The sequence below is a fragment of the Streptomyces sp. NPDC002851 genome (genome assembly GCF_053591935.1).
Genome location: NZ_JBSFUT010000001.1, coordinates 57005 through 282394, shown reverse-complemented (window position 1 = coordinate 282394; position 225390 = coordinate 57005). Strand labels below are relative to the sequence as shown.

General features: G+C 69.9%; 212 protein-coding genes, 3 pseudogenes and 2 riboswitches (2 of these 217 only partly in view). Of the genes and pseudogenes, 64 read left to right on the top strand and 151 right to left on the bottom strand.

Annotated features, from left to right (window positions below; all coding sequences use genetic code 11):
• Both ACWD10_RS01350 and ACWD10_RS01345 read right to left on the bottom strand, forming a co-directional pair.
• Positions 1–224: the 5' end (the start) of a hypothetical protein gene (locus ACWD10_RS01350; RefSeq protein WP_451085675.1), read on the bottom strand. The gene continues 397 nt to the left of window position 1, outside the view; the window shows 224 of its 621 coding nt (coding positions 1–224); it begins with the start codon at positions 222–224; the stop codon falls past the left edge of the window.
• Positions 225–713: 489 nt separating this feature from the next.
• Positions 714–1334: a hypothetical protein gene (locus ACWD10_RS01345; RefSeq protein ID WP_451085673.1), complete on the bottom strand. Its 621-nt coding sequence runs from the start codon at positions 1332–1334 to the stop codon at positions 714–716.
• A gap of 132 nt (positions 1335–1466) precedes the next feature.
• Here ACWD10_RS01345 and ACWD10_RS01340 point away from each other — a divergent pair, with 132 nt between their 5' ends.
• The 3 genes from ACWD10_RS01340 to ACWD10_RS01330 all read left to right on the top strand — a co-directional run bounded on the left by ACWD10_RS01340 (position 1467) and on the right by ACWD10_RS01330 (position 3222).
• Positions 1467–2672 carry a helix-turn-helix domain-containing protein gene (locus ACWD10_RS01340; protein WP_451085671.1) on the top strand — a complete coding sequence of 402 codons (1206 nt, stop codon included), beginning with the start codon at positions 1467–1469 and terminating at the stop codon, positions 2670–2672.
• 119 nt (positions 2673–2791) lie between these two features.
• Positions 2792–3016: a hypothetical protein gene (locus tag ACWD10_RS01335; RefSeq protein WP_451085669.1), complete on the top strand. Its 225-nt coding sequence runs from the start codon at positions 2792–2794 to the stop codon at positions 3014–3016.
• Positions 3013–3222 carry a hypothetical protein gene (locus ACWD10_RS01330; protein ID WP_451085667.1) on the top strand — a complete coding sequence of 70 codons (210 nt, stop codon included), beginning with the start codon at positions 3013–3015 and terminating at the stop codon, positions 3220–3222. The genes ACWD10_RS01335 and ACWD10_RS01330 overlap by 4 nt, the downstream gene beginning before the upstream one ends.
• A gap of 672 nt (positions 3223–3894) precedes the next feature.
• On the opposite strand, the gene ACWD10_RS01325 is transcribed toward ACWD10_RS01330, so the two are convergent.
• From ACWD10_RS01325 to ACWD10_RS01310, 4 genes are all read right to left on the bottom strand, one after another.
• Positions 3895–4416 (bottom strand): SMI1/KNR4 family protein, encoded by a 522-nt coding sequence (locus tag ACWD10_RS01325; protein ID WP_451085665.1) that lies wholly within the window; start codon positions 4414–4416, stop codon positions 3895–3897.
• 218 nt (positions 4417–4634) lie between these two features.
• Complete coding sequence (locus tag ACWD10_RS01320) at positions 4635–5504, bottom strand: hypothetical protein (RefSeq protein ID WP_451085663.1); 870 nt, start codon at positions 5502–5504, stop codon at positions 4635–4637.
• A 27-nt stretch (positions 5505–5531) separates the two neighbouring features.
• On the bottom strand, positions 5532–5948 hold the full coding sequence (locus tag ACWD10_RS01315; RefSeq protein WP_451085661.1) for a hypothetical protein: 417 nt from the start codon (positions 5946–5948) through the stop codon (positions 5532–5534).
• A 5-nt stretch (positions 5949–5953) separates the two neighbouring features.
• Positions 5954–6286, bottom strand: a complete 333-nt coding sequence (locus tag ACWD10_RS01310; RefSeq protein ID WP_451085659.1) for a hypothetical protein — start codon at positions 6284–6286, stop codon at positions 5954–5956.
• A 25-nt stretch (positions 6287–6311) separates the two neighbouring features.
• Between ACWD10_RS01310 and ACWD10_RS01305 the strand changes: the two are divergent.
• The 3 genes and pseudogenes from ACWD10_RS01305 to ACWD10_RS01295 all read left to right on the top strand — a co-directional run.
• A pseudogene (locus ACWD10_RS01305) lies at positions 6312–6443 on the top strand (helix-turn-helix domain-containing protein); the annotation flags it as partial.
• Between the two features lie 624 nt (positions 6444–7067).
• Positions 7068–7208: a hypothetical protein gene (locus ACWD10_RS01300; protein ID WP_451085657.1), complete on the top strand. Its 141-nt coding sequence runs from the start codon at positions 7068–7070 to the stop codon at positions 7206–7208.
• 333 nt (positions 7209–7541) lie between these two features.
• Positions 7542–7700 (top strand): hypothetical protein, encoded by a 159-nt coding sequence (locus ACWD10_RS01295; RefSeq protein ID WP_451085655.1) that lies wholly within the window; start codon positions 7542–7544, stop codon positions 7698–7700.
• Between the two features lie 110 nt (positions 7701–7810).
• On the opposite strand, the gene ACWD10_RS01290 is transcribed toward ACWD10_RS01295, so the two are convergent.
• From ACWD10_RS01290 to ACWD10_RS01275, 4 genes are all read right to left on the bottom strand, one after another.
• On the bottom strand, positions 7811–8854 hold the full coding sequence (locus ACWD10_RS01290; protein WP_451085654.1) for a DUF4190 domain-containing protein: 1044 nt from the start codon (positions 8852–8854) through the stop codon (positions 7811–7813).
• A gap of 576 nt (positions 8855–9430) precedes the next feature.
• Positions 9431–9643: a DUF7919 family protein gene (locus ACWD10_RS01285; protein WP_451085652.1), complete on the bottom strand. Its 213-nt coding sequence runs from the start codon at positions 9641–9643 to the stop codon at positions 9431–9433.
• A gap of 119 nt (positions 9644–9762) precedes the next feature.
• Positions 9763–10212, bottom strand: a complete 450-nt coding sequence (locus ACWD10_RS01280) for an SMI1/KNR4 family protein (RefSeq protein WP_451085650.1) — start codon at positions 10210–10212, stop codon at positions 9763–9765.
• 230 nt (positions 10213–10442) lie between these two features.
• Entirely contained in the window at positions 10443–10910 is a 468-nt protein-coding gene (locus tag ACWD10_RS01275; RefSeq protein ID WP_451085648.1) for a DUF1877 family protein, read from the bottom strand.
• Between the two features lie 488 nt (positions 10911–11398).
• On the opposite strand from ACWD10_RS01275, the gene ACWD10_RS01270 reads away from it, so the two are divergent.
• On the top strand, positions 11399–11788 hold the full coding sequence (locus ACWD10_RS01270; RefSeq protein ID WP_451085647.1) for a hypothetical protein: 390 nt from the start codon (positions 11399–11401) through the stop codon (positions 11786–11788).
• A 586-nt stretch (positions 11789–12374) separates the two neighbouring features.
• On the opposite strand, the gene ACWD10_RS01265 is transcribed toward ACWD10_RS01270, so the two are convergent.
• The 4 genes from ACWD10_RS01265 to ACWD10_RS01250 all read right to left on the bottom strand — a co-directional run bounded on the left by ACWD10_RS01265 (position 12375) and on the right by ACWD10_RS01250 (position 21698).
• Complete coding sequence (locus ACWD10_RS01265; RefSeq protein ID WP_451085645.1) at positions 12375–12524, bottom strand: hypothetical protein; 150 nt, start codon at positions 12522–12524, stop codon at positions 12375–12377.
• 358 nt (positions 12525–12882) lie between these two features.
• Complete coding sequence (locus ACWD10_RS01260) at positions 12883–13434, bottom strand: hypothetical protein (RefSeq protein ID WP_451085643.1); 552 nt, start codon at positions 13432–13434, stop codon at positions 12883–12885.
• 255 nt (positions 13435–13689) lie between these two features.
• Positions 13690–13995 carry a hypothetical protein gene (locus tag ACWD10_RS01255; RefSeq protein ID WP_451085641.1) on the bottom strand — a complete coding sequence of 102 codons (306 nt, stop codon included), beginning with the start codon at positions 13993–13995 and terminating at the stop codon, positions 13690–13692.
• A 65-nt stretch (positions 13996–14060) separates the two neighbouring features.
• Positions 14061–21698 carry a golvesin C-terminal-like domain-containing protein gene (locus ACWD10_RS01250; protein ID WP_451085891.1) on the bottom strand — a complete coding sequence of 2546 codons (7638 nt, stop codon included), beginning with the start codon at positions 21696–21698 and terminating at the stop codon, positions 14061–14063.
• Positions 21699–23056: 1358 nt separating this feature from the next.
• On the opposite strand from ACWD10_RS01250, the gene ACWD10_RS01245 reads away from it, so the two are divergent.
• Both ACWD10_RS01245 and ACWD10_RS01240 read left to right on the top strand, forming a co-directional pair.
• Complete coding sequence (locus ACWD10_RS01245; RefSeq protein ID WP_451085639.1) at positions 23057–23632, top strand: MmpS family transport accessory protein; 576 nt, start codon at positions 23057–23059, stop codon at positions 23630–23632.
• Positions 23633–23780: 148 nt separating this feature from the next.
• Positions 23781–24875: a BMP family lipoprotein gene (locus tag ACWD10_RS01240; protein ID WP_451085637.1), complete on the top strand. Its 1095-nt coding sequence runs from the start codon at positions 23781–23783 to the stop codon at positions 24873–24875.
• Between the two features lie 117 nt (positions 24876–24992).
• On the opposite strand, the gene ACWD10_RS01235 is transcribed toward ACWD10_RS01240, so the two are convergent.
• Positions 24993–26345 carry a hypothetical protein gene (locus tag ACWD10_RS01235; RefSeq protein ID WP_451085635.1) on the bottom strand — a complete coding sequence of 451 codons (1353 nt, stop codon included), beginning with the start codon at positions 26343–26345 and terminating at the stop codon, positions 24993–24995.
• Positions 26346–26779: 434 nt separating this feature from the next.
• Here ACWD10_RS01235 and ACWD10_RS01230 point away from each other — a divergent pair, with 434 nt between their 5' ends.
• Positions 26780–27613, top strand: a complete 834-nt coding sequence (locus ACWD10_RS01230) for a DUF3152 domain-containing protein (protein ID WP_451085633.1) — start codon at positions 26780–26782, stop codon at positions 27611–27613.
• Positions 27614–27618: 5 nt separating this feature from the next.
• Here the strand turns inward: ACWD10_RS01230 and ACWD10_RS01225 are convergent, their stop codons facing one another.
• The 12 genes from ACWD10_RS01225 to ACWD10_RS01170 all read right to left on the bottom strand — a co-directional run bounded on the left by ACWD10_RS01225 (position 27619) and on the right by ACWD10_RS01170 (position 36872).
• Positions 27619–28218: a YcxB family protein gene (locus tag ACWD10_RS01225; RefSeq protein ID WP_451085631.1), complete on the bottom strand. Its 600-nt coding sequence runs from the start codon at positions 28216–28218 to the stop codon at positions 27619–27621.
• Positions 28219–28263: 45 nt separating this feature from the next.
• Positions 28264–29529, bottom strand: a complete 1266-nt coding sequence (locus ACWD10_RS01220) for an amidohydrolase (RefSeq protein ID WP_451085889.1) — start codon at positions 29527–29529, stop codon at positions 28264–28266.
• Positions 29530–29671: 142 nt separating this feature from the next.
• The gene (locus ACWD10_RS01215) at positions 29672–30130 is read right to left on the bottom strand and encodes a flavodoxin family protein (RefSeq protein ID WP_451085629.1); all 459 of its coding nucleotides are present in this window, start codon (positions 30128–30130) and stop codon (positions 29672–29674) included.
• A 74-nt stretch (positions 30131–30204) separates the two neighbouring features.
• Positions 30205–31122 carry an RNA polymerase sigma-70 factor gene (locus ACWD10_RS01210; RefSeq protein ID WP_451085627.1) on the bottom strand — a complete coding sequence of 306 codons (918 nt, stop codon included), beginning with the start codon at positions 31120–31122 and terminating at the stop codon, positions 30205–30207.
• On the bottom strand, positions 31101–32276 hold the full coding sequence (locus ACWD10_RS01205) for an NAD(P)/FAD-dependent oxidoreductase (protein WP_451085625.1): 1176 nt from the start codon (positions 32274–32276) through the stop codon (positions 31101–31103). The genes ACWD10_RS01210 and ACWD10_RS01205 overlap by 22 nt, the downstream gene beginning before the upstream one ends.
• Positions 32277–32426: 150 nt before the next feature.
• The gene (locus tag ACWD10_RS01200) at positions 32427–33617 is read right to left on the bottom strand and encodes a methyltransferase domain-containing protein (RefSeq protein ID WP_451085623.1); all 1191 of its coding nucleotides are present in this window, start codon (positions 33615–33617) and stop codon (positions 32427–32429) included.
• A complete protein-coding gene (locus ACWD10_RS01195; RefSeq protein ID WP_451085621.1) occupies positions 33614–33781 on the bottom strand; it encodes a hypothetical protein in 168 nt (55 codons plus the stop codon). Before ACWD10_RS01195 ends, ACWD10_RS01200 begins: the two co-directional genes overlap by 4 nt.
• Before the next feature lie 110 nt (positions 33782–33891).
• Complete coding sequence (tgmC, locus tag ACWD10_RS01190) at positions 33892–35019, bottom strand: ATP-grasp peptide maturase system methyltransferase (RefSeq protein WP_451085619.1); 1128 nt, start codon at positions 35017–35019, stop codon at positions 33892–33894.
• Complete coding sequence (gene tgmB / locus ACWD10_RS01185; protein ID WP_451085617.1) at positions 35012–35971, bottom strand: ATP-grasp ribosomal peptide maturase; 960 nt, start codon at positions 35969–35971, stop codon at positions 35012–35014. Before tgmB ends, tgmC begins: the two co-directional genes overlap by 8 nt.
• Before the next feature lie 11 nt (positions 35972–35982).
• Complete coding sequence (locus tag ACWD10_RS01180) at positions 35983–36255, bottom strand: putative ATP-grasp-modified RiPP (RefSeq protein WP_451085615.1); 273 nt, start codon at positions 36253–36255, stop codon at positions 35983–35985.
• A gap of 21 nt (positions 36256–36276) precedes the next feature.
• On the bottom strand, positions 36277–36582 hold the full coding sequence (locus ACWD10_RS01175; RefSeq protein WP_451085613.1) for a hypothetical protein: 306 nt from the start codon (positions 36580–36582) through the stop codon (positions 36277–36279).
• Positions 36579–36872: a hypothetical protein gene (locus ACWD10_RS01170; RefSeq protein ID WP_451085611.1), complete on the bottom strand. Its 294-nt coding sequence runs from the start codon at positions 36870–36872 to the stop codon at positions 36579–36581. The genes ACWD10_RS01175 and ACWD10_RS01170 overlap by 4 nt, the downstream gene beginning before the upstream one ends.
• A gap of 245 nt (positions 36873–37117) precedes the next feature.
• On the opposite strand from ACWD10_RS01170, the gene ACWD10_RS01165 reads away from it, so the two are divergent.
• From ACWD10_RS01165 to ACWD10_RS01155, 3 genes and pseudogenes are all read left to right on the top strand, one after another.
• On the top strand, positions 37118–37426 hold the full coding sequence (locus ACWD10_RS01165) for a putative quinol monooxygenase (protein ID WP_451085609.1): 309 nt from the start codon (positions 37118–37120) through the stop codon (positions 37424–37426).
• Between the two features lie 5 nt (positions 37427–37431).
• Positions 37432–38670 carry a helix-turn-helix domain-containing protein gene (locus ACWD10_RS01160; RefSeq protein ID WP_451085607.1) on the top strand — a complete coding sequence of 413 codons (1239 nt, stop codon included), beginning with the start codon at positions 37432–37434 and terminating at the stop codon, positions 38668–38670.
• Positions 38671–38782: 112 nt separating this feature from the next.
• Positions 38783–39842 (top strand): annotated as a pseudogene (locus tag ACWD10_RS01155) (hypothetical protein); the annotation flags it as partial.
• A gap of 9 nt (positions 39843–39851) precedes the next feature.
• On the opposite strand, the gene ACWD10_RS01150 reads toward ACWD10_RS01155, so the two are convergent.
• The 4 genes from ACWD10_RS01150 to ACWD10_RS01135 all read right to left on the bottom strand — a co-directional run bounded on the left by ACWD10_RS01150 (position 39852) and on the right by ACWD10_RS01135 (position 44889).
• A complete protein-coding gene (locus tag ACWD10_RS01150; RefSeq protein ID WP_451085605.1) occupies positions 39852–41105 on the bottom strand; it encodes a hypothetical protein in 1254 nt (417 codons plus the stop codon).
• Positions 41106–41125: 20 nt separating this feature from the next.
• Complete coding sequence (locus ACWD10_RS01145; RefSeq protein WP_451085603.1) at positions 41126–42079, bottom strand: N-acetylneuraminate synthase family protein; 954 nt, start codon at positions 42077–42079, stop codon at positions 41126–41128.
• A gap of 13 nt (positions 42080–42092) precedes the next feature.
• On the bottom strand, positions 42093–43448 hold the full coding sequence (locus ACWD10_RS01140) for a cytidylyltransferase domain-containing protein (RefSeq protein ID WP_451085601.1): 1356 nt from the start codon (positions 43446–43448) through the stop codon (positions 42093–42095).
• Between the two features lie 97 nt (positions 43449–43545).
• On the bottom strand, positions 43546–44889 hold the full coding sequence (locus ACWD10_RS01135) for a DUF6716 putative glycosyltransferase (protein WP_451085599.1): 1344 nt from the start codon (positions 44887–44889) through the stop codon (positions 43546–43548).
• Positions 44890–45076: 187 nt separating this feature from the next.
• On the opposite strand from ACWD10_RS01135, the gene ACWD10_RS01130 reads away from it, so the two are divergent.
• The 3 genes from ACWD10_RS01130 to ACWD10_RS01120 all read left to right on the top strand — a co-directional run bounded on the left by ACWD10_RS01130 (position 45077) and on the right by ACWD10_RS01120 (position 48644).
• On the top strand, positions 45077–46066 hold the full coding sequence (locus ACWD10_RS01130) for a glycosyltransferase family 2 protein (RefSeq protein ID WP_451085597.1): 990 nt from the start codon (positions 45077–45079) through the stop codon (positions 46064–46066).
• A 62-nt stretch (positions 46067–46128) separates the two neighbouring features.
• Entirely contained in the window at positions 46129–47490 is a 1362-nt protein-coding gene (locus tag ACWD10_RS01125) for a polysialyltransferase family glycosyltransferase (protein WP_451085595.1), read from the top strand.
• Complete coding sequence (locus ACWD10_RS01120; RefSeq protein WP_451085593.1) at positions 47487–48644, top strand: acyltransferase family protein; 1158 nt, start codon at positions 47487–47489, stop codon at positions 48642–48644. The genes ACWD10_RS01125 and ACWD10_RS01120 overlap by 4 nt, the downstream gene beginning before the upstream one ends.
• Here ACWD10_RS01120 and ACWD10_RS01115 read toward each other — a convergent pair.
• The 3 genes from ACWD10_RS01115 to ACWD10_RS01105 form a co-directional block, all read right to left on the bottom strand.
• Positions 48577–49842 (bottom strand): MFS transporter, encoded by a 1266-nt coding sequence (locus tag ACWD10_RS01115; protein WP_451085591.1) that lies wholly within the window; start codon positions 49840–49842, stop codon positions 48577–48579. The genes ACWD10_RS01120 and ACWD10_RS01115 overlap by 68 nt on opposite strands.
• Positions 49835–50428 (bottom strand): Uma2 family endonuclease, encoded by a 594-nt coding sequence (locus tag ACWD10_RS01110; protein ID WP_451085589.1) that lies wholly within the window; start codon positions 50426–50428, stop codon positions 49835–49837. The genes ACWD10_RS01115 and ACWD10_RS01110 overlap by 8 nt, the downstream gene beginning before the upstream one ends.
• 106 nt (positions 50429–50534) lie before the next feature.
• Positions 50535–52115, bottom strand: a complete 1581-nt coding sequence (locus tag ACWD10_RS01105) for an acyl-CoA mutase large subunit family protein (protein WP_451085587.1) — start codon at positions 52113–52115, stop codon at positions 50535–50537.
• 256 nt (positions 52116–52371) lie between these two features.
• Between ACWD10_RS01105 and ACWD10_RS01100 the strand changes: the two genes are divergently transcribed.
• Positions 52372–53145 carry a L,D-transpeptidase family protein gene (locus ACWD10_RS01100; RefSeq protein WP_451085887.1) on the top strand — a complete coding sequence of 258 codons (774 nt, stop codon included), beginning with the start codon at positions 52372–52374 and terminating at the stop codon, positions 53143–53145.
• A 386-nt stretch (positions 53146–53531) separates the two neighbouring features.
• On the opposite strand, the gene ACWD10_RS01095 is transcribed toward ACWD10_RS01100, so the two are convergent.
• The 8 genes from ACWD10_RS01095 to ACWD10_RS01060 all read right to left on the bottom strand — a co-directional run bounded on the left by ACWD10_RS01095 (position 53532) and on the right by ACWD10_RS01060 (position 61510).
• Positions 53532–54851, bottom strand: coding sequence for a hypothetical protein (locus ACWD10_RS01095; RefSeq protein ID WP_451085585.1), 1320 nt, complete (start codon positions 54849–54851; stop codon positions 53532–53534).
• Positions 54851–55516: an RNA polymerase sigma factor gene (locus ACWD10_RS01090; protein WP_451085885.1), complete on the bottom strand. Its 666-nt coding sequence runs from the start codon at positions 55514–55516 to the stop codon at positions 54851–54853. The genes ACWD10_RS01095 and ACWD10_RS01090 overlap by 1 nt, the downstream gene beginning before the upstream one ends.
• A 315-nt stretch (positions 55517–55831) precedes the next feature.
• Positions 55832–56527 (bottom strand): hypothetical protein, encoded by a 696-nt coding sequence (locus ACWD10_RS01085; RefSeq protein ID WP_451085583.1) that lies wholly within the window; start codon positions 56525–56527, stop codon positions 55832–55834.
• A 131-nt stretch (positions 56528–56658) separates the two neighbouring features.
• Positions 56659–57486 (bottom strand): hypothetical protein, encoded by an 828-nt coding sequence (locus ACWD10_RS01080; RefSeq protein WP_451085581.1) that lies wholly within the window; start codon positions 57484–57486, stop codon positions 56659–56661.
• Between the two features lie 212 nt (positions 57487–57698).
• Positions 57699–58340 (bottom strand): RNA polymerase sigma factor, encoded by a 642-nt coding sequence (locus ACWD10_RS01075; RefSeq protein ID WP_451085579.1) that lies wholly within the window; start codon positions 58338–58340, stop codon positions 57699–57701.
• Between the two features lie 147 nt (positions 58341–58487).
• Positions 58488–58883 carry a hypothetical protein gene (locus ACWD10_RS01070; RefSeq protein ID WP_451085577.1) on the bottom strand — a complete coding sequence of 132 codons (396 nt, stop codon included), beginning with the start codon at positions 58881–58883 and terminating at the stop codon, positions 58488–58490.
• Between the two features lie 115 nt (positions 58884–58998).
• Positions 58999–59583, bottom strand: coding sequence for a hypothetical protein (locus ACWD10_RS01065; RefSeq protein ID WP_451085575.1), 585 nt, complete (start codon positions 59581–59583; stop codon positions 58999–59001).
• Between the two features lie 220 nt (positions 59584–59803).
• Positions 59804–61510, bottom strand: coding sequence for a beta-N-acetylhexosaminidase (locus tag ACWD10_RS01060; protein ID WP_451085573.1), 1707 nt, complete (start codon positions 61508–61510; stop codon positions 59804–59806).
• A gap of 255 nt (positions 61511–61765) precedes the next feature.
• On the opposite strand from ACWD10_RS01060, the gene ACWD10_RS01055 reads away from it, so the two are divergent.
• The 8 genes from ACWD10_RS01055 (at position 61766) to ACWD10_RS01020 (ending at position 67766) form a co-directional block, all read left to right on the top strand.
• Complete coding sequence (locus tag ACWD10_RS01055; RefSeq protein WP_451085571.1) at positions 61766–62347, top strand: 2-oxo-4-hydroxy-4-carboxy-5-ureidoimidazoline decarboxylase; 582 nt, start codon at positions 61766–61768, stop codon at positions 62345–62347.
• A gap of 171 nt (positions 62348–62518) precedes the next feature.
• A complete protein-coding gene (gene sdhC, locus ACWD10_RS01050) occupies positions 62519–62899 on the top strand; it encodes a succinate dehydrogenase, cytochrome b556 subunit (RefSeq protein WP_451085569.1) in 381 nt (126 codons plus the stop codon).
• A gap of 5 nt (positions 62900–62904) precedes the next feature.
• Entirely contained in the window at positions 62905–63387 is a 483-nt protein-coding gene (locus tag ACWD10_RS01045; RefSeq protein WP_451085567.1) for a succinate dehydrogenase hydrophobic membrane anchor subunit, read from the top strand.
• A 23-nt stretch (positions 63388–63410) separates the two neighbouring features.
• Complete coding sequence (gene sdhA / locus ACWD10_RS01040) at positions 63411–65165, top strand: succinate dehydrogenase flavoprotein subunit (protein WP_451085565.1); 1755 nt, start codon at positions 63411–63413, stop codon at positions 65163–65165.
• Positions 65165–65929, top strand: a complete 765-nt coding sequence (locus ACWD10_RS01035) for a succinate dehydrogenase iron-sulfur subunit (protein ID WP_451085563.1) — start codon at positions 65165–65167, stop codon at positions 65927–65929. Before sdhA ends, ACWD10_RS01035 begins: the two co-directional genes overlap by 1 nt.
• A gap of 166 nt (positions 65930–66095) precedes the next feature.
• Entirely contained in the window at positions 66096–66521 is a 426-nt protein-coding gene (locus ACWD10_RS01030) for a hypothetical protein (RefSeq protein WP_451085561.1), read from the top strand.
• Position 66522: 1 nt separating this feature from the next.
• Positions 66523–67023: a thiol-disulfide oxidoreductase DCC family protein gene (locus ACWD10_RS01025; protein WP_451085883.1), complete on the top strand. Its 501-nt coding sequence runs from the start codon at positions 66523–66525 to the stop codon at positions 67021–67023.
• A gap of 104 nt (positions 67024–67127) precedes the next feature.
• Positions 67128–67766, top strand: coding sequence for a TetR family transcriptional regulator (locus ACWD10_RS01020; RefSeq protein WP_451085881.1), 639 nt, complete (start codon positions 67128–67130; stop codon positions 67764–67766).
• Between the two features lie 25 nt (positions 67767–67791).
• Here the strand turns inward: ACWD10_RS01020 and ACWD10_RS01015 are convergent, their stop codons facing one another.
• Together ACWD10_RS01015 and ACWD10_RS01010 are read right to left on the bottom strand one after the other, a co-directional pair.
• Positions 67792–69075, bottom strand: a complete 1284-nt coding sequence (locus ACWD10_RS01015) for a metallophosphoesterase (protein ID WP_451085559.1) — start codon at positions 69073–69075, stop codon at positions 67792–67794.
• Positions 69076–69087: 12 nt separating this feature from the next.
• Positions 69088–69330: an SCO4848 family membrane protein gene (locus tag ACWD10_RS01010; protein ID WP_451085557.1), complete on the bottom strand. Its 243-nt coding sequence runs from the start codon at positions 69328–69330 to the stop codon at positions 69088–69090.
• Between ACWD10_RS01010 and ACWD10_RS01005 the strand changes: the two genes are divergently transcribed.
• Positions 69269–70702 carry a D-alanyl-D-alanine carboxypeptidase gene (locus ACWD10_RS01005; protein WP_451085555.1) on the top strand — a complete coding sequence of 478 codons (1434 nt, stop codon included), beginning with the start codon at positions 69269–69271 and terminating at the stop codon, positions 70700–70702. The genes ACWD10_RS01010 and ACWD10_RS01005 overlap by 62 nt on opposite strands.
• On the opposite strand, the gene ACWD10_RS01000 is transcribed toward ACWD10_RS01005, so the two are convergent.
• The 4 genes from ACWD10_RS01000 to ACWD10_RS00985 all read right to left on the bottom strand — a co-directional run bounded on the left by ACWD10_RS01000 (position 70650) and on the right by ACWD10_RS00985 (position 75023).
• Positions 70650–71618: a YihY/virulence factor BrkB family protein gene (locus ACWD10_RS01000; protein WP_451085553.1), complete on the bottom strand. Its 969-nt coding sequence runs from the start codon at positions 71616–71618 to the stop codon at positions 70650–70652. The two genes, ACWD10_RS01005 and ACWD10_RS01000, sit on opposite strands and share 53 nt — an antisense overlap.
• 73 nt (positions 71619–71691) lie before the next feature.
• Positions 71692–72285, bottom strand: coding sequence for a 2'-5' RNA ligase family protein (locus ACWD10_RS00995; RefSeq protein WP_451085551.1), 594 nt, complete (start codon positions 72283–72285; stop codon positions 71692–71694).
• A gap of 92 nt (positions 72286–72377) precedes the next feature.
• Complete coding sequence (trpS, locus tag ACWD10_RS00990; protein ID WP_451085549.1) at positions 72378–73397, bottom strand: tryptophan--tRNA ligase; 1020 nt, start codon at positions 73395–73397, stop codon at positions 72378–72380.
• A 156-nt stretch (positions 73398–73553) separates the two neighbouring features.
• A complete protein-coding gene (locus tag ACWD10_RS00985) occupies positions 73554–75023 on the bottom strand; it encodes a glycine hydroxymethyltransferase (protein ID WP_451085547.1) in 1470 nt (489 codons plus the stop codon).
• 31 nt (positions 75024–75054) lie between these two features.
• A riboswitch (ZMP/ZTP riboswitch) is annotated at positions 75055–75141 on the bottom strand.
• A 105-nt stretch (positions 75142–75246) separates the two neighbouring features.
• On the opposite strand from ACWD10_RS00985, the gene rocD reads away from it, so the two are divergent.
• Positions 75247–76479, top strand: a complete 1233-nt coding sequence (rocD, locus tag ACWD10_RS00980) for an ornithine--oxo-acid transaminase (protein WP_451085545.1) — start codon at positions 75247–75249, stop codon at positions 76477–76479.
• Positions 76480–76502: 23 nt separating this feature from the next.
• Here the strand turns inward: rocD and ACWD10_RS00975 are convergent, their stop codons facing one another.
• Both ACWD10_RS00975 and ACWD10_RS00970 read right to left on the bottom strand, forming a co-directional pair.
• Complete coding sequence (locus ACWD10_RS00975) at positions 76503–77687, bottom strand: glutathionylspermidine synthase family protein (protein WP_451085543.1); 1185 nt, start codon at positions 77685–77687, stop codon at positions 76503–76505.
• Positions 77688–77697: 10 nt separating this feature from the next.
• Positions 77698–78009, bottom strand: coding sequence for a hypothetical protein (locus ACWD10_RS00970; RefSeq protein ID WP_451085541.1), 312 nt, complete (start codon positions 78007–78009; stop codon positions 77698–77700).
• Positions 78010–78135: 126 nt separating this feature from the next.
• Here ACWD10_RS00970 and ACWD10_RS00965 point away from each other — a divergent pair, with 126 nt between their 5' ends.
• Positions 78136–79002, top strand: coding sequence for a helix-turn-helix domain-containing protein (locus tag ACWD10_RS00965; protein ID WP_451085539.1), 867 nt, complete (start codon positions 78136–78138; stop codon positions 79000–79002).
• Positions 78999–79232, top strand: a complete 234-nt coding sequence (locus ACWD10_RS00960) for a DUF397 domain-containing protein (RefSeq protein WP_451085537.1) — start codon at positions 78999–79001, stop codon at positions 79230–79232. Before ACWD10_RS00965 ends, ACWD10_RS00960 begins: the two co-directional genes overlap by 4 nt.
• Here the strand turns inward: ACWD10_RS00960 and pdxR are convergent.
• Positions 79212–80624, bottom strand: coding sequence for a MocR-like pyridoxine biosynthesis transcription factor PdxR (gene pdxR, locus ACWD10_RS00955; RefSeq protein ID WP_451085535.1), 1413 nt, complete (start codon positions 80622–80624; stop codon positions 79212–79214). The genes ACWD10_RS00960 and pdxR overlap by 21 nt on opposite strands.
• 59 nt (positions 80625–80683) lie before the next feature.
• Between pdxR and ACWD10_RS00950 the strand changes: the two genes are divergently transcribed.
• The 3 genes from ACWD10_RS00950 to ACWD10_RS00940 are packed head-to-tail and all read left to right on the top strand — an operon-like array spanning position 80684 to position 82455.
• Positions 80684–81217, top strand: a complete 534-nt coding sequence (locus ACWD10_RS00950) for a carboxymuconolactone decarboxylase family protein (RefSeq protein ID WP_451085879.1) — start codon at positions 80684–80686, stop codon at positions 81215–81217.
• Between the two features lie 30 nt (positions 81218–81247).
• Complete coding sequence (locus ACWD10_RS00945) at positions 81248–81700, top strand: carboxymuconolactone decarboxylase family protein (RefSeq protein ID WP_451085533.1); 453 nt, start codon at positions 81248–81250, stop codon at positions 81698–81700.
• Complete coding sequence (locus ACWD10_RS00940; RefSeq protein WP_451085531.1) at positions 81694–82455, top strand: isocitrate lyase/PEP mutase family protein; 762 nt, start codon at positions 81694–81696, stop codon at positions 82453–82455. Before ACWD10_RS00945 ends, ACWD10_RS00940 begins: the two co-directional genes overlap by 7 nt.
• 123 nt (positions 82456–82578) lie before the next feature.
• Here ACWD10_RS00940 and ACWD10_RS00935 read toward each other — a convergent pair whose 3' ends face one another.
• From ACWD10_RS00935 to ACWD10_RS00870, 14 genes are all read right to left on the bottom strand, one after another.
• Complete coding sequence (locus ACWD10_RS00935; protein WP_451085529.1) at positions 82579–83568, bottom strand: ABC transporter substrate-binding protein; 990 nt, start codon at positions 83566–83568, stop codon at positions 82579–82581.
• Between the two features lie 60 nt (positions 83569–83628).
• Complete coding sequence (locus ACWD10_RS00930; RefSeq protein WP_451085527.1) at positions 83629–85686, bottom strand: ABC transporter permease; 2058 nt, start codon at positions 85684–85686, stop codon at positions 83629–83631.
• Positions 85683–86882 carry a quaternary amine ABC transporter ATP-binding protein gene (locus ACWD10_RS00925; RefSeq protein WP_451085525.1) on the bottom strand — a complete coding sequence of 400 codons (1200 nt, stop codon included), beginning with the start codon at positions 86880–86882 and terminating at the stop codon, positions 85683–85685. The genes ACWD10_RS00930 and ACWD10_RS00925 overlap by 4 nt, the downstream gene beginning before the upstream one ends.
• The gene (locus ACWD10_RS00920) at positions 86879–88411 is read right to left on the bottom strand and encodes a GMC family oxidoreductase (protein ID WP_451085523.1); all 1533 of its coding nucleotides are present in this window, start codon (positions 88409–88411) and stop codon (positions 86879–86881) included. Before ACWD10_RS00920 ends, ACWD10_RS00925 begins: the two co-directional genes overlap by 4 nt.
• Positions 88412–88571: 160 nt before the next feature.
• A complete protein-coding gene (locus tag ACWD10_RS00915) occupies positions 88572–90074 on the bottom strand; it encodes an aldehyde dehydrogenase family protein (RefSeq protein ID WP_451085521.1) in 1503 nt (500 codons plus the stop codon).
• Between the two features lie 401 nt (positions 90075–90475).
• On the bottom strand, positions 90476–91429 hold the full coding sequence (locus ACWD10_RS00910; RefSeq protein ID WP_451085519.1) for a hypothetical protein: 954 nt from the start codon (positions 91427–91429) through the stop codon (positions 90476–90478).
• 41 nt (positions 91430–91470) lie between these two features.
• Positions 91471–91863 carry a hypothetical protein gene (locus ACWD10_RS00905; protein ID WP_451085517.1) on the bottom strand — a complete coding sequence of 131 codons (393 nt, stop codon included), beginning with the start codon at positions 91861–91863 and terminating at the stop codon, positions 91471–91473.
• Positions 91850–93607, bottom strand: coding sequence for a hypothetical protein (locus ACWD10_RS00900; RefSeq protein ID WP_451085515.1), 1758 nt, complete (start codon positions 93605–93607; stop codon positions 91850–91852). Before ACWD10_RS00900 ends, ACWD10_RS00905 begins: the two co-directional genes overlap by 14 nt.
• A 134-nt stretch (positions 93608–93741) precedes the next feature.
• Positions 93742–94731: a malate dehydrogenase gene (locus tag ACWD10_RS00895; protein ID WP_451085513.1), complete on the bottom strand. Its 990-nt coding sequence runs from the start codon at positions 94729–94731 to the stop codon at positions 93742–93744.
• Between the two features lie 347 nt (positions 94732–95078).
• Positions 95079–96227 (bottom strand): XRE family transcriptional regulator, encoded by a 1149-nt coding sequence (locus tag ACWD10_RS00890; protein ID WP_451085511.1) that lies wholly within the window; start codon positions 96225–96227, stop codon positions 95079–95081.
• A gap of 295 nt (positions 96228–96522) precedes the next feature.
• On the bottom strand, positions 96523–97464 hold the full coding sequence (locus tag ACWD10_RS00885) for a helix-turn-helix domain-containing protein (protein ID WP_451085510.1): 942 nt from the start codon (positions 97462–97464) through the stop codon (positions 96523–96525).
• The gene (locus ACWD10_RS00880) at positions 97461–98255 is read right to left on the bottom strand and encodes a helix-turn-helix domain-containing protein (protein ID WP_451085508.1); all 795 of its coding nucleotides are present in this window, start codon (positions 98253–98255) and stop codon (positions 97461–97463) included. The genes ACWD10_RS00885 and ACWD10_RS00880 overlap by 4 nt, the downstream gene beginning before the upstream one ends.
• A gap of 361 nt (positions 98256–98616) precedes the next feature.
• Positions 98617–99069 (bottom strand): DUF3017 domain-containing protein, encoded by a 453-nt coding sequence (locus tag ACWD10_RS00875; RefSeq protein ID WP_451085877.1) that lies wholly within the window; start codon positions 99067–99069, stop codon positions 98617–98619.
• 22 nt (positions 99070–99091) lie between these two features.
• Entirely contained in the window at positions 99092–99958 is an 867-nt protein-coding gene (locus ACWD10_RS00870; RefSeq protein WP_451085506.1) for a bifunctional methylenetetrahydrofolate dehydrogenase/methenyltetrahydrofolate cyclohydrolase, read from the bottom strand.
• Between the two features lie 250 nt (positions 99959–100208).
• Between ACWD10_RS00870 and ACWD10_RS00865 the strand changes: the two genes are divergently transcribed.
• The 5 genes from ACWD10_RS00865 to ACWD10_RS00845 all read left to right on the top strand — a co-directional run bounded on the left by ACWD10_RS00865 (position 100209) and on the right by ACWD10_RS00845 (position 104642).
• Complete coding sequence (locus tag ACWD10_RS00865; RefSeq protein ID WP_451085504.1) at positions 100209–100802, top strand: hypothetical protein; 594 nt, start codon at positions 100209–100211, stop codon at positions 100800–100802.
• Positions 100803–100909: 107 nt separating this feature from the next.
• The gene (locus ACWD10_RS00860; RefSeq protein WP_451085502.1) at positions 100910–101623 is read left to right on the top strand and encodes an RDD family protein; all 714 of its coding nucleotides are present in this window, start codon (positions 100910–100912) and stop codon (positions 101621–101623) included.
• A gap of 77 nt (positions 101624–101700) precedes the next feature.
• A complete protein-coding gene (locus ACWD10_RS00855; RefSeq protein WP_451085500.1) occupies positions 101701–102396 on the top strand; it encodes an ester cyclase in 696 nt (231 codons plus the stop codon).
• A 93-nt stretch (positions 102397–102489) separates the two neighbouring features.
• The gene (locus tag ACWD10_RS00850) at positions 102490–103896 is read left to right on the top strand and encodes an FAD-binding oxidoreductase (protein ID WP_451085498.1); all 1407 of its coding nucleotides are present in this window, start codon (positions 102490–102492) and stop codon (positions 103894–103896) included.
• Positions 103897–103946: 50 nt separating this feature from the next.
• Entirely contained in the window at positions 103947–104642 is a 696-nt protein-coding gene (locus tag ACWD10_RS00845; RefSeq protein ID WP_451085496.1) for an ester cyclase, read from the top strand.
• Between the two features lie 11 nt (positions 104643–104653).
• Here ACWD10_RS00845 and ACWD10_RS00840 read toward each other — a convergent pair whose 3' ends face one another.
• Entirely contained in the window at positions 104654–104935 is a 282-nt protein-coding gene (locus ACWD10_RS00840; RefSeq protein ID WP_451085494.1) for a DUF397 domain-containing protein, read from the bottom strand.
• A complete protein-coding gene (locus ACWD10_RS00835) occupies positions 104913–105767 on the bottom strand; it encodes a helix-turn-helix domain-containing protein (protein ID WP_451085875.1) in 855 nt (284 codons plus the stop codon). Before ACWD10_RS00835 ends, ACWD10_RS00840 begins: the two co-directional genes overlap by 23 nt.
• A 117-nt stretch (positions 105768–105884) precedes the next feature.
• Here ACWD10_RS00835 and ACWD10_RS00830 point away from each other — a divergent pair, with 117 nt between their 5' ends.
• The 5 genes from ACWD10_RS00830 (at position 105885) to ACWD10_RS00810 (ending at position 110099) form a co-directional block, all read left to right on the top strand.
• On the top strand, positions 105885–106109 hold the full coding sequence (locus ACWD10_RS00830; protein ID WP_451085492.1) for a hypothetical protein: 225 nt from the start codon (positions 105885–105887) through the stop codon (positions 106107–106109).
• A 101-nt stretch (positions 106110–106210) separates the two neighbouring features.
• Positions 106211–106984, top strand: a complete 774-nt coding sequence (locus ACWD10_RS00825; RefSeq protein WP_451085490.1) for an FHA domain-containing protein — start codon at positions 106211–106213, stop codon at positions 106982–106984.
• Entirely contained in the window at positions 106981–108480 is a 1500-nt protein-coding gene (locus ACWD10_RS00820; protein WP_451085488.1) for a protein kinase domain-containing protein, read from the top strand. Before ACWD10_RS00825 ends, ACWD10_RS00820 begins: the two co-directional genes overlap by 4 nt.
• Positions 108481–108577: 97 nt before the next feature.
• Positions 108578–109525 (top strand): hypothetical protein, encoded by a 948-nt coding sequence (locus ACWD10_RS00815; RefSeq protein ID WP_451085486.1) that lies wholly within the window; start codon positions 108578–108580, stop codon positions 109523–109525.
• An 88-nt stretch (positions 109526–109613) separates the two neighbouring features.
• A complete protein-coding gene (locus ACWD10_RS00810; protein WP_451085484.1) occupies positions 109614–110099 on the top strand; it encodes a hypothetical protein in 486 nt (161 codons plus the stop codon).
• 148 nt (positions 110100–110247) lie between these two features.
• On the opposite strand, the gene purH is transcribed toward ACWD10_RS00810, so the two are convergent.
• A complete protein-coding gene (gene purH / locus ACWD10_RS00805) occupies positions 110248–111840 on the bottom strand; it encodes a bifunctional phosphoribosylaminoimidazolecarboxamide formyltransferase/IMP cyclohydrolase (RefSeq protein WP_451085482.1) in 1593 nt (530 codons plus the stop codon).
• Positions 111837–112448: a phosphoribosylglycinamide formyltransferase gene (gene purN, locus ACWD10_RS00800; protein ID WP_451085873.1), complete on the bottom strand. Its 612-nt coding sequence runs from the start codon at positions 112446–112448 to the stop codon at positions 111837–111839. Before purN ends, purH begins: the two co-directional genes overlap by 4 nt.
• A gap of 316 nt (positions 112449–112764) precedes the next feature.
• Between purN and ACWD10_RS00795 the strand changes: the two genes are divergently transcribed.
• Positions 112765–113718, top strand: a complete 954-nt coding sequence (locus ACWD10_RS00795) for a hypothetical protein (protein ID WP_451085480.1) — start codon at positions 112765–112767, stop codon at positions 113716–113718.
• 96 nt (positions 113719–113814) lie between these two features.
• Here ACWD10_RS00795 and ACWD10_RS00790 read toward each other — a convergent pair whose 3' ends face one another.
• Positions 113815–115035 carry an RNA-guided endonuclease InsQ/TnpB family protein gene (locus tag ACWD10_RS00790; RefSeq protein ID WP_451085478.1) on the bottom strand — a complete coding sequence of 407 codons (1221 nt, stop codon included), beginning with the start codon at positions 115033–115035 and terminating at the stop codon, positions 113815–113817.
• A gap of 249 nt (positions 115036–115284) precedes the next feature.
• Positions 115285–117279 carry a cell division protein PerM gene (locus ACWD10_RS00785; RefSeq protein ID WP_451085476.1) on the bottom strand — a complete coding sequence of 665 codons (1995 nt, stop codon included), beginning with the start codon at positions 117277–117279 and terminating at the stop codon, positions 115285–115287.
• Between the two features lie 113 nt (positions 117280–117392).
• On the opposite strand from ACWD10_RS00785, the gene ACWD10_RS00780 reads away from it, so the two are divergent.
• Positions 117393–118688 (top strand): helix-turn-helix domain-containing protein, encoded by a 1296-nt coding sequence (locus tag ACWD10_RS00780; RefSeq protein WP_451085474.1) that lies wholly within the window; start codon positions 117393–117395, stop codon positions 118686–118688.
• A gap of 189 nt (positions 118689–118877) precedes the next feature.
• On the opposite strand, the gene sucD is transcribed toward ACWD10_RS00780, so the two are convergent.
• The 7 genes from sucD to ACWD10_RS00745 form a co-directional block, all read right to left on the bottom strand.
• The gene (sucD, locus tag ACWD10_RS00775; RefSeq protein ID WP_451085472.1) at positions 118878–119762 is read right to left on the bottom strand and encodes a succinate--CoA ligase subunit alpha; all 885 of its coding nucleotides are present in this window, start codon (positions 119760–119762) and stop codon (positions 118878–118880) included.
• A gap of 23 nt (positions 119763–119785) precedes the next feature.
• Positions 119786–120964, bottom strand: coding sequence for an ADP-forming succinate--CoA ligase subunit beta (gene sucC / locus ACWD10_RS00770; RefSeq protein WP_451085470.1), 1179 nt, complete (start codon positions 120962–120964; stop codon positions 119786–119788).
• Between the two features lie 897 nt (positions 120965–121861).
• The gene (locus ACWD10_RS00765; RefSeq protein WP_451085468.1) at positions 121862–123454 is read right to left on the bottom strand and encodes a hypothetical protein; all 1593 of its coding nucleotides are present in this window, start codon (positions 123452–123454) and stop codon (positions 121862–121864) included.
• Positions 123455–123603: 149 nt separating this feature from the next.
• Complete coding sequence (locus ACWD10_RS00760; protein ID WP_451085466.1) at positions 123604–124644, bottom strand: hypothetical protein; 1041 nt, start codon at positions 124642–124644, stop codon at positions 123604–123606.
• Positions 124645–124929: 285 nt separating this feature from the next.
• Positions 124930–126111 carry a vWA domain-containing protein gene (locus ACWD10_RS00755; protein WP_451085464.1) on the bottom strand — a complete coding sequence of 394 codons (1182 nt, stop codon included), beginning with the start codon at positions 126109–126111 and terminating at the stop codon, positions 124930–124932.
• A gap of 41 nt (positions 126112–126152) precedes the next feature.
• Positions 126153–128657 (bottom strand): DUF5682 family protein, encoded by a 2505-nt coding sequence (locus tag ACWD10_RS00750; protein ID WP_451085462.1) that lies wholly within the window; start codon positions 128655–128657, stop codon positions 126153–126155.
• Between the two features lie 107 nt (positions 128658–128764).
• Positions 128765–129919, bottom strand: a complete 1155-nt coding sequence (locus ACWD10_RS00745) for an ATP-binding protein (RefSeq protein WP_451085460.1) — start codon at positions 129917–129919, stop codon at positions 128765–128767.
• A 154-nt stretch (positions 129920–130073) separates the two neighbouring features.
• On the opposite strand from ACWD10_RS00745, the gene ACWD10_RS00740 reads away from it, so the two are divergent.
• Together ACWD10_RS00740 and ACWD10_RS00735 are read left to right on the top strand one after the other, a co-directional pair.
• Complete coding sequence (locus ACWD10_RS00740) at positions 130074–131501, top strand: SWIM zinc finger family protein (RefSeq protein ID WP_451085458.1); 1428 nt, start codon at positions 130074–130076, stop codon at positions 131499–131501.
• A 101-nt stretch (positions 131502–131602) separates the two neighbouring features.
• Positions 131603–133291 carry a DUF5691 domain-containing protein gene (locus ACWD10_RS00735; protein ID WP_451085456.1) on the top strand — a complete coding sequence of 563 codons (1689 nt, stop codon included), beginning with the start codon at positions 131603–131605 and terminating at the stop codon, positions 133289–133291.
• A 6-nt stretch (positions 133292–133297) separates the two neighbouring features.
• Here ACWD10_RS00735 and ACWD10_RS00730 read toward each other — a convergent pair whose 3' ends face one another.
• On the bottom strand, positions 133298–133714 hold the full coding sequence (locus tag ACWD10_RS00730) for a cobalamin B12-binding domain-containing protein (RefSeq protein WP_451085871.1): 417 nt from the start codon (positions 133712–133714) through the stop codon (positions 133298–133300).
• A 411-nt stretch (positions 133715–134125) separates the two neighbouring features.
• Between ACWD10_RS00730 and ACWD10_RS00725 the strand changes: the two genes are divergently transcribed.
• Positions 134126–135118, top strand: a complete 993-nt coding sequence (locus ACWD10_RS00725; RefSeq protein WP_451085454.1) for an esterase/lipase family protein — start codon at positions 134126–134128, stop codon at positions 135116–135118.
• Between the two features lie 193 nt (positions 135119–135311).
• A complete protein-coding gene (locus tag ACWD10_RS00720) occupies positions 135312–136964 on the top strand; it encodes a M23 family metallopeptidase (RefSeq protein ID WP_451085452.1) in 1653 nt (550 codons plus the stop codon).
• A 63-nt stretch (positions 136965–137027) separates the two neighbouring features.
• Here the strand turns inward: ACWD10_RS00720 and pcrA are convergent, their stop codons facing one another.
• On the bottom strand, positions 137028–139502 hold the full coding sequence (pcrA, locus tag ACWD10_RS00715) for a DNA helicase PcrA (protein ID WP_451085450.1): 2475 nt from the start codon (positions 139500–139502) through the stop codon (positions 137028–137030).
• A gap of 263 nt (positions 139503–139765) precedes the next feature.
• Positions 139766–139966, top strand: a riboswitch (cyclic di-AMP (ydaO/yuaA leader).
• Between the two features lie 6 nt (positions 139967–139972).
• Between pcrA and ACWD10_RS00710 the strand changes: the two genes are divergently transcribed.
• Positions 139973–141133 (top strand): NlpC/P60 family protein, encoded by a 1161-nt coding sequence (locus tag ACWD10_RS00710; protein WP_451085448.1) that lies wholly within the window; start codon positions 139973–139975, stop codon positions 141131–141133.
• Between the two features lie 120 nt (positions 141134–141253).
• Here the strand turns inward: ACWD10_RS00710 and ACWD10_RS00705 are convergent, their stop codons facing one another.
• Complete coding sequence (locus ACWD10_RS00705) at positions 141254–141607, bottom strand: hypothetical protein (protein ID WP_451085446.1); 354 nt, start codon at positions 141605–141607, stop codon at positions 141254–141256.
• A gap of 328 nt (positions 141608–141935) precedes the next feature.
• Here ACWD10_RS00705 and ACWD10_RS00700 point away from each other — a divergent pair, with 328 nt between their 5' ends.
• Positions 141936–142988 (top strand): NlpC/P60 family protein, encoded by a 1053-nt coding sequence (locus ACWD10_RS00700; RefSeq protein ID WP_451085444.1) that lies wholly within the window; start codon positions 141936–141938, stop codon positions 142986–142988.
• A gap of 42 nt (positions 142989–143030) precedes the next feature.
• On the opposite strand, the gene ACWD10_RS00695 is transcribed toward ACWD10_RS00700, so the two are convergent.
• Both ACWD10_RS00695 and ACWD10_RS00690 read right to left on the bottom strand, forming a co-directional pair.
• Positions 143031–143876, bottom strand: coding sequence for a LuxR C-terminal-related transcriptional regulator (locus ACWD10_RS00695; protein ID WP_451085442.1), 846 nt, complete (start codon positions 143874–143876; stop codon positions 143031–143033).
• Entirely contained in the window at positions 143873–145177 is a 1305-nt protein-coding gene (locus ACWD10_RS00690) for an ATP-binding protein (RefSeq protein ID WP_451085441.1), read from the bottom strand. Before ACWD10_RS00690 ends, ACWD10_RS00695 begins: the two co-directional genes overlap by 4 nt.
• Positions 145178–145607: 430 nt before the next feature.
• Between ACWD10_RS00690 and ACWD10_RS00685 the strand changes: the two genes are divergently transcribed.
• Positions 145608–147194 carry a PspC domain-containing protein gene (locus tag ACWD10_RS00685; RefSeq protein WP_451085869.1) on the top strand — a complete coding sequence of 529 codons (1587 nt, stop codon included), beginning with the start codon at positions 145608–145610 and terminating at the stop codon, positions 147192–147194.
• A gap of 156 nt (positions 147195–147350) precedes the next feature.
• On the opposite strand, the gene ACWD10_RS00680 is transcribed toward ACWD10_RS00685, so the two are convergent.
• From ACWD10_RS00680 to ACWD10_RS00670, 3 genes are all read right to left on the bottom strand, one after another.
• Positions 147351–147863, bottom strand: coding sequence for a DoxX family protein (locus ACWD10_RS00680; protein WP_451085439.1), 513 nt, complete (start codon positions 147861–147863; stop codon positions 147351–147353).
• 563 nt (positions 147864–148426) lie between these two features.
• Positions 148427–149689 (bottom strand): hypothetical protein, encoded by a 1263-nt coding sequence (locus ACWD10_RS00675; RefSeq protein WP_451085867.1) that lies wholly within the window; start codon positions 149687–149689, stop codon positions 148427–148429.
• A gap of 407 nt (positions 149690–150096) precedes the next feature.
• On the bottom strand, positions 150097–150924 hold the full coding sequence (locus ACWD10_RS00670) for a class II aldolase/adducin family protein (protein WP_451085437.1): 828 nt from the start codon (positions 150922–150924) through the stop codon (positions 150097–150099).
• 131 nt (positions 150925–151055) lie between these two features.
• On the opposite strand from ACWD10_RS00670, the gene ACWD10_RS00665 reads away from it, so the two are divergent.
• Positions 151056–151640 carry a pyridoxamine 5'-phosphate oxidase family protein gene (locus ACWD10_RS00665; RefSeq protein ID WP_451085436.1) on the top strand — a complete coding sequence of 195 codons (585 nt, stop codon included), beginning with the start codon at positions 151056–151058 and terminating at the stop codon, positions 151638–151640.
• A gap of 42 nt (positions 151641–151682) precedes the next feature.
• On the opposite strand, the gene guaA is transcribed toward ACWD10_RS00665, so the two are convergent.
• The gene (gene guaA / locus ACWD10_RS00660; RefSeq protein WP_451085434.1) at positions 151683–153272 is read right to left on the bottom strand and encodes a glutamine-hydrolyzing GMP synthase; all 1590 of its coding nucleotides are present in this window, start codon (positions 153270–153272) and stop codon (positions 151683–151685) included.
• A gap of 355 nt (positions 153273–153627) precedes the next feature.
• Between guaA and ACWD10_RS00655 the strand changes: the two genes are divergently transcribed.
• A complete protein-coding gene (locus ACWD10_RS00655) occupies positions 153628–153981 on the top strand; it encodes a chorismate mutase (protein ID WP_451085432.1) in 354 nt (117 codons plus the stop codon).
• Positions 153982–154624: 643 nt separating this feature from the next.
• On the opposite strand, the gene ACWD10_RS00650 is transcribed toward ACWD10_RS00655, so the two are convergent.
• The 7 genes and pseudogenes from ACWD10_RS00650 to ACWD10_RS00620 form a co-directional block, all read right to left on the bottom strand.
• Positions 154625–156466 carry a GMC oxidoreductase gene (locus ACWD10_RS00650; protein WP_451085430.1) on the bottom strand — a complete coding sequence of 614 codons (1842 nt, stop codon included), beginning with the start codon at positions 156464–156466 and terminating at the stop codon, positions 154625–154627.
• Positions 156467–156526: 60 nt separating this feature from the next.
• Positions 156527–158167 carry a succinic semialdehyde dehydrogenase gene (locus ACWD10_RS00645; RefSeq protein WP_451085428.1) on the bottom strand — a complete coding sequence of 547 codons (1641 nt, stop codon included), beginning with the start codon at positions 158165–158167 and terminating at the stop codon, positions 156527–156529.
• Between the two features lie 298 nt (positions 158168–158465).
• Positions 158466–160250 carry a serine/threonine-protein kinase gene (locus ACWD10_RS00640; protein WP_451085426.1) on the bottom strand — a complete coding sequence of 595 codons (1785 nt, stop codon included), beginning with the start codon at positions 160248–160250 and terminating at the stop codon, positions 158466–158468.
• 489 nt (positions 160251–160739) lie between these two features.
• A pseudogene (locus ACWD10_RS00635) lies at positions 160740–161658 on the bottom strand (serine/threonine-protein kinase); the annotation flags it as partial.
• A gap of 115 nt (positions 161659–161773) precedes the next feature.
• Positions 161774–163225, bottom strand: a complete 1452-nt coding sequence (locus ACWD10_RS00630; RefSeq protein ID WP_451085865.1) for a serine/threonine-protein kinase — start codon at positions 163223–163225, stop codon at positions 161774–161776.
• Between the two features lie 543 nt (positions 163226–163768).
• The gene (locus ACWD10_RS00625; RefSeq protein WP_451085424.1) at positions 163769–166486 is read right to left on the bottom strand and encodes a protein kinase; all 2718 of its coding nucleotides are present in this window, start codon (positions 166484–166486) and stop codon (positions 163769–163771) included.
• 151 nt (positions 166487–166637) lie between these two features.
• The gene (locus ACWD10_RS00620) at positions 166638–168680 is read right to left on the bottom strand and encodes a serine/threonine-protein kinase (RefSeq protein ID WP_451085422.1); all 2043 of its coding nucleotides are present in this window, start codon (positions 168678–168680) and stop codon (positions 166638–166640) included.
• A gap of 114 nt (positions 168681–168794) precedes the next feature.
• Between ACWD10_RS00620 and ACWD10_RS00615 the strand changes: the two genes are divergently transcribed.
• Positions 168795–170429, top strand: coding sequence for a serine hydrolase domain-containing protein (locus ACWD10_RS00615; protein ID WP_451085420.1), 1635 nt, complete (start codon positions 168795–168797; stop codon positions 170427–170429).
• 57 nt (positions 170430–170486) lie between these two features.
• Here ACWD10_RS00615 and ACWD10_RS00610 read toward each other — a convergent pair whose 3' ends face one another.
• A complete protein-coding gene (locus tag ACWD10_RS00610) occupies positions 170487–172193 on the bottom strand; it encodes a glycerol-3-phosphate dehydrogenase/oxidase (RefSeq protein ID WP_451085418.1) in 1707 nt (568 codons plus the stop codon).
• A gap of 222 nt (positions 172194–172415) precedes the next feature.
• On the opposite strand from ACWD10_RS00610, the gene ACWD10_RS00605 reads away from it, so the two are divergent.
• Positions 172416–173675, top strand: a complete 1260-nt coding sequence (locus tag ACWD10_RS00605; protein ID WP_451085416.1) for a nucleotide sugar dehydrogenase — start codon at positions 172416–172418, stop codon at positions 173673–173675.
• 101 nt (positions 173676–173776) lie between these two features.
• Here the strand turns inward: ACWD10_RS00605 and ACWD10_RS00600 are convergent, their stop codons facing one another.
• The 4 genes from ACWD10_RS00600 to ACWD10_RS00585 all read right to left on the bottom strand — a co-directional run bounded on the left by ACWD10_RS00600 (position 173777) and on the right by ACWD10_RS00585 (position 178192).
• Positions 173777–174901: a GuaB3 family IMP dehydrogenase-related protein gene (locus ACWD10_RS00600; protein WP_451085414.1), complete on the bottom strand. Its 1125-nt coding sequence runs from the start codon at positions 174899–174901 to the stop codon at positions 173777–173779.
• 132 nt (positions 174902–175033) lie between these two features.
• On the bottom strand, positions 175034–176536 hold the full coding sequence (gene guaB / locus ACWD10_RS00595; RefSeq protein WP_451085412.1) for an IMP dehydrogenase: 1503 nt from the start codon (positions 176534–176536) through the stop codon (positions 175034–175036).
• A 128-nt stretch (positions 176537–176664) separates the two neighbouring features.
• Positions 176665–177252 carry a sigma-70 family RNA polymerase sigma factor gene (locus ACWD10_RS00590; protein WP_451085410.1) on the bottom strand — a complete coding sequence of 196 codons (588 nt, stop codon included), beginning with the start codon at positions 177250–177252 and terminating at the stop codon, positions 176665–176667.
• A gap of 328 nt (positions 177253–177580) precedes the next feature.
• On the bottom strand, positions 177581–178192 hold the full coding sequence (locus ACWD10_RS00585) for a response regulator transcription factor (protein WP_003948568.1): 612 nt from the start codon (positions 178190–178192) through the stop codon (positions 177581–177583).
• Positions 178193–178569: 377 nt separating this feature from the next.
• On the opposite strand from ACWD10_RS00585, the gene ACWD10_RS00580 reads away from it, so the two are divergent.
• Complete coding sequence (locus tag ACWD10_RS00580) at positions 178570–178908, top strand: WhiB family transcriptional regulator (RefSeq protein ID WP_451085408.1); 339 nt, start codon at positions 178570–178572, stop codon at positions 178906–178908.
• Positions 178909–178998: 90 nt separating this feature from the next.
• Here ACWD10_RS00580 and ACWD10_RS00575 read toward each other — a convergent pair whose 3' ends face one another.
• On the bottom strand, positions 178999–179895 hold the full coding sequence (locus tag ACWD10_RS00575; RefSeq protein WP_451085406.1) for a LysR family transcriptional regulator: 897 nt from the start codon (positions 179893–179895) through the stop codon (positions 178999–179001).
• Positions 179896–179974: 79 nt separating this feature from the next.
• On the opposite strand from ACWD10_RS00575, the gene ACWD10_RS00570 reads away from it, so the two are divergent.
• From ACWD10_RS00570 to ACWD10_RS00560, 3 genes are all read left to right on the top strand, one after another.
• Positions 179975–180643 (top strand): MOSC domain-containing protein, encoded by a 669-nt coding sequence (locus ACWD10_RS00570; protein WP_451085404.1) that lies wholly within the window; start codon positions 179975–179977, stop codon positions 180641–180643.
• Between the two features lie 86 nt (positions 180644–180729).
• Positions 180730–182274, top strand: a complete 1545-nt coding sequence (locus tag ACWD10_RS00565) for a multicopper oxidase family protein (protein ID WP_451085402.1) — start codon at positions 180730–180732, stop codon at positions 182272–182274.
• A 9-nt stretch (positions 182275–182283) separates the two neighbouring features.
• Positions 182284–183057: an SDR family NAD(P)-dependent oxidoreductase gene (locus tag ACWD10_RS00560; protein WP_451085400.1), complete on the top strand. Its 774-nt coding sequence runs from the start codon at positions 182284–182286 to the stop codon at positions 183055–183057.
• On the opposite strand, the gene ACWD10_RS00555 is transcribed toward ACWD10_RS00560, so the two are convergent.
• From ACWD10_RS00555 to groES, 3 genes are all read right to left on the bottom strand, one after another.
• Positions 183025–183360: a DUF1990 family protein gene (locus tag ACWD10_RS00555; RefSeq protein ID WP_451085863.1), complete on the bottom strand. Its 336-nt coding sequence runs from the start codon at positions 183358–183360 to the stop codon at positions 183025–183027. The two genes, ACWD10_RS00560 and ACWD10_RS00555, sit on opposite strands and share 33 nt — an antisense overlap.
• A 346-nt stretch (positions 183361–183706) precedes the next feature.
• Positions 183707–185335, bottom strand: a complete 1629-nt coding sequence (gene groL, locus ACWD10_RS00550) for a chaperonin GroEL (RefSeq protein ID WP_451085398.1) — start codon at positions 185333–185335, stop codon at positions 183707–183709.
• A 109-nt stretch (positions 185336–185444) separates the two neighbouring features.
• Positions 185445–185753: a co-chaperone GroES gene (gene groES / locus ACWD10_RS00545; RefSeq protein WP_451085396.1), complete on the bottom strand. Its 309-nt coding sequence runs from the start codon at positions 185751–185753 to the stop codon at positions 185445–185447.
• A 257-nt stretch (positions 185754–186010) separates the two neighbouring features.
• Between groES and ACWD10_RS00540 the strand changes: the two genes are divergently transcribed.
• Complete coding sequence (locus ACWD10_RS00540) at positions 186011–187465, top strand: FtsW/RodA/SpoVE family cell cycle protein (RefSeq protein ID WP_451085394.1); 1455 nt, start codon at positions 186011–186013, stop codon at positions 187463–187465.
• An 81-nt stretch (positions 187466–187546) separates the two neighbouring features.
• Here ACWD10_RS00540 and ACWD10_RS00535 read toward each other — a convergent pair whose 3' ends face one another.
• A complete protein-coding gene (locus ACWD10_RS00535; RefSeq protein WP_451085392.1) occupies positions 187547–188455 on the bottom strand; it encodes a polysaccharide deacetylase family protein in 909 nt (302 codons plus the stop codon).
• A gap of 70 nt (positions 188456–188525) precedes the next feature.
• Positions 188526–189476 carry a polysaccharide deacetylase family protein gene (locus tag ACWD10_RS00530; RefSeq protein ID WP_451085390.1) on the bottom strand — a complete coding sequence of 317 codons (951 nt, stop codon included), beginning with the start codon at positions 189474–189476 and terminating at the stop codon, positions 188526–188528.
• 118 nt (positions 189477–189594) lie between these two features.
• On the opposite strand from ACWD10_RS00530, the gene ACWD10_RS00525 reads away from it, so the two are divergent.
• Positions 189595–190845 (top strand): class I SAM-dependent methyltransferase, encoded by a 1251-nt coding sequence (locus ACWD10_RS00525; RefSeq protein ID WP_451085388.1) that lies wholly within the window; start codon positions 189595–189597, stop codon positions 190843–190845.
• Between the two features lie 70 nt (positions 190846–190915).
• Here ACWD10_RS00525 and ACWD10_RS00520 read toward each other — a convergent pair whose 3' ends face one another.
• The 4 genes from ACWD10_RS00520 to tsaB are packed head-to-tail and all read right to left on the bottom strand — an operon-like array spanning position 190916 to position 193506.
• On the bottom strand, positions 190916–191176 hold the full coding sequence (locus tag ACWD10_RS00520; RefSeq protein ID WP_451085386.1) for a hypothetical protein: 261 nt from the start codon (positions 191174–191176) through the stop codon (positions 190916–190918).
• 10 nt (positions 191177–191186) lie between these two features.
• On the bottom strand, positions 191187–192317 hold the full coding sequence (tsaD, locus tag ACWD10_RS00515) for a tRNA (adenosine(37)-N6)-threonylcarbamoyltransferase complex transferase subunit TsaD (RefSeq protein ID WP_451085384.1): 1131 nt from the start codon (positions 192315–192317) through the stop codon (positions 191187–191189).
• A 5-nt stretch (positions 192318–192322) separates the two neighbouring features.
• Positions 192323–192808 (bottom strand): ribosomal protein S18-alanine N-acetyltransferase, encoded by a 486-nt coding sequence (gene rimI, locus ACWD10_RS00510; RefSeq protein WP_451085861.1) that lies wholly within the window; start codon positions 192806–192808, stop codon positions 192323–192325.
• 44 nt (positions 192809–192852) lie between these two features.
• The gene (tsaB, locus tag ACWD10_RS00505; RefSeq protein ID WP_451085382.1) at positions 192853–193506 is read right to left on the bottom strand and encodes a tRNA (adenosine(37)-N6)-threonylcarbamoyltransferase complex dimerization subunit type 1 TsaB; all 654 of its coding nucleotides are present in this window, start codon (positions 193504–193506) and stop codon (positions 192853–192855) included.
• Positions 193507–193664: 158 nt separating this feature from the next.
• Between tsaB and ACWD10_RS00500 the strand changes: the two genes are divergently transcribed.
• Positions 193665–194213, top strand: a complete 549-nt coding sequence (locus tag ACWD10_RS00500; protein ID WP_451085380.1) for a hypothetical protein — start codon at positions 193665–193667, stop codon at positions 194211–194213.
• A 33-nt stretch (positions 194214–194246) separates the two neighbouring features.
• Here ACWD10_RS00500 and ACWD10_RS00495 read toward each other — a convergent pair whose 3' ends face one another.
• The 7 genes from ACWD10_RS00495 to glmS all read right to left on the bottom strand — a co-directional run bounded on the left by ACWD10_RS00495 (position 194247) and on the right by glmS (position 202094).
• On the bottom strand, positions 194247–194420 hold the full coding sequence (locus tag ACWD10_RS00495) for a hypothetical protein (protein WP_451085378.1): 174 nt from the start codon (positions 194418–194420) through the stop codon (positions 194247–194249).
• Positions 194421–194630: 210 nt separating this feature from the next.
• Positions 194631–195161, bottom strand: a complete 531-nt coding sequence (tsaE, locus tag ACWD10_RS00490; RefSeq protein ID WP_451085376.1) for a tRNA (adenosine(37)-N6)-threonylcarbamoyltransferase complex ATPase subunit type 1 TsaE — start codon at positions 195159–195161, stop codon at positions 194631–194633.
• 178 nt (positions 195162–195339) lie between these two features.
• Complete coding sequence (locus ACWD10_RS00485) at positions 195340–196701, bottom strand: alpha/beta fold hydrolase (protein WP_451085374.1); 1362 nt, start codon at positions 196699–196701, stop codon at positions 195340–195342.
• Positions 196702–196748: 47 nt separating this feature from the next.
• Positions 196749–198005: an alanine racemase gene (gene alr, locus ACWD10_RS00480; protein WP_451085372.1), complete on the bottom strand. Its 1257-nt coding sequence runs from the start codon at positions 198003–198005 to the stop codon at positions 196749–196751.
• 244 nt (positions 198006–198249) lie between these two features.
• A complete protein-coding gene (locus ACWD10_RS00475) occupies positions 198250–199758 on the bottom strand; it encodes an NAD(P)H-hydrate dehydratase (RefSeq protein ID WP_451085370.1) in 1509 nt (502 codons plus the stop codon).
• Positions 199759–199807: 49 nt separating this feature from the next.
• Complete coding sequence (locus ACWD10_RS00470) at positions 199808–200176, bottom strand: holo-ACP synthase (RefSeq protein ID WP_451085368.1); 369 nt, start codon at positions 200174–200176, stop codon at positions 199808–199810.
• Between the two features lie 70 nt (positions 200177–200246).
• Entirely contained in the window at positions 200247–202094 is a 1848-nt protein-coding gene (gene glmS / locus ACWD10_RS00465) for a glutamine--fructose-6-phosphate transaminase (isomerizing) (RefSeq protein ID WP_451085366.1), read from the bottom strand.
• A gap of 212 nt (positions 202095–202306) precedes the next feature.
• On the opposite strand from glmS, the gene coaA reads away from it, so the two are divergent.
• Entirely contained in the window at positions 202307–203311 is a 1005-nt protein-coding gene (gene coaA, locus ACWD10_RS00460; RefSeq protein ID WP_451085364.1) for a type I pantothenate kinase, read from the top strand.
• A gap of 34 nt (positions 203312–203345) precedes the next feature.
• Here the strand turns inward: coaA and glmM are convergent, their stop codons facing one another.
• The 4 genes from glmM to ACWD10_RS00440 all read right to left on the bottom strand — a co-directional run bounded on the left by glmM (position 203346) and on the right by ACWD10_RS00440 (position 207377).
• Positions 203346–204704, bottom strand: a complete 1359-nt coding sequence (gene glmM, locus ACWD10_RS00455) for a phosphoglucosamine mutase (RefSeq protein ID WP_451085362.1) — start codon at positions 204702–204704, stop codon at positions 203346–203348.
• 219 nt (positions 204705–204923) lie between these two features.
• Positions 204924–205439, bottom strand: a complete 516-nt coding sequence (gene rpsI, locus ACWD10_RS00450) for a 30S ribosomal protein S9 (RefSeq protein WP_451085360.1) — start codon at positions 205437–205439, stop codon at positions 204924–204926.
• Between the two features lie 42 nt (positions 205440–205481).
• Positions 205482–205925, bottom strand: coding sequence for a 50S ribosomal protein L13 (rplM, locus tag ACWD10_RS00445; protein ID WP_451085358.1), 444 nt, complete (start codon positions 205923–205925; stop codon positions 205482–205484).
• Positions 205926–206132: 207 nt separating this feature from the next.
• Complete coding sequence (locus ACWD10_RS00440) at positions 206133–207377, bottom strand: glycosyltransferase 87 family protein (RefSeq protein ID WP_451085356.1); 1245 nt, start codon at positions 207375–207377, stop codon at positions 206133–206135.
• A 108-nt stretch (positions 207378–207485) separates the two neighbouring features.
• On the opposite strand from ACWD10_RS00440, the gene ACWD10_RS00435 reads away from it, so the two are divergent.
• Positions 207486–208331: a hypothetical protein gene (locus ACWD10_RS00435; protein ID WP_451085355.1), complete on the top strand. Its 846-nt coding sequence runs from the start codon at positions 207486–207488 to the stop codon at positions 208329–208331.
• Here the strand turns inward: ACWD10_RS00435 and truA are convergent.
• From truA to rpsJ, 31 genes are all read right to left on the bottom strand, one after another.
• Positions 208308–209207 carry a tRNA pseudouridine(38-40) synthase TruA gene (gene truA, locus ACWD10_RS00430; RefSeq protein ID WP_451085353.1) on the bottom strand — a complete coding sequence of 300 codons (900 nt, stop codon included), beginning with the start codon at positions 209205–209207 and terminating at the stop codon, positions 208308–208310. The two genes, ACWD10_RS00435 and truA, sit on opposite strands and share 24 nt — an antisense overlap.
• A gap of 87 nt (positions 209208–209294) precedes the next feature.
• Positions 209295–209759: a 50S ribosomal protein L17 gene (rplQ, locus tag ACWD10_RS00425; protein ID WP_451085352.1), complete on the bottom strand. Its 465-nt coding sequence runs from the start codon at positions 209757–209759 to the stop codon at positions 209295–209297.
• 79 nt (positions 209760–209838) lie between these two features.
• Entirely contained in the window at positions 209839–210861 is a 1023-nt protein-coding gene (locus ACWD10_RS00420) for a DNA-directed RNA polymerase subunit alpha (protein ID WP_451085350.1), read from the bottom strand.
• Between the two features lie 176 nt (positions 210862–211037).
• The gene (rpsK, locus tag ACWD10_RS00415; protein ID WP_007443997.1) at positions 211038–211442 is read right to left on the bottom strand and encodes a 30S ribosomal protein S11; all 405 of its coding nucleotides are present in this window, start codon (positions 211440–211442) and stop codon (positions 211038–211040) included.
• A gap of 66 nt (positions 211443–211508) precedes the next feature.
• Complete coding sequence (rpsM, locus tag ACWD10_RS00410) at positions 211509–211889, bottom strand: 30S ribosomal protein S13 (RefSeq protein WP_451085347.1); 381 nt, start codon at positions 211887–211889, stop codon at positions 211509–211511.
• A 204-nt stretch (positions 211890–212093) separates the two neighbouring features.
• On the bottom strand, positions 212094–212207 hold the full coding sequence (rpmJ, locus tag ACWD10_RS00405; protein ID WP_026935941.1) for a 50S ribosomal protein L36: 114 nt from the start codon (positions 212205–212207) through the stop codon (positions 212094–212096).
• Between the two features lie 59 nt (positions 212208–212266).
• Positions 212267–212488: a translation initiation factor IF-1 gene (gene infA / locus ACWD10_RS00400; protein WP_003948620.1), complete on the bottom strand. Its 222-nt coding sequence runs from the start codon at positions 212486–212488 to the stop codon at positions 212267–212269.
• Positions 212489–212702: 214 nt separating this feature from the next.
• The gene (gene map, locus ACWD10_RS00395; RefSeq protein WP_451085345.1) at positions 212703–213539 is read right to left on the bottom strand and encodes a type I methionyl aminopeptidase; all 837 of its coding nucleotides are present in this window, start codon (positions 213537–213539) and stop codon (positions 212703–212705) included.
• 172 nt (positions 213540–213711) lie between these two features.
• Positions 213712–214371: an adenylate kinase gene (locus ACWD10_RS00390; protein WP_451085343.1), complete on the bottom strand. Its 660-nt coding sequence runs from the start codon at positions 214369–214371 to the stop codon at positions 213712–213714.
• Positions 214371–215681: a preprotein translocase subunit SecY gene (secY, locus tag ACWD10_RS00385; protein ID WP_451085341.1), complete on the bottom strand. Its 1311-nt coding sequence runs from the start codon at positions 215679–215681 to the stop codon at positions 214371–214373. The genes ACWD10_RS00390 and secY overlap by 1 nt, the downstream gene beginning before the upstream one ends.
• A 325-nt stretch (positions 215682–216006) precedes the next feature.
• Positions 216007–216462 carry a 50S ribosomal protein L15 gene (gene rplO / locus ACWD10_RS00380; RefSeq protein WP_451085339.1) on the bottom strand — a complete coding sequence of 152 codons (456 nt, stop codon included), beginning with the start codon at positions 216460–216462 and terminating at the stop codon, positions 216007–216009.
• A gap of 1 nt (position 216463) precedes the next feature.
• Positions 216464–216646 (bottom strand): 50S ribosomal protein L30, encoded by a 183-nt coding sequence (rpmD, locus tag ACWD10_RS00375; RefSeq protein WP_451085337.1) that lies wholly within the window; start codon positions 216644–216646, stop codon positions 216464–216466.
• Positions 216646–217254, bottom strand: a complete 609-nt coding sequence (gene rpsE / locus ACWD10_RS00370; RefSeq protein ID WP_451085335.1) for a 30S ribosomal protein S5 — start codon at positions 217252–217254, stop codon at positions 216646–216648. The genes rpmD and rpsE overlap by 1 nt, the downstream gene beginning before the upstream one ends.
• Positions 217255–217294: 40 nt before the next feature.
• Complete coding sequence (gene rplR / locus ACWD10_RS00365) at positions 217295–217675, bottom strand: 50S ribosomal protein L18 (RefSeq protein ID WP_451085333.1); 381 nt, start codon at positions 217673–217675, stop codon at positions 217295–217297.
• Positions 217676–217678: 3 nt separating this feature from the next.
• Positions 217679–218218 (bottom strand): 50S ribosomal protein L6, encoded by a 540-nt coding sequence (gene rplF / locus ACWD10_RS00360; RefSeq protein WP_451085331.1) that lies wholly within the window; start codon positions 218216–218218, stop codon positions 217679–217681.
• 24 nt (positions 218219–218242) lie between these two features.
• Positions 218243–218641, bottom strand: a complete 399-nt coding sequence (gene rpsH, locus ACWD10_RS00355; RefSeq protein WP_240118078.1) for a 30S ribosomal protein S8 — start codon at positions 218639–218641, stop codon at positions 218243–218245.
• A gap of 221 nt (positions 218642–218862) precedes the next feature.
• Complete coding sequence (locus tag ACWD10_RS00350; RefSeq protein ID WP_003956452.1) at positions 218863–219048, bottom strand: type Z 30S ribosomal protein S14; 186 nt, start codon at positions 219046–219048, stop codon at positions 218863–218865.
• A gap of 5 nt (positions 219049–219053) precedes the next feature.
• The gene (gene rplE / locus ACWD10_RS00345) at positions 219054–219611 is read right to left on the bottom strand and encodes a 50S ribosomal protein L5 (RefSeq protein WP_451085329.1); all 558 of its coding nucleotides are present in this window, start codon (positions 219609–219611) and stop codon (positions 219054–219056) included.
• Positions 219611–219934 carry a 50S ribosomal protein L24 gene (gene rplX, locus ACWD10_RS00340; RefSeq protein ID WP_105868304.1) on the bottom strand — a complete coding sequence of 108 codons (324 nt, stop codon included), beginning with the start codon at positions 219932–219934 and terminating at the stop codon, positions 219611–219613. The genes rplE and rplX overlap by 1 nt, the downstream gene beginning before the upstream one ends.
• 2 nt (positions 219935–219936) lie before the next feature.
• Positions 219937–220305: a 50S ribosomal protein L14 gene (gene rplN / locus ACWD10_RS00335; RefSeq protein ID WP_119286207.1), complete on the bottom strand. Its 369-nt coding sequence runs from the start codon at positions 220303–220305 to the stop codon at positions 219937–219939.
• A 109-nt stretch (positions 220306–220414) separates the two neighbouring features.
• Positions 220415–220699, bottom strand: a complete 285-nt coding sequence (gene rpsQ, locus ACWD10_RS00330; RefSeq protein WP_451085326.1) for a 30S ribosomal protein S17 — start codon at positions 220697–220699, stop codon at positions 220415–220417.
• Positions 220699–220923 carry a 50S ribosomal protein L29 gene (rpmC, locus tag ACWD10_RS00325; protein WP_017949657.1) on the bottom strand — a complete coding sequence of 75 codons (225 nt, stop codon included), beginning with the start codon at positions 220921–220923 and terminating at the stop codon, positions 220699–220701. Before rpmC ends, rpsQ begins: the two co-directional genes overlap by 1 nt.
• On the bottom strand, positions 220923–221342 hold the full coding sequence (gene rplP, locus ACWD10_RS00320; protein ID WP_451085324.1) for a 50S ribosomal protein L16: 420 nt from the start codon (positions 221340–221342) through the stop codon (positions 220923–220925). The genes rpmC and rplP overlap by 1 nt, the downstream gene beginning before the upstream one ends.
• A 5-nt stretch (positions 221343–221347) precedes the next feature.
• Positions 221348–222184: a 30S ribosomal protein S3 gene (gene rpsC, locus ACWD10_RS00315; protein WP_451085322.1), complete on the bottom strand. Its 837-nt coding sequence runs from the start codon at positions 222182–222184 to the stop codon at positions 221348–221350.
• The gene (rplV, locus tag ACWD10_RS00310) at positions 222184–222531 is read right to left on the bottom strand and encodes a 50S ribosomal protein L22 (RefSeq protein WP_009327087.1); all 348 of its coding nucleotides are present in this window, start codon (positions 222529–222531) and stop codon (positions 222184–222186) included. The genes rpsC and rplV overlap by 1 nt, the downstream gene beginning before the upstream one ends.
• Before the next feature lie 42 nt (positions 222532–222573).
• On the bottom strand, positions 222574–222855 hold the full coding sequence (gene rpsS / locus ACWD10_RS00305) for a 30S ribosomal protein S19 (protein ID WP_003992359.1): 282 nt from the start codon (positions 222853–222855) through the stop codon (positions 222574–222576).
• 12 nt (positions 222856–222867) lie between these two features.
• On the bottom strand, positions 222868–223704 hold the full coding sequence (gene rplB / locus ACWD10_RS00300; protein WP_161692948.1) for a 50S ribosomal protein L2: 837 nt from the start codon (positions 223702–223704) through the stop codon (positions 222868–222870).
• A 38-nt stretch (positions 223705–223742) separates the two neighbouring features.
• Entirely contained in the window at positions 223743–224063 is a 321-nt protein-coding gene (gene rplW, locus ACWD10_RS00295; RefSeq protein WP_451085320.1) for a 50S ribosomal protein L23, read from the bottom strand.
• Positions 224063–224713: a 50S ribosomal protein L4 gene (gene rplD / locus ACWD10_RS00290; RefSeq protein ID WP_451085318.1), complete on the bottom strand. Its 651-nt coding sequence runs from the start codon at positions 224711–224713 to the stop codon at positions 224063–224065. The genes rplW and rplD overlap by 1 nt, the downstream gene beginning before the upstream one ends.
• 8 nt (positions 224714–224721) lie before the next feature.
• Complete coding sequence (gene rplC, locus ACWD10_RS00285) at positions 224722–225366, bottom strand: 50S ribosomal protein L3 (protein WP_451085316.1); 645 nt, start codon at positions 225364–225366, stop codon at positions 224722–224724.
• A gap of 17 nt (positions 225367–225383) precedes the next feature.
• On the bottom strand, positions 225384–225390 hold the final stretch of the coding sequence (gene rpsJ / locus ACWD10_RS00280; RefSeq protein ID WP_004571821.1) for a 30S ribosomal protein S10. 302 nt of this gene lie beyond the right edge of the window; the window shows 7 of its 309 coding nt (coding positions 303–309); its start codon lies beyond the right edge, outside the window; it ends in the stop codon at positions 225384–225386.

Below are 225390 nucleotides of genomic sequence, written 5' to 3'. Positions count from 1 at the left end.
CGCCCGGCATTGGTGAAGTAGAGATACGCAGCCGCCGCAAGGCTCACCACGATCCCTGCGACCGTACCGGGCAACGGATGGCCGAACAGCTCCCCTATCACCCCACTTCCAGTCACCAGTGACACTGCGAGGACTCCGAGCACCTCGACGGTCAGCCGCCTCGATGGCCTTCCCGCGAAGTTCGCAGGTCCCCACAGAAGCGTCCGGTACCCCGAGTCTGTCACGTTCTCCCCCTACCACTCTGGTGACACCAAGGCCAATGGAATCGCTGCGAACCTGCATCTCTGTCGGCTGATGAATGTCAGCCTACTTTTCTCTTAATCCACGCCCCGAAGAGATCGCAGGCCAACCAGTGGCCACTCACGAATGCCATATGGAGGGCGGAAAGTCCCTTTCCCTCCATGCGAAGGGCGCAAGGGGTCAGCCCCCTTCGACAGGAGAAGCGCAGTGGCGTCGACATGCAACGGTTTCCCGGTCTGAGCATGCCCGTCAATCTCACCGTCAACGGCCGCATGAAGCAACGTAAATCCGTCGAATTCTTCATGCACATCCCATCCCGCATCCAGCAGTCGACACAATTCTTCGAGGTCATCCTGCTCAAGCGCAAAGGTGCGCGGCGGACATATCCATTTACGCTCCATCTCCTGACTGGGCGGAGGGGTGGTCGACCGTGCACACATACACACGGCGGGCATAAGTGTCTGGCTACTTCGCTAGCGGTTCGTCATGAGGTAGACCTTCGCCCTCTCGCTCGCGTCTTCCGCGATGACGACCTTCTTGCTGGTTTTGGGTCCGGATTCCGCAATGGGAATCCAGGTACCGAACAGCGAATCCGACGTCGTGATGCGCCAACCCGATTCTCGCAACTCGTGAGAAATGACCGGGCTCCACCCCTGTGTGAGATCCGAGGCGCTGCCGCCAAGTACGGTCAGCCACTCCCGGGGCACTGTGTCCGGAACGCGCATGCGCACGTAAAGAGTTCCGCCGGACCGCGGCAGAACCTCTCGGTAGTGGATGTCCCTGGCATCCGCCGGCAGGGAGACGCCGTACTGCTCCAGGAGCGCAGCCGGCGGACGGCCTGCGCGCTCCGGGGAGACAGAGGTTGAATTCACCGGCTCGGTGGCCCCGCAAGCTGTCAGAACCGGCCAGCACGAAGGCCGCGCCCACTGCCCGCCAGGTACGCCGCATCGCCCGGCTGAGTCGAAGTGTCGTGGCAGGCATCTCATCGTGGCCGAGCCATACACATCAAAGTCCTGTGCAAGTCCGACGGTATGGAGGTGCGCCACCTCCGCCTGCTGCACATCGACATCGACCCACAAGAAGCTCTGCTCCAAGTCGTTGCGATCCTCGCTCGGACACCCAAGTCATAACGCGACGACCCCACCGCGTGGAATGGGGGCCGATCGCCGTTCCCCCCAGCGCCGCCAGGAGTACCTTCGAGGTGTCGCGACTCGAAGGATCCCGTCATGCCGTACGCCGATGACACGGCGGGCGAGCGGATCGGGCAGCGTATCGCCAAGGCACGTAAGGCGCGCGGTCTGACTCAGCTCCAGCTCGCTCAGCGCATTCCCTGCTCGAAGTCCTTGATTGCCCAGGTTGAGCGGGGCCACAAACCGGCCACACCCTCCCTCACCGCTGGCGCCGCCCGTGCGCTCGGTGTCCGCCTTGAGCAACTCACCGGGCAGCCGTACGAGGACCCGCAGCGGGGTCGCGTGCACGACACGATCCCGGATATCCAAGCGGCCATGCTCAGTTGGGACCTGCCAGACGATGACCTGCCCGTGCGGGCGTACGACGACTTGGCCGCCGACGTGGTGCGCGCCTCCGCGCTCGGCCGCAAGGCAAAGTACGCGAAGCTGGGCACGGTGCTGCCCCCGCTGCTCGACGAGCTGTCGACCGCCTGCCACGCGGCCGAAGGGACTGAGCGGGAGCGGCTGTTCGGCCTGCTCGCCGAGACGTACTCAGGGGTCACGGCGATCGCGTACGCGCTGGGCCTGTTCGACCTGCGCTCTCAGGCCATGGACCGCGTGCAGTGGGCCGCTCGCGAGTCCGCCGACCCACTGCGTGTCGGCCGCACGCAGTGGCAGCGTTCCACGCTGTTCCTCCAAGCCGCCGCGTACGACCGCGGAACACGGCTGCTGGACCGGGTCAGGCACGACCTGGGTGAGGACATCGGCCGCATGGACGAACCGACGCTCAGCGTGCACGGCGCCATCCACCTGAGATCCGCCATGTTCGCCGCGCGGGCCGGAAACGCACTGACCGCCCGCACTCACCTGGACGCTGCAGGGGAGGCCGCTCGCTACCTCGGACGCGACGCGAATTACTACGGCCTCGAGTTCGGGCCGACCAATGTCGCCATGCACCGGCTCGGTGTGGCCGTCGAGATGCATGACGGGCCGGAAGTCGTACGCCGGACCGAGCGCACTCGGCTGCCCGCCAGTGTGGCGCCGGTCCGTGCGGGCCGCTGGTACATGGACGCCGCACAGGGATGGCTGGACTACGGCAATCGTGACAAGGCGTTCGCCGCCCTTCAGGCCGCACGCCGGATCTCGCCCGAGCAGACCCGGAATCATCCCCAAGTGCGGGAGATCGTAGAGACGTTGATCCATTTGGAGCGCTACAGCAAGGAATCACTGTCGGGCTTCGCTTCGTGGATCGGTCTCGCCTGACGAAGTTTCACAAGACGTGAAACTCACGGCGCACGCTCCGCAGCAGCATGAACACACGGACCCCGGTGAGGCGGGTGATGCCTCCCGGGGCGCGGCCAACGCTGTGAAGGAGCGTCGACATGCACGAGCTTATCCGCCGCGTCCAGGAATGGGTGAGCGCCTTACGGGCCCCTGGCACGTCCGGTTGGCACCGGACCGTCCCGCCCCCGGGACCGGCCCCTGCGACGGAGAGGGCACAGCAACGGCGTCAGCGGCGCCGCGCGCTGCTCCTGGCGCTGGAGGGCATCGACATCGGCCCCGAGCTGATTCACGGCGTACGCGTCGGGCCGGGGGTGCCCCGGTGAGCGAGACGACCCCCAACACGGTGTCGGCACGGAAGCCGGTCCGCATGTGCGTGCGCTGCAGCGAGATTACGGACGCACCTGTGATCGTCTCTGAGGTGCACCAGAACTCCGGTCCTGGGTTCTGCGTCTACGCCTGCCCGCCGTGCGCGCCGCACTTCCCGCCGCTGCTGCTGCCAACGCCCGAGCGTGCCGGAGGCGAGCGGTGAGCCCCCGTACGAGCATGGATGAGTCGCGGCTGTCGGCGGAATGCGCGGTCGCGCACCGGCCCGGCTACGAGGACCTGCACGGCGCCTGCCGCCGGACGGCGGACGTGCCCCTGCCTCACGGCACTGGTCTGGTCCTCGTGCGCCGCTGTACGTGTGACTGCCACCGGCATGGGGGCGGGCGTGAACGCCGGTACCCCGCCCGTTTCGCTGGCATGGCCGCCGTGCTGCCCCCGCTGACGCGCCCGCAGTACCCGGTAGCGCCCACCTGAGCGGCTCATGGACGGCGCCATCTGGGCGAGGTGCGCGCAGCCGAGATGACTGGCACGGGCCATACGACGGCCCCCAGTTGCCCTGGGGGCCGTCGCCGTACAGGTCGCGGGGTCGCTGCCGACAGCATCGAGGAACACACCGGCGAGGCGCCGTGGCCGAATGCCTCACACAACCGCTTGTAGCTGCCCGGGAGTTCCGCACCCAGCTCCCGCTCCACGGGTCCCCAGTCGATACGCAGCCGCAGGCTTCGGGATCACGAACCGTCACGACCAGCCGTCATCAGGAGTTCAACCTCGGTACTCGCTGGCTGCTGGGTGATGTGGGCCCGTTCCGTCGGCAGCGGGAATCTTCACACGGTGGCTTCCCCTGTCACCAGGACAGGAGATACCACAGTGTTCACTTTCAGGGCAGGAATTCGTAGAACGGGCCGTCAGGCGCGAAGTTGCGCGAACACAACGTCACGTCCCTACCCTTGAGATAAGCCAGCAACCACTCACTGAACGTCATCTCGTAGAGAGTCCAGGCCGGACTGTCGAACTCCTGGACAACGACGCGCCAGGGCGACGAGGGCTCGTCGGGAACGCGAAGGAAGACCGCCTCGCCCGTCGTAGCCGACGCCACCGGTATCAGTTCCCCGGGGTTCGCCCCCACCGGACTCGGCAGGAACTCCGCCATGTCCTCCTCGCGCCAGAGCTCGAGATCCCCCCTGATGTACTCTCCCAGACTGTGCAGAAGATGGCCGGCGGGATGCTTCAGATACAATTGCCCGTTGATCTCGATCGAACCGTAGACGTCCACGATCTCGCGGAAGTCCGCAGGGAATTCGATACCGAGTTCCTGCTCCAGGTCGATCCATGGAGCCGGATCCGACCAGTTGAACCGGGGTTCACCCAACAGGGCTTGGATCTCTGGAAGCGTTGCCACTACTAGGCCCTTTCTAGCACGTCGGTCCAGCGCCGGTCTTGGAATTGATTACGGACGCGAGAAATTCCGCCGGGATTCCTGAGATCCTAGCGTGAATCGTTGCAGGAGCGGCACGGCTGCGGGCGTGCTTCGGTATTATTTCCGTCAAGACCCGCCGGAGGCCACCAGGCGTTGCCTGGTGGCCTCCGGACTTTCGAAAAGCTCTCTCAAACGCAAGGTCACTGAATGTCGAGGACAGGTCGATGCCGGGCATCACTTCGACAGGCGAACACGCGAAGCTCACCTGAGCGCCCGACATCAACACCCGTCGGCTCGTAAGCGACGTCCAGCGCATCTTGGCCCAGTTCCCGGTCTTCCAGCGGCCACCATCGATCACTGGCACCGTCCCACTCACTGCTGTCCGCTTTGACCAGCAATTCGACGGGACCTCCGCAGCCCTGGCAGGACAAGTCCCTCTTGTCCGTCGAATGCCAACTCGCCCATCCCTCAATCTTCCAACCGTGCGCCACGGACAAGGCGTACTGATATCGCAGCCCCTGGGACTGATCTGCCGCTGCGAGACGTCCTCTGATCTCGTCGGGGAGCTCCTCCCCCCAGGGATATTCGACGACCCGCTCCGGCGTGATGCAACACGGACGCACCTCGTAGGATTCCTCGAACGGCTGCACACGGGAAAATGGGTTGCCCGCAATCTCCCCTTGCCCTGTCACTGAATTAAGCCATTGCAGCGAGACGGCAGGCCCTTCATAATGCGAGTCGTCATATTCGATGAAATGATCGTTCGGGCACCAATATACCTGCAGGAGGTTACATCCAGAGGGCCAGGGGATTTCAGGAAAGTCACGCGCGAAAAACTGGGCCACGGATTCCATAGGCCGCGGGACCTGCCGACCCTCGTGATCCATCAGGTGGTCTTCACAAACAGGTCGCGCACTCCCTTCCACGCGGAGCATCGGACCGCCGACATGGCTGTCGCCTTCCAAGGGATCCCCTGGCCGGGGATGCAGGCGAACCGTGGTCCGGCGCCACGCCGAGAGCTCGGGAATGATCGCTGCAACGTCCACCTCCGGGGCGGCAGTCGTGTACACGGAACTTCAATCCTTCCGAAAAGGACCCTACTTGCCAGGGATGGCGACCACGGTAAGTTCGGTCTCGTAACCGCAAGCCTTGAGCAGCGCGTTGCTGATCAGCGTGAGATTTTCCTGGGAGAGATTTTCACAGGCGTACCGGAGAGAGATCGGAAAATCTCCGTACAGGCTCATCGCCACCAAGAGGACCGCAAGGTCCTCCCGCCACTCGCCGAGGTGTCCAGAATGGATTGCCTCACCTACCTGGCGAACATCAAATCCCGCCCACACTTCGCCATTCTCATCGAATCCCCCTTGAGTAAGCCCTCGCAGCTCGGGGCTGCCGAGCCAAGCCTCATGACACTCCAAGAGCCAGACGGCCGCATCAAGGGACCACAGACTGTCGGTGCCGCGGCGCAGAGCATCCAAGAACTGTTCCTGCGTGAACGACGAAATATCGGGCATGGAAACTAAGATATCTTCTTGCGTGGATTTCGCGCATCGAAACAACTGCCTTCCGGGAGGACGACCTTCGGCGTGCGTCGTTCGTCCAACCGCTTCCTGGCAGGCCCGGGGGCGGCAGATCGCAGCGCGTCGGGGGCGACGTCACTGACCTCCACGCGGGTGCGGGAGGCCTGGACCGTGACCGGGGCGCCTTCGCCCACGTGATGCACCACGTTCGCCAGTAACTCGCTAACGAGGAGCTCGACTTCCAGGCATACGGTGCCGAGCCGGTCGCGTACCGCGCGACGCAGCTCCGGCACCGCTTTCACGTGCGCGAGCAGGTCGGAGGTCAGTCGCATGGCGTGCCCCGTTCCCTCCTTCTAGTTGCGCTTCAAGCGCGAGGAGGCGGGGCTCACGCTGGAGCAGACGGTGGAGGAGTCGTTCTACGGGGCGAGCTATCTGAGCGAGATCGAGCGGGGGCAGCGGCCGATGCCGGTGGACCTGGCGCGGCAGGTGGCCGCGTGCTGGGGACGCACGCGTTTACCTTAATACCACCCGCCGGTCGTACCACCTGATCGAGACGGCCCGCGCGTACGGCATAACCGGCGAACGTGTCGCTGCGGTATCGCTTCTGAGGAAGGCGTACGAGGAATCGCCGGAGACGATTCAGTACAACCTGCACACCCGCGCGGTACTCCCGGAGCTGGTGAAGTCCGGGCCCCGCATGGTCCGTGACGACGCGCGCGGCCTTGCCCGTGATCTGGACGTGCCCGTGTGATCCCGTAGGAGGTAGGAAATGTACCCCTCGGCATCGGGGTAGAAGCCGTACCCGTTGCCGAGTTCACACGCTCCTAGCGTCGACAGCTCAGACAAGACCCCGGCGGCCTGGCAGGGCCCCGGGGCGTGGTCGACGCTGTGAAGGAGCGCCCACATGCATGACGTTACCCGCCGGGTTGCCGCTTGCTGCGGCAGGTCTTCGCACCCGGCAGCGGCAGACGGCGGGCAGGTTTCCCCGCTCGTCCGGCCTTTGCCGGATGCCCCGAAGCAGCCCGTCCCCAGCCGTGTACGGCCTCGACGTGGCCTCCGCCGCCCCGTTCCCCTTACGGGCGTGATGTACCCCTCGACGGCACCGAGACGGCGTTGGTCCGTCCGTACCTGGTCGAGCATGAGCGGTGGCAGGAACGGGCGGACCGGCGCCGTCGGCGCCTCGCGCTCGTACTCGCGGCGGACTTCCACCTCGACCTCGACCGGCACGTGGTCGGTGCCGAGGGGGTGGCCTGATGGACGCGAACGCAGAGCGGCCCGAGGCGCAGGTCCCGCATTGCGCGCGCTGTGGGGACCAGCAGGGTCCGCACGCCACCGTGACCGACAACTCGTCCGGGCCGAACGGCACCGGCTGCTGTGCCAGCCGTGCGCCCGCTGCAACGAGCTGACCGACGAGCCGGTGGTCGTCTCCGAGGTGCACCAGAACTCCGGGCCAGGTTTCACCGTGTACGCCTGCCCCACCTGTGCGCCGCACGTCCCTCCCCCGCCGGACGTGTTCCGCCTCCTGCCGAACGCGGGCGCGAGGGAGGCGCGGTGAACGCCGGAACCTCTCCCCAGGGCCGCTCGTGCTTGACACTGAGCACCTACCGGCTCGGCCCGGACGGCAAGCGCGTCGAGCGGTCCCCGCGGCGCAAGGTCACCGGCGCACCTGCCCCCGAACGCCTTGCGGCTCCGCTCTCCTGGCCGCCGTGCCGCTGCCCCCGCTGCCGCACCCGCAACACCCGGTAGCGGCTCCCTGAACGTCCCGTGGACGACGCCATCTGGGCGAGGTGCGCCAGCCCCTCGCCCAGATGGACAGGCATGGGCCAGACGGCGCCCCTCAGAGCAACATTCCGGGTTCAGACGTCCGTCGCAGCGGCCGTGCCCTGAAGCGCCTGGTCCGGCTCGGTTGGAGGCAGGGGAAGGGACAGTTCACCGCGAATCTGGCGACGGTACGTGGCGCCGTTGTGCTCGTCCACGGAGCGCAGATGTCCGAGGAAGGCGTCTGCGTCAGACGCCTCGGACGCCTGCCGCCAGAACGGCAGCCCCTCTTCGAGCTCCGCAACGAGCTGCGTGGCCGGCCGCTGTGCGCCGGGCAACTCGGTTTCCTTGAGCAGCCGGATCGTCTCGGCCTGCGCCTCGGCCATGCGCGCGGCCCACTTCTTGGCACCGGCGAGGTCCTGCTGGGGGCTTTTCGCCGGGCGGAGCGCGACTCCGGTGTTCAGCGGCTTCAAGGCCGAGAGAAAGGCCAACTGCGTGGAATCCAGGTTGGATGCGTCCTGCCGTACCGACGTGTCGAGTTCGGCTCTGCCCGGACGGGCCACCCAGCACAACACAGTACGCTGCCCGGCATCCCAGTCCCGCTGCTGCGGATAGAAGTAGTAGGACTGCAGGCGTCCAAAGGCCACGGGATCGATCGAATAGTCGAGGTAGCTCTTCGCGCACCGCGACCACGCGATGGCCGCGATTCTGTCGCGGCCCGGGAATTCTGTCTCTCCGGAGAGCTCGAAGGTGGCGTACGCCTCGCCTCGATGTGACTCGTCGCACGGGACCAGTTCCACGCTCGCGTCAACCAACGGCGGGGTGTCCCGTTCCGGCATCCAGGCGCCCGGGTTGAAGCAGTCACCGACCTCGATCGAGTAGACCGTGCTCCAGCCCGGCTTCGCGACCTCGCCGGAGTCGGTCCGGGCGGGAAGCGTCCAGATCCTGAAGTCGACCACCGCGAAGGCGATACCGGCCAGCAGAAGAACTGCACCGGAAACAGAGATTCCGGCAATCGCGAGGCCCTTGCCTCGCTGCCCCTTCCTGGAAATCTGCAGCAGCGCGACAATGCCGAATATCAGCCCCAGTGGAGCAAGGCACAGTAGTGACGTCACCAACGCGGTGACCGCGAAGGGGTTCAAGGCCGGCGCCACAGGAGCGGCCACCGGATTCCACTGCCGCCCGGGCCCGGGCGGCGGAAAAGGCGGCTGATGTGGATACGAAGACGGGGGCATTGTCACGAAATCTCAACCTTCGATGAGGAACACTACGAACCGTCGCGGCGGGACAAGCCCGGTACATCAGATAGACGTGACGGAGACAAGCACGAACAGGGCCACGAAGGCAACGGGCAGCAAAGACAGCCGGCTGGTACCGCAGACGAGCGAACCACCCACCTTGCCGCAGAGGGACGTGGGGTCGGTGGGGCTGCTGCCTGTCGGCTGGCGGGGGTCGTTCCGCATGACGAACTCGTGGTCCCAGATGGCCGCGGGTTCCGCGAGGATTGCCAACCGCTTGGTGATCCAGGGAAGTTCGCGGAGTCGCGACGAGGGTGACTTGGTCAGGCAGACAGTGGTCGGACTGACGGCACATCGAAGCTCCGGTAGTGCAGGGCGCCTTGGGAAGTCACCCTGCCAACCGAGGCTTCGGCGCGCAGGACTCAGCGGATGGCCGCCGCGCTCTCCGCAGCCTGGCACCAGGGGTATCCAGCACGACGACTACCGCAGCACCGCCTCGATGAACTCCTGCGGCGGCTGATAGGAGTGCGCATCGATGTAATGGGTTACGAGATTCGGAGCAACATAAACCCTGCCATCGCCAGACCCGACAAGAATCTCCGCCGACTCCAGCTTCATTTCACCTCTGCCGGGATCATAAGCAACTGCCGACTTCTTCAGGCCTTCCTTGAACCATTCGCTACAATGCTTCAAGGATAGGGATTGCTCTAGAACCCCGGGATGCGATCAATAACCTGGCTCAGGCGATCACGGAAAAACCTTCACATAGTGGTACCCCTGTCGCCAGGACAGGGGTACCACTATGTTCATTTTCAGGGCAGGAATTCGTAGAACGGGCGGTCAGGCGCGAAATTACGAGAACACACCGTCACGTCCTCACCTCTGAGATAAGCCAGCAACCAGTCACTGAACGTCATCTCGTGGAGAGTCCAGGCCGGACTGTCGAACTCCTGGACAACGACGCACCAAGGCGACGAGGGTTCGTCGGGAACGCGAAGGAAAACCCATTCCCCCGTCGTGGCCGACGCCACCGGCATCAACTCACCGGGGCTCGCCCCCGCCGGACTGGGCAGGAACTCTGCCATGTCCTTCTCACGCCACATCTCGAGGTCCCCCCTGATGGTTTCTCCCAGACTGTGCAGAAGATGGCCGGCGGGGTGCTCCAGATACAACTGCCTGTTGATCTGGATCGAACCGTAGGCGTCCACGATCTCACGGAAGTCCGCAGGGAATTCGATACCGAGTTCCTGCTCCAGGTCCATCCATGGAGCCGGATCCGACCAGTTGAATCGGGGTTCACCCAACAGGGCTTGGATCTCTGGAAGCGTTGCCACTAGTAGGCCCTTTCTAGCACGTCGATCCAGCGCTGGCCTTCGACCCACCGGCCTTCCGAGGGGGCCGGTTACGAAAGATCTTGGAGGCCCCGCACCGGACGGCCACTCGGCAGTCTCCGTTGCCCTCATCCCGACGGACACCCGAGGTGGGTCGAGGCTCAGCTGTATACGCGCTTGGTCACGGCGCTGCCGCCGGTCGCAGCCTCCAGATAGAATTTCTTCAGCGCTTCAATATCAGTCACCAGTTGACTGACCATCCAATCTGTAGCGCCACCCACGACGCGCAGTTTTCCCTTGTTCTGACTTACCAAAGAATGACTGTCGACCCCTTGAAGGAAATCGGAGGCAATCCGAACCAGCCGAGGTTCCAAGACGAGCAGTACGTCGACCTGCTCTCCCTGGGTTGCAATGGGTTCCCCTCCGAGGACGGGCAAAGACTCGACCCCCTCGGCCGGAAAATCCTCACCGGTGAGGAGAACACTCACCATCTGCCAGCACTCGCCAAGATCGCAGAGGGCTCCGGATTCCAACTCCCGCTCGTATGTTTTATTCTTCAAGCTTTTTGAGAACAGCTTCTCCAGATGAGCCGCGCCCTTCACCGCCTCATCGGGAGCTACGCGACGCATGCGCAATGACGTACCCAAATCGGACTCCTGACTCGCTAGGCTCCCGCCGCCTGCGCACGAGTAGCACGTCCGCAGACCGCCGCCCGCCCCGTACTGTCCTCTCTCAAAACTCGCGCTTGAGCGCAATGCCTTCGTCCCAGTCATGCCGGGCGATCTCGGTCTCCTCGTCCATGGCCCCATCGGGTTCTCCGCTCACGGAGACCTCCGGCACCATGATGCTGAGGTAGCCGTCGATATCACCCGCGCCATAGAGTCCGCCAGCCGTCGGCCGTCCGGGCACAGGTCGGGCCCGGCGCGGCATTCCGGGCGGGCGGCAGCGTGGTCGAGCAGCGCCACGTAAGCGTCACGGTTGCGGCCGTTGCCCCACACGGGACTCACCGCGCGCCTCCTTAAGGACGGGACCTATGCGCCGGGCACACGGGTGCCGAGTATGACGAGCCTCCTGCTTCGCCGCCCTGCTGGACCCCTTCGACCTGACCGGCGTCGTGGTGACGGCCGATGCCCTGCACACCCAGCGCCACCATGCCGTCTTCCTCGTCGAGGCGAAGAAGGCGCACTACGCGTTCACCGTGAAACGGAACCAGCCGACGCTCTACGAGCGTCTGCGCACTGCCCTGGGAGCGGGCCACCGTGAAGTTCTACGACCGCGCCCGAGGCCACGGCCGCACGAGACACGGGTCATTCAGGTACTGACAGTCGATGACCTGGACTTCCTGCACGCCGCTCAGGTCGCGAGGGTCACCCCGCATAGCACCAGCCTGAAGACCGGGAAACGAACCCGCGAGACCATCTGCGTGATCACCGATCTCACCAGCCGCCAAGCGTCACCGGAGAAGATCGCCAGACTCGTGAGAGCGCAGTGGGTAAGAGCGCAGTAGGTAATCGAGAACCGGCTGCATTTTATCCTTGTTGTCACTTTTGACGAGGACAGCTCCCCAGTCCGGACCGGGCACGGCCCGGAGAACATGGCCACCCTGCGCAACCTCGCCATCAACCAACTCCGCAAACACGGCCACACCAGCATCACCGCGGGCCTCCGAGAGATGTCCTACGAACCCTTCACCCGCCCCCCCCCAGCTCTACCTCACGACGAGGCTTCGCAGGCTTCCGCCCGCCAGAGCCATCGCCCCGTCATGGACATATCTGCGATCACCAGATGCCGATGAGCAAGGTGATTGCAGCGATCACCCAAAAGGAGCCGCCTATACGAAATAGGATTACCCAGACAGGGCTGGCCGCCTTCCCCTGACTCTTGAAGTAGGCGTAATTAATGAGCCCCCTGAAGTTAGTCAGGAACAGAAGGCCAACTATCAACATGAAGGGGGCGAAGCCCATCCTGACAATGATGTCGTCACTGAATTTCGCTGCAAGGTTCATTCTCACCCGTTCATGAGGTCGTAAATCGCTGGGCGGCCTGCCGCATCCGCAGGGTGCGGCAGGCCGCCCAGCATCAGGGTTCAGGCGTCAGCTGAAAAGGCTGCCAATGGCATCCTTGATCATGCCGCCAGCGCCGGTGAAATTGTATCCGATAGATGCTTCCAGTTCTGCACCGTATTCAACCACTCCGTGAGCCGCCCAAACTTGCTTCCCCTTGGAATTTTCCGCCTTGCTCACCTTCCGATCGCGTCACGGCATGCCCCCTAGAGGCGTATGACGGCCGCTGCCGTCATACTGAATTCCCAGACTGAATTTCCCGCCGTACGAAATATCCAGGTAATTGAGCGCCCACTCATTGTCGGCGAGAGGCCAGCCAGCCGTTGTTCACAGCCTCCGCCGCCATCTTCGCCGCCGTCGCCGTGCCCGTGACCTCTGGGTACTTCACGTACACGTCGTACATGCCGTCCGCCGGGATGTTCAGGTTCCATGTGAGACCTCGGCCGCCTCCGCAGCCCAGATGCCGGGCAGGGTTGTCAGCAAAGAGGCCATCCGGCCCGACGGGAGCACACGGTCAGCCCCTTGCCGAGGCCCCTGCTCAGGTGCCGAGCAGTCCTTCTCCCTCCGTATCGATGTCGAGAACCTTGTCCGCCGGGGGCACCGACGCGCTCACCGGCTCGTCGAATTGGGAGAACGCGACCCTCACCTGGGTGCCTCCGACCATGCCCTCCATGAACCGGATGTACGGTTCGCCCTCGGCGGCCACGTACATCGTCATGTCCTCGTCCCCTTCGGGGCCGCGCAGCGGGATGACCTGCTCACCATCGCGCTCGACAACGGGCTGCTGCTGGACGCCGACACCGCCCCGGGGGGCCTTCTCCAGTGCCTTGTCCAGGTCGCACCGGTCCTTCACTGCGGGGCTGACCGAGGGCACCTTGAGGTATTTGTCCCGGGCCTGCGCAGTGCGCTCGTTGACCTTTGCCGCGGCTTCGGGACCGCGACGGGCGGCCTCCGCGCGCATCTCCGCGAGTGCGGCATCGGTGTAGCGGACGTAGGAGACCCCTTCGCCGGCGATTCTGATGATGTCCCCGCGTTGGCTCCGCCCCAGGTCAAACGTGCCCGTGCAATTGCCATCCCGGTCAGCGTGCACGGAGATTACGGCATTGCCCCGGGGCGTCCGGACGTGAACGACAACCGCATCGAGTCCGCTTCCCGCAGCAGGGCGAATGCCTTCTCCGCCGTCCGCTCCCCGGGCGGTCGCTCATCCATGCTCATGTCGTTTGGCGGGGGCGTGTCCGGGTGTGCCGTCCCCGCGGCGCAGCCCGTCAGTAGCACCAGCATCAGGCAGAGTCCTGCCGTCCGGCGCCTGTGGTCGAGGGGGTTTTTCTGCATGCTCACATCCCTTCTAGCGACTCATGGCCGCCACCACGAAGAGCAGCGTGCCCAGCAGCAGAAAGGCCGCCCCCAGCACCCGTGAGACCGGCCGTGCAGCACGAGGCCCGGATTTCCGAAATGGCCCCTTGGCGAACAGCCTGCCCACGAGGCGCTCGCCGCGCCCTTGGGGATTGAACAGAAGAATCACCCCAAACGAGACGAAATAGAGGACGCCTATGACTGCGAAGATCAGTCCCGGACCGCCCGACCCCTGACTTGCAACGTGCATGGTTCTCCCGCCGAGAGGTGACGGGGCCGCATGGGCGAAGAACTCCACCCATGCAACCCCGTCAGATTTGCTACAGATTGCCTATGGTCGCCTGAAATCCCTTAAACCGAGGGTTAGTTACCCAGGTCGAAGGCCCAGGTCCAGTTGGTACCGACGCTACCGTCAAGGCCGGTCACAGCTGTGATGCCAACCTGACCGTAGCCGACCATATCCCCCTTGTTGTTTCGGGTGATACCCGTGGGGCTGTAATTGTCGTCCACCGCGACAGAAGCCCCATAGGAGCCGAAGATTCCGATGCCCGGACCTGCCGCTACCTCGCCCTCGACACCAGCGCCCGCCAACTGGCTGACGGGGTCGTCCGAATTACTGAAGAAAGCACCGACGGAAGCGGAACCGCCGAAGCCGAATTCCGGTCCAGTCGAAAGGGTTGCGGAGACGTCGTAGCCGCCTTCCACCTTAGTGGACAGAATGCAGCCGGAACCACCCCAGCCGACGTATGTAGCGATGGAGGCGTTCAGGCAGATCCCCTTGGTGTTGTCGTGGTCGGTCTTATTCACCAACCACGAGCCGCCCATCCCGGCGGCCAGATTCGTGCCCACGTCAAGCACCGAGCCCACGAAGTTCTCCCACATCGGAATCTCTTCGGGCGTCTCGGCTGCCTCGGTTTCCTGAGTGGTAACGCTGCCGCAGTCGTAGTTGCAGCGCCCCAGTCTCGGGCCGTCGTTCCACTCCGAGGAGGAGGGAGAGTCACTCTCGAGTATCACCTCCTCCGGAGAACACGAACCTGCCGCAACGAGCAACTCGAAGGTTTCACCCCCGTACGCACCACAGCCGAAGTGGCCATCGATTTCAATGCGACTGACAGGATTTCCGCCGGTGAAGGCGTAGCGGTTGCTGGTGAAGGCGTCCGCGCCGAGTCGCATGTCGGCGAGGGCGCCGTTGTACATATCCCGGGTGGTGAAGCGGTTCAATTCCGGGTTGTAGTCGCGGAAACCCATGTCGTAGGTGCCGCTGTCGACGTCCCAGCGCTTGGCGTTGTAGCGGTAGGGGCTGTAGCTCTCCTTCGTGGGGTCGGCCGGGTCGGGCTTGTCGATACCCGTGAATTCGGATTCGTCCTCGGGCCCATAGGCCGTGTAGCCGTACGTGGCCCTGGTGTTACCGGTCTCGTCGGTAAGGGTTTCGACGTCGGTGTGGCTGTTGTAGCCGTAGTAGCTGTCCTCCGTCGTGCCGTCGGTGTTGTGCTTGATCTGGGAGAGGCGTTCGCCCCACGGGCTGTACTGGTAGGACTTCGTCAGCTCGCCGGCGACTTCCTCGTTCAGCACCTCGCCGCCAAGGCCGAGGTAGTTGAAGTCGGTTGTCTTGCCGTCCGCGGTCTTGGACGCGGTGCGGTCGAGCGGGTCGAAGGTGTACTTCGTCGACTCCATCGCGCCCGTGTCGTCCAGCTTCTGGGACTCGATGACGTGGTCGAAGCCGTCGTAGACCTTCCGGGAGATTACCTTTCCGCCGCTCGTGACCGACTCCTGGCGGCCGAACGGGTCGTAGTTGTAGTTCGCCGTCGCCCCGCCCGACGTCGCTGACAGCAGGCGGTTGCGGTCGTAGTTGTACGTCGTCGACGTGCCCTTGACCGACTGGCTGATGACATTGGCGTTGTCGTCGTGGACGTACGTGTCCGTGCTCGCGCCGTTGCCCGTCTTCACCGACTTCGCCAGGCGGTCGGCCGGGTCGTAGGTGTAGTCCGTGGTCGAGGAGAGATACGCCGTGTGATCGTCGGCGTTCATCTTCTTCGCCACGTCCTGCGCCTTGTTCCCGTTCGGGTCGTAGGCGTAGGTGTGCGAGGCGACGAGGGTTCCGTTGCCCTTCTTCTCGACCGAGGTCTTCAGCCCGCCGTCTCGGTAGTACGTGTAGTCGACCGTGTTGCCGTTGTCCTTCGTCTCCTTCAGCTTCTGGCCACGGTCCGTGTATGTGTACGACGTGGTCTTCGGGTTCGTGTCCGTCGACGACTTGCCGACCGAGACCGTCTTGACCAACTCACGTAGGTCGTACGTGTACTTCGAGTACTGGTCGGGGTGCGTGACCGTCTCCGGCTGGCCGTTCGCGTCGTACGCGTACGACGTGGCCTTCTGCTCCTGGCCGGACAGGGACTCCGTCACCTTCTGGACCTGGTTGAGGCCCGTGTACGTGACCGCGTACGCGTCGACCTCCGCACTCGACGACGTGTCGTCGATGTTCGTGAGGTTGCCGTTCACGTCGTAGCTGTACGTGAAGGTCTTCTGCTCGTTGTCCGTGTCGGACGCGTTGTCACGGACCAGCTTCACGCCGTCCGCCACGACCTTGCCCCCGCTGTTCTCGAACAGCTCCAGCTTGCCGTCGTTGCCCTGAGCGAAGTTGTACGAGCCCAGGGACACCCAGGTGCCCGCCGCGGCCGTCTGGTCGACCGTCTTGTTGACGGTGGCGTTCCCCAGCAGCCCCTTGTAGGTGATGGCGTGCTTCGCCGACGTGGCCGCGCCCGTCACCTCCGGGTACTTCACGTACACCTCGTACGTGCCATCCGCCGGGATGTTCAGCTTCCACGTGAAGCTGTCCGTGCCCGTGCCCGCCGCGTGTGTGGCGTGGTCGTAGCCCTGCTGGCCCTCGATGTCTCCCTTCGTCCACGTGCCCGTAGAGGACGTGTGCTGGGTGTCGGAGTTGTCTGCCAGGACGACGTTCTTGCCGACCGGCACGCCATCGTCGGACTTCGACTTGAGCTTGCCGTCCGGGTAGTAGCCCCACGTCATCGTGCGGTTCGAGGAACTGCCCGCCGAGGTCAGGGTCCGGGCGGTCTGCTGGCCCAGGTCGTTGTAGTCGTAGGTCGTGGTGATGTCCCACGGGTCCTTCGACGACTTCGCCCAGCCGTTGTCGAAGTACGTGTACTCCGACTTGTTACGGACGGTCTGGCCCTCCGACGGTGGCAGCGACGTCGCCGCCACCCGGCCCACCGCGTCGTAGGCCGTCTCGGTGTAGACGTTCGGGTCGTTGTAGCGGGCGTCCGCCGGGTCGTACGGCTGGTATTGCCTGACCGGGCGGTTGAGCGCGTCGTACTTCGTGCGTGCCGTGAACGCCTCCGTCGAACCGGCCGCCACCGCCCTCGGCGTGAGCACCTTCGTGGTGTTGCCGACCTCGTCGTACTCGAACTTCGTCGTCCGGTACTCGATCGACGTCGTGCCCTTGTGCGGGACCTTGACCTGGGTCTTCTTGCCGCGCTCGTCGTAGGTGACGGTTGTCGTGTTGTTTTCCGCGTCCGTCGTCGAGACGACCAGCGAGTCCTTGTCGTAGGACCGCTTGGTGGTGTTTCCGGCCGCGTCCGTGACCGTCGTGACCCGGTGGTTCAGGTCGTACGCCGTCTTGGACGTGTAGTCGGCCGTGTCCGCCGTCGCGTTCTTCTTCGGGTCGACGACCTTCGTGACGTTGCCGACGTCGTCGTACGTGTAACTGACCTTGTCGCCGTCCGCGTTCACCACCGACGTGAGCTGGTAGATCGTGTTGTAGTTGTTCGTCGTGGTGTAGTCGGTCGCGTCCGACGTTGTCAGCGTGCCCTTGGGCTCCGTCGTCGTCTTGAGGTTGCCGACCTTGTCGTACGTGTAGGCCGTCCTCCGCTCGTCCGACGTCGACGTGTCCTTCGGGGCCGTGGCCGACTTCACCTGGTCCGCCGCGTCGTACACCGCCGTCGACACCGCACCGTTCGGCGCGGTCGCCTTCGTGACGTTGTCGTTCGCGTCGTACACCGGCGCCGGCGTCGTGATGAAGACGCCGTCCTTCTGTTCCTTCGGCACCGTGGAGACCAGCGGACGGCCGAACGTGTCGTACGTCTGCGTGGTCTCGCTGCCCAACGCGTCCGTCACCGAGGTGACCTGGCCGCGCTCGTCGTAGACGAACGACGTCGTTTTCTGCAGCGCGTCGGTGATCTTCGCCGGGTAGCCGGTCGGGCCGAATTCGCTGTTCTTCGTCGCGTTGCCGTTGGCGTCCGTCGCCGTGGTCATCTGCCCGTAGCCGTTGTACTCGTACGCCGTCGTGTAGTCGCCCGCCGTGGCCGTCGCGACGCCCTTCGGGTCCGTGACCGTCTTCAGGTTGCCGAACGTGTCATAGCCGAACTGCCACTTCCGGCCCTCCGGAGAGGTCTTCGTGACCAGGTCGGCCGCGTAGCCGTCGGCCCGGGTCTGGTAGGCGTACTGCGCCGAGTTCGCCGGGTACGTGCCCGGGGCGCAGTCCGTGGACGGCGGAACGCCGGTCTTGTTGTTCTCCGCGTCGCGCTGCCAGAGCGGGTAGCCCGTCTTCTGGTCGTAGCAGTACGCGGTCTTGGCGCCGTTGGCCTCCTCGAGGTACGTGACGTTGTTGTCCGCGTCCCAGGCCATCTTCGTGGTCTCGGACTTGGCGTTGGTGGTCTGCACCGGGCGGCCGAAGTCGTCCGTCACGTAATCCGTGGCGTTCGACTCGGCGTCCGTGACCTTGGTGTCGGTGAACTTCGGGGTCGTGGCGTTGGCCGCGTACGCGAAGCCGGTGGCGCCGTTCAGGCGGTCGGTGATCGTCTTCGTCCACCAGTGGTACTTCGGGTCGTCACCGGCCTGCGGCGCGTAGTACGCCATCGACGTGCCGTTGCCGCGCGGGTCGGTCGCCTTGACCAGCTTGACGTTCTTGTTGCCCTGCGTGGCGTCGTAGGTGAAGTTGAAGACCTTGGGCTGTGTCGAGCCCTCGCCGTCGACGATGCGGCCGAGGAGGCCCTTCTCCGTGTAGTAGAACTCGACCTTCCGGCCCGAGATGTCCGTCATGGACTTCACGTGGTCGTAGATCTTGGAGTTGGTCAGATTGGTGCCGCTGACCTTCGCCCCGGTCTCGTCGATGTACTCGTAGGACGCGTCGCCCTTCTCGTAGTAGTCGACGGTGAGCGACTGACGGCTCGCCGGGTCGGTGATGTACTTGAGGAACTTGGTCGGCTTGTTGTTGGACCGGCGCTCCTCGTACGTGAACGACTGTGTGTTGCCGTTCTTGTCGACCGTCGACGTCATGTAGCCGTCACAGCCGAACAGGAACCGCGTGCCGTCCGGACGCGTCAGCGTCCAGGCGTCCGGCACCGGGTCACTGGACGGCTTGCACTCCGCGCCCGGCTTGGCCGCCAGCTTGAAGTGGACGCCCGCCGGGGCCTTCCACACGCTGTTGGTGCTGTCCCAGCGGAAGACGTGCGTGGTGCCGTCGCCGTCCGGGAGCCGGACCTCGGTCGGGTTCGGCTTCGGGTGGAACTCCAGCGGAGCACCGAGCCGGATGGGGCCCGCGAGCTGGAACGACCAGCCGTGACCGGCGACCGTGTCGCTCGTGTCGAGCGAGTTGTACGCGAAGCGCGCGAAGGTGTTCAGGCCCCGGCCCGGGTTCGTGAACGCGTTGTACGTCCAGACGCTGTTGCCCGCGGCCAGGTTGTTCATCACCGTCGACCCGGCGCCCGTGTTCTTACCCGTGTACGAGTAGAACTTCTCCAGGCCGAGCTGGTTGGAGGTCGGATCCTCGACCGCCGTGTGCTGCTTCAGCGGCGGGATGCCCCCGGTCCCGGCCGACAGCCAGGTGCCGTCGGCGACCGTGCGGACGTCCCACCCCAGTACGTACTCCGTGCGTTTGTTGCCGGAGTCCGAGTTGATCGGCGTCTTCACCTGGGCTTGGATCGTCGCCGAATCGCCCGGCAAGAGCGCCGGGATGGCCGTCGCCAGCTGGTTGCCGCCGGTCGTGACGTCCGTGCCGTCGGGGAGCTTCCAGGTGTACGAGAGCTCCCGCTCGCCGTCCGCCCACGCGGCGTCGGTGGTGTTGGTGACCGTGAAGTCCACCGTGTAGGCCGTGTTCGGGGTCATACGCGACGGCGTCTTCGGCGCGTAGTACGTCGACCGGGTCGTGGAATCGGTGTACGTGACCACGATCTTCGGGCGGAGCCGCTGCTCGTCCCCCTCGGACGACAGGAACAGCGTGCGCTCCTGCGTGGTGGCCTCGTCGGCCATCTTGATGGCCACGCCCTTCTGGGAGGACGGCGTGGTCACCCAGGACTGCGCGAGCGAGGTGACGTTCCAGTCGTGTCGGGCCGGGTCGTTGGTCATCTCCCCGGTGTCGGCCACGACAGCGTCGACGTCACCGCCCGGGCTGGTCCAGCTGGTGGTCTCGTTCGCCTTCTCCCAGGTGGCGGTGGTCTCGTCGAAGTCGCGGGTCAGCGGCCGGAGTTCGTAGCGTGCCCCGGCCGCCGACTTGACGCTCTGCGTGCCCCACAGCCGTACCGTCGCATCCACCACCCGGGCCGAGCCGGGGATGCCGAGCTCCGGGAACTTCAGCAGGGTGCGCATGTCGCCGTACGTCGACGAGTTGTTTCCGGCCACGACCCAGTTCTTCGGGCCGCCGTCGTCAATCGTGTCGAGCGGCGTCGTGGGCTGCCCCGAGGACAGTGTCGTGTCCTGCGAAGCCGTCAGTACCTTCGTGGTCCGGCCGGCCTTCGGCAGCCGCACCAGCTGCGTCGGCGCACTGATGACCTGCCCGTCCTTCGTCTTGACGGCGACCATGTAGTAGTACGCCCGCCCGAAGGGGTCCTCATCGTCCACCGCGGTCGGCGTCGCCGTGGTGTCGCTGAACGCCCTCGTCGTGGGCTCGACGGGCGCGACGAGAGTGGCGGCGGAGGGGGTGAACGTCTGGAAGACGCTGCGGTGGACCTGGTACTCGACGATGTCATCGTCCGTGGCGGCCGGGTCCTGGTCCTGGTAGGCGGACCACGTCAGCTCCGCGCCCGTGTCGTGGATCGTCGTAGGGGGATCCAGGTTCACACCCTGACGGCCGAAGGTCAGCACCAGCTTCGGGTAGTTGACCGTCTCGCCGCTGTAGCCGAACTCACTGCCCTCGTATCGCGGACCGCCCTTGGGGCCGTCGGTGCTCTCGTCGCCGGCCTTGACGACGAACCCGTGGTTGTCGTATGTGCCGTCGATCCAGGACTGGACGGTCTTCGTCACCGGGAACGAGTGCCAGGTATTCAGCTGGCCCGGCTCCTTGGTGACCACGCCGCCCTTGGTGAACCGGACCGCGTCCGCGATCACCGCGGTGGTGGAAGACGCCGGGTCGTCGCCGAGCACGACCTTGCCGAGGGTGCCCGCCTTGAACGGGTGCGTGCCCAGCTTCTTCCACTCGCCGCCGTCGCCCGCGCTCTGATCGACGGCGTACGTCTTGCTGCCGCCGTCGTAGGTGACGGTGTACGGGGCGTTGGTCGCCCGGTCGAACTCGGGGACGTAGTGCGCCTCGACCTGGTAGTCGCCGTCCTCCGGGAGGCTCGGCTGCCAGGTGTAGGTGTCGCCGGAGGCCGAGTCCTTGTTGTAGCGGTAGTCCTGCCCGACCGCGTACTGCGTCAGCGACGAGCCCGAGGTCGGCCAGGTGCCCTGGGCGGCCGTGGTGCCCAAGTCGCCGTCGTCGACGGTGACCGCCGTGCCGGACAGCTCGCCCGTGATCCCGCTCGCGCTCTGCCAGGTGGCGTTGATCTCGTCCCAGGCTTCGGTGGCCCGGTGCGCCTCAAGGCGCACCTCGTTGTCGTTCGTGGTGTGGGTCTGGTCGTAGTACAGCTTGAGGTCGGCCGAGTCCACCTGCGTTCCCGCGGGGATGCTGCTCAGCGGGAACCTCAGAAGCGAACGGGCGGCACCGGTGCTGGTGTTGCCGACCGACAGCCGCCAGTTGGCGTCGTAGTTCGACGTCGGCCCGTCCGAGGAGATCATCACGTCCTGGGCGGTCTCCGGCGTCGGCGCGATCGCGAGCGTCGGATCGACCTTGACCGGGTACTGCCGCTCCTTGGCGGCCAGCCACTTCGCGTCCGGGGTGACGGTGAGCTGCCAGCCCTTGCCCTTACCCGCCTTGGTGAGCTTCTGCTCGACGTCGGTGCTGTAGCCGGTGCCGTACGGCGACTCCGCGTCCTTCTTCGCGTCCGTCATGACCGGCGCCGGGATGACGAGGACCGGGTCCGCGCCCTCGCCGTAGAAGGCGACCGAACCGTTCTTACGGGCCTTTGGCGTGAGCCCGTCCGTTCCCAGCGTGAAGGTGAACGACACCGGTCCGTCGGGGCGTTCGGCCAGGACGATGTTCTCCTTCACCCGGCCCGGACCCACCTGGTACGACAGGTCCGCGCCCGCCACCGCGTCCTTGTAGGTGACGGTGTCGCCCTTGGCCACGGGGGTGAGGCGGGCCGCGCTGCCCTTCTCGTTGGCCAGGCCGATGGTCACCTCGTGGCCGTCGGCGGCCTCGTACCGCAGCAGCCTGCGCGCGTCCGAACCGAACCAGCTGCGGGCCACGTTGGTGGTGTTGGCGAAGTCGAAGCCCTTGGCGTCGGACTTGCCCTTGGCGTCGGACTTGCCCTTGGGGTTGGACTTCCCCTTGCCTTTCGTGTCCTTCGCGGGGCGGACGGTCGCGTCGATCCGCTTCCAGGACTTCGACTCCGGGTCGCGGTAGGAGGTCGGCACCGCCGACAGCTCTGCCTCGACCCGGCCGTCGGAGAGCTGCCAGTAACGAGCATGGGAGGTGCGACGCTTGGTCAGTTCCTTGACGCGCTTGGCCTTCGGCGCCTTCTTACCCTTGGGGAGTTTCTGTCGGTCGGCTATGCCGTGCTCTCCGTAGGAGGGAGGCTCCTTCACCTCCTTCTTCTTCTCGTCGCCGTCGGAGAACCAGTCGGATAGCCCTTCCGTGAAGCTCTTGCCGTATTCACCGGAAGTCGGTGCGGCGTAGGCTATTTGCGGTAGCAGTGTGCTCGCCACTGCCGATACCGCCAAGCAGGAGATGAATCTCCCGTAGCGAACTTTCACATCGTTGCCTTTCGGGCACGCGGAACGAACCGGCGCGGAGGTTTCCGCCCGGCTTGGGGTGTTCCATCGCAGCGCACAAGCCTGGAAAAAGGCCCGCGCGCGACGGCGGGTTTCTAGTGAGCTCGCTGACGCGCCGTCAAGCACAGGGACATGGTGGGCAAAACGCCACCGAAATCAGGGGTTGTACGCCCCCTTTGTCCGGTCGCTCGCATGGCCAGGTATGCGTGGTGTATAACCGCCCGGTTCCACAGCTGCCGCCTATTGAAAGCCGGTTTACCGTCATGCCATCAGAGGGGTCCGAGAAGGCCGAGTCGGACGAGAAGGGCGAGATGAACGCGAAGCCTGAAAAGGTCGTGGAATCCGCGGAGTCCGCCGAGTCCGCCGAGTCCACAGAATCCGAGGAATCCGCAGGGGGCACGAACGGCTCCGACACCGCGAAGCGACGCTCCGACGGCAGCCGGGCCACCCTTGCGATCGCGGCTGCCCTGCTGCTGCTCTGTGGCGGCTTCGTCGCCTACGGGGTGTTCAGCACCGAGGACAAGCCGAAGGCCGAGCCCGTGCCGACCGCCGAAGTGGCATATGAGGTCACCGGCGACGGCCCGGCCGACATCTCATACCTGGCTGGGAACGAGTCGGGCAAGGCGACGGTGGTCAAGGGCGCCGACCTGCCCTGGCGGAAGACCGTCGAGGTGCCGCTCGGCAAGGCGCCGATCGTGTCGATCGTGCTCGGCGAGCAGGGCGGCAAGGCCTCCTGCACGCTCGCGATCCGCGGCAAGCACGTACAACTCGCCACGGCGAGCGGCGAGTTCGGCCGCGCCACGTGCTCGGGCGGCGAGCTGCCCACCGAGGCGAAGTGACCGACGCGGACGCGCCCGCCCTCCCCCGGGCGCACGGCGGCACGAATCGGTAACGGCCCGGCACAAGGCGGTTCCACCGCTCCGCGGGCGGGTTACGGTGCGCCGAATCGGCGCCGACCACGGCGCTTCGGGGAGAAGGGGTCTGCCCATGCAGCCAGCGCGTCGCATGCCTCGTACCGGCCGAATACCGCACCCGGTGAGCCGACTCGGCCGGGTCGCCGCCACCCTGGCCGTGCTCGCCCTCGCCGCCACCGCCTGCGGCGAGACCAGTTCCAGTGAGTCCGGCGGCAAGGACGGCGAGGCCGACAAGGGCATGGCCATCGCCTTCGACATCGGGGGCAAGGGCGACCAGTCCTTCAACGACGCCGCGTACGCGGGCCTGGAGAAGGCCCGGGCGGAGTTCGGCTACAAGGGCGAGGCCGTCGAGCCCAAGGACGGCGAGTCCGACGCCGACAAGGTGCAGCGGCTCAAGCAGCTGGCCAAGCAGGGCTACGACCCGGTCGTCGGCATCGGCTTCATCTACGCCAACGCCGTCAAGGAGGCGTCCGCGGCGTACCCGGAGACGACATTCGGGATCGTCGACGACGCGACGGTCAAGGCGGAGAACGTCGCCGACCTCGTCTTCCACGAGGAGCAGGCGTCCTACCTCGCCGGTGTCGCCGCCGCCAAGGCCACCGAGTCGAAGACCGTCGGCTTCGTCGGCGGCGTGGACATACCGCTGATCCACAAGTTCGAGGCCGGGTTCACGCAGGGCGTCAAGGACACCGACCCGAAGACCAAGGTCCTCTCGCAGTACCTCACCGAGACGGCCGAGGAGGGCGGCTTCTCCAGCCCGGACAAGGGCAAGGCCGCGGCCGAGGCGCAGCTCGAGAAGGGCGCCGACGTCGTCTATCAGGCCGCCGGACTCTCCGGTCAGGGCGTGATCGAGGCCGCCGCCAAGGCCAAGAAGTGGGCCATCGGCGTCGACTCCGACCAGTACAAGCACAAGGCGCTCGCCAAGTACAAGGAGCACATCCTGACCTCCGCGACGAAGGACGTCGGCGGCGCCGTCTACGCCCTGGCCAAGTCGGTCGAGGACGGCAAGCCGCTCAGCGGGGTGCAACGGTTCTCGCTGGAGGAGGGCGGCGTCGCCGTGACCGACTCCAACCCGGCGTACGGGAAGATCGACGGGCTCGTGGAGGCCGTCGAGAAGGCCCGGCAGGCGATCATTGACGGGAAGACCACGGTCGCGACGAAGCCCTGAGGTCTCGGGGCCATTAGCCCCCGGGCCCGTTCGTGTCCGCCGCCCGCCCCGGAAGGCGGGCGGCGGAACGTCCGGCCGTCAAGCCCTCAGGCCCTGAGGCCCTGAGGCCCTGAGGCCCTACTGGACCTGGATGTTGACCACGGCACGGTCCTCGGTGTGCCGCGCGTCGCCCGCGTAACGGACGGCGTATCCCACCCAGTCCGCGGTGTCCGCGCGGTCGGTGAACTCGAAGGTGCCGTCGGCCGCGACGGAGTAGCTGCCCAGCGGCAGGCCCTCCTCCGGGTGCGCGCTGTCGTAACGGGTCACCTCGACCTCGGTACCGTCCCCGAACGGCACGGACGCGCTCAACGTCCCGGAGACGGTGACCTTCTTGCCCTGCGGCACGGACTCGGGAGCCCGCAGCGTGAGCGTGGACTCGACCCGCTGGTCCAGGACGCGCAGCGTCAGCGTCGACAGGTCACCGGTCTCGGTGAGGGCGAAGAGCCGGCTGCCGTCCGGCGCCCAGGCGAGGCCCGCGGACCGCAGCGTGGTGCTGTTGGTGGACGTGGACGGGAAGTCGTAGGTCTTGAGCTGCGTGTCGCTGCCCGGCTCGAAGAAGTAGACGTCCGGGTCGTACGGGGCGTTGAGCCCGGCCGCCAGCGTGCTGCCGTCGGGCGTGATGGCCACGGCGTTCGGATAGGCACCGGTGCTGTACCGGGTGCTCGGCGACAGGTCCGAGGTCAGGTAGGACTGGTGGTAGTAGGGGGCTCCGGTGGCCACCACCAGGTCCTTGCCGTCCGGGGTGAGGGCGAGGTCCCCCAGGTTGCCGCCCGAGGGCGAGGTGTACGCCTTCTGGTACGCGCTGCCCGAACTCACGTCGTACACCGCGAGTTGCGTCGGGCTCGACCCCACCTCGCCCGCCACGAGCATGCCCGGGGCTCCCGAGGAGGAGGCGAGCATCGGCGCGGAGTACCAGAGGCGCCCCACCCGGTTGAGGGCGACCGAGGGGTTGGGGCTCGCGATGTCGAGCGAGCCGATGTTGCCCCGGGTGTCCCCTCCGTAGCCGAACCAGAGCTGCCCACCGGCGAGCGCCGGGTAGCGCGGCTCCGTCCCGGCTCCGGTGGGGTAACGGGTCGTCTCCCGCAGCGTCTCGGTGTCGATCGCGGCGATCGCGTCGGCGGTGCGCAGCGCGACGTAGAGGGTCTCGGAGTCCGCGGAGAGGGCGAGACCGGAGGCGCCGGGCTCGCCCTCGATCTGCTTGACGACCTGTCCGTCGTATCCGGTCACGACGACGCTGCCGCTGACCGGGTCGCTGATGAAGACGTGCTGGTGGACGCCGTCCACGACGACGTCCTCGTGCGAGGCGATGGGGAGTTGGGTGGTGCTGTCGGCCGCGGCGGCGGTGGCTCCGAGGCCGGGCAGCGAGAGTAGGAGGGAGAGACCGAGGGCGGCCGAGACCGCCGCCCTTCCGGCGAACTTGCGTATGCGCAACGCGGGTTCCTTCCAACCATGAAGACTCCGCCGGTGCGTCCGGCGGAGGTTCCGCACCTTAAGGCACGTGTATGACAACGCAGTTGTGTCCGGGGTGGGCATAAATAGGGGGATTGTCCGTCGGGTTGACGGCGATGCGACGGCATGTCTAGGACTGTCCTGGTCAGGGCGGGGTTGCCTGCCCTGCGGGGCAAGTCCTGCCCAGGTGGCACAGTCGAGGGAGAACATCAGCCGTGGGACGGCGCGCAGCTCGCGAGCACCGGTCAGCCCGGTCAGCCCGGTCCGGAGGATCCGGAGGGCCCGGGAGATCTGGACGATCTGGAGGGCACGGCGGCAGGCGGCGCACCCGGGTCCGAAGACGTGCCACGCGGCGTGTTCCGGCGCGCGCGGTCACGGTCGGCATAGTCCTCGGCCTCGCCGGGATCGGCGGGGGCGTGGCCGTTGCCTTCTGGCAGGACACACGCGACCGGTCGGTGGCCGACCACGCCCTGGACGCCGCGGACGAGCTGCAACCGGCCTCGGCCGGTCCCGGCCCCGGCCCCGGTGACGCGTCGCCGAGCAGCAGCGCGTCCCCCTCGCCCAGCGCGTCGACCTCCCCCTCTGCCGCTCCTTCCCCCAGCGCCTCCGCCTCGCCGTCCCCGCCGCAGAGCCGCGACGAGAGCATCGCCATCCCGGCCACCGGCCCCGGTACGTTCCGGACGGCCGAGGCGGGGACGGCGGCCGTGGGCGCGGGGCAGCGCGTGTGGCGCTACCAGGTGCAGGTCGAGGACGGCATCGACATCACGACGAGCCGCGCGGCGGGCCAGGTCGAGGCGGTACTCGCCGACAACCGGGGCTGGACCCGCACCGGCGAGTACGCGTTCCGCCGCGTGAGCGCGGGCTCGGACTCGGGCTCGGGCTCGGGCTCGGGCTCGTACGACTTCGTGGTGAAGATCGCGACCCCGGGCACCGTAGACGCGATTTGCGGCGCGGCGGGCCTGCGGACCAGGGGCGAGGTGAACTGCCGGGTCGGGCAGAACGTCGTCGTGAACCTGAAGCGCTGGGTCCTCGGATCGCCCCAGTTCGACGGGCCGATCGCCGAATACCGGGCGCTGATCATCAACCACGAGGTCGGCCATCGCCTCGGCCACGGCCACGAGGGCTGCCCGGGCCCGGGCGAGCCCGCCCCGGCGATGATGCAGCAGATCAAGGGCCTGAACGGCTGCGTCGCCAACGCCTGGCCCTACGACCGCGACGGCCGCTATCTCAGCGGCCCTTCGGTTCCCTGACTTCGTTACACGCGCCGGGTGTGCTGGTCCAGGAGAGCACGCAGCCGGTCGACGTCGCCGGGCTCCCGCACGCCCCGCTTGGGCATGACGTCGAGCCACAGCATGTCGGGGTCTCGGCTGAGCAGGACGAAGTGGCCTGCCGTCTCCCGGTAGCCCTGGAAGACGGACCACTTCTGGAACAACGTGCCGTGGTCGCTGCTGCACGTGATCCCGGTCGGGGACACAGTGGCGCGGTACTCGCCCTGCCATCCGATGATCCGCTGGATGTGGGCGGCCTGGAGCCGCGGATACCCGCCGAACGTGACGATGAGGATCACGAACAGAACGGTCGAGGTCACCTCGATCCCCCCGTAGTTCACGTTGGTGAACACCCAGTACGCCGCCCACAAGCCGAGGAACCCGAAGCGCAGCAGCAGTCCCACCACCTTGATCCGCTCGCGGACCCGGATGCCGACCAGCGTGTCGGCGGGCTGCGGCCGGTACGTCAGCCGGACCGCAGTCCGCTCGTCCACATCCAGATCCAGATCCACGTGCACGTCCGCGTGCCCGTCTGCGTGCCCGGCCACGACATCGTCATCCGTTTCCGCGCTGCCGTTCTCGGCCATGACCCCTCCCTGGGTACGAGACGCGCGGATCTTATCCCCCGCCGCCTAACGCAGCGCGTCGAGCAGTGCCGCAGCCGTGAAGAGTTCGACGCCCACGGTGATCGCGTGCTCGTCCACGTCGAAGTCACCCTGGTGCAGGTCGCGTACCGTGCGCTCGCCCGGGGACCGCACCCCGAGCCGGGCCATGGCGCCCGGGACGTGCTCCAGGTACCAGGAGAAGTCCTCACCTCCCAGGCTCTGTTCGGTGTCCTCGATGGACTCGGCGCCGTACCGCGCGCTCATGGCGTCCTGCAACAGGTCGGCTACGGCCGGGTCGTTGACGACCGGCGGCACGCCGCGTACGTAATTGACCTCGAACTTGGCCCGGTACAGCTCGGCGACCTCCTGAATGGCGCCGTGCACCAGATCGGGCGCCTGCCGCCAGGCCGCGAGGTCGAGGCAGCGCACGGTGCCGGACAGTTCGGCGTGCTGCGGGATCACGTTGCAGGCATGACCGGCCTCGATCCGCCCCCAGGTGACCGCGAGCCCGGCCCGCGCGTCGGCCCGGCGGGCGACCAGACCAGGCACCTCGGCGGCCACCTTGGCGGCAGCGGTGACCAGGTCGGTGGTGAGATGCGGCCGCGCGGTATGCCCACCGGGCCCGTCGAGAGCGACCTCGAGCCGGTCGCAGGCGGAGGTGATGGCCCCGTGCCGCAGCCCGATCCTCCCCGCATCGACCCGCGGGTCACAGTGAACCCCGACGATCCGCCCGACCCCGTCGAGCACCCCGCACTCAATGGCTTCGGTGGCGCCACCGGGCAGCACTTCCTCGGCGGGCTGAAAGATCAGCCGTACCGCACAAGGAAGTTGACCATCCCGCTCGAGCTCGGCGAGCACGAGACCGGCCCCGAGGACGACGGTGGTGTGCACATCATGCCCACAGGCGTGCGCGCGGTCGGGCACCGTGGACCGGTAGGCGACGCCCGCCTTCGTGTCCGGAATGGGCAGCGCGTCGATGTCGGCGCGCAGCGCGAGCATCGGCCGTACAGGATCGGGGACGCCGATGTCGCAGACGAGCCCGGTACCGGTGTCGAGCACACGCGGCCGCAGCCCGGCCTGCTCCAGGCGCGCCTTGAGGGCAGCGGTGGTACGGAACTCCTGGTGGCCGAGCTCGGGGTGCATGTGCAAGTCGCGCCGGAACGCGACGAGTTCGGCACGCAGGCCCTCCGGCAACGCACCGGGAAGCGCACCGGGCAGCGCCGCTGAGGGCTCACCCCCGTGGGAGTCGGACTCGACTGCACCGGGCACGCCGGCTCCGGGCTCGCGGGACATCACTTGGTTCACCCTGTGAAGGGTAGGGTGATGCAAGGGCCAACTAACCCTCGATCAACAAAAGTTCAGCCAGATTGACGTAAGAAAATCGTGTTTGCCGTGCATGGGACGTGCGCACGACGGGTAGAACTTTAGGTTCCCTCTAGCGCCAGCGGCCATTCAAGCCCTCTGCGAACGACCGCGCCGCCGCGAGATCGCTGCTGTCCGGCCGTCCCTTGCGGATCCCGCCAACCAACTTGAACGGCGCCCATGTGTCGAAGCCACGGCAGGAGAACGTGTCAGCCACGTCGAAGCCCTTACCCTCCAACAGCCGCACCATCGGGCCGAAACGGGGCGCGGGCAGGCCACTGGTCGCGAACACGAAGGCCCGCCCCTGCTGCTGCGGGAGCGAGGAGACGAACTCACGCAGCCGCGGGTGGAACTTCTGCATGAAGATCCCGGAGCCGAAGCCGACAAGGTCGTAGCCGTCCAGACCGTCGAGACCGTCGACCTCTTCCGGGCCCACCACAGACGCCCTCAACACCTCACCCATCACCTCGGCCACGCTGCGCGTGTTTCCATGCGACACCGACGTGCAGATGATCAGGGCCTTACCCATCATGTTTCCCTCCGTTGCTGTCGCGGCTGCCCCATCCGAGCAGACGCGTTCCGGCCGTCAGGCTCCGACCGTGGCCCTCAGACCGTCACGGCCCTCAGCTTGTGCGGATTGCGGACGCAGTACACGGCGGTCACCGTCCCGTCGCCGCCCACCTCGATCGACGTCACCTGGTCGAGTACGCCGTCGAGGAGTACGACCACCGAATGCATGCCGTTGTAGACGCCGGACCGGATGTCGAGTTCCCCGAGCCGGAAGCCCTTGGTGAGCAGCCCGATGACCAGCCGCGCCACCTTGTCGGGGCCGTGCACGGAGCGGCGTGCCGCGTTCACCACGCCACCGCCGTCCGCGATGAACACGACGTCCGGCGCGAGGACGTCCATCAGCCCCTGGACGTCGCCCGTGACCGCCGCGTGCGAGAACTTCTCGGTGACGGCTGCCGCGTCGGCGGGCGAGGCGACGGCCGTGCGGCGCCTGGCGTGCACCTGTTTGCGGGCGCGCTGGTTGAGCTGCCGTACGGCTTCCTCGGACTTGCCGACCGCCGCGGCGATCTCCGGGTAGCCGAAGCCGAACACCTCGCGCAGCACGAACACGGCGCGCTGGGGCGGCGTCAGCGTCTCCAGGACGAGGAGCATCGCGGTGGTCACCGCTTCTCCGGTCAGTACGTGCTCGATGCCGTCGGGACCCCCGTACGCGGCGGCATCGGACACCAGCGGCTCGGGCAGCCACGGCCCCACGTACTCCTCGCGCCGACGAGCCGCCGACCGCAGCAGGCCGAGCGCCTGGCGGGTGACGACGCGGGCGAGGTACGCGCGCGGGTTGGCCACCGAAGCGCGGTCCACCGCGCGCCACCGCAGGTAGCTGTCCTGCAGTACGTCCTCGGCGTCCGCGACCGAGCCGAGGATCTCGTACGCGATGGAGAACAGCAGCGGCCGGTGTGCCGTGAACTCGTCGTCCGGCTCGGCCTGTTCGCGCTTCACTTCGGCCCCGGCAGCCATGCGTAAACGCCGGTACGGGAGGCGGCCTTCGCGGCCCGGCACACGCCTTCCTTGGCCACGGCGGCGGAGCGTCCCGTGAGGTAAAGAGGCCGTACCGTGTCGTCGCGTCGCGTCACCTGCATCACCGCATCCTTGCGTCCCAGGCTGATCGCCTGCCCCACGTAACCCATGGAGTATGGCTGGGGCGCACGGCCCTTGACGATGCGGGCCAGGGTGTCCGCCGCGTGCGCGGCCTGCGGCACGGCCGTGGCGCAGGCCATGCGGGCGCCGGGCACGGCGGCACAGTCACCGACCGCGAAGACGCGCGGGTCGTCCACGCTGCGCAGATACGCGTCGACGAGCACGCGGCCCTCGTCGTTCACCGGAAGCCCGCTGCGTGCGGCCAGGTCGGGGACGCCGGACACGATGCCCCACAGGGTGAGCGCGGAGACGAACTCGGCGCCCGAGCCGAGGCGCACGGTGTCGCCGCGACCGCCCTCCGCGCCGCTGACCACCGTCTCGACCTCCTCGGCCTTCTCGACCCTCTCGGCCTTCTCGACCTTCTCGACCGTGTCCGTCACCAACTCCACGCCAAGGCGCTCCAGTACGCGGTGCACGCGCCGCCGCGCGCCCGGTGAGAAGCCCGGCGCGAGCTCCGGCGCGACGAGCCGCACCCGCGGGCCGCCCGCCCCCGCGAGCTCGGCCGCGGTCTCGATCCCCGTCAGGCCGCCGCCGATCACGGTGACGGTGTCCGCCGCGGACAGCCCGGCCCAGGCGGTACGAGCGTGCTCGGCGCCCTCCCAGGTGCCGACGGGGACCGTGCCGGGCATCGGGTCGGCGGTGCTGCCGACGGCCAGGAACAGGTAGTCGAAGGCAAGGCTCGTGCCGTCCTCAAGAAGAACCTTGCCGTCACCGATCTCGTCGGCGGCACCGATACGCGTGCCGATGCCCTCGCCGAGCATCGCGTCGAGCGGCGTCGCCGCCCGGCCCGTCCCGGCGATCTGCTCGTGCAGCCGCACCCGCTCGACGAAGTCCGGCCGCGGGTTGACCACGGTGATCTCCGCACCCGGAACCCTCTTGGCAAGCCGGTTCGCCGCCATGGTCCCCGCGTAACCGGCCCCCACCACGACGACCTTCAAGCCGTTCGTGTCCACCCTGTCCGCCCTGTCCGCCATGCCTGCCTCCCGCCGTGAATTCGGATCACTCATGGGATGCCGCCCACCGGCCGTTTGTGACGCCCCGCCGATGTGAACTGCGTCACCGGCTGCCCCGGGGAGTCGACCGCCCCGCCAGGACCGATCGGCGCTCCTCCCCCGTGGTTGTCGTCAGTTACAGCTGCAGCGTCCAGCGGTGGACTTGTCCGTTCGGGGCGACGTGGGCAGCTTCCACGATGGCCCACCCGGGGAGTCGAGCCACACGCGTTGCGCGTCGCCATCGAGGGTGAAGCCGTAGCGCTCGGGGCCGGGCTCGTCATGTTCGGTGAACACGCGGTACGCCTCTTCCAGCCTTGACCACAGGGGACGCGGGCGCGTCTCGCTCACGGTGCCGTCGGCGCGGAGGCTGGCGAGCGCCCCGTCCGGGGACCAAACACGCACGGCGATGGGCTTGTTGGCCGTACCGTCGGAGGCAAGGTCGTACTGCCAGTCGAGGTCGGGCTCGACGATGCTCAACAGGAACCGGAAGGCGTTGTTCGCGATGGCCGCGGCAGGCAGTGCCGAGACGCGGCCCTTGTCGGCAGGGGCGGGGAGGTCGGGGCGGCGAGTGGGAATGCCGTCCCCTGCCACCCGGCGCAGTGGCATGAAGTAGGCGCCGCCGGGGAGGAAGCGGCCCTCGGCATGGCGCGAGCCGGTGCGGTGGATGCGTACGAGGGCGTTACCGAGCGGGGCGAGGATCTGCCCGGCCGACTCGCCGGGGCCGTCGTCGAGCTGGCGGACCCACGCCTGTGGCACGGCGTTGATCTTGCAGGTGGCGATGATCCGGGAGTACGGGGCGCGCTCCGGATGCCCGTGCGCGCCGTCGGCCAGGACGACGCACGGGTCGTATCCGGCTACGGCAAGGTGCGTGCGGGCGGCGTGGACGAGCTCGGGCTCGGTGTCGACGGTCGTCACGTGGTCGGCGCCGAGCCGGTGCGAGAGCAGGGCGGCGTTGTAGCCGGTGCCGGTGCCGATCTCCAAGACCTTCGTCCCCACGCCGTCCTCGACGTTCAACGCTTCGAGCATGGTCGCCATGATCGAGGGTTGTGACCTCGACGAGGTCGCGGCGCCATTGGTGTGGTGAGTGACGAGGGCGCGGTCGTCGTGCACGGCGGCGAACCATTCGGCGCGGGTCCCGGGATCGTCGGCAGCCACCTTGCGGCCGGTGTGGTCGTAGAAGTGCGGAACGAAGGCGTCCGCGGGGACGCTTTCGAACGCTGCGCGCCATGCCGGGTCGGCCAAGTCGCCCGCTTCGACGAGCGCCTGGGCAAGCTTGGCGCGCGCGGTGGCGGCATCCTGAGGAAAGTCGGGGTCGGGGGTCATGGGACGCCCTTCTCCAGCAGATCGGCGAGCGCATGCGTGATGGGTTCACGAGTGAGGTCGATCCATGCCCATTGGCCGCCCGGATGCACGTCGCCGAGGTAGTACGTGCCCTTGGTGTCCACGATGAAGTCGAGGGCGGCAAAGACGAGTTGGAGTCGGCTCACCAAAGCGCGTATACCGTCGGCCACGTAGCCGGGAAGTTCGGTGGGCACATAGGTGAGGCGCCCGAGTCACGGCGCCAGTCGAGGCCCCACCCACCACCCCCGCCACCACCTCACACCCGCGCCCAGGTGAGTCGTTGCCCATCGGGGCCGACGTGCAGCCGCATACGGTCGACGGACGGGCGACCGTCCGCCAGCCACTGCGAGACGCGTTCAGTGATCTGATCCCACAGGCGGGCCGTTCCGCCCTGTCGCACCAGCCACCGCTCGTCATCCTGGAAGACGACGGCCCACGACTCGGCGGCCACGTCGATCACTACGTGCTCCGTACGACCGTCCCGTTCCAGGACGAGCCGTTGCGCACGCGGTGCGGCGAACTGCGCGACGAACCGAGCCGTCCAGTCATCGAGCACGTCCGCGCCCAGCTCCGTAGGCACCTCCTCGCCCCCGCTGAGGTTCGGCAGCACCCCGAGCGGGGGCGGAAGGTGCGGGCGGGCCAGCATGAATGCAACCTGTCCGCCGAGTACCGGACCGCTGGCCGTGCCGTCGTCGGCGACCGTGAGCCGTACGAGTTCAGACGCGTGCATCCATCCGCCGACCGTCACCAGGATCTCACCGCCGGGCCGGGTCTGCGCCAGCCAGTCGGTCGGCACGGTGTGCACGCCGCACGTGGCGATCACGCGGTCATACCTGCTGCCCTGCTTGTGGCCCGCGAGGCCGTCACCGACCACACGGGTCGGCCAGTATCCGCCACCCGCGAGTGCCATTCCGGCGCGGGCTGAGACTTCAGCATCGACCTCGACCGTAGTGACGTTGCTCTCGCCAACTACGTGGCAGAGCAATGCGGTTGAGTATCCGGTGCCCGTGCCGATCTCAAGGACGCGGGGCCCCTGGGTCACCCGTAGGTCTTCGAGCATCCGCACGACCAGACTCGGCAGGGTGGACGACGACGAGGGCGCGGCGGCGATGCGTCCCTCGACCTGGTCGGGGAACACGCCTCCGGCCAGCTGCGTCACGAGGGTGTCGTCCTCGTAGATCCGCACGAGTGCTTCGGCGGAGTTCCCCGCAGCAGGCCGGTACCAACCGCCCTCTTCGTACTCGAACCAGCCGCGCGAGAGGAACGCTTCACGGGGCACGGACATGACGGCCGCCTCCCACTCCGGGCTGCGCAGGGCGCCGACCTTGGACAGGTGCCGGGCGAGGTCGGCCCGTAGCCGTTCCGACTCCAGAGGGTCAGTCATGATGGCTCGCTCCGTTCTCCAACAGATCTGCAATGGCGTGTGTGATCGGCAGTGCGGCCGCGTCTTCGAGCCAGGCCCATTGGCCGTTGGGGTTGCATTCCAGGAACCACCATCCGTCGTCCGCGGTCACGGCGAAGTCGAAGGCTCCGAAGTTGAGACCGAAGGCGGTGACGAACTGCGTCAGTGCCTCATGGATATCGTCCGGGCAAGTAACCGGCTCATAGGTGAGGCTCTGGTATGCGGCTCTCCAGTCCACGACCCCAGGCGGTGCGGTGATCCGGGCACTGAACACCTGCTCGCCGACGACGACCGCCCGCACGTCTGCCACCTTGGGGACCTGCGCCTGGAACAGGTGCGCGCTGCGGCTCACCGCGTCGTCGATCTCGTCTGCCCGGACCGGGGCGGCCCAGATTCCGGCAGGCTCGCCCTCGACCTCGTACGCCCCTGCATGCAACGGCTTGTAGATCGTGGGCTGTTCGGCGCAGAACTGCTCGGCCTCCACAGGGTTGTTCGTGATGAGAGTGGCCGGGACCGTGAGCCCTGCGCGAGTCGCCGCGTCCAACTGGACGGGTTTGTATTCCGCTCGCGCGACGGCCTGTGGGTGGCTCAGATACAGGCACTCCGACAGCGCCCCCAGCACGCCGCCAAGCCCGCGCCGGTTCTCCTGAGCGGCGAACCGGGCCGCCTGCTCGCCGCCGTTCGTGGGGTAGGCGCTCGGCCGACGGTGGTACAGCGCGCGTACGGCCGACAAATCGGCCGTACGGTCCCCGACCGTAAGCCACCCGCCCCAGCCCGTCGCCCCGGTACGGGCGGCGAGCACCGCGCAATCGGGGAAGTCCCGACCGGGATCGAACCGGAGGACGGGCACCCGGCGCCGGTTCAGTTCCGCGATGACCAGGTCAGCGGTTGCGTCCTCGTCCCGTGTAGAGACCAGCACCGGGCGTCCGTTCATGGCGCCCCCTCTCAGTCCTGCTCGGCGTCGTGGCCGGAGTCCGGGTCCACCCTGCCGTCCTTGCCCACCTGCGTGGGCGGATAGGTGTTGACGGACGTGCCGTGCTTGCCAAGCTCGGCAGGCGTCACCTCTCCGTCCTCGCCGATCCATCGGCCCGTCTGCGTGGCCGGGTCGATACCCGCGTACCGCCATAGCGAGGGCGAACCGTTGCGCAGCGGAGCCATACGACGCAGACCCCACGCGGCTTGCGTGATCGCCTCAGTACTTGAGATGCGCTTCTGCATGCTCTGCATGTCTCCTCCTGATCAGTGTGAGGGGAGGCGGTCGCCCCGACTGATGGCGATACGACTCACGTCGCGCAGGGCTTCCGCCAGGCGGCCCGCCAGGAACCTCAACTGGGCCGTGGTGACGTGCTGGTCCGCCAGCATGTCGGCCGCGTGGTCGAGCAGTTCGTCGGCGATGTCGAGCTGCACGGATTCGATGTCGTCAGCGACGCGAGACACATAGCTGGAGGAGCCGGTGCGGTCACCGATGAGGTAGCAGGGCTTGCCCTCCGGGCTGGACCAGGGGAGTAGGCGGGCTGTCCGAGCAGAGTCGTCGTGGAGGCTCATGCCGTCACCTCCACCCCGTGGATATGGCGTGGCCCTGCATCGATGCCGTACGCGGAGAGCCAGAGGGCGCGGCGCCGAGCGCGCTGCCTCCGGGCCTCCTCGCGTTCATGGGCGACGAGGTAGGGGCGGACGAGTCGGGTGTCCTCTCCCCTCAGGACCGATGCCGCAAGCGGCACGTGTGCGGTGGGCGGGGCCACATGCGGTGTTGCGGGGCTGGAGTTCTCCGACCGGTGACGGCCCGTGGCGGGCAGTAGCAGCACCTCGAAGAGCCGGGCGATACCGTGGTTCATGTCGACCTGCTTTCCTCAGGTTGGCCATGCCCCCGGGCCGTTGACGCGGCTGCGGGGGTTCTTTCTGCGCTGAACCGACGACGCCTGACCAGCAGGCGTCCAAGAGGGAGCGCCACCGGCACCGTGACGCCGAGTAGCAGCGCAACCACGAAACTAGTAACAGAAAAATTGCGAGTCAAGTAAAACTGTCACTATCGAGAGGGTGGTCAACCTGAGAACCTGACTGCGAGTGAGAGGAGCAGTGAATGCACCCAGGTTTTGGGCTAGTTGTCCGCTTTACCCTGCATGGAGGGGCGGAAGAAGCTTTCGACGCTCTGGTCGCCGAGACCCTCAAGGGGATCAGAGCCAACGAGCCCGGCACGGCGCTCTACCTGACCCACCGCGTACCGGAAGAGCCAGGAATCCGGGTCTTCTACGAGTTGTACGAAGACCGGGCAGCATTCGAGGCCCATGAGCGACAGCCGCACGTGGAGCACTTCCTTCGGGAGCGGGACCGCTACGTAGCGCAGACTGAGGTGACCTTCTTGGCCACAGTTGATGGAAAGGTGCAGTGACAGCAGTGGCAGACGAGGGGCAGCACGCCTTCGGCGCTCGCATTGCCGCATTGCGGGCCGAACGAGGCATGACCCAGAAGCAGTTCGCCGCCGAGATCGGCCGGACTCCGAGCTGGCTGTCCCAGGTCGAGCGTGGCGTCCAGCCGGTCAACCGCCTGGACGTACTAAGGCTGTTGGCAGATGCCCTCGGAGTCTCGGTCCAGGGGCTGCGCCCGGACGCGCCGCAACCGGCTGAAGCACCGGCGTCCGATCCGGAGCCGAATGACTTGGATCAGGCCAGGCTCCTGATCTCTGGTCATCCCGCTCTCGATGTCGTCCTTGCTTCGGAAGACCCGGAAGAGAGCCACGAGTTGGCTGGTCTCAGAGCAGCCGTGGACCATATCTGGCGCCTGGCTCACGACGACCAGTTCGCGGAACTGAGCAGCGTTCTGGCTCGCAACCTGCCGCGCCTCGAGCGCGCGACGCGCACGACGGCCAAGGCGGACCGGCCCGAGGCATACGCGCTACTTGCGCGCGCCTATCACGCTCTCGCGGCCGCGTTCGTCCGTCAGAACGAGGCAGATGCCGCCTGGATGGCAGCGGACCGTTCCATCAGCGCGGCTGAGCGATCGGGCAGACCGCTGGACGTCTTCGCAGGCATTTTCCGGCTGACCCACGCCTTCGTCCGGCTCAAGCGTTACGACCAGGCCGAGCATGCGGCACGTTCGGCGGCCAGCGTCCTCCAGCGACACACAGACGACGCCCAGCGTGCCACTCAAGAAGCACTGTCTCTTCTCGGCTCCCTGCGCCTGGTCCTGGCCCTGGTGTACGCCCGTTGTGAGAACCGCTCCGACGCGCGTAGGGAACTGGAGTATGCCCGCCGTGTCGCGCGCCAACTCGGCGAGGACAGAAACGACTTCGACCTGGAGTTCGGCCCGACCAATGTGGAAATCCAGGCGGTCTCGGTGGCCGTGGACCTCGGCGACGCCGGAGAAGCGCTCGACATCGGCGAGGCATTGGACGCCGCCCATCTCTCAATCGAGCGTCAAGCCCGACTCGCCATGGATCTCGGCCGCGCCCACGCGCAGCTCCGCCACGTCGGCGAGGCGCTTCAATGGTTCCTGCGCTCCGAAGAACTCGCACCCGAGATGATTCAGTCGCATGTAGCGGCCCGGTCAGCTGTCCGTGACCTCATGCTCGTCGCAGGTCGTTCCGCTCCCCCGGAGTTGAAGCGCCTCGCCGACAGGACCGATGCCATGGCCTGATGGAGCGGTCCCGCCTCGATGCCACGTTCGGCGCCGGTGCAGCAGGTAACCGCTCCGACACTCTGCACGGGTACCGTGAGAAGACGGAAAGACCTGAACACCGTGAATTCCGCAGGAGTTGACCGACCTCGGAAGGGGCAACGATGGATCCGTCCCGCCGCAGCGTGCTGGCTGCCACCGTCTTCTCTGCTGCCTTGTCCGTACCCGCGTTCACCCTGCCCGCGCGGGCCGCGGACGCGCCCGTCACCCCGGGCAAGAAGACCGTTCGCGTCGGCGCCTCACAGGTGCAGTCGGTTCGCACCATGACCGAGCGGATCGCGGACATTCTCGATGAACTCGGGGCCGGGCACGCCATGCCCATGGCCTCGGCGTTCCTCGTCAACACGGTCGGCCCTTGGCTCCAAGCGCAGGCAACCCCCTCCGTCCGCAAGAAGATGCTCGCCGCCGCCTCCGATCTCACATATCTGACCGGATGGATGGCGATGTACGAGAAGGCTCACGGTCTTGGGCAGCGCTACTACGTCCAGGCACTCGGCCTCGCCCGCGAAGCAGAAGATCAGGTCACGTTCTGCAGGACCCTGCGCGGCATGTCGCTCCAGGCCTCCAATTTGCGATACGGCTCCAAAGCCCTGGAATTCGCGGACTCCGCCGCGGAAGCCGCACCCGCCGCGGGGCCACGCCTGGTGGCGTTCCTGCGCGGACAGCAGGCCCACTCCGCGTCCATGGTCGGCCTCAAGCACCAAGCGCACGCTCGGCTCAAGGAAGCTGAAATCGCGCTGTCGAGGGCGGACAACCGCAGGGACGCCATCGGAGGTTACGACCGGACCGCGTACCTCTTCCATGTCTCCCATGTCCTGTGCGAGGAGGGTGACTTCGAAGGGTCGATCAAGGCCCTGAAGCAGTCCATTCGCTTCCAGCCCGAACAGGAACGCCAAGGGCGCGTCCACGCCTACGCGGTCCTCGCGCAACGTCAACTGCGCCTGGGGCACCTGGACGCGGCCTGCGAGAGCTGGTCACGGTTCCTGGACGAGTACGAACACGTCTCCTCCAACCGCGGTGACGACCATTTCCGCACCATGCGCACCGCACTGCGCACGCACCCGACCGCCCGCCCCGTGCGTGAACTCGCCGTCCGTGCACGCGAAGTCGCCGCGGCCAAGGCCGCTGCCTGAGTCCTCGGCTCAAGCCGTCCGTACCGACTGAAGCCGGTGCACATCCCGAGCCGTCCCCGTAACCCCCGACAAAAACCCCTCAGCCCGAGGCGAAGCCCCCTCCGTAAGCCAGTCCCGGTCGATGTCGCACACCGCCACCTCCACCCCCGTCCCCGCCAAGGCGAGCGGCAACGTGTGGACGACCGTTGACGGGAAGCTCAGTATCGTCCGGCCAATGGGCCCTCTACGGGCGATGAGTTCCAATGGCAGGTCGGGGCGGACGATTTCCAGGCCCGTTGTCGCGGCCAGGCGGTGGAGCTTGTCCGTGGATTCTCTGCGGTGGGCGAAGTAGCGCGTGGCGTTGTGGGTGCGGGCGAGTGTCGTGACCGCCTCTAGGTAACGGTCCGCGTCCACCACACCCGTCTCCACCAAGGACGTGCCCACCAGGTCTGCCGCGCCCTTCGTGATGCGGGGCGGGCCGAAGCGGGCTCGGGTCCAGGCGAAGGTGTTTTCCGTGCGGTGGATGCCCTCCGGGGCCTGGTCCACGGGCATGGACGAGAAGACTTCGACTTCGCGGTCCCGGGTGGGGGTCAGGCGGCGGACCGCCGCCTTCGCGAAGGGGGCGAAGATCAGGTCGCGTGCGCCTGGGCGGCCGCCTCTGCGGTGCCAGCGCACCAGGCGTTCGCCGTCGCCGAGTTGGGCGATGAACTCCATCGTGGCCGTGCCGTCGTCGACCACCACCAGGTCGCGGGCGCGCGTGATCGTCAGCAGGAGTTGTACGTAGCGGGAGAAGGGGTCGCCGATGACGACCCGGTCTGCCTTGCGGAGGTCCGGTGTCAGCGCCCCTACCGTCTTCAGGGGTGCCGCCGCGCCGCCCCGTGCCTCCTGCCAGCGGACCGTCCAGTGCTCGTCCCGGGCGAGTTCCGCGACGCGGCGGAGCTGGCCGCGGGACATCGGGTCCAGGGGGGACAGGACGACGATGGTGAGCGAGGCATTGCCTCGGTCCTGTTGCTGCCGCAGCCCCGCCGCGTACGCCCATTCCAGGACGTTGAGCAGTTGTACCGGGCTCTCCACGAAGGCCAAGGTGTGTCCCACGGCGCCGTCCCCGGCCGAGGTGGCCTCTTCTTCGCGCCCCGTTTCACGCCCCGGGCCCGCCGGGCGGCCTTCCGCCGCCGCGGCGGGCTCGGGGTGCCGGCGGCCCGGGATGCGGGGCGCGGGAGCCGTCGCCTCCGCATCCCGGGGGGTGCCGGTGGGCCCGGTGCCGGGCCCGTGTGTGGACGTCATCGTGTCGCCCGGCCGCCTGGTCAGACCGCGACCGGCTCGCGGTCGGCGTCGGCAGCCGCAGACTCCGTCTCGGCGACGACACCGGTGACGCGGCGGAGCTTCTTCATCGGGCCGAGCTCGGACTCGTACACCTTCTTGACGCCGTCGCCGAGGGACGACTCGATGGCGCGGATGTCGCGGACGAGGCGCTGCAGGCCCTGCGGCTCGACCGACGCCGCCTGGTCGGAGCCCCACATCGCGCGGTCCAGAGTGATGTGGCGCTCCACGAAGCAGGCGCCCAGGGCGACCGCGGCCAGCGTGGTCTGCAGGCCCGTCTCGTGGCCGGAGTAGCCGATCGGGACGTTCGGGTACTCGCCCTGCAGGGTGTTGATGACGCGGAGGTTCAGCTCCTCCGCCTTCGCCGGGTAGGTCGAAGTCGCGTGGCAGAGCAGGATGTTGTCCGAGCCCAGGACCTCGACCGCGTGGCGGATCTGCTTCGGGGTCGACATGCCCGTGGACAGGATGATCGTGCGGCCCGTGGCGCGGAGGGCGCGGAGCAGCTCGTCGTCCGTGAGCGAGGCCGAGGCGACCTTGTGGGCCGGGATGTCGAACTTCTCCAGGAAGGCGACGGCCTCGGTGTCCCACGGGGAGGCGAACCAGTCGATGCCGCGCTTCTTGCAGTGCTCGTCGATCTGGCGGTACTCGTCCTCACCGAACTCCACGCGGTGCCGGTAGTCGATGTACGTCATCCGGCCCCAGGGGGTGTCGCGCTCGATGTCCCACTGGTCGCGCGGGGTGCAGATCTCCGGGGTGCGCTTCTGGAACTTCACCGCGTCGCAGCCGGCCTCGGCGGCCACGTCGATGAGCGCGAAGGCGTTCTCGAGGTCGCCGTTGTGGTTGATGCCGATCTCGCCGGTGACGTAGACGGGACGGCCGGGGCCCGCGGTCTTGTTGCCGAGGGTGCGGAGGCGGGACGTAGAAGACGAAGTAGACACAGCAGGAATTTCCTTACTTGTTGAGAGAGGGACCGAGGATCCAGGACGCGATCTCTCGGATCGCGCCGTCGCCACCAGGGGTGGTGGTGACCGCGCGTGCGGCGCCGCGGACGACGTCGTGGGCGCTGGCGACCGCCACGGGCCAGCCGACGAGGCTGAAGCACGGCAGGTCGTTGACGTCGTTGCCGACGTAGAGCACGCGCTCGGGCGCGATGCCCTGCTCCTCGCACCACTGCTTGAGGGCGAGGTCCTTGCGGTCGATGCCGTGCAGGACCGGGATGTGCAATTTCCGGGCCCTTGCGGCGACGACCGGGTTCTGTTCCGTGGACAGGATCAGGAGCGGAATCCCGGCCTTGCGCAGCGCCGCGATGCCTAGTCCGTCGCCGCGGTGCACGGCGACCAGTTCCCGTCCTTCGGAGTCGATCAGCACCCTGTCGTCGGTCTGGGTGCCGTCGAAGTCGATGACGATGGCCGCGATGTCCTCCCGGGTCGGGAGGTCCGCGCGGTCCAGGAGGGGGGCCAGGGCCCGGGCGCGGGCGAGGTCGTGCGGGTCGTCGACCTCCAGGGTCCGCGCGGGGTCGGTGCGCACCAGGTCCGTACGGCCGAAGAAGCGGTGCCTGTGCTCGCGGAAGCCCGCGGCGTCCATGGCGTACGCGGCACCGGTCTCCAGGAGGTCCTGGGGCCGGTCCTGGCGGCGCGGCCGGAAGGACTTGTCGTGGTTGACGCCGTAGCCGCCCGCGGTGCCCGCGGTCTTCGCGTCCGCCACCACCGTGGTGCCACCACCGGCGCGCTGGGCGGCGATGACGCCGGAGACCGCGCCCCCCGCGGCACTCGCCGCGTCGGCGTCATCTTCGCTGTCGCGCCACACGAAGCCGTGGAACGGCGCCACGGTCAGGGCCGTCTCGGCGCCCTTCTCGACCACCGCACCGGCAACGCCGTCCACGTCCTCGCGGGTCAGGAACGGGCTGGTGCACTGCACGAGCAGGACGACGTCCACGGTCGCGCCGTGCAGCGCCTCGTGGGCGTCCATGGCGTGCAGGACGGCGGCCTCGGAGGTGGCGGTGTCCCCGGCGATGGCGGCCGGGCGAAGCACCACCTCGGCGCCCGCCTCGCGGGCCACGGCCGCGATGGCCTGGTCATCGGTGGAGACCACGACGTCGGTGACGAGCCGGGCGGCGCGGCACTCGCGTACGGCCCGGGCGACCAGCGGCACGCCGCCCACGGGGGCGAGGTTCTTGGCGGGTACACCCTTGGAGCCGCCGCGGGCGGGGATCACGGCGAGCACGCGGCGTACTCCGTGGCGCGCTCCTTGGTGCGCTCCCTGACGCGCTCCTTGGCGCGCTCCTTGGCGCGCTTCCGAGGTGCTCATGGGCAGGTCTCCTTGAGGATTCGGGGAGGTCGTACGAGGGCTCGCGGGCGTCGTACGGGGGGCTCGCAGCGGGGTGCGAGGCGGCTCGCGGCGGCGCTCACAGCTCCCCCATCCGCCGGATCACCGGGGCCACCCGCTGCACCCCGTGCCGGTAGGCGCCGCGGGCGGCCTGGCGCACGACCTGGCGCACGGGTCCCGGCTCCTTGGCGGCCGCGGGCGCGCCCGGCAGGGGTGCGCCGTCGGGCCCGAGGTGGTGCCGGGCGAGGATGCCGGGCAGATACCCCGGGGCGGTGGTGCGGCTGTAGTACGGGGCGATGGGCGGGAGCTCACCGGCGGTACTCGCCGCGGCGAGCACCGTGACGCGGGCCCGGGCGGCGTCGTAAGCCGTCTCGTACGCCCCGTCCGCGGCGACGCCCTGCCGGGCCAGCCACGCCTCGTCCGGCGCCGGAACGTGCCCCTCGTCCAGCTGGTCCCAGGAGGCCAGGCAGCCGGAGCCGATGAAGTGGTGGTTGCCGAGCGCCTCGCGCACCCCGAGGTCGGTGAGGACCGCGGTGGGGATGCGCCGGTGCAGGGACTCCAGGGCGGCGGTCGAGGACACCGTGACCAGGAGGTCGGTGCGGTCCAGGACCTCGCCCATGTGCCCGTACACCAGGCGGCAGTTGGGCGGCAGCGGCACGGCCTTGGCGAGCTTCTGGTACGGCAGCTCTTCGAGGTGCGTGGTGTGCTCGCCGGGCCGGGAGCGGAGCTTGATGAGGACCTCGCGGTCCGGGTGGCGGCGGGCGTGCTGAGCCATCCGCCGCAGCAGATACGTACGGTCCGCGCGGCTCTCCGGTACGGAGGGCTGCGCAGCGAACACGACCGTGTACGGATCGTGCGGGGTGCCCGGCTCGTACGCGGCGCCGCCGAGGAACGGCAGCGCGCACTCCACGACGCTCGACGCGTCGGCGCCCACTCCCTCGTACACGGCGCGGAAACGCTCCGCGTCCTGACGGGAGTTGGCGAGGACGACGTCCGCGCCGTGCCGAAGCAGCAGACCGTCCGCGAGCTTCTCGTAGACGACGCCGACATAGCCGGTGACGACCACGGGGCGACGCTTCCGTCCCTGCCACGCGCGGGCGAGCCCGTGCAGGACGGCCTGGACGGCACCGCCGACGAGGGCGAGCACGATCACGTCGTACGGCGCTTCCTCGCCCTGCTCCATATCCCGGAGGCCCTGCTCCATGTCCCGCAGGAACTCGACCGCGGTGACCTCACGCAGCGTGTCCGCGCGGACGCCCACCTCTTCGAGCTGGCGGGGCGTGGGCGTCGCCCGGCCGCGGAGCAGATAGCCGTCGAGCCGGGCGTCCGGCACCAGGCGGTGCGCGGTGAGCGCGCCCCATTTCCACCGGGTGTCGGAATCGGCGAGTACGGCGACCCGCTGCTGCTTCTGCTGACTTGGCACGTCACAGACGCTAGGAAGGCATTCGGAGCCGCGGCCCAACCGGAACGCAACAAACGGTTAACAGCAGACCGCAGAATGACTAACTGGCCCGGGAATCAGGCCGGTTAACCAATCCGCCATGCGTCGTTCACCTACCATCCCACTGAGGGTCGAGACGAATGGCGTCCGGACACCTAGTGTCCCCTGCGTGGTTAAGCTCTCCGTCATCGTGCCGTTCTACAACGTGCAGCAATACGCGCCGGACACTCTGAGAAGCCTCAGATCCAATGCGCGCGCAGACTTCGAATTCGTACTCGTCGACGACCGTTCACGAGACGACACCCCGGAGATTCTGCGCCGTGCCGAGCGCGACCTCTCCGACGTCGCGCAGGTCCAGTACATCCGGCACGAGCAGAACGGCGGTCTGGCCACTGCCCGGAACACCGGTCTCGACGCGGCTCGCGGCGAGTACCTCACGTTCCTGGACGGCGACGACTGGCTCGCCCCCGGGTACTACGAGCAACTCCTCGGCGCCATGGAGGAGTTGGGCGTCGACTTCGTGCGCACGGACCACGTCCAGTGCACGGCGCGGGCCCGCTCGGTGCACCGCTTCCCGCACGGCCGCCGGGGCGTCGTGCTCGATCCGCGCGCGGCGATCCTGCCCGCGGACCGCTCAACGGCGGTGGATTACGCGTACGCCTGGGCCGGGATGTATCACCGCCGCCTGGTCGACCGTGGCCTGCTGCATTTCACGGACGGGCTGCGCACCGCGGAGGACCGGCCGTGGATCTGGCGGCTTCACCGGGAGGCCGAATCCTTCGCGGTTCTCGGCCTCCTTGGCGTGCACTACCGGCGCGGGGTCGCGTCGTCCCTGACTCAGATCGGTGATGTCCGGCAGCTCGATTTCATTCGGGCATTCGACCAGGTGGTACGGGAAACCGCGGCCGATCCGGAGGCTTCGACATTGCTTCCGAAGGCGGTCCGTACGTACTGCGCGATCATTTCGCACCACCTGGGATCCATCGAAAGGTTTGAACCACCCGTGGCCCGAAAGCTGCGCTCGATGAGCGCCGCGGCACTGAAGCGGATGCCGCAGGACGTACTCGACGAGGCGCTCGACTCCATGGACGTCAAGCGCGCCACCCGGCTGCGGCGACTGCGCCGACGCCCAGTGACGGCGGAGGTGGCTGCCCAGTGAACGCGGAAGCGGCCTCCAGGCATACGACGCATACGACGCGCCCCACGAGCACCACGCACACCATGAGCACGACCAGGACCGCCGACGGCACCACGCAGATCTTCTTCGCCTCCACGCTGTACGGCGCCGCCACGCTCGCCGCCGCCCTGGACGCGGACTGCTTCCGCCCCGCGCACCGGCGGCTCCTCCTGGTCAGCAATAACGCGGCCACCCCGGAGACCACCCCGGCCCTCGACGACGCGCCCGCCTTCGAGCGGCTTCGCGACCGCTTCGACGGGGTGATCTCCTGGAACGAGGCGATCGCCCCGCTCCACCCGGGCGGCTGGTCCCCGCGCGCCGATGACATCCCGATGTGGGAGCGGTATCTGCGCCTGCTGTGGGGGCTCGGGGACGACGCGGTCGAGCTGGTCGTCGAGTCGATCCAGGTCAACCCGTCCTCGGCGCTCGCGCGGATCTTCACGGGCGCGCCCGTGGACGTCTACGCGGACGGCCTGATGAGCTACGGCCCCACGCGCAACAAGATCGACCCGCTGGTGGGTACCCGCATCGACCGGCTGCTCCACCTCGACCTGGTGCCGGGCCTCGAGCCGCTGCTGCTCACCGAGTTCGGGGTCGAGGCGGAGATCATCCCGAACGACGCCTTCACCAAGGTCCTCGGCGAGCTCGCCGACGCCGAGCAGACGGTCGCGCTGCCCGAGGGCCGCCCGGCGCTGCTGCTCGGCCAGTACCTCTCGGCGCTCGACATCCTCAGCGCCGAAGAGGAGGAGGATCTGCATCTGCGGATGCTCAAGGGCGCGGTCGAACTCGGCCACACCCGCGTGGTGTTCAAGCCGCACCCGTCGGCGCCCGCCCGCTGGTCGCGCCGCCTGGAGCAGGAGGCGGAGCAGCTCGGCGCCGAACTCACCGTGTTCGACGAGCCGTTGCTCGCCGAGGTCCTGTACCAGCGGATGCGGCCCGCCCTGGTCGTCGGCTGCTTCTCCACCGCGCTGCTCACCGCCGCCACGCTGTACGACCTGCCGGTGGCGCGCACCGGCACCGAGCTGCTGCTTGAGCGCCTGGCGCCGTACCAGAACAGCAATCGCGTGCCGGTCACCCTCGTCGACGCGCTCCTGCCCGACCTCGCCGACCCCACCGCGGTGAAGGTGCAGGCGCAGAACGCGTCCGGCCTCGAACTCACCGGCCTGCTGCGGGCGGTGGGCTTCGCGATGCAGCCGCAGATCTATCCGGAGCTGCGGTCCGAGACGGAGGCGTACCTCGCCAACCATCTGAACGCCCACACCAGGCGGTACTTCAAGCGGCGTCGCCTCACCGCGCTCGCGCTGCCGGGTGCGATCCCCTCGCAGCTGGACTTCATCCCGCGTAATGCGACGGTACGGCGGGTGGCGCGGCGGGCCCGTGCGGTCAAGCGGGCAGCGCTCGGATGAGCTTCACCAGCCCCACCGGGACCACACTGCCCCGCCCTTCGGACACCACCGCGCCCGCCCCGAGCCCGAGGATCAAGGTCATACCGCGGGCGGCGTCGGCGGGGCGGCTGCGCGCCCTGGACGGCCTGCGCCTGATCGCCGCCCTGATGGTGGCGGCGTACCACTACGGCGGCCGCGACGGCGAGATCTCCCAGGCCTGGGGCAGCTCGCCGAAGGTCCAATTCCCCACCGCACACGAGTGGTTCGCGTTCGGCTGCCTGGGCGTCCAGATCTTCTTCGTCATCAGCGGCTTCGTGATCTGCATGAGCGGGTGGGGGCGGCCGCTGCGCTCCTTCTTCGCCTCGCGCGCCTCGCGCCTGCTGCCCTCGTACTGGGCGGCGGTGCTCCTGGTGACCGCGGTCTTCGCGCTGCCGCCGGTGATCTACGAGGCGGTCTCTCCCAGCGACATGCTGGTGAACCTGTCGATGCTGCAGCAGCCGCTCGGCGTGGACCGCGTCCTCGGTGTGTGCTGGACGCTCTGGGCGGAGGTCCGGTTCTACGCCCTGTTCGCCCTCTGCATCGTGCTGCCGGGAGCGAACCGGCAGCGCATCATCCTGTTCTGCGCGGTCTGGACGCTGGCGGCGGCGATAGCGGAGGGCGCGAACGAGCCGCTCCTCGACCTGGTCCTGATGCCCGAGTACGCCCCGTACTTCATAGGCGGCATCGGCCTGTATCTGGTCCACCGGGACCGCAAGGACCTGACGGCGTGGGGCATCGTGGCGGTGAGCTGGCTGCTGGGCCAGCACTACGCGGTGGACCGCCTGTGGCACCCGGCCGATCCGGAATTGTTCTCCTTCCGCCCGTCGTGGTCGATCATCGCGGTGGTGACGCTGGGGTACGCGGCGGTGGCGGCGATAGCCCTCGGCTACCTGCACCGCGTCAACTGGTCCTGGCTGACCACGGCCGGCGCCCTGACGTACCCCTTCTACCTGGTGCACGAACACCTGGGCTGGGTCTCGGTCCGCTTCCTGTACCGCTACTTCGGACTGCCGTCGTGGGCGACGTTCGTGCTTACGGTGGGGCTGATGCTGATCCTGGCCTGGCTGCTCAACCGGTACGTGGAGAAGTGGCTGACTCCGCTGCTGCGGCGGCGGCTCGCGTCGAAGCCCGGGTGAGGTTCCGCCCGAACGGCCGCCAGGCGACACAGGTCAGTACGGCCATGGCGGCGGCGGAGAACCAGAAGGGCCCGGCGATCCCGAACCGGGCGGCAATGGGCCCGCCGACGAGGGCACCCAGGGCGTTCCCGCCCACGGCGAAGGTCATGAACACGCTCTGCACCCGCCCGCGCAGCGCCTCGGGCACGGCCCGCTGCCGCCGGGTCAGCTCGACGGCGTTGAACACCGCGCTGTGCACCCCGAAGGCGACGAGCACGGGCCCGGCGAGCCACACGGTCCCGGCGAGCGCGAGGCCGACATGCGTGAGCGTCTCGATCACGAGCCCGGCACGCAGCAGCGTCGCCCCCGAGAACCGTGCCTGGAGCCGCGGCGCACACACCGCCCCGAGCAGCCCGCCCACGGCGGTGGCGGTGAGCAGCAGGCCGTACCCGTAGGCATCGAGCCCGAGCTGATCGCGGGCGTAGAGGACAAGCACCGAAAACCCGGCGAGCAGCGTGATGTTCATCAGGAGCAGCGCGAGCGCGATCATCCGGACCACCGGCTCGTGCCAGAGCCAGCGCACACCCTCGACGATCTCGCCGCGCAGGTCCCGGCGCTCGGGCGGCGGCTCGGCACGCGGCACCTTGCGCAGGGTCGCGATGAGCACGGCGGCAGCCACGAAGGTCGCGGCGTTCACCCCGAACGGCAACGCGGCCGCGGCCACGAACAGGGCGGCGCCGAGCGGCCGCCCGGCGAGCCTGTTGGCGACGACGAACGCGGCCTGCATCCGGGCGTTGGCCCGGGGCAGGTCGGTGTCGCGGACGACGGCGGGGATGAGAGTGGCGGAGGCGTTGTCCCCGAGGGTCTCGCACACGCCGAGCAGGAACCCGGTCGCGTAGATCACGGGAATGGACGCCTGCCCGGACCAGACGGCGAGCGCGAGCCCGCCCACGACGACCCCGCGGATCAGATGCACGGTGACGATCAGCCGCCGCCGGTCGACCCGGTCGACGAGCGCCCCACTGACCAAGGAGAAGAGCAGCCAAGGCAGCTGCTGCGCAAAGACGGCAAGCCCGATGAGCACGGGGTCGTCGGTGGCGGAGGCGAGGAGCAGCGGGGCGGCGGCCGCGACGATGCCGTCCCCGAGGTTGGAGACGGTGGTGGCGGCCCAGAGGGTGTGGAAGGGGCGGCCTAAGCCTGTTCGGGCGAACCTACTCACCGTCGAGGAGCACGTCCACCGACATCTTCAGCGAAATTCCGATGGAGTCCGGGAAGGGCACCACGGATCCGCGCTTGTACGTGGAGCGGGCGCGGTACTCCTCGCCCTCGGGATCGGTCAGAACCACTACACGGTCGTGCTTGCGATCTACGACGACGTACACGGGAATGCCCGCTACGGCATAGCACTCGGCCTTGGCATATAGGTCGACCGCCCAGTTCGACGGGGACGTTACCTCGACGACGAGGCGGAAGACGTTCGGCGCATAGCAGCCACTCGCGGTCCGGGCGTCACGGAAGTCCTCGTCAACCAGTGAGAGGTCGGGGAGCGCATAGTCGCCCGGCCGGGTAGGAAGCGACACCCCAATTCCCTGTACCCGCCGTAGCCCCGCTTCTTGGGCCCCCGCCTTGAGCGCGTCCATCAGGCAGGTCAACGACAGCGCATGAGTCCCGTCGGCCGGCGGTGTCACAGTCAGGCTCCCCTGGAGAATCTCCACTCGGTGCCCGGGCAACGCGTCCCACAGGTATTCGGCAGCATCGACGAGCGTCATCTTTCGCTCCACGACCTCGTGCTCCATCACAGCCATGGCACCCTCCTTTCGGGGATCACTGTGCTTCGAGAGTAGCCCGCACCGCAGACATACGGCACGGGCTCACCCGTTCGAGTGGCGAAGCGGCGCAGCCCCGGAAGCGTCAGAACGCGTCGCTGGGCACGTACGTCCCCCACACCTCCCGCAGCGCGTCGCAGACCTCCCCCACCGTCGCGCGGGCGCGCAGCGCGTCCTTCATCGGGTAGAGGACGTTGTCCTCGCCCTTCGCCGCTTCCTGCAACGCCGCAAGCGCCGCGTCGACCGCGGGCTGGTCGCGTTCGGCGCGCAGCTTCGCGAGGCGTTCGGCCTGCTGCTGCTCGATCGCCGGGTCGACGCGGAGCGGCTCGTAGGGCTCCTCCTCGTCGAGCTGGTAGCGGTTGACGCCGACGACGACGCGCTCGCCGCTGTCGGTCTCCTGGGCGATCCGGTAGGCGCTGCGCTCGATCTCGCTCTTCTGGAAGCCGTGCTCGATGGCGTTCACGGCGCCGCCCAAGTCCTCGACCTTGCCCATGAGTTCGAGGGCCGCGGCCTCCACGTCGTCGGTCATCTTCTCGACGACGTACGAGCCCGCGAACGGGTCCACGGTCGCGGTCACGTCCGTCTCGTACGCCAACACCTGCTGCGTACGCAGCGCGAGGCGGGCGGACTTGTCGGTCGGCAGCGCTATGGCCTCGTCGAAGGAGTTCGTGTGCAGCGACTGGGTGCCGCCGAGCACCGCGCCGAGGCCCTGCACGGCCACGCGGACGAGATTCACCTCGGGCTGCTGGGCCGTCAGCTGCACGCCCGCCGTCTGCGTGTGGAAGCGGAGCATCTGCGACTTGGGGTTCTTCGCGCCGAATTCTTCCTTCATCACGCGGGCCCAGATCCGCCGCGCGGCACGGAACTTGGCGACCTCTTCGAGGATCGTCGTACGGGCCACGAAGAAGAAGGAGAGGCGGGGGGCGAAGTCGTCCACGTCCATCCCGGCCGCGACCGCGGTCCGCACGTACTCGATGCCGTCCGCGAGCGTGAACGCGATCTCCTGCGCGGGGGACGCGCCCGCCTCGGCCATGTGGTAGCCGGAGATCGAGATGGTGTTCCACTTCGGGATCTCGGCCCGGCAGTACTTGAAGATGTCCGCGATCAGGCGGAGCGAGGGCTTGGGCGGGAAGATGTACGTGCCACGGGCGATGTACTCCTTGAGCACATCGTTCTGGATGGTCCCCGTCAGCTTCTCCGCCGGAACTCCCTGCTCTTCACCCACCAGTTGGTAGAGGAGCAGCAGCAGCGCGCCCGGCGCGTTGATCGTCATCGACGTCGACACCTTGTCCAGCGGGATGCCGCCGAACAGGATCCGCATGTCCTCGATCGAGTCGATCGCCACGCCGACCTTGCCGACCTCGCCGGACGCGATCGGGGCGTCCGAGTCGTGGCCCATCTGCGTCGGCAGGTCGAAAGCGACGGACAGGCCCATCGTGCCGTTCGCGATCAGCTGCTTGTAGCGGGCATTGGACTCCACGGCCGTGCCGAAGCCGGCGTACTGGCGCATCGTCCACGGCCGCCCGGTGTACATGGACGGGTACACGCCGCGGGTGAAGGGGTACGCCCCGGGCTCACCGAGCTGCTGAGCCGGGTCCCATCCTTCGAGGGTGTCCGGTCCGTACACCGGCTCGATCGGCAGTCCCGACTCGGACTCGCGCGCCATGTGCTGTGCCTCCCGCTAGAGCTACCTGTTGGTAATGCCGACCCTCGCGACGGACTGTAGTGGGCGGCGTGCGCGCCGTGGAGTGCCGCACGCTAGGAGCTTGCTCACAGAATTCCGCCACGGTTGGCAACCATTGTCGCGCGGAAGACATCTCAGAGGTGAAAAGGGGAAAAAGGGAAAAGGGGACCTGGGGGGCGTGGTGGACCGCACATCCGTCATACGTAGATCAGTCGTGTCCGTGGGCGTCGCCGCCGCCATGGCCGTCGCGAGCGCCTGCAATCCGCAGCCGATGGATGGCAAGCCGCTGTCCAAGCCGCCGTCGACCGGATCGCGGCCTCCGGTCAACGCGGCAGAGGCGCAGCAGCCCGCACAGAGCCCGTCCTCGAGGCCCGAGGCGCAGGACGCGCTGCTCGCGCCCGGTGACGAGGGCATGAAGGTGCGCGAACTTCAGGCGCGGCTGCGCGCGCTCGCGTGGTTCTTCGCGTATCCGGACGGGGAGTACGGCGACGCCACGACGAAGGCCGTCAAGGGCTTCCAGGGCAAGCGCGGCCTGCCGCGCACCGGCGAGACCGACCCGGTCACCTGGCAGAAGCTGCTCGACATGACCGGCAAGCCGGGCTACTTCGAGCTGTACGCGGGCGGGGACCAGCCCGCCGCCGCGCCCGACAAGCGGTGCCTGACGGGCCGGGTGCTGTGCATCAGCAAGAAGAGCCGCACCCTGACCTGGATGGTCGACGGCAAGGCGCGCACGACCGTCGACGTGCGCTTCGGCGCGCAGTACACGCCGACCCGCGAGGGCGTCTTCCAGGTGTACTGGAAATCGCGCCACCACGTCTCGACGCTCTACGACACCCCGATGCCGTACGCGATGTTCTTCAGCGGCGGCCAGGCGGTGCACTACTCGTCCGACTTCAAGGCCACGGGGTACGCGGGCGCCTCGCACGGCTGCGTGAACGTACGGGACGAGAAGAAGATCGCGCGGCTGTACGCGCAGGTGAAGAAGGGCGACAAGGTCGTCGTCTACCGGTGAGCCCGTGGGGGGCCGGGGGTGTGCCGCGAGTGCGGAGAGAGTGAGGGCGGGGGTGGGACCGGGGGAACGTGTCCCACCCCCGCCAATGCGCTGAGCCTCGGGTACGGGGGGAACCCCGGCTCGCGCTGAAGCCGATGACCAGTCGGCTCACTTCTAACTGCGCGCCGGGGCCAAAAAGTGTCACACCCGTTGAATCACGGAATGATCACGACTCTTTGCGGGCCGGATCCACGGATCGATCGATGAGGGGAGGGAGGTGGGAGGAGGGGTGCGGAGAAGACGCGAGGGGGACGCGGAGGAGGCGCGGAGGAGGCGCGGAAGGCGAGCAGAGGTACGCGGAGGGAGACGAGCAGAGGTACGCGGAGGAAGGCGAGCAGAGGGCGCCTCTACGAGGCCGAGGAAGTCTGCTCGGGCTCGGGCTCGGTGGTCGTCGGCGTCGACGTAGGAGTTGAGCTGGGGCTCGAGGTGGGCGTCGAGCTGTCGGTGGGCGTGGGCGTAGGGGTCGCGGACGAGGGGGCCGAGGGGGCGGGCGCGCCGACGCGGCCCGACCTGCCTTCGACCTTGTCGCCTCGGTCACCCTTCTCGCCCTCGTCGGCGGAGCCTTCGTCCTTACCGCCGCCGCTACCGCCCTTGCCGCTACCGCCGCCGCTGCCGCCCTTGCCGCTCTCCGAGTCCCGTTCGCCGGAACCGGAGCCGGACCCGGGCCTACTGCCCTGGCGCTCGGCCTCAAGAACCTTGCCGCAGAAGCGGCGGACGTCCTCGGCGCTCTTGGCCGCCCGCTCCAGGCGGCGCTGCGTCGCGGCGTCGAGCGGCCTGCCGCCCTGGTAGTCGCGGCAGGCCTGGACCACCCGGTCGCGCAGGTCGCCCGGGTCCGCGGAGGGGTGCCCCGGCTCCGGCAGCGTCCCGGTGCCGCCGCCCGATCCCGGAGCGGTGTCGCCGTCGCCATGGCTCGGGTGGCCGCCCGGCGATTGCGGGGAGCCGTGCCCGTCCGGCGTCGCGTCGCCCGTACCCGCGATGTCATGCCCCGGCTCGGAGGTCCCGGGCGACGGCGAGAGGAGCGGGTCCGGCGAGGCCGGGTCGGGCGAGACGGAGGAGCTGGGCCCCGGCGACGAGTCGCCGAACGGCAGCGGAATCACACCGGTGCCCGCCGCCACGGCGACCCCGCCGAGCGTGCAGGCCGCGACCACCGCGGCGAGCCCGAACCGTATGGGCCGACCCCAGCGCCCGCGCCCGCCCGAGCGTCCGATACGGACCGCGCCCCGGTCGGTGAGCGCCGAGGCACCAGCGGCCCCGGTAGCCCTCGTCGCGCGTGCGGCACGCGCCGCGCGGAAGGCGGCGAGCGCGGCGTCCTCACCGGGCAGCGCGCCGGGGGCGGCACCGGAGCCGGCGGCACCGGTGGCCGCGGACGTACGCGAAACAGCACCCGCCGAGGACGACGCGGACGACGAAGCCGTACGCGAAGGAGAAGCAGAGGATGCGGAGGATGCGGAGGCAGCAGCGGAAGAAGAAGCAGCGGCAGCCGAAGCCGGGCCTCCGGCAGGCAACCCGTGCACCGCGCGCGCCGCGCCGAGCGCGGCCGAGAGCCGCTCCATCTGCGCCCTGGTGTGATCGTCGGCGGCGGCAACGGCGATGTCATCGACGGGCTCACCGCGCAGCAGGCGCTCCGCGGAATCTCCGTCCAGCCAGTTGTAGTCCTCGTCCGCCATCACATGTCCTTCTGCGTCCGCGCCCGCGATTGCGTCACACCGGCGGGGGCCGCGGGGGCCGTCGCCGCGCGGCGTCGAGGCCGCTGCGGAGGCACCGCGTCCAGGCCCTCGACGGCCTGCTCGCCGAGGAGCTCGGCGAGCCGCTTCAGGCCGCGGTGGGCGGCGGTGCGCACGGCGCCGGGACGCTTGCCGAGGGTCTGGGCCGCACTCTTCGCGTCGAGCCCGACGACGACGCGAAGGACCACGGCCTCGGCCTGGTCCTGCGGGAGCTGGGAGATCAGGGCGAGCGTGTCACCGGTCGCGAGGGACTCCATGGCCTCGCCCGCGGTGTCCGATTCGCCCGGCCTGCCGGTGAGTTCGGTTTCGTCACCGCCGATGGACGGGCGACGCCCGCGCATACGTATGTGATCGAGGGCGCGGTTGCGGGCGATCCGCGCGGCCCAGCCGCGGAACCGGTCCGCGTCTCCCTCGAACCGGTCCAGGTCGCGGGCGATCTGGAGCCACGCCTCGGACGCGACGTCCTCGGCGTCCACCTCGCCCACCAGCGTTCGTATATAGCCGAGTAGCCGTGGATGCACGGCGCGGTACACAGAACGGAACGCGGTCTCGTTCCCGTCCTGTGCCGCGAGCACCGCGGCGGTCAGCTCCGCGTCGTCCCCCAACAACTCCCTCATCCTGCCCGTATCGCAGCCCAGCGCGAACCAGACGCTACGGCGTGAATAGCCCCCACGTCCATGTCTGCACCCCCCGCGACCGAGGTGTGACGCAGAGCGGTGTGACAGAAAACGCAGGCGCGGCGCTGTAGAGAGTACGGGCCCGCGCGGCCCGTGCCGTGCGACGGCCGGGGCCTCTCCTGTGGGGGGTGGCGGCCCCGGCCGATCGCTGCCGAAGCCGCCACGCACTCCGCGGTGACCTGCACAAAGAGGTCAGCTGAGGCCGTGGATCACAGGCCGTGGATCCCGTGGATCACAGGCTGTGGATCAGCCGAGGACCTTCCACACGATCGGGTCGACGTCCTCGCCGGTGCCGCCGACGCCCCAGCGCACGTACAGCTCCTTGGTGTTCTCAGGCACCCCGTACACCTTGCAGATGTTTTCGACGTAGCCCTTCTTGAACTGGCCGGACTTCACGTTCGGGTCGACGACCGGGCACGGCTCGAAGTCGTCCAGCATGGTGATGCGGCCGATCTCCTGGTCCGGGCCGGCGAGCAGGTTCCGCTTGCCGTCCCAGGTGGTGATCCACGGCTCGGCGCCGCCGAGCGAGGTGTAGGAGACGGTGACGTAGTACGGCACCATGCCCTTCTTGTCGTCCGCCTCGAGGTCGAAGCCCTCGAAGTCGGCCCAGTCGCCCTTGACGATCTTCTTGGGCTTGATCTCCAGCTTGGTGGCGCCGTCGTCGTCCTTGTACGTCGCCGTGGCGGCCTCCTCCGCGCCGAGCGCGTCCGCGAAGCCGTCGGAGGCCGGGGCGTCGCCGCCGGCCCCGGCCGAGCCACCGGTGTCTCCCGCACCGCCCGTGCCCTGCTCACCGTCGGTGCCCTTGTCACCAGCGGGCGCGGAGGACTCGGTGGACGGCGCGGCCGCCGGGTCGTCGGTCTCGTTGCAGCCCGTGAGGACGAATGCGAGGACGGCGGCGGTGGCGGCGGCACCGGCGGCCCGGGCGGTAATTGTCGTACGCATACTGCGCGTTCTCCCCCATCATCGAAACGGCCCGCTGCTTCCGCGGGCCGGACGGTGACTATAACCCCCTGCTCAGAGGGGTTTCGGGCGGAGTACGCGAAGGTTCGGCGGAGGACAGGGCGGGTGGGGCGTCACCCTTCGGGCAGGGCTCCACCTGTCCCCACAAGGGACGGTGTGCTCACGGGAGTTGGCGCGCCGCCCTCCGAGGCCTCGCCCGACGTCCCGTCCGACGCCCCGTCCGACCGCGGCTCGGCCCCCGGGGCCCGTACCCGTGCGCAGGTGTCCTCGACGGTTTCGTCACCGCCCGTGCCACCGCCTGTGCCGCCGCCTGGGCCACCGCCCGTGTCGCCCTCGGTGGCCGCGTGCAGCCGCTCGCGGACCAAGTCCTTCTTGGGGCCGTGCAGTTGGTCGTACTCCCGGCAGAGCTCGGCCACATCTGCGGGCACACCGTGTTCCGGGCCACCGCCGTCGCCCTTCCCCTGTTCCCGCGCCCCGTCGGCCGGGTCCGTCCCCGGCGCCGTGGTGTCCGGCCCGGTCGCCGTGGGCAGCGGGCCCGGGTCGTCCCCGGTGGCCGACGGCGCGGGCGGCGCGGAACGGGTGCCCCGTGGGGGACCGACCGTCGACGCGGCCCCGTCGTCGGCGGGCCGGCCCATGACGGCCACCGCGACGCCGCCCGCGGTCACCCCGGCGAGCAGCGCACCGATCAACGCCCGCACGGCGAGCCGACGGCGCCGCGCGGCCCGGGGCCGCCAGTCGTCCCGGCGGCGGGGGCGGGCGGCGTGCGCCCCGGACTCCCGGGCGTCCCGGTAGGCGGCGAGCGCGACCCCGAGCTCGGGGTCACCACCACGGTCCGTCCCGGCACCGGCACAAGCACCGGCACCAGCACCAGCACCAGCACCAGCACCAGCAGCCGCATCGAGCACCGCACGGACCGCAGGTGACCCGACCCCGAGCTCCACCCCGTCATCACAGGAGCCAGAACCTGAACCAGAGCCAGAACCGGAGCCGGAGCCAGAACCGACACCGACACCGACACGAAAACGGGACCGAACGCCACGTACACCGATGGAACGGGCGGCAACACCCGCACCCGCCCCCGTACGGGCACCGCGCGGCGCGCCGCCACCCTTGGCCGTCACGCCGTCTCTGCCTCTCGTACCGTCGTCCGCCGTCATCGTGGTTCTTCCCGTCTGGCCGTCCCGTCGCCCGGCGCCGCGTCCGCCGCAGCGTCCGCCCCTGTGGCCGGCTCCAACTGGCGGGCCAGGCGCTTCAGTCCGCGGTACGCCGCCGTACGCACCGCTCCCGGACGCTTGCCCAGCACCCGGGCCGCCGCGGGGGCGTCCAGGCCGACCACCACGCGGAGCAGCACCGCCTCGGCCTGGTCGCGGGGCAGCCCGCCGATCAGTTCCAGGGCGCGCTCCGTGGAGAGCGACTCGAACGCCTCCGCCGAGGTGTCCCGGCCGTCCGGCAGGTCGAGCAGCTCCTGCTCGGTGCCGGACGCGCGCGGGCGCGACCTGAGGCGGCGCAGGTGGTCGAGGCCGCGGTGCCGGGCGATGGTCGCGGTCCAGCCGCGGAAGCCCGCGCCGTCCCCGCGGAACCTGCCGAGGTCCCGCGCGATCTCCAGCCACGCCTCCGCGGCCACGTCCTCCGCGTCCTCGCCGACGAGCCCGCGCAAGTAGCCGAGGAGCCCCGGCTGGACGAACCGGTACGCGACCGCGAACGCGGCCTCGTCACCCCGCTGCGCCCGGGCGACCGCAGCGCCGAGCTCCTCGTCGTACGCGCGCACGCGACGCGACTCGCCTGCCTGGCCCACACGTTCCTCTTCGACCGGTGCGGCACAGCTCACCGTGCCCGTGCCCCCTCGGGTACTGCGCCCGGACCTCCGGAAACGTCACAGTGCTTGCCGAGCACCTGCCGCCCCGTCGGCTCGGGCGCCCACATCGCCCTGACGGGCTCGTCCTCAATCGCCGGGCGGGCTTGCATGACTCGCCTCAAGACACAACAGACGCAACGATCCGTCCGCCTCGAAGCAGCGCCGCGCCTCGCCGAGCGGGTCCCAGAGACGGCCGTCCGGGGTGCGCACCCGGTAGCCGTCGGGGGTGTCGGTCCAGGCGGCGTCCGTCGTGCGTACCAGGACCTCGCCCGCGTACGCCCCATAGCCGCGCAGCGTCCGGGCCACCGCCTCGTACGGCGGGTGCTCGCGGCGCAGGTCCTCTATGACGCGGTCGAGGCGCCACAGGCTCGGCGCTGAGTAGTCCAGGCGAAGGCGGGCGCCTTCGCGGAGTATCGAGACGGCGTCGGCCGCCCAGCGCGCGGGTTTGGACGGCGCGGTCGTCCCAGTTCCAGTCCCAGTCACAGTCAAAGACACAGTCACCGTCGCAGAGGCAGTCGCAGGGGCAGTCGCTGTCGCGGGGGCAGTCGCAGTCGGAGTCGCAGTCGCGGTCGCAGTCGTCGGAGCGTCGTTGTGGCCGTCAGGCCTGCCGCGCCCGCCGCGACCGTGAGACCGCCGCCCGCAGGATCCGTCTGCCCTCTGTGGAGAGATCAAACGCCTGTCGGAGGCCGCCCGCGCCACCGCCTCCCGAAAGCAGCTCCAAGATCCGTACCTGGCGCCGGAGTTCGCCCGCCACCAGCGGCCCGGCCGGAGCCTCCCGCTCGCCGCCGCGGCGCAACTGCTCCGAGACCGCCGCGGAGTCGGCCGACGCGGCGGACGCCGCTGCCGCCTCAACGAGTCGGTGCACCTGCAACGCCGCGACCGAGCAGGCGTCGGACCACGCGCGCAGGTCCGTCGCGGACCGCTCCACGGGCACGGCGTCGAACATCCGCCGCACGAGCACGGCCTCTTCGCCGGTGTCGCCGCCGGAGTCCTCGGGGAGTTCGGCGCGCGCCTTGTCCAGGCAGCCGTCCCACGCGGCGCCCCGCTCCAGGCTGGTCCACAGCGGCCGGAGCAGCGCGTCGTCGTCCGCGCCGAGCAACGGCAGGCAGCGGTCCAGACAGGCGAGTCCGCTGGCCGCCAGGCCGCGCTCATCGGCCTGTGCGATCAGTTCCACCAGGCTCATGCCGGTTCCACCCGGCTCCTGGACAGAGACGGAACGCCAGGTTTGCCTGGTACGCCAGATCTACGGACCACCGGGCTCATCGAACACGCCTCCCCTTGCGGACGCTGCAACTCCTCTTACTGCGTGCCACCCTCGGGAAACGTCACTCGGTGGCACCCCGAACCCCCATGAAGGCCTCCATGAAGACCTCCATAAAGACCCCCACGAAGCGGAAGAGTCCTTACCCCAGCCGCTTGGCCAGCGCCTCGAACTCCGCCCAACTGGCCGTCGGCTTCCGCTCGTCCCAGACCCGCTGCGCGAGCGCCCGCAGCGGCATCCGTACGCCCGCCGCCACCTGCTCCGTCGTCTGCGACTGCGACAGGTCGGCCCAGACCGCGAAGCGGGCGCCCAGGATCTGGTCGTCGTACGACTTCGGAACCGGGGTCGTGCCGCGCAGCACCAGCGGGTTCCACTCCTCGTAGATGCGCTTCCCCGTGGGGTACGTGAACTCGTTGGGCTCGCCGAGGACGTAGTAGAGGTACTCGTCGTTGAGGTTCACGACCTTGCGCCCGGCCTTCAGATACTCGACCGGCTCGCGCGCCCCGATCTCCTTGCCGGTCCAGTACTCGACCTGGATGTCCTCGGCCGCCTGCACCTCGCCGCCGCGGAAGAACCCGTCGTTCCAGGCCAGGAGCTTCTTGCCGGTGGGGCGCACCACGTCGGCCCGGTCGTTGAGCCAGGCGGTCGCCAGGTCCTGCACCTTGCCCTGCGGCCCGAACCGCTCGCGCGCCGCGGCCGCCAGCTGCGGGTAGGACGCCTCGGGGTTCTGCTCCATCAGGGCCCGGTACTCGTCGGCGCCCAAGTGCCAGTAGCCGCCGGGGAACAGCTCGGTGTACTCACGGAGCAGCTCGTCCACGATCTTGGCGGCCTCCGGGTCCGAGATGTCGACCGCGCCCTGGGCCGGGGCCCCGCCCGCGTCCCGCAGCTGTAGCGACGGGTGGGCCTGGATGACGGCGCCCAGGTGCCCCGGCGAGTCGATCTCCGGGATCACCGTGATGTGCCGCTCGGCCGCCAGCTTGAGGATCCTGCGCACCTCGGCCTTGGTCAGATGCTGCTCGGACACCACCTCGGGGTGCGAGTCCGACTCGATGCGGAACGCCTGGTCGTCGGAGAAGTGCAGGCCGAGCTGGTTGTACTTGAGGTCGCCGAGCTCCCGGATCCGCTCCTCGATCCACTCCGCCGGGAAATGCTTGCGCGCGATGTCGAGCATGAACCCGCGCTGCGGCTTCGCGGGCGCGTCCCGCACCTCGCCCTCGGGCGCGGCGCCGTCCGCGCGGACGATCTGCTTCAGCGTGCGGGTGCCGTAGAAGACCCCGGCCTCGCCGCTCGCGGTGATCCGCACCTGCTGGTCACGGACCGTCATCCGGTACGCCTCGGGGTTCTGCTCACCGGCGGCCTTCGCGTCGTCCGAGCCACTCGTGCCCGAGGTCAGCGCCAGCTCCACATCGCCGGGACCGGCCTTCTTCGCACCGCCGTACGAGATCTTCAGCTCCCCGGCTATCAACCGTCCCTCGTCGGCCAAATTCTTGTCGCCGATGACGACCTCCGCCGCGCCGTCGGGGCGCCAGCCGGGCCCGCGGGCCGCCTTGTGCTCACGTACGGCAGGGATCGTCTGCGGCGCCTCCGACACCGGATATGTACGGGTCGGCTGGGGCGGCACTGCGGCCGGACTCTTGTCCGTGCCCTCCGGGGGAACCGGCGTGCCGCCCGGGCCGCCGTCCGGCCAGAACGCCACGGTGACCACCGCCGCACCACCGGCGACGAGCCCTGCGGTGACTATCAAGCCGCGGCGTCCGGTCGCCCACCCGGGGAAGTTCCGCCTCACGTGAGTACCTCGTTCCTCGAAACTGCCTCTCAGCAGTGTGTCGCTGAAGCCAGGGCTCCGCATGTGCACGGAACCGTCCACCACACGTTCCGAAACTCTCCCGTCCGAGTGAACGTCAGGTATCGGCCAGCCACCATCTGACGTCGGTCGATACCGTGACGCCACTTCCCGCACACTTCCTGTCGTTCCCCGCCCCAGGTTCTCCCCGAGGAGCACCCGCTGACCGCGTCGACCAGGTCTCTGCCTTCCAGCTCCGCACGGCAGCCCGACCCCGCCTCCATACCGGCGCGGTCCCGCGCGTCCGACGGGCACCCGGGAGTGGACCGCTTCAACCAGCTCCCGGCGTCGCACGCCGAGGCCGCCCTGCTGCGCTGCTGCGCCGGACACGACTGGGCCGGTCGGCTCGCCGCCCACCGCCCGTACCCCGACCTGGACGCCCTGCTCGCCGCGGCCGACGAGGCCAGCTACGACCTGGGGCCCGACGAGCTGACCCAGGCCCTCGCCGCCGAGCGGCCGCACGGCCCCCGCCCGGAGACCACCCCGCCCGCCGCGCTCACCGCGCTGCGCGCCGCCCACTCGGCGTACGAGGCCCGCTTCGGCCATGTCTTCGTCATCGCCCTCGACGGCTACCTGCCCGACGAGCACCTCGACCAGACCCTCGCCGGACTCCGCGCCCGCCTCGGCAACGAGCCCGACGACGAACGCGCTCTCGCCGCCGACGAGCTGCGTCGAATCGCCCGCGCCCGGCTCACCCGATTTATCACTGAACTGGCCGAGGACCCGGCAGCCCCCGCGGAGCCCGCAGAGCCCGCGAACCCCGCACAGCATGCCCGTGACATCCGGGATGTCCCGGATGTTCCGGATCCCAGTCCGGCCGGTAGCCCGTACGTGCCTGTTTGATTGCCTGTTTGATCACACCGGACGACCCCGCGCGGGCATACCGACACCCGGTCGATACGATGACGGACGGCCGGTGGACCGTACCCGGCCGGGCCTGACCGACATCGCTGTATCCAATTTGCTTACGCGTGGCGGCTCGGACCCCAGTCCCCGCTCCCGGAGGGTTCTTCCGTGCCGGCTGGAACGCTGTACCGCGGACGGGAAGGAATGTGGTCGTGGGTGGCTCACCGAGTCACCGGTGTCCTCATCTTCTTCTTCCTGTTCGTGCACGTCCTCGACACCGCTCTCGTCCGCGTCTCGCCCGAGGCGTACGACGACGTCGTGGCGACCTACAAGACTCCGCTCGTCGCACTCCTTGAGTACGGCCTCGTCGCGGCCATCCTCTTCCACGCGCTCAACGGCCTGCGCATCGTCGCCGTCGACTTCTGGCTCAAGGGCGCGCGCTACCAGAAGCAGATGCTCTGGGCCGTGATGGCCATCTGGTTCGTGCTGATGGCGGGTGCCCTCTACCCGGTGCTCGGCCACGCCGTCCGTGAAGTATTCGGGAGCTGAGGCAGATGTCTGCTGACACCACCACCGCGAAGACGGCCGGGAACGTCGAGGACGTCACCCTTTACGACGTGGACAACCCCGCGCCCGTGATCGAGCCGCCGCGCAAGCGCACCAAGAAGACGCCGAAGACGACGCGCACCAACTTCGAGCTGTACGGCTGGCTGTTCATGCGCCTGTCCGGCATCGTGCTCGTCGTCCTGGTCCTGGGCCACCTGCTGATCCAGCTGGTGCTCGACGGCGGCGTCTCCAAGATCGGCTTCGCCTTCGTGGCCGGCCGCTGGGCCTCCCCCTTCTGGCAGGCGTGGGACCTGGTGATGCTCTGGCTGGCGATGCTGCACGGCGCCAACGGCCTGCGCACGATCATCAACGACTACGCCGAGCGGGACAACACCCGCTTCTGGCTCAAGATGCTGCTGTACACCGCGACGGTGTTCACCGTCCTGCTGGGCACGCTGGTGATCTTCACCTTCGACCCGAACATCCGCTAGGCCCGGGGCTGAGGTAACCACTCATGAAGATTCACAAGTACGACACCGTCATCGTCGGCGCCGGCGGCGCCGGCATGCGCGCCGCCATCGAGTCGACGAAGCGCAGCCGCACCGCCGTGCTGACCAAGCTCTACCCGACCCGGTCCCACACGGGCGCCGCGCAGGGCGGCATGGCCGCCGCGCTCGCCAACGTGGAGGAGGACAACTGGGAGTGGCACACCTTCGACACGATCAAGGGCGGTGACTACCTGGTCGACCAGGACGCCGCCGAGATCCTCGCGAAGGAGGCCATCGACGCCGTCCTCGACCTGGAGAAGATGGGTCTGCCGTTCAACCGGACGCCGGACAACACCATCGACCAGCGCCGCTTCGGCGGCCACTCGCGCAACCACGGCGAGGCCCCGGTCCGCCGGGCCTGCTACGCCGCGGACCGCACCGGCCACATGATCCTCCAGACGCTGTACCAGAACTGCGTCAAGGAGGGCGTGGAGTTCTTCAACGAGTTCTACGTCCTCGACCAGCTCCTCGTGGAGGAGGACGGCGTCAAGAAGTCCGCCGGTGTGGTCGCGTTCGAGCTGGCCACCGGCGAGATCCACGTCTTCCAGGCGAAGTCGGTCGTCTACGCGTCCGGCGGCACCGGCAAGTTCTTCAAGGTGACGTCCAACGCGCACACCCTCACCGGTGACGGCCAGGCGGCCTGCTACCGGCGCGGGATCCCGCTGGAGGACATGGAGTTCTTCCAGTTCCACCCGACCGGCATCTGGCGCATGGGCATTCTGCTCACCGAGGGCGCCCGCGGTGAGGGCGGCATCCTGCGCAACAAGGACGGCGAGCGCTTCATGGAGAAGTACGCGCCCGTCATGAAGGACCTGGCGTCGCGTGACGTCGTGTCCCGGTCCATCTACACGGAGATCCGCGAAGGCCGCGGCTGCGGCCCCGAGGGCGACCACGTCTTCCTGGACCTCACGCACCTGCCGCCGGAGCAGCTGGACGCCAAGCTCCCGGACATCACCGAGTTCGCGCGCACGTACCTGGGCATCGAGCCGTACACGGACCCGATCCCGATCCAGCCGACCGCGCACTACGCCATGGGCGGTATCCCGACCAACGTCGAGGGCGAGGTCCTGGCCGACAACACGACGGTCGTGCCCGGCCTGTACGCGGCGGGCGAGGTCGCCTGCGTCTCGGTGCACGGCGCCAACCGTCTGGGCACCAACTCGCTGCTCGACATCAACGTCTTCGGGCGCCGCGCGGGCATCGCCGCCGCCGAGCACGCGGCCAAGACCGACTACGTCGAACTGCCGGAGGACCCGGCCGAGTTCGTGCAGGAGCGGGTCGCGATGCTGCGCGACTCCACCGGCACCGAGCGCGTGGCGGACATCCGCAAGGAGCTCCAGGACACCATGGACAAGAACGTCATGGTGTTCCGTACCGAGCAGACCATCAAGGAAGCCGTCGAGAAGATCGGCGAGCTGCGCGAGCGGTACACGAACATCTCGATCCAGGACAAGGGCAAGCGGTTCAACACCGACCTCCTGGAGGCCATCGAGCTGGGCAACCTGCTCGACCTGGCCGAGGTCATGGCCGTCTCCGCGCTCGCCCGCAAGGAGTCGCGCGGCGGTCACTACCGCGAGGACTACCCGAACCGCGACGACGTCAACTTCATGCGCCACACCATGGCGTACCGCGAGGAGGACTCCACCGGCAAGGAGAGCATCCGCCTCGACTACAAGCCGGTCGTGACGACCCGCTACCAGCCGATGGAGCGTAAGTACTGATGGCTACCCCCGTACTGGACAAGGCCGAGCCCGCCGAGGGCGCCACGGCCGTACAGAACATCACCGTCACCTTCCGGATCCGCCGCTTCAACCCGGAGGTCGCCGAGGACGCGGTCTGGGAGGACTTCCAGATCGACCTTGACCCGAAGGAGCGCGTGCTCGACGGTCTCCACAAGATCAAGTGGGACCTGGACGGCTCGCTCACCTTCCGGCGCTCCTGCGCGCACGGCATCTGCGGCTCCGACGCGATGCGGATCAACGGCAGGAACAGGCTCGCCTGCAAGACGCTGATCAAGGACATCAGCCCGGAGAAGCCCATCACGATCGAGCCCATCAAGGGCATGACGGTCCTCAAGGACCTGGTCGTGGACATGGAGCCGTTCTTCCAGGCGTACCGCGACGTGATGCCGTTCCTCATCACCGAGGGCAACGAGCCGACGCGTGAGCGGCTCCAGACCGCCGAGGACCGCGAGCGCTTCGACGACACGACGAAGTGCATCCTCTGCGCCGCCTGCACGTCCTCCTGCCCGGTCTTCTGGAACGACGGCCAGTACTTCGGCCCGGCCGCCATCGTCAACGCGCACCGCTTCATCTTCGACTCGCGCGACGAGGCCGCCGAGCAGCGCCTGGAGATCCTCAACGACAAGGACGGCGTGTGGCGTTGCCGCACCACGTTCAACTGCACGGACGCCTGCCCGCGCGGTATCGAGGTGACCAAGGCGATCGCCGAGGTGAAGCGCGCGCTGATCACGCGGCGCTTCTGACCGTCCCTACGCCGTAGAAGGCCCCGTCTCCCGCAAGGGAGGCGGGGCCTTCGGCATTCCTCCCCAGCCCCGGCTTGAACGTGTTCAAAAATGGGTCTACAGTCCATGGCAACAGCTTTTGAACACGTTCAAGGAACGGGTTCAAGACCTTCCGAAGGGGTGGACCATGGACCTCACCGTCCTCGCATACGTCGTCTATCTGGCCGTCAGCATCGGCCTGACCGTCTGGGTGGCCCGCACCCTCAGCCGCAACGGGCGGATCTTCCTGGCCGATGTGCTGCGCGGCAACGAGAAGCTCGCGGACGCCGTCAACCACCTGCTCGTCGTCGGCTTCTACCTGGTCAACCTGGGCTTCGTCGCCCTGTATCTGAACGAGGACGGCGCGGTCGCCGACGCCCGCGGGATCTTCGAGGCGCTCTCGGTGAAGCTCGGCGTGGTCCTGCTCGTGCTCGGCGTGATGCACCTCGGCAACGTGTGGGTGCTCAGCCGGATCCGGCGGCGCGGCGCCATGGAGCGCGAGCAGCAGCCGCCCGTGCCGCCGCAGGGGTACGCCGGTGAGCAGGGCCCATGGGCCGCGCCCACCGGGGCCTGACGTGGGCGGCGCCCAGGAGGCCCCGCACCTCACTCCGGTGCGGCGCCTCACCGTCCTGTACGACGCCGACTGCGGGCTCTGCCGACACCTGCGCAACTGGCTCGCCCGACAGCGCCAGTTGGTGCCGCTCGACCTGGTGCCAGCCGGCTCCGCCGAGGCCCTGCGGCGCTTCCCCGGGCTCGACCTCCGGTCGACCTTCGAGGAGATCACCGTCGTCACGGACGGCGGCCAGGTCTACCGAGGGCCCGCCGCCTGGGTCGTCTGTCTCTGGGCGCTCGCCGAACACCGGCCGCTCGCCCACCGCTTCGCCACCCCGGCCGGGGCCCGGCTTGCGCGGGGCGCGGTGCTCGCCGCCGCCAAGTGGCGCGCGGCGCGGCCCTCCGGCCGCCTCCAGCACGTCAACGGCTGGCGCTACGAGCCGCGGTACGGGTGGACGTACCACGGCCCCGACCGGTGCGCGGGCGAGGCGGGCTGCGCGCCGCCCACGCCCGGCACTCGTTAGGCTCTGTCACCGTGTCCGCAGCAAAAGAGACCCCTCCCTCGGCCCCCACCCCGCCCACGACCGCGAAGAGTGAGCAGACCCGTGCTCTGATTCTCGAGACCGCGATGCGGCTGTTTCAGGAGCGTGGGTACGACAAGACCACGATGCGGGGTATCGCCAAGGAAGCCGGGGTCTCCGTCGGGAACGCGTACTACTACTTCAACGGCAAAGAGCACCTCATCCAGGGGTTCTACGACCGGATCGCCGCCGAGCACCAGGCGGCGGTGCGGCCCCTCCTGGAGCGGGAGACCGAGCTCGAGGCGCGGCTCGCCGGGGTGCTGCGGGTGTGGCTGGACATCGCCGCGCCGTACCACGAGTTCGCGGCCCAGTTCTTCAAGAACGCCGCCGACCCGGACAGCCCGCTCAGCCCCTTCTCGGCCGAGTCGGAGCACGCCCGGGAGGCCGCGATCGACGTACACCGCGAGGTGCTGCGCGGCACGAAGACGAAGGTTCCGGCCGAACTGGCCGACGTCCTGCCGGAGTTGATGTGGCTCTCCCAGATGGGCCTGGTCCTGTACTGGGTGTTCGACCGCTCCGAGGGCCGCGAGCGCAGCTACCGTCTTGCCGACAGGGGCGCGCGGCTGACCACGCGGGGCATCGTGCTCGCCCGCTTCCGGGTGCTCCGGCCGCTGGTGCGCGAGGTCCATGAGCTGTTCACGGACTTCCTGCCCGGGATGACCCGGGCCGGGGGTGACAAGGCTTAGGGAGCGTCTACCCCTAGGTCTGCCTTTAGGACTGCCTTGATGCCAGGGTCACCACCGTGATGTCCGACGGCGCGCCCACGCGGACCGGCGGGCCCCAGGCGCCCGCGCCGCGCGTGACGTACAGCTGGGTATCGCCGTAGCGCTCCAGGCCCGCCAGGGTCGGGTTGGCGAGGTCCGCGACGAGGTGCATGGGCCAGAGCTGGCCGCCGTGGGTGTGCCCGGAGAGCTGCAGGTCGACGCCGTACTTGACCGCGTCGTCGATCACCACGGGCTGGTGGGCGAGGAGCACGGAGGCACGGGCGGGGTCGCGGTCGCCGAGGGCCTTGGCGAAGTCGGGGCCGTGGCCCTCGCGTTCACCCGTGACGTCGTTGACGCCCGCGAGGTCGAGGTCGCCGATCTCCACGCGGGCGTTCTCCAGCGGCCGCATGCCCAGCTCCTGTACGTGGTCGAGCCACTGCTCGGCGCCGGAGAAGTACTCGTGATTGCCCGTCACGAAGAAGCTGCCGTGCCGGGACCGGAGGCGGGCCAGCGGTTCGGCGGCCGGGCCGACGTTCTCGACGGTGCCGTCGACCAGGTCGCCGACGACGGCGACGAGGTCGGGCGAGGTGGAGTTGATCGCGGCGACGATGCGTTCGGAGTGGGCGCGGCCGAGTACGGGGCCGAGGTGGATGTCGCTGACCACGGCGATACGGAGGCCATGGGCCCTGCGGGGGAGCTTGGCGAGGGGGACGGTGAGCCGCTTCAGGCGCGGTCCCTTGAGGACGCTGTACGTGCCGTACCCGACCGTGCCCACGGCGGCGGTCGCCGCCGCCCCTCCGACCACCCGGGACACGAACAGCCGTCGGCTCGGCCCGGGCCGGTCCGGACGGCGCTCGGCACCGGGGCCTGTGCCCGCCGGTTCCGCCCCAGCGGAACCACTGCCCACAGCCGCCGCGACAGGGACGGGCTCCTCGGTGGGTTGCGGGGCGGGATCCGCACGGCGGTCGCGCCGCGCCAAGTAGCGGGTCAGGAGCGGGCGTACCGCCTCCCCCACCAGGAGCGCGAGGAGCAGGTACAGGAACAGCGCCAGCCACATGTAGCCCGGCCAAGCCAGGAGTTGCTGGAGCCAGAACGGGGCATCGGCGAGGCCGCTCAGCCGGTTCGCGACCATCAGGACCGGGCCCGTGATGAAGATCACCGTGCTCACTCTGCGGGCCCACCCGCCCCGGGCCATGGTGTCGCGGATCAGGCGGCGCCAGGAGTACGTGAGCAGGGCGATGAGGAGCGTCAGTGCGACGAGGAGGCCGAGAACGATCAGGACAACGGACACCGGCGCCTCCCCTTATGACGTACGGCGCAGTGCGCGCACGCCACGCAACCCGATGATCCCGACGACCGTCCCCAGAACAAAGGACACCACCGCGAGCGCCAGATGCACCCAGAAGTACCCGGTCGGGTCACCCGCGTCGTCGAAGGCGAGGCCGCTGCCGTCCTTCCACAGGTTCTTGACGAAAGTGATCCAGATGACCCAGCTCCACACGCCGAAGGCGAGCAGGAACCAGGAGGCGGATCGACTGAGCTTCATACGCCCAGTATCCCGGCCCTTTCCGACGCGCCACCGTCGGGGTGGTCCGCATGATTGTCGTACGACACAACCGCAGGTGGTATCGGCAGCCCGACGTCGGCGCTGTACGTTCCTGTGCGTGCCTGCCTTGACTGCATCTCTCAAGAAAATGACGGCTGTTGCGGCTGCTTCGATGACTTTTCTGGCCATCGCCGCCACCTCAGCCGCGCCGCCCGCCTTCGCCGACGACAGCAAGCCGAAGCCACCCGCGGCGATGTCCACCGTCGGTGGCGCCCAGTTGGGCAAGGCCGGTACGCAGGTGAATCCGAAGAGCGGCGCCCCGGCGCTGCCGAAGAAGCTGTCCGCGCGGTCGTGGATCGTGTCGGACGCCGAGAGCGGTGAGGTGCTCGCCGCGCACAACGCGCACTGGCGGCTGCCGCCCGCGAGCACCCTGAAGATGCTCTTCGCGGACACGGTCCTGCCGAAGTTCCCCAAGGACAAGCGGCACACGGTCAAGCCCTCCGACCTGGAGGGCATGGGCGAGGGCAGCAGCACGGTCGGAGTGAAGGAGAACCTCGACTACTCGGTGCACGACCTGTGGCTCGGGGTCTTCCTGCGCTCCGGCAACGACGCGGTGCACGTGCTGTGCGCGATGAACGGCGGCAAGCCGAAGACGGTGCGGGAGATGCAGGAGCACGCCGAGGAGCTTCAGGCCCTCGACACCCATGTGGTCAGCCCCGACGGGTACGACGCCAAGGGGCAGGTCTCGTCCGCGTACGACCTCTCGCTGTTCGCCCGCTCCGGGATGCAGAAGAAGGACTTCCGGGAGTACGCGGCGACGGCGACCGCCGAGTTCCCCGGTGAGCGCAAGGGCAAGAAGCGGGATCACTTCCAGATCCAGAGCACCAACCGGCTGCTCACGGGCGCGGACGGGGTGGCGCCGTACGAGGGCATCGCCGGGGTCAAGAACGGGTCCACCACCAACGCCGGTACGACGTTCACGGGCGTCGCCGAGCGGGACGGCCGGGTGCTCCTGGTCACCGTGATGCACCCGGAGTCCGACGAACACATGGCCGTCTACGAGGAGACCGCCCGGCTGCTCGACTGGGGCTTCGCCGCCGACGGCAAGGTGACGCCGGTCGGCACGCTCGTCGGCCCGAAGGGCAGCGGGGACGGCGACGGCGACGCCACCGGGAAGGCCGGGCCCGCGCCGGACAAGAGCGCGGACGGCCAGAAGGCCGAGGGGCGGCTCGCGGCGGAGGACGAGGCCAGTGGCTTCGGCATCGCGCTCGCCATCGCCGGGGGTGCGCTCGCGCTGATCGGTGCCGGGGTGTTCCTGGTCAACCGCCGCTGGCCGCTGCCCGACCTGGTGCGGCGTCTGCCTCGTCGTTGACGTCACCGTCGCCATCGTCGGAGGCGGAGGGTTCGTCGGGGTCGGCGGACTCCTCCGCCGATTCGGACGGTTCGGCCGGGGTCGCCGTCCAGGCCGCGCAGAACAGCAGCAGCTTCGCGGTGAAGTTGATCCAGAGCAGCAGCGCCACCGGCACCCCGAAGGCGCCGTACATCGACTTCGCCGCGACGCCCTTCATATAGCCGCCGAGCGCCACCTTGAGCACCTCGAAGCCGACGGCGCCGATCAGCGCGGCGACAAGCAGACGCCGCCGGGGCGGGTGCACGCCGGGCAGCAGCGTGAGGACGTACAGCAGGATCAGGAAGTCGGCGAGGACCGCGAGCGCGAAGACGGCGACGAACAGGACCCGGCTCACCCAGCCCTGCTCGTCCAGGCCGAGGGCCCGGACGATCTGGACCAGGGCCGTGGTGCCGATCGCCGAGGCGGCGAGCGAGGCGAGCCCGGTGGCGCCGAGGCCGAGCAGCACCCCGGCGTCCTTCGCCTTCCGCAGCACCGGGTTCTCGCCCTCCTCGTCGAGGCCCCAGACGGCGCGCAGGCAGTCCCGGATCGAGCCGACCCAGCTGATGCCGGTGAGCAGGAGCACGGCACCGGCGACCAGGCCGACGGTGCCCGCGTTCTCCACCAGGGCGTTGATGTCGAGCTGCTCGGAGATGCCCGGCACCTGCTCGGTGAGCCGGTCCTGGAGCTCCTGCTGCTGCCGCTCGTCGAGGGTCGCGGCGGCGACGGCGGCGGCGACCGTGAGCAGCGGGAAGAGCGAGACGAAGCTGACAAAGGTCATCGCGGCGGCGAGCCGCGCCCAGTGCGCGCGATCGAGCGTCTCGTACGAGCGCCAGGCGTGCGTCGCCATCAGGCGCCCGACGAGTGGCCCGACAACGGGCAGTTTCTTCAGCCAGTCCATGGTTCCCGCCTTCCCTCCCTACGGAAGGTATCCCCGCATATGGGGAAAACGAGGGAAAACGGTGGGAGGCCCGTCAGGAGAGTGGCAGGGAGGAGCCGCGCGACTCCGGGGACCCGGCCTGCGGCGGGACCTTCGCCGGGCCCGCCGTGCCGAAGGAGAACTCGCGCAGCTTGCGCCAGACGCCGTCGCCCCCCTGCTCGTAGAGCGCGAAGCCGGTGCAGTCCCACGCGGCCGCGTACTCCTTGAGCTCCTCGTACGCCCGGTCCATCGCCTCGTCGGAGATGCCGTGCGCCACCGTGACATGCGGGTGGTACGGGAACTGGAGCTCCCGGGCGACCGGCCCCGAGGCGTCCCTGACCTGCTTCTGCAGCCAGGTGCACGCCTCGGCGCCCTCGGCCACCCGTACGTACACGACCGGCGAGAGCGGCCGGAAGGTGCCGGTGCCCTCGAGCCGCATCGTGAACGGACGTCCCGCGGCCGCCACCTCGGCCAGATGCGCCTCGATCGCGGGCAGCGTGTCGGCCTCGACCTCGGTCGGCGGGAGCAGCGTGACGTGCGTGGGGATGCCGTGGGCCGCGGGGTCACCGAAGCCCGCGCGCCGCTCCTGGAGCAGGCTGCCGTGAGGCTCCGGGACCGCGATCGAAACGCCGAGCGTTACGGTCCCCACGTCGTTCTCCTCCGTCTTCGGGCCGGTCGGGCGGGTGGGCCGGGCTGTCTGTCGGTCGGTGTTGCAGGTGGGTCGTCGGTGTTGCAGGTGGGTCAGTGCTTCGCGGGGACGAAGCCGACCTTGTCGTATGCCGCGGCCAGGGTCTCCGCGGCGACCGCCCGCGCCTTCTCGGCACCCTTGGCGAGGATCGAGTCGAGCGTCTCCGGGTCGTCCAGGTACTCCTGGGTGCGCTCCCGGAACGGCGTCACGAACTCGACCATCACCTCGGCGAGGTCGGTCTTCAGCGCACCGTAGCCCTTGCCGACGTACTTCTGCTCCAGTTCCGGAATTCCCGTTCCGGTCAGGGTGGAGTAGATGCTCAGGAGGTTGCTGATGCCCGGCTTCTCGTCGGCGTCGAAGCGAATCTCGGTGCCCGTGTCGGTGACCGCGCTCTTGACCTTCTTGGCGGTGGCCTTCGGCTCGTCGAGCAGGTTGATCAGGCCCTTGGGCGTGGAGGCCGACTTGCTCATCTTGATCGACGGGTCCTGGAGGTCGTAGATCTTCGCGACCTCCTTGAGGATGTGCGGCTTCGGGACCGTGAAGGTCTGGCCGAACCGGCCGTTGAAACGCTCGGCCAGGTCGCGGGTGAGCTCGACGTGCTGCCGCTGGTCCTCGCCGACCGGGACCTCGTTGGCCTGGTACAGGAGGATGTCGGCGACCTGGAGGATCGGGTACGTGAACAGGCCGACGGAGGCGCGGTCGGCGCCCTGCTTGCTGGACTTGTCCTTGAACTGCGTCATGCGGGACGCCTCGCCGAAGCCGGTGAGGCAGTTCATCAGCCAGGCGAGCTGGGCGTGCTCGGGCACATGGCTCTGCACGAAGAGCGTGCACCGCTCCGGGTCGAGCCCGGCGGCGAGCAGCTGCGCGGCGGCGAGCCGGGTGTTGGCCCGCAGCTCAGCGGGGTCCTGCGGCACGGTGATCGCGTGCAGGTCCACGACCATGTAGAAGGCGTCGTGGGTCTCTTGCAGCGCGACCCATTGGCGAACGGCGCCGAGGTAGTTGCCGAGGTGGAAAGAGCCTGCGGTGGGCTGGATCCCGGAGAGCACACGAGGTCGGTTGGCCATGGGGCCCATTGTCTCAGGTGTCGGGGACAGCTCCGGACGGGCTCAATATTGAGCCCGTCCGGCGATTGAGGAACGGGGGTGCAGGGGGCAGAGCCCCCTGCTTACGGGAAGGGGCGGGGCTGGGGAAGAAAGCCCGCCCCGCCCACCCGCAGGGATCAGCTGAGGTCAGCTGAGGTCAATCCCGGGGTACAGGGGGAACCCCTGCAGCAGGTCGGAGGCCCGGCGGGCGACGTCGTCCGACGTCTTCTCGTCCAGCACGTGCTGGGCCTTGGAGACCGCCCCCTTGCTCGTCGTCCCCTGCTTCGTCGCCGAGAGCACCGTGTCGATCAGCCCCGCGATCTCGTCCATCTCCGCCGTACCGAGCCCCCGAGTCGTCAGCGCGGGCGTACCGATCCGGATACCGGACGTGTACCAGGCACCATTCGGGTCGGCCGGGATCGCGTTCCGGTTCGTGACCACGCCGGAGGCGAGCAGCGCGGCCTCGGCCTGGCGACCCGTGAGGCCGTAGGACGAAGCCACGTCGATCAGGTTCAGGTGGTTGTCGCTGCCGCCGGACACCAGCGTCGCGCCGCGCCGCGTCAGGCCCTCGGCCAGGGCCCGCGAGTTGTCCACGACCCGCTGCGCGTAGTCCCGGAACGCGGGCTGCCGGGCCTCGGCGAGCGCCACCGCCTTCGCGCCCATGACATGGCCGAGCGGCCCGCCGAGCACCATCGGACAGCCGCGGTCGACCTGGTCCTTGAGCGTCTCGTCACACAGCACGAGCCCACCACGCGGGCCGCGCAGCGACTTGTGTGTGGTGGTCGTCACGATCTGCGCGTGCGGCACCGGGTCGAAGTCGCCGGTGAGCACCTTGCCCGCGACGAGGCCCGCGAAGTGCGCCATGTCGACCATCAGGGTCGCGCCCACCTCGTCGGCGATCTCCCGCATGATCCGGAAGTTCACCAGGCGCGGGTACGCCGAGTAGCCCGCCACGATCACCAGCGGCTTGAACTCGCGGGCCTGGACGCGCAGCGCCTCGTAGTCGACGAGCCCGGTGGCCGGGTCGGTGCCGTAGCTGCGCTGGTCGAACATCTTGCCCGAGATGTTCGGCCGGAAGCCGTGCGTGAGGTGACCACCCGCGTCCAGGGACATGCCGAGCATCCGCTGGTTACCGAGGTCGTGGCGGAGCTGCGCCCAGTCGGCCTCGGTCAGGTCGTTGACCTGGCGGGCACCGGCCTTCTCCAGGGCGGGCGCCTCGACCCGCTGGGCGAGTACGGCCCAGAACGCGACCAGGTTGGCGTCGATACCGGAGTGCGGCTGCACATAAGCGTGCCGCGCGCCGAAGAGCTCGCGGGCGTGCTCGGCGGCGACGGACTCGACGGTGTCGATGTTGCGGCAGCCTGCGTAGAAGCGGCGGCCGATGGTGCCCTCGGCGTACTTGTCGCTCATCCAGTTGCCCATGGCGAGCAGCGTGGCCGGGGACGCGTAGTTCTCGGAGGCGATCAGCTTGAGCATCTCGCGCTGGTCCGCGAGCTCCTGGCCGATGGCGTCCGCGACGCGGGGCTCGACGGCGCGGATCACATCGAGGGCGTTACGGAAGGCGGTGTTCGCGGCGGCGGAAGCGGACGTCGGGTTGGCGGGAGTGGGCTCGGACAAGGCAGGGACCTCCGGACGAGTTCGTCATTCTCGGTACGGCCCAGGCGCACGGCACACAGTTCACGGACCGCTCCCCGATGGTTGCCCCCATCTCAGCGCGCCAGTCACGGCCCTGCGGTCACCTTACCCGCGCGCGTCGGGCCGGGTTTCTTCGTCCGGCATACGAGCGACGATAGAAAAGGGCACCACCCAAGCCCCAAGCCGCAGGACGATCGGAGAACCCGTGACTCGTACGGAAAAGACGGAGACGGACAACACGGAGACGGCCCGCGCCATCGCCTCCGCCGAGGCGCACAGCGCGCACAACTACCACCCGCTGCCCGTCGTCGTGGCCACCGCCGAGGGCGCCTGGATGACGGACGTCGAGGGGCGCCGCTACCTCGACATGCTCGCCGGGTACTCGGCGCTCAACTTCGGGCACGGCAACCGCCGTCTCCTCGACGCCGCCCGGGCGCAGCTCGACCGGGTGACGCTGACCTCGCGGGCCTTCCACCACGACCGGTTCGCGGACTTCTGTACGCAGCTCGCCGAGCTGTGCGGCATGGACATGGTCCTGCCGATGAACACCGGCGCGGAGGCCGTGGAGACCGCCGTGAAGACCGCCCGCAAGTGGGGCTACCGGGTCAAGGGCGTGCCCGACGGGCGGGCGAAGATCGTGGTCGCGGAGAACAACTTCCACGGGCGTACGACGACGATCGTCAGCTTCTCCACGGACGAGGAGGCCCGCGCGGACTACGGCCCGTACACGCCGGGCTTCGAGATCGTGCCGTACGGCGACCTGGACGCGATGCGGGCCGCGGTCGACGAGGACACCGTGGCGGTGCTCCTGGAGCCGATCCAGGGCGAGGCCGGGGTGCTCGTGCCGCCGGCCGGGTATCTGTCCGGGGTGCGGGAGCTGACCCGCGAGCGGAACGTGCTGTTCATGGCGGACGAGATCCAGTCCGGGCTCGGCCGTACCGGGAAGACCTTCGCGTGCGAGCACGAGGGCGTCGTCCCGGACGTGTACGTGCTCGGCAAGGCCCTCGGCGGCGGCGTCGTACCGGTCTCGGCCGTGGTGGCGTCGAACGACGTCCTCGGCATCTACCGGCCGGGTGAGCACGGCTCGACGTTCGGCGGCAACCCGCTCGCCTGCGCCGTCGGCCTCGAAGTGATCGCGATGCTGCGGACCGGCGAATTCCAGCAGCGGGCCACGGAGTTGGGCGAGCATCTCCACCGCGAGCTCGGGCTGCTCACCGGCGGTGGCGCGGTCCGTGAGGTGCGCGGCCGCGGCCTGTGGGCGGGCGTCGACATCGACCCGTCGTACGGCACCGGCCGGGAGATCTCCGAGAAGCTGATGGACCGGGGCGTGCTCGTGAAGGACACGCACGGCTCGACGATCCGGATCGCGCCGCCGCTGGTGATCAGCAAGGAGGACCTGGACTGGGGTCTCGATCAGCTGCGCGCCGTACTCAGCTGATCGCCGTACTCAGCTGATCGCGGTTACAGGATCACGTGGGGCAGGAAGCGGGCGTACCCGTCCGTGACCAGGCCCGACGACTCACGGATACCGAGCCCCGCCGCCTCGTCCTCGACGACCCACGCACCGAGCACCACACGGTTGCCGTCGAAGTCGGGCAGCGGGGCCAACTCCTGGTAGCAGCAGGCTTCTTCGGGCACCGCCACCGGGGAGCCCGGCTCGTGCACGGTGACGCCCGCACCCTCGCGGCCGAGCAGCGGCTTGGCGACGTACCCCGTGGTGTGCGCGAGCTCGCGCGGCCCGTCGACGTAGGCGGGCAGCAGGTTCGGGTGGCCCGGGTAGAGATCCCAGAGGATCGCGAGCAGCGCCTTGTTGGAGAGCAGCATCTTCCAGGCGGGCTCGATCCAGAGCGTGGAGCCGGTACCGCCGCCGTTGTCCAGGGTGTCGAGGACGTGCGGCCCGAAGGCATCCGTCGCCAGCCACTCCCACGGATAGAGCTTGAAACAGCTGCGGATGAACCGGAGTTGCTCGTCCACGAAGCGGCCGGTGAGCCGGTCCCAGCCGATGTCCTCGACCGCGATCGCCTCGGTGTCGAGCCCGGCCTGCTCGGCGGTCTCGCGCAGATACGCCACCGTCATCAGGTCCTCGCCGAGCTCGTCGCCCGCCGAGTGCGCGAAGTACAGCGGGGAGCCCGGGGGCAGCAGCGCGGCCTGCTTCTTCCAGGCGTCGATCAGGCGCTCGTGCAGCGAGTTCCACTGGTCGGCGCCGGGGAAGCGCTCCTCCATCCAGAACCACTGGGGTCCGGCGGCCTCGATCAGCGAGGTCGGCGTATCGGCGTTGTACTCCAGGAGCTTGGCCGGTCCGCTCCCGTCGTACCGCAGGTCGAACCGGCCGTAGACGGACGGCAGTTCGGCCCGCCGCCGCCACGACTCGGCGACGAGCGCGGCGAGCCGGGGGTCGGTGATGCCGAGCTCGGCGAAGCGGTCGCGCTCGACGATGTGCGCGGCTGCCGCCAGGCACATGGCGTGCAGCTCCTCGACGACCTCTTCGAGCGCCTCGACCTCGGGCAGCGAGAAGACGTAGTACGCGGACTCGTCCCAGTACGGGCGCAGACTGCCGTCCGGGAAGCGGGTCAGCGGGTAGATGCAGCCCTGCTCCTCGACGGTCTGCTGCCAGCCGGGGCGGGGCTCGATGGTGCGGCGTTCCATGACGAGCCGGTCAGCCTCCGGAGGAGCCGGAGCAGCCGAAACCGCCCCTGCTGACATCCGACTTGTTGAAGCTGCCGCCCTCGACCTTGCCGTTCTTGGAGCTGCCGCCGTAGTAGTACGAGCCGCTGCCACTGCGGCTCTTGCACTCGTACTTGGGCAGCTGCCTCCCGCTGACCGGGTCCGCACAGCGCTTGTCCGGCTCGGAGCCGCAGGCGCTGAGGGCGGCGGCGAGCACGCCCATGCCGCCGAGGATGACGGTGCTGGAGCGGAGCCGCCGGGGCTTCTGCGCGTGTGGCTGGATTTGAGCTTGCTTCTCTGTCATGTGCACTCCCCGTTGATCGGCTGCGGAGAAGGGTACTTTCGCGGTTCGGGGAACTTTCGGAGGGGTCTCGTACGTACGCTAAGTAGTCACGGAACGTGCAAGCAGAGTGACCGGGGGTGGTGGGGCGTGAGCAACGAGATCGACAACGGCCCTGCGGACGAGGCCAGTTGGGATGTCGCGACGGACGACGAGGTCGCGATGGATCTGGCGGAGGCCGTGGGGCGGCAGATCAAGTCGTGGCGCGAGGAACGGCAGCTGCGCATCGCGGACTTCGCGAAGGCGATGGGGTACGGGGAAGACCTCATCCGCAAGGTGGAGCGGGGAGCACGGATTCCGACGCCGGAGTGCCTGGACCTGGCGGACCAAGTGCTGGACGCCCACGGACACATCAAGGCCCTGAAGCCGGACGCCCAGAAGGCCCGGTACCCGAAGAAGGTGCGGGACCTGGCGAAGCTGGAGCGGCGGGCGATCGGGATCGGCTCGTACAACAACTCTGTGATCGACGGGTTGTTGCAGACGCGGGAGTACGCGGAGGCAGTTATCCGCAATCGCCAACCACCCTTCCCCGAGGACGAGATCGAGCGGCGCGTGGCGGGTCGCATGGATCGCCAGGGGATCCTCGACAGTAAGAGGGGGCTGCCGGTTTTCACCTTCGTCCAGTGCGAGTCGACGCTACGACTCACCATCGGGGGCACAATGGTGATGCGTCGGCAGCTCGAACATCTGCTGGAGATGGGGCGGTTGCCGAACGTCTCCATCCAGGTCTTGCCCCTGAACAGCGAGGAGAACGCGAGCCTCGCGGGACCGTACCAGTTGCTCAAGCTCAACGACGGCACCACGGTCGCACACATGGAGGTCCAGCACCTCAGGCGACTGATCAACAATCCGCGGGAACTTCAGATCCTGGAGTACCGCTATGGCATGATCCAGGCACAGGCGCTTGACCCGATGAAATCGCTGGCCTTTATCGAGAAAGTGCGGGGACAGACATGAACCTGGAATGGTTCAAGAGCAGTTACAGCACGGACGAGGGCGCGGCCTGCGTCGAGGTGGCCTGGGCCAAGAGCAGTTACAGCACCGGAGACGGACCGGAGTGCGTTGAGGTAGCCACCACCCCCGACGCCATCCACGTCCGCGACTCCAAGAACCCCGACGGCCCACAGCTCGCCTTCGCGCCCGCCGCCTGGGACGGATTCACGCAGCTAGCCAAGCGCAGCGACTAGCGCCTCAAGCGCCCCAGGCCAAAGATGGGGCGGCGGGGTGCCGTACCCCACCACCAACCCGTCCCGCCGCGGCAACGTGGCCTCCGTATGCCGGAATTGGCCGAGCCCCACCACCGAAAGCCCCTGCCACAACGCCGCCCGGATGGCCGACTGCTCGGTCCCGTCAGGGAGTTCGAGCACCGCGTGCAGTCCGGCCGCGATGCCGGTCACGCGCACCTCCGGCACCCGTTCCGCCAGCGCCGCGACCAGCGCGTCACGCCGCCGCCGGTAGCGCAACCGTGCGGCCCGGACATGACGGTCGTACGCCCCCGAGCTCAGGAACTCCGCGAGGGTCAACTGGTCGAGCACCCCGCACGCCCAGTCCACCGCCCCCTTCGCCTCGGCCACCTCCTCCGCCAGACCGGCGGGGAGCACCAGCCAGCCGAGCCGGAGGCCGGGGGCGAGGGACTTGCTCGCGGTGCCGAGGTAGACGACCCGGTCGGGGTCGAGGCTCTGGAGCGCGCCGACGGCCTGCCGGTCGTAGCGGAACTCGCCGTCGTAGTCGTCCTCCAGGATCAGCCCGCCGGTCGACCGCGCCCACTCCACCGCCTCGGCCCGCCGCTGCGGCGACAGCGGGGTGCCGGTGGGGAACTGGTGGGCGGGCGTGAGCAGCACCGCACCAGGATTCAGGGCACCCAACTCGGCCGTGCGCGTACCGAGTTCGTCGAGGGAGAGCGGCGGGATGCGCAGCCCCGCCTCGGTGAGCCGTTCCCAGTACGGGGCCATGCCGTACGGCTCGACGGCCACGTCCCGGACGCCGCGGCGCCGCAGCACCGTCGCGAGCAGCATCAGGCCGTGCACGAACCCGGAGCAGACCACGATCCGGTCCGGCTCCGCGTACACGCCACGGGAGCGGGCCACGTACCCGGCGAGCGCGGTGCGCAGCTCGATCCGGCCGCGCGGGTCGCCGAAGCCGAACGCGTCGTGCGGCGCGGCGGCGAGGGCACGGCGGGCGGCCTTCAGCCACGCGGTACGGGGGAAGAAGCTGAGGTCGGGGAGGCCGGGCAGCAGGCTGTACGCCGTGGAGCCCTCCGGCCGCGGCGGGCGGGGCGTCCCGGGCCGTGGCACGGTGCGCGCGGCGACGCGGGTGCCGGAGCCCTGCCGGGCGGTGAGCCAGCCCTCGGCGACGAGGTCGGCGTAGGCGTCGGCCACGGTGTTGCGGGCGATGCCCAGGTCGACGGCGAGGGTGCGGGAGGACGGAAGGCGGGTGCCGGGGGCGAGACGGCCGCCACGGACGGCCTCGCGCAGCGCGTCGGTGAGGCGTTTGCGTACGCCCTTGGACGGGCCGTCGAGGTCCAGGTGCAGGTCGACGCCGCCGCCTTCGCCACCCAAAGTGGCCCACGTTTTCGCCATAGAAGTGGACCATACCCCTGGGCGACTTCCGCCCTAGGGTCGTACGCATGACGACAACGATGAATGAAGCACCTGAAACCCCTGAAACGCCCGAAACTCCCGCGAGCGGCCAATATGCCCCCGAAATCCCCCAGCGCCTCGCCTGGGCCAAGCACGCCCCCGAGGTCTACAAGGCCATGATCCAGCTGGAGATCGCCTCCAAGAAGGGCCTCGACCCGACGCTCTTCGAGCTGGTCAAGATCCGCGCCTCGCAGCTCAACCACTGCGCGTTCTGCCTGGACATGCACACCAAGGACGCCCTGGCGGCGGGCGAGTCGGTGGAGCGGATCGTGCAGCTGAGCGCGTGGGAGGAATCGCGGCACTTCTACACGGAGAAGGAACTGGCGGCCATCGAGCTGACGGAGGCGGTCACGGTCCTGACGGACGGCTTCGTACCGGACGAGGTCTACGAGAAAGCGGCCGCGAACTTCACCGAGCCGGAACTGGCCCAACTGATCGCCGCGATCACAACGATCAACGCATGGAACCGGTTCGGCGTGACGTGCCGCCTGACGCCGGGCCACTACAAGCCGGGCCAGTTCAAGACGGCGTAACGGGTGAGCGCTGAGCAAGGAGCAGAAAGAGTGACCACCCGCACCACCACGCTGCCCCCCGAGTTCCGCGACGCGATGCGCGCGCTCAGCGCGGTCGCGAAGCGGGGCCTGGGGGATCCGGCGCTCGCCGAGCTCGTGATGATCCGCGCCTCGCAGATCAACCGTTGCGCGTTCTGCCTCGACATGCACCTCGCGCTCGCCCGCAAGAACGGCGGGCCCGGTATCGAGGGCCGCCTCGACCAGCTCAACTCCTGGGAAGAAACGGACGGTTACTACACGGAACGCGAGCGGGCCGCGCTCGCCCTGACGGAGGCGGTCACGGTCCTGACGGACGGCTTCGTACCGGACGAGGTCTACGAGAAGGCCGCCACGCACTTCACGGAACCGGAACTGGCCCACCTGGTCGCGGTGATCACGACGATCAACGGCTGGAACCGCCTGATGGTCAGCCGCCGCATCAAGCCCGGAGGCCCGGCGTGGTGAACGAAACGCCCGCGGCCGCGGCGGCCGCGGCCTTCCGCGCCCTGCACCACGACCGCACCCCCGGCGACCCGCTGATCCTCCCGGGCCCCTGGGACGCGGCCAGCGCCCGGGAGTTCGCCGAGGCGGGCTTCGAGGCGCTGGCGGTGCCGAGCGCGGGCGTGGCGGCCTCACTCGGGTACGCGGACGGGGCGACCCCGGCGGACGAGATGTTCGCGGCGGTCACCCGGATCGTGCGCGCGGTGGCGGAGTACGGCATCCCGGTCTCGGCGGACCTGGAGGACGGCTACGGCCTCCCGCCGAGGGAACTCGTGGCCCGCACCCTGGAGACGGGCGCGGTCGGCGTGAACCTCGAGGACTCGACGGAGGGAACCCTCAAAGACCCGGATCGGCAAGCCGATTGGCTGGCCGAGGTCCGGGCGGCGGCGGACGGCGCCCTGTTCCTCAACGCCCGCGTGGACACGTACGTACGAGGCATGCGGGACGAGGAAGCCCTGAACGAGACGCTCCACCGAACACGCCTCTACGTGGCGGCGGGCGCCGACGGCATCTACCCCATCCTCGCCCCACCGGACCACCTGCCCACCCTGACCTCCGCAACCCCGGAAACCCCGCTCAACGCCCTCGCCCACCCCCAGGCACCTCCCCCATCCCGCCTGGGCGAACTCGGCGCGTCCCGGGTCACGTTCGGGCCCGGCCTGCAACGGCGCGCGATGGCGGCGGTACGAGAGATGGCGCGGGAGCTGCGCGCGGGGTGAGGGGCGCCGGGGCGGGCGCGGCAACGGGGACCCAACACCCTCTGAATACGCCGGTGCCGGGCCCCCAAGGGGTGCCCGGCACCGGCGTATTCAGGCTGCCGTTACGGCAAGGGCCTTACTTCTTCACTTCTTCGGGATCCAGGCCTTCCAGACGTCCTCGTTGTCCTTGATCCACTTCTTCGCGGCCTGCTCGCCGGACATCTTGTCCTTGGCGATGTACTTCGCGACCTCGTTCTGCTGCTCGGTCGTCCACTTGAAGTTCTTCAGGAACTCGGCCGCCTTGCCGCCGTCCTTGGCGAAGTCGGCGTTGAAGTACTTCTGGAGCGGAGTGTTGGCGTAGCCGCACTCCGTCTTCTCCTTGGGCTCGTTGCAGCCTTCCTTGAACTCGGGGAGCTTGACCTCGACGAGCTCAACGTCGTTGTTCAGCCACTGCGGCTCCCACCAGTAGGTGACGAAGGGCTGCTTGTTCTTGTACTTCTGCTGGATCTCCTTGATCTGAGCGGCCTCGTTGCCGGTCTCCTTGATCTTGAAGTTCAGCTTGTGGTTCTTGATGAGGTACTCGTCGTACGTGGTGTACGACGGGGCCGCACCGAGGAACTCGCCCTTGTCGCCGGACTCCGAGGTCTGGAAGTCCTTGTAGAGCTTGTTCAGGCCCTCGTAGGTCTTCGCCTCGGGGTGCTTGTCGGCGTAGTACTTCGGGATGAACCAGCCGATGTGGCCGGTGACGCCCAGGTCGCCGCCCTTGACGACGCTCTTCTTCTGGTCCAGGTACAGCTTCTGCTTCTCCGGCTGGCCGTCCCAGTCCTCGAGGATCGCGTCGGCCTTGCCGTTGTTCAGGGCGTCCCAGGCGATGGGCTCGTCCATGGTCTTGAGCTCGACCTTCTTGACGCCCACCTCCTCCTCCAGGAGGACCTTGGCGACCTCGGCGTTGGCCTGCGCGCCGACCCAGGACGGGACGGTGATGGTCACCTTGTCGGAGCCGCCCGCGGAGTTGCCGGTGGCGGCGGCGCCGCAGCCGGTGAGGGCCAGGACGCCGAGGGTGCCGGCGGAGGCGGCGACGATGGTGCCTATGCGCTTATTGCTGAACTTGGTGCTGAGTTTGGTGCGCTTCATTGGTTCAAGTCCCTTGCTTGCCAGGTGGGTTGTGCGGGGGTTCCGGGGTGAGGGGTGGGTTCAGACCGTCACAGGCAGCGGTGGCTGCACCGGTCCCTTCTTCTTCAGGGCCGCCTTCGGCTGCGAGATCCGGTCCAACAGCACGCCCAGGCAGACGATCGCGATACCGGCCGTCATACCGAGCGCCAGGTCGCCCTTGGCCAGGCCCTTGACCACGTCGACGCCGAGCGCGCCGCCGCCGATCATGCCCGCGATGACCACCATCGACAGGACCAGGACGACGCCCTGGTTCACCGCGAGGAGCAGCGACGGGCGGGCCAGGGGCAGCTGCACCTGGAGGAGCTGCTGGCTCGTCGAGGCGCCGAGCGAGCGGGATGCCTCCAGGGCCGCCGGGTCGATCCCGCGGACGCCCTGGTTGGTGATCCGGACCACCGCGGGCAGGGCGTAGATCACGGCCGCCGCCACACCCGCCGTACGACCGCCGCTGAACAGCGCGACCATCGGGATCAGGTAGACGAACTGCGGCATGGTCTGCATGGTGTCGAGCACCGGCCGGATGGCCCGCTCGACCCAGTCGACCCGGGCGGCGAGCACGCCGATCGCGAAGCCGAGCACCAGGGTCACGACCAGGGCCGCGATGACCTGCGACAGGGTGTCCATGGAGCGGGTCCACAGGCCCATGCCGCCGATCAGGCCGAGCGCGAGCACCACGGTGACCGCGGCCCGCCAGCGGCCCACCAGGTAGGCGAGCACCCCGGCGACCAGGAGCAGCGCCCACCACGGGGTGGCCTGCAGCGCGTCGCGCAGCGGGTTGATGACGTACTCGGCGAAGCCGGAGGCCCAGGTGAGGGTGCCGCCGATGACCGGGATGCCGGAGCCGAGTTCGGCCTCGATCCAGTCGACCACGGTGTTCACCGGCTCGGCGATGGCGACGATCCAGTTGTCGGGCCACTCCACCATGGCGGTGGCGGCGCCGATCGCGGTGCCGATACCGGTGGCGACCGCGACGCCCGCCCAGGTCAGCCAGGTGCGGGCGCGGCTCGTGACGCCCGCGGCCGGGTCGTCGAGGTGCTCGCCGACCGCCGCGGTGGTGCGGTCGAGCCAGATGGCGATCAGGACGATCGCGATGCCCGCGGCCAGCGCCTGGCCGACGTCCAGGATGGACAGGGAGCGGTAGATCTCCTCGCCGAGGCCGCCCGCGCCGATCATCGAGGCGAGCACGACCATCGACAGGGCCATCATGATCGTCTGGTTGAGGCCGAGCAGCATCTGCTTACGGGCCAGCGGGAGCCGGGCCGTCAGGAGCTGCTGCCGGTACGTGGCACCGAGCGACTGGGAGGCCTCCAGGGCCGCCGCGTCGGCGCCGCGCAGGCCGAGCGAGGTGAGCCGCGCCATCGGCGGGGCCGCGTAGATCACGGTGGTGACGAAGGCGGACGGGGTGCCGACGTCGAAGATCAGCACGAACGGCAGCAGATACGAGAAGGCCGGAAGGACCTGCATCGTGTCGAAGACCGGGCGCAGGATCCGCTCACCGCGGTCGGAGAGCCCGGAGATCATGCCGAGCACCACGCCCACGAGGGCGGCGGCGACGACACACACGATCATGAGACCGAGGGTCTCCATCGCGGGTTCCCACATGCCGAGCAGGCCGATCACCAGGAACGTGGCGAGCGCGGTGCCCGCGGTGCGCAGCGCGCGCCGCCGCAGCCCGGCGCCGCCCGCCGCCCAGGCGACGAGGACGGCGGCGACGGTCACGCCGATGAAGCCGAGGCTCTCCAGGCCGAGGACGACCGAGTCGACCGCGGACTGCGCGGTGTTGCTGATGTGCAGCAGGAAGTAGAGGAACAGCGGGTGCGTGTCCCGGTTGTCGACCAGCCACTGGTTGAGGTCGCCCAGCGGGGAGCGCAGGTCGAAGGTGAGACCGGCGGGCCAGACGCCGCTGCCGCTGGTGACCGCGCCGATGGCAGCGACGAGCAGGGCGGCGGCCAGGACCATGGCCCTGGGGTTGCCGAGCAGGCGGGCCCAGAAGCCCGGGGCCTGCGGCACCTCCGCGGGCTCGGTCTTCGTCACGCGGTCCCGCTTGTCGAGTACGGGGGTCTGCGTCGGGGCGGCACTCATATGGTGGCCGCCTTCTTCTCGACGGCATCGGCCTTGTCGGCGGCACCGGCCTTCGCGGCGGCGCCGGCGGCGTCCTCGTCGATTCCGGCCACCACGGAGAGCAGCTGGGCGTGGTCGACGATGCCGAGGGTGCGGCCGTCGTCGACGACCCGGCAGTGCTCGCCGCTGCGCGCGACGGCCTCGATGGCGTCGACGACGCGGGTGTCCGGGGCGAGCGCGGCGCCGGACTCGGCCTCCCCGGCGTTGGCGGCCGGGCGCATCGCGCGGCGTACCGAGATGACCTGCTCCCGCGGGACGTCCCGGACGAAGTCGCGGACGTAGTCGTCGGCCGGGTTGGCGACGATCTCCTCGGGGGTGCCGAGCTGCACGATCTCGCCGCCGCGCATCAGCATGATGCGGTCGCCGAGGCGCAGCGCCTCGGAGAGGTCGTGGGTGATGAAGACCATGGTGCGGCCCTCTTCGCGGTGCAGGCGGATGACCTCCTCCTGCATGTCCCGGCGGATCAGCGGGTCGAGGGCGCTGAACGGCTCGTCGAAGAGCAGCACCTCGGGGTCGACGGCGAGCGCGCGGGCCAGGCCGACGCGCTGCTGCTGACCACCGGAGAGCTGGGTGGGGCGGCGGTGCTCCATGCCGACGAGGCCGACCTTCTCGACGATCTCCTGGGCCTTGGCGCGGCGCTCGGCCTTGCCGACGCCCTGGATCTCCAGGCCGTACGCGACGTTGTCGAGCACCGAGCGGTGCGGCAGGAGGCCGAAGTTCTGGAAGACCATCGCGGCGCGGTGCCTGCGGAGCTCGCGCAGCTTGTCCTTGTCGAGGGCGCGGACGTCCTCACCGTCGAAGAACAGGGAGCCGCCGGTCGGCTCGATGAGCCGGGTGAGGGTCCGCACGAGCGTGGACTTGCCGGAGCCGGACAGGCCCATGACGACGAAGACCTCGCCGCGCTTGACGTCGAAGGAGACGTCGCGGACGGCCGCGGTGCAGCCGGTGCGCGCGGTCAGCTCGGCCGCGGACAGTCCGGCGAGCTCCTTGTCGTCGGCGACGCGTTCGGCCTTGGGGCCGAAGACCTTCCACAGGTTGCGGACCGAGAAGACCGGGGTCCCGGCGGCGTCAGCGGCCTGGTCGGCCGTGGCGTCGACGGTGGCCACGGCGGCGTCCGTATGGTCGGGGTTCTCAGGGCTCTTCGTGGTGGCGGTCATCGGACATCACTCCCGGTGCTCAGCAGTTCCGCGCACTTCTCCCCCACCATCAGCACCCCGATCATCGGGTTCACGGCGGGCATCGTCGGGAAGACGGACGCATCGGCGATACGGATGCCGTCCAGGCCCCGGATCCTCAGCTCCGGGTCCACGACGGCCAGTTCATCTGTGGTGGCCCCCATGCGGCAGGTGCCCGCCGGGTGGTACACGGTGTGCGCCACCTTGCGCGCGTACTCGCTGATCTCCTCGTCGGAGGTGACCTCCGGGCCGGGGCAGACCTCGCGCCCCAGCCAGTGGGCGAGCGGCTCGGTCTTGGCGACCTCACGGGCGATCTTGATGCCGTCGACGAGCGTCTTGCCGTCGTAGTCGTCCTCGTCCGTGAAGTACCGGAAGTCGAGGGCGGGCTTGACCTCCGGGTCCGCGCTGGTGAGGTAGATCCGGCCGCGGCTCTTCGGCTTGGGGATGTTGGGCGTCATCGACACACCGTGCTCGGGGCGCTCGTAGCCGAGCCGCTCCGGGTTGTCGGTGAACGGGATTTGGTAGAAGTGGAACATCAGGTCGGGGCCCTCGACGTCGGGGTCCCGCTGCACGAACAGACCGGCGTCGCTGTCCATCGCGGAGTTGTCCGGGATCGGCCCGTTGGTCTCCCAGACGATGACGGACTCCGGGTGGTCGAGCAGGTTCTCGCCGACGCCCGGCAGGTCGTGCCACGCGTCGATGCCGAGGGCCTCGAGGTCCTCCTTGCGCCCGATGCCGGAGTGCATGAGCAGCCGCGGGGTGTCCACGGCACCGGCGCAGACGAGCACTTCCTGGCCCGCCTCGACGAGGATCTCCGCGCCGTCCTTGGTGCGCACGTGTACGCCCTTGGCCCGGGTGCCGTCGAACTCCAGCTGGTACGCCCAGGTCTCGAGCATCAGCGTGAGGTTCGGGCGGTCGCCCGCCTCGATGTGCGGGTGCAGGTAGGCGACGGAGGCCGAGGACCGCTTGTTGGTCTCGGGGTGGTAGGCGAGGTCGAAGAAGCCGACGCCGTCCTTGAAGGGCTTCTTGTTGAAGCCCTCGACGCGCGGCACGCCGAGCGCGCTCTGCGCGGCGTCGACGAAGTCGCGGGCGATGGCGTTCCGGTCCTTCTCGTCCACGGCCACGATGTTGTTGCGCAGCTTGCCGAAGTACGGCTCCATGGACGCGGCGTCCCAGCCCTCGGCGCCGTTCGCGGCCCATTCGTCCCAGTCGGACGGCAGCGGCTTGAACGAGATGAGGGTGTTGTGGGAGGAGCAGCCGCCGAGGACCTTGGCGCGGCTGTGCCGGATGTGCGAGTTGCCGCGGGGCTGCTCGACCGTCGGGTAGTCGTAGTCGAGGTCACCGCCGAGCAGGCCGAGCCAGCGGCGCAGGGTGAGGACGTCGTCGCGGTCGATGTCGGTCGGGCCGCCCTCGATCACCGCGACGGTGACGTCGGGGTTCTCGGTGAGACGGGAGGCGATCACCGAACCTGCGGTGCCGCCGCCGATCACGACGTAGTCGTACTGAGGCATCTGTCTTCTTGCTCCACTTCTTGCAAAGTGCTGCGCTTTTGGGGTTGTACGGGTGCTGTCCGGCCCGCCCAGCGTGACCGGGCGAGCACGTTCAGCGTGTTGGACCGGGAGTCTGGGGTCCCACCCCCGGTCGCGGGAAGGGGCCGGACCATAGAAAAAATCAGCCGCCGAACCAGCGCACCGGCTCTGGCGCCAGGTTCTGGTAGATGTGCTTGCTCTCCCGGTATTCGGCGAGACCGGCCGGTCCGAGCTCACGTCCGACGCCCGACTTGCCGAAGCCGCCCCACTCCGCCTGCGGCAGGTAGGGGTGGAAGTCGTTGATCCAGACGGTGCCGTGCCGCAGCCGGGCCGCGACGCGGCGGGCACGGCCCGCGTCCTGCGTCCAGACGGCGCCCGCGAGCCCGTACTCGGTGTCGTTGGCGAGCGCCACGGCCTCGTCCTCGGTCGTGAAGGTCTCCACGGAGAGCACCGGGCCGAAGACCTCTTCGCGGACGACGCGCATCTCGCGGTGGCACTGGTCGAGCACGGTCGGCTCGAAGAAGTAGCCCTCGGCGGGCCGCACGTCGCTGGGCTCGGGGCGCTTGCCGCCGGTCACCAGCTTCGCGCCCTCTTCCAGGGCGGAGGCGACGTACATCTCGGTCTTGTCGAGCTGCTGCTGGGAGACGAGCGGGCCGCACTCGACGCCGTCCTCGGTGCCGCGGCCGAGCTTGATCTTGCTTGCGCGGCGGGCGAGTTCGGCCACGAAGCGGTCGCGCACCGACTCCTCGATGATGAGCCGGCCACCGGCCGAGCAGACCTGACCGCTGTGGATGAAGGCGGCGTTGAGCGCCTGGTCCACGGCGGTGTCGAAGCCCTCGTCCGTGGCGCAGGCGTCCGCGAAGACCACGTTCGGGTTCTTGCCGCCGAGTTCGAGGGCGACCTTCTTGACGCCGACGGCCGCGGCCTGCGCCACCTTGGTGCCGCTGACCAGGCCACCCGTGAAGGAGATCAGGTCGACGTCGGGGTGCTCGCCGAAGCGGGCGCCGACGGTGTGGCCCGGGCCGGTCACGATGTTCGCGACACCCTCCGGAAGCCCTGCCTCCGCGAGGAGTTCGACGAGCTTCACGGTGGTCAGCGGGGTGACCTCGCTGGGCTTGATGACGAAGGTGTTGCCCGCGGCGAGCGCCGGGGCGATCTTCCAACTGGCCTGGAGCAGCGGGTAGTTCCAGGGCGTGATCATCGCGCAGACGCCCACGGGCTCGTGCACGACGACGCTGTGGATGGTGTCGGAACCCGCGTCGACGACGCGCCCGGCGCCCTCGCCGATGACGAGGTCCGCGAAGTAGCGGAAGGCGTCGGCGACACAGTCGACGTCGATCCGCCCCTCTTCCACGGTCTTTCCGGCGTCGCGGCTCTCCAGGAGGCCGATCTCCTCGCGGTCCCGTACGAGCAGGTCCGCTACCTTGCGCAGCAGCGCGGCACGCTCGGCGACCGAGGTCTTCGGCCAGGGGCCGTCCTCGAACGCCCGCTTGGCGGCGGCGATAGCGGCGTCCGCGTCCTCGACGCCGCCCTCGGCCACGACGGCGAACGGCTTGGCATCCGCGGGGTCGAGGATCTCGCGGATGGCGCCGGAAGCGGCTTTGCGCCACTCCCCGCCCACATAGATGGTCTGTTCAGCCGACACGTCGCGTTTTGCCTTCCATTCCCGTCTTGTTCACTGCCGGTATCCGGCAGCCCGGGGCTGCTGCCCTCCAATGAGGAAAGCATGCATAACGGCTGGATAAAGTGGGTCGGGTCACTCCGTTTGATAGCCGCAGTTAGCACGCTCGACCGGAAAAGGGCAGTTTGCCCTAGTCAGCCCTGGCCGAACACGCTAAGGCCGTATCGGCTCGCGGGATCCCGAATTCCCCGGTGACATAGGTCACATATCAACGTTCCGTGAAATTCCGGCCGCGATGAGTGAGGCTTTCGGGTCGCTCTTTGTGCATTCCGTTTTTACGGTACGTAGCCATGGGCGCGAGAAATACACAGCGTCACACCACGGCGCCCCTCGTGACGACGGGGCTCAATTCACGACGTCGGGGCTCAGTTCACGCCACGCAAGGAGTGCGCGGCCGTCTCCTGTACCTCCCGCTGCTCCGGCCACTCCTCGGCGGGACCGCTGGTCAGGACCGCATAGAGCGCGTCGGGCGCCTCCGCACGCAGCGGCAGGACGCGGTCGAGCACCCGTACCTCGCCGCCCCACTCGCCACTGAGATACGAGTAGTCCAGCTCGTACGCCGTACGAGGATCCTCGGGGGTCTCGGGGACCTCGCCCAGGCTGTTGCGGCGGTAGTCGTCGAGCCGCTTCTTCAGGTCCTTCTCGGCGAGGACGAGGGTGGACCGGGGGTCCGCGTCCTCCTCGGTGACGCGGAAGACCTGCACCTTGCGGGGGCCGCCGTCGGGCTCCTCGTAGAAGTAGACGGTCACGCCCTTGAGGCCGGGCTTGGTGCGGCGCTCCCAGTCCTCCGGCACGGCGATCTCGAACTCCGGCTCGTGGACGGTCCGGTAGCCGGGCGGGGCCGGGGACGGTGTCGGCGATGCGGTTCCGGTGGGAGCCGTGGGCTCGGTGGTGGGTCCGGTGCCGGTGGGCTCCGCCGTCGGGTCGCCCGGGGACTCGGACACCACGGTGGGCCCCGGCTTCGGGTCCGGCGGGCCGCCGTCGCCCCGCCCCCACAACAGATAGCCGCCGACCCCGGCCCCGAGTACGGCGGCCGCGGCCACGACGACCACGGCGTTTCGGCGCACCCCGGCCCGGGAGTCGGGGCCGGGCCCTTGGCCGTCAGGGCCCGGCCCAGGGCCGTCGGAAGGCGGCACCACCTCGGGCGGCAGCGGCGGCCCGGGCGGCACCCCCGGCGGCGGGGGCGAGGCCGGAGGCGGGGACGAAGCCGGAGCCGGGGGCGAGGCCGGGGGCGGGGGCGGGGGCGGCGCCGCGTACCGGCGCGTGGCGGACGGCTCCCCGCTCTCCTCCCAGCTCTGCGTCTCCGCGTTCCAGTGCACGCCGTCCCCGCCCCCGGCCCCTCTTCCGTCACCGGCCACGCTCAGGCCCCCGTCGTCAGCGCCGCCACCGCCTGCGCCACCGTGCCCGCCGAGGCGAACAGCGCGGCCACCCCGCCCGCGTCCGCGAGCGCCTGCCGGAGCCGGACGAGCCGCCCTTGCCCCGCGCGCCCGTCCCGCTCGATCTCGCCCTCGGCGTCCGCGAGTTCCGCGTCCAACGCCGTGACCTGAGGGTTCTCCACCATCCGGGCCAGGTCGGTACGGAGCTCGCGCACCGCGCGCAGCAGCTCCTCGTGCGCCGGGTCGCGTGGGGCGCCGCCCGACCGGTTCACCACCACGTTGTTGTTCCCCACGGTCACGGCCGAGCCCTGCACATCCCCGATCCGGACACTCCGCGCCGCACCCGCCGAGCCGTCCGCCGCGTCACCCGTTGCCATCCGTGCCTCCCTGCGCCTTGGTGAAGGGGTCCGGGGCCGCCTGAGCCCCGGACGTGTTGCTGACGACGTTGTGATCCCCGATCGTCACGGCCGAGCCCTCGGCCCGCTCGATGAAGACGCCGCCGCCGCTGACGTTGACGACCTTCTGCGCGAACTCGTCGGTGCGGTACCCGCATTCGGTGAGCGCCTGCCGCACCCCGTGCGCCACCCGGTCCTGCACGGACTTCAAGTAACGGCGTACGTCCATGTCCTGGAACAGCGACGCGTCGTCGCCCTGCCCCAGCTCCCGCACCGACACCGCGGGCCCGTCGGCGAGCGCCGCACCGTACCCGCCGTTGAGGACGCGCCAGGTCAGGGCGGCGCCGCGGAAGAGCGTGACCGCCGCGAACCCGATCGACCGCGGCGTCCTGGCGAGCGCCCAGATCGCCTTGCCGAAGGCGCTGTTGTGCCGGTACTGGTGCGCCAGCCGGTCCGCGTCCTCGAACTCCTCACGCACCGGAAGCAGCACATGCGGGGCGATCTCCAGCATCAGCATGCCGCCCTGCGTGTGCACCCGGACGAACACCGTCGTGACGATGTTCTCCTCCCAGCCGCCGACGCGGATGCGCAGAAAGTGCCGCCGCGCCTCGCCGCCCTCTTCGACGCTGTCCGCCTGGTGCGCCGCGAATTGCCCGTACGGGGCGAGATCACGCCGCGGCAGCCCGGCCACCGGCAGGAACACGCACTCGTCGATCTCCAGCTGCCGCAGCCGGTCCCGCACCCGGCCCACGGCGTGCGAGGCGGGCACCCGCAACTGGGCGAGGAGCGGGCGGATCTTCTCCAGGATCAGCCGGTTGCTGACCGGCTTCTGCGTCTCGGCCGCGTCGTCCGGGCGCAGCTCCACGGCGAGCGTCCAGGCGTCGTACGCGTGGCCGGCGCCGCAGAACGGGCGTCCGGCGTGGTACAGCACGAGCGGGGCGTGCTGTTCGTCCCGGATGCGCTGCCGGAGCCGCTGGAACCGGGCGCTGTCGTACCGCTCGGCCGGGTCGGCATCGAGGTCGGGGAAGTGCTGGGGGTGCAGTTCGCCCGTGAGCGCCCGCGCGAACTGCCCGCGCTGCCCGGTCAGACAGGCGGCGATCAGGATCGTGATGACGAGACAGACCCAGGCGTGGAACGGCTGCGCCCCGGCGCTCGCCCCGGCGGCGAGCAGCTCGGTGATGGCGTCGGGCGCGAGGTCCTGGGCCAGCGCGCCCGGGTCCGTGCCCAGGGCCGGTCCGGAGCCGAAGGCGATCCCCACGACGTCGATCAGCATCAGGGCCAGCCAGATCCGGGCCCACCAGCGCAGCACCAGCGCCGGAAAGGTGCGGTACACGGGCGGCCGCGCGGCCTCGCCCCGCAGCCGGGCGGCACCGGCGAGGATGACGCCGGGCAGCAGAACGAGCAGCAGCAGCCCCTCGCTGAGGATCAGGCCGACCAGCCAGAGGCCCAGGATCAGCGCGGACCAGCCGAGTTCGGCGCGCCGCGCGCGCAGGGCGTGGGCGAGGACGCGGGCCGCGTCGAAGCCGAGCGCCGGGGCGGCGAACCGCTCCTCGTGGACGTACAACTCCTCGATGACCCGGTTCCGGAAGGGCTCGTCGAGGTAGCTGCCCGCGCAGAGCAGCCGCGTGGCCTCGCTGGCCGAGGGCGGCACCGGTGGGACGGCGGACGGTAACCCGTCGGCGCCAGTCCCGGGCTCCTGCTCCGGAACATGGATCTGCTGAGTCACCGCTGCTCCCCCTACAGGCTGTGTGCGCAGGGTCACAGCATAGGGGAGCGCTCAGCACTTCGCCCCGGCGTCCGCGTCAACGGCCGCCGGGGCGAGGGGAGTTACGCCTGAGTGACTCAGGCTCAGAATCAGACTCAGAGCAGGCCGAGACCGCGCACCGCGTCGCGCTCCTCGCCGAGCTCCTGGACGGAGGCGTCGATGCGCGCCCGCGAGAACTCGTTGATCTCCAGGCCCTGGACGATCTCGTACTTGCCGTCCTTGCAGGTGACCGGGAAGGAGGAGATGAGCCCCTCCGGCACGTCGTACGAACCGTCCGACGGGATACCCATGGAGGTCCAGTCGCCCTCGGCGGTGCCGTTGACCCAGGTGTGGACGTGGTCGATGGCGGCGTTGGCGGCGGAGGCGGCCGAGGAGGCGCCCCGGGCCTCGATGATCGCGGCACCGCGCTTGGCGACGGTCGGAATGAACTCGTCGGCCAGCCACTTCTCGTCGTTCACGACCTCGGCGGCGTTCTTGCCGCCGACCGTGGCGTGGAAGATGTCCGGGTACTGGGTGGCCGAGTGGTTGCCCCAGATGGTCAGGCGCTTGATGTCGTTGACCGTGGAGCCGGTCTTCTTCGCGAGCTGGGTGAGCGCGCGGTTGTGGTCGAGGCGGGTCATCGCGGTGAACCGCTCGGCCGGTACGTCCGGCGCGGCGGCCTGCGCGATGAGCGCGTTGGTGTTGGCCGGGTTGCCGACGACCAGGACCTTGATGTCGTCCGCGGCGTGGTCGTTGATGGCCTTGCCCTGCGGCTTGAAGATGCCGCCGTTGGCCTCCAGGAGGTCACCGCGCTCCATGCCCTTGGTGCGCGGGCGGGCGCCGACGAGCAGACCGACGTTGGCGCCGTCGAAGGCGACGTTCGGGTCGTCGGTGATGTCGATGCCCTGGAGCAGCGGGAAGGCGCAGTCGTCGAGCTCCATCGCGGTGCCCTCGGCCGCGCCGAGCGCCGGGGTGATCTCAAGGAGCCGCAGCTTGACCGGCACATCCGGGCCGAGCAGGTGGCCGGAGGCGATACGGAAGAGGAGCGCGTAGCCGATCTGGCCGGCGGCGCCGGTGACGGTGACGTTCACGGGAGTGCGGGTCATGGCGATCTCCGTAGACAGCTGGTGCTGGCAGTAGCAGGGGGGATCGAAGCCTCGACGTCGGGATGATCGATCCCTTGACGTCAAGAGAGATCCACCGGTCAGGCTATACCTCGTCCGCCCGTGCACCTACGTCCGGCCCTCGGCGGCGGCCGCCCGCCCGGGAGAGGTACGCGGGCGACCGCCCGCCGGGGTGTTGCTCCCGTGGGGGTTGTACTGCGCCTGCCCCGGTGCGCCCGTCTCATTCCCCTGCCCCAATAATCAGCCCCTCCGGCGCTTGAGGAGCGGGGGTCCGGGGGCGGAGCCCCCGATGCGGCTGCGAGCTTTCGGGAAGGGGCGGGGTGGGGAACCTACTTCGTGCAGCCGCGCAGACCCGACTTGAGGGTGGCGCAAGCCTTCGCGTCGGTCACGCTCCCGGCGGCCACCATCGGGGTGTACGCGTCGTTGTCGGTGTCGACCTCGGCGCGCTGCTTGGACCCGCCGCCGACCCCGGTGACCTGCACCGTGTCCCCCGGCGTCGCCAGCGTGATGCGGGCCCAGGCGGCGCCGCAGGTCTTGCTGTAGCGGAGCTCGACGAGGGCGCTGCCGAGCGTGACGCTGGTGCTCGTCTTCGCGAACTCGCCGCCGCAGCCCATGTCTTCCGGATCCTGGCCGGCGCAGTCCGCGCCGCTGCACTTCACGCCCGCGGGCAGCTTCGGTTGCTCGGTACTCGGCTCGGCCGACGGCTTGGCGTTCGGCTCGCCGTCCCCCTTGAGCAGTCCGGGTACGAAGAACGCGGCGGCGATCACGGCCAGGACCCCGACGACCCCGACGAGGATCCACGCCACGGTCCGTCCCCGCCCCCGCCGTTCGGCCGGTGCCGCCCCCGCGGGTACGGCGTCGGCCACCGGGACCGGCCCCCGCGGCGGTACGGGCGGCGTGGCGACGGCCCCCCGACCGGCACCGGCACCGACACCTCCGCCCTGTGCGCGTCCGTACGCCGCCCCGGGACCCGCGGCGCCGTAAGGCACGCCGGGCTGCGCGGGCGCCGAGGGCCTCTTGGCGGACCTGCCCGCCTTGGAGCTCGCGTTGGATCCCGGCTTGGATCCCGGCTTGGAGCCCGCCTGATCGCCCCTCTTGGCACCCGAAGCGCCCCCCTTGGCGCCCGATTTGGTGGTATCGAGCCCCCCGAGTGCGGCGCGCGCCTGGGAGATCCGGATGGCCTCCATCGTCATGTCGTGGCGCATTTCGGAGCGGCTCCAGGCGCGCTCCGCCAGCTCCCACATGGTGGTGAGGTGGAGCGGATTGGTGCGTGTGACCTCGGCAAGCGCCACGACCGCGCCCTTGGGCGCGAGCAGCCGCCCGTTCAGATAGCGCTCCCACGACGTCTTGCTGTAGCCGGTGCGGTCCGCGAGCGCCGCGATGCTGAGTCCGCTCCGGTCGACGAGACGGCGCAGCTGGCCCGCGAACTCGCGCACCTGTGGGTCGAGCTCCTCCGGCAGCGCCTTCCAACGAGCCATGGTGTTACCCCCCTTGTTGCCCTTGCCCCCCGTCATACGTGCCCGACGGTCCCCCCGTGCACGGGGACAGTGTCCCACCGCCCGCGCGTTCCGGGACACGGCACCTTGTTCCCGCCCGTACGAGATCGTTGCAGGCGGCGCACAGAGTGCCGAAACGGTCACCTCCGCGTCACAGGGAACAGCCGAGACTTGATCCGAAGTTGTCACGTCCATGACTCTGTAACCACAGCGGCGCCCGTCCTCCCACGGGGGAGAGGACGGGCGCCGTTCTTGTGTAGTCGCCGCCGAGGCTGCGTCAGTCCGGGTCCCAGCCCGAGAAGCAGGACCGTTCCCCGTCCCGCACCACGCAGACCTCGACCTCCGCAAGCGCGGGCCGCTCCGCCGCCGTCATCGGCGTGGACAGGGACGCCTCCGCGTCCCAGCGGTCCCGAACCTCCGTATGCTGCGCGGCGATTCCGGGCGCCGTGACCGAGACGCGGTCGCCCACCTGCCCCCGGTCGATCCGCGCCCACACCGTCCCGCACGCCGCCGAGTGGCGCACCTTGACCACGGTGTCGCCCCCGAAGCGTCGCTCGGCCACGGTGCTCGGCTGGTTCGCCGCGGTCGAACAGCGCGTCTGCTCCGGGCTCTTGCCCGTGCACGCGTCCCCTTGGCAGCTCGGCCCCGGCTCCCCCGTACGGCCGCGCGCCCCCGTATCGCCTTCTACGCTCTGCCCGCTGCCGTCGAAGCCCCAGACGGCGAGCAGCACCGCGGCGGCCACGGCCGCGAGCCCGCCGAGCACCCCGACCGCGAACCCCCCGGAGCGCAGCCGCCGACGCCGCCGCGCGGCCCCGGCCACCGCGACGGCCGCCTCCGGTGCCCGCTCGGGCCGCGGCTCCGGGTCCCCAGCAGAGGCCGGGGCCACAGCAGCGGCCGGAGCCACCGCAGAGGCCGGAGCCACCGCGGGACCACGCCCCGCCCCCGCACCGGCCCGCCCGCTCCACGCCGCCTCCGCCAACTCCCAGAGCGCGAGCGGCCGGTCGGCCCGCTCCCCCGCCAGCGTGCACAACTCCTCCACGGCCTGCCGCGGCGGCAGCGCCTTGCCGTTGAGGTACCGCTCCCAAGAGGACTTGCTGTACGGCGTCTTGGCCGCGAGCGCGGCCAGGCTCAGGCCCGTGCCCGAGCGCAGCTCCCGCAACGTACCGGCGAGCCGCTCGCACTCGGTCCTTCGCTCGGCCCTCTCCTGCTGCTTGTTCACTTCCTCAGCACCCCCCACGTATCGGGGCCGACCTTCCCGTCGACCGCGATTCCCCCTTCGCTCTGGAGCCGCTTGACCGCGCGCTCGGTGGCGTTGCCGAACGCGCCGTCCGCCACGCCCGGCGACTCCCCGTGGTGCTTGAGCAGGCACTGCGCCTCCACCACGGACCAGCGCGTGGCCGACTGCACGATCAACTCTGACTGCGTACGGCTGTAGCCCGCGTAAAGCCTGCCGTCCTTCTCGCGCTTCACCTCGCACGGGAAGTTCTTGCCGGGCTCGTAGACGAACTCCCCGAATTCCGGGTGCGGCTCGCCGGTGTACGGCTTGTCGCCGCCCCCGCCGCCCGCGTCGGCCGTGTCCTCCCACGGCGCGACCAGGGCGAGTACGGCGAGCATCACCAGGGCGGTGGTCACGCTGGAGAGCACTATGGCCAGCCAGGGCACCCGCCGTCCCGCCGAACCCGTCTCCGGGCCCGTCTCCCGTACGCCCTCCGGAACTTCGGGCGGCGGTACGGACGGCGACTCGGCCCCCCACGCCTCCGCGGCCACCTCGCGCTGCGCGAGCGGCCGGGCCGGGTCGACCCCGCAGACCCGGGCGAGCGCCTCGACCGCCTCTACGGGCGGCAGCGCCTTACCGTTGAGATACCGGTCCCAGGACGAACGGCTGTATTCCGTCCGTTGGGCCAGCGCCGCAAGTCCCAGACCGCTGTGGTCCTTGAGTCTTCGCAGCTGTACGACGAACTGCCGGACTCGCGGGTCGAGCGAATCGGGCAGCGTTTTCCACCGAGACATGTTCCACCCCACGTCTTGGAATCCGTAAGAGCGAAGATGCCCAACTTCGGTGCCCCAGTTCCCGTTTCTGGTGGGGACCGGACGTAAGACCGAACCGTTCCGGCCGTCCCAGCGTCCCGCCGAAGTCTCCACGCGCCCGGCGTCCCCGCAGGTCAGAGGGCGGGACGTCCCACATCTGCCGCACTCTTCCGCGGCCCCTGGCGACCCGGGCCGCTCCTGCCGCAATGTGGATCCCGCACAACAGGGGGCGGCGCGGTCCACCCCGCGCCGCCCCTCTTGAGATGAAGCGGCGGCCCGTGCTCCTCGGGGGAGAGCACGGGCCGCCACCGTCATATGCGCACAGTCTGTCCGGAAACGCCCCTCAACTGCTGATCGTGAAGTGCAACGTCTCGTCCAGGAACGGGATTTCGATCCACGGATTCGGCTGCGCCATCATCGCCAGCAGCGCGATCACGGTGCCGAGTACGCCGTACGTCACCATGTCCGTGAACCGCGAACGCACCGCCAGCATCCCCACCGACGGCAGCGCCCAGCGCAGCACCGCCCCGCCGATGAGCGCGAGCCCCACCAGGAGCGTGCCGACCCGGAACAGGTCGAGCGCGGTGAGCAGCAGCCCGAGCCCGGTGGCGCCGAGCACGGTCAGCATCGGCCACTGCCGGGCCGGTGCGGGCGCGTCCCCGGCGGCGGCGCGGCCACCGCCCTCGGGCCGCGCGGTGTCCTTGGTCCAGGCGGGGAACCGCCGCGACTTCCGCTGCGGAGCCGCTGGCTCCGCCGCGTCGTCACGCTCCGTCGAACTCACCGCGCTCACTCCCATCGCCCCCATCGGCCCCATCGGCTCAGCTCGCCGCGGCGGCGGCCGCCCGCTCCGCCGCCTCGACCACGTTCACGAGGAGCAGCGCCCGCGTCATCGGCCCGACACCGCCCGGGTTCGGCGACAGCCAGCCCGCGACCTCGGCCACTCCGGGGTGCACATCGCCGACGATCTTGCCGTGCTCGTCGCGGCTGACGCCGACGTCGAGAACGGCCGCGCCGGGGCGTACGTCCTCCGGCTTGATCAGGTGCGGGGCGCCCGCCGCGGCCACGATGACATCGGCCCGGCGCAGCTCCGCGGAGAGATCGCGGGTACCGGTGTGGCACTGCGTCACGGTCGCGTTCTCCGACTTGCGGGTCAGCATCAGCGGCAGCGACCGCCCGATGGTGACGCCCCGGCCGACGACCACCACATGCGCGCCGTTCAGTTCGACGCCGTACTGGCGAAGGAGCCGGATCACGCCGTTGGGCGTGCACGGCAGCGGCGCGGGCTCGTTCAGGACGAGGCGGCCGAGGTTCATCGGGTGCAGACCGTCGGCGTCCTTGGCCGGGTCGATCAGCTCCAGGATGCGGTTCTCGTCGATGCCCTTGGGCAGCGGCAGCTGCACGATGTACCCGGTGCAGTCCGGGTCCTCGTTCAGCTCGCGCACCACGGCCTCGATCTCCTCCTGCGTGGCGGAGGCGGGCAGTTCGCGCTGGATGGAGGCGATGCCGACCTGGGCGCAGTCGCGGTGCTTGCCCGCGACGTACTTCTGACTTCCGGGGTCCTCGCCGACCAGGATGGTGCCGAGCCCGGGGGCCCTGCCCTGCTCCTTGAGCGCGGTCACGCGCTGTACGAGATCGGCCTTGATCGCGGCTGCGGTGGCCTTGCCATCGAGAATCTGGGCGCTCATGCCCCCCATACTCCCGGATGACGGGGTCCGGTCTCCAATCGGCAACATCATCAAGATCAAAAGGATCGACCTGTGTTGCACTTACGCAACTGATGTCGACCCCGACTGGACAAACGCGTGAGGTATTTAGAACGATGAACGACGCAGTGCCGCGGGCAGTGCCGGGGGGATAACCAAAGCAGACCGCTCATGAAGCTCCTCCGTACAGCCGCGTGTCCCCGCACTCTCAAACGGAGGAAAGAAGACAGCCATGAGCTTCGGCGACCCGAACAACCCCTACGGCCAGCAGCCGCAGCAGCCCCAGGGCCAGCCCGGATACGGCTACCCGCAGCAGGCCCCCCAGCAGCAGGGCTACGGCTACCCGCAGCAGCAGGCGCAGCCGGGCTACCCGGCCTACCCGGGTGGCAACGCGGTCCCGATGACGATGCCCGGCCTGATCACGACCGCGCGCGTGCTGCTTTTCATCGTGGCCGGTCTCCAGATCCTGATCGGCATCATCGCGGCCATCGGCATCGCCGCCGCGCAGGACGTCTCCAACGAGCTGGGCTCCGGTTCGCAGACCTCCGGTCTGGCCGGTCTCGGCTTCGCCATCGTGTTCATCCTGCTCGGCTTCGCCGCCTGCGCCATCGTCCTCGGCGTGAAGTTCGGCAAGGGCGGCAACGCCACCCGGATCTGCGCGATCGTTTACTCCGCGCTGTTCATCCTGGGCAGCCTGTCCAACTTCGCGAACGGCACCGGCTCGGCCGCGGTCGGCGCGATCGTCGGTCTCGCGATCGGCGGCATCATCCTGGCCTCCATGGTCAACTCGCAGGCCACCGCCTGGTTCAACCGCCCGCGCTACTGAGCCTCACCGCTCAGGCAGTACGACAGAGGCCGGCCACCCGTTCCCCGGGTGGCCGGCCTCTGTCGAGCGTTCCACCCCCGCCCCCGTACGTCACAGAAGGAACCGCCATGAGCTTCGGCGCCCCCAACAACCCCTACGGCCAACCGAATCCACAGCATCAGCAGCCCGGCTACGGCTACCCCCAGCAGGGCTACGGCTACCAGCAGCCCCCGGGCCAGCCCGGATACGGCTACCCGCAGCAGCAGCCGGGCTACGCGGGCTACCCGGGCGGCCCCGGCGGCCCCGGCCAGGGCTTCGTGACGCTGCCCGCACTCGGCACCGTGCAGCTCGCGAGCATGGGCATACGGTTCGCCGCCCGCCTGATCGACGGTGTCATCATCGGCGTGATCTACGGGATCCTGATGTTCGCCGGAGTCCTCAGCGCCATCGGCGTGATGGAGGACGTGAACGACTGCGGCGCGTACGGCAGCCCCGGCTACGACTCGTGCGTCAGCGACGCCACGACGAGCGCCATCGTGGTGGCCCTCGGCGTCTTCGCCGTCTTCTTCGTGATCACCCTGCTCTACGAGTGGCTGATGATCTCCTTCGCGGGCGCGACCTTCGGCAAGATGGCCGTCGGCATCAAGGTCGTCAAGGAGGACAGCGGCCTGGCCCCCGGCGCGGGCGGCGGCTTCGTGCGCTGGATCATCCCGCAGCTCGGCAACGTCCTCTGCGGCATCGGCTCGCTGCTCGTCTACCTGTCTCCGTTCTGGGACAACCAGAACCGTTTCCAGGGCTGGCACGACAAGCTCGCGCACACGCTGGTCATCAAGAAGCCCTGACAGGCAGGGACAGAAGGTCAGATATAGCCTGAAATCAGGCTGTCAATTACCACTCATCGCTCACATGGGAGTGAGTCATGACCTTCGTCCAACTCATTGACTGTAAAACGAAAAATCTCGACCAGCTCAACCGGCTGATGGACGACTGGGTCGAAGCGACCCAGGGCAAGCGGACCGCCACCCACTCGATGGTCGGGCGCGACCGCTCGGACTCCACGCACGTCGTCGAGATCGTGGAGTTCCCGTCCTACGAGGAGGCGATGAAGAACTCCAACCTCCCCGAAACCAACCGCATCTTCGAGGAAATGGTCGCCGCCTGCGACGAGACGCCCACGTTCACGGATCTCGACGTCGTACGCGACGAGCAGCTCAACGCGGCCGCGTGCCGCCGCTTCTTCGACGAGGTCATCAACAACAAGAACCTCGACCTCGCCGACGTGCTGTGCTCCGCCGACTACCGTGAGCACGACCCGTCCCTCTCGTCCTACGACGTGGACCTCGCCCAGGCGAAGCGGGAGAACGGCGAGATCTTTGACGCCTTCAGCCCGCGGTGCACGGTGGAGAGCATGGTCGCCGAAGGCGACCAGGTGTGCTGCCGGTTCACCTACGAGGGCCGGCACACCGGCGCGTACAAGGGAATCGAGGCCACGAACCGGGACATCGCCGGAACCGGGCACGTCACGTTCCGCTGCAAGGACGGCAAGATCGCCGAGAGCTGGTGGAACGTGGACGACCTCGGTCTGATGACGCAGATCGGCGCCGTGGAAGCCTGACCCCCACAGGGGTCCCCACCTGACCCCCACAGGGGGTCCGACACTGACCCCCACGGGGGGTCCCACACTGACCCCCACGGGGGTGTTCCGCTCATGACTACCGGCATCACCATCAGTGAATCCGGCCTGGACACGCTGCGCGAGGCCCTGCGCGGCCAGGTCATCGCTCCCCAGGATCCGGGCTACGACGAGGCCCGCAGCATCTACAACGCCATGATCGACCGGCATCCCGCCGCCATCGCGCAGTGCGCCGACGCCGGGGACGTGAAGGCCACGATCGCCTTCGCCCAGGACACCGGCCTTGAACTCGCGGTACGCGGCGGCGGCCACAGCGGCCCCGGCCTGTGCGTCCTTGACGACTCCCTCGTACTCGACCTGTCGCCCCAACGCTGGGTCCGCGTCGACCCGGCGGCACGCATCGCACAGGTCGGCGGCGGCAGCCAGCTGGGCGACCTGGACCACGCGGCCCACGCCTTCGGCCTGGCCGTACCGGCCGGGATCATGTCGACCACGGGCGTGAGCGGCCTGACCCTGGGCGGCGGGCACGGCCACCTGACCCGCAAGTACGGGCTCACCATCGACAGTCTCCTTGCCGCCGATGTCGTCCTCGCCGACGGGAAGTTCGTCACCGCGTCGGCGAAGGAGTACCCGGACCTGTTCTGGGCGCTGCGGGGCGGCGGCGGGAACTTCGGGGTCGTCACGTCGTTCACGTTCCAGCTCCACCCCGTGGGCACGGTCGGGGTCGCCCTGACGGTGTGGCCCATCGACCGGACCCGCGAGGTGATGCAGTGGTACCGGGAGTTCCTGCCCGCCGCGCAGGACGACCTCAACGGCTTCTTCGCCGTGATGGTCGTGCCGCCCGGGCCGCCGTTCCCGGAACCCATCCACGGGCAGAAGATGTGCGCCGTGGTGTGGTGCTACACGGGCGACCTGGAGGCGAACCGCCTCGAAGACGTGCTGAGCGCGGTATCCGAACCGGCCCCGCCCGCCTTCCACTTCGCCACACCCATGCCCTACCCCGGCCTGCAGACCCTGTTCGACGACCTGATTCCCAAGGGACTCCAGTGGTACTGGCGCGGGGACTTCTTCGACAGCCTCTCGGACGAGGCGATCGAGGTGCACCAGCGGTACGGGGAGGCCATCCCCACCGACCTGTCGACGGCGCACCTGTACCCCGTGGACGCGGCGGCCCACCAGGCGGGCTCCGAGGAAACGGCCTGGGCCTACCGCGACGCCGTTTGGTCCACCATTATCGCCGGGGTCGACCCCGACCCCGCCAACGCCGAGCTGATCCGCCGGTGGTGCGTCGACTACTGGACCGACCTCCACCCGACGTCCATGGGCGGGGGCTACATCAACTTCCTGGGCGAGCAGGAGGGCCCGGAGCGCGTCCGCACGACGTACCGCGGCAACTACGACCGACTGGCCACGGTCAAGCACACGTACGACCCCGACAACTTCTTCCGCGCCAACCAGAACATCCCGCCTGCGGCAGCGTAGACGGGCCCGCTCAGCCCCGGACTTCGGCAGGTGGACGGGAGTGACTAGCCATGACCTTCGTGCAGCTCGTTGACTACAAAACCAGCAATCTCGATCAACTCAACCGCTTGATGGACGACTGGGTCGAAGCGACCCAGGGCAAGCGGACCGCCACCCACTCGATCGTCGGCCGGGACCGCTCGGACTCGGCCCATGTCGTCGAGATCGTGGAGTTCCCGTCCTACGAGGAGGCGATGAAGAACTCCAACCTCCCCGAAACCAACCGCATCTTCGAGGAAATGGTCGCCGCCTGCGACGAGACGCCCACGTTCACGGATCTCGACGTCGTACGGGACGAACAGCTCAACAAGATCGTCGTCCGCCGGTTCTACGAGGAGGTCATCAACAGCGGCAACCTCGACTTCGCCGACGAGCTGTGCACCGCCGACTACCGGGAGCACGACCCCGGCCTCTCCTCCTACGACCTGGGCCTCGACCAGGTCAAGCGGGAGCGCAGCGAGCACATAAGTGCCTTCAACCCCCGGTTCACGGTGGAGAGCATCGTCGCCGAGGGCGACATGGTGTGCTGCCGAGTCTCGGTCCAGGGCCGCCACACGGCCGCCTTCCGGGGGATCGAGGCCACGAACAAGGATGTCGCCGGACACGGGCACGCCACGTTCCGCTGCCGGGACGGCAAGATCGCCGAGAGCTGGTGGAACATGGACACCCTCGGTCTGCTGCGGCAACTCGGGGTCGTGGAGGTCTGACCCGGCTCGCTTCAGCCGACGGAGCCCCGGAGCTCGTGCACGAAGGCCGCCCAGGCGGCGGCGGGGAACACGAGCACGGGGCCTTCCGTGTTCTTGGAGTCGCGGACGGGGATGAGGCCGGGGAGGTCGTCGCGGACTTCGAGGCAGTCGGCGCCATCACCGTTGCTGTAGCTGCTCTTGCGCCAGAGGTCGGGGAGGTCGGCGACCTCGACGCAGTCGGCGCCTTGGCCGTTGCTGTAGCTGCTCTTGCGCCAAGCGACGGTGCTCAGGTCAATCCCCTTGCTGGGCTTCATTTCTGTAGGTCCTCGCTGCTTCTTCGATCAAGGCCAGGGACGCATCGGGTGGGAGCGCGATGGCCCTCAGCAGATCGTACGACCTGCGGTACTCCTTCACGAGAGCTGGATAGTCCACCATCTGCCCGTCGTAGTTGCCTTCTGTCCACACCAGCGGTGGAGCGTCGACGAACGTCATGACTTTCGCCATGCCGTGCATGAGCGGATAGGCGACCGTCGTTTTGGGGACGATCTGCAAAACGCTCTCTGTGGACCGGATCACGCCGACGATGTGCTCCAACTGCTCGGCCATATCCGCTGGTCGAAGCAGCGACTTACGGATGAGCGCCTCCCGGAGGATCACCCAGTAGAAGGGCCGGTCCTCCCGGCTCCACAGCTCCGCTCGCTTAAGTCGGCCACGGACACGCTTCTCGACCGTCTCCTGCGGCGCCGTCAGTTTGCCGTACCGCATGAGGACCCTCATGTACGGCTCGGTCTGCAGCAATCCGGGGAGAACGTTCGGCGCCCACTCCTCAAGGGTCTCCGCCTGCTTCTCCAGGTCCGGTACGTCCGCGTAGTACAGCGGATGCCCAACCCGCCGCGCCTTGGCCGCGTCTTCACACCGCCGCTCGAAAAACCCGTTCGTTCCAAGGACCTTGTCCACGTGCCGCGCCAGGTCCTCCGGCATCCGCCGTTCCCCGCGCTCGATCTGGCTCAAGAACGAGATCCCCCGGAAGCTTCCTTCCGCCAACTGCTCCAGCGTCATCCCCGCTGCCTCACGGAGATACCGCAACTCGGCGCCGTAGAAGCACGGCACGCTCACCGACGCGTCGGTGTCCTTGCGAGGAGGCACAACTACCCACCGCCCTTTACCAGTTGCCCTGCGCAACTCGAAACCCTTTTACGGTACGCCGCACAGCGCCACGCTGTAAGCGTTTCATCACACCCCGTACACGGAAAGGCGTACGCCATGGAACCCCTGGAGATTCAAGAACCCCTCGACATCGACGACTGCGTGGAGCAGCTCCGTGCCGCCCTCGCCGCCCACGGCATCACCCTGCCGTCACTCGGCGTGGACACACCCTCCTTCGCCGCCCGGCTCCCACTCCGTCCCCTCGTCGCGCTCGGGAACTGCAACAAGGCCACCGCCCGGGCGCTCACCGAGGTTCTGAACAAGGCGGCGTGCGTCGATTAACCCCCGGAGGGTCGTCGCGCCGGGTCGGTGTTCACGCCAAATCCCCTTACTCTGCTGCCGGTTGAGACCATGCGACATCTGGCCAACAGGGGGATATATCCATGTACAGCGTGATCGTTGTGCCACCAGGACGGACCACGGGGCAGATCCGGCTCGCGTCGGACGAGAAGCTCGGGTTCGGCCGCAGTCCGGAAGGCAATCGGCTGGTCATCGGCCATGAGGGCGTACCCCGGGACGCCGGGCGGATCACCGCGCACCGCGCCTTCTGGATCCTCAGCAACCACAGCCGGACGCAGACGTACGTCGTCGAGAACCCGGAAGGCGCGGGGGAACACATCAAGGTGGCGCCGGGGCGGGTGGACGCGCCGATCCCGTTCGAGTTCTCCCGGGTCGTCCTGCCCGCCTGCGGCGAGCTGCTCGCGTTCGACGTGTGGGCGCCCCGGCACACCTTCCGCGACCACGCCGCCGCGGGGGGCCTGACCGGGGCGACCACCGCCCCGGGCTTCGCGCTCGACCGTACGAAACGGTACTTCGCGGTGCTCACCGCGCTGTGCGAGCCGCGGCTCCGCGGGGTTCCGCACGCGCCGCTGCCCACGCTCGACGAGCTGGTGACGCGGTTGTCCGCCGTCTGGCCCGGCGCGAAGCGCTCCGCGGTGTACTGGAACATCGACTATCTGGCCGTGAAGCTCCGCCTCAAGCCGCCCACGGACGCGGTGCCGGAGGGGCCGACGGCGCGGATCAACGGCAAGAAGGAGTCCCTGGTCTCGCTCGCTCTCCGCTTCGACCTCGTACGCGAGGAGGACCTGGACCTGCTCGCCAAGCCGGGTGACGGAGCGGCCGGAGTGGCCGCCGGAGTGGCGGGAGTGGTCCGTTGAGCGGAGCCTGGCCCGTTCCCGTGCCCCGGGGTTTCCGGGTCGGCCGCTGGGAGGTGCGGGAATGCCTGGGGTCCGGCGCGTTCGCGGCCGTCTACGCGGGCAAGCTCGTGGAGCCGGGCCCGGACGGCGAAGGTGACGGCTACGACGGCGGCGGCTCCCTGCCGAGCCGCGCCGCCCTGAAGTTCCTGCCGACCGGCACGCGCACCCCACGCCAACTGGCCCACCTGCGCGAACTGGCCGACCGTGAGCTGGAGTTGCTGACCACACTCCGCTCGCCCCGCCTCATCCGGATGTACGAGACGCTGACGGTGGACGCCCCGGACCAGCCGGACATCGACGGCGCCACCGTGCTCGTACTGGAAGCGGCCACCGAATCCCTCGACGCGCTCCTTGACCGCACGCCGCACCCTCCCGTTCAGGGCCCGGCGCTGCTGTCCCAGGTGTGCGCGGGCCTGTATCAGCTGCACGCGGCGGGCTGGGTGCACGGCGACCTCAAGCCCGCCAACGTCCTGCTGATGAAGGACGGTTCGGCCCGGCTCGGCGACTTCAGCCTGGCGGCCGAGCTGGAGGGCACGCACGCGTACGCTCCCGGGTTCACGACCCCGGACTACACCGCGCCCGAGCTGCTCTGGGCCGACCTGTCGGAACGCGGCCAGCAGGTGCGGCCCACGGCGGACGTGTGGGCCTTCGGGGTGCTCGCGCATGTGGTGCTCACCGGCTCGTACCCGCTGCCGGGCGGCTCGGCGGAGGCCCGCAGGGACGCGGTGGTGCGCTATGCGCGGGGCACGGAGGAGCTGCGTCTGTCGCCTCAACTGCCCGCCGCCTGGCGGGAGATCGTGGCGGACTGTCTGTCGCGTACGCACGAGGAGCGGGCCGCGCACGACACGGCGTCGCTCCTGCGCCGCACGGAGGCGGCGGCGGGGACGGCGGTCACGCGGCCGCTGCTGCCGCTGCTTCGCCGTACTCGGTCCGGCGATGGGCGGGGACGAGGACGGGGGCGGGGGCGGCGGGGTGCTCGGCGGCTGGTCATGGGGGGTGGGCTCGCGGCGCTGGGTGTGCTTGGGGCCGGGGCCGCGCTGACGTACACGCTCGTGAGCGAACGGGACTCGGGGCCGGAATACGGCTACCACCGCTGCCCGGACGACTCGGTCTGCTTCTTCAGCGAGCCCAACGGGACGGGCGAGATGTGTGCCTGGCGGGACAACGACACGGACTGGCTCACGGGCCGGGACCGCTGCCCGTGGACCCGCGACCATCCGGTGCGGTCCATCTTCAACAACGGCGACGAGACGACGGGCCCGGCCTCGGTCGAGTACTTCCGCGGCCGCGACTTCACACCCGTGGGCGAGGACGTGCACCGCCCCAACTCCCGTAACCGCACGGGCTGCACGGCCCAGCGCAACCAGGGCAACCTGGCGGGGACGTACGCCCCGCTGTCCCACCGGTGGATCGACCACTGCGGTAGCCCTTCCCCTTCTCCTTCCCCCTCCCCCTGAAAAGTTTCAGGTACCGCCGAGCACGCCCGCACGCCAGAGTCATGCCTGTGCCGCCACGGGGGACGGCACAGGCACCGCCAGGGGAGCGTGCACCACCATGAAGCGAGCCTTCGCCACGGCAAGTTGCGCGATCACGCTGATCGCCACCGCCGCCGTCACCGGCTGCACGGACGCCGCCACGGCAACGGAACAGGGTCAGGGGAAGAAGCAGAGCCGGAGCGGGCAGGAGCAGCGGCTTCGGGACCTCACGGACGCCGAGGAGCTCGTCCTGGAGCGGGCCGAGGCCCACCTGGTCCGGTCGTGCATGAAGGCACGGGGCTTCACGTACTGGCCGGGCCCGTTCGCCACGGTCGACGAGCGCCGCTCGTACGCGTACGTCCTCGACGACACCGCCTGGACGAAGAAGCACGGCTACGGCGGCCGCCTCGCCAAGGCCGCCGAGAGGGCCCGCGCCGAGGACCCCAACACCGCGTACTTCAACGACCTCCCGCACCGCGACCGCCTCCGCTACACCGACGCCCTGGAGGGCGAGCCCGACGCGGCCACGCTCACGGCCGAACTGCCCGGGGGCGGCGGCACGGTCGAGACCCCGGCGACGGGCTGCCAGGCCGAGGCCCGCGACCGGCTCTACGGCGGCTACGAGCGCTGGTTCCGCGCCGCGAAGACCGCCGAGAACCTCACCCCGCTCTACCTCGACTCCCTGACCTCCGACCGCCGCTTCCGCCGCGCCCTCACCTCCTGGTCGACCTGCATGCGCAAGGCGGGCCACGCCTACGCGTCACCGGAGCAGCTGCGCGAGCAACTGCCCTCACTTACGGAGGACTTGAGCGAGGCAGCGGCCCACGCCACGGAGGTCGAACTGGCCACGACGGAGGCCACCTGCGCGGGCCCCGGCCGCTCCGGCCTGGCCGACACGGCCCGCTCCCTGGAACGCGAGTACCGCACCAAGCAATTGAAGCGGTACGCCGCACCCGTAGCCACCCACCAGCGGCTCCAACTGGCCGCCCTGGCCCGCGCGAAGAACATCACCGACGCGAAGGCCTGAAGCACGGAGAACAACCGTTCTCCAACACCACCCCCATCACCACCATCACCACCATCACCACCACACCCACTCAAGGGAGAGATCCGTCATGCGACGCAAACTGACCGCCACCCTGACCACGCTCGGCATCGCCGCCCTCGGCGCCGTCGTCCCGGCCACCACCGCCACCGCCTCCACCGCCGCCAACACGGGAGCGCAGGCCGCCGCTTCCTGCGCGGACAACTGGCGCGGGGCGACGAAGGGCTACATGTACGCGTACAACGGCACCTACTGCACCGGCTACCTGGGCAAGGACAAGAACAACGACGGGAACTGGGGCGACCGCTACGGCTCGTTCAGGTTCGGCGACAACAACCGCGCCTCCTCGCTCCTGCACCGTGGCACGTCCGGCTACGCCGTCAAGTTCTACAACGGGTTCCGCTACAAGGGCGGCCACATCTGCCTGACCAAGGGCGAGAAGTACGCCTCGGCGCTCCGCTCGGACGACAAGTTCACCGGCGGCCTCACGGCCAACAACCGCATCAGCTCCCACAAGTGGGTCCCGCAGGGCCAGTGCGCCCGCTTCATGGACTGACGCCTGGCTGCTGATTGGCTGCCGACTGGCTGCCAACTGCCTGACGCAAGAGCGGCGGCCCGCCGGTGCACCTGGCACCGACGGGCCGCCGCCCGTTTCGCTGTCGCGTCAGTGGAACTCAGTGGAAGTCGGTGGAAGTCGGTGGAACTCAGTGGAAGAAGTGCCGCGTACCCGTGAAGTACATCGTCACGCCCGCCTTCTGCGCGGCCTCGACCACCTGCTCGTCCCGGACCGAACCGCCCGGCTGCACCACGGCCTTGACCCCGGCCGCGGTCAGCACCTCGAGCCCGTCGGGGAACGGGAAGAACGCGTCGGAGGCGGCGTAGGACCCGGCCGCGCGCTCGGCCCCGGCCCGCTCGACCGCGAGCTTGGCGGAGTCGACCCGATTGACCTGCCCCATACCGACACCCACGGAGGCGCCGTCCTTGGCGAGCAGGATGGCGTTGGACTTCACGGCCCGGCAGGCCCGCCAGGCGAAGGCGAGCCCGGCGAGCTCGTCGCCGGAGAGGGCCTCACCGGCGGCGAGGGTCCAGTTGGCCGGGTCGTCGCCCTCGGCCTGGAGCACGTCCGTGATCTGCGCGAGCCCGCCACCGTCGATCGGCTTGAACTCGGCCGGGGCCGTGGGGGCTTCCGGGCAGCGCAGGATGCGGATGTTCTTCTTCTTGGAGAGGATCTCGACCGCGCCGTCCTCGTAGTCGGGCGCGACGATGACCTCGGTGAAGATCTCCGCGACCTGCTCGGCCATCGCTACGGAGACGGGCCGGTTCACGGCGATCACGCCGCCGAACGCGGACAGCGGGTCACAGGCGTGCGCCTTGCGGTGCGCCTCGGCGACATCCGAACCGACCGCGATACCGCAGGGGTTGGCGTGCTTGATGATCGCGACGCAGGGCTCGTCGTGGTCGTACGCGGCCCGGCGTGCGGCGTCGGTGTCCGTGTAGTTGTTGTACGACATCTCCTTGCCGTGCAGCTGCTCGGCCTCGGCCAGACCACCGCAGCCACCGGTGTAGAGGGCGGCGGGCTGGTGCGGGTTCTCGCCGTAGCGGAGCACGTTCTTGCGCTCGTACGTGACGCCGATGAAGGACGGGAACTCCTCGCCCTCACCCGCGCCCGCGTAGTCGGCGGCGAACCAGGAGGCCACGGCGACGTCGTACTCGGCGGTGTGCCGGAACGCCTCGGCCGCGAGGCGCTTGCGGGTGGCCAGGTCGAACCCGCCCTCCTCGGCGGCGGCGAGCACGTCCGCGTACCGCTCGGGGCTGGTCACGACAGCCACGGAGGGGTGATTCTTGGCGGCGGCGCGCACCATGGACGGCCCGCCGATGTCGATCTGCTCCACACACTCGTCCGGGGAGGCCCCGGAGGCCACGGTCCGAGTGAAGGGGTAGAGGTTGACGACCACGAGGTCGAACGGCTCGACACCAAGCTCGGCAAGCTGCCGCTGGTGATCTTCGAGCCGCAGGTCGGCAAGGATCCCGGCGTGCACGCGCGGGTGCAGCGTCTTGACCCGGCCGTCCAGGCACTCGGGGAACCCGGTGAGCTCCTCGACCTTGGTGACCGGCACCCCGGCGGCGGCGATCTTCGCGGCGGTCGAGCCGGTGGAGACGAGCTGAACGCCCGCCTCGTGCAGGCCACGGGCGAGCTCTTCGAGCCCGGTCTTGTCGTAGACGCTGATCAGGGCCCTGCGGATGGGGCGGGTACCTTCTGCGGTCGAACCCTGTGCGGTCGTACCTTCGGCGGTCACGGGATGGAAACCTTTCGTCCCTCAATGCGGTAGCCGTGCCGGGCCAGACGCCCCACGACCTCGACGAGCAGCCTGCGCTCGACTTCCTTGATGCGCTCGTGCAGAGCAGCGCCACCGTCCTCATGGTCCTCGTCCCGGACCTCCACCACGCTCTGCGCGATGATCGGCCCGGTGTCGACGCCGTCGTCGACGAAGTGGACGGTGCACCCGGTGACCTTCGCGCCGTACGCGAGCGCGTCACGCACGCCGTGGGCACCGGGAAAACTGGGCAGCAGGGCGGGATGCGTATTGACGACGCACCCACCGAACCGGGCGAGGAATTCCTTCCCCACGATCTTCATGAACCCCGCGGAGACGATGAGATCGGGCGCGTGGGCGGCAGTGGCCTCGGTCAACGCCCGATCCCACTCTTCCCGGGAGTCGAAGTCCTTGACCCGGCACACGAAGGTCGGAATCCCGACCCGCTCGGCCCGCTCCAGACCTTCGATCTTGGTCCGATCGGCCCCGACGGCCACGACCTCGGCGCCGTAGCGCTCCGCGCCCTGCTCGGCAACGGCGTCGAGCAGCGCCTGGAGGTTGGTGCCCGAGCCGGACACGAGCACGACGATCCGCTTGGGGGCACCGGCGGCCGGTGCGGTGGTTGCGGCAGGCGAGGGGGCGGGAGAAGAGGCAGGAGAGGGGGAGGCCACGGGCGGGCAGCCCTTTCATGAGATTCATGAGATTCATGAGAACTGTTTTGTGCGGTCGTACGAATGCATCTCAGTCCCCGATACGGGGAACTCTACGAAGCGGCCGACCGTCAGCAACGATACCGGCACACCACGCTGCCCCCACGGGACGGGGGCAGGGCCGGAAGGTAGCGTCTGGGAAGCAAGCACCACGTATGCCCTGCAGGGGCCTCAACTAGGGGAAGACACACACCTGATGCCGGACCGACTGCCCTCCGCCTCGTCCTCACCCCAGCAGGACGCGTCCCCTTCGGACAGCGCCCCGCACCGGGACGCCCTGCGGCGGGACCCGTCTGAGGCGGACCCGGATACGGGGGTGGCGCGGGGGGATGCGCCGCAGGTGGGCATGGATGGCGCGGGTGGCGCGAGCGGCGCGGCTGACGCGGGCGTTACGGGAGGTACGGGAGGTAGGGACGGCGCAGGCGTTACGGGAGGTACGGACGGCGCGGGTGGTACCGGCGGGGCAGGCGTTACGGACGACAATCCGTTCGCGCCACCGCCCGAGGGCAGCCCCGACCGCCCCTGGCAGCCCCGTCGACCGGAGAACGGCGCGGGCGGCGGCAGCCGCTGGAGCCCCCGCCAGCCGGGCCGCTCCTCGGGCCCCTTCGGACAGCGCCCCGGCGGCTCGGACGGCCAGGGTGGCCCGGGCGGACCGGGCGGTTCCGGTCCCGGCGGCCCCGGCGGCGGCCCGGGCGGCCTGCGCTGGGACCCGACGGACCCGGTCCAGCGCCGCGCCCGGTACGCCCTGCTCGCAGGCATGTGGGGCTTCTTCTTCGCCCTCTTCAACTGGCCGTACGTGGCCCTGCTCCTCGGCGCACTGGCGCTGTACTGGTCGATCAGCTCACTGAGGGCTCGCAACGGAAAGGGCGCGGGAGCTGTCGCGGGCGCGGCCACCGAAACCAAGAGGGAAGAGCCCTTCGGCCAGCCCAGGGAACCGGCAACCCGACCGCAGACAACGGCCGCGGTCAGCGGCCTGGTGACGGGCATCCTGGCCCTGGCCATCGTGGCGGCGACCTTCACAGCGCAGCTCGTGTACCGCGACTACTACACCTGCGTCAACGACGCCCTGACCCAAACCTCCAAGGAACGCTGCGAAGACCTCCTCCCGGAGAAACTCCGCCCCTTCCTGGGCACGACGGAGGAAGATTGAAGGCTCCCCCGCCTGAAGGCGGGGGGATTCCCGCCCGGCCTTGCGGCCGTGCGCCCCTGACGGGGCGTTCTTCTGGCGTGTGTGGGGATTCCAAGCTCAGGCCGCCACCTGAGGCGGCGCCCCAGGTGGTCTTAAACCCTCAGCACCTGCCGGATTCCAACCTGCCCGGACAAGCATCACGCGGGCGCTGTTCTTGTCCCTGGGGGACACGGCGCCACACGCGCTGCAGGTGTAGGTGCGCTCACCCAGCGGCATGCGGTGCTTGGCTCTCGCCCCGCAGTGCGCGCAGTCCATCGTGGTGTGCGCGGGATGTACCAGGCGCACATCGCGCCCGTGTTTGCGGCCCATCTCGATCAGAGCGGCCTTGGTGGCGCCGATGGCGGCGTCCGCGGCCTTGCGCGCCATGCTGGTCTTCGCGAGGAACTTCGGCCGGAAGTCCTCCACCGCGATCCGGCCGTGGTCACGGACCACGGTCTTGGCCCACTTGCGGCCGGTGTCCTGACGTTGCCGGGCCACCTTCTTGTGCAGCTTCGCGGCCTGCCGCTGGGCCTTGCGGTAGCCGCGAGTCTGCGGCTTGCTCTTCGGGCGTTCCCGCCGGGCCATCTGCCGCTGGTAGTGCGCGAGCCGCTGGGCTGCTTTCTCGCCGTGCTCGGCATGCGGAAGGTCGTGGTCGTCGCTGGTGGTGGTCGCGGTCTCCTTGACGCCCCAGTCGATGCCGATGGCCCGGCTGGTGGCGGGTAACTCCCAGGTCACCGAGGGGACCACGAAGCTGACGTACCAGTGCCCGAGGCTGTCTCGATAGATCCGCGCCGAGGAAGGGCCCTTCGGCAGCTCACGCGACCACACCACCGTCAGCACGATCCCGCCAGCAAGGTGGAGACGCCCGTCCTTGAGGCGGAAGCCGGTCTTGACGTAGTTCAGCGTCGGTCGGGCCTTGTCCTTCTTCTTGAAGCGGGGCATCCCGGCCCGGCGCCGCATCGAAAGCCGGTCCTTGATGTCCTTGAGTGCCTTGGCGCGGGACTTGCCGAAGTCCCGGATGATCTGCTGCTGCGGGACAGCAGCACCCTCCGCGAGCCACGGTGCGATCCGCCTAGCCTCGGTGTGCATCTTGGAGAGCTGGGCCGGACCACAGGTCAGCTTCTCGCCGGTCGATTTGGCCTGCTGGTGTACCTGCTTGCACTTAGCGACGCACTCATTCCAGATCCAGCGGCAGCGGTCCCACTCAGCGGCAAGAGCCCGCTCAGCAGAAAGGGAGAGACGAAGACGGTAGGTGTACCGGGCATGCCCGGCCTCCTCCGTCTTCGCTCCCGTCGTCATACACATCAACCTACCTGGGAGGTACGACAGTTGAGCCCTATTGCTCTTTGTGGCACCCCTCGCCAACACGGCTCCCCGCGTACGGACAGCTCGTCCGGCAACCCACGAGCTTCCGCCGCCGGACGAGCGCGTTCAGCGCGATGAAGGCGAGGGTCCGGGGGCCGCAGGCCCGATGCTGCTGCAACCACGCGGCGATAGCCGCATATCGGCACAGCCGGGAAGGGGCGGGGCTGGGGAAGCAAACACCCCCTATGAACCCGCACCCAAGTCCGAGTCCGAGCCCGAGCCCGAGCCCGATTCCCCAGCCACAACGCCCGAAGAATCGGCAGAGCCCGAGGAGCCAAGCTCCTCGGAGGGGTCCGAGCGAGGCGCAGCCTCCACGGAAGAGGCCGAGCGAGGCGCAGCCTCCTCGGAAGAGGTCGAGCGAGACGCGGCCTCCTCGGAGAGCGCCTTGAGCTCGGCCCACCGTTCCTCCCGGGGCCGCCGTTCCTCCCGAGACCTCCGCGCCTCCGCGTCCGCCTCCGGGCCCGCCTCCGCGTCCGCCTCCGGGCCCGCCTCCGCGTCGGCCTCCGCGCCCGCCTCCATCACCTCGCCGAAGTCGTACAGCACGTCCTGCCCGACACCCGAACCCGTACCGAGCCCAACCTCACCCCCACGCTTCCGCCCCCACCACCCACGAACTCGGGCCACCACCCCACCCGAGCCCCGCCACTCCACATCCGGCACCGCAACAACCTCCGGACCGGCCGCCGGAACCTCCCGCCCCCGAAGCCACCACGCCCGAAGCCCCACCGCCCCCGGCACCCCCACAACCCCCGCCCACACGGCCGCCGCAGTCCCGCACTGCCACCAAACCGGCCCGAACTCGGCGAGCCCCCGCACCCCCAGCGGCCCACCGGAAAACGCCGCGAGCAGCGCGAACGCCACCCCGCACAACACCGCCGCAAGCCCGGCAGCCCACGCCGTCTCCCCCCAAGCCCAGGGCCCAACCTCCCGCTCCCGGGAACCCGTGGCGGGGGCCGGGACCGGGGCCGAGCCCCGGCCCCGGTCCGAACCCGCCACCGCCGCCCGAGCCACAAACCGCGCCACCGTCACCCCGGCAGCCAGCCCCACCGCCACCACCGCCCAGACCAGCGGCGACGCGCCCACCCCGTCCCGCGGCACCGCCGCAAGGAGCGGAAACGGCGGGAGCGCCAACTGTTCCGGCGGCGCCTCCAGCGGCCCAACCACCCGCCCCGCCCCCAGCACGAACCCCGGCCCGAGCGCGTACGCCGCTCCCCACACCGCCGCGTTCGGCACCAGCAGCACCGCAAGCAACAGCACCGCGAACAGCCCCGACCCCACATCCGTCAGCCGCAGAAAAGACTCCCGCGCCGCCGCCATGTGCCACGCCAACGAGACCCCGACGAGCAGCCCGCCCCCGCCGAGCAGCACGAGGACCCCGGCCCCGGCCGCCCGTACCGCCGCATCGACCCGGCGACGTACACACATCTGACGCACCACAGGAAGCCGAGCCACCCACCGCACCACCGCGGTCCCACCGACGCTCCGGAGCGATGACGGCAGCGGCCCGCGCGGCCGCCCGTACGCCGTCCACACCCCGGCCGCCGCCGCAAGCACCGCCACGACCGGCAGCTGCACCACCGCGCTCAGCGGCTCGGCCCGGAGCGCACCTCCCCCCGCGTACAGCAGAATCACCCCGCCGACCGCGAGATACCCCCCGACCACCCCCCACAGCGCGGTCCGCCCCGCCCGCGCCATCTCCGTCACCGTCTCCGCCGCGGCATCCACCGCATCCCGCGCCGCCCGGTGCACCAACGCAACCGGCAACGCGACCAGAAGCAGCGGCGTCACGCCCATCGGCGCGGGCACCCCGGACAGCGTGCCGGTCCGGACGAGTTCGGTCCCGTGGGCCAGAAGCCAGAGCGCGGCGGCGACGTTCAGCGCATCGCTCGGCCCGCTGTCCGGATACGGCGAACTCATCCACGCCGCCATCACAAGCACGGTGAGCGCCCCGACCCCGAGCCCCGCGGCGAGCGCCCCGCCGACGAAGCAGGCCCCCACCGCGGACGACGTACGACCGCTGCGCGCGAGCCTGACGAACAGCGAGGACATCACCGACGACACCGCCGACACCGTCGACGCATTGGCGCCGGACGTGGCGGGCTTGGGCTTGGGCTTGGGCTTGGACGCGGTGAGCTGCGAGGAGCTGCGGGCGGAGCTGCGTTCGGTCTTGTGCGGCACGCCGCCATGCTCCCAACGACACGCGCTTTCCCCTCGTAACAGGAGAATGCCGGAAGTGTCGCTCAATATACGTTTATGTACTTTTTCGTGCGGTGCGGTGTGGAGTACTCGAGATGACCCAGAGCCCCACCACTCCGCTGCCGTCCGTGAAAGAGCGTCGCGCACTACGGGAGGCGAAGGACCTGACCCAGGATCAGGTCGCCGCGAAGGTGGGCGTCAGCCGCGCGACGGTGCGCCGCTGGGAAACCGGCCGCAGCAACCCCCGCGGCCACCACCGCGTGGAGTACGCACGGCTGCTCATGGACACCGGGCACACCGGGCACACCAGGGGCACCAGCGAGACCAGGGGCACCCGGGAGACCAGGGAGACTAGGGAGACCCAGGAGACCAGGGACATCGAGAAGCGCGGTCCCGGCCATCCGCCCACGGAACACTCCCGGCAGCCGAAGCCCCGCACACGCAGGACCAAGGCGGCCACGACCACGGCCCATCCCGCCGAGGCCGCAGCCGCCACCACCGCCTCCCCCACAACCACAACCACAACCACAGCTATGGCCACGGCCACAGCCACCGTCTCCGCCGTCGCCACCGCCGACGACGACGCGGCGCACCGCCTGACCCCCGATCAGGCCTTCGACGCCCTCTACGCGTTCACCGCCCCCGCGCTCGTCCGGCAGACCTACCTGCTCACCGGGCGGCGCGCCCTCGCAAGGGAGGCCGTGGAGCGGGCGTTCTACCGGGCGTGGGAACACTGGCCCGAAGTGGCCGTCGACCCGGACCCGGTGGGCTGGGTGCGGGCCTCGGCGTACGAGTACGCGCTCTCCCCCTGGCACCGGCTGCGCCGCGGTCACCGCGTTCCGGAGGCACCGCCCGCCGAACCGGAGGACCGCCAGCTCCTCGACGTACTGCTGAGCCTTCCGCCCTCGTACCGCCGCACCCTGGTGCTCTACGACGGCGTCGGGCTCGATCTGCCCGAGACCGCGGCCGAGACGGAGGCCTCCACTCCGGCCGCCGCGAACCGTCTCCTTCACGCCCGCGAGGCCGTGGCCGAGCAGCTGCCCGAGCTCGCCGATCCCGACGTACTGCATGCCAGGCTGGCCGAGTTGGCGGCGGCGGAGAAGCTGGAGGCGCCGAAGGCGGTGATGGTGCGGCAGGGCAGCGAGCACCGGGCGCAGTTCTGGATGCGGGCGGCGATCGCCTTCACGGTGCTGATCATCGGCGCCTCGATGCTCGCGCTCGCGACCTCACCGACCGGCTACGAGCCGGAACGCGCGCCGGGCGAGGCGGTCAGCGGGGTGCCGCCGCGGATGGGCCCGGGCAAGCTCAGCGAGGCGGAGCAGGACCTGCGCAAGAAGCTCAGGTCGGAGCCCGCGAACGGCCCGGAGCGGATCCATCCGTTCGTCGAGTAGCCCCCTCGTAGCCCCCCCTCATAGCGCCCTCTCGTACCCCCTCTCATAGCCCCCTCAAACCCACGCCCCCTCAATCCCACGGAAACGTACGCGGGCCCGCACCCCCGGCAGGAAGGGTGCGGGCCCGCGTACGTAACAGGCAAACAGATCCGGCGACGGATCCTCAGGTGTTTCAGGTGTTTCAGGCGTTCAGCCGTTGAGGATGGCGCGCGCCAGCTTGGCCGTCTCGGTCGGGGTCTTGCCGACCTTGACGCCCGCGGCCTCGAGGGCCTCCTTCTTGGCCTGCGCGGTGCCGGAGGAGCCGGAGACGATGGCGCCGGCGTGGCCCATGGTCTTGCCCTCGGGCGCCGTGAAGCCCGCGACGTAGCCGACGACCGGCTTCGTGACGTTGGCCTTGATGAAGTCGGCCGCGCGCTCCTCGGCGTCGCCGCCGATCTCACCGATCATCACGATCAGGTCGGTGTCGGGGTCGGCCTCGAACGCCTCGAGGGCGTCGATGTGGGTGGTGCCGATGACCGGGTCACCGCCGATGCCGACCGCGGACGAGAAGCCGATGTCGCGCAGCTCGTACATCATCTGGTACGTCAGCGTGCCGGACTTCGAGACCAGGCCGATGCGGCCCGGCTTGGTGATGTCGCCCGGGATGATGCCGGCGTTCGACTGGCCCGGGGTGATCAGACCGGGGCAGTTCGGGCCGATGATGCGGGTCTTGTTGCCCTTCTCCACCGCGTACGCGTAGAACGCGGCGGAGTCGTGCACGGCGATGCCCTCGGTGATGACGACCGCGAGCGGGATCTCGGCGTCGATGGCCTCGACGACGGCGGCCTTGGAGAAGGCCGGGGGCACGAAGAGGACGGAGACGTTGGCGCCCGTCTTCTCCATGGCCTCCTTGACCGTGCCGAAGACCGGGACGGACGTGCCGTCGATGTCGACCTCGGTGCCCGCCTTACGGGGGTTCACGCCGCCGACGATGTTGGTGCCGTCACCGAGCATCAGCTTGGTGTGCTTCATGCCCGTGGCGCCGGTCATGCCCTGGACGATGACCTTGCTGTCCTTGTTGAGGAAGATAGCCATGGTGGTGTCTGACCTCGGTCCCTTTACTTCGCAGCCGCGAGCTCGGCGGCCTTGTCGGCCGCGCCGTCCATGGTGTCCACGCGCTGCACGAGCGGGTGGTTGGCGTCGCTCAGGATCTTGCGACCCAGCTCCGCGTTGTTGCCGTCGAGGCGCACGACCAGCGGCTTGGTGACCTCTTCGCCCTTGGCCTTGAGGAGCTCGAGGGCCTGCACGATGCCCTTGGCCACCTCGTCGCAGGCGGTGATGCCGCCGAAGACGTTGACGAAGACGGACTTGACGTCCGGGTCGCCCAGGATGATCTCGAGGCCGTTCGCCATCACCTCGGCGGAAGCGCCGCCACCGATGTCGAGGAAGTTGGCGGGCTTGACGTTGTTGTGCGCCTCACCGGCGTACGCGACCACGTCCAGGGTCGACATGACCAGACCGGCACCGTTACCGATGATGCCGACCTCGCCGTCGAGCTTGACGTAGTTGAGGTTCTTCTCCTTGGCCGCAGCCTCGAGCGGGTTGGCTGCCGCCTTGTCCTCAAGCGCCTCGTGCTCGGGCTGACGGAAGTCGGCGTTGGCGTCCAGGGACACCTTGCCGTCGAGCGCGAGGACCCGGCCGTCTTCGGTCTTGGCGAGCGGGTTGACCTCGACGAGGAGCGCGTCCTCGTTGATGAAGGTCTTCCACAGGGTCTGCAGGATCTCGGTGACCTGGTCGGCCACGTCGGCCGGGAACTTCGCGGCCTCGACGATCTCGCGGGCCTTCTCGGGGGTCACACCCTCGTTGGCGTCGATCGGGGTCTTGGCGACGGCCTCGGGGCGGCTGGCCGCCACCTCCTCGATCTCCACGCCGCCCTCGACGGAGGCGATGGAGAGGAAGGTGCGGTTGGTGCGGTCGAGGAGGAAGGAGACGTAGTACTCCTCGGCGATCCCCGGCGCCATCTCGGCCAGCATGACCTTGTGGACCGTGTGGCCCTTGATGTCCATGCCCAGAATCTGACCGGCCTTCTCCACCGCGTCATCCGGGTTGTCGGCCAGCTTGACGCCGCCGGCCTTGCCACGGCCACCGGTCTTGACCTGGGCCTTCACAACCGACTTGCCGCCGAGACGCTCGGTCACCGCGCGCGCCGCCTCAGGCGTATCGATGACTTCACCGGCCAGCACCGGTACACCGTGCTTGGCGAAGAGGTCCCTCGCCTGGTACTCGAACAGGTCCACGCGCGTCCATCCCTTTTCAGTGGTATCGCATGACGCAACCGCGTCCGTTGCTGTCGCGTCCGTTGTCTGCGTGGGCGTGCCGCGAAGGGCAACGTGACAGCGCTGTCACTGAGGGAGGCGTCGTGCACGGTGTCCGTGGACGCGGCATGTCCGTCTCGCAGGTTATCGCCGCGGGACCTAGGTCCCTAAATCGCAGATCACACTGCGGCGGTGATTACAGTCACAGATCGGGGGTGGTGGGGGCTGGTCGAGCGGTGTAAAGGGGGCCTGGTCGGGCCGTGTAGGGGGGTGGTCGGGCTGGCCGGTGGGGGTGGGGTCGGGGGCGTACGGCGGGCGAGGTCGGGCTGTCCGGTGCGGGTGCGGTCGGAGCGTACGGCGTCGGGCGTTCGGAGTGCGGCGTACGGCGTCGGGGCGTTCGGAGTGCGGCGTGCGGGGTCGGGCCGCTCGGCGGGGGGGCGAGTGCGCCCGGTTCGGTCCGCCCACCCGCTGGCACCGGCACCGGCACCGGCACCGGCACCGGCCAGCTTGTCCGGCGTTCACAGTCCGCCCGTCCGCTCTGTGCGGACGAGCCCGTCCGCTTCGCTGCTCCCACCCCTGTCCCCCTCCCCCTGTCCCCCTCCCCCTGCCCCCCTGCCCCCCTGCCCTGCCCCTCCCCTGGGCCCCCGGCCCAGCCCGTCCGGCATCAATTCAGCCCGTCCGGCGTTTGAGGACGAGCGCGTTCAGCGCGATACGGGGGTCTGGGGGGCGGAGCCCCCAGTTACGGGAAGGGGCGGGGCTGGGGAAGAAAACCCCAGCCCCGCCCCTAAGACCCCGGGGTAGCTCGGGTCAAGGATCAGTCCCCGGGGAGCGCTGCGTACGGCCCAGCCGAGGGCGGGCTACCGCACGAAGGGCCGAGGGCTACCGCACGAAGGACTGCGTGTCGGCAGTCAGGTTCCCGGCAAGACCGGTCGTGCTCGAGCCGACGCCACCCGCCAGCGTCTGCACCTCACCGGCGATGTTCTGCCCGGCCGTCTGCCCGTCGTGGGCCACCGCACCGGCGTACGCACCCACGTGCCCGGCCACCTGACCGGCGAAGGGCTGCGCATCCGCAAGGAGCTGCTCACCGTGGGCACGGGCGTCCGCGGCCGCCTGCTCAACGCCGGGACGCGCCGACTCGACAGTGGACGCGGCGCCCTGCGCCTGAACCGTGGCGTCCTGGACGACCCCGCGCGCGTGCCCGTTGACCTGCGTGGCCGCGTCCTGCGCGTGGCCCGTGGCCTGCTCCGTGACCGAGGTCCGCGCCTCGGCAACCCGCTCCGGCGCCTGCTCGGCAAGCTGCGGCGCGAACGCGGCGAGCGGCCCGAAGAGGTAGTCGACCTGCTCCTGCGCACCGGCGACCCGGTGCTGCACACCCGCAACCCGGTCGGAGACCTGGTGCTGCACACCCGCAACCCCATCGGCGACCCGGTGCTGCACACCCGCGGCCCCGGCCTCGGCCTGACCCTGAACACCCGCGACCGCGTCCGCGGCCTGCCCCCGCACACCCGCAACCTGGTCGGCGACCCGGTCCTGGATGCCCGCGACCTGGTCGGCGCCAACCTGGGGGCCGGAGACGCTGACGGAGACACCACCCGCAACATCCACGGCAACATCCACGGCAACGGAGCCCCCACCCGGAGCATCCGGCAGCCCCGAGCCATCGGGCAGGTCCGGAGTGCCCGGCAGGTCCGGAGTGCCCGGCAGGTCCGCCGGAACCTTGCCCTGCGCGGTCTCGTACGCACCGTCCACGGTCGCCCGAACGTCATCCGCGTCCAGACCCTGAAGCTCCGCGAGCACACCCTTGGCCTGACCGGCGACGCTGTCGGCAGCGCCCTGCGCCTGCCCGGCGGCGGTCTCGGCGTGGCCGTTGACCTGAGCCACGGCACCGTTGGCCGCGCCCTGCGCCTGCGCGGCGGTGGCCTGGACGGTGCCCTGGGCCTGCGCGACGGCGCCGTGAGCCGTGTCCTGCGCCTGCCCGGCCGTGCTCTGAGCCGTGTCCCGCGCCTGCGCGCCGGCGGCCTCGGCGGTGCCCTGGGCCTGCGCAGCGGTGGCGTGAACGGTGCCCTGGGCCTGCGCGGCCGTGCCGTGGGCCGTGTCCTGGGCCTGCGCGGCGGTGGCCTCGGCGGTGCCCCGCGCCTGCGCGGCGGCGCCGTGGGCCGTGTCCTGCGCGGCATCGGCGACCCCGGCCACCTGGCCCCGGGCGTCGGCCACTCGCTCCTGCGCGTCGGCCACGCCGCCCCGCACCTCCGCGACCACGCCGTCGACACCCTCGACGCCGCCGCCCTCGGGCAGGTCGACGTCGGGGGTGGTCAGCGTCACGGAAGCGTCCGCGTGCACCTCGGCGGCATTCGCGGACGCGGCGCCGAACGCGATCATGCCGGTGGCACCGGCGGCTATGACTGCGGAACGGCGCAGGTTCGCGCTCGTCCGGCTGATCTGACTGGGCTTGCTGTGCTTACTGTGCTTGCTCATGCTTGCGTCGGTTCCTTCGAATTCGAGGGTGCGCGGCGCGTCCGTAGGAGAGAGGCATCGACACCGGTTGTCGATACGGCGCACCGCACAGGTGGGCAGACCTGTCCCGCCCCCGCGCGGCAGGTCTCAGGCGGGGAGAACGGCCTGCCCTAGCCGGGGAATTCGAGGATGTCGCGGTGCCGGTCGCGAACCGGCCCATAGCCCGCGGAAGCACCTTCTCCGGGCAACAGCCGGAAGGAAGGGGCACCGGAGAACGTCACGGCATGCGCGTCGCCATGCCGCTGCGAGCCGCCGTCACCGGCCGACTGGCAAGTGACGCCGAACGGTTGCTGCGGCACGGGCGGAGCCGGGTGCGGCAGCGCCCCGGAGTGCCACGCCGAACGCTCGCCACCCGCACTGCCGTGTTCTGCGGCCACCGAGCCGGGAAGCCAAGCGCCCAAGCCGTACGCGGAGTCGGGCCGCGGCCCGCCACGCTCGGCGCCGCGCCGCCCGCCGTCCCGACCGCCCTGGCCGTCGAGAGCGTCGGGACCGCCGGGACCGCCGTGACCGTCGGCGCCGTTCTCGACCGGCAGGTGGTCCACCGGCACGGGAGTCGGGGGTACGGTTCCGGGCTCCGGAGCCGGGGGCAGCTGCCCCGGGAACGACGCCCGCGGCAGCCGGGGTTCGCCCATCCCGGGCGCCTCGGGCCTCTGGGGAACCTTGGGCGCCTCGGGCATCGCAGGCGTCTGGGGCATCACCTCGGCGGCCTGGGCCGCGTCTTCGGCACCCGGCTCGAGCAGCCGGACGATGTCACGAGCGACGTGGCCGGAACTCTTCGGGGCGGCAGGGGCTTCGGGCTCCGCCGCGGCTTCCCGACTTTCGGGCTCCGCCGCGGCTACCCAGCTCCCGGCCACCGCCGGGGAACCCAAGTCCTCAGAGCCAGCCGGGACTTCCGGGGCTTCCGGTGTTTCCGGAGCCTTCGACGTGAAGGGGCGTGCGATACCCCGCAGTTCGCCCGACTTGTCCGGACCAGCCTCAACAATCCCGGCAGCCCCGTCCACCGACCCGTCGGCCGCATGCGCCTGCCCTCCGAAGAAGAGGCCAAGTGCGAGCAGTCCGCCGAGGAACAGCGTCACGTGCAGCGCGCGCCGCCCGGCCGCCGAGCGCACAAGGCGCCGGGCGGCAACGGGGAACGTGACTGCGACAGACACGGTCTTGGGGTCCTCCGGCGAGGCGGCTTGGCACGGGGCGCCGGGCTGAAGCGGCGGGCCGGTGCGAGGTCGGCGTTCGCCGATCCTTGCACGTGACGCCTGGCGTCGCGCAAGTCCTCCGGGACTCATGGGACAGCTTGTCCGGAATGACCCCAACCGGTTCCGTCGGATCCTTCGATCCCATCGAATCCGCCGAGTCCGCCGAGTCCATCGATCCCATCGATCCCATCGAGTCCGTCCAGTCCGCCGACCCCATCGATCCCGTCGATCCGTCGAGTTCGCCCCTCAGCCCGCGTCCGGTATCGGCAACGGCCGCTTCTCGATGGCCGCCGCCATGATCTCCGGGAACAGGTCTGGGGTGCAGGCGAACGCCGGTGCCCCCAGCTCGCCGAGCGCCGCCGCGTGCTCACGGTCGTACGCGGGCGCACCCTCGTCCGACAGCGCGAGCAGTGTCACGAACTGCACCCCGGACGCCTTCATCGCCGCGACCCGCTTCAGCATCTCGTTCCGTATCCCGCCCTCGTACAGGTCGGAGATGAGCACGACCACGGTGTCCGCGGGGCGGCTGATGCGCGACTGGCAGTACGCCAGCGCCCTGTTGATGTCCGTACCGCCGCCGAGCTGGGTGCCGAAGAGCACGTCCACGGGGTCGTCGAGCTGGTCGGTGAGGTCGACGACGTTCGTGTCGAAGACGACGAGTCGGGTGTTCAGGGAACGCATGGACCCGAGCACGGCCCCGAACACCGAGGCATAGACGACGGACGCCGCCATCGAGCCCGACTGGTCGATACAGAGGATCACCTCCTTCTTGACGGCCTGCGAGGCGCGGCCGTACCCGATCAGCCGCTCCGGGACGACCGTTCCGTACTCGGGCAGATAGTTCTTGAGGTTGGCCGCGATGGTCCGGTTCCAGTCGATGTCCCGATGGCGCGGACGGTTGATCCGGGCGCTGCGGTCGAGGGCCCCGGTGAGCGTGGCGCGGGTACGGGTGGCCAGCCGTTTCTCCAGGTCCTCGACGACCTTGCGGACGACCGCACGCGCGGTCTCCTTGGTGGTCTCCGGCATCGCCTTGTTGAGCGAGAGCAGGGTGCCGACGAGGTGTACGTCCGCCTCGACGGCCTCCAGCATCTCCGGCTCCAGGAGCAGCGCGGACAGGCCGAGCCGGTCGATGGCATCGCGCTGCATCACCTGCACCACGGACGACGGGAAGTACGTCCTGATGTCGCCGAGCCAGCGCGCGACCGACGGCGCGGACGCCCCGAGCCCCGCCGAACGGTCCCGTCCGCCGCTGGGCCTGTCCCCCTTTCCGTAGAGCGAGGTGAGCGCCTTGTCCATCGCGGCGTCCCGACCGCCGAGCGCACAGCCGGTGCCGTCGGCGGAGTCCCCACCGAGGACGAGCCGCCACCGCCGCAGCCGCTCGTCGGCATCCGGCTTCAACGAAGTGGTGCCCGCGACGCGTGTAGCCATCGATGAAGTGGTGTCCATAGCCATCGATTCGGTGTCCGTCGTCATCTCCCCACCCCCACAGGGTCATTCGCGATATGGCTGTCGTGGCTGGCGGAGTCGGCACCCTCGTCGCCGTCGAGACCGAGAAGCAGCCGCACTACCGGCAGTACGGCGTCGGCCCGCTCCTGGTCCAGGTCCTGAGCGGCTCCGGGTCCGAAGCCCGTTCCGTAAGAACCGGTACGGGCGTGCGCGGGGCCGCGTCGGACCAGTTCGCCGAGGGTCCGGCGCACTCCCGGTTCGTAGGCCGAGAAGGTGCGGCGCAGCAGTGGCAGTACGTCCGTGAAGGCGTCGGCCGGGACTCCGGTCAGCCACGCGTCCACCAGGCCGAGCAACCGCTCGTCGTGCACCAGGAGCATCCCGCCACCGGAGCCGCCGGCGGCGCCGCCGATGAACCCCTCGACCCACGCCGCCGCGTCGGCCGGTGGCGTACCCGGTGAGAGCGCGAGCCCCATGAGCCGCGCCGTCTCGTCCTCGGCGAGCTCCCCGTCGTCGAGCAGCAGCCGGACCGCGCGGCCCCGCACGACCCCGGGCACGGTGTCCCGCCCGGACAGCACCCGCAACACGGCATGCCAGCGCTTCCGTATCCCGCCCCCGTCCACACCGCCGGTCTCTGCGGAGTCAGGCGCACCGGAGCCAGGCGCACCGGAGTCAGGGGCACCGGACTCGCCGAGCAGTATCACCGCCGAGTGCACCGCATCCACATGCGTACGCATCTGCTCCGCGGCCTCCGCGTCGAGCGCCGCACACGCGGGCGGCAGGCCGACGAAGATCCGCTCGGCGAGGCCCGCGGCGACCTCGGCGAGCGCCCCCGTGTCGGTGGCGCGCACGTCGCCGTAGCGCAGGGAGCGGACCAGGGCGGGCAGGGCCTGGGCGAGGTGGCCCACGTCCGCGTCGAGCGCGGCCCGGTCGGCGAGCACCTTCATCACCACCGGGAGCGCGTCCGGCAGTTCGGCCAGGAGGCACTGCTCGGCGAGCGCGGTCACGTCCGCGAGGGCCGGGGCGCCGAGCGCGTCCGCCTCGGCCTTCCCCGTGGCCGCCGCGAGCACCGTGGTGCCCCAGACGCCCGCCTCGGCGACCCGCACCGCGAGCTCGGGCTCCCAGCGCAGCCGCCAGGTCTCCCGGAACGTGCCGGTACTGCCCCGGGACGTACGGGAGGGCTCGCCCCAGCCGATGCCGAGCAGCCGGAGCCGGTGCAGGAGACGGCTGCGCGCGGCGTCGTTCTCCTTGCGCAGGTCGAGCTCCAACTCCCGCTCCGTGCCCTCCGGTTTCAGCCGCAGGGAGCGTTGCAGCCGGGCCAGGTCGCGCTGCAGCGGCACCGCGGGGGCGCCCGCGGGCACCTCGCCGAGCACCTCGCCCACGACGAGCCGGTCGTACACGAGGGCCAGCGGCACGTCCGAGCCCTCGCACATCACGGCGCGGACCGCGTCCGTCGTCTCGGTGAGGCCGGGCAGCGGGCGGCCGCGCATCGCCGCGAGCGTCTCGGCGAGCCGGACGGCCTCGATGACATGCGCCGTCGACACCGCGCGGTCCTCGTCCCTGAACAGCCCGGCGACCTTGGTCAGCCACCGCTCCACCGGCCGGTCGGGCACACGGAACAGGTGGGCGTACCAGCCGGGCGACTCGATCCCGGCGCCGTAGCCACTCTCCCGGGCCAGCCTGCGGTGGGTCCAGGGCACCCAGGTCATGTCCACCTTGGCCTTGGGCAGCCCCTTGAGCAGCGCCCGGTCGGCCGCGAGCGTGGCCCGGGTACGCAGCGCGGGCACGTGCCAGGCCCCACAGACCACGGCGACCGCGTCCCCGAACTCCTTTTGGGCGCCACGGAGTTGGAGCCTCATATGAGCCTCACGCACCGCGTCGCGCGCGTGACCAGCGTCCCCGTACGGCTCACGCAGCGCCCCCATGGCCTCGGCGAGCGCGACGAACGGCGCGAGGGCGTCGACCGTACCGCCCCGATGCTCGACGACGTCCTCCCACCACCGCTCGGGATCGTCGTACCCGGCAACCTCGGCGAGGACGGCAATGGGGTCTCCCCTGCTCGAACGGAGTTGAGAGCTTGGGGAAGGGTCGAGCCCCAGCCCCTCTTCCCGTACGGCATCGACTCCGGCTTCCGGACCGCCGGACTCCGGTGCGTCCTGCGGACCCCCGGGTCCCTGCGCATGGCCTGGAGGGGTACGACCGGGCCGCGGCTCCGCCAGCGAGTGGGCCGCGGGGAGGTCGATGAAGCGGACCGGTACGTCATGGGCGAGGGCCCAGCGGATCGCCACCCACTCCGGCGAGAACTCGGCCAACGGCCAGAACGCCGAGCGCCCCGGATCGTCCGGCACGTGGGCGAGCAGCGCGACGGGTGGGCGCATCTCCGCGTCGGCCGCGAGCGACACCAGCCCGTCGGCCTCCGGCGGTCCCTCGATCAGCACCACCTCCGGACGACAGGCGTCAAGGGCCGCCCGCACCGCACGCGCGGACCCGGGCCCGTGATGCCGCACCCCGAGCAGCCAGGGCCCGTCCATGGAAACCCTCGCAGCCCCCGCAGCCCCCGGAGCCCTCGCAGCCCCCGGAGCCCTCGCAGCCGCCACCGTCTCCCCCGTATTCGTATCCGTATCCGCATCCGTAAGGCTCACGCGCTCACCTCCCGGCAAGCGCGGTAGAAGTCCTTCCAGCCGTCGCGCTCGCGGACGACCGCCTCCAAGTACTCCTGCCAGACCACCCGGTCGGCGGCCGGATCGCGGACGACCGCGCCCACGATGCCCGCGGCCACGTCGCCGGGGCGCAGCACGCCGTCCCCGAAGTGCGTGGCCAGCGCGAGGCCGTTGGTGACGACCGAGATCGCCTCCGCCGTGGAGAGCGTGCCGCTGGGCGACTTGACCTTCGTACGACCGTCGGCCGTGACGCCGTCGCGCAGCTCGCGGAAGACGGTGACGACGCGGCGGATCTCGTCGATCCCGTCCGGCCCGGGCGGCAGGTCGAGCGAGCGGCCCACCTGGTCCACCCGGCGCGAGACGATCCCGACCTCCGCCTCGACGCTCTCCGGCAGCGGCAGCACGACCGTGTTGAAGCGGCGGCGCAGCGCGCTGGAGAGGTCGTTGACGCCGCGGTCCCGGTCGTTGGCCGTGGCGATGAGGTTGAAGCCGCGGACCGCCTGCACCTCCTGGCCCAACTCCGGTATGGGCAGGGTCTTTTCGGACAGGATCGTGATCAGGGTGTCCTGCACGTCGGCGGGGATACGGGTCAGCTCCTCCACCCGCGCGGTCATGCCCTCGGCCATCGCCCGCATCACCGGGCTCGGCACGAGCGCGTCCCGGCTCGGGCCGTGCGCGAGCAGCTGCGCGTAGTTCCAGCCGTACCGGATCGCTTCCTCCGGCGTACCGGCCGTGCCCTGCACAAGCAGTGTGGAGTCGCCGCTGATCGCGGCGGCGAGGTGCTCGGACACCCAGGTCTTGGCGGTGCCCGGGACACCGAGCAGGAGCAGGGCGCGGTCGGTGGCGAGCGTGGTGACGGCGACCTCGACGAGGCGGCGCGGCCCCACGTACTTCGGGGTGATCACCGTGCCGTCGGGCAGCGTGCCGCCGAGCAGGTACGTGGCGACGGCCCACGGCGAGAGCCGCCAGCGGGCGGGCCGTGGCCGGTCGTCGGCGGCGGCGAGCGCCGCGAGTTCGGCCGCGAACGCGTCCTCCGCGTGCGGCCGCAGCGCTTCGACGGTTTCAGTCTCCGCGGCAGCGGCGGCATCGGCGGATGTGGCGGATGTGGCGGATGTGGCGACGGAAACAGGCATGGATCGATCCCCCTCCAGACGTCCGAGGCACATCGCCCCGGCTGATCTCCGGCTGTGCGATCCACCGTGCACCACACCACTGACAATCGTCCCTGACCTGCGCAAACGTCCGGCGCAGGGGCGATTGTCAGTGGCGGGGCCTACCGTCGCAGACATGACTCAGCAGGGGGTGCGCTGGACGGCGGACCAGGTGCTAGCACTGGCTCCTGACGCCGCGTCACGCAAAGCGGGAAGCAAGCTCGGAGCGGCGGGTCCGTGGTCCGGGACGGGGTGTTCCGCGGAAGGGGGAACGGCGGGGGCGATATGGGGACTGTGCAAGGGCAGCGGCAGCAAGCCGTACCAGACGGTGGTGGACCTCGCGGGCAGCACGGGCCCGGCGTACAAGTGCAGTTGCCCGAGCCGGAAGTTCCCGTGCAAGCACGCCCTCGGCCTGCTGCTGCTCTGGGCAGGCGCCGACGGCACAGACGGCTCGGCGGGCTTGGTGCCGGACGGCGCGACGGCCCCGGAGTGGGCGGAGCCGTGGCTGGCGGGGCGCCGCGAGCGTGCGGCCGAGAAAGCGAGCTCAAGTCCGGGCGGCGACAAGCCGGTTGACGCCGAGGCGGCGCGGCGCCGGGCGGAGCGGCGCGCTGAGCGGGTCACCGCGGGCGCCACGGAGCTGGAGCAGCGCCTCGCGGACCTGCTCCGCGGCGGACTGGCCACGGCCGAGCAGGCGGGGTACGCGTTCTGGGAGGAGACGGCCCGGCGAATGGTGGACGCGCAGGCGCCCGGACTCGCCGCCCGCGTCCAGGAGTTGGGTGCGATACCCGCCTCCGGACCCGGCTGGCCCGCCCGGCTGCTCGAGGAATGCGCGCTGCTCCACCTCCTCGACCGCGCGTGGCTGGGCCGCGAGCGCCTGCCCGAGCCACTGGCCGCCACGGTGCGCTCGCGCATCGGCCTGCCCGCCGCCGCGGACGGTCCGCCGATACGTGACACCTGGCTGGTCCTCGCGCAGTACGACACGGCGGACGCCAAGCTCACGACGCGGCGGATCTGGTTGTACGGCGCCGAGTCGGGCCGTGCCGCACTGCTGCTCTCCTTCGGGGCGGCCGGCCGCGCACCCGAACTCGCGCTGCCGGTCGGGCTCGCCGTCGACGCCGAGCTCTCCGCGTACCCGGGCGGCGGACAGCTGCGGGCCGCACTCGGCGAGCGCCACGCCGCCCCGGCACCGACCTCACTGCGCCCGCCCGGCCTCCGTACCGACGAGGCCACGGCGGCGTACGGAGCGGCGCTGCGGGACGACCCCTGGCTCGACGCCTGCCCGGTCACGCTGCACCGCGTGATACCGACACCCGTCACGGACGCGCCGAACGCGGCGGGGCCCCAGCCCACCACCGGCGGGCGGGCGGCCTGGCAACTGGCGGACGAGGACGGCAAGTCGGCCCTCCCGGTCGCCCCCGCGGCGGCGTCCCGGCTCGGCTTCTGGAAGCTGGCGGCCCTCTCCGCCGGGGCCCCGTTGACGGTCTTCGGCGAGTACGGGCACGCGGGCTTCACCCCGCTCACGGCCTGGCCGTCCACGACGGAACCCGCCGTTCCGCTGGCGTGAGCCCGAGCCGAGCCCGAGCCCGAGCCCGCGGCTCCGCGAGCAGCCTCGCTGCTCTCCGCCACCCACACCGCACACCACAGCCCCGCCACCTGGAGGACCGAATGACCGCCATCGCCGACTGGGAGGAGCTCGTCGCCTCCGCACTGCTCGGCACCGAACGGCGCAGGCCGCCCGTCGCCACCGCCGGGAAGGACGCGCCGGGCGCGCTGCTGGACGCCGCGGCCCTGGCCACGGTGCGGCGCCGCGCCGGGGCCCGGCCCACCGCCGCCGCGCCGCCGCCCGACCCGGCCACGCCCGACCCGCGGCCCGCGCTCCCCGCGGCGGCGCGGCGACGGCTCGCCACCCTGCTCACCGACCGGCCCGGCGCGGGCAGCGGCAGCCGCCGCGGCACGGCGCCCGACCTCACCGAGTTGCTTCCGCAGTGGCTCGCGGCCGCCAATGAGTACGGCTACGCGGCGCCGCCCGAGCTGCTGCCCGCGCTCCTCGACGCGGCGCGGGCCCGTACCGACCTGCGCCCGGGGGCGCTCGCCTTCGCGGGGCCGCGCGCCCTGTGGCTGGCGCGCCTGAACCCGGACTGGAAGTTCGCCCTGCGCTCCGCACCGGGCGGCCCGGCCGCGCTGCCCGCGCCCGAGGACACCGCGGCGGTCCAACACCTATGGGACGAGGGCCTGTTCGCGGAGCGCGTCGCGCTGCTCACGGCGGTACGGGCGCACGCCCCCGAGGACGCGCGCGCACTCCTCGCCGGTACGTGGTCCAAGGAGCGGGCCGAGGACCGGCTGATGTTCCTCGACTCCCTGCGCACCGGGCTCTCGGCGGCCGACGAACCCTTCCTGGAGCAGGCCCTGGCCGACCGGAGTCGCAACGTCCGGTCCACCGCGGCCGAGCTGCTCTCCGCACTGCCGGGTTCCGCCCTGGCGGCCCGGATGGCGGACCGGGCCACCTCCTGCGTCGCCCTGGAAACCGTCGGCCTCACGGAGTCCGGTGGTCCCGGCATCACCGTGGAGGCGCCGCACGAGTGCGACGCCGCCATGGAACGGGACGGCGTCGCGCCGAAACCCCCGCACGGCCGGGGTGAACGCTCCTGGTGGCTGGGCCAGTTGGTGGAGTGCGCCCCGCTCTCCTGCTGGCCCGCGCGGCTCGGCGGCCGTACACCCGAGGAGATCGTCGCGCTGCCCGTCGCCGACGACTGGGCGGCCGAGCTGCACGCCGCGTGGGGCCGGGCCGCGGTCCGGCAGCGGGACGCCGCGTGGGCCCGCGCCCTGCTCGGCGCGCCCGCCGCCCCCGAGGCCGCGGGCCCCGGCTCGGTCTCGCTCGCCGAGCGGGCCAAGCTCCTCGGCACGCTGACCGCCGCCGAGCGGGCCGACTGGGTCGCCGGTTTCATCGACGCGCACGGTCTGTCCGAGGCGTTCCAGCTGCTCGGCGTCTGCGCCGTGCCCTGGTCCCGGCCGCTGGGCCGCGCCGTCGTGGACGCCCTCAACATCGCCCGGGACGCGGGCAGTTACCCATGGAGCTTCAGCGGCGTGATGGGCCTGGCAGAACGCTGCCTGGACCCGGCCGAGTCAAGCCGCCTCGACTCCCTCACCACGCTCCCGGACGAACCGGAGGACGGCGCCCCCGGCGCGGTCGGCTACTGGTCGGAGGCGTTCCAACGCCTCCTGAGCACGCTGCGGCTGCGCGCGGCGATGCTGGCGGAACTGGCAGAGCGGCCCGGACCAGGGAGTGTCTCCCCGATCTTTGTGGATCCAGGCCGCGCGCACACGCACGCCGACGCCATACGACCGCCGACGTAAGAACGCTTACGCCCCGGCCGGCTGCCGTACGTTCGCCCGCACCCAGTCCACGATGGACGCCGTCGTCGCCCCGGGCGTGAAGATCTCCGCGACCCCCAGCTCCTTGAGCGGCGGAATGTCGCCCTCCGGGATGATGCCGCCGCCGAAGACCTTGATGTCCGCCGCATCGCGCTCCTTGAGCAGCTCGATGACCTTGGCGAACAACGTGTTGTGCGCACCCGAGAGGATCGACAGACCGATCGCGTCGGCGTCCTCCTGGATGGCGGTGTCCACGATCTGCTCGGGCGTCTGGTGCAGGCCGGTGTAAATGACCTCCATACCGGCGTCGCGCAGCGCCCGCGCGATCACCTTGGCCCCGCGGTCGTGCCCGTCGAGACCCGGCTTGGCGACCACCACGCGGATCGGACCGGCTGCCACACCCATCACTGCCTCCATGTACCGAGTTTCCCTCTCCGGGCTACCCCACGGGTTCCACGAGACGCCCCGCAGGAGGTGAACGAACGTTATCTCCAGCATCGCGTACCCGGCAGTTTCACGGTGCAGAGGGAGGGGGAAATCACACGGTGGGACACGTTCGCACCGCACAGCACCCGCCCGGGGCCCTCTTCGGGACCTTGACGGGGGTTGCGCACAGGGGAGCCGCACGAGATCGCCGCACCCCCATGCCGTCAGCCGCACGGCGTGGTGGTGCGGTGCATCGGCACCGGTGTCGCCGACGGCTCGCCCGAAGAGCGCGTCACCGGCATCCGCCGTTGCACCGCCGACCTTCACCGGCGCCCCGTGAGGACAGACGGGGGACAGAGCCGCCCTTCGGCTGTCGCTGGGAGGTCGGCCATGAAACTCCTGCCCCTGACGCTGTCTGCGCTGGCTGTGCTTCCCGAAGTGCCGCGCCTCGCACCTCCCGCAAGACCGGCACCGCACCTCGGGCTCTCCGTGGCTCTCCTGAAGGCCACCGCTCTCGAACTCGTCGTCCTGGCCGGGCATCTGCTCCTCTACCCCTCGGGCATCACCGACGAGCGCCACCCGGCACCGCCCGCCGTACCGGCCAAGGGCGACCCGGAACCTGGCACTCCACCACGCCCCGAGACCACCGCGGACGGCACCACGGAGCCCGCCACGGAGTCCGCCACGGAGACTGCCGAGAACGACCGCCGCCCGACCCGGCTCCCGCGCACTCCGGCGCAACAGCGGCCCGTCGTCCTGCTGCACGGTTTCGTCGACAACCGCTCCGTCTTCGTACTGCTGCGCCGCGCCCTGGCCAAGGACGGCGGGCGGCACGTGGAGGCCCTCAACTACTCGCCGTTCGCCGGGGACATCCGCGCCACGGCCGCGGACCTCGGCCGCCGTATAGCGGAGATCTGCGCCCGCACCGGGCACGACGAGGTGGATCTCGTCGGGCACAGCCTCGGCGGTCTGATCGCCCGCTACTACGCGCAGCGCCTCGGCGGCGACCGGCGCATCCGCACTCTGGTCACGCTCGGCACACCGCACGGCGGCACGCCCGTCGCACCGCTGATGGACGCGCACCCGGTGGTCCGCCAGATGCGGCCGGAGTCCGACCTGATCGCCGAGCTGAAGGAGCCCGCGCCCGGCTGCCGCACCCGGTTCGTGAGCTTCTGGAGCGAGCTCGACCCGCTGATGAACCCCCTCGAGACGGCCCGCGTCGACCACCCCGACCTGCGCGCCCACGACATCCGCGTAACCGGCATCGGCCACCTCGCGCTGCCCGTGCACCCGGCGGTGGCAACGGCCGTCCGTGAGGCGATCGATGCCGACGGGCCGATGACCGCCGCGACCACCGACCAGGAGGCCGCCTCCGTGGCCTGACGAGAACCAACCCTGGTCGAACAACTGCCGAACGAAGGGCCAAGGCTCTGCCTGCTGTCCGCCGAAAGACAGCCGAATGCCCGTTTCCTGCAGCGGGGAAACCTCCGGAAGATTGTCGGCGTCGCGTACCGCCGGGTACAGTCACCGCACTGCTCCGCCCCCTCCCCCCGCTGTCGAGGCGAAAGAGAAGTTGGTGAACGACCAGCACGGCTATGCCGCCGGTTACGACGGCTACTCAACCGGCGCCTGCGACACCACTTCTTTCGACGCCGACCCGCTGTTCGGCGCCCTTCCCGGAACCACGGACGCGTACCCCGCGGGGCAGACCGACCAGTGGCAGAGCGGCACCTGGGGCAACAGCCAGTGGGCAAACGGAACCCAGGACGCGTACGCGAGCTACGACCCGTACGCCGCACAGGGCCACACCGGCTACGACGCCGGATACGCGACGGGCAGCTACGACACCTCCGCCGCCTGGGAGAACACCGGCCACCAGCCGCTCGCGGACATCCCGGCCCAGCCCGGCCCGCACCCCGCCGAACAATGGGACGCCACCGGCCAGTGGCAGACCCACGGCTTCGAGCAGACCGGAACCTACGAACAGACCGGGACGTTCCAGCAGACCGGGATGTACGAGCAGACGGGGTCCTACGACCAGCTCGGCGGCTTCGAGCAGACCGGCGCGTACGACCAGACCGGCGCGTATGACCAGACCGGTGCCTACGAGCAGACCGGAACGTTCGAGCAGCCGCAGGGACTTGAACACGGCCTCGCCGTCGACAGCGGCGTCTACGACGCCACGGCCTGGAACTCCGGCGCCGACGTCACGGGCCTCCACGAGACGCCAAGCCCCGCCGACACCGGCGACTACCAGGCGTACGCGGCGCCCTCCACGGCATCGGCCTTCGAGCCCGAGGCCGCCTACGCCGACCCGGCGGCCCAACAGGACGGCGCCGAGGCAGAGTTCAGCCCGGCCGAGTTCGCCACGGACACCCACCCCGGCGACGGCAGCACCGAGGACCACCACGCCGGCCACCCCGACGACGCCCCCGACCCCGACGCCGCGGCGTACGCCGGACCGCACGGACCCGGCGGCGGGCGCGGCCGCAGCCGTCGGCGCGCCCCCGCGAAGCGCTCCGCGCTGCTGACCGTCGCCGTGCCCTCGGTCTGTGCACTCGGCGTCGCGGGTATCGCGGCCGCCTCCGTGGTCAGTGGCATGGGCGACGAAAAGGACAAGGCCAAGCCGCAGGCAGCGGCCCCCGACCCGAGCTCCGTGAAGCCGTCCGCCGCCAACAACAAGCTGGACACCCAGCTCGCCAACCTCTCCGCGGACGCCGACGACTTCGCCGACCGGGCGAGCCGCACCCAGGAACGTATCGACCTCAAGGAACGCCAGGAGGCCGAGCGGAAGCGTAAGGCGGCCGAGGCGGCGCGCAAGGAAGCAATGCGCCCCAAGTTCGCGCTGCCGGTCGCGCAGCACGGACTCAGCGCCCTCTACGGTCAGGCGGGCATCAACTGGATGTCCGTGCACTCCGGCATCGACTTCCCCATCTCGTACGGCACGCCGGTGATGGCGGCGACGGACGGCACCGTGCGCACCCAGTGGAACAGCGCGTACGGGAACATGGCCATCGTGACCGCTCCGGACGGCACGGAGACGTGGTACTGCCACCTCTCCAGCACCAAGATCCGCAGCGGTTCGGTGCAGGCCGGGGACACGATCGCGTACTCCGGGAACTCCGGGAACTCGACCGGCCCGCACCTGCACTTCGAGGTGCGCCCCGGCGGCGGCTCGGCCGTGGACCCCCTGCCCTGGCTCCGCAGCCACGGCCTGGACCCGCAGTAGCCGAACGAGGGCCCGCCGTCCGGAATCAAGCCGTCCGGCGCCCCCCCCCGAGAGCTCCCCGGCCTACAACTTCTCCACCGGCGCGTACCGCAGCAGCAGCACCTTCGGCTTCGGCTCACCGAAGTCGATCGTCGCCCGCGCCTTCTCCCCGGCGCCTTCCACCGCCACTACGGTGCCCAGGCCGAACTGGTCGTGCGTGACCCGGTCCCCGACCGCAAGTGAGATCACCGGCTTGTCGCCCGAGCGCTGGGTGGCGAAGCCGGACGGGCCGCGGCGCGCACGCGAGGACGACAGCGCGGAGGCCACGCTTCCGGCCGGTCCCGAGGCCGCCGAGGACGCCGGGGGCGCCGCCGAGCCCGTGCGCTTCCACTGCAGGTCCTTGTCCGGGATCTCCTCCAGGAAGCGGGACGGCGGGTTGTACGACGGCTGACCCCAGGCCGAGCGCATCGTGGCGCGGGTCAGATAGAGCCGCTCCTGCGCGCGCGTGATGCCGACGTACGCGAGGCGGCGCTCCTCCTCCAGCTCCTTGGTCTGGCCGAGGGAGCGCATGTGCGGGAATACGCCGTCCTCCATGCCGGTCAGGAAGACGACCGGGAACTCAAGGCCCTTGGCGGTGTGCAGGGTCATCAGGGTGATGACGCCCGAGCCGTCCTCGTCCTCGTCGGGGATCTGGTCGGAGTCGGCGACGAGGGCGACCTTCTCCAGAAACTCGGCGAGCGTGGTCTCCTCGCCCTCACCGCGCTCCTGCTCGAACTCCAGGGCCACGGCTGCGAGTTCCTGAAGGTTCTCGATCCGGGTCTCGTCCTGCGGGTCCGTGGAGTTCTGCAACTCCGCGAGGTACCCGGTACGTTCGAGCACCGCCTCCAGGACCGTAGCCGGTCCCGCGCCGGACTCGACGATGGTGCGGAGCTCTTCCATCAGGGTGTTGAACCGCCGCACGGCGTTGGCGGAGCGGGCCGCCATGCCGTACGCCTCGTCCACACGGCGCAGCGCCTGCGGGAAGCTGATCTTCTCGCGCAGCGACAGGGCGTCGATCATCGCCTCCGCGCGGTCACCGATGCCGCGCTTCGGGACGTTCAGGATGCGGCGCAGCGGTACCGAGTCCTCGGGGTTGGCCAGGACGCGCAGATACGCGAGGACGTCCCGGACCTCTTTCCGCTCGTAGAAGCGGACGCCGCCGACGACCTTGTAGGGCAGGCCGACGCGGATGAAGACCTCTTCGAAGACACGGGATTGAGCGTTCGTACGGTAGAAGACCGCGACGTCGCCCGCCTTGGCGTCGCCCGCGTCGGTGAGCCGGTCGATCTCGTCGGCGACGAACTGCGCCTCGTCGTGCTCGGTGTCGGCGACATAGCCGGTGATGGTCGAGCCGTCCCCGGCGTTGGTCCAGAGGTTCTTGGGGCGGCGGCTCTCGTTCCGCTCGATGACCGCGTTGGCGGCGCTCAGGATGGTCTGTGTGGAGCGGTAGTTCTGCTCCAGGAGGATCGTGGTGGCGTCCGGGTAGTCCTCCTCGAACTGGAGGATGTTCCGAATGGTGGCGCCGCGGAACGCGTAGATGGACTGGTCGGCGTCGCCCACGACGCACAGCTCGGCGGGCTCGATGGCCGGGCCGCCGTCGGCCGGGGGCTCGCCGGTGCCGACGAGCTCGCGCACCAGGGCGTACTGGGCGTGGTTGGTGTCCTGGTACTCGTCCACCATCACGTGCCGGAAGCGGCGCCGGTAGTGCTCGGCGACGTCCGGGAACGCCTGGAGGAGGTGGACCGTCGTCATGATCAGGTCGTCGAAGTCGAGGGCGTTGGCCTCGCGCAGGCGCTGCTGGTACATCGCGTACGCCTGGGCGAGGGTCTTCTCAAAGCCGTCGGCGGCCTGGTCGGCGAAGGTCTCCTCGTCGATCAGCTCGTTCTTGAGGTTCGAGACCTTGGCACTGAAGGACTTGGGCGGGAAGCGCTTGGGGTCCAGATCGAGGTCACGGCAGACCAGGGCCATCAGGCGCTTGGAGTCGGCGGCGTCGTAGATCGAGAACGATGAGGTGAAGCCGAGCTTCTTGGACTCGCGGCGCAGGATGCGCACGCACGCGCTGTGGAAGGTCATCACCCACATCGCGTTCGCCCGCGGCCCGACCAGGTCCGCGACGCGCTCCTTCATCTCGCCCGCGGCCTTGTTGGTGAAGGTGATCGCGAGGATTTGCCCGGGATGCACCTTGCGCTCCGCGAGGAGGTGCGCGATGCGGTGGGTGAGCACCCGGGTCTTGCCGGAACCGGCACCGGCCACGATGAGCAGCGGGGAGCCGGAGTGCACGACGGCGGCGCGCTGGTTGTCGTTCAGGCCGTCGAGCAGGGCAGCCGGGTCCACCGCGGGGCGGGCGGCGCCGTCGCGGTAGTAGGCGTCCCGGGCCGCACCGGCCGCGGGCCCGTCGAACCGGCCCTCGAAGAGGTCGTCCGGAATCTCCTCCGGAGCGTGCTCCTCGGGGGGCGGCGGGGGCCCGTCGTCCGAGGGCTTGAGGTCCGCCAGGAAGCTGTCGTCAAAGAGGCTGCTCATCGCCTACCGAGTCTAGGCGGCCCCACTGACAGCCGACCCCGGGTTCGCGAAGAGCGGCTCGGTCACCGGACCTGCGCGCCGTGTTCGGGCAGGCACACAGGGCCACTGTCCGGCCGTCGTTCGGCCACCGCTCCGCCAAGGTCACGCCAAAGTCACGGAAATGTATCGGGCATATCGAACACCAACCTTCACAGCAACCACACGAGTTGCTTATCGTGCTCCACGGGCTGCCCGTCCCCACCTCCGGCGAACCACGCCGGTCCGGGTGGCCTCCGCCGAGTCCGGGGCGTGACAGACAAACCGGAGCCGGGGACCCACTTCCACACCGGGGTGAATCGGTCCCGTACCCAACTACGTAAGTAGTTGGTAACTGCGCAGCAGTTGGTACGGAACCGTAGGGCAGCCTTCCGAACCACCCGCCCGAACCCGACAGCTAACCCGGTAGGCGGTCTACGGAAGGAGCGCCTCCCTTGGCGTCGCACCGCAAGCCGCGCAGCAGGTCCGGTCTCATACGAACGTCGCAGGCCGTCGGCATGACCACGGCCGCCCTGACCTCCGTGGCCCTCCTGTCGCAGAGCGCAAACGCCGCCCCCAAGGCTCCCGGAAAGCCGAAGCCGTCCCTCGAAGAGGTCCAGAAGAAGGTCGACGACCTCTACCGCCAGGCCGGCGTCGCCACCCAGAAGTACAACGCGGCCAAGGAACGTACGGAGAAGCAGCGCGGCCGCGTCGACAAGCTGCTCGACGAGGTGGCCGAGCGCACCGAGAAGCTCAACGAGGCGCGGCGCGCGCTCGGTTCGATCGCCGCCGCCCAGTACCGCAACGGCAGCACGTCGGAGACCGCCAACCTGCTGCTCGCGGACGACCCGCAGGAACTCTTCGACCAGCGCCAGCTGATGAGCCGGCTCGGCAGCCAGCAGAAGAGGGCCGTCGACGACTTCAGGGCCCAGCAGGCCAAGGCCACCGAAAAGCGCGGCGAGGCGAGCAAGAGCCTGGAGTCGCTCACCGAGTCACAATCGTCGCTGCGCCGGACCAAACGGGACGTACAGGCCAAACTCACCGAGGCGCGCGAGCTGCTCTCGAAGCTGACCGCCGAGGAGAAGGCGCGGCTCGCGGCGATCGAGCGCAAGAAGAAGGCGGAGGCCAAGCGGAAGGCCGAGGAGCTGGCCCGCAAGCAGGCCGCCGAGGAGGAGCGCCGACGCGAGGCCGAGGAGAAGGCGCGGCAGGAGCAGGAGGACCAGAACTCCGGGTCCGACGGCTCGACCGGCGGCACGTCCTCGTACGCCGCCATGGCCAACAAGGTGATCAACTTCGCGGAGGGCCAGATCGGCAAGCCGTACGTCTGGGGCGCCACCGGCCCCGACTCGTACGACTGCTCCGGCCTGACCCAGGACGCCTGGGCGTCCGCCGGGATCTCGCTGCCGCGCACCACCTGGGACCAGGTCGAGGTGGGCACCAAGGTGAAGACCGCCGACGCCAAGCCGGGTGACCTGGTCTTCTTCTACGACGACATCAGCCACGTCGGCATCTACATCGGCGGCGGCAAGATGATCCACGCCCCGAAGCCCGGGACGAACGTGCGGACCGAGTCCATCTACTACATGCCGATCCACAGCGTGGTACGCCCGGCGTAGCCCGCGGTCGCGCACATGACTGAGGCCCCGGCCGTGATCGGCTGGGGCCTTTTGTCGTGATCGGCTGGGGCCTCTGTCATACGCCCGGCCGACCCTCAGGTCAGCCAGAGGGTCGGGCCCTCAGGTCCAGAGCGTCGCGATGAAGATGTTCGCGGTGGTCAGCGCACCCACGGCGGCGAACACGCCCTTGTCCACCCGCTCTTCGTCCCGCTTCACATAGACGAGGGCGAGGATCACGATCAACACGGCGAGCTTGACGCCGATCTTGATGTTGTTGACGGACTCCCCGTCCGCCTGGTTCAGGCCGACCAGAGCCACGCCGGTGACCAGCATCGTCAGCGCGCCGTGCAGCATCGCCGGATTGAACCGCGCGGCCCCCTCGCCCATGGCCTTCATCTGGGTGAGAAAGCCGCCCAGAAGCGAGGCGATGCCGATGATGTGCAGCGCGACGAACACGTTGATGAGTACGTCCATGAGCCCGGAGCCTAGCCGGGTCGGCCGTACCACCGCTCCGTAACCAGGTAGGCCACAACCGCCACATCGGTCACAGGCGTACGTATCTACGGCGCCACTGCCCCTCCATTCGGTCACATGCGGTCACCGTCCAAACCCCTCCCGCCAGTTGCGCACATTCCGTCACCGGACCGTGACACAGAGGTTTAGCGTCCCTCACCAGGTGACCGGCGCCCCACCACCGCCCCGGCAACGGGACGGCAGTCGGCCACCTCCGCCGAGAAGAGATCCGGCGGCGGCCCACTCCCCCTGTGGTCCGCCGCCGGATCCGTGAGGAAGTGGTTGTTCCGTGGCCGCCCACCGCAAGCCCAAGCAACGCCCGCTCTCCGGTCCGACGGCCCGGACCGCCGCCACGCTGGCCCTGGCCGGAGCGGCGAGCGCCACCGCCTTCGACGGCACCGGGGCCGCGGAGCCGCCCCTCACTCCGGCCCAGGTCAAGGCCAAGGTCGACAAGCTCTACCACGAGGCGGAGATCGCCACCGAGAAGTACAACGGCGCGAAGGAGCGGGCGGACAAGGCTCAGGACCGGGTGAACGACCTCCAGGACGAGGCCGCGCGCCGGGCCGAGGACCTCAACTCGGCGCGCACCGCACTGGGTTCCGCGGCCGCCGCCCAGTACCGCTCGGGCGGGATCGATCCCGGCGTCCAGCTCGCCCTCTCCTCCCACCCGGACGCATACCTGGAACGGGTCACCCTCGCCGACCGGGCCGGACGACGGCAGGCCGCCGTCATCGACCGGGTGCGGCACCAGCTGCGCGAGCTCGACCGGCTCCGGGGGGCGGCCCGCGCCGAGGGCGACGACCTCCGCACGCACCAGGCCGACTTGCGGGCCCACAAGAAGGTCGTGACCCAACGTCTCGACTCCGCCAAACGCCTCCTCGACCGCCTCACCGCCGCACAGCGGGAGGACATCACCCTGGGCCTGCACGGCGGCGACGCCGACGCGACCCGGGCCGACCGCTCCGCACCCCGCGGCCCGGTCACCGCCCCCAACGCCCGTGCCGAACAGGCCATTTCCTTCGCGTACGAAGCTCTCGGCAGCCCCTACGTCTGGGGCGCGACCGGCCCGGACGCCTACGACTGCTCGGGCCTCACCCAGGCCGCCTACCGCTCCGCGGGGGTCTCACTGCCGCGGACGACCTACACCCAGATCAACGCCGGACGCCCCGTCTCGCGCTCCGAACTGGCCCCCGGCGACCTGGTGTTCTTCTACTCCAGCATCAGCCACGTCGGCCTCTACGTGGGCAACGGCCAGATGATCCACGCCCCCAACCCCGGCGCCCCGGTCCGGCTGGCCCCGGTGGACTCGATGCCGTGGGCGGGGGCCACACGGGTGGCCTGAGAACCATGGAGGCCGAGGGAAGCCCGGCCCGGCCGTCGCCCCCTACACCAGGCGGCGCGCCGTCGCCCAGCGCGTCAGCTCATGCCGATTGGACAGCTGCAACTTCCGCAGCACCGCGGAGACATGGGACTCCACCGTCTTCACCGAGATGAAGAGCTGCTTCGCGATCTCCTTGTACGCATACCCACGCGCGATCAGCCGCAGCACCTCGCGCTCCCGCTGAGTGAGGCGGTCCAGGTCCTCGTCGACCGGCGGCGAATCCGTCGACGCGAAGGCATCCAGAACGAACCCGGCGAGCCTCGGCGAGAACACCGCGTCGCCCTCCTGCACCCGGAAGATCGAGTCGACCAGATCCGTCCCCGTGATCGTCTTGGTCACGTATCCACGCGCGCCCCCGCGGATCACCCCGATCACATCCTCAGCGGCATCGGAAACCGACAGGGCCAGGAACCGGACCGGATTCTCGACGTCCGCCATCAACGGAGCGGAACGGCGCAGGACTTCGACCCCGCCGCCCCCGGGCAGATGGACGTCAAGCAGGACAACCTCCGGCCGAGTCGCCGCGATCACCGAGACCGCCTGATCGACATCGGCCGCCTCCCCCACCACCTCGACACCGGTGACCTCCGTCCGGCCGATCTCCGCCTGCACACCGGTACGGAACATCCGGTGGTCGTCGACCAGAACTACACGGACGCGACGCTCACCGCGGACGGCATCACCGGATACCCCGACATCTTTGGCGTCGGGCTCGGCCGCGGCCTCGGCTTCGGCTTCGGCTGGGGACTCGGTGGGGTCGGAGCCTTCGGGAAACCCGGAGCCGAGGCCGTCGCCCGTCGCAGGCTCCGTCGGCTCCACGGCCCCGGTCCCCTGGGTCTCGTCGCTCATGACGTCCTCTCCGCCCTCTCCATCTCCAGTTCGACCTCGGTGCCGCCGTCGGGCACCGCGCGCAGCCGCGCCCGACCGCCGTTCCGCTGCATCCGGCCGATGATCGACTCCCGTACGCCCATCCGGTCCGCGGGAACGGCATCCAGGTCGAACCCCGGCCCCCGATCCCGCACCGACACGAAGACCGTCTCCCCCTCGACCTCCGCGAAGACCTGGACGGCACCGCCCCCGCCACCGTACTTCGCCGCGTTGACCATCGCTTCCCGCGCAGCCTGCATCTGTGCGGTCAACTTCTCGTCGAGCGGGCAGTCGCCCACGACGACCACTTCCAGGGGGACGCCGTGCTTGTCCTCGACCTCGGCCGCGGTCGTGCGCACCGCGTCCGCCAGGGTCTCGGGCTCCTCCGCCTCGTCCTTGCCGGTGCCCGCGGGCCGGTACAGCCAGGTGCGCAGGTCACGCTCCTGGGCACGGGCGAGCCGACGGACCTCGTTGGCGCTCTCCGCGTTGCGCTGGATCAGGGTCAAGGTGTGCAGCACCGAGTCGTGCACATGCGCGGCGACCTCGGCCCGCTCCTGGGCACGGATCCGCATGAGCCGCTCCTCGGAGAGGTCCTGCGTCATACGGACCAGATACGGGCCCGCCAGGAGCGCGATGCCGACCAACACGGCGAGCGCGGCCTGCAAAACGGCGCCGAGGTCTCGTACCGAGCCCTGGAGCACGAATATTCCGGTCACACCCGTGCCGACCAGGGCGACACCGGCGGCGGCCCGGGCGAGGTGGAGCGTGCGGCGCCGACGGCCAACCTCCATCCAGCGGGCCCGGCGGGCGTTGTCCGCCTGCCGCCAGACCAGGGCGACACCCGCGCCGACCAGAAGTATCGGGAAGAGATACGCCTTCGCCGGGCCGCTGATATCTATCGTGCCGATGAAGACCGCGGAGACCACGACCATGGCGAGCAGCGCGATGAGCTGGCCCTTGTCGACCTTGCGCAGCGAGAGTCTGCGGCGCCCGTCGGGCCCCGTCTCGGTCGTGACCGCGTGCTGCCACGCGGCTCCGACACCGCCGAAGCCCCCGACACCTCCGACGCCCAGCGGCACGAAGAACCAGAACGCGGCGTAGAGCAGAGCCCCCAGGCCGTTCGCCATGAACAGGCCGACGAAGATCAGCCGCACCCAGATCACGGGCAGCCCGAGATGGCCGGCGAGACCGCGCGCAACGCCTCCGAGCCAGCGACCCTCGCCGCTGCGGTAGAGCTTGCGCAGCGGCTGCGGCTCATCGGTGGGCGCTGCGGCGGCTGGCATGTCATCGATGGTCACACGCGGCGGCCGGTCGCGGTATCAGGGTCTCCCCCGAGACGTCCCTGATCTCTGCGTCCCCCACACAGGGGACGAACCAGTCAGGGTCGATATCAGGGACCAGCCAGGGTTGTCCCGCCTGCCGCAGCGGCGCTCGGCCGGTCACCATGGACGCATGACCGATCACCGCCACGCCGCGGCCATCGCGCCGCACGCCGCCGCACCGCCCGGCCCACCCGCCGCCGCGGCGGGCCCGCACGCCCGGACGCAGCAGCCACACGGGCCGACCGGGCTCGGCGCGCATGGCGGCGCGAGCGGTCCGGCGGTGCCCCGCGGCTCAGTCGGTCCGACGGGCCCGAGCGGTGTGGATCATGCGAGTACTCCTCGCGACGCGGGCGGTCCGAGCAATCCAGCCGGTCCGGGCCTCGCGCGCGATCTGCACGGTCCCGGCTCGGCGAGCGGCCCATCCGGTCCTCGCGGCACGAGTCTTCCCGGCCGTGCGGGCGAGGCAGCGAGTACGGACGCGGACGGATCCCTCGGCGTTCACGGCCCAGCCCATGCGGGCAACGCGAACGACCCCAACAACCCACTTGGCCAGAGCAGTTCGGCTGGCCCGAGCGACCCGCACGATCCGGGCGGCCCGGGGGAACCAGGCGGACCAAACGCGCCGAGCGGACCGAACGGCCCGGACGACGGCGGGTGGTCCCACAGCGGAGGCGACGAGCCGAGCAAGCCCCCGGCGCCCGACCGGCCGCGGCGGGACCAGCAGCACAAGATCCTCGGCGGGGTCTGCTCCGGGCTCGGGCGGCACTGCGACATGGACCCGGTGATCTTCCGTATCGGCCTGTCCGTGCTCGCCATCACCGGCGGACTCGGACTGATCTTCTACGGCTTCGCCTGGCTGGTCCTGCCCGCGGACGGCGACGACGAGCCGGAAGGCCGCAAGCTGCTCACCGGCCGCGTGACCGGCGCCGGGCTTACCGCGCTGCTCCTGGCCCTCGTCGGCTGCGGACTCTTCCTGTCGATGCTGAACAACGGCGGGGTGCTCACCTTCGCCGCGGTGCTCGGCCTGCTGCTCGCGGGCGCGGGGTACTGGTCGCAGCACCGCGACACCACCGCCCCCGACCCGGTGACGTCCCAGACCGTCGCCGACGCACCCCCCGAGGCCAAGCCCCCACCGGCCGCCACCGCCCCCTCCTGGTGGCGCGACCGCATAGTCAAGGACGGCACGCACGACGGCGCCACCGGCTACTTCTGGGGCCCGCCCGAGCTCAGGGGCGTCGACGTCCGGATGGACAGCGAAGCCTGGGTGCCCCGCGCCGACGGCACGATCCCGGCGCACGACCACCCCCGGCCCGCGCCCACGCCGAAGGAGCGCGGCCCCCGTTGGCTCGGCGGCTGGGTGTTCCTGGCCGCCCTGATCGCGGGCGGCCTGGGCACCGGCCTCTCCTGGGGAGAGCACGGCGGTTCCGCCTCGCTGAGCACCAGCCTGGAGCTCGGGCTGGCCTGCGCGCTCGCCGTGTTCGGCCTGGGCATCGCGGTCAGTGCCTTCCTCGGGCGCACGGGCGTGGGGTCCATAGTCCTGGCCGTGCTCACGGCGGGCCTCCTGACCGGTGCCGCGGCCCTGCCGGAGAACATCAGCACCACATGGGTGCGGCAGGAGTGGCGGCCCACCACGGTCGCCGAGGTGCAGCGGCAGTACGAACTCGGCTCAGGCGTCGGCACCCTCGACCTCGGCTCGGTGGACCTCGGCAAGGACCGGACCCTCACGACCGGCGCCGAGGTCGGCGCGGGCCGGATCAAGATCGTCGTGCCCGAGGACGCGACGGTGCGGCTGGACGCTCAGGTGGGCGTCGGCGACATCCGACTGCCCTCGACCCGCGGCAACGACGTGGACATAGCCCCCGGTCAGGAGCGCACCACAACGCTCGAACCCCCGGGCGGGAGCAAGGACGGAGGGACCATCGAGCTGCGGGTCGAGGTCGGTATCGGACAGGTGGAGGTGGACCGTGCTGCGTCATGAGTTCCAGCCCGGAAAGCTGGTCGCGGGCCTCGTCCTGATCGGCGTCGGCATCACCTACGCCGGTGACGCGGGCGGCGCCTGGGAGACACCGTGGTTCCTGGCGTTCCCCGCGGTCTGCGGCGGCCTGTTCCTCGCCGCCGTCGCGGCCACGGTGGGCTATGGCATACGCCGCCGGGCCCGGAGGACGGCGTCCAGGGAGAACGAGGAGGCCCCGGCGAGCAGCAGCGGTACCCAGCCCATGAGATAGGGGAGGTCGTTGCCGAAGTAGTAGGGCTCGACCGCCCAGCTGACGGTCAGCCAGAAGTTCAGCGAGAGCAGCGCACCGCCGAACGCGGCGAGCCGGGTGAGCAGTCCGAAGAAGGTCCCGAGGCCGACGAGGAGTTCGCCGATGCCGATGGCGTAGCCGAAGGCCACCGGGTTGTTCAGGCCCAGGTCCACCAGGGCCGGGATGGCGGCGGTGTCGCGGACACCGCGCATCATCTCGCCGATCGAGTCGGCGCCCGTGGCGGAGAGAAAGGAGGGGTCGGTCAGCTTGTCCAGACCCGCGTAGATGAAAGTGACGCCGAGGAAGATCCGCAGCGGCAGCAGGGAGTGGCGTACCGCGGCCTCCCTCCAACCGCCACCGGCGACCCGGGTGATGTAGGGGTCGGGGTTCACACTGTGCACCATCGTGCCGCCGCCTCTCCGTTGGTCCGTCAACACCCCTCCGTCAAAAGACCATACGTAAGTTCACCCGACCCACCAGTGGTGCCGCGAGCCATCGTTCCCCGGACGCGGAAAAATCCCTCGGTCCATCACTCCGGCGCCACACAGACAACTCAAGCCCCGGTCATCACAGCCGACCGACCCATGACCATCCGGTCACCAGACCCCCGTCAGCCCACCGGCCAACCCACCACGAGCCCGCCACTGAGCCCCTCCCTCACACACACCGAGCCCTCCCGTCAGGTACACAACCCAGCTCGACACGGGCCCGAGCCAACAGCACCTGTCCCACATCGCCGCGCCCGTCACCAGCCCGAAGCCCGACCGGACACGGCCCACCTCGACCCGACACGACCCGGCCCGACACGCCTCGACCCGACACGGCCCGACCAGAGACGGCCCGCGGGCCGACCAAACGCGGGCCGACCGCCCCGCCCCGGCTCGCCCCCACCAGCCCAGTCCAGCCCAGCCCCGCCCGGCGCACCCCTCAGCCCCGATACCTCAGCGCCGCACCTCAGTCCCGCACCTCAGTCCCGCACCTCGATCACACACCGGTTGGTCTCCATGCCCGCGGCCGTCACCACCAGGACCTCGACCCAGCCCGCCTCGACCTCCGCGGGGACGGGAACGGTGAGGACGGTGTCGGTCGGGTTGGTGAAGCCGCCGGGGGTGGGGACCAGGGGGACGTGGACGTGGACGGCGCCGATGCGGACGGTAGTGCGGGCGAGCCCGTATGGGGTGCGGGCGCCAGGGGGTACGAACCCGGCGCCGCGGAGCTCGATGTCGTCGCCGGTGCGGATCGGGGCGTCCAGGTCGCCGGGCTCCCGGGCCCGGACTACGGAGAGGAGTACGGGGCGGCCGCCCTCGGCGTGCTTGCCCGCCAGGTAGGTGAGGGCGGCGACCAGGGTGAGGAGGGCCAGGGCCCAGGGGAGGTCGGGGAGTTGGTCCGGGCGGCGGGCCAGGCGTACCCCGGCGAAGACGAGGGCGACGGCGTTGAGCAGGGCGTAGACCGTATCGGCGAAGCTGCCGCGGCCCGCGTCGTCGGTGAGCAGGTCGGCGGCGCGGGGCCGGTCGGCCGGCACCTTCTGGAGCCGCTGCCCCCGGACCCGCACCGCGACGACCCGTCGGACCAGCACGGCGATCCCGCAGACGGCGGCGAGGACGGTCAGGAGACCGGCGGCGCGGGCGGGTTGGACCCCGGCGAGCAGGGCGTCGCGGTCGGCCGGGGTACCGGCGAGGGCGAGCCCCGCGGCGAGTACGAGCACGGCGTAGCCGACGAACAGGACCCAGGCGGCGGCGACGGCCCGGGAGGTGGAGAGCCGGTTGTCCTCGCCGAGCAGCGGAGCGAGCAGCCCGCCGCGTTCCCGGTGTGCCCAGGCGGCCCCGGTGAGCGTGGCGCCGACCAGTACCGCCGCGGTCAGGCCCGCGGTGCGGGCGGTGGTCCAGCCCGCACCGACCGCGGTGACGGCCTGCACGACGAGCAGTGCGGCGACCGTCCCCCAGACGACCACGAGGGTGCGGCGCCACAGCTCCCGCAGCCAGGCCTCGCCCTCGGCCCGGCCGTGCTCGGCGACGGCCGCGGCGGCCTGGGTCAGCTCGTCCGAGACCCACTGCCGGGAGGCCCCGGTGGAGTGGGCGAGGGCGGTGGGCAGCCCGATGCCGCTGGCCAGTTCGTCGCGCAGGGCGAGGAAGGCGGCGACGGCCTTGCGGTGCTTCTCGCGTGCGCCGTGGGGGCAGGTGTCGCAGGGGCGGCCGCCGTCGTGCGCGCTCTCGGGCGTGCTCTCGTGCACGCTCTCGGGCGTGCCTTCGTAAGCGCCGCCCGCGGACCGGTCTTCGTACGCGCCTTCGTAAGCGCCCGCGGACGCGCCTTCGTACGTGCCCTCGAAGGGTGCCTCGTGCCTGCCCTCCCTGTCCGCTTGCACCGCCACGCGCGCACCCCGCCCTTGTCCCGAATGCCGTTGATGAGCCGTCGATGAATTCGCCGATGAATTCGCCGATGAATTCGCCGATGCGCTGCCGTTTACCAGACATCGGGACGCCGACGGCCTCAACCTCCTTGCAGTGACTGGGAATTGTGCCGCACCGCAACGGACGCTGGGCCAACGGTCAGGTCAGAGCGGGTGACGGGCCATGCACGGAGTTGACGCCGACGCCTCGCCCGCCCCGTCCGCCCTGTCCGCCCCGTCCGCCCCGCTGGTCACGACAGCAGGTCCGGCTCGGCGCGGCTGATGTCCTGCCACAGGGGCTGGTAGTTGATCCAGGCCACCAGGTCGGCGCCGAGCTGGTCGCGCATGGACACGGCGTCCTTGTGACCGATGAGCACCGGCCGCCCCGCCGCCCGCGCCGCCAGCTGCACCTGGCTGGAGCGTTCCATGGAGATGAACCACCAGGCGGCCGCGTCCACCGAGTCCCCGACGGTGAGCAGCCCGTGGTTGCGCAGGACCAACGCCTTGTTGCGCCCGAGCGCGGCGGCGATCCGGCGGCCCTCTTCGGCGTCCACGGCGACGCCGGTCGTGGCGTTGTACAGGGCGTGGTCCTCGTAGAAGGCGCAGGCCTCCTGGGTGATCGGTTCGAGGAGCTCGCCGAGGGCGGAGAGGGCACGGCCGTGCAGCGAGTGGCAGTGCGCGACCGCGACCGCGTCCGGGCGGGCGGCGTGCACCTGGGCGTGCACCGTGAGCGCGGCCTGGTTCACATGGCGGCGCCCCTCCAGGACCTGCCCTTCGCCGTTGACGAGGATCAGGTCGCTCACGGTGATGTGCTTGAACGGCATGCCGAAGGGGTTGACCCAGTAGCAGTCGGCGAACTCCGGGTCCCGCGCGGTGATATGGCCGGATACGCCGTCCTCGTACCCGAAGCGCCCGAAGAGCCGCAGCGCACCCGCGAGGCGTTCCTTCCGGTGCCGACGCTCCTCCGCGAGCGACTCATGCACGGGCGGCAGGGAGAAGTGCAGCTGCTCGGTGGGTATCGGCGTGGGCGGCGTGGGTGGTGTGGGCGGTGTGGGCGACGGCGGCGTGGGCGCGGTCATGGTCCCTGGTCCCTCCATTGCTGGCTGTAGGGGCCGGAAGTTACCTCCGGTCAACCCAGGTGACCAGGGCCGCCGTGTGAAGAGAGTGCGTAACCCTGCGCGAGCCCCGAGCCCACGTAAGAATCGACCGCATGACCATCGACAGAGACAAGGACATCGACAAAGGCATCGGCAAAGACAAGGACGCGGACAAGGACGCGGACAAGGAAGCCGCCGCCGAAGCCGTCGGCCGACAGGGCGCCGTCACCTGGGAAGCCCTTGCCGCCGCGGAACCCGACTTCGCCAAGACCGTCGAGAACCGGTTCGCGCAGTTCACGCACCACGTCCTCGCCACCCTCCGCAAGGACGGCTCCCCGCGCACCACGGGCATCGAAGTCCGTTTCGTCGCGGGCGAGTTGTGGCTGGGCATGATGCCGGGCTCCCGCAAGGCGCTCGACCTGCGCCGCGACCCGCGGTTCAACCTCCAGGCCAACCCGGGCACCGCGGACGAGTCGGGCCCCGGCGACGTACGCATCGCCGGTCGCGCCGTCGAGGTGCACGACCCGGAGCAGCGCGCCCGCTACACCGGCGAGTCCGCACCGCCGGACCCGGACGCTTTCCACCTCTTCCGCGCCGAACTGACCGAGGTCGTACGGACATACGTCGAGGACGGAAAGTACCTGGCCATACAGATCTGCAAACCGGAAGAGCCCCTACGCACCGTCAGGCGGACGTAGGGGCTCTCCAGAGCTCTCCAGAGACTCAGCAGCAGGAGCTGATCACTCCCACTCGATCGTCCCCGGCGGCTTGCTCGTCACGTCGAGCACCACGCGGTTGACCTCGGCGACCTCGTTGGTGATCCGGGTCGAGATGCGGGCGAGCACCTCGTACGGCATCCGCGTCCAGTCGGCCGTCATGGCGTCCTCGGACGAGACCGGGCGCAGCACGATCGGGTGGCCGTAGGTCCGCCCGTCGCCCTGGACGCCGACCGAGCGGACGTCGGCGAGCAGCACCACCGGGCACTGCCAGATGTCCCGGTCGAGGCCGGCCGCGGTGAGCTCCTCGCGGGCGATCGCGTCGGCCTCGCGGAGCAGGTCGAGGCGGTCCTTGGTGACCTCGCCGACGATCCGGATGCCGAGGCCGGGGCCCGGGAAGGGCTGGCGGTGAACGATCTCCTCCGGCAGGCCGAGCTCGGAGCCGACCATGCGCACCTCGTCCTTGAAGAGCTTGCGCAGCGGCTCGATGAGCCGGAACTCGAGGTCCTCGGGCAGGCCGCCCACGTTGTGGTGGGACTTGATGTTGGCGGTGCCGGTGCCGCCACCGGACTCGACCACATCGGGGTAGAGGGTGCCCTGCACCAGGAACTCGACGGGCTCGTCGGTGTGCGAGGCCTCGGCGACGATCTCGGCCTGGGCCTGCTCGAAGACCCGGATGAACTCCCGGCCGATGATCTTCCGCTTCTCCTCGGGGTCGGAGACCCCGGCCAGCGCCTTCAGGAAGCGCTCCTGCGCGTCCACGACCTTCAGCTGCACGCCGGTGGCCGCGACGAAGTCCTTCTCGACCTGCTCGGTCTCACCCTTGCGCATCAGACCGTGGTCGACGTACACGCAGGTCAGCTGGTCACCGATGGCCTTCTGGACCAGCGCGGCGGCCACCGCGGAGTCGACGCCGCCGGAGAGGCCGCAGATGGCGCGCCGCGAGCCGACCTGCTCGCGGATCGCGGTGACCTGCTCCTCGATGACGTTGCCCATGGTCCAGCTCGGCGTCAGGCCCGCGCCGCGGTACAGGAAGTGCTCGAGGACCTGCTGGCCGTGCGTGGAGTGCATCACCTCGGGGTGGTACTGCACGCCGTACAGCTTCTTCTCGTCGTTCTCGAAGGCCGCGACCGGGACGACGTCCGTGGACGCCGTGACCGTGAAGCCCTCGGGAGCGGCGCTACAGGCGTCGCCGTGCGACATCCACACGGACTGCTCGTCCGGGGTGCCCTCGAAGAGCGTCGAGGAGGTCTTCGATACGTGCAGCGGGGTACGGCCGTACTCGCGGGCGCCGGTGTTGTCGACGGTGCCGCCGAGCGTGGTGGCCATCAGCTGGAAGCCGTAGCACATGCCGAAGACCGGCACCCCGGCCTCGAAGAGCGACCGGTCGAGGCTGGGCGCGCCCTCGGCGTACACGGACGAGGGGCCGCCGGACAGGATGATGGCCGCGGGGTTCTTGGCGAGCATCTCGGCGACCGGCATGGTGCTGGGCACGATCTCGCTGTAGACCCGGGCCTCACGTACGCGGCGGGCGATGAGCTGGGCGTACTGCGCACCGAAGTCGACGACCAGAACGGTGTCGGGCGCGGTGGCAGCGGGAGAGGCTGAGGGCACGGGCGCGGCCTTCCGGCGTGGAACAAGGGGTTGTGTTTGTCAATTCTAACGGGGCCGGGAAGTGCCTTTTCGTCGCACTGTCCGAGGCCTGCGTCTCACCATCCGAACCGCTCCAGGTCCGGGATTGACCGTGCACGCGCGCGTGGGGGCATACTGTCCGCGTGACCAAGCACCTCGGCTTCCTCTTTACCTATGGCAACCGGCCCGCCGGCTGCCATGGTCGAGCTGCTTGAGTACCTGACAAGCGACTTCCCAGGCGCCCCGGGCCGACAAGGCCCGGGGCGCCTGTCGCTTTCCACCCGGGTCCTGCCGCTCCGGGGCACCGCCCACCACTACGGCGAGGAGCCCCGACACCATGACCGTCACCACCGACAACACCGTCACCACCGCCGCCATCAACCCCACCACCGCCACGGCCACGGCCACGGCCACGGCCACCGAGAAGACCGGCGCCCGTACCCCCGAGGCCGCCGGGATGATCACCGACGCGCGGGAACGCATCGACGCGCTCGACGACCGGATCATTGGCCTGGTCCAGGAACGGATGGCCGTCTCGGCCGTGATCCAGGAGTCCCGTATCTCGTCCGGCGGCCGCCGCGTGAACCTCTCCCGCGAGATGGAGATCCTCGCCCACTACCGGGACGCCCTCGGCAAGCCCGGCACCTCCCTCGCCATGACGCTGCTCGAGCTGTGCCGCGGCCGCGTCTGAGGAGCTCCACTCGCCCACAGCACCACAGCCTTTCGCCGCGGGGCGTATCTGAGTTCGGACGCGCTCTCACCCGTACGGCGCGTGACCGGCCCGCCGAGGGCTTCGTTGGTCCCGGTGTCCGTGCCAGCCAGGGGCGGGCCCGAAAGAACCACGCGTGGCTCCGCTGGAGCGATGAGACGTCCGGATCGTGCCGTACGTCGTGGGACCTCGCTCCAGAGTGTGATCGGTCGGCAGGGGACAGCAGCCCGGTCACCTGGGAAAGATTGGTCGGCTCCGGGGACGCCCGGAGCCGGCCGACGGCCCTTCGCAACCGCGGCCAGAACTAGCCGAAACGGTTGCGCAGGCCGCGACTCATCCAGCACGATGCTCAGTAGCCCGACCGCACTTCCCGCAGTGCACAACTGCATTGCCATTGGTCGAGACCATTGGCGCGCCCCCTGCGCGCCGGTGCCGACCGGGCACCCCGAACCAGCGGCGCACTCCCCCCGGCGCCGCCCTGCGGCACCGACGCTGCCCTGACGTCGGTGCTACGGCAAAGGGCCTCGCGGATCACCCTCCGCGAGGCCCTTCGCTGTACCCGAGACCGCGACGCTGGACCCAAGACCGCGGCTCTCTACCCGAGACCGCAGCAACGCGTGTGCTCTCAGGCCTTCTTCGGCGGCACCGCGGGCATCCCCAGGAACGGCAGCCGCAGCGCCCCGAACGCGTCCGCGGGCACCGCGGGCGACTTGGGCTCCACGGCCGCGACCCGCTCGTAGGCCGCGCCCGGCGCGGGGCGCGGGTCGCTCTCGCCCTTGTTGGGCCACAGCGACATCGCCCGCTCCGCCTGCGCGGTGATCGTCAGGGACGGGTTGACCCCGAGGTTGGCGGTGACCGCGGCGCCATCGACCACCGAGATCCCCGGGTGCCCGTACAACCGGTGGTACGGGTCGATGACGCCGGTCTCCGCGGAGTCGCCGATCGGGCAGCCGCCCAGGAAGTGCGCGGTCAGCGGGGTGCCGATCAGCTCGCCGACGTTGGACCCGGCGAAACCGTTGATCTCCTCGGCGAGCAGCGAGGCGGCCTCGGTGGCCTCCTTGATCTGGTTCGGGTTGGGCGCGCCATGGCCCTGGCGGGCCGTCAACAGGCCCTTGCCCAGGCCCTTTTCCTTCCGGTACGTGGTCAGCGAGTTGTCCAGGGACTGCATCACCAGGCCGATGATGGTCCGCTCCGACCAGCGCCGGTTGGAGAGCGAGCGGAGCGTGAGCCACGGGTGGCGGGCGCAGTTGCCGAGCCAGCCGAGCACCCGGTGGGTGCTGTACGGGACTTGGAGGACCGTCAGGCCGCCCATGGAGTTGGAGCCCTTGCCATAGCGGACCGGCTCGATGTGGGTGTTCTCGTTCGGGTGGATCGAGGACGTGATCGCCACGCCCTTGGTGAAGTCGACCTTGGCGGCGCCATGGCGCTTGCGGTAGCGCCGGTTGTCGGTCTGCGCGCCCACCAGGGCCTCGGAGTTCGTACGCGTCAATTCGCCCAACCGGCCGGAGAGATGCGGCAACAGGCCCGCGTCCTTCATCCGGTGCAGGAGGGTCTGAGTGCCGTACGTACCGGCGGCGATCACGACGCGGCGAGCCCGGAAGGTCCGGCCCTTGCCCTTGCGCTTGCCGTCCGTGGGCAGCGTGCCGATGGCGAAGCCTCCGCGCGAGTCCTCCGTGAGGGTGACCACCGAGGTCATCGGGTGGACGACCGCGCCCGCCTTCTCGGCGAGATAGAGGTAATTCTCGTTGAGGGTGTTCTTGGCGCCGTGGCGGCAGCCCGTCATGCACTCGCCGCACTCCGTGCACGCCTTGCGCGCCGGGCCCGCGCCGCCGAAGTACGGGTCGGGGACCTCTTGGCCTCCCGGCCCGGACTTCGCCTTCGCCTCGCCCCCGGCGTCCTCGCCGTCGCCGAAGAACACGCCGACCGGCGCCATGTGGAAGGAGTCGCCCACGCCCATGGCCTGCGCGGTCGCCTTCAGATGGACGTCCGAGGGGGTCATCGTCGGGTTGAGCCGTACGCCGAGCATCCGCTGCGCCTGGTCGTAGTACGGCTTCAACTCCTCCTGCCAGTCGGTGATGTGCCGCCACTGCGGGTCGTCGAAGAACGGCTTCGGCGGTACGTAGAGCGTGTTCGCATAGTTCAGGGAGCCGCCGCCGACCCCGGCGCCCGCGAGCACCATCACATTGCCGAGCAGATGGATCCGCTGGATGCCGTAGAGGCCGAGGGCCGGGGCCCAGAGGTAGTTCTTCAGGTCCCAGGAGTTCTTCGGCAGCGTCTCGCGCGTGAATCGCCGCCCGGCCTCCAGGACCCCGACACGGTAGCCCTTCTCCGTCAGGCGCAGCGCGGAGACGGAGCCGCCGAATCCGGAGCCGACGACGATGACGTCATAGTCGTATGCCGGGACGGCCAGCTCGGCGACCCGGCCGTCCCGGCCCTCCTGTTTCTGGGCAGACTCGTCCTGGGACACCGGTACCTCCATAGAAACGTGCAGGTCAACGACGTACGAGCAAAACGGGAGCGCCCGGCGTCAGCGCAGCCGGAACGCCTTCATCGCGCGCAGGCTGCGAGTCATGAACGCCGCGTAACTCGCGTCGTCCATGCCGAAGGACGGCGCCATCGGCATGATCCGCTGGTGCGCCACCGTCTGCGCCTCGGTGTACTTGAGGATGCCTTCGGAGCCGTGCCGACGGCCGAGACCGGAGTCCTTCATGCCGCCCATCGGGGACTGGACGCTGCCGTACGCGGGCGCGTAGCCCTCGTTGACGTTCACGGTGCCGGTGCGCAGCCGGGCGGCGACGGCGCGGCCGCGGCGGCCGTCCCTCGTCCAGACCGAGGAATTCAGGCCGTACGACGTGGCGTTGGCACGCTCGATCACCTCGTCCTCGTCCCTGAAGCGGTAGATCGAGACGACCGGGCCGAAGGTCTCCTCGGCACACACCGCCATCGGCGTCTCGACGCCGTCGAGGATGGTCGGCTCGAAGAAGTACGGGCCGAGGTCGGGCCGGGCCTTGCCGCCCGCGACGACCCTGGCGCCCTTGGCGACGGCCTCCTCGACATGCCGCTGGACGGTCTCCAGCTGCCGCTCCCCGACCAGCGAGCCCATATCGGCGCCGTACGCGAGTGCCGTACCGAGCCGCATCGCCTTCGTACGCGTGGCGAACCGGCGCACGAACTCGTCCGCGATGGACTCGTGGACGTACAACCGCTCGATGGAGATGCAGAGTTGACCGGCGGACGAGAAGCAGGCGCGCACCGCGCCCGCCGCCGCCTTCTCGATGTCGGCGTCCTCGAGGACCAGCATGGCGTTCTTGCCGCCGAGTTCGAGCGAGACGCCGACGAGGCGGGCGGCGGCGCCCTGCGCGACCTCGCGGCCGGTGCGGGTCGAGCCGGTGAAGGAGACGTAGTCGGCGTGCTTGACCAACTCCGGGCCCACGACCGGGCCTTCACCGAGCACCACCTGGAAGACCTCGGCCGGAAGGCCCGCTTCGATCAGCAGGTCACGGGCCCACAGGGCGGTCAGGCAGGTCTCCGTATCGGGCTTCATGACGACCGCGTTGCCGGAGACGAAGGCGGGCAGGGCATCGCCGACGGAGAGTTCGAGCGGGTAGTTCCAGGGCGCGATCTGGCCGACGACCCCGCGCGGCACCCGGTTCTCGGTGACCTTGGTGAGGGTCGGTACGGCGCCGGTGTGCCGCTTGGAGCGCAGATAGGCGCGGGCCTTGCGGCCGTAGTGGCGGGCCGCGACGGCGACGGCCTGCACCTCCTCGTGGGCGTGCAGGCGGGCCTTGCCGGTCTCCAGCTGGATCAGGTCGAGAACCTCGGCCTGGCGCTGAAGGACCAGGTCGTGGAAGCGGAGCAGCACGGCCGCCCGCTTGCGTACGGGGGTGGCGGCCCAGACCTGCTGCGCGGCGCGGGCCTGCTCGAAGGCGAGCGCGACATCGTCCGGCGTGGACTCGGGCAGGTCCGCCAACTTCTCGCCGGTGAACGGCGTGTGGTTGGCGGTACGGCCCGAACCGACGACATCGCGGGTGAGCTGAGCGATCAGCTCGGGCGTGACCACATCGGCGGCGGTACGGGCGCCGTCGGGGGCCGGAGCCACGGGGTTGGTGCCCGCCGCGGCTGCGGTGTCGTTGGTTTCCGGGGCGGTGGGGGCCTGCGAGTCCGTCATGGAGGGGAGCGTACGGCCCGGCATTCCGTTTGGGTACCCGTCGGTAACGAGCTTTCACGGAGTACGCACATCGCGCCAGTGATCGCTGGCAGCAAAGGCGCTGATCAGGGGCTGCTTCCCCTGCTGCGCTGCCCTTCCGCCAGTTTGCAGCGGCTGATCACTTTGACGTCGGCGTCCGGCGGCCGGAGCCCTTAGCCGGTCGGCTCGCCACCGGTCCCCCGTGCTCATCGGCCATGGCCCCATCCTTGCCCGGCCGGACCGGGAGGATCAATCAACTTCCCCGCCAACTTCCCCGCCTTCAGGGCTTGTTGATCTTCAGATCGGCCACGACCGCCTGGGCGACCACGCGGCCGCGCTCGGTGAAGTCGCCCTTGCCCGGGTAGTCGATCGAGAGCGTGTACATATCGCCGGACTTGGTGCGGTAGTAGAGGAAGCGGACCTCGCGGGGCAGCGGCTGGTCGGTGGAGAAGTCATTGGTGTACGCGACGACGTTCTCCCCGGCCTTCTTCTCCTGCCACATGACCTCCTTCGGGTTGCCCTTGGGTGCGGGCTCGTCCGCCATGTTCTCCGGGTAGCGCGCCGAGCCCTCTTCCATCTCCTTCCACTCGGCGTGCGCCTGCCCGGCCGCCGAGGGCGCGATCTCGTCGCTCGTGTCGTCGGCCTTCCGGTCGACGTCGAGGTGGACCACGATCGCGCCGCTGGGGTCGGCGAAGGTCGCGGTGGTGCCGTCGTCGTTGACGTCCGCCTTCTGCCGCACGTACGCGGCGGGCACCGAGAGGGTGGCGTCGACCTTCCCGCCGAGCGGGTGCGCCTTCCAGCCCTCGGCCTCGGCCGTCGTACCGGCAAACGGGTCCGCGATGACCAGGCCCGCCGCCACCGCTACCGCCACCACGGCCGCGCCGATGCCGATCAGGCCCTTGCGGCTGATCGTGACGCCGCCCTTGACGCCCGTGCCGGTGCCGACCGGCGTGACCGCCCGGGTCGGGGCGGGCGGCCGCACCGCCTCTTCCAGGAGCTGGCGGACCTGGGGGGCGGACGGGCGGTGGTTCGGGTCCTTGTTCAGGAGCCGGTTGATCGCGTCGGCCAGCGGGCCCCGCGCCGCGGCCGGTGCCGCCGGGGTGGCGTTGAGCACGGACTGCAACGTCGCGGGCGTGTTGTTGCGGCGGAACGGCGAGACGCCCTCCGTCGCCGCGTAAAGGACCACGCCGAGCGACCACAGATCGGACGCCGGTCCGGGACGCTGCCCGATGACCCGCTCCGGCGCGATGAACTCCGGCGAGCCGACGAAGCTGCCGGTGTCCGTCAGATTGGTCTCACCCTCGATCTGGGCGATGCCGAAGTCCGTGAGTACGACCCGGTCGTGCCGCCCCAGCATCACGTTGTCCGGCTTCACATCGCGGTGCAGGATGCCCGACTGGTGCGCGGCCTCCAGGGCGCCCAGGACCTCGAGACCGATCCGCGCGGCCTCGCGGCCGGCGAGCGTGCCCTCCTGAAGTACGTCGCCGAGGGAACGTCCCTGCACGAACTCCATGACGATCCACGGCTGCCCGTCCTCGACCGCGACGTCATGGACGTTCACCACCGCCGGGTGGTCCAGCCTGGCCGCGGCACGCGCCTCGCGGCGCATCCGCTCGAAGGCGTTGGCCCGCTCACGCTCCGGCAGATGATCCGGAACCCGCGGCTCCTTGACGGCGACCTCACGGTCCACGGTCTCGTCCTTGGCCCGCCAGACCGTGCCCATCCCGCCGTGGCCGAGCTTGGCGAGGAGGCGGTAGCGGCCCGCGATGAGCCGTCCGGTGCCCGGGGCGGGGTGGGCCTGCTCCCGAGGGGCGGCCTGAGTGGGTACGGCGTGGACCTCGGGCGGTGGCTGCGGGGCGGCGGGCGGTTGCGGGGGCGTGGATGGCTGCTGCGGCGGGTACGGCTGGTGCTGCGTCGGCTGCTGCGCGTACGGATTCCCACCGTACTGGCCGGAAGCGACCTGACCGCCCTGCGCAGGGGGCGCAGGGGGCTGTGGCTGCGGTGGCTGGAGCCCGTAGCTGGTCGGGTCGTTCGGGCCGTAGGGCGTTCCCCCGTTGTCGCTCATGTCCTCATGCTTATCGCGCCCGCATGCGATTCAGCCACCCGGGTCCGGTGGCAGTTTCCGACCCGTGACCGAGGGAGCCGGGCATCGGGCGGAATCCGGCGAGATCAGTAGGAAACAGTAGAGATCAGCAGTAAACAGTGATGAAAAGTCGGGAATACTAGAAAGCATTAGGAACTAGCAGGAATCAGGGAGTTCAGGGCATTTGTCGGGGTTCGGTGCCGGGGCGGTTCCCCGTCGCGCCCGTCCGCGTCGCCCGTGCCACGCGACGTGCCGCCCGCGACAGCCACCCCGTCCACCCTCGCCGCCCCTTGCGCTCTTTGCACCCTTTCCGCCCTTTGCGCTCTTTCCGCCGCGCCCGCGGCTCCCGGCGCTCTCGCGGCTCCTGGGTGTACCGCGAGCTCATGTACTGGGACGGTGCATGACCTCCCGTTCCGGAAGGCCCGGTCCGGCGCGGCCCTCCGTACGGCACGACCCCGGTCTCGACGTACGACCGAAGGACCCGTTCCGCCTCGGCCGCGTCGATCCTGCGCTCCGGGTCGCGCGCGAGCAGCCCCCGTACGACGGGCATCAGCGGCCCCACCGCGGCCGGCGGGCGTACGTCCTCCATCACCACGGCGTGCAGGACGCCGCCCAACGAGTCGCGCCGGAAGGGTGATTCACCGGTCAGCGCCGCGCACAGGAGCACCCCGAGCGACCACAGGTCCGACTCCGGACCGGCGGGGCCGCCGGACATCCGCTCCGGCGCGGTGTACTCGGGCGAGCCCACGAACGAACCGTTCTCCGTGAGTGTCGAGGCCCCGGAGACCTGCGCTATGCCGAAGTCGGTGAGCACCACGCGGTCGGTGCCGTCCTCGAGCAGGACGTTGCCGGGCTTGAGGTCACGGTGCAGGACGCCCGCCGCGTGCGCGGCGCGCAGCGCGCCGAGCAGGGCGAGACAGAGCCGGGCGGCCGCGTCGGCGGTGAGCGGGCCGTGTGTCGCGAGCCGGTCCGCGAGCGAGCCGCCCTCGATCAACTCCATGACGATGTAGGGGTGTTCGTCGTGCTCCACGACGTCGTGCACGACGATCACATGTGGGTGTCGGATCTGTGCGATCGTGCGTGCCTCGCGCAGCATCCGGTCGCGCTGCTGCCAGGTGTCGCGGTCGGCGGCCGATCCGGCAGCTCCGGCAGCTCCGGCAGCTCCGGCGGAGAGATACGGGGCTGACGACCCGGACCCGTCGGCCCAGTCACCGGCTCCGTCGGCCCAGTCACCCGCCCCGTCGTCGAGGCTGAGTTCCTTCACCGCCACCTGGCGGCCGAGCAGCAGGTCCCTGGCCCGCCAGACGACGCTCATGCCACCGCGTCCGAGCCGGTCCTCCAACCGGTAACGCTCCGCAATCAGGCGGCTGTTGCCCCGCTCGCTCGCCATACCCTCATCATGACGCACACCCGTGCGGAGACGCCCCATGCGTTCCGGCCGGGGAGCGGGTCCGGAAGCGGCCCGGAATGGCCGAGAGTCGGCGGAAGTGACCGGGATCCGGACATCACTTGGGCTGCCAGCTCCGCAGCACCGTCTCGAACTGCTCCCGGGTCCTGTCCCAGTCCTCGACCGGCCCCGACATGTAGATGGCGTATTCCGTGCCGTCCTCGGCGAAGTACATCTGGTCGATCGCCCGCCGCTTCCCCTGGTTGGCGCCCCGGGTCTCGGTCCAGGTGAACTCCCAGATCGCGCCCGGCCGGTCCCGGTAGGTGCTCGACCTCAGCTTGATCCGCTCGTACGTCGGGATCCGGCCCATGCCCTGCTGCTCCATGTCGAGGGCGTGCATATACGAGTTCTCGAAGTCCGGGCTCTCGTTCACGCCGATCCGGATCAAGTGCCGCCCGTTGTCCGGGGTGTAGTCGATCTGGCCGCTCTCGGTCTGCCGCTTCCAGCCGGGCGGCAGGAGCAGGCTGAAACCCCCCTCGTCGTCCGTCACCCGCACCCAGTCCTCGGGCAACGCCCCCGCGGTCTCCTCCCGTTGGCTTGTGCTCGGGCTCGGGCCGGGGCCCGGGTCGTTCCCACCCCGGTCGGCGTATGCGAGGACCCCGAGGGCGGCGCCCCCGCCGACCACCGCGGCCGCCACGACCACCGCGAGCATCGTCCGCCAACTCCGCCTGCGCGCGGGGGTCGACCCGCGTAGCTCGGCGAGCTGCTCCGCGGGGACCCGCTGCGTCGGCACATACGCCTGCGCGGCCTGCGGACGGCGGCCCTCCGTCACCTCGCCGAGCATGTGCTCGAGCTCCTCGGCCGACGGCCGATGGTCCGGGTCCTTGCGCAGGAGCGCGGTGATGACGGGCGCGAGCGGCCCCGCGTGCTCGGGCTCGCCCGGCTCGTCGGTGACCACGGCCTGCATGGTGTTCAGCGGCGACGTACGGCGGAACGGCGAGTACCCCTCGACCGCCGCGTACAGCGAGACCCCCAGCGCCCACAGGTCGGCGGCGGGCCCGGGGTCGGCGCCGCGCACCCGCTCGGGCGCCAGATAGTCCAGGGAGCCGACGAGTTCGCCGGTACGCGTGACCGACGAGTCACCCTCGATCGCGGCGATCCCGAAGTCCGTGAGCAGCACCCGGCCGTCGCGCGCGAGCAGGATGTTGGCCGGTTTGACGTCCCGGTGCAGCACGCCCGCGGCGTGCGCGGCGCGCAGGGCGCGAAGCACCCAGATGCCGATACGTGCGGCCTCGCGGGGCTCCATCCGCTCGTCCTGGCCCACGGCGTCGGCGAGGGAACGGCCGTCGACCAGCTCCATCACGATCCAGGGCCGGTCGTCGAACTCGAAGACGTCGTGCACGGTCACCACCGCGGAGTGGTTGATCCGCGCCGCCGCGCGCGCCTCCTTCTGCGTACGGGCGAGCAGCACCGCGCGCTCGGCCTCCGTCACGTACAGCGCCGCGGTCAACTCCTTGACCGCCACGGCCCGGTGCAGCACTTCGTCGTGCGCGCGCCACACCTTGCCCATGCCGCCACGGCCCAGGCACTCGCCGAGCCGGTACCGCCCGGCCAGCAGGGCGTCCTGACCCAGCTCTTGCCCGAACTCAGGGCCCGGTTCCCGCCCGAGCTGCTGCACCTGCTCTTGTACCTGCTCCTGCACTTGCTCTTGCACCTGCTCTTGCCCCGGTTCCCGCCGGGGGTCCTGCACCGGCTCCGGCCACGAGGTGCTGTCCGGCGTGCGATCCGGCGTCTGGGCGGGCGTTTGGGCAGGGGTCGGGGCGGGCCTTTGGGCAGGCGTCCGATCCGCCGTCCGGCCATGCGCCTTGCCCGGGATGTGGGCAGGCGTATGGCCCGGTGCCCGGCCCGGCTCTTCGCCCGGTGCCCGGCCCGGTATCCGCGCCTTGCCCTCGCTGTGGTCCACGTTGCCCCGCGTTCCGCCGGCCGCCCTTGGTGAGGACGGGCCCGTCTTGGTCAGGCCAGAGTAGGTAATCGGCCACGGCCGCCGGAACCCGGGACCGTCAGTTCCCGGCCCTGGAGGCGCATTTCCGTGCGTCGGAAGGGGCGGTAGTCGTTACTTTTCCGGACGGTACGTCGCCGACGCCTGCTCATAGAGCCGCGTCACCTCGTCCCGGTCGGACTCGGGCCCCTTGACCATGACGACGTGGTACCGCCCGTCGATCAGCATCGCGAGATTCCGTACGAACACGTCGTCCCCCTTGGCGTCCTGCCAGGTGAACTGGCCCTCGGCCATCACGCGCCCGCCCACGTTGATCTCACGCAGGCCCGAAGAGCTCGCCCAGGACGACTCCCGGAACGGCTGCAACTCCCGCTCGTGCTCCCGCTGATACCGCAACGGATCGCTGCCGTACGCCTTCGCACTGTCCCGGCCCGGCACGACGACCAGCGCGAAGTCACCCCGGGAATACGTCACTTGCCCGCGCCCGTTCTTGCCCGCACGGTCCCAGCCGGAGGCCACCGCGACCTGGAACCCCTCGGGGTCCTTGCGCAGCGCGAAGCCCTTGGGCAGGTCGGGCGCGGTGGCCTGCGGGTCGGGCTGTTGCGACCCGGACCCCGAGCCCTGAGTGGCTCCGGCGCCATCGGTACCCCCCGACTCGCCCGACGGCTTCGGCCCGTCGTCACCGCCGTCGGGCGCGCTGCCGCCATCCGGCTCGGCGGGCGCCGAACTGGCCGCCCCCGCCCCGCCGGAGGACCCACCGTCGCCCTGACCGCCCTCCCCCGCCTTCGGCATGAACACCATGGCGTACGCGACGGCCGCGACGAGCCCGAGCAGGATCAGCACGAGCAGCGTCCGACCGAGCCTGTGCGACCCACGCTGCTTCGGCGGCCGCAACTGGCGGGGCGTACGCGGTTCGCGCAGCGCGCGCGGGGGCTTCTGGAGCTTCGGCGGCTTCGGTGACTTCTGGGGCCTTGGTGACTTCGGCGGCTTCGGGGACTTCGATGACTTCGGTGACTTCTCGCGGTGCCGGTCCGTGTCTCGGTAACGGTCCGTGTCGCGGTGCCGGTCCGTGAGGGCACTGGCGGCCTGCCCGGCCTCCAGGTCGCGCTTGTGCCGACCTCGTGCGCCGCCGCCCCGCGCCGCCTTCGCCGCCTTCGCCGCCCGGCGCCTGCGGACGAGCTCACCACGACGGCGTACGACGGGCAGTCTGCTGGCGTCGAAATCGGGCACCGACACCACATTCGCCCCGGCCTCGGGCTCCGGCGCCGACCGCACGAGCGAACGCAGCCACCCGCGCAACTCCTCGAAGTCCGGCCGATCGGTGGGATCTTGGCGGAGCAGCGACTCCACCACGGGGCGGAGCGGCCCGCACTCCTCGGCGAAGGCGGGCGGCTCGGCGCACACCATCTGCACCAGCTCGTACGTGCTCTCCTCCGGGTACGGCGCATGGCCCTGCACCGCGCGGAACAACAGCGCCCCGAGCGCCCACAGATCGGTGGCGGGCCCCACGGGCGCGGCCAGCTGCCAGTTCTGATGCACAGGCCCGGCCTGCTCCGGCGACCACCGCTCGGTGACGGCCCCTACGACGGTCATCCGCGCCTGCCGCGCCCGCTCGGCGTCCAGGGGCGTCATGGCCTTTTTGCCCAGGGGGCCTGGGGGTGGGGACTGGGGGGACTGGGGGTGGGGGTGGACCGGGGCTTCGGACTGGGGCTGGGGCTGGGGCTGGGACTGGGACTGGGGCTGGGACTGGGGCTGGGACTGGGACTGGGGCTGGGACTGGGGCTGGGACTGGGACTGGGACTGGGACTGGGCAACCAACTCGTCCCAGTGGGTTGGGGTATTCGGGGTTTCGGCGACCCCGTACGGGTCGGCTATTCGCCCGGGAGGCCCTTCCTGCGCACCCGCGTCACGCCCGTCACCGCCATGCTCCCCGCCGCGCGCATCCGTACCCTTCCTTGGCCCGGGCACCCCGGCACCATGCTCACCACCGCGCTCCTCGGCAAGCCGCACCGCAGCAGCGGCCCGCGTACCCGCCTGATACGCCGCGATCGCCCCGGCCCGCGCCGCACGCGCATCACCGGGACCAGATCGGGGACCAGAACCAGGACCTCCAGGGCCAGAACCAGAACCAGAACCAGGACCAGGAGATCCATCAGGAGCCGAATCAGGCCCCTCACCAAGAGACTCATCTCCAAGAGACCCAGCAGGCTCCGGCACCGGGTCGTACCCGCACAGCGCCTCCTCCGCCGCCCCCGCCGCCAGGCCCGTGAGCATCACGCGCCCGTCGTCGCAGACGAGGACCGTACGCGTGGTGATGTTCCGGTGCACCCAGCCGTGGGCGTGCAGCGCGCGCAGCGCGGTCAGTACGTCCGAGGCCACCTCGGCCGCCCGGTACGGCGACAGCGGCCGCTCCGCGATCAGCGCGGCCAGCGGCAGCGCCGCCACGACCTCGCTGACGACCCACAGCGAACCGTCCTCCGCGAACACGTCGAAGACCTGGTCCAGGCGCGGATGATCCGGAATCTGCGCGGCCGCCTGCGCGGCCTCGATCGCACGGCGCACCGCGGGATCCGTGGGCCTCCGCGTAGTCCGCCCGGCCGTCGCGTACGCGGACGCCGACCCCGGCCCCGGCCTCCTCGACCCCGAAGCCGTAGCACCGTCGTCATCGAGCACCTCCGCCTCGACGACCTCGGGCAACGGCACCTGCCTGACCAGGACTTCCTGCCCGCTGTACGTATCGAAGGCCCGGGTCTCGGTGAACTCGTACGCGTCGGACGGCGGCAGCGGCAGGCGGTAACGGTCAGCGAGTACGCGACCCGCATAGTCGTCCACGTCGCCTCCCCGTCAACGCGCGTCCCTCAAGTGCACCAAGTCCGGTCATTTACCGGCACGTTGCGGCTGCGTATGCTCCGCGAGCCTCACGATACGTGGCCGCGCCGAGCTCCGCCGCCGGGTCCCGGCAGCCGGACCTCGCCCCTCGGGCTCACCTCTTGGGCTGGAACGTCTTGAATGCCGTCTCCCGCAGCGCGGTGCACTCCTTGCCGTCCCACTCGCTCGCCTCGCAGCTGATCATGATCGAGTAGCCCCGGCTGGCGTCCACCTTGAAGCCCCGGTTGAGCACCCGTACCCGCTGACCACTCTGATCACGCTCGAATTCCCAGTCGGCGACCGTCGGATAGCCCCGGTAGTCGACCATGTCGATGCGTATCTGCTTGTAGTTGTTACTCGCCGGGCCGACGATCTTGGCGAGCGACCGCCAGGCGGACGCCGCGTCGTCCCCGGGGCTGCTGTTGAAGTCGACCTGCACCCGCGGGAATCCACCGTCGGCGCTGTATATGGCCCCGGAGTTCTGCCCCGCCGTACCCGTACGGCGGAACTGCTTGGGCATCGCCATGGCGAAGTGGAACTGCCGGTCGGACATCCGCTCATAGCCCTCGGGCAGCCCGTCACCGTCCGACCCCTTGCCGCCGTCGCCACTCCCCTGCCCGTCGCCCGACGGATCGCCCTGATCCCCGCCCTGATCCTCACCCTGACCCGGGCCCTCTTCCTTCCCGGAATCCTTCCCGGAGCCCTTCCCGGGATCGTTCTCGGGCTCCTGACCGGCGCCGTCACCGCCCGCGCCCCCGGCAGCGGCCTGATCGCTCGTGCCGCCACCCTTGCTGTCCTGCGCGTCGCCACCACTGAAGGCAACAGCGAACACCGTGCCGAGCACGACCAGAACCACCACAGCCACAGCGATCAACAACGCCCGCCGCGGCACCACATCAGTAACCGAGGCCCGCCGAGAAACCCCAGCTCCACCCCCGGCCCCAGCACCAGACCCAGCTCCGGACCTGACCCCGGCCCCGGCCCCGGCCCCCGAAGCAACACCGACACCGTCGCCGTCGTCTCGGTCGCTGTCGCCGACGGCCGCCCCCGAACCCGAATCGCCCCCGGCCGCCGCCACAGCAGCAGCCTCGGGACCAGCCTTCGCAGCATCCTCGTCAGCCGTACCGGCACCCGCCCCGGCCACCGCCCTGCGCACCGAACGCAACGCCCCTCGCAGCCGCTCCGCGGCCGCCTCGCCACGCCGCGCGCCGCCCTGCGGAGCGTCCGGTGCCTCCGCCAACGGCACGACCCTGGTCGCGTCCCGTGCCTCGACAACAGCCCCGGACTCGACCTCCTCCGGCTCCGGCGCATGGATCACATCGTTCAACAGCGCCCGCGCGCCCGCGTCGTCGAGCCGCTGTTCCGGGTCCTTCTCCAGCAGGCCGTATATGACCTTCTCGAGCCGCCCGGCGTTCCGCGGCGGCTCCAGCGGCTCGGTCATCACCGCGGTGAGCGTCGCGATCGCCGAACCCTTGTCGTACGGCGGTATGCCCTCCACCGCCGCATACAGCAGGCCCCCGAGGGACCAGAGGTCGGCCGCGGGCCCCGGCTTGTGGCCGCGCGCCCGCTCGGGCGAGATGTACGAGGGCGCGCCGACGAGCATGCCGGTCGAGGTGATGGACGGGTCACCCTCGACCTGCGCGATCCCGAAGTCGGTCAGGACCACACGCCCGTCATCAGCGGAAATCAAGACATTCGACGGCTTCACGTCACGGTGCAGGATGCCTTCACGGTGCGCGGCGCGCAGCACATCGAGAACGGCGAGCCCCACCTCGGCGGCCCGCTTCGGCGGCAGATACCCGTCCTGACGGACCACTTCGGCCAGCGACCTGCCCTCGATGAGCTCCATCACGATCCACGGCCGGTCGTCCTCGTCGACCACGTCGTAGACGGTGACCGCCCCGTTGTTCCGGATCCTCGCGATCGCCTTGGCCTCACGCAACGTACGCGTGATCAGCCGACGCTTCTCGTCGTCGTCGATGCTCGAGGGGAACCGCAGCTCCTTGACCGCGACCGTGCGGCCGAGCGTCTCGTCCACCGCACGCCAGACCGTGCCCATGCCCCCACGGCCGAGCACCTCTCCCAGCCGGTAGCGACCGGCGAGGAGGCGTGCTCCCTCGTCCCTACGGGCCTCCCTCGGCTGCTCAGCCTCCGACATGCGTCCCCTCTGCAATCAACCCGCCCCGGCAGAGCCTTCATTGTCTCTCATCCCCGGGGTGGGGGAAGGTCCGGGTCCGGGCGATGATGGCCCCGCGAGCAACAGGGAGCAGCCATGACCGACCCCAAACCTCCACATAGCCACCACATACCGCCCACCCCAACATCACCCCGACCCCACGCCCCGGACACCACCACACCACACCCCCTCCGCACCACCCCCGGGCCTCCAACCCCCCACACCCACACACCAACCCCCCTGACACCCCCAGCCACCCCTCACACGCACACCCGCACACACTCGAGCACCCACACCCGCACGCGGCCCCAAACCCTCACAACCACCGCGGCCCTCCCCCTGGCCCTACCCCTGGCCCTGACCCTGACCCTGGCCGCCACCCTCACCACCGACACCCCCACCCCACCTCCGCCCACCCCGTCCCCCACCACAAACACCGCCACCAACGCCCCCGAACACCCCAACTCCCGGCACTCCAAAGCCCTGACAACCCTGGTCACCCACACCAGAACCCCAGCCGGCGCCGCCCTCTCCCAACACGGCACCCGAACCCACTACGTCACAGCACGAACCCCCACACACCCCCTCAACCCCACCAGTCCCCCCAACTCCCCCGGATCCCCCTCCTCCCCCGCCTCCCCTAACTCGCCCGGATTCCGGCCCTCCCCCGCCTCCTCCACTTCCCCTAACTCGCCCGGCTTCCCCTCCTCCCCCACCTCCCGCAGCAATCCCCCCACCCACGAGCGCCCCACCCACCACCGCCCCATCCAGCGCCAGGACCACTTCCGCGCAGGCAGCATCACGAAGACCTTCACGGCCGTCCTGACCCTGCAACTCGCCGCCGAACACCGCTTGGACCTGGACGACACCGTTGAGCAGCACCTGCCCGGCCTCATCCGCGGCCACGGCAACGACGGCCGCAAGATCACCCTGCGCCAGCTCCTCGCCCACACCAGCGGCCTGCCGTCCTACACAGCCACCCTGGGTATCCCCGGCGCCCCCGGTACCGCCGGTACCTCCAGCGCCCCCAGCGCCCCCAGCGCCCCCAGCGCCCCCAGCGCCCCCAGCGCCCCCAGCGCCCGAACGACCAACCTCGACGACCGCACCTTCACCCCCACATCTCTGATCCGCCGTGCCCTCGAACACCCTCCCCTCTTCGCCCCCGGAACCGACTGGACGTACTCCAACACCAACTACACGCTGCTCGGCCTGGTCATCGAGCAGGTCACCGGCCGCAGCTACGCCGAGCAGGCGCAGCGCCGCATCATCACCCCCCTGAAACTCACCGGCACTTCATTCCCCGGCACCCGCCGCACGCTGCCCACCCCGCACGGCCGCGGCTACTCGGGCTCCCCGGCCACCCCCACCGACGCCACCGAGCTCAACCCCTCGGCCGCGGGTGCCGCGGGCGAGGTCATCAGCACGCTCGACGACCTCAACCGCCTCTACGCCACCCTGCTCTCCGGCGAACTGCTGCCCCGTCCACAGCTCGCGGAGATGCGTGACCTATCGGCTTCACACGGGCGGTACGGCCTGGGCCTGATGCCCACCGAGTTGTCCTGCACGACGGTGTGGGGCCACAACGGCCGCATCCCTGGCTCCTACGCCGAGTCCGCCACCACCCCCAACGGCCGCCACACGTTCACGTACCACCTGAACGCCGACTGGCCCCAGGCCCCCCGCCTCACCAGAGCACTCCTGGAAGAGGAGTTCTGCGACAACGACAACTGAACCGCCGACGCCCCGAAGAGACCGCGCCCCGCCCTCGGCCCGGCCCCAGCCCCCGGCCTACAACGGCACGATGTCCGGCGCCCCGAGCCGCGCCGCGTCCGCCGTCAGGTCGTCCGGCTGTCGCTGGGACTCGCGCTCGGCCTCCACCCGCTTCTCGTAGTGCTCCACCTCCCTCTCCACTTGGCTCTCGTCCCAGCCCAGCACCCCCGCCATGAGCTGGGCGCACTCCCGCGCACTGCGCGTTCCCCGGTCGAAGGTCTCGATGGAGATCCGCGTGCGCCGCGTCAGCACGTCGTCCAGGTGCCGCGCCCCCTCGTGCGAGGCGGCGTAGACGATCTCGGCGCGCAGATAGTCGTCCGCGGCCTGCAGCGGCGCGCCCAGCGTGGGATCGTCCGCGATCAGGTCGAGCAGTTCCTCCGTCAGTGAGCCGTACCGGTTCAACAGATGCTCCACGCGCACCACATGGAGCCCGGTGTTGGCCGCGATCCGGGCCCGCGCGTTCCACAGCGCCTTGTACCCCTCGGCGCCGATCAGCGGAATGTCCTCGGTGACGCAGTCGGCGACCCGCTGGTCGAGACCGTGCACCGCCTCGTCCACGGCGTCCTTGGCCATCACCCGGTATGTCGTGTACTTGCCGCCCGCGATCACCACGAGCCCCGGCACCGGATGCGCGACGGTGTGCTCCCGCGAGAGCTTGCTGGTGGCGTCCGACTCCCCGGCGAGCAGCGGCCTCAGGCCCGCGTACACGCCCTGCACGTCGTCCCGGGTCAGCGGCACCGAGAGCACCGAGTTCACATGCTCGAGGAGATAGTCGATGTCGGCACTGGACGCGGCCGGATGCGCCTTGTCCAGGTCCCAGTCGGTATCCGTGGTGCCCACGATCCAGTGCCGCCCCCATGGGATGACGAACAGCACGGACTTCTCCGTACGCAGGATCAGACCCGTCGTCGAGCTGATCCGGTCCTTCGGTACGACCAAGTGGATCCCCTTGGACGCGCGCACATGGAACTGCCCGCGCGAGCCGACCATCGCCTGGGTGTCGTCCGTCCACACCCCGGTCGCGTTGACGATCTGCTTCGCCCTGACCTCGTACTCCCCACCCCCTTCCACGTCCTGCACCCGCGCGCCGACGACCCGCTCGCCCTCCCGCAGGAATCCGGTGACCCGCGCGCGGTTGGCGGCCTTCGCGCCGTACGACACCGCGGTGCGCACCAGTGTGGCGACATAGCGGGCGTCGTCCATCTGGGCGTCGTAGTACTGCATGGCGCCCACCAGCGCGTCCCTTTTCAGGCACGGCGCGACGCGCAGCGCATGACGTCGGGTCAGATGACGGTGCATGGGCAGCCCACGCCCGTGCCCCTTGGACATCGACATGGCGTCGTAGAGCGCGACGCCCGACCCCGCGTACAGCCGCTCCCAGCCCTGGTGCTGGAGCGGATAGAGGAACGGCACCGGCTTCACGAGATGCGGTGCGATCCGCTCGAGGAGCAGCCCACGCTCCTTCAGCGCCTCCCGCACCAGCGCGAAGTCGAGCATCTCCAGATAGCGGAGACCGCCGTGGATCAGCTTGCTCGAGCGGCTTGACGTGCCGGAGGCCCAGTCCCGCGCCTCCACGATCCCGGTGGACAGGCCGCGCGTGACGGCGTCGAGCGCGGTGCCGGCGCCGACCACGCCCGCACCCACCACCAGCACGTCCAATTCCCGCTCGGCCATGGCCGCGAGCGCCTCGGCCCGCTCGGCCGGTCCCAGTGTCGCTGTCCTCACCGCTGCCTCCCGTCGCCCCCGTGTGGTCGGGCTCACAACGTCGATTCTGTCTGCACTCTCCGACTTCAGCCACCGGCTGTGGACAACACTCCGGGGTCCAGGACTCCGCAATGCCGCATATCGGTCATATTTACTCCTAACCTGACATTGCGCTGGTCCGGTTTGTCCACAGGGCTTGCGTATTCCTCCCGCTCCGGCTACTGGGAAGGACGGCCCACCGCCATGCCCGCAGATCTCGCCGTCGTCGGTCTCGGCCACCTCGGCCTGCCCCTCGCCCAGGCCGCCGTCGCCGCCGGCATCGACACCGTCGCCTACGACCCGCGGCTCACCACCGGTCTCTCGGCCGGCCGACTGCCCGCGGACGAGGGCTCGCTCACCGCCGCCGACCTGCGCCGGATGCTCTCGGGGGGCTTCCGGCCGGTCACGGACCCGCGCGAACTCGGCCGTGTCCGCACCGCCGTCATCTGCGCCCCCACCCCGCTGGGCACCGACGGTGCCCCGGACCTGACCCAAGTGACGGAAGCCGCCCACGCCCTGGCCGCCCGGCTCCGCCCGCACACCACGGTCATCCTGGAGTCACCCGCGTACCCGGGAACCACGGAGGAATTCCTCCGCCCGATCCTGGAGGACGGCTCCGGCCTCCGCGCGGGCCGCGACTTCCACCTCGCCTACTCCCCCGGCCGAGTCGACGCGGGCAACCGCACCCACGGCTACGCCAACACCCCCAAGGTCATCGGCGGCCTCACCCCCGCCTGCACCGAATCGGCCGCCGCCTTCTTCGGCCGCCTCACCGACAAGGTGGTCCGCGCCCGCGGCCCCCGCGAGGCCGAGACCGTCCAGCTCCTGGAGACCAACTACCGGCACGTCAACATCGCCCTGGTCAACGAAATGGCCGTCCTCTGCCACGACTTGGGCGTCGACCTGTGGGACGTCATCCGCTGCGCCGAGACCAAGCCGTTCGGCTTCCACGCCTTCCGCCCGGGCCCCGGCGTCGGCGGCCACGGCATCCCGCTCGACCCCAGCTGCCTGCCACACCGCAGCCGCACCCCCGGCCACCCCCTGCGGATGGTCGGCCTCGCCCAAGAGGTCAACCAGCGCATGCCGCAGTACGTCATCCAGCGCGCCGCCACCCTCCTCAACGAACACGGCAAATCGGCCCGCGGCGCGCGCGTGCTGCTCCTCGGCGTCACGTACAAGCCGGACCTCGCCGACCAACAGGGCGCCCCCGCCCGCGAGATCGCCACCCGCCTGATGGACCTGGGCGCCGCCATCAGCTACCACGACCCCTACGTCCCGCACTGGAACGTCCTGGGCCGCCCCGTCCCCCGCGCCGACTCCCTCTACGAGGCCGCGGCCGACGCCGACCTGACGATCCTGCTCCAGCCACACTGCACGTACGACCTCCAAGGGCTCACGGTGAAGGCCCAGTTGCTCCTCGACACCCGCGGAGCCACACCCGTGGGCGCCGCCCACCGCCTGTAGCCGAAAACCCGCTCTACAGAAGAAGGGCCGTACCGCGGTGCGCGCGGTACGGCCCTTCTTCTGTAGATGCGTCGTCCGTACGTGTCCCGTACGGCTACGAATCAGCGACGGTGCTGCGAGTCCGCCACCGTCACCTCGACCCGCTGGAACTCCTTGAGCTCGCTGTACCCGGTCGTCGCCATCGAACGGCGCAACGCGCCGAAGAAGTTCATCGACCCGTCGGGCGAGTGCGAGGGACCGGCGAGGATCTCCTCGGTGGTGCCGACCGTGCCCAGGTCCACCTTCTTGCCGCGCGGCACGTCCTCGTGCACGGCCTCCATGCCCCAGTGGTGCCCCTTGCCGGGCGCGTCCGTGGCACGAGCCAGCGGCGAACCCATCATCACCGCGTCCGCGCCACAGGCGACGGCCTTCGGCAGATCACCGGACCAGCCCACGCCACCGTCCGCGATGACGTGCACATACCGGCCGCCGGACTCGTCCAGGTAGTCCCGCCGCGCCGCGGCCACATCGGCGACCGCCGTGGCCATCGGCACCTGAATGCCCAGGACATTGCGCGTGGTGTGCGCGGCGCCACCGCCGAAGCCGACGAGCACACCCGCGGCACCCGTACGCATCAGGTGCAGCGCGGCGGTGTACGTGGCGCAGCCGCCCACGATCACCGGCACGTCGAGCTCGTAGATGAACTGCTTGAGGTTCAGCGGCTCGGCGGCACCCGACACGTGCTCGGCGGAGACCGTCGTACCGCGGATCACGAAGATGTCGACGCCCGCGTCCACCACGGCCTTGGAGAACTGCGCCGTGCGCTGCGGCGAGAGCGCGGCGGCGGTGATCACACCGGAGTCGCGCACCTCCTTGATGCGCTGCCCGATCAGCTCTTCCTTGATCGGCGCGGCGTAGATCTCCTGAAGGCGGCGGGTCGCGTGCTCCGGGTCCAGCTCGGCGATCTCGTCGAGCAGCGGCTGCGGGTCCTCGTACCGGGTCCACAGGCCCTCGAGGTTGAGCACGCCGAGGCCGCCCAGCTCACCGATGCGGATCGCGGTCTGCGGCGAGACCACCGAGTCCATGGGGGCCGCGAGAAAAGGCAGCTCGAAGCGGTAGGCGTCGATCTGCCAGGCGATCGAGACCTCCTTCGGGTCCCGCGTACGCCGGCTCGGCACGATGGCGATGTCGTCGAACGCGTACGCCCTGCGGCCGCGCTTGCCGCGCCCGATCTCGATCTCAGTCACGTTGTGGGCCTTTCCACTCTCCGGTCTGCGTCTTCCAGTATCCCCGACGCATACGTATCCCCGACGCACGCCAAGGCCCGCGGGCGTCTGCCCACGGGCCTGAAGACGTTACGCCTCGAACGTACCGCGCGCTCAGCGGCGGTTGTAGTTCGGCGCCTCGACCGTCATCGAGACGTCGTGCGGGTGGCTTTCCTTGAGACCGGCGGCGGTGATCCGCACGAACCGGCCCTTGTCCTTCAGCTCCGGGATGTCCGCCGCGCCGACGTACCCCATGGAGGCCCGCAGACCGCCCACGAGCTGGTGCGCGACCGAGGAGAGCGGGCCCCGGTAGGGCACCTGACCCTCGATGCCCTCGGGCACCAGCTTGTCCTCGGAGAGGACGTTGTCCTGGAAGTAGCGGTCCTTGGAGAAGGACCTGGCCTGGCCGCGCGACTGCATCGCGCCGAGCGATCCCATGCCGCGGTACGACTTGAACTGCTTGCCGTTGATGAAGACCATCTCGCCCGGCGACTCCTCGCAGCCCGCGAGCAGCGAGCCGAGCATCACCGTGTCGGCACCGGCCGCGATGGCCTTGGCGATGTCACCGGAGTACTGGAGACCGCCGTCGCCGATCAGCGGCACCCCTGCGGGACCGCACGCCTTCGCGGCCTCGTAAATCGCGGTCACCTGCGGTACGCCGATGCCGGCCACCACGCGCGTGGTGCAGATGGAACCGGGCCCGACGCCCACCTTGACGCCGTCGACACCCGCGTCGATGAGGGCCTGCGCGCCGTCCCGCGTGGCGACGTTGCCACCCACGATCTCGACCCGGATGTTGCTCTTCAGCTTGGCGATCATGTCGAGGATGCCGCGGCTGTGGCCGTGCGCGCTGTCCACGACGAGGAAGTCCGCACCGGCCTCGACAAGCGCCTGCGCCCGGTCGTACGCCTCGTCACCGACGCCCACCGCGGCGCCGACGACGAGCCGGCCCTCGGCGTCCTTCGCGGCGTTCGGGTACTGCTCGGCCTTCACGAAGTCCTTGACCGTGATGAGGCCCTTGAGCACACCGGAGTCGTCGACCAGCGGCAGCTTCTCGATCTTGTGGCGGCGCAGCAGCTCCATGGCGTCCTCGCCGGAGATGCCGACCTTCCCGGTGACCAGCGGCATCGGGGTCATGACCTCACGGACCTGGCGGGAGCGGTCCAGCTCGAAGGCCATGTCGCGGTTGGTGACGATGCCGAGCAGCTTGCCCGCGGGGTCGGTGACCGGGACGCCGCTGATGCGGAACTTGGCGCACAGCTCGTCGGCCTCGCGCAGCGTCGCGTCCGGCGAGACCGTGATCGGGTCGGTCACCATGCCGGACTCGGAGCGCTTGACCAGATCGACCTGGTTGGCCTGGTCCTCGATGGAGAGGTTGCGGTGCAGTACGCCGACGCCGCCCTGGCGAGCCATGGCGATGGCCATCCGCGCCTCGGTGACCTTGTCCATCGCGGCGGAGAGCAGCGGTACGTTCACCGACACGTTCCGCGTGACGCGGGAGGCGGTGGAGACCTTGTTCGGCAGTACTTCGGAGGCGCCCGGCAGTAGCAGGACGTCGTCGTATGTCAGCCCGAGCATCGCGAATTTCTCGGGTGCTCCGTCGACGTAGTCACTCATGACACCTTCCCCAATGCTCTTGCCAGGCGCGGACCACCATGCTAACGGCCCGCGGAGGTGCTTCATTCCACGATCGCATCACCGCGGATCGCTATCTTCGTGCGTTCCTACGACGCCGCAGCACCGGGTCACTGCTCAGCGAGGGCGCGCAACCGGCTCAGCGCGCGGTGCTGGGCGACCCGGACCGCGCCCGGGGACATCCCCAGCATCTGCCCGGTCTCCTCGGCGGTGAGGCCGACGGCGATGCGCAGCAGCAGCAGCTCGCGCTGGTTCTGCGGCAGGTTGGCGAGGAGCTTCTTGGCCCAGGCGGCGTCACTGCTCAGGAGCGCCTGCTCCTCCGGACCGAGCGAGTCGTCGGGCCGCTCCGGCATCTCGTCGGACGGCACGGCCGTGGAGCCCGGGTGACGCATCGCGGCCCGCTGCAGATCGGCGACCTTGTGCCCGGCGATGGCGAAGACGAACGCCTCGAAGGGGCGCCCGGTGTCCTTGTACCGAGGCAGCGCGAGGAGTACGGCGACACAGACCTCTTGGGCCAGGTCCTCCACGAAGTGCCGTGCGTCACCCGGCAGTCGGGACAGGCGCGTTCTGCAGTAGCGCAGCGCGAGCGGGTGAACATGGGCCAGGAGATCGTGCGTGGCCTGCTCATCGCCCTCGACGGCGCGCTGGACGAGGGCAGCGATGACCCCCTGAGCAGCGGCAGCCTCGTCGTCACGCATCGGTCCATGGTGCCTTGGCGCCGAACGGTCCGTGGCACCGCGTCCATAGTTGTGCACCGAAGCGTTATGAGCAGGTGCGCCGGAACTCATCTCCTGCGCCCTCCCCTCCCGCTCGATCGACTCGTCCCCGAGGAACTCCACACCTCAAGGATGCGGCATCGCGCGGCAAACCGGGGACCAGGTCCTGTCGACGGGCTTCCGTCGTCGCCCAGAGGGCGGCCCGGCGGCGTCTGGCGACGGGGCCTGGGCCGCCGGGTATTCCCCGCCCCGCCCGCACAACGGCGGGCGGGAGTCGCGAAAGTCACGGAATCCCAGCGGCGGCGCACCCCTACCGAACCAGGCCCCAGCGGAAGCCGAGCGCGACGGCGTGCGCCCGGTCCGAGGCGCCCAGCTTCTTGAAGAGCCTGCGCGCGTGCGTCTTGACCGTGTCCTCGGAGAGGAACAGCTCGCGCCCGATCTCGGCGTTGGACCGGCCGTGACTCATGCCCTCGAGCACCTGGATCTCACGCGCGGTGAGCGTCGGTGCGGCACCCATCTCGGCCGAGCGCAGCCGACGCGGGGCGAGCCGCCAGGTCGGGTCGGCGAGCGCCTGCGTGACGGTCGCCCGCAGTTCGGCGCGCGAGGCGTCCTTGTGCAGATAACCGCGGGCGCCGGCGGCCACGGCGAGCGCGACACCGTCGAGATCCTCGGCGACGGTGAGCATGATGATGCGCGCACCGGGATCGGCGGAAAGAAGCCGCCGGACCGTCTCGACGCCGCCCAGGCCGGGCATGCGTACGTCCATCAGAATCAGGTCCGAGCGGTCGGCGCCCCAGCGGCGGAGGACTTCCTCGCCGTTGGCCGCCGTCGTCACTCGCTCGACGCCGGGCACGGTCGCGACCGCGCGGCGGAGCGCCTCTCGGGCAAGCGGGGAGTCGTCGCAGACGAGGACGGATGTCATGGCCGCCCTCCGCAGCTGATGCGCGTCACCTTGAGCCTCCAGGCTGGTACGAATCGTCACCTGTGCGATTGACGCCCTCGGACATCTGCCCGAGCGCTTACGTTTTCAACCGCCTCCGCACTCTCAACGACGGTCACCCGAAAGAGTTACGGGTCGGACGGCCACCTTCGGCACTCTACGTGAGGGCGCGAACACAGCACAGGCACCCGCAGATCACCGGAGCTTTGCCTGGAGCTATGCCCCATTTAGCGCCTTTTCTTCCCTTTTCTAGGTGTCTGTAGCTAGATTCGCCATGAGTAATATTTTCATCTACTCCGACAGTAGATGTACGGTCATGGGCACCGAGTCCGCTACCACGGATGCAAGGGGACACAGCAATGGCAGATTTCTCCCGCCTTCCCGGACCGAACGCCGATCTGTGGGACTGGCAGCTGCTCGCAGCCTGCCGCGGGGTCGACAGCTCGCTCTTCTTCCACCCGGAGGGCGAACGGGGTGCCGCACGCAGCGCCCGCGAGAACTCGGCCAAAGAGGTGTGCATGCGGTGCCCGGTGCGCGCGGAGTGCGCCGCGCACGCGCTCGCCGTGCGGGAGCCGTACGGCGTCTGGGGCGGTCTGACCGAGGATGAGCGCGAGGAGCTCATGGGCCGGGCCCGCAACCGGCTCGTCACCGCGGGGGCCGCGACGTCAACGGCATCCACAGCCGGGGCCCGGCACTAGCCGAAGCCGCATCACACCCTTGAAGGAACGTTTCTTCATACGTCTTCCCGTACGCCGCCGAACTCCGGCGGCGTACGGGTGTCCGGAGGCTCAGCGGGTCGCGGCGTCCCCGAGCCGGTCGAGCGTGGCCGCCACCGCGGGAACCTGGGCCAGGTCGGGAAGGGTGAGCGCGACGATCTCGCGGCGCACGGCCGGCTCCACCGCCACCGCACGGACGCCCTTGGCGCGTACCGACTCGAGGGCGAGCTCGGGCAGTACCGCGACGCCCAGGCCGGCGCCGACCAGGCCGATCACCGCCGGGTAGTCGTCGGTGGCGAAGTCGATGCGCGGCACGAACCCGGCGCTCTCGCAGACCTCGACCAACTGCCTGCGGCAGCGCGGACAGCCCGCGATCCAAGGCTCGTCGGCGAATTCACCGATGGCGACGGATCCGGCCCCGGCGAGCCGGTGCCCCTCCGGGACCAGGCCGACGAGACGGTCGGCGAGCAGCGGGCGGACGACGAGGTCGCTCCACTCCTCCGTGGCGCTCGCGCCCTCGTACCGGAAGGCAAGCGCCACGTCGCAGTCGCCCTCGCGGAGCATCTCCACGGAGCGGGGCGGCTCCGCCTCGACGAGCGAGACGCGCGTGCCGGGATGGGCGGCACGCAGGGTGGCCAGCGCGGTCGGCACCAGTGTGGAGCTGCCGCTGGGAAAGGAGACGAGGCGTACCCGGCCCGCCCGCAGCCCGGCGATCGCCGCGACCTCCTCCTCGGCGGCGGTCAGCCCGGCGAGGATGCCGGTGGCGTGCCGGACCAGGGCCTCGCCCGCCTGCGTCAGGCGCATTTCGCGGCCGGTACGGATGAGCAGTGGGGTGCCGGTGGACTGCTCGAGCGCCTTCATCTGCTGGCTCACGGCCGGCTGGGTGCAGCCCAGTTCGCGGGCCGCGGCGGAGAAGGAGCCGGTGGCGGCCACGGCGCGGAGCACACGGAGATGGCGGGCCTCGATCATGGGTCGATCATAAGCGATACTTGTAAACATAGGCGAATATTGGGTCGACGCTTTGAGGTGGCTCGCTTAGCGTGCGGGCATGAAGCTTCTCTCCGTAAATCTGGGACGGCACCAGGCCGTCGAATACACCGACGCCCCGTCGGGCGGCACCGGCATCGACAAGCGGCCGGTCGAGGGGGCCGTCAGGGTCACGGCGCCCGGGCCGAAGGGCACCGGCGGCAGCGGCCTGGTCGGCGACAAGATCGGCGACCTGCGCCACCACGGCGGCGACGACCAGGCCGTCTACGCCTTCGCCCGCGAGGATCTGGACGGCTGGGAGCGCGAGTTGGGGCGGTCGCTGGCCAGCGGCGCGTTCGGCGAGAACCTGACGACGTCGGGGGTCGACGTCAGCGGCGCGCGGATCGGCGAGCGCTGGCGGATCGGCGGGGAGGTCGTCCTGGAGGTGACCTCGTCCCGCATCCCGTGCCGTACGTTCGCGGGCCACCTGGGCGAGAAGGGGTGGGTGAAGCGGTTCACGCGGCAAGGCGCGCCCGGCGCGTATCTCAGGGTCGTGGAACCGGGTGAGATCAGGGCCGGCGACGCGATCGAGGTGGTGCACGTGCCGGACCACGAGGTCACCGTGGCGCTCCAGTTCAGGGCGGTCACGACGGAACGCGCACTGCTGCCGGACCTGCTGGTGGCGGGCGAGGCGCTGCACCCCGAGACACTTGCTCAAGCGCGGGAGTACGCCGAGAAGTTCGGGGGCTGAGCGCCTCGCCCCGTAGGGGTCGAATCGGGGCCGGGTCAGGGCATTTCCCGATTCTGCGGCCCGGCTTCCGCCGCGATCGTCGAGGCATGGCGGAAACAGGTGGCAAGCGCGTCGGCAGGCGCCGGGGCAAGCGGGTCCTCATCACCCTCGGGGTGGTCGTGGGCGTGGTCGTCGCGGCGCTCGGCGGCGGGTTCGCCTGGCTGTGGACGACCGCCGAGGTCAGCACGGTCGGGACGGCGGCCTTCCGCAATGAGCTCGCGGTGCCGCCGCTGGCCGAGTCCGAGGTCGACAAGGACGGCACCCGGGTGTTCGACCTGCGGATACGGGCGGGTGAGAAGGAGTTCAAGGACGGGCAGAGGACGCCCACTTGGGGGTTCAACGGCGACTATCTGGGGCCGACGCTGCGCGCCAAGCGGGGCGAGAAGGTCCGGGTCCGGGTCTCCAACGGCCTCGACGAGGCGTCCACCGTGCACTGGCACGGCATGCACCTGCCCGCGAAGATGGACGGCGGCCCGCACCATACGGTGCGGCCGGGCGACACCTGGACCCCGCAGTGGCGGATCGACCAACCGGCCGCGACGCTCTGGTACCACCCGCATCCGCACGGCAGGACCGAGCAGCATGTGCAGCGCGGCCTGGCAGGGATGTTCATCCTCGACGACGCCAAGGCGTCCGGACTGCCACTGCCCGAGCGGTACGGCGTCGACGACCTCCCCGTAATCGTGCAAGACGTGCGGTTCGACGGCGCAAAGTTCGACCACGGCCACGGCATGATGCGGTCGACCGGCTTCCTGGGCGACCGGACCATGGTCAACGGCACGCTGGATCCGTACCAGGAGGTCGGCGACGAGCTGGTCCGGCTGCGCCTCCTGAATGCCTCGACCGCACGCATCTATTCCTTCGGCTTCTCCGACAAGGGCTTCACGCTGATAGGCACCGACGGCGGGCTGCTCGAGAAGCCGGTGTCCATGGACCGAATACAACTGTCGCCGGGTGAACGGGCCGAGATCGTGGTGCGGATGCGGCCGGGCGAGCGGTCAGTACTGCGCAGCTTCCCGCAGGACAACTACGGAGACGCCTGGGCCCATCGGTTCCATGGGGGCGACGACTCCTTCGACGTACTGGAACTGCGGGCCAAGGATCGGCTGCGCCGGTCACCGGAACTACCCGGGAAGCTGGGCGACTTGGAGATACCGGACGGGAAGGAGGCCGTACACGGGCGGCACTTCGGGCTGACGATGGCGGGGATCAACGGGCGTCCGATGGACATGGGGCGCGTCGACGAGACGGTGGTGCGCGGCACCGAGGAGATCTGGACCGTGCGCAACGACGACGGGACGCCGCACAACTTCCATGTGCACGACGTGCAGTTCCGGGTCCTCGAGGTCAACGGCCAGGCTCCGCCGCCCTCGTTGCGCGGGGCCAAGGACACGGTGTTCGTGCCGGGCGGTGCGACGGTGAGGCTGGTGATGCGGTTCGACGGGCCGGCCGACCCGGACACCCCGTATATGTACCACTGTCACCTGCTGTTCCATGAGGATCTGGCGATGATGGGACAGTTCGTGATCGTCGAGAAGGGAGGCAAGGCGGGCATACCGTCCGGGCACGGCGGTGGCCACGGCAGTCACTAGCCTTGGTCCATGACTACGGCTCTGATTACGGGATCGACCGCGGGCATCGGCTCCGCCTTTGCCCGCCGCCTGGCCGCCGACGGCCACAACCTGGTACTCGTGGCGCGCAATGCCAAGCGGCTGCGGGAGCAGGCGACCGAACTGCACGACCGGCACGGCATCGAGGCGGAGGTGCTGATCGCCGATCTGGCGACGGAAGAGGGCATCGCGGCGGTCGAGGAGCGCCTCGGCGACGGCCGGAACCCGGTGGACCTGCTGGTCAACAACGCCGGGTTCGGCAACAAGGGCCAGTACCTCGAAGTCCCGATGGACGACGAGCTGACCATGCTCAAGGTGCACTGCGAGGCGGTGCTGCGGCTGACGTCGGCGGCGGTCCCGGGGATGCGGAAGCGCGGGCGCGGCGGGGTGATCAATGTGGCCTCGGTGGCGGCGTTCGTGCCACGGGGGACCTATGGGGCCTCGAAGGCGTGGGTCGTGCAGTTCACGCAGGGCGCGGCGAAGGATCTGGTCGGGTCGGGGGTGCGGTTGATGGCGCTGTGCCCGGGGTTCGTGCGTACGGAGTTCCACCAGCGGGCCGGGATGGGGACGGACAACATCCCCAAGTGGATGTGGCTGGACGCCGACAAGTTGGTGGCGGCCGCGCTCTCGGACCTGGCGCGCGGGAAGTCGCTGTCGGTTCCGGACCCGCGTTACAAGGCGATGCTGGGCGTGGTGAAGGTGGTGCCGCGAGGGCTGCTCGGTGGCATCACGTCACGGACGGGACGCAAATACGGCCCGCAGTGAGCGGCCGCAGCGGCGGGCGTAGCAACGCTGGAAGAGCCGGGGCAGCGGGCCGACGACGCGGGCGTACCAGGCGGCCGGGGCGGCCGGGGCGGGGCCGGGGCGGCCGGGCGGCTGGTACGCAACGACGGTCAGGGCGACTTGGCCGTCCGGGCAAGAATGCCGCCGACAACCACAGCATGCCTTCTCGCCGCATCCGGGGTGGCGGGGCAGGGTGCCGTAGCCGAACCCCGCCCGGTCCGGACCGGTTTCGGCCCGGACGGCCCGGCAGGGCGCCCAGACCGGCCCTAGGGGTGTCTCTCCGATCTTTGCGGATCAGCCTGCGCCCGCCGCGGAGCGGCTGATGGATGCAGTTGGTGCGGTGCATCGGTACATCGGTACATCGGTATATCGGTGCATCGGTGCATCGATGTGCGGCCGGATCGGCCTCGTACTGGGCGTACGTGGGTGATTCGGCTGTGCGGCGAGGTGCCGTGCCAGGCGTCGCGGGCCCGCCAAGATCGGGGAGACACCCCCTAGACCCACGGTGACGTGGACTCCGGGTGCGGTGCGGTCGGCCGGGTAAGTCCCGCAGCGGGTGCCCGGGGCGTGCGAAAGGCGAAGGCCCGGCAACCCCCTGTGGGGTGCCGGGCCTTCGGGAAGACGTCAGGCGTCAGTGGGCGTGGCCGTGGCCGTGACCGTGGCCCGCCTCGGGCTCGTCCTCGGCCGGCTTCTCGACGACCAGGGTCTCGGTCGTGAGGAGCAGGGAGGCGATGGAGGCGGCGTTCTCCAGGGCGGAGCGGGTGACCTTGACCGGGTCGATGACGCCGGCCTTGACCAGGTCGCCGTACTCGCTGGTGGCGGCGTTGTAGCCGCTGCCGTTCTCGAGCTCGGCGACCTTGGACACGATGACGTAGCCCTCGAGGCCGGCGTTCTCGGCGATCCAGCGGAGCGGCTCGACGGCGGCCTTGCGGACGACGGCGACACCGGTGGCCTCGTCGCCCTCCTTGCCGAGGTTGCCCTCGAGGACCTTCACGGCGTGGACGAGCGCGGAGCCACCACCGGAGACGATGCCCTCCTCGACCGCGGCGCGGGTCGCGGAGATGGCGTCCTCCAGACGGTGCTTCTTCTCCTTCAGCTCCACCTCGGTGGCGGCGCCGACCTTGATCACGCACACGCCGCCGGCCAGCTTCGCGAGGCGCTCCTGGAGCTTCTCGCGGTCCCAGTCGGAGTCCGTGGTCTCGATCTCGGCCTTGATCTGGGCGACGCGGCCCTGCACGTCCTCGGCGTTGCCGCCGCCGTCGACGATGGTGGTGTCGTCCTTGGTGATGGTGACGCGGCGGGCGGTGCCGAGCACGTCGAGACCGGCCTGGTCGAGCTTGAGGCCGACCTCCTCGGCGATGACGGTGGCACCGGTGAGGGTGGCCATGTCGCCGAGCATCGCCTTACGACGGTCGCCGAAGCCGGGGGCCTTGACGGCCACGGCGTTGAAGGTGCCGCGGATCTTGTTCACGACCAGGGTCGACAGGGCCTCGCCCTCGACGTCCTCGGCGATGATCAGGAGCGGCTTGGAGCCACCGGCCTGAATGACCTTCTCCAGGAGCGGAAGCAGGTCCTGGATGGAGGAGATCTTGCCCTGGTGGATCAGGATGTACGGGTCGTCGAGGACGGCCTCCATACGCTCCTGGTCGGTCACCATGTACGGCGACAGGTAGCCCTTGTCGAAGGCCATGCCCTCGGTGAAGTCCAGCTCCAGACCGAAGGTGTTGGACTCCTCGACGGTGATGACACCGTCCTTGCCGACCTTGTCCATGGCCTCGGCGATGAGCTCGCCGACCTGCTGGTCCTGGGCGGACAGCGCGGCCACGGCGGCGATGTCGGACTTCTCCTCGATCGGACGCGCGGTGGCGAGCAGCTCGTCCGAGACGGCCTTGACCGCGGCGTCGATGCCCTTCTTCAGGGCGGCCGGGGAGGCGCCGGCGGCGACGTTCCGCAGGCCCTCCTTGACCAGGGCCTGGGCGAGCACGGTGGCGGTGGTGGTGCCGTCACCCGCGATGTCGTTGGTCTTGGTCGCCACCTCCTTCACCAGCTGGGCGCCGAGGTTCTCGTACGGGTCGTCGACCTCGACCTCGCGCGCGATCGTGACGCCGTCGTTGGTGATGGTGGGGGCGCCGAACTTCTTGTCGATGACGACGTTCCGGCCCCTGGGGCCGATCGTCACCTTGACGGTGTCGGCAAGCTTGTTGACGCCGCGCTCAAGGGCGCGACGGGCGTCCTCGTCGAACTTCAGGATCTTCGCCATGGAGCTTTCTCAAGTCCTCTCAAAATGAACTGCGCCCCTGCCACCCGGCAATGTGAAATTCGCGGGGACCAGGGGCGCAGTACAGAAGCCTGTGGAGCTTCGAAGTGAATTACTTCTCGACGATCGCGAGCACGTCGCGGGCCGAGAGGACGAGGTACTCGTCGCCGTTGTACTTCACCTCGGTGCCGCCGTACTTGCTGTAGAGCACGACGTCGCCGGTCTTCACGTCGAGCGGCAGACGCTCGCCGTTCTCGAAGCGGCCCGGGCCCACGGCCAGGACGACGCCCTCCTGGGGCTTCTCCTTGGCAGTGTCCGGAATAACCAGGCCAGAGGCCGTGGTCTGCTCGGCGTCGAGCGGCTGGACCACAATGCGGTCCTCGAGCGGCTTGATGGCAACCTTGGAGCTGGCGGTCGTCACGATCCGACCTCCCCCTTCGGAGATCTCACGGGGTTAACTGTCTGAGGTGGCGACCAGGTGGATCCGTCGTCGCGGGTGCCGGACCTGCCCGTCGCTGTGTTGGCACTCTCCACTGGGGAGTGCCAAGCCGAGACTATGACTGCGATTAGCACTCGGTCAAGCGGAGTGCCAATTCACCGGCAAGTGGCGTCCACGAGACCGACCGACCCAGGAGTGCACGCCGGAACCGCACGACGTATCTCTACGTCATCCTGCATATGGCGATAGCGCAGCGCATAGCGGGGCAGATCGGACAGGATGCGGCGGACGCGCCCGCCTCGGCGAGCGTCTCCCGCTCCACCCGCTCCTCCCATTCCACCCCTGCCGCGCTCGCACACCGGCGGACCGAGGCGCTGCTGCTCGCGCTCACCGTGCTGATCACCGCCTTCGGGCACGCCTGCGTGGGGTTCGCCACCCAGGGCCAACTGCCCGTGAACCTGGCCCAGTTCGCCGCCAGCCTGACGCTGCTCGCGCTCGCCGCCCATCTGGCGGTACGCCGCTTCGCCCCGTACGCCGACCCGCTGATCCTGCCCGTGGCGACCCTGCTCACCGGGCTCGGTCTCGTACTCCTGCACCGCCTGGACGCCACGTACGCCGAGAAGTTCAAGAACGCGGCGCCCACCGCGGGCGGGCAGCTGCTCTGGTCCGTGATCGGCGTCGCGATCTGCATCGGCGCCCTGGTGGTGCTGCGCGATCACCGGCGGCTTCAGCGCTACATCTATCTGACGATGGCCGTCGCCCTGGTGCTGCTCATGGCACCGGCCTTCTTTCCCGGCGACACCTACGGCGCCAAGCGCTGGATCTACCTCGGCTCGCTCTCCTTCCAGCCGGGCGAGTTCGTGAAGCTGATGATCGCGGTGTTCTTCGCCGGCTATCTGACGGTCAACCGGGACTCGCTCGCGCTGACCGGCCGCAAGCTGTTCGGGGTGCGGCTGCCGCCGGGGCGGCAGCTCGGGCCGATCTTCACGATCTGGGCGATCAGCCTGCTCGTGCTTGTCTTCGAGCGCGATCTGGGCACGTCGCTGATCTTCTTCGGGCTCTTTGTGGTGATGCTGTACGTCGCGACGGAGCGCACCAGTTGGATCGTCTGCGGTCTGGGCATGGCCGTGGTCGGGGCGCTCGCCGTCGGCTCGACACAGCCGCACGTCAAGGGCCGGGTACAGGCGTGGCTCGACCCGTTCGCGATCTACCTTCCGGAAGCGCAGCGGCCGCCGGGGCTCATCTCCGACCAGGCGGCCCAGGCCCTGATGAGCCTCGGCAGCGGCGGCCTCACCGGCACCGGGCTCGGCCAGGGGCATCCCGAGCTGATCGGCTTCGCCGGGCGCAGCGACTTCATCCTGACCACGGTCGGCGAGGAGTTGGGGCTCGCCGGGCTGATGGGGGTGCTTCTCTTGTACGCCCTGTTGGTGCAGCGCGGGCTCCGCACTTCCATCCTGGCCAGGGACCCCTTCGGCAAGCTGCTCGCTGCCGGGCTCGCGGCGGCCCTGATGCTGCAGGTGTTCGTGGTCGCGGGCGGCGTGATGGGGCTCATTCCGCTCACCGGCAAGGCGCTGCCGTTCCTGGCGAAGGGCGGTTCCTCGCTGGTCGCGAACTGGGTGATGATCGCGCTGCTGCTACGGATCAGCGACAGCGCGGGGCGGCACCGGGAGGCGGCCCTGCGGTCGGATACGTAACCCGTCCAACCGGTGCGGGGCTTGAACCGATGCAGCGCGTAACCGGTGTAACCGGTTTAACGGGTGCAGTAAGTCGGCCCCTCAGAGGTAGTCCTCCAAGCGCGCCACCGCGAAGCCCTGCGTCTGGATACGGCGGAGCATCCGGGCCGTCATCTCGGTGAGCGAGGCGCCGCGCAGCTCGTCGGGGCCCCGGAAGTGGGCCAGGATGATGTCGCCCGGGCGCAGTCGGCGTCCCTCCGCGTACCGCAGGTCCTTGATCTGCATCGAGGCGCGCCACAGCACCACCGCGTCCAGCCCGCAGTCGGCGGCGGCCCGCAGCGTGTCGTCGTTGTACTCGCCGTACGGCGGCCGGAAGAGCCTCGGGCGCACCCCGAAGCGCTCCTCGAGCTTCTCCTGCTGGCCGCAGATCTCCCAGCGTTGCCCTTCATAGGAGAGGCCGGGCATATAGGGGTGGTCGAGCGTATGGTTCTGCACCGTCGCCCCCACCGAGCGCAGTTTCCCGAAGTGCGCATAGCCGGGCCCGACCACGCTGTCCGTCAGGAACATGCTCACCGGAAGCCGCAGTTCCCGCACCATCCGCACGAATCGCGGATCGCGCTCGGCACCGTCGTCGAAGGTCAGAAAGACGACCTTGTCCCGGGTCGGCACCCGGTCCACCACCGCCGCAAGCCCCGGACCCGCGGCCCGCGGCCGCTTCTTGCGGGTGGGCGGCGCGGGTGGGCGGCGCAGCGGCTCGGTCAGGCCCCAGCGGCGGTACGTGGCGGCGGACACCTTCTCGCCCTGCGCCCCGGCCCACGCTCCGACCTCGTCCCCGGCCCGTGCCCCGGCCTCGTCCCCAGCCCGTGCCCCGGCCTCCGTATCGACCGTCTCGGGCTTCTCCGCGGCCTTTCTGCGAAGGCGTTCGATGGGGTCGACCGACTCCGCGCACCCGGAGAGGACGAGCGCACCGCCCACGAGGACCCCGGCGACGAGCCGGTGCGCCCACCTCATCGTCGCCGCCCCCTCACCCGCGTACCGCTGAATCCCGGGAACTCACCGCCTCCCCCCGGTCGTTCCCCGGTCACAGATAGTCCTCGAGCCGTGCGATCGCGTACCCCTTGTCCGTCACCGTCTTCAGCAGCCGACGGATCATGTCGGGCATGGAGCCCTTCCAGTCCTCCTTGCCCCGGAAGTGGGTGAGGATGATGTCGCCCGGGTGCAGGTCGCGGTCCCACTCCCGCCAGTCCATGCGCTTCGGGAACGCCTCGGCGTTCCACAGCGGCACCGCCTTGATGCCGCACGCCTTGGCGGCCTTGAGGGTGTCGCGGTTGTAGTTGCCGTACGGCGGGCGGAACAGCTCGGGCCGCTTGCCGTAGCGCTTCTCCATGACGTCCTGCATGCCGCAGATCTGCTTCTTCTGCTGCGCGTACGAAAGGGCGGGCAGATAGCGGTGGTTGAGCGTGTGGTTGTGCAGGACGACGCCCGCGTCCTGCATCTTCTTGAAATAGCCGTAGTCCTTCTTGATCAGGTAATCGCTGAGGAAGGCGCTATAGGGGATGTTCAGTTCCTTCATCATCTTCAGGAACTTCGGGTCCTTCTCGGCGCCGTCGTCGATGGTCAGGAAGACGACCTTGTCCTTGGTGGGGACCGTCGTGAAGACCGGCGGCAGGCCCAAAGCCTTCTGACCTTGGACCTCGAAGCCCTTGCGGGTGGTGATCCGCGGCTTCTTCTCGGGGGGTTCGGGCGGGGTCAGCGGCATCTTGGCGACACCCCAGCGCTTGACCGCCGCGACCCGCTTGGCGTGCGCCACGGCGCGCTGCTCGGCCAGCTTGGCCGCCTGCTCCGCACCCTGGTGACCTGCGGCGGACTTGACCTCGTCGTCCGGTTCGCCGCCGCCCGCGCAGCCTGCGGCCAGGGCGGTGGCGGTCAGGAGAGCGAGGCCGACCCGGGCCTGACGGGTGGTGCGGCAACGGGATCCCGTACGCCGTGACCGACTCCCGAAAAATTTGTCGTTTTGTCCTACTAGTTGCATGGTGCCGGATCCTGTCAGCGCGGGGCGCCGCGAAACGGACGACACCGCCGCCGCGCGCGCACGATCCACCGACTGGCCGACATCGCCCGGTGACCATCAGCTGGCAGACAATGGCCCGGTGAACGACCTCGACTCCTTCTCCGCCCTGCTCACCGACGAGGGGCGCGCGCTCCTCGCCGAGCTGCGGGACTACGACCCCGCGCAGGAGCTCGCCCTCGCCACCCGGCTGCGCCGCGACCACCCGGCCGACCTGGTCTCCGCCGCGCTCGGCCAGGCCCGGCTGCGGCAACGGGCCGCCGCGAAGTTCGGCGCCGCCGACGCCGGACGGATGTTCTTCACGCCGAACGGGGTCGAGCAGGCCACCCGGGCGAGCGTCGCGGCGTACCGCGCACGGCGGTTCACGGACCTGGGCGTACGGCGCCTGGCCGATCTGTGCTGCGGCATCGGCGGCGACGCGGTCGCCCTCGCGCGGGCCGGAATCGCGGTGCTCGCGGTCGACCGGGACCCGCTGACCTGCGCGGTGACACGGGCCAACGCCGCCGCGCTCGGCCTGGAAGACCTGATCGAGGTGCACTGCGCCGAGGTCGCGGACGTGGAGGTCGCGGGGTACGACGCGGTGTTCGTGGACCCCGCGCGGCGCGGCGGCGGCCGCGCGACAGCGGGGGGCGCGCGGAGCGCGTCGATGAGGGGTGGTGGCCGGGCGACGGGCGGGCGGGTGTTCGACCCCGAGGCGTACTCGCCGCCCCTGTCCTGGGCGATCGAGGCCGCCCGCCGGGCCCCGCACGCCGCCCTGAAGATCGCCCCCGGCATCCCGCACGAGGTGGTGCCCGAGGACGCCGAGGCCGAGTGGATCTCGGACGGGGGCGACGTGAAGGAGGCGGTGCTGTGGTTCGGCGAGGGCATCGAGCACGGCGCCGTCAGCGCCACGCTGCTGCCCGCGGACACCACGCTGCGGGCAACACCCTCGGCCAGGCTGCCCGACCCCGAGCCGCGGCCCGTGGGGCGTTATCTGTACGAGCCGGACGGCGCCGTCATCCGGGCGCATCTGGTCGCCGAGGTCGCGCAGGAGGTCGGCGGCGGTCTGGTCGACCCGACGATCGCGTACGTCACGAGCGACGAGCTGCACGCGACGGAGTTCGCCACGGCGTACGAGATCACCGATCAACTCCACTTCAACATGAAGAAGTTGAAGGCGCTGCTGCGGGAGCGGGAGGTGGGGGTGCTGACCGTGAAGAAGCGGGGGTCGGCCGTGGAGCCGGAGGAGTTGCGGCGGAAGATGAAGTTGGCGGGGCCGCACTCCGCGACGGTGTTTCTGACGCGGGTGGCGGGGGCGCCGACGGTGCTGGTCGGGCGGCCGGTGGAGAAGTAACGGCCGGTACAAAAGAAGTAGCGGCCGGTACAGAAGTAGGAGCCGCTACCGCCACGCCCCTTAAGAGCCGTTAATCCACGCCCACCGACTCGAACCGCCACCGATGCACCGCCCGCCGCGCCAACCCCTCCGGCGGCTCCGGGAGTTCGGGCAGCTCGGCGTCGAGGGCGGGCGCGTCCCACCAGGTGAGGACCAGAACCCGGTCCTCCGTGGCCGCGAAGGTCTCCCGGCGCAGCGGGGCCGCGCCGAGCCGCTGTTCCCGCGCCCACGCGAGGAGTTCGGGACCGCGGCCCTCCATGGCCCGGGCCTCCCACATCAGCGTGACCCTCATCAGTACAGCCTCATGAGTACAGGTTGTCCTTCGCCACCTCGTGCACGTGGTCGTGGGAGTGGCTGTGGCCGTGCACAGGCCCCTGCCCCTTGCCCGGCACGTGCGGCTCCGTCACCGGAAGCGAAGAGTCCGCGGGCAGGTCCCAGTCCGAGGCGGCACGCCCTCGGGCCACCATCTCAGCACCGAGGGCCGCGACCATCGCGCCGTTGTCCGTGCAGAGCTTGGGGCGCGGCACCCGGAGCCGGATGCCGTACTTCTCGCACCGCTCCTGCGCGAGCGCCCGCAGCCGCGAGTTGGCGGCCACCCCGCCGCCGATCATGAGGTGGTCGATGCCCTCGTCCCGGCAGGCCCGTACCGCCTTGCGGGTCAGGACGTCGACGACCGCCTCCTGGAAGGAGGCCGCCACATCGCGTACCGGAACGTCCTCGCCCGCATTCCGCTTGGCCTCGATCCAGCGCGCGACCGAGGTCTTCAGACCCGAGAAGGAGAAGTCGTACGCCGGGTCGCGCGGCCCGGTGAGGCCGCGCGGGAACGCGATCGACTCCGGGTCGCCCTCGCGCGCGTACCGGTCGATGACCGGGCCGCCGGGGAAACCGAGGTTCAGGACCCGGGCGATCTTGTCGAACGCCTCGCCCGCGGCGTCGTCGATGGTCGAGCCCATCGGCCGTACGTCCGAGGTGATGTCCGAGGAGAGAAGCAGCGAGGAGTGGCCGCCGGAGACGAGCAGCGCCATCGTCGGCTCGGGCAGCGCGCCGTGCTCCAGCTGGTCGACGCAGATGTGCGAGGCCAGATGGTTCACGCCGTACAGCGGCTTGCCCAGGGCGTACGCGTACGCCTTCGCCGCCGATACGCCGACGAGGAGCGCGCCCGCGAGGCCGGGGCCCGCGGTGACCGCGATGCCGTCGAGGTCACGCGCGGTGACACCGGCGTCCTTCAGGGCGCGCTCGATGGTCGGCACCATCGCCTCCAGGTGGGCGCGGGACGCCACCTCGGGCACCACGCCGCCGAAGCGCGCGTGCTCGTCGACGCTGGAGGCGACCGCGTCCGCGAGCAGCGTGGTGCCGCGGACGATGCCGACGCCGGTCTCGTCACAGGAGGTCTCGATGCCCAGAACGAGCGGCTCGTCGCGGGAGTCAGGCATGGTCTTCAGGTTCCTTGTGCTGGTTCGGGGTGGGCCGGACGGGCCGGGTCGGCGAGGCGCATCACCAGGGCGTCCACGTTCCCCGGCTGGTAGTAGCCGCGCCGGAAGCCGATCGGCTCGAAGCCGAAGCGTTCGTAGAGCTTCTGCGCCCGGGTGTTGTCGACCCGCACTTCGAGCAGCACCTCCGTGCAGTCGAAGGCGGTGGCGTGCCGGAGGAGGTCGGTGAGGAGTGCGGCGCCGAGCCCGGTGCCCCAGTGCTCGCGGGCCACGGCGATGGTCTGGACGTCGCCGACCCTGCCGATGGCGGCGAGCCCGGCGTAGCCCACCAGGCGGTCGCCGTCCTTCGGGTCGGTGGCGACGACATAGCGGCGGGTGGCCGACGGGCCGCGCGCATGGGCGAGTTCGGACCAGAACATCCCCCGCGACCAGGCGTCCTCGGGGAACAGCGCGCGTTCGAGCGCCATCACGGGCTCGATGTCCCACCAGCGCATCTCCCGCAGGGCGTACCCGCACGCCCGCTCCTCGGGCCCGGTGCTCACTTGGGCGTGACCACCTTGTAGTTCTTGGGGACCTGCGCGTCCGGGCGGCGCAGATACAGCGGCCGCGGCTCGGGCAGCTGCTCACCGGCCGCGAGGCGCTCGGCCGCGAGCGAGGCGAGGGCGGCGGCCGAGACGTGCTCGGGACCGCGCGCGTCCGTGAACGTGCCGGGGTAGAGCAGCGCGCCCGCGCCGACCGCGGGCAGCGCGGCGACCTCGGCGGGCAGCTCCGCGGGCCGGTCTACGGCCGGTTCGCTCACCCGGGCCCGTGGACCGCTGTAGCGGGCCCAGTAGACCTCCTTGCGGCGGGCGTCCGTGGCGACCACGAAGTCGCCGGTCAGGCCGGAGGCGTAGGCGAGTCCGTCGAGGGTGCAGATGCCGTGCACCGGCACGCCGAGGGCGGAGCCGAAGGTCTGGGCCGTCATCAGGCCGACGCGCAGGCCGGTGTAGGGCCCGGGGCCGACGCCCGCCACGACCGTGGTCACGGCGTCGAGCTTCCGGCCCGCCTCGGCGAGCACCTGGTGGACGGCGGGGAGCAGCAGCTCCCCGTGTCTGCGGGCGTCGACCTGGTGGGACTCGGCGATGACGGAGGTGCCGTCGTGCAGGGCCGCGGTGACGGCGGGCGTTGCGGTATCGAGAGCGAGCAAGAGCACACGAACAGCCTACGGCGTGCACGCCCGTGGCACGCTGCCCGAACGGGCCGTACACCTGCTGCTACCGTCGCCCTGAGGCGTACATAGTCGTACAGGATCCGTAGCGGGTCCGACTTACGCGATCCGTACGGGGTCATGCATACGAAGGGTGGAGACCGGTGGCACGGAGCAGCTCGGGATTCGTGGCCGGGCTCACGGCGGCGGCCCTCGCGGCGGTCGGTTTCCTCGCGTACCAGGCGTCGGCCAACGTCCCCGACAGCCTCGCCAAGCCCAAGAAGAACCCGGCCGCCACCGCCCCGAGCGCGCCCAAGAAGAAGAGCGACCCGACCGCGATCCCGGCCGGATCGGGCAGCGGCAAGCGGGTCGTGTACGCGCTCGGCGACAACCGCGTGTGGCTCATCGGCGCGAACGGCAAGACCAAGCGCACCTTCAAGGTGATGCCGTCCACCGTCGACCCGAAGCCGGGCCGCTACTCCGTCAGCACGCGGTCCGGTTCGGTCACCGGATCGGATGGGGTGCCGATCGAGCATGTCGTACGGTTCACCAGCGTCGACGGGGTGACGATCGGGTTCAGCGCGGCCGCCGACGGCGCCACGCCCAAGCCGGACCCGACGCAGAAGACCGGTGGTATCCGGGAGACCCGCGAGGACGGTCTGGCGATGTGGGAGTTCGCGACGGTCGGCATGAAGGTCGTCGTCGTTCCGTAACCCCTGGCGTTTCCTCACGCGTGCCGCGTCGGCTCATGCCGCGTCGCGGTGCGGCTTTTCCTTGGGCGGTACGGGTACGGCCGGGACTTTGCTCCGGGGCTCGGGTCGGCTCGGTGGCGTCGAGACGGCGTGCGCGGCGGCGCAGGACGCCAGCAGCTCACTCATCGACAGCGCTTGCGTCTTGGCCTCACGTTCCGGCGCCGACATGGTGCCTCCCGAGCTCCGAGATCAGGCGTGGTTAGGTTGACCTAACCTGGCTTCGCTACCATGTGACCACGGCAGCCGTCGGCGGCGCAACAATTTGCCGACGTGCTGTCGGAAAGTTGGGAGAAACGTACGTACGGGGGCACGCGGGGTGCGTACGGGGCGTACCTACGGGCTTTCGCGCGGGCGGGCGTCCGGCGCTGTCGTACGGGCTCAGGCGGCCAGCGGCGAGAGGTCCGCGTCGGACCAGCGGGCGCCGAGGCCGGTGACGGTGACCTGCCGTGTCTCGTCGTCGGTGTCCCCGGTGGCCCGGTGGATCACGACCTCGAGCCGGTCGTCGGACAGGCCCTCGACCTTGCCCTCGCCCCACTCCACGACGATCACCGATTCGGGCAGCGACACATCGAGGTCCAGGTCCTCCATCTCGTCGAGCCCGCCGCCGAGGCGGTACGCGTCCACGTGCACCAGCGGCGGCCCGTCGCCGAGCGCGGGGTGCACCCGGGCGATCACGAAGGTCGGCGAGGTGACGGCGCCGCGCACGTCCATGCCCTCGCCGAGTCCACGGGTCAGCGTGGTCTTGCCCGCGCCCAGCTCGCCGTTGAGCATCACGAGATCGCCGGGGCGGAGCAGCTTGGCCAGGCGGCGGCCCAACTCCTTCATCTGTTCCGGGGAGTTGACGGTGAGAGCGACGTTCGGGACCGGCTGGGTGCCGGGGGCGGGGGCCGGGATGTGCGGTGCTTCCATAACCGCCACGGTAGCGCTGCGGCGGGGGCTGACGGGATCGGGGCCGGGGCGGCCCCCAACCAGCCCGTCCGGCGTTTGAGGACGAGCCCCGTTCAGGGGCGAAAGGGGGTCTGGGGGCGAAGCCCCCAGGTGACGGCACCCGAGCCGACGGTACGGATCGTGATCCGCAAGACACTCCCTAGACGGCGTCGCGGGCCTGGTCCTTCGCCCGGACGAGCAGGTCCGCGAGACGGTCCGTGACCACCTCCGGGTGCTCGAGCATCACCAGGTGCCCGGCGTCCGGGACGAGCACCAGCTCGGCGTCCGGCAGCTGGTCCGCGATCGCCTCGCTGTGCTCGCTCGGCGTCACCAGGTCCTTCTCCCCGGCCAGGACGAGCACGGGCAGGCCGGTGAAGTACGTCAGGGCCGCGGCCTTGTCGTGCTCGGCGAACGCCGGATAGAACTCCGCGACCACATCGATCGGCGTCGACTCGATCAGCCGCTCCGCGAACCGCGCCACCGCCGGGTCCACGTCCCGGGACGCGAACGAGTACCGCTTGATGACGCCCGCGAACAGATCCGCCGTGGCCCGCCGCCCACGCTCCACGAGCTCCGCCCGGGAGCCGAGCGCCCGCAGCACACCGGGCAGCACCCGCCGCACCGCGTTGACGCCCGCGCTCGGCAGGCCGTAGCTGACCTCGTCGAGCCGCCCCGACGACGTACCGACGAAGGCGACCCCGGCGACGCGGTCGCGGATCAGCTCGGGGAACTGGGCGGCGAGCGCCATCACCGTCATTCCCCCCATCGAGTGACCGACGAGGACCAGCGGGCCGGTCGGCGCCGCCGCGTCGATGACCGCCTTGAGGTCCCGGCCGAGCTGGTCGATGTCGACCGGAGTGCCGTTCTCCGCCTGGGACTTGCCGCGGTCGGAGCGGCCGTGGCTGCGCTGGTCCCAGTGGACGGTACGGACCACACCGCGCAGGGCGGCGCGCTGGAAGTGCCAGGAGTCCTGGCTCAGGCAGTAGCCGTGGCTGAAGACGACGGTGACCGGGGCGGGGGTGCGGCGGCCGAAGAGACGGCGGCGCCGGGGGGCGGTGGCGCGGGAGGCGGCGGCTTTCTTGCGGCTCTTTGCGCCCTTCGCTCCCTTTCCGCCCTTCGTTCCCTTCCCGCCCTTCGCTTTGGAGGTCGGGTTCGCGGCGCCGCCCGCCGCGGCGGTCCGATGGGCCGCGCCGATCTCGCCTGCCTCGCCGTTCTCCTCGGGCTCGTCGACCTCGTAGTAGAGCTCGGTGCCGTCGTCGGCGAGGGCCGTGCCGGGGGTGCCGCGCAGGGCGCCGTACGGTCCGGTGGAGTCCAGGGCGAGCCGGGCCTTCCTGCGCATGCCCCGGCCGACGGTGAGCCGCTCGACGGCGACGCCGGCCGCGGCGCCCGCGGCGACGACCCCTATCGCGGCCCCGGCGAACCCGGCCCGGCGCCAGTTCGCGGCGGCCGGGGAGGCGGAGGAAGCAGCGGAGACGGCGGCCCGTGCCGCCTCCGCGGCGGCCTGCGTACTGCTCTCGCTCACGTACCGCTCCTGTCAGGTCTGTCGGGTCGTGCGCCGCTCGGCGATGGTCAACCGACCGCTGTCGGGTCCTGTTCCCCTGCCTGGGGTGGCTCGGAAGACTCGGGCATCTCCGGCTCCGCGCCCTCCGGGCCGTGCGGTACGGACGGCCGCTCATCGACGTCGACGTTGACATAGACGCGCGGGACGCGGCTGCCGATCCGGGTGACGATTTCGTACGCGATCGTGTCCGCCGCCCGAGCCCAGTCCTCGGCGGTCGGCTCGCCCCGGTCACCGGGGCCGAACAGCACCGCCTCGTCCCCCGCCGCGGGCTCGTCCCCGCCCAGGTCGACCACGAACTGGTCCATCGCGATCCGCCCCGCGGCCCGCCGCCACGCCCCGCCGACCAGGACCGGGGCCGAGCCCGACGCGTGCCGGGGAAGCCCGTCGCCGTACCCCGCCGGAACCAGGCCGAGCGTGGTGGCGGCCGAGGTGACGTAGTGGTGCCCGTAGCTGACGCCATGCCCCTCGGGCACGTGCTTGACCAGGGCGAGCGAGGCGCTGACCGTCATCACGGGGCGCAGCCCGAAGTCGGCCGGGGTGCCGATCTCGGGGCTCGGCGAGACGCCGTACATCGCGATGCCGGGGCGCACCAGGTCGTAGTGCGAGTCGGGGAGCGTGAGCGTCGCCGGAGAGTTGGCGATGTGCCGTACATCGGGGCACAGGCCCGCACCTTCGGCGTACGCCAGGGCCTGCTCGAAGGCCGCGCTCTGGGCGGCGATGGACGGGTGACCCGGCTCGTCCGCGCAGGCGTAGTGCGACCAGATGCCGGTGACCTGGACGGTGCCCTCGGCCTCGGCCTTGAGGGCGGCCTCGACGAGCTCGGGCCAGTCGGCGGGCTGGCAGCCGTTCCGCCCGAGGCCCGTGTCGACCTTGAGCTGGATACGGGCCGTACGCCCGGCGGCGCGGGCCGCGGCGGTGACCTCGCGCAGCGCCCAGAGGCCGCTGACCGTGACCTCGATGTCCGCCTCGATCGCGGCCTGCCAGGGCCCGCCCGGCGTCCACAGCCAGCAGAGCACGCGCGCCTGGTCGAGGCCGATGCCCGCGGCGCGCAGGGCGAGCGCCTCCTCGGGCGTCGCGGTGCCGATCCAGGTCGCCCCGGCCTGGAGGGCGGCGCGGGCACAGGGCAGCATCCCGTGGCCGTACCCGTCGGCCTTCACCACGGCCATGAAGGCGGCGCGGGGTGCGCGGGCGCGCAGCGATCGGACGTTGGCCCTCAGGGCGGCCAGATCGATCTCGGCGCGGACGCGCAGCGGTGTCTCGTTCATATCGCCCACCAGTGTCTCAGAGCCGCGCTGACGGCCCCGCCGGAGTTCGGTGCCGTCGGCTCGGTTGCCGACCGGGGGCTGCGCCCCCAAGCGCCCCTCTCTGGGGGCTGCGCCCCCGGACCCCCACTCGTTCGCGCTGAACCAGGGGTGGCGCGTAGCGCCTCGGTTGAGGGTGGTGGTGGGGGTGGGGTCTCCTCTGCTCGAACGAAGTCGAGAGCTTGGGGATGGGTGGGCGCGCTCGTCCTCAACCGCCGGACGGGCTGGTGGTGCGCACCTCCCGCCAGGCGGCCCGCACCGCCTCCGCCACATCGAACGCCCCCACCGGCGCCCCCTCCGCCGCAAGCCGTCCCGCGAGTCCATGCAGGTACGCCGCCGCGGACGCCGCGTCCACCGGCCCAAGGCCCGCCGCGAGCAGCGCCCCGGCAAGGCCGGAGAGCACATCGCCGCTGCCCGCCGTGGCCAGCCACGCCGTGCCCGTCGGGTTGACCCGCACCGGCTCGCCCCGGCCCGGCCCCGCGACCAGCGTCGTGGAGCCCTTCAGGAGCACCGTCGCCCCGAACTCCCGGGCGAGCCGCCGCACCGCCGCGAGCCGTCCCGACTCGACCTCCCGCCGCTCCACGCCGAGCAGCGCCGCCGCCTCCCCCGCGTGCGGGGTCAGGACGGTGGGCGCGGTCCGGGCCCGTACCGCCGCCGGGTCGGCGAGCCGTAGCCCGTCGGCGTCGATCAGGACCGGCACGTCCGCCCTCAGGACGTCCCGGACGCGATCCGCATCGTCACCGAGCCCCGGGCCGACCACCCAGGACTGCACCCGCCCGGCCTTGTGCGGCGGCCCGGCCGAGACCAGCGTCTCCGGGAAGCGGGCGATCACCTCGTCCGCCGCCGGGCCCACGTACCGCACGGCCCCGGCGCCGCCGCGCAGCGCCCCCGCGACCGCGAGCACCGCCGCGCCCGGATAGCGCGAGGAGCCCGCGGCGATGCCGACGACGCCCCGCCGGTACTTGTCGCTCTCCGCCCCGGGCACCGGAAGCAGCCCCGCCACATCGGCGTACTGCAGGGCCTCAAGGACAGGCCCGCCGCCCGCACGACGAGCGTCCGAGCCACCGTCGGCCGACGAGCCGTCCGCACCACCCGTGCCACCGCCCAGCTCGAGCCCGATGTCGACGAGCCGCACCGCCCCCGCGTACTCCCGCGCGGGGTCGACGAGCAGTCCCGGCTTGTACGTCCCGAACGTCACCGTGGCGTCCGCGCGGACCGCGTCGCCGAGTACCTCACCGGTATCCGCCTCGACGCCGCTCGGCAGGTCGACGGCGACGACGGCGGCCCTCGACTCCCGTGCCACGCGGGCGAGTTCGGCCGCCGCGGGCCGCAGGCCGCCCTTGCCGCCGATCCCGACGATGCCGTCCACGACCAGGTCCGCGGCCGCGAGGTCCCGCTCCGGCGCCGCCGATACCCGGCCGCCCGCCGCCCGTAGTGCCTTGAGGCCGCCCTCGTGGGTGCGCTCCGGGGCGAGCAGTACCGCCGCGACCCCGGCGCCGCGGCGGGCCAGGCGGGCGCCCGCGTACAGCGCGTCCCCGCCGTTGTCCCCGCTGCCCACCAGGAGCACGACCCGGGCGCCGTACACCCGCCCGAGCAGATCGGCGCAGGCGGCGGCGAGCCCGGCCGCGGCCCGCTGCATCAGGGCCCCCTCGGGGAGCCGCGCCATCAGCGCGCGCTCGGCCGCCCGTACCGTCTCGACATCGAAAGCAGTCCGCATACGACGACGCTACGCCGAAGCCTCACCCCTCCGCGATCACGCTGCCGCCTCATCCCTCCGCGATCACGACGGCGGAGGCGACCCCCGCGTCATGACTCAACGACACATGCCAGCTCCGCACGCCGAGTTCGGCCGCCCGGGCCGCCACGGTCCCGGTGACCCGGAGGCGCGGCTGCCCGCTGTCCTCGACGTACACCTCGGCGTCCGTCCAGTGCAGACCGCCCGGCGCGCCGAGCGCCTTGGCGATCGCCTCCTTGGCCGCGAACCGGGCGGCGAGCGAGGCGATGCCACGGCGCTCACCGCTCGGCAGGAACAACTCCGGCTCCAAGAAGAGCCGTTCGGCCATCCCGGGCGTCCGCCGCAGGGCCGCCCGGAACCGGTCGACCTCGGCCACGTCGATCCCCACCCCGATGATCACGCGCGTGCCCCTCCCCTGCCCGGTTTCCGGAAGGCTGGATTCTCCCTCACTCCTCGGTCACCGATCTCGCTCACTCCACCGTCACCGACTTGGCCAGGTTCCGCGGCTGGTCCACCTCGTTGCCCCGGGCCGTGGCGAGTTCGCAGGCGAAGACCTGGAGCGGCACGGTGGCGACCAGCGGCTGGAGCAGCGTGGGCGTGGCCGGGATGCGGATCAGATGGTCCGCGTACGGCTCCACCGACGCGTCGCCCTCCTCCGCGATCACGATGGTCCGTGCCCCGCGCGCCCGGATCTCCTGGATATTGGAGACGATCTTGTCGTGCAGGACCGACCGGCCGCGCGGCGACGGCACCACCACGACCACCGGCAGGTCCCGCTCGATCAGTGCGATCGGCCCGTGCTTGAGCTCCCCGGCCGCGAAGCCCTCGGCGTGCATATACGCCAACTCCTTGAGCTTCAGGGCACCTTCGAGCGCCACCGGATAGCCCACGTGCCGCCCGAGGAACAGCACGGTGTTCTTGTCGGCGAGTGAGCGCGCCAGCTCGCGCACCGGCTCCATGGTGTCCAGGACCCGCTCGACCTCACCCGCGATCTTGGAGAGCTCCCGGATCACGGCACAGATCTCGTCGCCCCACTTGGTGCCCCGTACCTGCCCGAGATAGAGCGCCACGAGATAGCAGGCGACGAGCTGGGTCAGGAACGCCTTCGTGGAGGCCACAGCGACCTCGGGCCCGGCGTGCGTGTAGAGCACCGCGTCCGACTCGCGCGGAATCGTCGAGCCGTTGGTGTTGCAGATCGCCAGGACCTTGGAGCCTTGCTCGCGGGCGTGCCGCAGCGCCATCAGGGTGTCCATGGTCTCGCCGGACTGCGAGATGGCGACGACGAGCGTACGAGGGTCCAGGATCGGGTCGCGGTACCGGAACTCGCTGGCCAGCTCGACCTCGCACGGCACCCGGGTCCAGTGCTCGATGGCGTACTTGGCGATCAGGCCCGCGTGGAAGGCGGTCCCGCAGGCCACGATGACGACCTTGTCGACCTCGCGCAGCACGGAGTCCGGGATCCGCACCTCGTCGAGCGTCAGCGAACCCTCGGTATCGATGCGGCCCAGGAGCGTATCGGCGACAGCCTTGGGCTGCTCGGCGATCTCCTTGAGCATGAAGTAGTCATAGCCCCCCTTTTCCGCGGCGGACGCGTCCCAGTCCACGTGGTAGGTGCGTACCTCGGCCGGGTTCCCGTCGAAGTCCGTCACCGTCACGCCGTCGCGCCGCAACTCCACGACCTGGTCCTGCCCCAGTTCGATCGCGGTCCGCGTATGGGCGATGAACGCGGCCACGTCCGAGGCGAGAAAGGACTCTTCTTCTCCAACGCCCACCACCAGCGGGGAGTTCCGGCGCGCGCCGACGACTACATCCGGTTCGTCCGCGTGCACCGCGACCAGCGTGAACGCCCCTTCGAGCCGTCGGCAGACCAGGCGCATCGCCTCGGCGAGGTCCGCGCAGGCCGAGAACTCCTCGGCGAGCAGATGCGCGACCACCTCGGTGTCCGTCTCGGATTCGAGCCGGTGGCCGCGCTCGTCCAGCTCGGCCCGGAGCGCGGCGAAGTTCTCGATGATGCCGTTGTGCACGACGGCGACCCGGCCCGCGTTGTCCAGGTGCGGATGGGCGTTGGCGTCGGTCGGCCCGCCGTGCGTGGCCCACCGGGTGTGCCCGATACCGGTGGAACCGGCAGGCAGCGGATGGTCGAGCAGCTCCTTCTCCAGATTGACCAGCTTGCCCGCCTTCTTCGCGGCGGCCAGGCCCCCATCGGCGGGCACGGCGACCCCCGCGGAGTCGTAACCCCGGTACTCGAGCCGCTTCAGACCTGCCAGGACGACATCAAGCGCCGACTGCGAGCCGACGTAACCGACGATTCCACACATGGGCGCAGCCTACGGGGGCCGCTCTTACGTAGCACGGATGCGTACCCGTCGTACGGGCTCGGCTCATCGCGCAGGGGGGTACCTCCCTGCTCGAGCGAAGCCGAGAGCTTGGGGGAGCGCTCGTCCTCAATCGCCGGACGGGCTCTGTTATCGACCCCTGACGTGATGGACCCCACCCCCAATCCCCTCCCCCCAGCCGCAACAATGAAGGGGTGATCACCTCGCCGCCCCGGAGCGCCGCCCACCGCAGTGCGCATCGCCGTACGGAGCCGACGCCGTACGTCGATCTCACGCGCGCGGAGTGGAGTGCGCTGCGCGACAAGACGCCGCTGCCCCTCACCGCCGAGGAGGTCGAGCGGCTGCGCGGGCTTGGCGATGTCATCGACCTGGACGAGGTGCGGGACGTCTACCTGCCGCTGTCCCGGCTGCTCAATCTGTACGTCGGCGCCACCGCCGGACTCCGCGGCGCCCTCAACACCTTCCTCGGTGACGCGGGTGACGGGCACGGCACGCAGCACGGCACGCCGTTCGTCATAGGGGTCGCCGGTTCGGTGGCCGTCGGCAAGTCCACGGTGGCCCGTCTGCTTCAGGCGCTGCTTGCCCGCTGGCCCGAGCACCCGCGGGTCGAACTGGTCACCACGGACGGCTTCCTGTGGCCCATGAAGGAGCTCAAGGAGCGCGGCCTGATGTCCCGCAAGGGCTTCCCCGAGTCGTACGACCGGCGCGCCCTGACCCGCTTCGTCGCCGACATCAAGGCGGGCAAGGACGAGGTCACCGCGCCCGTCTACTCCCACCTGATCTACGACATCGTGCCCGGCCAGCGGCTCACCGTGCGCCGCCCGGACATCCTGATCGTGGAGGGCCTGAACGTCCTTCAGCCCGCGCTGCCCGGCAAGGACGGCCGCACCCGCGTCGGCCTCGCGGACTACTTCGACTTCAGCGTGTACGTCGACGCCAAGCCGGAGGACATCGAGACCTGGTACCTGAACCGCTTCAAGAAGCTCCGTCAGACGGCCTTCCAGAACCCGGACTCGTACTTCCACCGGCACACCGCGGTCTCCGAGGAGGAGGCCCTCGACTACGCCCGCACGATGTGGCGCACCATCAACAAGCCGAACCTGGTGGAGAACGTCGCACCCACCCGCGGCCGCGCCACGCTGGTACTGCGTAAGGGCCCCGACCACAAGGTGCAGCGGCTGCGGCTGCGCAAGCTGTGACAGCGCAGCCGGAACCACGGACCCCGTACGAGTCTTAGCCGAGCGCCGTCTTCACCGCATCGGCGAGCCGACCGGCGACCGAGCGCGCCTGCTCGATGTCGGCGGCCTCCACCATCACGCGCACCAGCGGCTCGGTGCCCGAAGAGCGGAGCAGGACCCGGCCGGTGGCGCCCAGTTCGCTCTCGGCGTCGGCGACCGCGGCGGCCAGTTCGGCGGAGGTGGTGACGCGGGTCTTGTCGACGTCGGGAACGTTGATGAGCACCTGCGGCAGTCGCTCCATGACCCCGGCGAGCTCCTTGAGGCCGCGGCCGGTCTGGGCGACCCGGGCCGCCAGCATCAGGCCGGTCAGGGTGCCGTCGCCGGTCGTCGCGTGGTCGAGGATGATGACGTGCCCGGACTGCTCGCCGCCGAGGGCGTAGCCGTGCTCCTTCATCGATTCGAGGACGTACCGGTCGCCGACCGCGGTCTGCACCAGCTCGACGCCCTCACGCTCCATCGCGAGCTTGAAGCCGAGGTTGGACATCACGGTCGCGACCACGGTGTCCTTGCGCAGCGCGTCCCGCTCCCGCATCGCGAGCGCGAGCACCGCGAGGATCTGGTCGCCGTCGACCTCGGCGCCGGTGTGGTCCACGGCCAGGCAGCGGTCCGCGTCGCCGTCGTGCGCGATGCCGAGGTCCGCGCCGTGCTCGACGACGGCGGCCTTGAGCTGGTCCAAGTGGGTGGAGCCGCAGCCGTCGTTGATGTTCAGGCCGTCCGGGTCGGCGCCGATCGTGATGATCTCGGCACCGGCCCGCGCGAACGCCTCGGGCGAGACCCGGGCGGCCGCGCCGTGCGCCTCGTCGAGGACGATCTTCAGCCCGTCGAGGCGGTTGGGGAGCACGCCGATGAGGTGGGCGACGTACTGGTCGAAGCCTTCGTCGTACGTCTTCACGCGGCCGACGCCCGCGCCGGTGGGCCGGTCCCAGGGGGCGCCGGTGCGGTGCTCCTCGTAGACCGTCTCGATGCGGTCCTCCAGCTCGTCGGCGAGCTTGTGGCCGCCGCGCGCGAAGAACTTGATGCCGTTGTCCGGCATGGCGTTGTGGCTCGCGGAGAGCATCACGCCCAGGTCGGCGCCGAGCGCCCCGGTCAGATACGCCACCGCCGGGGTGGGAAGCACACCGACCCGCAGGACGTCCACGCCCGCGCTCGCGAGGCCCGCGACCACCGCGGCCTCCAGGAACTCCCCGGACGCGCGCGGATCACGCCCGACCACCGCAACCGGCCGATGGCCCTCGAACGTGCCCGCCTCGGCCAGTACGTGAGCCGCCGCCACGGAGAGTCCGAGCGCCAGCTCGGCCGTCAGATCCGCGTTGGCGACACCGCGCACGCCGTCCGTGCCGAAGAGTCGTCCCACTGGTGTCCTCCGAACTTTCAGGAAACCTTCGGAATCGTTCCGAACATTCCGAATCGCAGCCTCTCGGCCGCCCCATGACGTTATATGCCCAAGCCGGTTGATAACACGAACGCCCCAGCGGCACTGAACGTGCCACCGGGGCGGTCGTGAGCAGGACAGCTGCCGGACAGCGCGGCGAGCGGCCGCGGCAGCCGGAGCAGCCACTGTGCTGTCTGCGCGTTAGCGCTTGCTGTACTGCGGCGCCTTGCGGGCCTTCTTGAGACCGGCCTTCTTGCGCTCGACCGCACGGTCGTCGCGCTTGAGGAAGCCGGCCTTCTTGAGCGCCCCGCGGTTGTTCTCCACGTCGGCCTCGTTCAGGGCGCGGGCCACGCCGAGGCGCAGGGCGCCGGCCTGGCCGGAGACACCGCCGCCGGCGATGCGGGCGACGACGTCGTAGCGGTTGTCGAGCTCGAGCACCTTGAAGGGCTCGTTGACTTCCTGCTGGTGCACCTTGTTGGGGAAGTACTCCTCAAGGGTGCGGCCGTTGATCTTCCACTTGCCGGTGCCCGGGATGATCCGGACGCGGGCAATGGCGTTCTTGCGGCGGCCCAGGCCGGCGGCCGGCTGGGGCTCGCCGAAGCGGGAGGCCATGGACTCCGAGGTGTACTCGCCCTCGACGGGCACCTCGGACTCGGTGGTGTACTGCTCGGGAGCCTCGGTCTCCTCGAGCGGCTGCTCAACAGTGGTCTCGGCCACGATTCTCCTCAGATTCTCTTCGGTCTTAGGGGGTGGCCGGACTTACTGCGCGACCTGGGTGATCTCGAACGGCACCGGCTGCTGGGCGCCGTGCGGGTGCTGGTCGCCCGCGTAGACCTTCAGCTTCGAGAGCATCTGACGGCCCAGAGAGTTCTTGGGGAGCATGCCCTTGACGGCCTTCTCGATCGCCTTCTCCGGCGTCTTCTCGAGGAGCTCGTCGTAACGGACGGACCGCAGACCACCCGGGTAACCGGAGTGGCGGTACGCCATCTTCTGGGTCTTCTTGTTGCCGGAGAGGTGCACCTTCTCGGCGTTGATGATGATGACGAAGTCACCAGCGTCAACGTGCGGCGCGTAGATCGGCTTGTGCTTGCCACGCAGCAGGGTGGCGGCAGTGGAGGCCAGGCGGCCCAGGACGACGTCCTGAGCGTCAATGACGTGCCACTGGCGCGTCACATCGCCGGGCTTGGGGCTGTACGTACGCACGGTCGTAGCCTTCGCTTCTTCAGTGAGTGGTTCCTGACAAGGCCACCACGGACGATCACGACAGCCCTGACCGCACAACGGTGACGCATTCCGTCGGCAGATCGCTGGTCATCGGCCCGGTGGACCGGCGTAACTGGCCTCTCCGTGAGATTGAGCAAGCCAATACGCATAACGAACTGGCAGAATACCCGCGCTGGCCCGGACGGGTCAAAACGCGGACCCGGACACCGGCACAGGCCGCTCCACAGGTTCTGCAGTCTCGTCGGTGTCCACGGTAACCGACCGCCGCCGGGCACAGCTCACTCCCGCCGTCAGGGCGAGACCACAGAGCGTGACGGCGTCCTTGAAGGCCCTACGGGTGTCCGATTCGAGCCAGGGCCAGGTGAACCCCGGCACCTGCGGCACAAGCACCAGCCAGAACCACGGCGACCGCGCCGCCGCCCCGGCCTCCCGCGCCCCGGCGAGCAGCAGCGGCATCACGACGAGCAGATAGTGGTTGTACGAGGGCCGGGAGACCAGGAACGCCGCGAGCATCAGCATCACGGCGCTCTCCGCCACCCGCCCGGGCGCCGCATCCCCCCGCCCACCCGACCCGGCATCCCCCCGCCCCCAGCGGCGCCAGGCACACCACACCCCGGCGGCGGCCGCGGCCACACCGAGCAGCGTCGCCGCCGCCTGCGGCACCCCCAGCCGCGGAAGCACCGCACCGGGCGAGGCCTCATAGAGGCGTACGAAGGCGTCGTCGCCGTGCAGCAGGAACGGCAGGGTCCGGGTGAAGAACCCGGCCGGGTCCGGCATGGTGAGCGCCGCGAGCGCGGAGGCGGCCGCGGGCAGCAGAACCGCCACGGCAAGCCCCCGCCACCGCCGCGCGAACAGGAAGAGCAGCAGCACCGGCACGAGCAGCGGCTTCACCGCGATCGCGAGGCCCACCACCGCACCGGCCGCCGTCCACCGGCCCCGGCAGATACAGAGCACCGCGACCGGCAGGGCGGCCGCGGCCACCACGGTCCAGTTGCCGAGGTTGATCAGTTGCCCGTAGGGCGCGAACCCGAGCGCGAGCCCGCCGAGCCCGAGCGCCGCGTAACGACTGCGCCACGGAACCCCGTACACCCGCAGCGCGCTCCCCCACCCCACGAGCAGCCCGGCGACGACCACGGCGGGCGCCAGATACCGCAGCACCGCCCCGGGGACGAGGACCTCCGGTACGGCCGCGAGCACCGCACTCGGCAGATAGAGAAAGTGCGGGTCGGCGTAGGGCGAGCCGCCCTCGAGCCACGTCCTCGCCGCCCGCACGACGATCCCGTTGTCCATGCCGCCGTGGCTCCAGCGCCGCCCCACCCGCACCACCGCGGCGAGCAGCACGGCGCCGACGGCGCCCCAGGCCTGCCAGGGCGCGGGCCGCCAAAGCCACGCCAGAACAGCCGACTTATGGGGTGATTCGCCCGCATACATGCGGCAAAGGCTAGGCCGTCACGCCCCAAGGAGTTGGCCGCGAAACCCACATCACCCCTGCATAACGCGCGCGCCGCGACCCCGGTCATTGCGCTTAAGATGCGCCCCATGAGCTTTGGGCAAGGGGGGCCGCAGTGGGGCCCCGACGGATCGCAGGGATCCCAGACCCCCGACTGGGCGGCGCTCGCCGAGGCGTCGGAGGCGCAGGGCAAGCGCCGTAAGTGGCTGATGATCGGGGGCGGCGCCCTGGCCACCGCGGTGGTCGCCGGGATCGTCGCCGTCGCGGTCGTCTCGGCGGGCGGCAACAACCAGGCCAAGAACCCCGGCGATCTGCCCGCCTCGGAGGAGATCCCGGGCGGCAGCGGCTCGCCCGAGCCGTCCTTCTCCAAGACCTCGGCGCCGCCCCCGCCGGACCCCAAGGAGTTCATCTCCAGCGCCAAGAAGGACAAGGCCCCGCTCGGCCCGAACACCCTGTTCCCGGGGACCAAGTTCACCAAGGGCGAACTGGTCTACAAGAAGGGTGCGACGGACGGCACCCGCAAGTGCGCCGCCTCCGTGCAGGGCCCGCTCGGCCCCCTCCTCACGAACAACGACTGCAACCGGCTCTTCCGCGCCACGTACAGCCGCGACGGCATGGCGGTCACGGTCGGCGTCGCCGTCTTCGAGAACGACAAGCTGGCGGCGAAGGTCAAGGACCAGTGGAGCAAGGGCAACGTGACCTCGCTCCCCGGCTCCGGCGTGCCCGACTTCTGCAAGACCTCGGTCTGCTTCAACACCATCAACGCCTATGGCCGGTACGCCTACTTCACCACCGCGGGCTTCACCGACGGCAAGACGGTCACGGAGCAGGACAAGAAGGTCTTCAGCGCCGCCAAGGACATCGAGAGCCTCGCCTTCCAGCAGATCCACAAGCGCGGCGAGATGCAGGCGTCAGCAGCAGCCGGCCTCGGCTAGCCCACCGCCCTGCCCGGCCGGTCCGCCCCCCGGACGGCCGGGCAGCGACCGCTTGTTGCGGGCCGCGCGGTTGCGCTCGGCGAGCAACTCGTCGGCGGGGTAACCGACTTCCTCGAGCGTGAGCCCGTGCGGCCGTACGACATGCACCGCCGAGTCCCGCACGCCCGCGGCGAGCACCTTGCCCGGCCAGTCGGTGGAGCGGTGCCCGTCGCCGACGAAGAGCAGCGCGCCGATCAGCGACCGCACCATGTTGTGGCAGAAGGCGTCGGCGCGCACGGTGGCGGTGATGATCCCGTCCTCGCCGCGCACGAGGCTCAGCTCCTGAAGCGTACGAATGGTGGTGGCGCCGTCGCGCTTCTTGCAGTACGCCGCGAAGTCGTGCTCGCCGAGCAGCGGCCGCGCGGCCTCGTTCATGGCGTCGACGTCCAAGTCCCAGTCGTGCCAGAGGACATGGCCGCGAAGCAGCGGGTCGACGCCACCGGGGTGGTCGGTCACGCGGTAGGCGTACCGCCGCCAGATCGCGGAGAACCGCGCGTTGAACCCGGCCGGAGCCTCGGTGAGCCGCCACACCCGCACATCGTGCGGCAGCCGCCCGGCGAGCCGCCGAAGCAGCTTCTCGCGGTGCTCGGCCCACAGCTCCTCGGGCAGGTCGACATGGGCCACCTGGCCGCGCGCGTGCACGCCCGCGTCGGTGCGCCCGGCCACGGTCAGCTCGTACGTCTCACGGGACCGGGTCACCGTCCGCAGCGCGTCCTCGATCTCGCCCTGCACGGTCCGCTGGCCCTCGCGTTGCTTGGCCCAGCCCGAGAACCCCTTCCCGTCGTACGAAAGGTCCATCCGCACCCGGACGAACCCGGGCTCCACTTCCTCACTCACACATAGATCCTCTCGTACGCTCCCGCGGTCCACGCAAAGAGCGGGCCCACCCCCGTAGGGGCGGACCCGCTCAAGCCAGGCTCAGCCTCAGGCGTCCTTCGACTCCTCGGCCGGAGCCTCAGCCTTGGCCTCGGCCTCCTTGACCGCGCGCTTGGTCGCGGCCTCGGCCTCACCGGTGGCCTCCTGGGCCACGGTCAGGGCCTCCACCAGCTCGATGACGGCCATGGGCGCGTTGTCGCCACGGCGGTTACCGATCTTGGTGATCCGGGTGTAGCCACCCGGGCGGTTCTCGTACCGCGGGCCGATCTCGGTGAAGAGCGTGTGCACGACGCTCTTGTCCGTGATGACCTGGAGCACCTGACGGCGGTTGTGAAGGTCGCCCTTCTTCGCCTTGGTGACCAGACGCTCGGCGTACGGGCGCAGGCGGCGGGCCTTCGCCTCGGTGGTGGTGATGCGGCCGTGCTCGAAGAGCGACTTGGCGAGGTTCGCCAGCATCAGCTTCTCGTGCGCGGCGCTGCCGCCCAGACGGGCACCCTTGGTGGGCTTCGGCATGTGTTTCTCCTTGAGATCTGCCCCGGCCGTATCAGGTACCGGGGTCAGGGCCCCGCAGGCGGACGCCTACGGGCAGCAATCAGTACTGCTCGGTCTCCACGAAACCGGCGTCCGCGTCGTCGTCGGCGCCGAAGGCGTCGGCGGCGGCGGTCGGGTCGAACCCGGGGGGCGAGTCCTTCAGAGCGAGACCCATCCCGGCGAGCTTGGCCTTGACCTCGTCGATGGACTTCGCACCGAAGTTACGGATGTCCAGGAGGTCGGCCTCGGAGCGGGCGACGAGCTCACCCACGGAGTGGATGCCCTCGCGCTTGAGGCAGTTGTACGAGCGAACGGTGAGCTCGAGCTCCTCGATCGGCAGCGCCAGATCAGCGGCCAGGGCGGCGTCCGTCGGGGACGGGCCCATGTCGATGCCCTCGGCGTCGATGTTCAGCTCGCGGGCCAGGCCGAACAGCTCGACCAGGGTCTTACCGGCGGACGCCATGGCGTCGCGCGGGCGCATGGCCTGCTTGGTCTCGACATCGACGATCAGCTTGTCGAAGTCGGTGCGCTGCTCGACACGCGTGGCCTCGACCTTGTACGTGACCTTGAGCACCGGCGAGTAGATGGAGTCGACCGGGATACGGCCGATCTCCTGGCCCACCTGCTTGTTCTGGTTGGCGGAGACGTAGCCGCGACCGCGCTCGACGGTCAGCTCCATCTCCAGCTTACCCTTGCCGTTGAGCGTGGCGAGGACGAGGTCCGGGTTGTGCACCTCGACACCGGCCGGCGGGGCGATGTCGGCGGCGGTGACCAGGCCCGGGCCCTGCTTGCGCAGGTACATCACGACGGGCTCGTCGTGCTCGCTCGACACGACCAGCTGCTTGATGTTGAGGATGAGGTCGGTGACGTCCTCCTTGACGCCCGGCACGGTGGAGAACTCGTGCAGGACACCGTCGATACGGATGGACGTGACCGCCGCACCCGGGATCGAGGAGAGGAGCGTACGACGCAGGGAGTTGCCGAGGGTGTAGCCGAAGCCCGGCTCCAGCGGCTCGATCACGAACCGGGAGCGGAATTCGTCGACGACCTCTTCGGTCAACGAGGGACGCTGAGCGATCAGCATGGTGTGTTCCTTCAGTCAGGGGCACCCGCTATTTGATGCCCGACTCACCGGGCCTGAGCCCGATATGTACTGCAAGGGTACGGGCGGCACGGCCTCCGCAGAAGCCGTACCGCCCGCAGTTTCTTGTGGGGGACAACCCCCACACCCCCGGCCGGGGGATCAAGCAGTCCAGCGCGTCAGACGCGGCGACGCTTGGGCGGACGGCAGCCGTTGTGCGGCGTCGGCGTGACGTCCTGGATCGAGCCGACCTCGAGGCCGGTGGCCTGGAGGGAGCGGATCGCGGTCTCACGACCGGAACCCGGGCCCTTCACGAACACGTCGACCTTGCGCATGCCGTGCTCCTGCGCGCGGCGGGCGGCCGACTCGGCAGCCATCTGCGCGGCGAACGGCGTGGACTTCCGGGAGCCCTTGAAGCCGACGTGGCCGGCGGAGGCCCAGGAGATCACGTTGCCGGTCGGGTCCGTGATGGACACGATCGTGTTGTTGAACGTGCTCTTGATGTGCGCGTGGCCGTGCGCGACGTTCTTCTTTTCCTTGCGGCGCACCTTCTTGGTAGCGCCCTGACGACCCTTGGGGGGCATCTCTTAACTCCTACGGGAGGTGGTCGGTCCTACAGCGAAGACCGCTGACGAGCTGTCCGCTGCGGACTACTTCTTGCCCGGCTTCTTCTTGCCGGCGATGGCGCGACGCGGGCCCTTGCGGGTGCGAGCGTTGGTGCTGGTGCGCTGACCGTGCACGGGCAGGCCACGGCGGTGGCGCAGACCCTGGTAGCAACCGATCTCGACCTTGCGGCGGATGTCGGCCTGCACCTCACGACGGAGGTCACCCTCGGTGCGAAGGTTGTTGTCCACGTACTCGCGGATCTTGACCAGGTCCTCTTCGGACAGGTCACGAACGCGGGTGTTGGGGTTCACGCCGGTGGCGGCCAGCGTCTGCTGGGAGAGCGTCCGGCCGATGCCGAACACGTAGGTGAGGGCGACCTCCACGCGCTTTTCGCGCGGGATGTCAACACCGGAAACGCGTGCCATTTACTGGCTCCAGTTGATTCTTCGGAGGTCTTCCACAGGGCCGCTCCCGACCGCCGTCCTCTCCCGTAGGGGATTCGGTACGGACCGGGTCCCCGGCCTCCGACCGGGGGTGTCGCCCTCCATTGCTGAAGAGAGGCGGGTCCTGCGTATGTACGTATCGCTTGCGTCGCGCGAGATCTGCGGATGCAGAGGTACGGTCGTGCGTCAGCCCTGGCGCTGCTTGTGGCGCGGGTTGGAGCAGATGACCATGACTCGGCCGTGACGGCGAATCACCCTGCAGTTGTCGCAGATCTTCTTGACGCTCGGCTTGACCTTCATTGGGTGAGGTTCTCCGGGTCAGTGCCACCACCCCGCGGAGTGCGGGGCACAGGCAAGATCTACTTGTACCGGTAGACGATCCGGCCACGCGTCAGGTCGTACGGAGACAGCTCCACCACGACCCGGTCGTCAGGGAGGATACGGATGTAGTGCATACGCATCTTGCCGCTGATGTGTGCCAGGACCTGGTGGCCGTTCTGGAGCTCGACCTTGAACATGGCGTTCGGCAGAGACTCGACGACAGTGCCCTCGATCTCGATGGCACCCTGCTTCTTGGCCACGCTTTGCCCTTCGAATCGACTACCTTGATCGGCTCGACCTGCTGAGAAACCCCTTGGGGCATGCAGGCATGCGGATGCACGAGAGCCGACGAGTCAGTCTACGTCAGTGCACTCGGAAACACGAATCCAGAGAGACTGCCCGAAAGCGAAGATCGTTAAGCTGCGGCGCTGCCGCGGTACGACGTTTGCGATACGGCGATTCGGCGTGACGGTCTTACGCCAGCGGGTCCGGAGCGGCCGTGATCCCGTACTCGGCCAGCTTGGCCTTGCCGCCGTCCGGGGCGGTGAGGACCAGCGGGCCCTGCTCGGTCAGCGCCACCGAGTGTTCCCAGTGCGAGGACCAGGTGCCGTCGATCGTGACGACCGTCCAGTCGTCCTCGAGCACCTCGGTCTTCGGGGTGCCGAGGCTCACCATCGGCTCGATCGCCAGGCAGAAGCCGGGGACGAGCTTCGGGCCGCGGCCGCGGCGGCGCTCGACGTAGTTCAGAAGGTGCGGGTCCATGTGCATCGAGGAGCCGATGCCGTGGCCGCCGTAGTCCTCGATGATCCCGTACTTGCCGCTGGCCGGGCGGGGCTGGCGGCGGATGTACGTCTCGATCGCCCGGGAGACGTCGACCAGGCGGTTGCCCTGCTTCATGGCCGCGATCCCGGCCCACATCGATTCCTCGGTCACCCGGGAGAGCTCGACGAGCTCCGGCGCGTGCCCCGAGCCCACGAAGGCCGTGAACGCGGCGTCGCCGTGCCAGCCGTCGATGATCGCGCCCGCGTCGATGGAGATGATGTCGCCGTCCTCGAGAACCACGTCGTCGCTCGGGATGCCGTGCACGACGACCTCGTTCTTCGAGGTGCAGATGGTCGCGGGGAAGCCGCCGTACCCGAGGAAGTTCGGCTTCGCGTTGTGCTCGGCGAGCACCTTGCGGGCCACCTGGTCCAGGTCCTTGGTGGTGGCGCCGGGGACGGCGGCCTCACGGGTGGCCTTGTGCATGGCGGCGACGACCAGCCCCGCCTCACGCATCTTCGCGATCTGCTCGGGGGTCTTGATCTCCACCATGGCCTGCTGTGCCTTCCGCCGCTTCTCTTGTAGTGCCGGATTCGACGCTACGGTCTGCTCCGGCCCTGCTCGGGCCGGTCCTGCTCAACACTACGGCCGCGGCGCCTCTCGGTCACCGCGGCCGTACGTCCGTACTTCTGTGGTTCAGCACTTCTGGAGTGCCGCGCGCCGCTCAGCCCTTGGCGGGCTTCTTCAGCGCCTCCATCGCACGCTCGGTCACCTCGGCGACCTCACCGAGGGCCGAGATGGTGACCACGAGGCCCTGAGCCCGGTAGTGGTCGATGATCGGCTCGGTCTCGCGGTGGTAGACCTCGAGCCGCTTGCGCACGGTCTCTTCCTTGTCGTCACCGCGCTGGTAGAGCTCGCCGCCGCAGACGTCGCAGACGCCCTCGGTCTTCGGCTTGCTGTACGACACGTGGAAGACGTGCGCGCTGTCGTTGCGGCAGATCCGGCGGCCGGCGATCCGCTTGACCACCTCGTCCTCGGGGACCTCGAGGTCCAGGACCGCGTCCAGCTGTACGCCTTCGTCCTTGAGCGCCGCGTCCAGGGCCTCGGCCTGCGGGACGTTGCGCGGGAAGCCGTCGAGCAGGAAGCCGCCCTCGGCGTCCGCCTGGTTCATGCGGTCCTTGGCCATACCGATGGTGACCTCGTCCGGCACCAGGTTCCCGGCGTCCATGTACGCCTTCGCCTGCTTGCCGAGCTCAGTGCCCTGGCTGATGTTGGCCCGGAACAGGTCGCCCGTGGAGATGTGCGGGATCGACAGGTTCTTGGCGAGGAACGCGGCCTGCGTTCCCTTGCCAGCACCGGGCGGTCCGACGAGGACGATACGCATCAGCGGAGGAACCCTTCATAGTTGCGCTGCTGGAGCTGGCTCTCGATCTGCTTCACGGTCTCCAGACCCACACCCACGATGATGAGGATGCTCGTCCCGCCGAACGGGAAGTTCTGGTTAGCGCCGAAGCCCGCCAACGCCATCGTCGGCACAAGAGCGATCAGACCCAGATACAGCGACCCCGGCCAGGTGATCCTGTTGAGCACGTAGCTCAGGTACTCAGCGGTGGGTCGGCCAGCCCGGATGCCCGGGATGAAGCCACCATACTTCTTCATGTTGTCGGCGACTTCCTCGGGGTTGAACGAGATAGCCACGTAGAAGAAGGCAAAGAAAACAATCAACAGGAAGTACAGCGCGATGTGGAACCCGGCGTCCGGCGGCACCAGGTTCTTCTCCACCCAGAGCGCCCAGCCCGCCTTCGATCCGCTGAACTGCACGATGAGCGCCGGGATGTAGAGCAGCGACGACGCGAAGATGACGGGAATCACACCCGCCTGGTTCACCTTGAGCGGGATGTACGTCGACGTACCGCCGTAGGACCGCCGGCCGATCATGCGCTTCGCGTACTGCACCGGGATCCGGCGCTGCGCCTGCTCCACGAAGACCACCAGGCCGACCATGGCCAGACCCACCACGACCACGGTGCCGAACTCGATCCAGCCACCCGCCAGGTTGCCCTGCTTCTTGATGGCCCACAGGGCGCCCGGGAAGCCGGCGGCGATCGAGATGAACATCAGGATCGACATGCCGTTACCGATGCCGCGGTCGGTGATCAGCTCACCGAGCCACATCACGGTCGCGGTACCGGCGGTCATGACGATGACCATCGTCATGGTCACGAAGATCGACTGGTCCGGGACGATCTGGCTGCCGACCGTGCAGCCCGTGAAGAGCTGGCCGCTGCGTGCGGTGGCGACGAGGCCGGTGCCCTGCAGGACCGCGAGGGCGACGGTCAGATAACGCGTGTACTGCGTGATCTTCGCCTGCCCGGACTGGCCCTCCTTCTTCAGGGCCTCAAGCCGCGGGATCACCACGGTCAGCAGCTGCAGGATGATGCTCGCCGTGATGTACGGCATGATCCCGAGCGCGAAGATAGTGATCTGCAGCAGCGCGCCACCACTGAACATCTGCATCAGGCCGAGCAGTCCGCTCGTATCTGCCTGATCCATACAGATCTGGACATTCTCGTAACTCACACCGGGAATCGGGATGTGCGCCCCGATCCGGTAGATCACGATGATGCCGAGCGTGAAGAGCAGCTTCTTGCGCAGGTCGGGCGTCTTGAACGCCCGGGCGAACGCGGTGAGCACGGTGCCTCCTGCGACCCCCGCGCTACTGCGTCAGAGGCGACGGGTGTGGATGATCAGTGGTCTTCTTCTCTACCGGGCAGTCCTGCGTCGTGTTCAGGCTGCACACGGATAACGGCGCTACCCTACCCGGCCTTGCTGCGCACCGGAAACATGCGCCGCTCTCCCCCGGCCGGTACGGCCCTCAAAGAGCCGTCACAGCGTCAATTCACCCCGCTACGACGGGACTTACGGTACCGGGGCCGGGCAGCGGGCCCCGTACGCACAAGAGCCCGGCCGACCGCCCACGCGAGGTGAACGGCCGGCCGGGCTCTTCATGTCAGTCGGCTCAGACGAGCTCGGTGACCGTACCGCCAGCGGCGGTGATCTTCTCCTTGGCGGAGCCGGAGACGGCGTCGACCGTCACCTGCAGCGCCACGGAGATCTCGCCCTGGCCCAGGACCTTGACGAGGCTGTTCTTGCGAACGGCGCCCTTCTCGACCAGGCCCGCGACCGTGACCTCGCCACCCTCGGGGTAGAGCGCGGCCAGCTTGTCCAGGTTGACGACCTGGTACTCGGTCTTGAACGGGTTCTTGAAGCCCTTGAGCTTCGGCAGACGCATGTGCAGCGGCGTCTGGCCACCCTCAAGGCGCTCCGGAACCTGGTAACGGGCCTTGGTGCCCTTGGTACCACGACCAGCGGTCTTACCCTTGGACGCCTCACCACGACCGACACGGGTCTTGGCGGTCTTGGCGCCCGGGGCAGGACGGAGGTTGTGGACCTTCAGCGGGTTCTGCTCCGCCATGTCAGTCGACCTCCTCAACCGTCACGAGGTGGCGGACGGTGTGCACCATGCCGCGGAACTCGGGGCGGTCCTCCTTGACGACCACGTCGCCGAGCTTCTTGAGCCCGAGCGTACGCAGCGTGTCACGGTGGTTCTGCTTGCTACCGATGTACGACTTCGTCTGCGTGATCTTGAGCTGTGCCATTACGCACCCGCCCCGGCAGCACGCGCACGCAGCAGAGCCGCAGGGGCGACGTCCTCGAGCGGCAGACCGCGGCGGGCCGCGATCTCCTCGGGACGCTGCAGGCCACGGAGGGCCTCCACGGTCGCGTGCACGATGTTGATCGCGTTGTCGGAGCCGAGCGACTTCGACAGCACATCGTGAATACCGGCGCACTCGAGCACGGCACGCACCGGACCACCGGCGATAACACCGGTACCCGGGGAAGCCGGCTTCAGCAGGACGATGCCCGCGGCCTTCTCACCCTGGATCGGGTGCGGGATGGTGCCCTGGATACGCGGGACCTTGAAGAAGTGCTTCTTGGCCTCCTCAACGCCCTTGGCGATGGCGGCCGGCACCTCCTTGGCCTTGCCGTAACCGACACCCACGGTGCCGTCACCATCGCCCACCACGACCAGCGCGGTGAAGCTGAAGCGACGACCACCCTTCACAACCTTGGCGACGCGGTTGATCGCGACAACGCGCTCAACGTACGCGGTCTTCTCGGCGGCAGCTGCGCCACCGTCGCGACCCTTCCGGTCCCGCCGCTCGCCGCCACCGGCACCGCTTCCGCGGCGCTGGGGTCCAGCCATTGGATTTACCTCTCTCTTTTCCGCTAGCTACGGACGGGACTCAGAACTTGAGTCCGGCTTCGCGGGCGGCGTCCGCCAGGGCGGCGATGCGCCCGGCGTACTGGTTGCCACCACGGTCGAACACGACAGCCTCGACGCCCGCGGCCTTGGCGCGCTCGGCGACCAGGGCGCCGACCTTGCCGGCCTGCGCGGACTTCTCGCCCTCGCCACGGATCGAAGCGTCCAGGGTGGACGCCGACGCCAGGGTGTGACCCTTCACGTCGTCGATCACCTGGGCCACGATGTGGCGGTTGGAGCGCGTCACGACCAGGCGGGGGCGCTCGGCCGTACCCGCGATCCGCTTGCGGATCCGGATGTGGCGTCGCTTGATGGCAGCACGCTTGTAAGCGTCGCCCTTAGCGATCTTCTGACCGTATGCCATGGCTTACTTACCCGCCTTTCCGACCTTGCGGCGGATGACTTCGCCCTCGTACTTGACGCCCTTGGCCTTGTACGGGTCGGGCTTGCGCAGCTTGCGGATGTTGGCCGCAACCTCGCCGACCTTCTGCTTGTCGATGCCCTCGACCGAGAACTTGGTCGGGGACTCCACCGCGAACTTGATGCCCTCGGGAGCCTCGACCAGGATCGGGTGGCTGTAGCCGAGCGAGAACTCCAGGTTGGAGCCCTTCGCGACAACGCGGTAACCGACACCGCTGATCTCGAGCTTCTTCACGTAACCCGTGGTCACGCCGGTGATCATGTTCGCCACCAGCGTGCGGGACAGGCCGTGCAGGGCCTTGTTCTGACGCTCGTCGTTCGGGCGCGTCACCTGCAGGGTGCCGTCCTCGCCCTTAGCGATGTCGATCGGCGCGGCAACGGTGTGGCTCAGGGTGCCCTTCGAGCCCTTGACCGTGACCGTACGGCCGTCGATGGTGACGTCCACGCCGGCGGGAACCGTGATGGGGAGCTTGCCAATACGCGACATAGCTGTTTCCTCCGTTCCCTTCCGTTACCAGACGTAGGCGAGGACTTCCCCACCCACGCCCTTCTTGCCGGCCTGCTTGTCGGTGAGGAGACCGTGCGACGTGGAGATGATCGCCACGCCCAGGCCGCCGAGCACCTTCGGCAGGTTGGTGGACTTTGCGTAAACCCGCAGACCGGGCTTGGAGATCCGCTTGATGCCCGCGATGGAGCGCTCACGGTTCGGGCCGAACTTCAGGTCGAGCACGAGGTTCTTGCCGACCTCGGCGTCCTCGACCTTCCAGCCCGTGATGAAGCCCTCCTGCTGGAGGATCTCCGCAATGTGCGACTTGATCTTGGAGTGCGGCATCGACACCGAGTCGTGGTACGCCGAGTTCGCGTTCCGCAGACGCGTAAGCATGTCTGCGATCGGATCAGTCATGGTCATGAATTGGCCTTCGGCCTCTCTCGCCGGGGTTTCCTGTATGCGCCATCCCTCTCCCCGCTCAGGGGCGGGACGGGTGCGGCGCGGGGACCTACGGCGTAGTAAGTCGTACGGGCGGCGGGCGCCCAACCACACAAGCCTAAGCCATGTGTGATCGGGCCCCTACCGACCCATTGCTTACCGAGAGATCCGGGAAGTCCCTATGCCCAAAGGGCAGTAGGTGCTTACCAGGAGCTCTTGGTCACGCCCGGCAGCTCGCCGCGGTGAGCCATCTCACGAAGGCACACGCGGCACAGGCCGAACTTGCGGTAGACGGAGTGCGGACGACCGCAGCGCTGGCAGCGGGTGTACGCACGCACGCCGAACTTGGGCTTGCGAGCAGCCTTCGCGATGAGAGCCTTCTTCGCCATCTCGCTCACGCCTCCTTGAACGGGAAGCCGAGGTGACGGAGGAGCGCGCGGCCCTCAGCGTCGTTGGTCGCCGTGGTGACCACGGTGATGTCCATACCCCGGACGCGGTCGATCTTGTCCTGGTCGATCTCGTGGAACATGACCTGCTCGGTGAGACCGAAGGTGTAGTTGCCACGGCCGTCGAACTGCTTGGGGGACAGACCACGGAAGTCGCGGATGCGCGGGAGCGCGAGCGACAGGGTGCGGTCCAGGAACTCCCACATGCGGTCGCCACGGAGCGTGACGTGGGCACCGATCGGCTGACCCTCACGCAGCTTGAACTGCGCGATGGACTTGCGGGCCTTGGTCACGGCCGGCTTCTGACCGGTGATCGTGGTGAGGTCGCGAATGGCGCCCTCGATCAGCTTGGAGTCGCGGGCGGCGTCGCCCACACCCATGTTGACCACGATCTTCACGAGGCCGGGGATCTGCATGACGTTCTCGTACTTGAACTCGTCACGCAGCTTGCCCGCGATCTCCTCGCGGTACTTCGTCTTGAGACGCGGAATGGTGGTGGTAGCCATCAGATGTCCTCACCGGTCCGCTTGGCAACGCGGATCTTGTTGCCTTCGTCGTCGAAGCGGTAACCGACGCGCGTGACGACCTTGTTGCCGTCCTTCTCCACGACGAGCTGAACGTTGCTCACGTGAATCGGGGCCTCGGTGGTCACGATGCCGCCGGCCTGCGAGGCGCGGCCCGGCTGGTTCGCCTTGGTGTGCTTCTTGACCCGGTTGACACCCTCGACCAGGACGCGGTCCTCGCGCGGGAAGGCCGCAATGACCTTGCCCTGCTTGCCCTTGTCCTTACCGGTGATGACCTGGACCAGGTCGCCCTTCTTGATCTTCATGCTTACAGCACCTCCGGCGCGAGCGAGATGATCTTCATGAACTTCTTCTCGCGCAGCTCACGGCCCACGGGGCCGAAGATACGGGTGCCGCGAGGGTCGCCGTCGTTCTTCAGAATGACGGCGGCGTTCTCGTCGAAGCGGATGTACGAGCCGTCCGGACGGCGGCGCTCCTTGACGGTGCGAACGATGACCGCCTTGATGACGTCACCCTTCTTCACGTTGCCACCGGGGATCGCGTCCTTGACGGTGGCGACGATGACGTCACCGATGCCCGCGTAGCGGCGACCCGAGCCACCGAGAACACGAATGCAAAGGATTTCCTTCGCACCAGTGTTGTCGGCGACCTTGAGTCGCGACTCCTGCTGGATCACGTCTATCTCCTGATCGTCTGCCGGTTCCCGGCAGGGGCCTTCTCCCATGCGGGAGTTGGCCCCATGCCGAGCCTGGCGGAACTGTCCTGCGGGCTAATCCCCGCAGGAATTACTTGGCCTTCTCGAGGATCTCGACGATGCGCCAGCGCTTGGTGGCGGACAGCGGACGCGTCTCCATCAGGAGGACGCGGTCGCCGATGCCGGCAGCGTTCTGCTCGTCGTGCGCCTTGAGCTTGTTCGTACGGCGGATGACCTTGCCGTACAGCGCGTGCTTGACGCGGTCCTCGACAGCGACGACGACGGTCTTGTCCATCTTGTCGCTGACGACCAGACCCTCACGGGTCTTGCGGAAGCCGCGGGCGGCAGTCTCTTCAGTCACGTTCTTCTCGCTCATCAGGCGCTCTCCACCGTCTCGATGCCCAGCTCGCGCTCACGCATGAGGGTGTAGATCCGCGCGATGTCCTTGCGGACGGCCTTGAGCCGGCCGTGGTTCTCGAGCTGGCCGGTCGCCGCCTGGAAGCGGAGGTTGAACAGCTCTTCCTTGGCCTCGCGGAGCTTGGCGACAAGCTCCTCGTTGCCCAGCTCGCGCAGCTCGGACGCCTTGGTGCCGGCCGACATCACGCTTCACCTGCCTCGCGCCGAACAATGCGGCACTTCATCGGAAGCTTGTGAGCAGCGCGGGTAAGCGCCTCACGCGCAATCTTCTCGTTCGGGTAGGACAGCTCGAACATCACCCGTCCGGGCTTGACGTTCGCGACCCACCACTCGGGGGAGCCCTTACCGGAACCCATGCGGGTCTCGGCGGGCTTCTTGGTCAGCGGGCGGTCCGGGTAGATGTTGATCCACACCTTGCCGCCACGCTTGATGTGACGCGTCATGGCGATACGAGCCGCCTCGATCTGACGGTTCGTCACGTACGCGGGGGTCAGGGCCTGGATCCCGTACTCGCCGAACGCCACCTCGGTACCGCCCTTGGCCATGCCAGTGCGCTTGGGGTGGTGCTGCTTGCGGTGCTTGACCCTACGAGGGATCAGCATGTCGGTCAGGCCTCCGTTCCAGTGCTCTCAGCCGGAGCAGCAGTGGCGGCGGTAGCCGCCGAGGACTCCGTCTTGGGGGCCTCGGCAGCCGGCGCGCTCTGCTGCGGCTTGCGGCCACGACGCTCGCCACCGCGGCCACGGGCCGGGCGGTCGCTGCCACCACGGGCCGGGCGGTTGCCGGCGCGGGCAGCGGCGTTTTCGGCGCGGACCTCGGCGATGTTCTTGACGTCGCCCTTGTAGATCCAGACCTTCACGCCGATGCGGCCGAAGGTCGTCTTGGCCTCGAAGAAGCCGTAGTCGACGTTCGCGCGGAGCGTGTGCAGGGGCACGCGGCCCTCGCGGTAGAACTCCGAGCGGGACATCTCGGCACCGCCGAGACGACCGCCGCACTGGATCTTGATGCCCTTGGCACCCGCCTTCATGGCCGACTGCATGCTCTTACGCATGGCGCGGCGGAAGGAGACGCGGGAGGACAGCTGCTCGGCAACGGCCTGGGCAACCAGCTGAGCGTCGGTCTCGGGGTTCTTGACCTCGAGGATGTTCAGCTGGACCTGCTTGCCCGTGAGCTTCTCGAGGTCACCGCGGATGCGGTCGGCCTCGGCGCCACGGCGGCCGATGACGATGCCCGGGCGGGCGGTGTGGATGTCCACGCGGACACGGTCACGGGTGCGCTCGATCTCCACCTTGGAGATGCCGGCGCGCTCCATGCCGGACGTCATCATCCGACGGATGGCGACGTCTTCCTTGACGTAGTCCTTGTACAGCTTGTCGGCGTACCAACGCGACTTGAAGTCGGTCGTGACACCGAGCCGGAACCCGTGCGGGTTTACCTTCTGGCCCATTACCGGGTTCCTTCCTTGCTGCTGACGACCACGGTGATGTGGCTGGTCCGCTTGCGGATCCGGTAGGCACGGCCCTGGGCGCGCGGACGGAACCGCTTCAGGGTCGGGCCCTCGTCGACGTACGCCTCGCTGATGAACAGCGAGGAGGCGTCCGTGTGGTCGTAGTTGTGCGCGGCGTTGGCAATGGCGCTGTCGAGCACCTTGCCGACCGGCACAGACGCGGCCTGCGGGGCGAAACGCAGGACCGCCTGGGCCTCCGTGGCGTCCATGCCACGGATGAGGTCCACCACACGGCGGGCCTTCATGGGCGTGACGCGGATGTACCGCGCCTGGGCCCTGGCTTCCATGGTTGTCCCTTCGGTGTTAGTCATAGTCGATTCCACCCCGCCTTAGCGGCGCTTCGACTTCCGGTCGTCCTTGACGTGACCCCGGAAGGTGCGGGTCGGCGAGAACTCGCCGAGCTTGTGGCCGACCATCGACTCGGTGACGAACACCGGGATGTGGGTCTTGCCGTTGTGCACCGCGAGCGTGTGGCCGAGCATGGCCGGCACGATCATGGAGCGACGGGACCAGGTCTTGATGACGTTCTTGGTGCCGGCTTCGTTCTGGGCGTCCACCTTCTTGATCAGGTGGTCGTCGACGAAGGGCCCCTTCTTCAGGCTACGAGGCATCTCAACCCGTCCTTAGCGCTTCTTGTTCGTCTTGCGGCGGCGGACGATGTACTTGTTCGACGCCTTCTTGGGCGAACGAGTACGGCCTTCCTTCTTGCCCCAGGGCGAGACCGGGTGGCGACCACCGGAGGTCTTGCCCTCACCACCACCGTGCGGGTGGTCAACCGGGTTCATCACGACACCGCGAACGGTGGGACGGACGCCCAGCCAGCGCTTACGGCCGGCCTTACCCCAGTTGATGTTCGACTGCTCGGCGTTGCCGACCTCGCCGATGGTGGCGCGGCAGCGGACGTCGACCAGGCGGATCTCTCCGGACGGCATGCGGAGGTGGGCCATCGAGCCCTCCTTCGCGAGCAGCTGCACGGAGGCACCCGCGGAACGGGCGAACTTCGCGCCACCACCGGGACGGAGCTCGATCGCGTGGATCGTGGTACCGACCGGGATGTTGCGGAGCGCCAGGTTGTTGCCGGGCTTGATGTCGGCCCCGGGGCCGTTCTCGATCCGGTCGCCCTGGTTCAGGCCACGCGGAGCGATGATGTAGCGCTTCTCGCCGTCTGCGTAGTGCAGCAGCGCGATGCGCGCGGTGCGGTTCGGGTCGTACTCGATGTGCGCGACCTTCGCCGGCACGCCGTCCTTGTCGTGACGACGGAAGTCGATCACGCGGTAGGCGCGCTTGTGGCCGCCACCCTGGTGGCGAACGGTCACACGACCGGAATTGTTACGGCCGCCCTTGCTGTGCAGGGGGCGGACCAGCGACTTCTCCGGCGTGGACCGCGTGACCTCGACGAAGTCGGCGACGGAGGAGCCACGGCGGCCCGGCGTCGTCGGCTTGTACTTGCGGATTCCCATTTCTCAGTCCTCGTCCGATATCGGACCAGGGCGCTCCGTTAGGAGGCCTGGCCGAAGATGTCGATACGGTCGCCCTCGGCGAGGGTCACGATGGCGCGCTTGGTGTTGGCGCGCTTACCGAAACCGGTGCGGGTGCGCTTGCGCTTGCCCTGGCGGTTGATCGTGTTGACCCCGGTGACCTTGACCGAGAAGACCGCCTCGACGGCCTGCTTGATCTGGGTCTTGTTCGCACGCGGGTCGACGATGAACGTGTACTTGTTCTCGTCGAGCAGGGCGTAGCTCTTCTCCGACACGACCGGCTTGACGAGGACGTCCCGGGGGTCGGTGAAGGTCTTGCTGGTGACGGTGGCCTCAGTCATCAGGCCTCGCTCCCTTCGGTCTCATTGGCCTTGGGGCCAGCGACGAAGGAGTCGAAGGCGGCCTTGGTGAAGACCACGTCGTCCGAGACGAGCACGTCGTACGTGTTCAGCTGGCCCGGCTCCAGGATGTGCACCTGGGGCAGGTTGCGAGCCGACAGCAGGGCCTTCTCGTCCTCGCGGGCGATGACCAGGAGCACGTTCTTGCGCTCGGAGATCTTGCCCAGGAGGGTCTTGGCGGCCTTGGTGGAGACGTCGCCCTCGACCACGTCGGACACGACGTGGATGCGGTTGTGACGGGCCCGGTCGGAGAGGGCGCCACGCAGCGCGGCGGCCTTCATCTTCTTCGGGGTCCGCTGCGAGTAGTCACGCGGCACGGGGCCGTGGACCACGCCACCGCCGGCGAACTGCGGCGCACGGGTCGAACCCTGGCGCGCGCGGCCGGTGCCCTTCTGGCGGTACGGCTTCTTGCCACCGCCGCGGACCTCGCCACGGGTCTTGGTCTTGTGCGTGCCCTGTCGGGCAGCGGCCAGCTGGGCGACGACGACCTGGTGGATCAGCGGAACGCTGGTCTTCGCGTCGAAGATCTCCGAAGGGAGCTCGACGGTCCCGGCCTTGTCGCCAGCCGGCGAAAGGATGTCAATGGTGCTCATCGGTTACCTCAGGCCCCCTTGGCCGCGGTACGGACCAGGACGAGGCCGCCGTTCGGACCAGGAACCGCGCCCTTGATGAGCAGCAGACCCTTCTCCGCGTCAACGGCGTGGACGGTCAGGTTCTGGGTGGTGACCCGCTCGTTGCCCATACGGCCCGCCATGCGGAGGCCCTTGAACACACGGCCAGGGGTGGCGCAGCCACCGATGGAACCGGGAGAGCGGTGCTTGCGCTGGGTACCGTGCCCGGCGCCGAGGCCACCGAAGTTGTGGCGCTTCATGACACCGGCGAAGCCCTTGCCCTTGCTCTTGCCGGTCACGTCCACCTTGACGCCGGCCTCGAAGGTGTCGGCGGTGATCTCCTGGCCGAGGGTGTACTCGCTGGCGTCAGCGGTACGGATCTCGACGAGGTGACGGCGGGGGGTGACGTCGGCCTTGGAGAAGTGGCCCTTGAGGGGCTTGTTCACCTTGCGCGGGTCGATCTCGCCGAAGGCGATCTGGACCGACTCGTAGCCGTCGGTGTCATTCGTACGGACCTGGGTCACGACGTTCGGACCGGCCTTGACGACGGTGACGGGAACAACGCGGTTGTTCTCGTCCCACACCTGCGTCATGCCGAGCTTCTCGCCCAGGATGCCCTTGATCTGCTTAGCCATCTCTCAGATCACCGGCCTCAGAGC

What these genes read in the sequence shown, in the direction of transcription:
- ACWD10_RS01340 (WP_451085671.1), top strand. Translation starts at nt 1,467, where the DNA reads ATGCCGTACGCCGATGACACGGCGGGCGAGCGGATCGGGCAGCGTATC.
- ACWD10_RS01335 (WP_451085669.1), top strand. Translation starts at nt 2,792, where the DNA reads ATGCACGAGCTTATCCGCCGCGTCCAGGAATGGGTGAGCGCCTTACGG.
- ACWD10_RS01315 (WP_451085661.1), bottom strand. Translation starts at nt 5,948, where the DNA reads ATGCCCGATATTTCGTCGTTCACGCAGGAACAGTTCTTGGATGCTCTG.
- ACWD10_RS01310 (WP_451085659.1), bottom strand. Translation starts at nt 6,286, where the DNA reads ATGCGACTGACCTCCGACCTGCTCGCGCACGTGAAAGCGGTGCCGGAG.
- ACWD10_RS01280 (WP_451085650.1), bottom strand. Translation starts at nt 10,212, where the DNA reads ATGGACCTGGAGCAGGAACTCGGTATCGAATTCCCTGCGGACTTCCGT.
- ACWD10_RS01275 (WP_451085648.1), bottom strand. Translation starts at nt 10,910, where the DNA reads ATGCGTCGCGTAGCTCCCGATGAGGCGGTGAAGGGCGCGGCTCATCTG.
- ACWD10_RS01250 (WP_451085891.1), bottom strand. Translation starts at nt 21,698, where the DNA reads ATGATCTCCTCGGACGGGCCGACGTCGAACTACGACGCCAACTGGCGG.
- ACWD10_RS01245 (WP_451085639.1), top strand. Translation starts at nt 23,057, where the DNA reads ATGCCATCAGAGGGGTCCGAGAAGGCCGAGTCGGACGAGAAGGGCGAG.
- ACWD10_RS01240 (WP_451085637.1), top strand. Translation starts at nt 23,781, where the DNA reads ATGCAGCCAGCGCGTCGCATGCCTCGTACCGGCCGAATACCGCACCCG.
- ACWD10_RS01225 (WP_451085631.1), bottom strand. Translation starts at nt 28,218, where the DNA reads ATGGCCGAGAACGGCAGCGCGGAAACGGATGACGATGTCGTGGCCGGG.
- ACWD10_RS01220 (WP_451085889.1), bottom strand. Translation starts at nt 29,529, where the DNA reads ATGTCCCGCGAGCCCGGAGCCGGCGTGCCCGGTGCAGTCGAGTCCGAC.
- ACWD10_RS01215 (WP_451085629.1), bottom strand. Translation starts at nt 30,130, where the DNA reads ATGATGGGTAAGGCCCTGATCATCTGCACGTCGGTGTCGCATGGAAAC.
- ACWD10_RS01210 (WP_451085627.1), bottom strand. Translation starts at nt 31,122, where the DNA reads ATGGCTGCCGGGGCCGAAGTGAAGCGCGAACAGGCCGAGCCGGACGAC.
- ACWD10_RS01205 (WP_451085625.1), bottom strand. Translation starts at nt 32,276, where the DNA reads ATGGCGGACAGGGCGGACAGGGTGGACACGAACGGCTTGAAGGTCGTC.
- ACWD10_RS01200 (WP_451085623.1), bottom strand. Translation starts at nt 33,617, where the DNA reads ATGACCCCCGACCCCGACTTTCCTCAGGATGCCGCCACCGCGCGCGCC.
- tgmC (WP_451085619.1), bottom strand. Translation starts at nt 35,019, where the DNA reads ATGACTGACCCTCTGGAGTCGGAACGGCTACGGGCCGACCTCGCCCGG.
- tgmB (WP_451085617.1), bottom strand. Translation starts at nt 35,971, where the DNA reads ATGAACGGACGCCCGGTGCTGGTCTCTACACGGGACGAGGACGCAACC.
- ACWD10_RS01180 (WP_451085615.1), bottom strand. Translation starts at nt 36,255, where the DNA reads ATGCAGAAGCGCATCTCAAGTACTGAGGCGATCACGCAAGCCGCGTGG.
- ACWD10_RS01175 (WP_451085613.1), bottom strand. Translation starts at nt 36,582, where the DNA reads ATGAGCCTCCACGACGACTCTGCTCGGACAGCCCGCCTACTCCCCTGG.
- ACWD10_RS01170 (WP_451085611.1), bottom strand. Translation starts at nt 36,872, where the DNA reads ATGAACCACGGTATCGCCCGGCTCTTCGAGGTGCTGCTACTGCCCGCC.
- ACWD10_RS01165 (WP_451085609.1), top strand. Translation starts at nt 37,118, where the DNA reads ATGCACCCAGGTTTTGGGCTAGTTGTCCGCTTTACCCTGCATGGAGGG.
- ACWD10_RS01150 (WP_451085605.1), bottom strand. Translation starts at nt 41,105, where the DNA reads ATGACGTCCACACACGGGCCCGGCACCGGGCCCACCGGCACCCCCCGG.
- ACWD10_RS01140 (WP_451085601.1), bottom strand. Translation starts at nt 43,448, where the DNA reads ATGAGCACCTCGGAAGCGCGCCAAGGAGCGCGCCAAGGAGCGCGTCAG.
- ACWD10_RS01125 (WP_451085595.1), top strand. Translation starts at nt 46,129, where the DNA reads ATGAGCACGACCAGGACCGCCGACGGCACCACGCAGATCTTCTTCGCC.
- ACWD10_RS01120 (WP_451085593.1), top strand. Translation starts at nt 47,487, where the DNA reads ATGAGCTTCACCAGCCCCACCGGGACCACACTGCCCCGCCCTTCGGAC.
- ACWD10_RS01110 (WP_451085589.1), bottom strand. Translation starts at nt 50,428, where the DNA reads ATGGCTGTGATGGAGCACGAGGTCGTGGAGCGAAAGATGACGCTCGTC.
- ACWD10_RS01105 (WP_451085587.1), bottom strand. Translation starts at nt 52,115, where the DNA reads ATGGCGCGCGAGTCCGAGTCGGGACTGCCGATCGAGCCGGTGTACGGA.
- ACWD10_RS01100 (WP_451085887.1), top strand. Translation starts at nt 52,372, where the DNA reads ATGGCCGTCGCGAGCGCCTGCAATCCGCAGCCGATGGATGGCAAGCCG.
- ACWD10_RS01095 (WP_451085585.1), bottom strand. Translation starts at nt 54,851, where the DNA reads ATGGCGGACGAGGACTACAACTGGCTGGACGGAGATTCCGCGGAGCGC.
- ACWD10_RS01085 (WP_451085583.1), bottom strand. Translation starts at nt 56,527, where the DNA reads ATGCGTACGACAATTACCGCCCGGGCCGCCGGTGCCGCCGCCACCGCC.
- ACWD10_RS01065 (WP_451085575.1), bottom strand. Translation starts at nt 59,583, where the DNA reads ATGAGCCTGGTGGAACTGATCGCACAGGCCGATGAGCGCGGCCTGGCG.
- ACWD10_RS01060 (WP_451085573.1), bottom strand. Translation starts at nt 61,510, where the DNA reads ATGCGGAGCCCTGGCTTCAGCGACACACTGCTGAGAGGCAGTTTCGAG.
- ACWD10_RS01045 (WP_451085567.1), top strand. Translation starts at nt 62,905, where the DNA reads ATGTCTGCTGACACCACCACCGCGAAGACGGCCGGGAACGTCGAGGAC.
- sdhA (WP_451085565.1), top strand. Translation starts at nt 63,411, where the DNA reads ATGAAGATTCACAAGTACGACACCGTCATCGTCGGCGCCGGCGGCGCC.
- ACWD10_RS01035 (WP_451085563.1), top strand. Translation starts at nt 65,165, where the DNA reads ATGGCTACCCCCGTACTGGACAAGGCCGAGCCCGCCGAGGGCGCCACG.
- ACWD10_RS01030 (WP_451085561.1), top strand. Translation starts at nt 66,096, where the DNA reads ATGGACCTCACCGTCCTCGCATACGTCGTCTATCTGGCCGTCAGCATC.
- ACWD10_RS01020 (WP_451085881.1), top strand. Translation starts at nt 67,128, where the DNA reads ATGCGGCTGTTTCAGGAGCGTGGGTACGACAAGACCACGATGCGGGGT.
- ACWD10_RS01005 (WP_451085555.1), top strand. Translation starts at nt 69,269, where the DNA reads ATGACCCAGCTCCACACGCCGAAGGCGAGCAGGAACCAGGAGGCGGAT.
- ACWD10_RS01010 (WP_451085557.1), bottom strand. Translation starts at nt 69,330, where the DNA reads ATGAAGCTCAGTCGATCCGCCTCCTGGTTCCTGCTCGCCTTCGGCGTG.
- ACWD10_RS01000 (WP_451085553.1), bottom strand. Translation starts at nt 71,618, where the DNA reads ATGGACTGGCTGAAGAAACTGCCCGTTGTCGGGCCACTCGTCGGGCGC.
- trpS (WP_451085549.1), bottom strand. Translation starts at nt 73,397, where the DNA reads ATGGGCCCCATGGCCAACCGACCTCGTGTGCTCTCCGGGATCCAGCCC.
- ACWD10_RS00975 (WP_451085543.1), bottom strand. Translation starts at nt 77,687, where the DNA reads ATGGAACGCCGCACCATCGAGCCCCGCCCCGGCTGGCAGCAGACCGTC.
- ACWD10_RS00970 (WP_451085541.1), bottom strand. Translation starts at nt 78,009, where the DNA reads ATGACAGAGAAGCAAGCTCAAATCCAGCCACACGCGCAGAAGCCCCGG.
- ACWD10_RS00960 (WP_451085537.1), top strand. Translation starts at nt 78,999, where the DNA reads ATGAACCTGGAATGGTTCAAGAGCAGTTACAGCACGGACGAGGGCGCG.
- pdxR (WP_451085535.1), bottom strand. Translation starts at nt 80,624, where the DNA reads ATGGCGAAAACGTGGGCCACTTTGGGTGGCGAAGGCGGCGGCGTCGAC.
- ACWD10_RS00950 (WP_451085879.1), top strand. Translation starts at nt 80,684, where the DNA reads ATGAATGAAGCACCTGAAACCCCTGAAACGCCCGAAACTCCCGCGAGC.
- ACWD10_RS00935 (WP_451085529.1), bottom strand. Translation starts at nt 83,568, where the DNA reads ATGAAGCGCACCAAACTCAGCACCAAGTTCAGCAATAAGCGCATAGGC.
- ACWD10_RS00930 (WP_451085527.1), bottom strand. Translation starts at nt 85,686, where the DNA reads ATGAGTGCCGCCCCGACGCAGACCCCCGTACTCGACAAGCGGGACCGC.
- ACWD10_RS00925 (WP_451085525.1), bottom strand. Translation starts at nt 86,882, where the DNA reads ATGACCGCCACCACGAAGAGCCCTGAGAACCCCGACCATACGGACGCC.
- ACWD10_RS00920 (WP_451085523.1), bottom strand. Translation starts at nt 88,411, where the DNA reads ATGCCTCAGTACGACTACGTCGTGATCGGCGGCGGCACCGCAGGTTCG.
- ACWD10_RS00905 (WP_451085517.1), bottom strand. Translation starts at nt 91,863, where the DNA reads ATGGCAACGGGTGACGCGGCGGACGGCTCGGCGGGTGCGGCGCGGAGT.
- ACWD10_RS00895 (WP_451085513.1), bottom strand. Translation starts at nt 94,731, where the DNA reads ATGACCCGCACTCCCGTGAACGTCACCGTCACCGGCGCCGCCGGCCAG.
- ACWD10_RS00890 (WP_451085511.1), bottom strand. Translation starts at nt 96,227, where the DNA reads ATGGCTCGTTGGAAGGCGCTGCCGGAGGAGCTCGACCCACAGGTGCGC.
- ACWD10_RS00880 (WP_451085508.1), bottom strand. Translation starts at nt 98,255, where the DNA reads ATGTCTCGGTGGAAAACGCTGCCCGATTCGCTCGACCCGCGAGTCCGG.
- ACWD10_RS00875 (WP_451085877.1), bottom strand. Translation starts at nt 99,069, where the DNA reads ATGGGAGTGAGCGCGGTGAGTTCGACGGAGCGTGACGACGCGGCGGAG.
- ACWD10_RS00870 (WP_451085506.1), bottom strand. Translation starts at nt 99,958, where the DNA reads ATGAGCGCCCAGATTCTCGATGGCAAGGCCACCGCAGCCGCGATCAAG.
- ACWD10_RS00865 (WP_451085504.1), top strand. Translation starts at nt 100,209, where the DNA reads ATGAGCTTCGGCGACCCGAACAACCCCTACGGCCAGCAGCCGCAGCAG.
- ACWD10_RS00860 (WP_451085502.1), top strand. Translation starts at nt 100,910, where the DNA reads ATGAGCTTCGGCGCCCCCAACAACCCCTACGGCCAACCGAATCCACAG.
- ACWD10_RS00855 (WP_451085500.1), top strand. Translation starts at nt 101,701, where the DNA reads ATGACCTTCGTCCAACTCATTGACTGTAAAACGAAAAATCTCGACCAG.
- ACWD10_RS00850 (WP_451085498.1), top strand. Translation starts at nt 102,490, where the DNA reads ATGACTACCGGCATCACCATCAGTGAATCCGGCCTGGACACGCTGCGC.
- ACWD10_RS00845 (WP_451085496.1), top strand. Translation starts at nt 103,947, where the DNA reads ATGACCTTCGTGCAGCTCGTTGACTACAAAACCAGCAATCTCGATCAA.
- ACWD10_RS00840 (WP_451085494.1), bottom strand. Translation starts at nt 104,935, where the DNA reads ATGAAGCCCAGCAAGGGGATTGACCTGAGCACCGTCGCTTGGCGCAAG.
- ACWD10_RS00830 (WP_451085492.1), top strand. Translation starts at nt 105,885, where the DNA reads ATGGAACCCCTGGAGATTCAAGAACCCCTCGACATCGACGACTGCGTG.
- ACWD10_RS00825 (WP_451085490.1), top strand. Translation starts at nt 106,211, where the DNA reads ATGTACAGCGTGATCGTTGTGCCACCAGGACGGACCACGGGGCAGATC.
- ACWD10_RS00815 (WP_451085486.1), top strand. Translation starts at nt 108,578, where the DNA reads ATGAAGCGAGCCTTCGCCACGGCAAGTTGCGCGATCACGCTGATCGCC.
- ACWD10_RS00810 (WP_451085484.1), top strand. Translation starts at nt 109,614, where the DNA reads ATGCGACGCAAACTGACCGCCACCCTGACCACGCTCGGCATCGCCGCC.
- ACWD10_RS00795 (WP_451085480.1), top strand. Translation starts at nt 112,765, where the DNA reads ATGCCGGACCGACTGCCCTCCGCCTCGTCCTCACCCCAGCAGGACGCG.
- ACWD10_RS00790 (WP_451085478.1), bottom strand. Translation starts at nt 115,035, where the DNA reads ATGACGACGGGAGCGAAGACGGAGGAGGCCGGGCATGCCCGGTACACC.
- ACWD10_RS00780 (WP_451085474.1), top strand. Translation starts at nt 117,393, where the DNA reads ATGACCCAGAGCCCCACCACTCCGCTGCCGTCCGTGAAAGAGCGTCGC.
- sucD (WP_451085472.1), bottom strand. Translation starts at nt 119,762, where the DNA reads ATGGCTATCTTCCTCAACAAGGACAGCAAGGTCATCGTCCAGGGCATG.
- ACWD10_RS00765 (WP_451085468.1), bottom strand. Translation starts at nt 123,454, where the DNA reads ATGAGCAAGCACAGTAAGCACAGCAAGCCCAGTCAGATCAGCCGGACG.
- ACWD10_RS00755 (WP_451085464.1), bottom strand. Translation starts at nt 126,111, where the DNA reads ATGGCTACACGCGTCGCGGGCACCACTTCGTTGAAGCCGGATGCCGAC.
- ACWD10_RS00750 (WP_451085462.1), bottom strand. Translation starts at nt 128,657, where the DNA reads ATGGACGGGCCCTGGCTGCTCGGGGTGCGGCATCACGGGCCCGGGTCC.
- ACWD10_RS00745 (WP_451085460.1), bottom strand. Translation starts at nt 129,919, where the DNA reads ATGCCTGTTTCCGTCGCCACATCCGCCACATCCGCCACATCCGCCGAT.
- ACWD10_RS00740 (WP_451085458.1), top strand. Translation starts at nt 130,074, where the DNA reads ATGACTCAGCAGGGGGTGCGCTGGACGGCGGACCAGGTGCTAGCACTG.
- ACWD10_RS00735 (WP_451085456.1), top strand. Translation starts at nt 131,603, where the DNA reads ATGACCGCCATCGCCGACTGGGAGGAGCTCGTCGCCTCCGCACTGCTC.
- ACWD10_RS00730 (WP_451085871.1), bottom strand. Translation starts at nt 133,714, where the DNA reads ATGGGTGTGGCAGCCGGTCCGATCCGCGTGGTGGTCGCCAAGCCGGGT.
- ACWD10_RS00725 (WP_451085454.1), top strand. Translation starts at nt 134,126, where the DNA reads ATGAAACTCCTGCCCCTGACGCTGTCTGCGCTGGCTGTGCTTCCCGAA.
- pcrA (WP_451085450.1), bottom strand. Translation starts at nt 139,502, where the DNA reads ATGAGCAGCCTCTTTGACGACAGCTTCCTGGCGGACCTCAAGCCCTCG.
- ACWD10_RS00705 (WP_451085446.1), bottom strand. Translation starts at nt 141,607, where the DNA reads ATGGACGTACTCATCAACGTGTTCGTCGCGCTGCACATCATCGGCATC.
- ACWD10_RS00695 (WP_451085442.1), bottom strand. Translation starts at nt 143,876, where the DNA reads ATGAGCGACGAGACCCAGGGGACCGGGGCCGTGGAGCCGACGGAGCCT.
- ACWD10_RS00690 (WP_451085441.1), bottom strand. Translation starts at nt 145,177, where the DNA reads ATGCCAGCCGCCGCAGCGCCCACCGATGAGCCGCAGCCGCTGCGCAAG.
- ACWD10_RS00680 (WP_451085439.1), bottom strand. Translation starts at nt 147,863, where the DNA reads ATGGTGCACAGTGTGAACCCCGACCCCTACATCACCCGGGTCGCCGGT.
- ACWD10_RS00670 (WP_451085437.1), bottom strand. Translation starts at nt 150,924, where the DNA reads ATGACCGCGCCCACGCCGCCGTCGCCCACACCGCCCACACCACCCACG.
- ACWD10_RS00665 (WP_451085436.1), top strand. Translation starts at nt 151,056, where the DNA reads ATGACCATCGACAGAGACAAGGACATCGACAAAGGCATCGGCAAAGAC.
- ACWD10_RS00655 (WP_451085432.1), top strand. Translation starts at nt 153,628, where the DNA reads ATGACCGTCACCACCGACAACACCGTCACCACCGCCGCCATCAACCCC.
- ACWD10_RS00645 (WP_451085428.1), bottom strand. Translation starts at nt 158,167, where the DNA reads ATGACGGACTCGCAGGCCCCCACCGCCCCGGAAACCAACGACACCGCA.
- ACWD10_RS00640 (WP_451085426.1), bottom strand. Translation starts at nt 160,250, where the DNA reads ATGAGCGACAACGGGGGAACGCCCTACGGCCCGAACGACCCGACCAGC.
- ACWD10_RS00630 (WP_451085865.1), bottom strand. Translation starts at nt 163,225, where the DNA reads ATGGGCAAGGTGTGGCGCGCGCACGACGAAGTGCTGCACCGGGCCGTG.
- ACWD10_RS00620 (WP_451085422.1), bottom strand. Translation starts at nt 168,680, where the DNA reads ATGTCGGAGGCTGAGCAGCCGAGGGAGGCCCGTAGGGACGAGGGAGCA.
- ACWD10_RS00615 (WP_451085420.1), top strand. Translation starts at nt 168,795, where the DNA reads ATGACCGACCCCAAACCTCCACATAGCCACCACATACCGCCCACCCCA.
- ACWD10_RS00605 (WP_451085416.1), top strand. Translation starts at nt 172,416, where the DNA reads ATGCCCGCAGATCTCGCCGTCGTCGGTCTCGGCCACCTCGGCCTGCCC.
- guaB (WP_451085412.1), bottom strand. Translation starts at nt 176,536, where the DNA reads ATGAGTGACTACGTCGACGGAGCACCCGAGAAATTCGCGATGCTCGGG.
- ACWD10_RS00590 (WP_451085410.1), bottom strand. Translation starts at nt 177,252, where the DNA reads ATGCGTGACGACGAGGCTGCCGCTGCTCAGGGGGTCATCGCTGCCCTC.
- ACWD10_RS00585 (WP_003948568.1), bottom strand. Translation starts at nt 178,192, where the DNA reads ATGACATCCGTCCTCGTCTGCGACGACTCCCCGCTTGCCCGAGAGGCG.
- ACWD10_RS00580 (WP_451085408.1), top strand. Translation starts at nt 178,570, where the DNA reads ATGGCAGATTTCTCCCGCCTTCCCGGACCGAACGCCGATCTGTGGGAC.
- ACWD10_RS00575 (WP_451085406.1), bottom strand. Translation starts at nt 179,895, where the DNA reads ATGATCGAGGCCCGCCATCTCCGTGTGCTCCGCGCCGTGGCCGCCACC.
- ACWD10_RS00570 (WP_451085404.1), top strand. Translation starts at nt 179,975, where the DNA reads ATGAAGCTTCTCTCCGTAAATCTGGGACGGCACCAGGCCGTCGAATAC.
- ACWD10_RS00565 (WP_451085402.1), top strand. Translation starts at nt 180,730, where the DNA reads ATGGCGGAAACAGGTGGCAAGCGCGTCGGCAGGCGCCGGGGCAAGCGG.
- ACWD10_RS00560 (WP_451085400.1), top strand. Translation starts at nt 182,284, where the DNA reads ATGACTACGGCTCTGATTACGGGATCGACCGCGGGCATCGGCTCCGCC.
- groL (WP_451085398.1), bottom strand. Translation starts at nt 185,335, where the DNA reads ATGGCGAAGATCCTGAAGTTCGACGAGGACGCCCGTCGCGCCCTTGAG.
- ACWD10_RS00540 (WP_451085394.1), top strand. Translation starts at nt 186,011, where the DNA reads ATGGCGATAGCGCAGCGCATAGCGGGGCAGATCGGACAGGATGCGGCG.
- ACWD10_RS00535 (WP_451085392.1), bottom strand. Translation starts at nt 188,455, where the DNA reads ATGAGGTGGGCGCACCGGCTCGTCGCCGGGGTCCTCGTGGGCGGTGCG.
- ACWD10_RS00530 (WP_451085390.1), bottom strand. Translation starts at nt 189,476, where the DNA reads ATGCAACTAGTAGGACAAAACGACAAATTTTTCGGGAGTCGGTCACGG.
- ACWD10_RS00520 (WP_451085386.1), bottom strand. Translation starts at nt 191,176, where the DNA reads ATGAGGGTCACGCTGATGTGGGAGGCCCGGGCCATGGAGGGCCGCGGT.
- tsaD (WP_451085384.1), bottom strand. Translation starts at nt 192,317, where the DNA reads ATGCCTGACTCCCGCGACGAGCCGCTCGTTCTGGGCATCGAGACCTCC.
- rimI (WP_451085861.1), bottom strand. Translation starts at nt 192,808, where the DNA reads ATGCGCTGGTGGGACATCGAGCCCGTGATGGCGCTCGAACGCGCGCTG.
- ACWD10_RS00495 (WP_451085378.1), bottom strand. Translation starts at nt 194,420, where the DNA reads ATGTCGGCGCCGGAACGTGAGGCCAAGACGCAAGCGCTGTCGATGAGT.
- tsaE (WP_451085376.1), bottom strand. Translation starts at nt 195,161, where the DNA reads ATGGAAGCACCGCACATCCCGGCCCCCGCCCCCGGCACCCAGCCGGTC.
- alr (WP_451085372.1), bottom strand. Translation starts at nt 198,005, where the DNA reads ATGAACGAGACACCGCTGCGCGTCCGCGCCGAGATCGATCTGGCCGCC.
- ACWD10_RS00475 (WP_451085370.1), bottom strand. Translation starts at nt 199,758, where the DNA reads ATGCGGACTGCTTTCGATGTCGAGACGGTACGGGCGGCCGAGCGCGCG.
- glmS (WP_451085366.1), bottom strand. Translation starts at nt 202,094, where the DNA reads ATGTGTGGAATCGTCGGTTACGTCGGCTCGCAGTCGGCGCTTGATGTC.
- ACWD10_RS00440 (WP_451085356.1), bottom strand. Translation starts at nt 207,377, where the DNA reads ATGTATGCGGGCGAATCACCCCATAAGTCGGCTGTTCTGGCGTGGCTT.
- ACWD10_RS00435 (WP_451085355.1), top strand. Translation starts at nt 207,486, where the DNA reads ATGAGCTTTGGGCAAGGGGGGCCGCAGTGGGGCCCCGACGGATCGCAG.
- rplQ (WP_451085352.1), bottom strand. Translation starts at nt 209,759, where the DNA reads ATGCCGAAGCCCACCAAGGGTGCCCGTCTGGGCGGCAGCGCCGCGCAC.
- ACWD10_RS00420 (WP_451085350.1), bottom strand. Translation starts at nt 210,861, where the DNA reads ATGCTGATCGCTCAGCGTCCCTCGTTGACCGAAGAGGTCGTCGACGAA.
- rpsK (WP_007443997.1), bottom strand. Translation starts at nt 211,442, where the DNA reads ATGCCCCCCAAGGGTCGTCAGGGCGCTACCAAGAAGGTGCGCCGCAAG.
- rpsM (WP_451085347.1), bottom strand. Translation starts at nt 211,889, where the DNA reads ATGGCACGCGTTTCCGGTGTTGACATCCCGCGCGAAAAGCGCGTGGAG.
- rpmJ (WP_026935941.1), bottom strand. Translation starts at nt 212,207, where the DNA reads ATGAAGGTCAAGCCGAGCGTCAAGAAGATCTGCGACAACTGCAGGGTG.
- map (WP_451085345.1), bottom strand. Translation starts at nt 213,539, where the DNA reads ATGGTGGAGATCAAGACCCCCGAGCAGATCGCGAAGATGCGTGAGGCG.
- ACWD10_RS00390 (WP_451085343.1), bottom strand. Translation starts at nt 214,371, where the DNA reads ATGCGTATCGTCCTCGTCGGACCGCCCGGTGCTGGCAAGGGAACGCAG.
- rplO (WP_451085339.1), bottom strand. Translation starts at nt 216,462, where the DNA reads ATGGCGGAGCAGAACCCGCTGAAGGTCCACAACCTCCGTCCTGCCCCG.
- rpmD (WP_451085337.1), bottom strand. Translation starts at nt 216,646, where the DNA reads ATGGCACAGCTCAAGATCACGCAGACGAAGTCGTACATCGGTAGCAAG.
- rpsE (WP_451085335.1), bottom strand. Translation starts at nt 217,254, where the DNA reads ATGGCTGGACCCCAGCGCCGCGGAAGCGGTGCCGGTGGCGGCGAGCGG.
- rplR (WP_451085333.1), bottom strand. Translation starts at nt 217,675, where the DNA reads ATGGCATACGGTCAGAAGATCGCTAAGGGCGACGCTTACAAGCGTGCT.
- rplF (WP_451085331.1), bottom strand. Translation starts at nt 218,218, where the DNA reads ATGTCGCGTATTGGCAAGCTCCCCATCACGGTTCCCGCCGGCGTGGAC.
- rpsH (WP_240118078.1), bottom strand. Translation starts at nt 218,641, where the DNA reads ATGACCATGACTGATCCGATCGCAGACATGCTTACGCGTCTGCGGAAC.
- ACWD10_RS00350 (WP_003956452.1), bottom strand. Translation starts at nt 219,048, where the DNA reads ATGGCGAAGAAGGCTCTCATCGCGAAGGCTGCTCGCAAGCCCAAGTTC.
- rplE (WP_451085329.1), bottom strand. Translation starts at nt 219,611, where the DNA reads ATGGCTACCACCACCATTCCGCGTCTCAAGACGAAGTACCGCGAGGAG.
- rplX (WP_105868304.1), bottom strand. Translation starts at nt 219,934, where the DNA reads ATGAAGATCAAGAAGGGCGACCTGGTCCAGGTCATCACCGGTAAGGAC.
- rpsQ (WP_451085326.1), bottom strand. Translation starts at nt 220,699, where the DNA reads ATGAGCGAGAAGAACGTGACTGAAGAGACTGCCGCCCGCGGCTTCCGC.
- rpmC (WP_017949657.1), bottom strand. Translation starts at nt 220,923, where the DNA reads ATGTCGGCCGGCACCAAGGCGTCCGAGCTGCGCGAGCTGGGCAACGAG.
- rplP (WP_451085324.1), bottom strand. Translation starts at nt 221,342, where the DNA reads ATGCTGATCCCTCGTAGGGTCAAGCACCGCAAGCAGCACCACCCCAAG.
- rpsC (WP_451085322.1), bottom strand. Translation starts at nt 222,184, where the DNA reads ATGGGCCAGAAGGTAAACCCGCACGGGTTCCGGCTCGGTGTCACGACC.
- rplV (WP_009327087.1), bottom strand. Translation starts at nt 222,531, where the DNA reads ATGGAAGCCAGGGCCCAGGCGCGGTACATCCGCGTCACGCCCATGAAG.
- rpsS (WP_003992359.1), bottom strand. Translation starts at nt 222,855, where the DNA reads ATGCCTCGTAGCCTGAAGAAGGGGCCCTTCGTCGACGACCACCTGATC.
- rplB (WP_161692948.1), bottom strand. Translation starts at nt 223,704, where the DNA reads ATGGGAATCCGCAAGTACAAGCCGACGACGCCGGGCCGCCGTGGCTCC.
- rplW (WP_451085320.1), bottom strand. Translation starts at nt 224,063, where the DNA reads ATGACTGAGGCCACCGTCACCAGCAAGACCTTCACCGACCCCCGGGAC.
- rplD (WP_451085318.1), bottom strand. Translation starts at nt 224,713, where the DNA reads ATGAGCACCATTGACATCCTTTCGCCGGCTGGCGACAAGGCCGGGACC.
- rplC (WP_451085316.1), bottom strand. Translation starts at nt 225,366, where the DNA reads ATGGCTAAGCAGATCAAGGGCATCCTGGGCGAGAAGCTCGGCATGACG.